This window comes from Agromyces sp. NPDC058064 (assembly GCF_042885275.1).
Taxonomy (GTDB): domain Bacteria; phylum Actinomycetota; class Actinomycetes; order Actinomycetales; family Microbacteriaceae; genus Agromyces.
Window position 1 is genome coordinate 85,867 of the sequence record NZ_JBHVSE010000001.1, and the last position, 225,122, is coordinate 310,988.

212 protein-coding genes, 3 tRNA genes and 1 riboswitch (1 of these 216 running past the window's edge) are annotated in these 225,122 nt (G+C 71.4%); of the genes, 112 read left to right on the forward strand and 103 right to left on the reverse strand.

The features are described 5' to 3' along the window. Nucleotides 1-143: 143 nt before the first annotated feature. From ACFVSL_RS00385 to ACFVSL_RS00395, 3 genes are all read right to left on the reverse strand, one after another. Complete coding sequence (locus ACFVSL_RS00385; RefSeq protein WP_386937489.1) at nucleotides 144-923, reverse strand: DarT ssDNA thymidine ADP-ribosyltransferase family protein; 780 nt, start codon at nucleotides 921-923, stop codon at nucleotides 144-146. A 196-nt stretch (nucleotides 924-1,119) separates the two neighbouring features. Then, nucleotides 1,120-1,677 (reverse strand): PH domain-containing protein, encoded by a 558-nt coding sequence (locus ACFVSL_RS00390; RefSeq protein ID WP_386937491.1) that lies wholly within the window; start codon nucleotides 1,675-1,677, stop codon nucleotides 1,120-1,122. 7 nt (nucleotides 1,678-1,684) lie between these two features. Beyond that, nucleotides 1,685-2,560, reverse strand: a complete 876-nt coding sequence (locus tag ACFVSL_RS00395) for a biotin--[acetyl-CoA-carboxylase] ligase (protein ID WP_386937493.1) — start codon at nucleotides 2,558-2,560, stop codon at nucleotides 1,685-1,687. A 111-nt stretch (nucleotides 2,561-2,671) separates the two neighbouring features. Here ACFVSL_RS00395 and ACFVSL_RS00400 point away from each other — a divergent pair, with 111 nt between their 5' ends. Both ACFVSL_RS00400 and ACFVSL_RS00405 read left to right on the forward strand, forming a co-directional pair. Further along, nucleotides 2,672-4,270, forward strand: a complete 1,599-nt coding sequence (locus ACFVSL_RS00400; RefSeq protein ID WP_386937495.1) for an acyl-CoA carboxylase subunit beta — start codon at nucleotides 2,672-2,674, stop codon at nucleotides 4,268-4,270. A gap of 10 nt (nucleotides 4,271-4,280) precedes the next feature. Then, a complete protein-coding gene (locus ACFVSL_RS00405) occupies nucleotides 4,281-4,547 on the forward strand; it encodes an acyl-CoA carboxylase epsilon subunit (protein WP_386937496.1) in 267 nt (88 codons plus the stop codon). Between the two features lie 402 nt (nucleotides 4,548-4,949). On the opposite strand, the gene ACFVSL_RS00410 is transcribed toward ACFVSL_RS00405, so the two are convergent. From ACFVSL_RS00410 to ACFVSL_RS00425, 4 genes are read right to left on the reverse strand one after another with little or no spacing between them, the layout of a single operon-like run. Continuing rightward, nucleotides 4,950-5,975, reverse strand: coding sequence for a hypothetical protein (locus ACFVSL_RS00410; protein WP_386937498.1), 1,026 nt, complete (start codon nucleotides 5,973-5,975; stop codon nucleotides 4,950-4,952). Then, a complete protein-coding gene (locus ACFVSL_RS00415; protein ID WP_386937500.1) occupies nucleotides 5,972-7,258 on the reverse strand; it encodes a sensor histidine kinase in 1,287 nt (428 codons plus the stop codon). Before ACFVSL_RS00415 ends, ACFVSL_RS00410 begins: the two co-directional genes overlap by 4 nt. Next, nucleotides 7,245-7,904, reverse strand: a complete 660-nt coding sequence (locus tag ACFVSL_RS00420) for a response regulator (protein WP_386939294.1) — start codon at nucleotides 7,902-7,904, stop codon at nucleotides 7,245-7,247. The genes ACFVSL_RS00415 and ACFVSL_RS00420 overlap by 14 nt, the downstream gene beginning before the upstream one ends. Before the next feature lie 47 nt (nucleotides 7,905-7,951). Then, nucleotides 7,952-9,310: a class I SAM-dependent RNA methyltransferase gene (locus tag ACFVSL_RS00425; protein WP_386937502.1), complete on the reverse strand. Its 1,359-nt coding sequence runs from the start codon at nucleotides 9,308-9,310 to the stop codon at nucleotides 7,952-7,954. A 46-nt stretch (nucleotides 9,311-9,356) separates the two neighbouring features. On the opposite strand from ACFVSL_RS00425, the gene ACFVSL_RS00430 reads away from it, so the two are divergent. After that, nucleotides 9,357-10,007, forward strand: coding sequence for a Maf family protein (locus ACFVSL_RS00430; protein ID WP_386937504.1), 651 nt, complete (start codon nucleotides 9,357-9,359; stop codon nucleotides 10,005-10,007). A gap of 92 nt (nucleotides 10,008-10,099) precedes the next feature. After that, nucleotides 10,100-11,872 (forward strand): acetyl/propionyl/methylcrotonyl-CoA carboxylase subunit alpha, encoded by a 1,773-nt coding sequence (locus ACFVSL_RS00435; RefSeq protein WP_386937505.1) that lies wholly within the window; start codon nucleotides 10,100-10,102, stop codon nucleotides 11,870-11,872. Nucleotides 11,873-11,914: 42 nt separating this feature from the next. Here the strand turns inward: ACFVSL_RS00435 and ACFVSL_RS00440 are convergent, their stop codons facing one another. The 3 genes from ACFVSL_RS00440 to ACFVSL_RS00450 all read right to left on the reverse strand — a co-directional run bounded on the left by ACFVSL_RS00440 (nucleotide 11,915) and on the right by ACFVSL_RS00450 (nucleotide 16,455). After that, nucleotides 11,915-13,348 carry a flavin monoamine oxidase family protein gene (locus ACFVSL_RS00440; RefSeq protein WP_386937507.1) on the reverse strand — a complete coding sequence of 478 codons (1,434 nt, stop codon included), beginning with the start codon at nucleotides 13,346-13,348 and terminating at the stop codon, nucleotides 11,915-11,917. 131 nt (nucleotides 13,349-13,479) lie between these two features. After that, the gene (locus tag ACFVSL_RS00445) at nucleotides 13,480-14,979 is read right to left on the reverse strand and encodes an APC family permease (protein ID WP_386937509.1); all 1,500 of its coding nucleotides are present in this window, start codon (nucleotides 14,977-14,979) and stop codon (nucleotides 13,480-13,482) included. A 45-nt stretch (nucleotides 14,980-15,024) separates the two neighbouring features. After that, nucleotides 15,025-16,455 carry an NAD(P)H-quinone dehydrogenase gene (locus tag ACFVSL_RS00450; protein ID WP_386937511.1) on the reverse strand — a complete coding sequence of 477 codons (1,431 nt, stop codon included), beginning with the start codon at nucleotides 16,453-16,455 and terminating at the stop codon, nucleotides 15,025-15,027. Nucleotides 16,456-16,539: 84 nt separating this feature from the next. Here ACFVSL_RS00450 and ACFVSL_RS00455 point away from each other — a divergent pair, with 84 nt between their 5' ends. Together ACFVSL_RS00455 and ACFVSL_RS00460 are read left to right on the forward strand one after the other, a co-directional pair. Beyond that, complete coding sequence (locus ACFVSL_RS00455; RefSeq protein WP_386937513.1) at nucleotides 16,540-17,367, forward strand: purine-nucleoside phosphorylase; 828 nt, start codon at nucleotides 16,540-16,542, stop codon at nucleotides 17,365-17,367. A gap of 26 nt (nucleotides 17,368-17,393) precedes the next feature. Continuing rightward, a complete protein-coding gene (locus ACFVSL_RS00460) occupies nucleotides 17,394-19,115 on the forward strand; it encodes a phospho-sugar mutase (protein WP_386937515.1) in 1,722 nt (573 codons plus the stop codon). Nucleotides 19,116-19,139: 24 nt separating this feature from the next. Here the strand turns inward: ACFVSL_RS00460 and ACFVSL_RS00465 are convergent, their stop codons facing one another. From ACFVSL_RS00465 to ACFVSL_RS00515, 11 genes are all read right to left on the reverse strand, one after another. Beyond that, nucleotides 19,140-19,424, reverse strand: coding sequence for a PTS sugar transporter subunit IIB (locus tag ACFVSL_RS00465; protein WP_386937516.1), 285 nt, complete (start codon nucleotides 19,422-19,424; stop codon nucleotides 19,140-19,142). Next, nucleotides 19,421-19,882 (reverse strand): PTS sugar transporter subunit IIA, encoded by a 462-nt coding sequence (locus tag ACFVSL_RS00470; protein ID WP_386937518.1) that lies wholly within the window; start codon nucleotides 19,880-19,882, stop codon nucleotides 19,421-19,423. The genes ACFVSL_RS00465 and ACFVSL_RS00470 overlap by 4 nt, the downstream gene beginning before the upstream one ends. Nucleotides 19,883-19,949: 67 nt before the next feature. Beyond that, on the reverse strand, nucleotides 19,950-21,071 hold the full coding sequence (locus ACFVSL_RS00475; RefSeq protein ID WP_386937519.1) for an adenosine deaminase: 1,122 nt from the start codon (nucleotides 21,069-21,071) through the stop codon (nucleotides 19,950-19,952). A gap of 93 nt (nucleotides 21,072-21,164) precedes the next feature. Next, nucleotides 21,165-22,469, reverse strand: a complete 1,305-nt coding sequence (locus tag ACFVSL_RS00480) for a thymidine phosphorylase (protein ID WP_386937521.1) — start codon at nucleotides 22,467-22,469, stop codon at nucleotides 21,165-21,167. Then, nucleotides 22,466-22,882 (reverse strand): cytidine deaminase, encoded by a 417-nt coding sequence (locus ACFVSL_RS00485; protein WP_386937523.1) that lies wholly within the window; start codon nucleotides 22,880-22,882, stop codon nucleotides 22,466-22,468. Before ACFVSL_RS00485 ends, ACFVSL_RS00480 begins: the two co-directional genes overlap by 4 nt. A 59-nt stretch (nucleotides 22,883-22,941) precedes the next feature. Continuing rightward, on the reverse strand, nucleotides 22,942-24,249 hold the full coding sequence (locus ACFVSL_RS00490; protein ID WP_386937525.1) for an ABC transporter permease: 1,308 nt from the start codon (nucleotides 24,247-24,249) through the stop codon (nucleotides 22,942-22,944). Further along, a complete protein-coding gene (locus tag ACFVSL_RS00495) occupies nucleotides 24,246-25,613 on the reverse strand; it encodes an ABC transporter permease (RefSeq protein ID WP_386937527.1) in 1,368 nt (455 codons plus the stop codon). The genes ACFVSL_RS00490 and ACFVSL_RS00495 overlap by 4 nt, the downstream gene beginning before the upstream one ends. Then, nucleotides 25,610-27,127 (reverse strand): ABC transporter ATP-binding protein, encoded by a 1,518-nt coding sequence (locus tag ACFVSL_RS00500; protein WP_386937529.1) that lies wholly within the window; start codon nucleotides 27,125-27,127, stop codon nucleotides 25,610-25,612. Before ACFVSL_RS00500 ends, ACFVSL_RS00495 begins: the two co-directional genes overlap by 4 nt. 160 nt (nucleotides 27,128-27,287) lie before the next feature. Continuing rightward, nucleotides 27,288-28,385 (reverse strand): BMP family protein, encoded by a 1,098-nt coding sequence (locus tag ACFVSL_RS00505; protein WP_386937531.1) that lies wholly within the window; start codon nucleotides 28,383-28,385, stop codon nucleotides 27,288-27,290. 173 nt (nucleotides 28,386-28,558) lie between these two features. After that, nucleotides 28,559-29,617 carry a BMP family protein gene (locus ACFVSL_RS00510; RefSeq protein ID WP_386937533.1) on the reverse strand — a complete coding sequence of 353 codons (1,059 nt, stop codon included), beginning with the start codon at nucleotides 29,615-29,617 and terminating at the stop codon, nucleotides 28,559-28,561. A 22-nt stretch (nucleotides 29,618-29,639) separates the two neighbouring features. Further along, the gene (locus ACFVSL_RS00515) at nucleotides 29,640-30,758 is read right to left on the reverse strand and encodes a mannose-1-phosphate guanylyltransferase (RefSeq protein ID WP_386937535.1); all 1,119 of its coding nucleotides are present in this window, start codon (nucleotides 30,756-30,758) and stop codon (nucleotides 29,640-29,642) included. Between the two features lie 172 nt (nucleotides 30,759-30,930). Here ACFVSL_RS00515 and sdhC point away from each other — a divergent pair, with 172 nt between their 5' ends. From sdhC to ACFVSL_RS00535, 4 genes are read left to right on the forward strand one after another with little or no spacing between them, the layout of a single operon-like run. Beyond that, the gene (gene sdhC, locus ACFVSL_RS00520) at nucleotides 30,931-31,353 is read left to right on the forward strand and encodes a succinate dehydrogenase, cytochrome b556 subunit (RefSeq protein ID WP_022888266.1); all 423 of its coding nucleotides are present in this window, start codon (nucleotides 30,931-30,933) and stop codon (nucleotides 31,351-31,353) included. 13 nt (nucleotides 31,354-31,366) lie between these two features. Further along, on the forward strand, nucleotides 31,367-31,798 hold the full coding sequence (locus ACFVSL_RS00525; protein WP_157422406.1) for a succinate dehydrogenase hydrophobic membrane anchor subunit: 432 nt from the start codon (nucleotides 31,367-31,369) through the stop codon (nucleotides 31,796-31,798). A gap of 8 nt (nucleotides 31,799-31,806) precedes the next feature. Beyond that, a complete protein-coding gene (gene sdhA, locus ACFVSL_RS00530; RefSeq protein WP_386937537.1) occupies nucleotides 31,807-33,618 on the forward strand; it encodes a succinate dehydrogenase flavoprotein subunit in 1,812 nt (603 codons plus the stop codon). A 2-nt stretch (nucleotides 33,619-33,620) separates the two neighbouring features. Next, the gene (locus ACFVSL_RS00535) at nucleotides 33,621-34,382 is read left to right on the forward strand and encodes a succinate dehydrogenase iron-sulfur subunit (RefSeq protein ID WP_386937539.1); all 762 of its coding nucleotides are present in this window, start codon (nucleotides 33,621-33,623) and stop codon (nucleotides 34,380-34,382) included. A gap of 156 nt (nucleotides 34,383-34,538) precedes the next feature. Here ACFVSL_RS00535 and ACFVSL_RS00540 read toward each other — a convergent pair whose 3' ends face one another. From ACFVSL_RS00540 to ACFVSL_RS00555, 4 genes are all read right to left on the reverse strand, one after another. Next, nucleotides 34,539-44,390, reverse strand: coding sequence for a hypothetical protein (locus tag ACFVSL_RS00540; protein WP_386937540.1), 9,852 nt, complete (start codon nucleotides 44,388-44,390; stop codon nucleotides 34,539-34,541). A gap of 284 nt (nucleotides 44,391-44,674) precedes the next feature. After that, complete coding sequence (locus ACFVSL_RS00545) at nucleotides 44,675-51,820, reverse strand: DUF5979 domain-containing protein (protein WP_386937542.1); 7,146 nt, start codon at nucleotides 51,818-51,820, stop codon at nucleotides 44,675-44,677. Nucleotides 51,821-52,187: 367 nt separating this feature from the next. After that, nucleotides 52,188-54,671, reverse strand: a complete 2,484-nt coding sequence (locus ACFVSL_RS00550) for a hypothetical protein (RefSeq protein ID WP_386937544.1) — start codon at nucleotides 54,669-54,671, stop codon at nucleotides 52,188-52,190. Between the two features lie 223 nt (nucleotides 54,672-54,894). Continuing rightward, entirely contained in the window at nucleotides 54,895-58,290 is a 3,396-nt protein-coding gene (locus tag ACFVSL_RS00555) for a VWA domain-containing protein (RefSeq protein WP_386937546.1), read from the reverse strand. Between the two features lie 304 nt (nucleotides 58,291-58,594). Between ACFVSL_RS00555 and ACFVSL_RS00560 the strand changes: the two genes are divergently transcribed. The 5 genes from ACFVSL_RS00560 to ACFVSL_RS00580 are packed head-to-tail and all read left to right on the forward strand — an operon-like array spanning nucleotide 58,595 to nucleotide 63,187. Beyond that, nucleotides 58,595-59,896, forward strand: a complete 1,302-nt coding sequence (locus tag ACFVSL_RS00560; RefSeq protein ID WP_386937548.1) for a YihY/virulence factor BrkB family protein — start codon at nucleotides 58,595-58,597, stop codon at nucleotides 59,894-59,896. Nucleotides 59,897-59,906: 10 nt separating this feature from the next. Further along, nucleotides 59,907-60,746 (forward strand): exodeoxyribonuclease III, encoded by an 840-nt coding sequence (locus ACFVSL_RS00565; protein WP_386937549.1) that lies wholly within the window; start codon nucleotides 59,907-59,909, stop codon nucleotides 60,744-60,746. 40 nt (nucleotides 60,747-60,786) lie between these two features. Continuing rightward, nucleotides 60,787-61,800, forward strand: a complete 1,014-nt coding sequence (trpS, locus tag ACFVSL_RS00570; RefSeq protein WP_386937551.1) for a tryptophan--tRNA ligase — start codon at nucleotides 60,787-60,789, stop codon at nucleotides 61,798-61,800. Between the two features lie 2 nt (nucleotides 61,801-61,802). Next, nucleotides 61,803-62,378: a GNAT family N-acetyltransferase gene (locus ACFVSL_RS00575; RefSeq protein WP_386937553.1), complete on the forward strand. Its 576-nt coding sequence runs from the start codon at nucleotides 61,803-61,805 to the stop codon at nucleotides 62,376-62,378. Next, entirely contained in the window at nucleotides 62,375-63,187 is an 813-nt protein-coding gene (locus ACFVSL_RS00580; protein ID WP_386937554.1) for an HAD family hydrolase, read from the forward strand. Before ACFVSL_RS00575 ends, ACFVSL_RS00580 begins: the two co-directional genes overlap by 4 nt. Nucleotides 63,188-63,351: 164 nt before the next feature. Here the strand turns inward: ACFVSL_RS00580 and glpK are convergent, their stop codons facing one another. The 3 genes from glpK to ACFVSL_RS00595 form a co-directional block, all read right to left on the reverse strand. After that, a complete protein-coding gene (gene glpK / locus ACFVSL_RS00585; RefSeq protein ID WP_386937556.1) occupies nucleotides 63,352-64,866 on the reverse strand; it encodes a glycerol kinase GlpK in 1,515 nt (504 codons plus the stop codon). 57 nt (nucleotides 64,867-64,923) lie between these two features. Next, nucleotides 64,924-65,673: an MIP/aquaporin family protein gene (locus ACFVSL_RS00590; protein ID WP_386937558.1), complete on the reverse strand. Its 750-nt coding sequence runs from the start codon at nucleotides 65,671-65,673 to the stop codon at nucleotides 64,924-64,926. Nucleotides 65,674-65,823: 150 nt separating this feature from the next. Further along, the gene (locus ACFVSL_RS00595) at nucleotides 65,824-67,581 is read right to left on the reverse strand and encodes an FAD-dependent oxidoreductase (protein ID WP_386937559.1); all 1,758 of its coding nucleotides are present in this window, start codon (nucleotides 67,579-67,581) and stop codon (nucleotides 65,824-65,826) included. Nucleotides 67,582-67,697: 116 nt separating this feature from the next. Between ACFVSL_RS00595 and ACFVSL_RS00600 the strand changes: the two genes are divergently transcribed. The 12 genes from ACFVSL_RS00600 to ACFVSL_RS00655 all read left to right on the forward strand — a co-directional run bounded on the left by ACFVSL_RS00600 (nucleotide 67,698) and on the right by ACFVSL_RS00655 (nucleotide 79,820). Beyond that, nucleotides 67,698-68,699 (forward strand): sugar-binding transcriptional regulator, encoded by a 1,002-nt coding sequence (locus ACFVSL_RS00600; protein WP_386937561.1) that lies wholly within the window; start codon nucleotides 67,698-67,700, stop codon nucleotides 68,697-68,699. A gap of 88 nt (nucleotides 68,700-68,787) precedes the next feature. Next, nucleotides 68,788-68,933: riboswitch (FMN riboswitch) on the forward strand. Nucleotides 68,934-69,020: 87 nt separating this feature from the next. Further along, a complete protein-coding gene (gene ribD / locus ACFVSL_RS00605; RefSeq protein WP_386937563.1) occupies nucleotides 69,021-70,085 on the forward strand; it encodes a bifunctional diaminohydroxyphosphoribosylaminopyrimidine deaminase/5-amino-6-(5-phosphoribosylamino)uracil reductase RibD in 1,065 nt (354 codons plus the stop codon). Between the two features lies 1 nt (nucleotide 70,086). After that, a complete protein-coding gene (locus ACFVSL_RS00610; protein ID WP_386937565.1) occupies nucleotides 70,087-70,740 on the forward strand; it encodes a riboflavin synthase in 654 nt (217 codons plus the stop codon). Continuing rightward, nucleotides 70,737-72,038, forward strand: coding sequence for a GTP cyclohydrolase II (ribA, locus tag ACFVSL_RS00615; RefSeq protein WP_386937567.1), 1,302 nt, complete (start codon nucleotides 70,737-70,739; stop codon nucleotides 72,036-72,038). The genes ACFVSL_RS00610 and ribA overlap by 4 nt, the downstream gene beginning before the upstream one ends. Beyond that, nucleotides 72,035-72,499, forward strand: a complete 465-nt coding sequence (ribH, locus tag ACFVSL_RS00620; protein ID WP_386937569.1) for a 6,7-dimethyl-8-ribityllumazine synthase — start codon at nucleotides 72,035-72,037, stop codon at nucleotides 72,497-72,499. The genes ribA and ribH overlap by 4 nt, the downstream gene beginning before the upstream one ends. A 79-nt stretch (nucleotides 72,500-72,578) precedes the next feature. Beyond that, nucleotides 72,579-72,932 (forward strand): Fe-S protein, encoded by a 354-nt coding sequence (locus ACFVSL_RS00625; RefSeq protein ID WP_386937570.1) that lies wholly within the window; start codon nucleotides 72,579-72,581, stop codon nucleotides 72,930-72,932. A 257-nt stretch (nucleotides 72,933-73,189) separates the two neighbouring features. After that, nucleotides 73,190-74,587, forward strand: a complete 1,398-nt coding sequence (locus tag ACFVSL_RS00630; protein WP_386937572.1) for an MFS transporter — start codon at nucleotides 73,190-73,192, stop codon at nucleotides 74,585-74,587. 91 nt (nucleotides 74,588-74,678) lie between these two features. Further along, complete coding sequence (locus ACFVSL_RS00635) at nucleotides 74,679-75,614, forward strand: pseudouridine-5'-phosphate glycosidase (protein ID WP_386937574.1); 936 nt, start codon at nucleotides 74,679-74,681, stop codon at nucleotides 75,612-75,614. Next, nucleotides 75,598-76,512, forward strand: a complete 915-nt coding sequence (locus tag ACFVSL_RS00640; RefSeq protein WP_386937575.1) for a carbohydrate kinase family protein — start codon at nucleotides 75,598-75,600, stop codon at nucleotides 76,510-76,512. The genes ACFVSL_RS00635 and ACFVSL_RS00640 overlap by 17 nt, the downstream gene beginning before the upstream one ends. 38 nt (nucleotides 76,513-76,550) lie before the next feature. Continuing rightward, entirely contained in the window at nucleotides 76,551-76,778 is a 228-nt protein-coding gene (locus ACFVSL_RS00645; RefSeq protein ID WP_386937577.1) for a hypothetical protein, read from the forward strand. Between the two features lie 82 nt (nucleotides 76,779-76,860). Next, nucleotides 76,861-78,810: an ABC transporter ATP-binding protein gene (locus ACFVSL_RS00650; protein ID WP_386937578.1), complete on the forward strand. Its 1,950-nt coding sequence runs from the start codon at nucleotides 76,861-76,863 to the stop codon at nucleotides 78,808-78,810. Between the two features lie 182 nt (nucleotides 78,811-78,992). Further along, on the forward strand, nucleotides 78,993-79,820 hold the full coding sequence (locus tag ACFVSL_RS00655; RefSeq protein ID WP_386937580.1) for a hypothetical protein: 828 nt from the start codon (nucleotides 78,993-78,995) through the stop codon (nucleotides 79,818-79,820). A 43-nt stretch (nucleotides 79,821-79,863) separates the two neighbouring features. Here ACFVSL_RS00655 and ACFVSL_RS00660 read toward each other — a convergent pair whose 3' ends face one another. The 3 genes from ACFVSL_RS00660 to ACFVSL_RS00670 form a co-directional block, all read right to left on the reverse strand. Next, nucleotides 79,864-80,361 (reverse strand): 2'-5' RNA ligase family protein, encoded by a 498-nt coding sequence (locus ACFVSL_RS00660; protein WP_386937582.1) that lies wholly within the window; start codon nucleotides 80,359-80,361, stop codon nucleotides 79,864-79,866. Between the two features lie 26 nt (nucleotides 80,362-80,387). Further along, nucleotides 80,388-80,792, reverse strand: coding sequence for a DUF1622 domain-containing protein (locus tag ACFVSL_RS00665; protein WP_386937584.1), 405 nt, complete (start codon nucleotides 80,790-80,792; stop codon nucleotides 80,388-80,390). A gap of 166 nt (nucleotides 80,793-80,958) precedes the next feature. Further along, the gene (locus ACFVSL_RS00670; RefSeq protein WP_386937585.1) at nucleotides 80,959-82,836 is read right to left on the reverse strand and encodes a phosphoenolpyruvate carboxykinase (GTP); all 1,878 of its coding nucleotides are present in this window, start codon (nucleotides 82,834-82,836) and stop codon (nucleotides 80,959-80,961) included. 128 nt (nucleotides 82,837-82,964) lie between these two features. Between ACFVSL_RS00670 and ACFVSL_RS00675 the strand changes: the two genes are divergently transcribed. From ACFVSL_RS00675 to ACFVSL_RS00685, 3 genes are all read left to right on the forward strand, one after another. Then, a complete protein-coding gene (locus tag ACFVSL_RS00675; RefSeq protein WP_386937586.1) occupies nucleotides 82,965-84,407 on the forward strand; it encodes a helix-turn-helix domain-containing protein in 1,443 nt (480 codons plus the stop codon). A 702-nt stretch (nucleotides 84,408-85,109) separates the two neighbouring features. Beyond that, the gene (locus ACFVSL_RS00680) at nucleotides 85,110-85,448 is read left to right on the forward strand and encodes a PadR family transcriptional regulator (protein WP_386937588.1); all 339 of its coding nucleotides are present in this window, start codon (nucleotides 85,110-85,112) and stop codon (nucleotides 85,446-85,448) included. Further along, complete coding sequence (locus ACFVSL_RS00685; RefSeq protein WP_386937590.1) at nucleotides 85,448-86,464, forward strand: permease prefix domain 1-containing protein; 1,017 nt, start codon at nucleotides 85,448-85,450, stop codon at nucleotides 86,462-86,464. The genes ACFVSL_RS00680 and ACFVSL_RS00685 overlap by 1 nt, the downstream gene beginning before the upstream one ends. Nucleotides 86,465-86,574: 110 nt before the next feature. Here the strand turns inward: ACFVSL_RS00685 and ACFVSL_RS00690 are convergent, their stop codons facing one another. The 3 genes from ACFVSL_RS00690 to ACFVSL_RS00700 all read right to left on the reverse strand — a co-directional run bounded on the left by ACFVSL_RS00690 (nucleotide 86,575) and on the right by ACFVSL_RS00700 (nucleotide 90,242). Beyond that, entirely contained in the window at nucleotides 86,575-87,363 is a 789-nt protein-coding gene (locus ACFVSL_RS00690) for an SDR family NAD(P)-dependent oxidoreductase (protein ID WP_386937591.1), read from the reverse strand. 166 nt (nucleotides 87,364-87,529) lie between these two features. Continuing rightward, complete coding sequence (locus ACFVSL_RS00695) at nucleotides 87,530-88,705, reverse strand: thiolase family protein (protein ID WP_386937593.1); 1,176 nt, start codon at nucleotides 88,703-88,705, stop codon at nucleotides 87,530-87,532. A 106-nt stretch (nucleotides 88,706-88,811) separates the two neighbouring features. Then, a complete protein-coding gene (locus tag ACFVSL_RS00700) occupies nucleotides 88,812-90,242 on the reverse strand; it encodes a glyceraldehyde-3-phosphate dehydrogenase (RefSeq protein ID WP_386939295.1) in 1,431 nt (476 codons plus the stop codon). A 281-nt stretch (nucleotides 90,243-90,523) separates the two neighbouring features. Between ACFVSL_RS00700 and ACFVSL_RS00705 the strand changes: the two genes are divergently transcribed. The 3 genes from ACFVSL_RS00705 (at nucleotide 90,524) to ACFVSL_RS00715 (ending at nucleotide 93,792) form a co-directional block, all read left to right on the forward strand. Further along, complete coding sequence (locus tag ACFVSL_RS00705) at nucleotides 90,524-91,615, forward strand: VanZ family protein (RefSeq protein ID WP_386937595.1); 1,092 nt, start codon at nucleotides 90,524-90,526, stop codon at nucleotides 91,613-91,615. A gap of 32 nt (nucleotides 91,616-91,647) precedes the next feature. After that, complete coding sequence (locus tag ACFVSL_RS00710) at nucleotides 91,648-93,087, forward strand: aldehyde dehydrogenase family protein (protein WP_386937597.1); 1,440 nt, start codon at nucleotides 91,648-91,650, stop codon at nucleotides 93,085-93,087. Nucleotides 93,088-93,204: 117 nt separating this feature from the next. Next, entirely contained in the window at nucleotides 93,205-93,792 is a 588-nt protein-coding gene (locus ACFVSL_RS00715; protein WP_386937599.1) for a TetR/AcrR family transcriptional regulator, read from the forward strand. A gap of 103 nt (nucleotides 93,793-93,895) precedes the next feature. Here ACFVSL_RS00715 and ACFVSL_RS00720 read toward each other — a convergent pair whose 3' ends face one another. After that, nucleotides 93,896-95,959, reverse strand: coding sequence for a primary-amine oxidase (locus tag ACFVSL_RS00720; protein ID WP_386937601.1), 2,064 nt, complete (start codon nucleotides 95,957-95,959; stop codon nucleotides 93,896-93,898). Between the two features lie 71 nt (nucleotides 95,960-96,030). Here ACFVSL_RS00720 and ACFVSL_RS00725 point away from each other — a divergent pair, with 71 nt between their 5' ends. Then, entirely contained in the window at nucleotides 96,031-96,558 is a 528-nt protein-coding gene (locus ACFVSL_RS00725; protein WP_386937602.1) for a hypothetical protein, read from the forward strand. Between the two features lie 33 nt (nucleotides 96,559-96,591). On the opposite strand, the gene ACFVSL_RS00730 is transcribed toward ACFVSL_RS00725, so the two are convergent. Then, entirely contained in the window at nucleotides 96,592-98,130 is a 1,539-nt protein-coding gene (locus ACFVSL_RS00730) for an APC family permease (RefSeq protein ID WP_386937604.1), read from the reverse strand. 210 nt (nucleotides 98,131-98,340) lie between these two features. Here ACFVSL_RS00730 and ACFVSL_RS00735 point away from each other — a divergent pair, with 210 nt between their 5' ends. Beyond that, nucleotides 98,341-99,306, forward strand: coding sequence for a helix-turn-helix domain-containing protein (locus tag ACFVSL_RS00735; protein WP_386937605.1), 966 nt, complete (start codon nucleotides 98,341-98,343; stop codon nucleotides 99,304-99,306). Between the two features lie 24 nt (nucleotides 99,307-99,330). On the opposite strand, the gene ACFVSL_RS00740 is transcribed toward ACFVSL_RS00735, so the two are convergent. Beyond that, the gene (locus tag ACFVSL_RS00740; RefSeq protein WP_386937607.1) at nucleotides 99,331-99,636 is read right to left on the reverse strand and encodes a hypothetical protein; all 306 of its coding nucleotides are present in this window, start codon (nucleotides 99,634-99,636) and stop codon (nucleotides 99,331-99,333) included. Nucleotides 99,637-99,753: 117 nt separating this feature from the next. Between ACFVSL_RS00740 and ACFVSL_RS00745 the strand changes: the two genes are divergently transcribed. Then, a complete protein-coding gene (locus tag ACFVSL_RS00745) occupies nucleotides 99,754-100,959 on the forward strand; it encodes a metallophosphoesterase family protein (protein WP_386937609.1) in 1,206 nt (401 codons plus the stop codon). A gap of 194 nt (nucleotides 100,960-101,153) precedes the next feature. Beyond that, nucleotides 101,154-102,833 (forward strand): thiamine pyrophosphate-binding protein, encoded by a 1,680-nt coding sequence (locus tag ACFVSL_RS00750; protein ID WP_386937611.1) that lies wholly within the window; start codon nucleotides 101,154-101,156, stop codon nucleotides 102,831-102,833. A 448-nt stretch (nucleotides 102,834-103,281) separates the two neighbouring features. On the opposite strand, the gene ACFVSL_RS00755 is transcribed toward ACFVSL_RS00750, so the two are convergent. Next, on the reverse strand, nucleotides 103,282-104,667 hold the full coding sequence (locus ACFVSL_RS00755) for an MFS transporter (protein ID WP_386937613.1): 1,386 nt from the start codon (nucleotides 104,665-104,667) through the stop codon (nucleotides 103,282-103,284). Nucleotides 104,668-104,839: 172 nt separating this feature from the next. On the opposite strand from ACFVSL_RS00755, the gene hpaH reads away from it, so the two are divergent. The 6 genes from hpaH (at nucleotide 104,840) to hpaD (ending at nucleotide 111,689) form a co-directional block, all read left to right on the forward strand. Further along, nucleotides 104,840-105,625: a 2-oxo-hept-4-ene-1,7-dioate hydratase gene (gene hpaH, locus ACFVSL_RS00760; RefSeq protein WP_386937615.1), complete on the forward strand. Its 786-nt coding sequence runs from the start codon at nucleotides 104,840-104,842 to the stop codon at nucleotides 105,623-105,625. Beyond that, nucleotides 105,610-106,488, forward strand: a complete 879-nt coding sequence (locus ACFVSL_RS00765; RefSeq protein ID WP_386937617.1) for an HpcH/HpaI aldolase/citrate lyase family protein — start codon at nucleotides 105,610-105,612, stop codon at nucleotides 106,486-106,488. The genes hpaH and ACFVSL_RS00765 overlap by 16 nt, the downstream gene beginning before the upstream one ends. A 208-nt stretch (nucleotides 106,489-106,696) precedes the next feature. Beyond that, complete coding sequence (locus ACFVSL_RS00770) at nucleotides 106,697-108,259, forward strand: fumarylacetoacetate hydrolase family protein (protein WP_386937618.1); 1,563 nt, start codon at nucleotides 106,697-106,699, stop codon at nucleotides 108,257-108,259. Then, the gene (locus ACFVSL_RS00775; protein WP_386937620.1) at nucleotides 108,256-108,927 is read left to right on the forward strand and encodes a GntR family transcriptional regulator; all 672 of its coding nucleotides are present in this window, start codon (nucleotides 108,256-108,258) and stop codon (nucleotides 108,925-108,927) included. Before ACFVSL_RS00770 ends, ACFVSL_RS00775 begins: the two co-directional genes overlap by 4 nt. A 60-nt stretch (nucleotides 108,928-108,987) precedes the next feature. Further along, nucleotides 108,988-110,481 carry a 5-carboxymethyl-2-hydroxymuconate semialdehyde dehydrogenase gene (hpaE, locus tag ACFVSL_RS00780; protein ID WP_386937622.1) on the forward strand — a complete coding sequence of 498 codons (1,494 nt, stop codon included), beginning with the start codon at nucleotides 108,988-108,990 and terminating at the stop codon, nucleotides 110,479-110,481. 65 nt (nucleotides 110,482-110,546) lie between these two features. Further along, entirely contained in the window at nucleotides 110,547-111,689 is a 1,143-nt protein-coding gene (hpaD, locus tag ACFVSL_RS00785) for a 3,4-dihydroxyphenylacetate 2,3-dioxygenase (RefSeq protein ID WP_386937624.1), read from the forward strand. 180 nt (nucleotides 111,690-111,869) lie between these two features. Here the strand turns inward: hpaD and ACFVSL_RS00790 are convergent, their stop codons facing one another. The 4 genes from ACFVSL_RS00790 to ACFVSL_RS00805 form a co-directional block, all read right to left on the reverse strand. Continuing rightward, on the reverse strand, nucleotides 111,870-113,558 hold the full coding sequence (locus ACFVSL_RS00790; RefSeq protein WP_386937625.1) for a glycoside hydrolase family 36 protein: 1,689 nt from the start codon (nucleotides 113,556-113,558) through the stop codon (nucleotides 111,870-111,872). A gap of 12 nt (nucleotides 113,559-113,570) precedes the next feature. After that, nucleotides 113,571-114,416 (reverse strand): carbohydrate ABC transporter permease, encoded by an 846-nt coding sequence (locus tag ACFVSL_RS00795; RefSeq protein WP_386937627.1) that lies wholly within the window; start codon nucleotides 114,414-114,416, stop codon nucleotides 113,571-113,573. Then, entirely contained in the window at nucleotides 114,413-115,426 is a 1,014-nt protein-coding gene (locus ACFVSL_RS00800) for a carbohydrate ABC transporter permease (RefSeq protein WP_386937629.1), read from the reverse strand. The genes ACFVSL_RS00795 and ACFVSL_RS00800 overlap by 4 nt, the downstream gene beginning before the upstream one ends. A 71-nt stretch (nucleotides 115,427-115,497) precedes the next feature. Next, on the reverse strand, nucleotides 115,498-116,844 hold the full coding sequence (locus tag ACFVSL_RS00805; protein WP_386937631.1) for an ABC transporter substrate-binding protein: 1,347 nt from the start codon (nucleotides 116,842-116,844) through the stop codon (nucleotides 115,498-115,500). Nucleotides 116,845-116,963: 119 nt separating this feature from the next. Here ACFVSL_RS00805 and ACFVSL_RS00810 point away from each other — a divergent pair, with 119 nt between their 5' ends. Together ACFVSL_RS00810 and ACFVSL_RS00815 are read left to right on the forward strand one after the other, a co-directional pair. Next, complete coding sequence (locus ACFVSL_RS00810; RefSeq protein WP_386937632.1) at nucleotides 116,964-119,141, forward strand: alpha-galactosidase; 2,178 nt, start codon at nucleotides 116,964-116,966, stop codon at nucleotides 119,139-119,141. Then, nucleotides 119,138-120,673, forward strand: coding sequence for a hypothetical protein (locus tag ACFVSL_RS00815; protein WP_386937634.1), 1,536 nt, complete (start codon nucleotides 119,138-119,140; stop codon nucleotides 120,671-120,673). The genes ACFVSL_RS00810 and ACFVSL_RS00815 overlap by 4 nt, the downstream gene beginning before the upstream one ends. On the opposite strand, the gene ACFVSL_RS00820 is transcribed toward ACFVSL_RS00815, so the two are convergent. The 14 genes from ACFVSL_RS00820 to ACFVSL_RS00885 form a co-directional block, all read right to left on the reverse strand. Then, the gene (locus ACFVSL_RS00820) at nucleotides 120,621-121,682 is read right to left on the reverse strand and encodes a LacI family DNA-binding transcriptional regulator (protein ID WP_386937635.1); all 1,062 of its coding nucleotides are present in this window, start codon (nucleotides 121,680-121,682) and stop codon (nucleotides 120,621-120,623) included. The genes ACFVSL_RS00815 and ACFVSL_RS00820 overlap by 53 nt on opposite strands. Before the next feature lie 58 nt (nucleotides 121,683-121,740). Further along, complete coding sequence (locus tag ACFVSL_RS00825; protein WP_386937637.1) at nucleotides 121,741-122,211, reverse strand: Lrp/AsnC family transcriptional regulator; 471 nt, start codon at nucleotides 122,209-122,211, stop codon at nucleotides 121,741-121,743. A 146-nt stretch (nucleotides 122,212-122,357) separates the two neighbouring features. Next, nucleotides 122,358-123,149, reverse strand: coding sequence for an ABC transporter ATP-binding protein (locus tag ACFVSL_RS00830; protein ID WP_386937638.1), 792 nt, complete (start codon nucleotides 123,147-123,149; stop codon nucleotides 122,358-122,360). Nucleotides 123,150-123,163: 14 nt separating this feature from the next. Continuing rightward, the gene (locus ACFVSL_RS00835) at nucleotides 123,164-124,057 is read right to left on the reverse strand and encodes an ABC transporter permease (protein ID WP_386937640.1); all 894 of its coding nucleotides are present in this window, start codon (nucleotides 124,055-124,057) and stop codon (nucleotides 123,164-123,166) included. A gap of 30 nt (nucleotides 124,058-124,087) precedes the next feature. Then, a complete protein-coding gene (locus ACFVSL_RS00840; protein WP_386937642.1) occupies nucleotides 124,088-125,083 on the reverse strand; it encodes an ABC transporter substrate-binding protein in 996 nt (331 codons plus the stop codon). Between the two features lie 138 nt (nucleotides 125,084-125,221). Continuing rightward, the gene (hisC, locus tag ACFVSL_RS00845) at nucleotides 125,222-126,301 is read right to left on the reverse strand and encodes a histidinol-phosphate transaminase (protein ID WP_386937644.1); all 1,080 of its coding nucleotides are present in this window, start codon (nucleotides 126,299-126,301) and stop codon (nucleotides 125,222-125,224) included. 194 nt (nucleotides 126,302-126,495) lie between these two features. Continuing rightward, the gene (locus ACFVSL_RS00850; RefSeq protein WP_386937646.1) at nucleotides 126,496-127,275 is read right to left on the reverse strand and encodes an alpha/beta fold hydrolase; all 780 of its coding nucleotides are present in this window, start codon (nucleotides 127,273-127,275) and stop codon (nucleotides 126,496-126,498) included. Beyond that, the gene (locus tag ACFVSL_RS00855) at nucleotides 127,272-127,883 is read right to left on the reverse strand and encodes an isochorismatase family protein (protein WP_386937647.1); all 612 of its coding nucleotides are present in this window, start codon (nucleotides 127,881-127,883) and stop codon (nucleotides 127,272-127,274) included. The genes ACFVSL_RS00850 and ACFVSL_RS00855 overlap by 4 nt, the downstream gene beginning before the upstream one ends. Nucleotides 127,884-127,960: 77 nt before the next feature. Then, nucleotides 127,961-129,421, reverse strand: a complete 1,461-nt coding sequence (locus ACFVSL_RS00860) for a D-alanyl-D-alanine carboxypeptidase/D-alanyl-D-alanine-endopeptidase (RefSeq protein ID WP_386937649.1) — start codon at nucleotides 129,419-129,421, stop codon at nucleotides 127,961-127,963. A gap of 100 nt (nucleotides 129,422-129,521) precedes the next feature. Further along, entirely contained in the window at nucleotides 129,522-130,754 is a 1,233-nt protein-coding gene (locus ACFVSL_RS00865) for an ABC transporter permease (protein ID WP_386939296.1), read from the reverse strand. 113 nt (nucleotides 130,755-130,867) lie between these two features. Continuing rightward, the gene (locus ACFVSL_RS00870) at nucleotides 130,868-131,545 is read right to left on the reverse strand and encodes an ABC transporter ATP-binding protein (RefSeq protein WP_386937651.1); all 678 of its coding nucleotides are present in this window, start codon (nucleotides 131,543-131,545) and stop codon (nucleotides 130,868-130,870) included. Then, nucleotides 131,542-133,188: a hypothetical protein gene (locus ACFVSL_RS00875; RefSeq protein WP_386937653.1), complete on the reverse strand. Its 1,647-nt coding sequence runs from the start codon at nucleotides 133,186-133,188 to the stop codon at nucleotides 131,542-131,544. Before ACFVSL_RS00875 ends, ACFVSL_RS00870 begins: the two co-directional genes overlap by 4 nt. Further along, nucleotides 133,185-134,162 carry a hypothetical protein gene (locus ACFVSL_RS00880; protein WP_386937654.1) on the reverse strand — a complete coding sequence of 326 codons (978 nt, stop codon included), beginning with the start codon at nucleotides 134,160-134,162 and terminating at the stop codon, nucleotides 133,185-133,187. The genes ACFVSL_RS00875 and ACFVSL_RS00880 overlap by 4 nt, the downstream gene beginning before the upstream one ends. Nucleotides 134,163-134,332: 170 nt before the next feature. After that, complete coding sequence (locus ACFVSL_RS00885) at nucleotides 134,333-135,319, reverse strand: Gfo/Idh/MocA family protein (protein WP_386937656.1); 987 nt, start codon at nucleotides 135,317-135,319, stop codon at nucleotides 134,333-134,335. A 90-nt stretch (nucleotides 135,320-135,409) separates the two neighbouring features. On the opposite strand from ACFVSL_RS00885, the gene ACFVSL_RS00890 reads away from it, so the two are divergent. Continuing rightward, nucleotides 135,410-136,243 (forward strand): GDSL-type esterase/lipase family protein, encoded by an 834-nt coding sequence (locus ACFVSL_RS00890; protein WP_386937658.1) that lies wholly within the window; start codon nucleotides 135,410-135,412, stop codon nucleotides 136,241-136,243. Beyond that, nucleotides 136,240-137,064, forward strand: a complete 825-nt coding sequence (locus tag ACFVSL_RS00895) for an SGNH/GDSL hydrolase family protein (RefSeq protein ID WP_386937660.1) — start codon at nucleotides 136,240-136,242, stop codon at nucleotides 137,062-137,064. Before ACFVSL_RS00890 ends, ACFVSL_RS00895 begins: the two co-directional genes overlap by 4 nt. 60 nt (nucleotides 137,065-137,124) lie before the next feature. On the opposite strand, the gene ACFVSL_RS00900 is transcribed toward ACFVSL_RS00895, so the two are convergent. The 5 genes from ACFVSL_RS00900 to ACFVSL_RS00920 form a co-directional block, all read right to left on the reverse strand. Further along, nucleotides 137,125-137,511, reverse strand: coding sequence for a PPOX class F420-dependent oxidoreductase (locus ACFVSL_RS00900; protein ID WP_386937662.1), 387 nt, complete (start codon nucleotides 137,509-137,511; stop codon nucleotides 137,125-137,127). 63 nt (nucleotides 137,512-137,574) lie between these two features. Beyond that, nucleotides 137,575-137,659 (reverse strand) — tRNA-Ser (locus ACFVSL_RS00905). Then, nucleotides 137,659-138,849 carry a tyrosine-type recombinase/integrase gene (locus ACFVSL_RS00910; RefSeq protein ID WP_386937664.1) on the reverse strand — a complete coding sequence of 397 codons (1,191 nt, stop codon included), beginning with the start codon at nucleotides 138,847-138,849 and terminating at the stop codon, nucleotides 137,659-137,661. The genes ACFVSL_RS00905 and ACFVSL_RS00910 overlap by 1 nt, the downstream gene beginning before the upstream one ends. Nucleotides 138,850-139,044: 195 nt before the next feature. After that, entirely contained in the window at nucleotides 139,045-139,218 is a 174-nt protein-coding gene (locus ACFVSL_RS00915; protein ID WP_386939297.1) for a helix-turn-helix domain-containing protein, read from the reverse strand. A 302-nt stretch (nucleotides 139,219-139,520) separates the two neighbouring features. Beyond that, nucleotides 139,521-139,772 carry a hypothetical protein gene (locus ACFVSL_RS00920; protein WP_386937666.1) on the reverse strand — a complete coding sequence of 84 codons (252 nt, stop codon included), beginning with the start codon at nucleotides 139,770-139,772 and terminating at the stop codon, nucleotides 139,521-139,523. A 150-nt stretch (nucleotides 139,773-139,922) separates the two neighbouring features. Here ACFVSL_RS00920 and ACFVSL_RS00925 point away from each other — a divergent pair, with 150 nt between their 5' ends. The 15 genes from ACFVSL_RS00925 to ACFVSL_RS00995 all read left to right on the forward strand — a co-directional run bounded on the left by ACFVSL_RS00925 (nucleotide 139,923) and on the right by ACFVSL_RS00995 (nucleotide 147,374). Beyond that, entirely contained in the window at nucleotides 139,923-140,153 is a 231-nt protein-coding gene (locus ACFVSL_RS00925) for a helix-turn-helix domain-containing protein (RefSeq protein ID WP_386937667.1), read from the forward strand. Further along, the gene (locus ACFVSL_RS00930) at nucleotides 140,153-140,368 is read left to right on the forward strand and encodes a hypothetical protein (RefSeq protein WP_386937668.1); all 216 of its coding nucleotides are present in this window, start codon (nucleotides 140,153-140,155) and stop codon (nucleotides 140,366-140,368) included. Before ACFVSL_RS00925 ends, ACFVSL_RS00930 begins: the two co-directional genes overlap by 1 nt. Nucleotides 140,369-140,463: 95 nt before the next feature. Further along, nucleotides 140,464-140,808: a hypothetical protein gene (locus ACFVSL_RS00935; RefSeq protein ID WP_386937669.1), complete on the forward strand. Its 345-nt coding sequence runs from the start codon at nucleotides 140,464-140,466 to the stop codon at nucleotides 140,806-140,808. Then, nucleotides 140,805-141,125: a hypothetical protein gene (locus tag ACFVSL_RS00940; protein ID WP_386937670.1), complete on the forward strand. Its 321-nt coding sequence runs from the start codon at nucleotides 140,805-140,807 to the stop codon at nucleotides 141,123-141,125. Before ACFVSL_RS00935 ends, ACFVSL_RS00940 begins: the two co-directional genes overlap by 4 nt. Then, nucleotides 141,125-141,469 carry a hypothetical protein gene (locus ACFVSL_RS00945; protein WP_386937672.1) on the forward strand — a complete coding sequence of 115 codons (345 nt, stop codon included), beginning with the start codon at nucleotides 141,125-141,127 and terminating at the stop codon, nucleotides 141,467-141,469. The genes ACFVSL_RS00940 and ACFVSL_RS00945 overlap by 1 nt, the downstream gene beginning before the upstream one ends. 2 nt (nucleotides 141,470-141,471) lie before the next feature. After that, nucleotides 141,472-142,044, forward strand: a complete 573-nt coding sequence (locus ACFVSL_RS00950; RefSeq protein WP_386937674.1) for a hypothetical protein — start codon at nucleotides 141,472-141,474, stop codon at nucleotides 142,042-142,044. Continuing rightward, entirely contained in the window at nucleotides 142,041-142,406 is a 366-nt protein-coding gene (locus tag ACFVSL_RS00955) for a hypothetical protein (RefSeq protein WP_386937675.1), read from the forward strand. The genes ACFVSL_RS00950 and ACFVSL_RS00955 overlap by 4 nt, the downstream gene beginning before the upstream one ends. Then, nucleotides 142,403-142,921: an NUMOD4 domain-containing protein gene (locus ACFVSL_RS00960; RefSeq protein WP_386937676.1), complete on the forward strand. Its 519-nt coding sequence runs from the start codon at nucleotides 142,403-142,405 to the stop codon at nucleotides 142,919-142,921. Before ACFVSL_RS00955 ends, ACFVSL_RS00960 begins: the two co-directional genes overlap by 4 nt. Beyond that, entirely contained in the window at nucleotides 142,918-143,373 is a 456-nt protein-coding gene (locus ACFVSL_RS00965) for a hypothetical protein (RefSeq protein ID WP_386937678.1), read from the forward strand. Before ACFVSL_RS00960 ends, ACFVSL_RS00965 begins: the two co-directional genes overlap by 4 nt. Continuing rightward, nucleotides 143,370-143,747 (forward strand): hypothetical protein, encoded by a 378-nt coding sequence (locus ACFVSL_RS00970; protein ID WP_386937679.1) that lies wholly within the window; start codon nucleotides 143,370-143,372, stop codon nucleotides 143,745-143,747. The genes ACFVSL_RS00965 and ACFVSL_RS00970 overlap by 4 nt, the downstream gene beginning before the upstream one ends. Beyond that, nucleotides 143,744-144,574 (forward strand): PD-(D/E)XK nuclease-like domain-containing protein, encoded by an 831-nt coding sequence (locus ACFVSL_RS00975; protein WP_386937681.1) that lies wholly within the window; start codon nucleotides 143,744-143,746, stop codon nucleotides 144,572-144,574. The genes ACFVSL_RS00970 and ACFVSL_RS00975 overlap by 4 nt, the downstream gene beginning before the upstream one ends. Continuing rightward, nucleotides 144,571-145,041 carry a hypothetical protein gene (locus tag ACFVSL_RS00980; protein WP_386937682.1) on the forward strand — a complete coding sequence of 157 codons (471 nt, stop codon included), beginning with the start codon at nucleotides 144,571-144,573 and terminating at the stop codon, nucleotides 145,039-145,041. The genes ACFVSL_RS00975 and ACFVSL_RS00980 overlap by 4 nt, the downstream gene beginning before the upstream one ends. Beyond that, nucleotides 145,038-145,256, forward strand: a complete 219-nt coding sequence (locus tag ACFVSL_RS00985; RefSeq protein ID WP_386937683.1) for a hypothetical protein — start codon at nucleotides 145,038-145,040, stop codon at nucleotides 145,254-145,256. The genes ACFVSL_RS00980 and ACFVSL_RS00985 overlap by 4 nt, the downstream gene beginning before the upstream one ends. Next, the gene (locus ACFVSL_RS00990) at nucleotides 145,253-145,513 is read left to right on the forward strand and encodes a hypothetical protein (RefSeq protein ID WP_386937684.1); all 261 of its coding nucleotides are present in this window, start codon (nucleotides 145,253-145,255) and stop codon (nucleotides 145,511-145,513) included. The genes ACFVSL_RS00985 and ACFVSL_RS00990 overlap by 4 nt, the downstream gene beginning before the upstream one ends. Next, on the forward strand, nucleotides 145,494-147,374 hold the full coding sequence (locus ACFVSL_RS00995; RefSeq protein ID WP_386937685.1) for a DNA cytosine methyltransferase: 1,881 nt from the start codon (nucleotides 145,494-145,496) through the stop codon (nucleotides 147,372-147,374). The genes ACFVSL_RS00990 and ACFVSL_RS00995 overlap by 20 nt, the downstream gene beginning before the upstream one ends. A gap of 8 nt (nucleotides 147,375-147,382) precedes the next feature. Here the strand turns inward: ACFVSL_RS00995 and ACFVSL_RS01000 are convergent, their stop codons facing one another. After that, the gene (locus ACFVSL_RS01000) at nucleotides 147,383-147,583 is read right to left on the reverse strand and encodes a hypothetical protein (protein WP_386937687.1); all 201 of its coding nucleotides are present in this window, start codon (nucleotides 147,581-147,583) and stop codon (nucleotides 147,383-147,385) included. 56 nt (nucleotides 147,584-147,639) lie between these two features. On the opposite strand from ACFVSL_RS01000, the gene ACFVSL_RS01005 reads away from it, so the two are divergent. From ACFVSL_RS01005 to ACFVSL_RS01050, 10 genes are all read left to right on the forward strand, one after another. Continuing rightward, nucleotides 147,640-148,077, forward strand: a complete 438-nt coding sequence (locus ACFVSL_RS01005) for a hypothetical protein (protein ID WP_386937689.1) — start codon at nucleotides 147,640-147,642, stop codon at nucleotides 148,075-148,077. After that, nucleotides 148,077-148,301, forward strand: coding sequence for a hypothetical protein (locus tag ACFVSL_RS01010; RefSeq protein ID WP_386937691.1), 225 nt, complete (start codon nucleotides 148,077-148,079; stop codon nucleotides 148,299-148,301). The genes ACFVSL_RS01005 and ACFVSL_RS01010 overlap by 1 nt, the downstream gene beginning before the upstream one ends. Further along, nucleotides 148,301-148,972, forward strand: coding sequence for a hypothetical protein (locus ACFVSL_RS01015; protein ID WP_386937692.1), 672 nt, complete (start codon nucleotides 148,301-148,303; stop codon nucleotides 148,970-148,972). The genes ACFVSL_RS01010 and ACFVSL_RS01015 overlap by 1 nt, the downstream gene beginning before the upstream one ends. Next, on the forward strand, nucleotides 148,969-149,178 hold the full coding sequence (locus tag ACFVSL_RS01020; RefSeq protein ID WP_386937693.1) for a hypothetical protein: 210 nt from the start codon (nucleotides 148,969-148,971) through the stop codon (nucleotides 149,176-149,178). Before ACFVSL_RS01015 ends, ACFVSL_RS01020 begins: the two co-directional genes overlap by 4 nt. Next, complete coding sequence (locus tag ACFVSL_RS01025) at nucleotides 149,175-149,504, forward strand: hypothetical protein (protein ID WP_386937695.1); 330 nt, start codon at nucleotides 149,175-149,177, stop codon at nucleotides 149,502-149,504. Before ACFVSL_RS01020 ends, ACFVSL_RS01025 begins: the two co-directional genes overlap by 4 nt. Then, a complete protein-coding gene (locus tag ACFVSL_RS01030; RefSeq protein WP_386937696.1) occupies nucleotides 149,501-149,812 on the forward strand; it encodes a hypothetical protein in 312 nt (103 codons plus the stop codon). The genes ACFVSL_RS01025 and ACFVSL_RS01030 overlap by 4 nt, the downstream gene beginning before the upstream one ends. 208 nt (nucleotides 149,813-150,020) lie before the next feature. Continuing rightward, nucleotides 150,021-150,866 carry a hypothetical protein gene (locus ACFVSL_RS01035; protein WP_386937698.1) on the forward strand — a complete coding sequence of 282 codons (846 nt, stop codon included), beginning with the start codon at nucleotides 150,021-150,023 and terminating at the stop codon, nucleotides 150,864-150,866. After that, on the forward strand, nucleotides 150,863-151,426 hold the full coding sequence (locus ACFVSL_RS01040) for a hypothetical protein (RefSeq protein WP_386937700.1): 564 nt from the start codon (nucleotides 150,863-150,865) through the stop codon (nucleotides 151,424-151,426). Before ACFVSL_RS01035 ends, ACFVSL_RS01040 begins: the two co-directional genes overlap by 4 nt. Further along, on the forward strand, nucleotides 151,423-151,812 hold the full coding sequence (locus ACFVSL_RS01045; RefSeq protein WP_386937701.1) for a hypothetical protein: 390 nt from the start codon (nucleotides 151,423-151,425) through the stop codon (nucleotides 151,810-151,812). Before ACFVSL_RS01040 ends, ACFVSL_RS01045 begins: the two co-directional genes overlap by 4 nt. Continuing rightward, a complete protein-coding gene (locus ACFVSL_RS01050; protein WP_386937703.1) occupies nucleotides 151,805-152,170 on the forward strand; it encodes a hypothetical protein in 366 nt (121 codons plus the stop codon). Before ACFVSL_RS01045 ends, ACFVSL_RS01050 begins: the two co-directional genes overlap by 8 nt. 4 nt (nucleotides 152,171-152,174) lie before the next feature. Here ACFVSL_RS01050 and ACFVSL_RS01055 read toward each other — a convergent pair whose 3' ends face one another. Next, entirely contained in the window at nucleotides 152,175-152,369 is a 195-nt protein-coding gene (locus tag ACFVSL_RS01055; protein WP_386937705.1) for a hypothetical protein, read from the reverse strand. Between the two features lie 191 nt (nucleotides 152,370-152,560). Here ACFVSL_RS01055 and ACFVSL_RS01060 point away from each other — a divergent pair, with 191 nt between their 5' ends. The 28 genes from ACFVSL_RS01060 to ACFVSL_RS01195 all read left to right on the forward strand — a co-directional run bounded on the left by ACFVSL_RS01060 (nucleotide 152,561) and on the right by ACFVSL_RS01195 (nucleotide 174,308). Further along, the gene (locus ACFVSL_RS01060; protein WP_386937707.1) at nucleotides 152,561-153,061 is read left to right on the forward strand and encodes a hypothetical protein; all 501 of its coding nucleotides are present in this window, start codon (nucleotides 152,561-152,563) and stop codon (nucleotides 153,059-153,061) included. Between the two features lie 14 nt (nucleotides 153,062-153,075). Beyond that, nucleotides 153,076-153,237 carry a hypothetical protein gene (locus ACFVSL_RS01065; protein ID WP_386937709.1) on the forward strand — a complete coding sequence of 54 codons (162 nt, stop codon included), beginning with the start codon at nucleotides 153,076-153,078 and terminating at the stop codon, nucleotides 153,235-153,237. Nucleotides 153,238-153,385: 148 nt separating this feature from the next. Next, nucleotides 153,386-153,520 carry a hypothetical protein gene (locus tag ACFVSL_RS01070; protein WP_386937710.1) on the forward strand — a complete coding sequence of 45 codons (135 nt, stop codon included), beginning with the start codon at nucleotides 153,386-153,388 and terminating at the stop codon, nucleotides 153,518-153,520. Between the two features lie 93 nt (nucleotides 153,521-153,613). Next, the gene (locus ACFVSL_RS01075; protein ID WP_386937711.1) at nucleotides 153,614-153,916 is read left to right on the forward strand and encodes an HNH endonuclease; all 303 of its coding nucleotides are present in this window, start codon (nucleotides 153,614-153,616) and stop codon (nucleotides 153,914-153,916) included. A 713-nt stretch (nucleotides 153,917-154,629) separates the two neighbouring features. Then, entirely contained in the window at nucleotides 154,630-155,058 is a 429-nt protein-coding gene (locus ACFVSL_RS01080) for a hypothetical protein (protein WP_386937713.1), read from the forward strand. After that, a complete protein-coding gene (locus ACFVSL_RS01085; protein ID WP_386937715.1) occupies nucleotides 155,058-155,453 on the forward strand; it encodes a hypothetical protein in 396 nt (131 codons plus the stop codon). The genes ACFVSL_RS01080 and ACFVSL_RS01085 overlap by 1 nt, the downstream gene beginning before the upstream one ends. 28 nt (nucleotides 155,454-155,481) lie before the next feature. Next, nucleotides 155,482-157,170 carry a terminase large subunit domain-containing protein gene (locus ACFVSL_RS01090; RefSeq protein WP_386937717.1) on the forward strand — a complete coding sequence of 563 codons (1,689 nt, stop codon included), beginning with the start codon at nucleotides 155,482-155,484 and terminating at the stop codon, nucleotides 157,168-157,170. Nucleotides 157,171-157,180: 10 nt separating this feature from the next. Beyond that, nucleotides 157,181-157,345: a hypothetical protein gene (locus ACFVSL_RS01095; protein WP_386937719.1), complete on the forward strand. Its 165-nt coding sequence runs from the start codon at nucleotides 157,181-157,183 to the stop codon at nucleotides 157,343-157,345. Continuing rightward, entirely contained in the window at nucleotides 157,346-158,671 is a 1,326-nt protein-coding gene (locus ACFVSL_RS01100) for a phage portal protein (RefSeq protein ID WP_386937721.1), read from the forward strand. It begins immediately after the preceding gene. Next, entirely contained in the window at nucleotides 158,671-159,729 is a 1,059-nt protein-coding gene (locus tag ACFVSL_RS01105) for an HK97 family phage prohead protease (protein WP_386937723.1), read from the forward strand. Before ACFVSL_RS01100 ends, ACFVSL_RS01105 begins: the two co-directional genes overlap by 1 nt. Before the next feature lie 5 nt (nucleotides 159,730-159,734). Continuing rightward, nucleotides 159,735-160,964 (forward strand): phage major capsid protein, encoded by a 1,230-nt coding sequence (locus ACFVSL_RS01110; protein ID WP_386937725.1) that lies wholly within the window; start codon nucleotides 159,735-159,737, stop codon nucleotides 160,962-160,964. 44 nt (nucleotides 160,965-161,008) lie between these two features. After that, a complete protein-coding gene (locus ACFVSL_RS01115) occupies nucleotides 161,009-161,383 on the forward strand; it encodes a hypothetical protein (protein ID WP_386937727.1) in 375 nt (124 codons plus the stop codon). Then, nucleotides 161,370-162,131 carry a hypothetical protein gene (locus tag ACFVSL_RS01120; RefSeq protein WP_386937729.1) on the forward strand — a complete coding sequence of 254 codons (762 nt, stop codon included), beginning with the start codon at nucleotides 161,370-161,372 and terminating at the stop codon, nucleotides 162,129-162,131. Before ACFVSL_RS01115 ends, ACFVSL_RS01120 begins: the two co-directional genes overlap by 14 nt. Next, complete coding sequence (locus ACFVSL_RS01125; protein ID WP_386937731.1) at nucleotides 162,112-162,603, forward strand: hypothetical protein; 492 nt, start codon at nucleotides 162,112-162,114, stop codon at nucleotides 162,601-162,603. The genes ACFVSL_RS01120 and ACFVSL_RS01125 overlap by 20 nt, the downstream gene beginning before the upstream one ends. A 1-nt stretch (nucleotide 162,604) precedes the next feature. Next, a complete protein-coding gene (locus ACFVSL_RS01130; protein ID WP_386937733.1) occupies nucleotides 162,605-162,928 on the forward strand; it encodes a hypothetical protein in 324 nt (107 codons plus the stop codon). A gap of 14 nt (nucleotides 162,929-162,942) precedes the next feature. Beyond that, on the forward strand, nucleotides 162,943-163,260 hold the full coding sequence (locus ACFVSL_RS01135; RefSeq protein WP_386937735.1) for a hypothetical protein: 318 nt from the start codon (nucleotides 162,943-162,945) through the stop codon (nucleotides 163,258-163,260). Then, on the forward strand, nucleotides 163,253-163,687 hold the full coding sequence (locus ACFVSL_RS01140; RefSeq protein WP_386937737.1) for a minor capsid protein: 435 nt from the start codon (nucleotides 163,253-163,255) through the stop codon (nucleotides 163,685-163,687). The genes ACFVSL_RS01135 and ACFVSL_RS01140 overlap by 8 nt, the downstream gene beginning before the upstream one ends. Beyond that, nucleotides 163,684-164,454 carry a phage tail tube protein gene (locus ACFVSL_RS01145; protein WP_386937739.1) on the forward strand — a complete coding sequence of 257 codons (771 nt, stop codon included), beginning with the start codon at nucleotides 163,684-163,686 and terminating at the stop codon, nucleotides 164,452-164,454. Before ACFVSL_RS01140 ends, ACFVSL_RS01145 begins: the two co-directional genes overlap by 4 nt. Before the next feature lie 2 nt (nucleotides 164,455-164,456). Next, on the forward strand, nucleotides 164,457-164,879 hold the full coding sequence (locus tag ACFVSL_RS01150; RefSeq protein ID WP_386937741.1) for a hypothetical protein: 423 nt from the start codon (nucleotides 164,457-164,459) through the stop codon (nucleotides 164,877-164,879). A gap of 98 nt (nucleotides 164,880-164,977) precedes the next feature. Continuing rightward, nucleotides 164,978-165,208, forward strand: a complete 231-nt coding sequence (locus tag ACFVSL_RS01155; RefSeq protein ID WP_386937743.1) for a hypothetical protein — start codon at nucleotides 164,978-164,980, stop codon at nucleotides 165,206-165,208. A gap of 3 nt (nucleotides 165,209-165,211) precedes the next feature. Then, on the forward strand, nucleotides 165,212-168,007 hold the full coding sequence (locus tag ACFVSL_RS01160; RefSeq protein WP_386937745.1) for a phage tail tape measure protein: 2,796 nt from the start codon (nucleotides 165,212-165,214) through the stop codon (nucleotides 168,005-168,007). Between the two features lie 184 nt (nucleotides 168,008-168,191). After that, nucleotides 168,192-168,839, forward strand: coding sequence for a hypothetical protein (locus ACFVSL_RS01165; RefSeq protein ID WP_386937747.1), 648 nt, complete (start codon nucleotides 168,192-168,194; stop codon nucleotides 168,837-168,839). After that, nucleotides 168,840-170,216, forward strand: coding sequence for a hypothetical protein (locus tag ACFVSL_RS01170; RefSeq protein WP_386937749.1), 1,377 nt, complete (start codon nucleotides 168,840-168,842; stop codon nucleotides 170,214-170,216). It begins immediately after the preceding gene. A 10-nt stretch (nucleotides 170,217-170,226) separates the two neighbouring features. Continuing rightward, complete coding sequence (locus ACFVSL_RS01175) at nucleotides 170,227-171,990, forward strand: hypothetical protein (protein WP_386937751.1); 1,764 nt, start codon at nucleotides 170,227-170,229, stop codon at nucleotides 171,988-171,990. A gap of 66 nt (nucleotides 171,991-172,056) precedes the next feature. Beyond that, nucleotides 172,057-172,650, forward strand: coding sequence for a hypothetical protein (locus ACFVSL_RS01180; protein WP_386937753.1), 594 nt, complete (start codon nucleotides 172,057-172,059; stop codon nucleotides 172,648-172,650). Between the two features lie 8 nt (nucleotides 172,651-172,658). Continuing rightward, nucleotides 172,659-173,594: a hypothetical protein gene (locus ACFVSL_RS01185; protein WP_386937754.1), complete on the forward strand. Its 936-nt coding sequence runs from the start codon at nucleotides 172,659-172,661 to the stop codon at nucleotides 173,592-173,594. Continuing rightward, nucleotides 173,594-173,974, forward strand: coding sequence for a hypothetical protein (locus ACFVSL_RS01190; RefSeq protein WP_386937756.1), 381 nt, complete (start codon nucleotides 173,594-173,596; stop codon nucleotides 173,972-173,974). Before ACFVSL_RS01185 ends, ACFVSL_RS01190 begins: the two co-directional genes overlap by 1 nt. A 7-nt stretch (nucleotides 173,975-173,981) precedes the next feature. Next, complete coding sequence (locus ACFVSL_RS01195; RefSeq protein ID WP_386937757.1) at nucleotides 173,982-174,308, forward strand: hypothetical protein; 327 nt, start codon at nucleotides 173,982-173,984, stop codon at nucleotides 174,306-174,308. A 22-nt stretch (nucleotides 174,309-174,330) separates the two neighbouring features. On the opposite strand, the gene ACFVSL_RS01200 is transcribed toward ACFVSL_RS01195, so the two are convergent. The 3 genes from ACFVSL_RS01200 to ACFVSL_RS01210 all read right to left on the reverse strand — a co-directional run bounded on the left by ACFVSL_RS01200 (nucleotide 174,331) and on the right by ACFVSL_RS01210 (nucleotide 175,457). After that, entirely contained in the window at nucleotides 174,331-174,639 is a 309-nt protein-coding gene (locus ACFVSL_RS01200; protein WP_386937758.1) for a hypothetical protein, read from the reverse strand. Then, nucleotides 174,626-174,853 (reverse strand): hypothetical protein, encoded by a 228-nt coding sequence (locus ACFVSL_RS01205; RefSeq protein WP_386937760.1) that lies wholly within the window; start codon nucleotides 174,851-174,853, stop codon nucleotides 174,626-174,628. Before ACFVSL_RS01205 ends, ACFVSL_RS01200 begins: the two co-directional genes overlap by 14 nt. Nucleotides 174,854-175,166: 313 nt before the next feature. Then, nucleotides 175,167-175,457: a hypothetical protein gene (locus tag ACFVSL_RS01210; protein WP_386937762.1), complete on the reverse strand. Its 291-nt coding sequence runs from the start codon at nucleotides 175,455-175,457 to the stop codon at nucleotides 175,167-175,169. Nucleotides 175,458-175,527: 70 nt separating this feature from the next. Between ACFVSL_RS01210 and ACFVSL_RS01215 the strand changes: the two genes are divergently transcribed. After that, nucleotides 175,528-176,121 (forward strand): PASTA domain-containing protein, encoded by a 594-nt coding sequence (locus tag ACFVSL_RS01215; protein WP_386937763.1) that lies wholly within the window; start codon nucleotides 175,528-175,530, stop codon nucleotides 176,119-176,121. Between the two features lie 88 nt (nucleotides 176,122-176,209). Here the strand turns inward: ACFVSL_RS01215 and ACFVSL_RS01220 are convergent, their stop codons facing one another. Continuing rightward, the gene (locus tag ACFVSL_RS01220) at nucleotides 176,210-176,335 is read right to left on the reverse strand and encodes a hypothetical protein (RefSeq protein WP_386937765.1); all 126 of its coding nucleotides are present in this window, start codon (nucleotides 176,333-176,335) and stop codon (nucleotides 176,210-176,212) included. Between the two features lie 85 nt (nucleotides 176,336-176,420). On the opposite strand from ACFVSL_RS01220, the gene ACFVSL_RS01225 reads away from it, so the two are divergent. Further along, nucleotides 176,421-176,630 (forward strand): hypothetical protein, encoded by a 210-nt coding sequence (locus tag ACFVSL_RS01225; RefSeq protein ID WP_386937767.1) that lies wholly within the window; start codon nucleotides 176,421-176,423, stop codon nucleotides 176,628-176,630. Here the strand turns inward: ACFVSL_RS01225 and ACFVSL_RS01230 are convergent. From ACFVSL_RS01230 to topA, 6 genes are all read right to left on the reverse strand, one after another. After that, a complete protein-coding gene (locus ACFVSL_RS01230; RefSeq protein WP_386937769.1) occupies nucleotides 176,621-176,755 on the reverse strand; it encodes a hypothetical protein in 135 nt (44 codons plus the stop codon). The two genes, ACFVSL_RS01225 and ACFVSL_RS01230, sit on opposite strands and share 10 nt — an antisense overlap. A gap of 133 nt (nucleotides 176,756-176,888) precedes the next feature. Further along, nucleotides 176,889-176,964 (reverse strand) — tRNA-Thr (locus ACFVSL_RS01235). Nucleotides 176,965-177,096: 132 nt separating this feature from the next. Then, nucleotides 177,097-178,677, reverse strand: a complete 1,581-nt coding sequence (locus tag ACFVSL_RS01240) for an alpha/beta hydrolase (protein WP_386937770.1) — start codon at nucleotides 178,675-178,677, stop codon at nucleotides 177,097-177,099. 8 nt (nucleotides 178,678-178,685) lie between these two features. Next, nucleotides 178,686-179,864 (reverse strand): DNA polymerase III subunit delta', encoded by a 1,179-nt coding sequence (locus ACFVSL_RS01245; protein ID WP_386937771.1) that lies wholly within the window; start codon nucleotides 179,862-179,864, stop codon nucleotides 178,686-178,688. Nucleotides 179,865-179,898: 34 nt separating this feature from the next. Continuing rightward, the gene (gene tmk, locus ACFVSL_RS01250) at nucleotides 179,899-180,531 is read right to left on the reverse strand and encodes a dTMP kinase (protein WP_386937773.1); all 633 of its coding nucleotides are present in this window, start codon (nucleotides 180,529-180,531) and stop codon (nucleotides 179,899-179,901) included. Then, nucleotides 180,528-183,305: a type I DNA topoisomerase gene (gene topA / locus ACFVSL_RS01255; RefSeq protein WP_386937775.1), complete on the reverse strand. Its 2,778-nt coding sequence runs from the start codon at nucleotides 183,303-183,305 to the stop codon at nucleotides 180,528-180,530. Before topA ends, tmk begins: the two co-directional genes overlap by 4 nt. Nucleotides 183,306-183,513: 208 nt before the next feature. Between topA and ACFVSL_RS01260 the strand changes: the two genes are divergently transcribed. Further along, complete coding sequence (locus ACFVSL_RS01260; protein ID WP_386937777.1) at nucleotides 183,514-183,750, forward strand: hypothetical protein; 237 nt, start codon at nucleotides 183,514-183,516, stop codon at nucleotides 183,748-183,750. Nucleotides 183,751-183,826: 76 nt separating this feature from the next. Here ACFVSL_RS01260 and ACFVSL_RS01265 read toward each other — a convergent pair whose 3' ends face one another. The 5 genes from ACFVSL_RS01265 to ACFVSL_RS01285 are packed head-to-tail and all read right to left on the reverse strand — an operon-like array spanning nucleotide 183,827 to nucleotide 187,102. Then, nucleotides 183,827-184,255, reverse strand: coding sequence for an Rv3654c family TadE-like protein (locus ACFVSL_RS01265; protein ID WP_386937779.1), 429 nt, complete (start codon nucleotides 184,253-184,255; stop codon nucleotides 183,827-183,829). Beyond that, a complete protein-coding gene (locus tag ACFVSL_RS01270) occupies nucleotides 184,252-184,560 on the reverse strand; it encodes a TadE family type IV pilus minor pilin (protein ID WP_386937781.1) in 309 nt (102 codons plus the stop codon). Before ACFVSL_RS01270 ends, ACFVSL_RS01265 begins: the two co-directional genes overlap by 4 nt. 16 nt (nucleotides 184,561-184,576) lie before the next feature. Next, complete coding sequence (locus ACFVSL_RS01275; RefSeq protein ID WP_386937782.1) at nucleotides 184,577-184,873, reverse strand: DUF4244 domain-containing protein; 297 nt, start codon at nucleotides 184,871-184,873, stop codon at nucleotides 184,577-184,579. A gap of 58 nt (nucleotides 184,874-184,931) precedes the next feature. Next, nucleotides 184,932-185,987, reverse strand: coding sequence for a type II secretion system F family protein (locus ACFVSL_RS01280; protein WP_386939298.1), 1,056 nt, complete (start codon nucleotides 185,985-185,987; stop codon nucleotides 184,932-184,934). 2 nt (nucleotides 185,988-185,989) lie between these two features. Next, on the reverse strand, nucleotides 185,990-187,102 hold the full coding sequence (locus ACFVSL_RS01285) for a TadA family conjugal transfer-associated ATPase (protein ID WP_386937784.1): 1,113 nt from the start codon (nucleotides 187,100-187,102) through the stop codon (nucleotides 185,990-185,992). Between the two features lie 457 nt (nucleotides 187,103-187,559). On the opposite strand from ACFVSL_RS01285, the gene acs reads away from it, so the two are divergent. Then, nucleotides 187,560-189,512: an acetate--CoA ligase gene (gene acs, locus ACFVSL_RS01290; protein ID WP_386937786.1), complete on the forward strand. Its 1,953-nt coding sequence runs from the start codon at nucleotides 187,560-187,562 to the stop codon at nucleotides 189,510-189,512. Between the two features lie 80 nt (nucleotides 189,513-189,592). Here the strand turns inward: acs and ACFVSL_RS01295 are convergent, their stop codons facing one another. Next, nucleotides 189,593-190,063: a RidA family protein gene (locus ACFVSL_RS01295; RefSeq protein ID WP_386937788.1), complete on the reverse strand. Its 471-nt coding sequence runs from the start codon at nucleotides 190,061-190,063 to the stop codon at nucleotides 189,593-189,595. Beyond that, the gene (locus tag ACFVSL_RS01300) at nucleotides 190,063-190,290 is read right to left on the reverse strand and encodes a hypothetical protein (protein WP_386937790.1); all 228 of its coding nucleotides are present in this window, start codon (nucleotides 190,288-190,290) and stop codon (nucleotides 190,063-190,065) included. The genes ACFVSL_RS01295 and ACFVSL_RS01300 overlap by 1 nt, the downstream gene beginning before the upstream one ends. Nucleotides 190,291-190,439: 149 nt before the next feature. Here ACFVSL_RS01300 and ACFVSL_RS01305 point away from each other — a divergent pair, with 149 nt between their 5' ends. The 3 genes from ACFVSL_RS01305 (at nucleotide 190,440) to ACFVSL_RS01315 (ending at nucleotide 194,193) form a co-directional block, all read left to right on the forward strand. Continuing rightward, nucleotides 190,440-193,034 (forward strand): transglycosylase domain-containing protein, encoded by a 2,595-nt coding sequence (locus tag ACFVSL_RS01305; protein ID WP_386937791.1) that lies wholly within the window; start codon nucleotides 190,440-190,442, stop codon nucleotides 193,032-193,034. A 32-nt stretch (nucleotides 193,035-193,066) separates the two neighbouring features. Continuing rightward, nucleotides 193,067-194,005 (forward strand): metallophosphoesterase, encoded by a 939-nt coding sequence (locus ACFVSL_RS01310; protein ID WP_386937793.1) that lies wholly within the window; start codon nucleotides 193,067-193,069, stop codon nucleotides 194,003-194,005. Nucleotides 194,006-194,119: 114 nt separating this feature from the next. After that, nucleotides 194,120-194,193: transfer RNA gene (locus ACFVSL_RS01315), tRNA-Pro, on the forward strand. Between the two features lie 53 nt (nucleotides 194,194-194,246). Here ACFVSL_RS01315 and ACFVSL_RS01320 read toward each other — a convergent pair. The 5 genes from ACFVSL_RS01320 to ACFVSL_RS01340 form a co-directional block, all read right to left on the reverse strand. Beyond that, nucleotides 194,247-195,548, reverse strand: a complete 1,302-nt coding sequence (locus ACFVSL_RS01320) for a UDP-glucose dehydrogenase family protein (RefSeq protein WP_386937795.1) — start codon at nucleotides 195,546-195,548, stop codon at nucleotides 194,247-194,249. A gap of 109 nt (nucleotides 195,549-195,657) precedes the next feature. Then, nucleotides 195,658-196,770 (reverse strand): DUF418 domain-containing protein, encoded by a 1,113-nt coding sequence (locus ACFVSL_RS01325; protein ID WP_386937797.1) that lies wholly within the window; start codon nucleotides 196,768-196,770, stop codon nucleotides 195,658-195,660. Then, nucleotides 196,767-197,618: a universal stress protein gene (locus ACFVSL_RS01330; protein ID WP_386937799.1), complete on the reverse strand. Its 852-nt coding sequence runs from the start codon at nucleotides 197,616-197,618 to the stop codon at nucleotides 196,767-196,769. The genes ACFVSL_RS01325 and ACFVSL_RS01330 overlap by 4 nt, the downstream gene beginning before the upstream one ends. Before the next feature lie 109 nt (nucleotides 197,619-197,727). Then, the gene (locus ACFVSL_RS01335; RefSeq protein WP_386937800.1) at nucleotides 197,728-199,329 is read right to left on the reverse strand and encodes a hypothetical protein; all 1,602 of its coding nucleotides are present in this window, start codon (nucleotides 199,327-199,329) and stop codon (nucleotides 197,728-197,730) included. After that, complete coding sequence (locus ACFVSL_RS01340) at nucleotides 199,326-200,105, reverse strand: glycosyltransferase family 2 protein (RefSeq protein ID WP_386937802.1); 780 nt, start codon at nucleotides 200,103-200,105, stop codon at nucleotides 199,326-199,328. Before ACFVSL_RS01340 ends, ACFVSL_RS01335 begins: the two co-directional genes overlap by 4 nt. Nucleotides 200,106-200,170: 65 nt before the next feature. On the opposite strand from ACFVSL_RS01340, the gene ACFVSL_RS01345 reads away from it, so the two are divergent. Continuing rightward, a complete protein-coding gene (locus ACFVSL_RS01345) occupies nucleotides 200,171-200,632 on the forward strand; it encodes a GtrA family protein (RefSeq protein WP_386937803.1) in 462 nt (153 codons plus the stop codon). Here ACFVSL_RS01345 and ACFVSL_RS01350 read toward each other — a convergent pair. The 18 genes from ACFVSL_RS01350 to ACFVSL_RS01435 form a co-directional block, all read right to left on the reverse strand. Next, nucleotides 200,616-201,230 (reverse strand): thymidine kinase, encoded by a 615-nt coding sequence (locus ACFVSL_RS01350; RefSeq protein ID WP_386937805.1) that lies wholly within the window; start codon nucleotides 201,228-201,230, stop codon nucleotides 200,616-200,618. The genes ACFVSL_RS01345 and ACFVSL_RS01350 overlap by 17 nt on opposite strands. Further along, nucleotides 201,231-201,917 carry a response regulator gene (locus tag ACFVSL_RS01355; RefSeq protein ID WP_386937806.1) on the reverse strand — a complete coding sequence of 229 codons (687 nt, stop codon included), beginning with the start codon at nucleotides 201,915-201,917 and terminating at the stop codon, nucleotides 201,231-201,233. Beyond that, nucleotides 201,904-203,037: a hypothetical protein gene (locus tag ACFVSL_RS01360; RefSeq protein ID WP_386937808.1), complete on the reverse strand. Its 1,134-nt coding sequence runs from the start codon at nucleotides 203,035-203,037 to the stop codon at nucleotides 201,904-201,906. The genes ACFVSL_RS01355 and ACFVSL_RS01360 overlap by 14 nt, the downstream gene beginning before the upstream one ends. Then, nucleotides 203,034-204,353, reverse strand: a complete 1,320-nt coding sequence (locus tag ACFVSL_RS01365) for a sensor histidine kinase (RefSeq protein WP_386937810.1) — start codon at nucleotides 204,351-204,353, stop codon at nucleotides 203,034-203,036. The genes ACFVSL_RS01360 and ACFVSL_RS01365 overlap by 4 nt, the downstream gene beginning before the upstream one ends. Nucleotides 204,354-204,480: 127 nt before the next feature. Beyond that, nucleotides 204,481-205,623, reverse strand: a complete 1,143-nt coding sequence (locus ACFVSL_RS01370) for an Rv2578c family radical SAM protein (protein ID WP_386937811.1) — start codon at nucleotides 205,621-205,623, stop codon at nucleotides 204,481-204,483. A 98-nt stretch (nucleotides 205,624-205,721) separates the two neighbouring features. Then, nucleotides 205,722-207,530 carry an ATP-binding cassette domain-containing protein gene (locus ACFVSL_RS01375; protein ID WP_386937812.1) on the reverse strand — a complete coding sequence of 603 codons (1,809 nt, stop codon included), beginning with the start codon at nucleotides 207,528-207,530 and terminating at the stop codon, nucleotides 205,722-205,724. 390 nt (nucleotides 207,531-207,920) lie between these two features. Further along, nucleotides 207,921-209,399 (reverse strand): malate:quinone oxidoreductase, encoded by a 1,479-nt coding sequence (locus ACFVSL_RS01380; RefSeq protein ID WP_386937813.1) that lies wholly within the window; start codon nucleotides 209,397-209,399, stop codon nucleotides 207,921-207,923. A gap of 77 nt (nucleotides 209,400-209,476) precedes the next feature. After that, nucleotides 209,477-209,917 (reverse strand): VOC family protein, encoded by a 441-nt coding sequence (locus ACFVSL_RS01385; RefSeq protein WP_386937814.1) that lies wholly within the window; start codon nucleotides 209,915-209,917, stop codon nucleotides 209,477-209,479. A gap of 73 nt (nucleotides 209,918-209,990) precedes the next feature. Next, nucleotides 209,991-211,010: an N-acetylglucosamine kinase gene (locus ACFVSL_RS01390; RefSeq protein ID WP_386937816.1), complete on the reverse strand. Its 1,020-nt coding sequence runs from the start codon at nucleotides 211,008-211,010 to the stop codon at nucleotides 209,991-209,993. Further along, nucleotides 211,007-212,263 (reverse strand): 6-phospho-beta-glucosidase, encoded by a 1,257-nt coding sequence (locus tag ACFVSL_RS01395; protein ID WP_386937818.1) that lies wholly within the window; start codon nucleotides 212,261-212,263, stop codon nucleotides 211,007-211,009. Before ACFVSL_RS01395 ends, ACFVSL_RS01390 begins: the two co-directional genes overlap by 4 nt. A gap of 116 nt (nucleotides 212,264-212,379) precedes the next feature. Beyond that, nucleotides 212,380-213,615, reverse strand: a complete 1,236-nt coding sequence (locus ACFVSL_RS01400) for an ROK family protein (RefSeq protein WP_386937820.1) — start codon at nucleotides 213,613-213,615, stop codon at nucleotides 212,380-212,382. 33 nt (nucleotides 213,616-213,648) lie between these two features. Then, nucleotides 213,649-214,497, reverse strand: coding sequence for an ABC transporter ATP-binding protein (locus tag ACFVSL_RS01405; protein WP_386937822.1), 849 nt, complete (start codon nucleotides 214,495-214,497; stop codon nucleotides 213,649-213,651). Next, nucleotides 214,494-215,417 (reverse strand): ABC transporter ATP-binding protein, encoded by a 924-nt coding sequence (locus tag ACFVSL_RS01410; protein ID WP_386937825.1) that lies wholly within the window; start codon nucleotides 215,415-215,417, stop codon nucleotides 214,494-214,496. The genes ACFVSL_RS01405 and ACFVSL_RS01410 overlap by 4 nt, the downstream gene beginning before the upstream one ends. After that, nucleotides 215,414-216,508, reverse strand: a complete 1,095-nt coding sequence (locus ACFVSL_RS01415) for an ABC transporter permease (protein ID WP_386937827.1) — start codon at nucleotides 216,506-216,508, stop codon at nucleotides 215,414-215,416. Before ACFVSL_RS01415 ends, ACFVSL_RS01410 begins: the two co-directional genes overlap by 4 nt. Then, nucleotides 216,501-217,505 carry an ABC transporter permease gene (locus ACFVSL_RS01420; RefSeq protein WP_386939299.1) on the reverse strand — a complete coding sequence of 335 codons (1,005 nt, stop codon included), beginning with the start codon at nucleotides 217,503-217,505 and terminating at the stop codon, nucleotides 216,501-216,503. The genes ACFVSL_RS01415 and ACFVSL_RS01420 overlap by 8 nt, the downstream gene beginning before the upstream one ends. Nucleotides 217,506-217,547: 42 nt before the next feature. After that, a complete protein-coding gene (locus ACFVSL_RS01425; protein WP_386937829.1) occupies nucleotides 217,548-219,212 on the reverse strand; it encodes an ABC transporter substrate-binding protein in 1,665 nt (554 codons plus the stop codon). Nucleotides 219,213-219,551: 339 nt separating this feature from the next. Continuing rightward, entirely contained in the window at nucleotides 219,552-220,166 is a 615-nt protein-coding gene (locus ACFVSL_RS01430; RefSeq protein ID WP_386937831.1) for a bifunctional 4-hydroxy-2-oxoglutarate aldolase/2-dehydro-3-deoxy-phosphogluconate aldolase, read from the reverse strand. A gap of 78 nt (nucleotides 220,167-220,244) precedes the next feature. Further along, complete coding sequence (locus tag ACFVSL_RS01435; protein WP_386937833.1) at nucleotides 220,245-221,180, reverse strand: sugar kinase; 936 nt, start codon at nucleotides 221,178-221,180, stop codon at nucleotides 220,245-220,247. Nucleotides 221,181-221,256: 76 nt separating this feature from the next. Here ACFVSL_RS01435 and ACFVSL_RS01440 point away from each other — a divergent pair, with 76 nt between their 5' ends. The 4 genes from ACFVSL_RS01440 to ACFVSL_RS01455 form a co-directional block, all read left to right on the forward strand. Further along, nucleotides 221,257-222,570, forward strand: a complete 1,314-nt coding sequence (locus ACFVSL_RS01440; protein ID WP_386937835.1) for an alanine racemase — start codon at nucleotides 221,257-221,259, stop codon at nucleotides 222,568-222,570. 5 nt (nucleotides 222,571-222,575) lie between these two features. Continuing rightward, nucleotides 222,576-224,267, forward strand: coding sequence for an amidohydrolase family protein (locus tag ACFVSL_RS01445; protein ID WP_386937837.1), 1,692 nt, complete (start codon nucleotides 222,576-222,578; stop codon nucleotides 224,265-224,267). 1 nt (nucleotide 224,268) lies between these two features. After that, complete coding sequence (locus ACFVSL_RS01450) at nucleotides 224,269-225,000, forward strand: IclR family transcriptional regulator (protein WP_386937839.1); 732 nt, start codon at nucleotides 224,269-224,271, stop codon at nucleotides 224,998-225,000. Nucleotides 225,001-225,097: 97 nt separating this feature from the next. Next, nucleotides 225,098-225,122, forward strand: partial view of a RidA family protein gene (locus tag ACFVSL_RS01455; RefSeq protein WP_376941234.1) — the 5' end (the start) only. Its footprint extends 359 nt past the window's final position; only the first 25 of its 384 coding nucleotides appear in the window; the start codon lies at nucleotides 225,098-225,100; its stop codon lies off the right edge, out of view.

The following is a 225,122-nucleotide window of genomic DNA, read 5'->3' on the forward strand; positions in this document are numbered from 1 at the left end:
GTAGCGGTCAGTCCTCGTCGATCTCGATCTCGGACCACACCGCCTGGAACCACCCCGACGCGGACCAGTTACGGGTCAGTCCTCGTCGATCTCGATCTCGGACCACACCGCCTGGAACCACCCCGACGCGGACCAGTTACGGGTCAGTCCTCGTCGATCTCGATCTCGGCCGGCTGGAACCACGGCGGGTACACCGCGACCTTGGCCCGGACCCCGACCGCGGCGAGCGCGGCGCGCACCCGGTCGCGCACCTTGTCGTTGCCGACGGCGATGAGCGCGATGCGCTCGAGCGGGACCTCGCCGCGGGCGAGGAACTCGGCCGTGCGCAGGCGCGTCGTCTCGTCGGCGTGCACGAGCCGGCGCAGGAGCCGCTCGACGTCGGCCCATTCGACCGCGAGCTCCGCGCCCGGCAGGGCGGCGTCGGTGTCGCTCACGATGACGGAGCCCGGCTCGGTGAGGGCGCCGCGCGCCGCGGCCACCGAGCCGACGAGGATCACGTGGTCGGCCGCGGGGCGGAGCACCGCCTCGTCGCGGAGGCGCGGGTCGGGGCTCGCGGTGCGGACCGCGTCCCAGACGAGCGCGTCGGGCGTCAGCAGGAAGGGCACGTAGTCGGCGAGCGTCGCGTCGACGCCGGGCACGGTCTGCTGCCGGCGGAACTCGCGCACCGCGGGCGCCGCGACGTCGACGACGGGGTTCGCGCCGCCTGCGTCGGACACGATCGCCCCGGCGCCGAGGATGCGGCCGAGGTTGTCGAGGTGGGTGACGTGGTAGATGCGGATGGTGCCGACCTCGACGGGAGGGGCGGTCAGCGGGCGACCGGAGAGCGTCGGCGCCGCGCGGCCGGCACCCGAGGAGGCGGTGCGGGCGGAGGCGGTCGCCGTGCGGGCGCTGCCGCGGGTCGAGCCGCGGACCGGTGCGGTCACCGCGGGCTTCTGCTCGGGCTCCTTCGGGGGGAAGCACGTGGCGCAGAGCCCGTCATCGAAACCGTGGATGCATTCGTCGCCCAAAGGGGTACCTCTCGTCGCGCGGCTCGCACTCGGGGGCGTGCGAGAACCGACGGACAACTTTACGCGCTCCGGCGGCGTTCCGCGGCCGGGCCGGGCACGTCGTCCGCGTCGGTCAGCGCCCGCCCCAGGCGACCGTGTCGCCGTCGAGCATCGTCGCCGCGACCGGACCGCGCATCGCGGGCCCGCGTCCGGCCTCCATGAGCTCGTGGAGCGCCGCCTGCACGAGGTGGGGCTTGGGCAGGTCGCGAAGGACGACGGGGCGCTCCTGGCCCACGTCGATGCGCACGTCGCCGGAGCCGAACATGCTCTGGCCCGGGGTCTTCCGGATGCTCACCTCGCGCACCCGCGCGTGGGCGACCTCGTTGCGCACCCGCACGAACACGCCGCTGCGCATGATGATCCGCCGCGTGGTGATCGTCGTGCGCCCGGTGAGCCACGACAGGTAGGGCAGGAGGCAGCCGAGGAGGACGACGACGACCGCGCCGCCGAGGAGCGCGAGCAGCTGCCACGACTCGTTCACGAGGCCCACGGCGTAGCCGGTGCCCCCGGCGACCGCGACGAGCAGGACGACGGGCAGGATCAGGATGCGTGCGTGCCGTCGCAGCCGCGCGACCACGCGCTCGGCCGGCGGGGCGGTCGGCGCGGCGGCGGACCCGTCGGCTCTCGTCATACGCCCATTAATACCTCAGGTGCGTCACGTCCCCCGCGGCGACAGACCAGGGTTCGCCGTTCTCCCGATCGATCACGACGAGTCGGCCGTCGGCGTCGAGCCGCTCGGCGCGCCCGAGGAGTTCGCGGTCGCCCGGCAGCTCGACCCTGACCTCGCTGCCGAGGGTGCCGCAGAGCGCGGCGACCCGGCGGTCGACCCCGGATGCCACGGGGTCGGCGCCTGCGTCGCAGAAGTCGCCGAACAGGGTCAGGAACCGGGTGAGGTAGTCCGCGAGCACCGCGTCGCCGTCGGGGCGCACCCCGGTGGCGAGCAGCAGCGACGTCGACGTCAGCGTCGGCAGGTCGTGCTCGTCGAGGGTGAGGTTGAGCCCGGCGCCCACGACGACCGCGCCGGGCGCGTCGTCGGCCGGCGCCTGCAGCAGCTCCGAGAGGATGCCGCAGATCTTGTACCCCGAGACGAGCACGTCGTTCGGCCACTTCAGCTCGACGTCGACGACGCCGCTGCGGTCGTCGTCGTCGTGCTCGGGGTCGGCCGCGGCCCGGACGGCGGTGGCCGCGTCGACCGCGCCGCGCACGGCCTCGGTCATCGCCGCACCCGCGATGAGCGGGATCCACCCGTAGCCCGACACCGGGAACGCCCGCCCGCCCGGGAGCTCGGGCCGGAGCAGCATCGAGATCGCGAGGGTCTTGCCGGTGGGTGCGAGCCAGGTGCGGCCGAGCCGGCCCCGGCCCTTCGTCTGGTTGTCCGTCACGATGACCGCGCCGTGGGGCCAGCCCGAGGCATCCGCGCCGGTGGCCGCCTCGCGCAGCTCGTCGTTCGTCGACCCCGCCTCGGCGAGGAACTCGAAGCGCGGCACCGCCGCGCGCGATCGCTCCCATTCCATGCCGACCACACTAGCCACGCCCGGCTTTGTACGATGTCGTCCAACTCATGGCCGGATTTGTAGGAGACCGTCAACGAAGTCGGCCGGAGGCTCGCCGGTAGAGTGAACGGCGTGACCGAAGCGACTGACGGCCCCGACCTCTCCACCACCGCCGGCAAGCTGGCCGACCTCAAGCTGCGCTACCACGAAGCGGTGACCGCATCGGGCGAGGCGGCGATCGAGAAGCAGCATGCCAAGGGCAAGATGACGGCGCGCGAGCGCATCGCCGAGCTGCTCGACCCGGGCTCGTTCGTCGAGCTCGACGAGTTCGTGCGCCACCGCACGCACGCCTTCGGCATGGACGCGAAGCGTCCGTACGGCGACGCCGTCGTCACGGGCACCGGCACGATCCACGGCCGCCAGGTCGCCGTGTACTCGCAGGACTTCACGATCTTCGGCGGCTCGCTCGGCGAGGTCGCCGGCGAGAAGATCATCAAGGTCATGGAGCTCGCGCTGAAGACGGGCGTGCCGATCATCGGCATCCTCGACTCGGGCGGCGCCCGCATCCAGGAGGGCGTCGTCGCGCTCGGCAAGTACGGCGAGATCTTCCGCCGCAACACGCAGGCCTCGGGCGTCATCCCCCAGATCTCGATCATCTGCGGCCCCGCGGCGGGCGGCGCGGTCTACTCCCCCGCCCTCACCGACTTCGTGATCATGGTCGACAAGACGAGCCAGATGTTCGTGACCGGTCCCGACGTCATCAAGACGGTCACCGGCGAGGACGTCGGCATGGAGGAGCTCGGCGGCGCGCTCACGCACAACACCGTCTCGGGCGTCGCGCACTACCTCGCGAGCGACGAGTCCGATGCGCTCGACTACGCGCGCACCCTCGTCTCGTTCCTCCCCGACAACAACATGACGGATGCCCCCGTCTACGACGCCGACGTCGAGCTCGAGATCACCGACGACGACAAGCGCCTGAACACGGTCATCCCCGACTCCCCGAACCAGCCGTACGACATGCACACGGTCATCGAGGGCATCGTCGACCACGGCGACTTCCTCGAGGTGCAGCCGCTCTACGCGCCGAACATCGTCGTCGGCTTCGCCCGCGTCGAGGGCCGCACGGTCGGCATCATCGCGAACCAGCCCTCGCAGATGGCGGGCACGCTGAACATCGCGGCCGGCGAGAAGGCGTCGCGGTTCGTGCGCTTCTGCGACGCGTTCTCCATCCCGATCCTCACGCTCGTCGACGTGCCCGGCTACCTGCCCGGCACCGACCAGGAGTGGACGGGCGTCATCCGTCGCGGCGCGAAGCTCCTCTACGCCTACGCCGAGGCCACGGTGCCGCTCGTCACCGTCATCACCCGCAAGGCGTACGGCGGCGCCTACATCGTCATGGGCTCGAAGCAGCTCGGCGCCGACATCAACCTCGCGTGGCCGACGGCGGAGATCGCGGTCATGGGAGGCCAGGGCGCCGTCAACATCCTCTACCGCGGCGAGATCAAGCGCGCCGAGGAGGCCGGAGAAGACGTCGCGGCCGTGCGCACGAAGCTCGCGAACGAGTACACGTACAACGTCGCCTCGCCGTTCCTCGCCGCCGAGCGCGGCGAGCTCGACGGCGTCATCGAGCCCGCCGCGACGCGCGTCGCCGTGGTGAAGGCGCTGCGGGCGCTCCGCACCAAGCGGGCGAGCCTGCCCGCGAAGAAGCACGGGAACATCCCGCTGTAGGGCGGCGACCATGTCTGCACACGACGATTCCCGAGCCGCCGTCGCGGCCTCCGAGGCCGCGGGCGACCCGCGCGCGGCGGAGCTGCGCATCCTCTCGCGTTCCGTGAGCGACGAGGAGACGGCCGCGGTCACCGCGGTGCTCCTCGCCGCCGCCGACGCCGAGGTGCCCGAGGCCGACGAGGTCGCACCCGGCCGCAACGCCTGGGTGCGGAGCGGCGGCGCGATCCGCACGCCCGTCGAGGTCGGCCCCGGCCGCTGGGTCGGCTCGCTCCGCTGAGCCCGCCCGGCACTGTCCCCCGTTTCGCTGAGAACGAACAGCTCCGGGGTACTCCGTCGTGCCCGCGAGCGGTGGGGAGAGGACCGAAGGGGGACGCGGATGTCCCCCGAAATGCTGACTATGCGGACCGTGCTCAAACGAGCAGTATTGGTCTTGCAGGCTCCACAGGAGTCGCCACTGTCATCGGTCGGGTAACCGGTGGCTGTTGGGGGCGAGTCACGGCGATATTCGGGTTGTCGTCATGACTCGGGCTTGAAGGGGGACCGGTCGGGGATCGGTCCCCCTTCCTCATGCCGGGAGCGTCTCCTCATGCAGGGCGCGTTCCTCGAGCCGGGGCGTGCACGCCCCGGCCGTCTCGACCGCCCGCGCCGGCGCACACGCCTGCGAGCGGGCGACGGCGCCTCAGGCTCCGCGTTCGCGCGGGATCTCCAGCCACAGCTCGACCTCGAGGTCCTCGGTGTCGCCGGACGCGATGCCGTCGTCGTCGCTCGCCCCGGCGACGAGCCCGACGACCGTGACGGCGGTCGGCGAGCCCTCTGCCGCGGTGCGCGCGATCAGCCGGTCGGCGGTCGAGGCCGCGATGGCCTCGGCGAGCTGCGACAGCACCCGGTCGCGTGCCGCCTCGTCGAGGTCGTCGATACCGCCCTCGTCGAGCAGCGTGACGATCACGCCGCGCTGGCGGGCCCGCTGCACCTCCGCGCGCACGACGTCGGTGAGGAGCATCCGCCCCCTGATCTCGTCGCGGATCGTCGCCTCGAGCAGCCGGCACTCGGCGCGCTGCCGCTCGTCGAGCCGACCGTCGCGGTCGGCGATGCGGCGCAGCATCGGCGCCGCGACGCGATTCGTGTGCGCGAGCCGCATCCGGCCCTCGAAGAGGTGCGCGTCCTGCGCCGCCTGCCACGCCGCGGCCTCGCGCTCGGCCTGGGCGTAGCGTCTCGTCTCGCGACCGGCGTTCGTGAGGGCGCTGGTGAGCATGTGGGCGATCGCGACCCAGACGAGGCTGCCGATGACGCCGAGCGATCCGAGCGCGAGCGGTCCGGCCCAGAGCACCGTCTGCACGGCGAGCGCGATCACGCCGACCCACGCGGTGATCAGCCGGCGACGCGCCGCGGCGATCGTCATGAGCGTTCCGACGGCGGCGACGTACCAGGTCGCGTAGCCGTTGTCGGCGGCGGGGTCGAGCTGGCTCGTCACGAGGAGGGGCAGGACGAGGCTCACGGCCAGGTCGAATGCGGCGAGCCAGTCGGGCATCCGCACCCGGCGCGCGGGCCAGAGGCTCGCGACCGTCGCCGCGGTGTACAGGACGAGGGCGACGACGGTGGGCCACGGCGACGCCGGGACGTCGAGCGAGTAGACGCCGAGGACGACGTGGTACGCCGAGAATAGTGCGCCGAGCACGAGCAGCAGCCACCGCGGGATCGTGATCATGCGTCGCCTCCCGCCGCGGGCGCGGCGCCGCTCGCGCCGCCGGACGCCACCGCGTCGCCGCCGAGCGCGCCCGCAGGCCACGCCAGCGTCACGGTCGTGCCGTGCCCCGGCCGCGAGGCGATCTCGGATTTGCCGCCGACGTTGGCGATCCGCTCCTCGATCGACACGCGGAGGCCCAGCCGCTCGCTGGGGACGCGGTCGGGCTCGAAGCCGATCCCGTTGTCGGCGACCTCGATGACGCAGCCGCCGGCGCGCACTCCCCTGATGCGGATCTCGCGCCGTGCGCGACGCCCCGGCTCCTCGGCGTGCTGCACGCTGTTGACCATCGCCTGCACCGACGCCGTGTAGAGCGCGTCGACGACCTCGACCGGCAGCTCGACCCCGCCGGCGTTCACGACCCGCACCGCGAAGTTCGTGTTGAACGTCGTCAGCGCGGCGCGGAGCCGGCGCACCAGCACCGGGAGGCCGACCCGCTCGAAGGCGCGGGGGCCGCTCGCCCCCGCCTCGTCGAGCCGGTGCAGCGCATCCCTCGCCATCCGGGCGGCGAGTTGCTGCTCGCCCTCGCTCGTGGCCGAGGCCGCCGAGAGCAGGGTCGTCAGCACGCTGTCGTGCACGAGCGCGTCGACCTTGACGCGTTCGGTCTCGGTGGCGTGCTGCCGGGCGACGAGGTCGTAGCGTTCGAGCGCGGCCTCCTGCGCGGCGTCGACCGCCGACGCGGCCTCGCGCAGCATCGTGATGATCGCGAGCACGACGACGCCGAGCACGACGGCGTAGAGCGCGTCGAGCACCGCGAGCAGCGGCGGCGCCTCGCCGCCGGCGGGGGTGAAGCGGATGACGCCGTACATGGCGGGGACGATGAAGGTGTAGGCGGCGGCCCAGACGGGCGGCAGGGCCACGGCCGCGCAGGTCGTCGCGACCGTGCAGAGGTAGTAGAGCCACGGCACCGCGCCGTCGAGCGCGGAGGGGTCGCTGACCAGCAGCGGCCAGGCGGCGAGCGCGGCGACGTAGAACCCGGCGAAGACGAGGCAGGCCGCCCGCACCGCCACCTTCGCGACCGTGGCGACCGCGAGCGCGGCGATGCCGCCGAACAGCCCCGCCATGAGCGCCGCCCCCGCACCGAGTCCGAGGGCGTCGGCCTGGTCGAGCGCGAGCGGCAGCGACTGCGCGCCGAACACGAGGCCGACGACCCCGAGGGCGCGCGCGATGATCGTCTCGATCTGCGCGCGCGTGACCGCGGGCTTGCGCTGCGGGAGGCGGGGCACCCGCCATTCAGCGGCGGCCATCTCCGCTCTCGGCGTCGAGGCCCGGGAGGATGCCGTCCTCGACGGCGCGTCGCAGCAGGTCGACCTTCGTCGGCGCGGGGCGGCCGATCTCGACGTACTTCGCCCGGATGCGGTCGAGGTACTCGCGCGCCGTGGAGTGGGCGATGCCGAGCTGCATGGCGACGGCCTTCAGCGGCAGCCCCGAGGCGTAGAGGTGGAGGACGTCGCGCTCGCGCCGCCCGAGCTGCGCCTTCGCGAACTCGCGGTCGGCCTCGATCGCGCTCGCCCATTCGACGTTCGTGAGCACCCCGCCCCCGGCGACGGTCGCGATCGCGCCGATCACCGCCGACATGGGCGAGGCCTTGGGGATGACCCCCGCCGCACCGGCCGCGAGCGACTCGCGCACCGCGGCGACGCGGTCGGCGATGCTGTGCACGAGGACGGCGCTGCCGGTCGCGAGCACCGCCCGCACGTTCTCGGTCACCGTGGTGCCGTCGCCGAGCGAGAGGTCGAGCACGACGACGTCGCAGTGCCGCGCCTCGATGACCGGCAGCAGCTCCGCCACGTCGGCCGTGTCGGCCATGACCTCGTAGCCCGCCGCCTCGCACGCGGCGCGCAGGCCGATGCGGACCGCTTCGTGGTCGTCGACGATCGCGACCGTCGCCACGTGCTTCGTCTGCGCGTCCTCCGCCACAGGCCCCCCTTCCCGTCGATTCACACGATAGCGGTCAGACGCGCGACCGCCTCGACGTGATGGGTGTTCGGGAAGAGGTCGAAGGCGCGGATCGCGTCGAGCCGGTAGCCGTGCTCCGCGAAGATCCCGACGTCGCGGGCGAGCGCGACCGGGTCGCACGCGACGTACACGAGCTGGCGCGGGGCGAGGGCGGCGAGCCGTTCGACCACCTGCCGGCCGGCGCCCGAGCGCGGCGGGTCGAGCACGACGGTCGCGGCGCGGAGGCGCTCGCGCTCGGACGGGCTCGCCGCGGCGGCGAGCTCGTCGAGGTAGCGGTCGACCCTGGCGGTGACGGCCCGTGCGCCGACCCAGTCGGCGAGGTTCGTGCCGGCGTGCTCGGTCGCCCGCGCGTCGGACTCGACGGACGTGATGCGCACCGTGTCGCCGAAGCGATCGCCGATCGCGGCGGCGAGCAGGCCCACGCCGCCGTAGAGGTCGTGGTTCGCGGCCCGCGGGTCGAAGAGCTCGTCGTCGACGAGATCCTGCACGGCGGCGGTCAGGGTCGCGGCCGCGCCGCGGTGCACCTGCCAGAAGCCGCCGCGGTCGAGCCGGAAGACGCGGTCGCCCACCTGCTCCTCGATGCGCTGCCGGCCGCCGCGCGTCGCCTCGCCCGTGTCGACGACGACCCAGGGGTTGCCGAGCGACGGGGCCACGAGGTCGACCGACCGCGCGCCCGCGAAGCGCTCGTCGAGCGGCGCGAGCGCAGCGAGCTCGGGCACGGCGAGCGGCACGGATGCCACGGGCACGACCCGGTGGCTGCGCGCCGCGTACGGCCCGACCCGCCCCTCGGCGTCGACCTGCAGGCGCAGCCGCGTGCGCCACCCCGTGCCGAGCTCGGGGTCGGCGCCCGGTGCGAGCGCGGGGTCGACGGCCTCGACCTCGACGGCCCGCTCGACGCCGCCGAAGCGGGCGAGCGCGTCGACGAGCACCTCGGACTTGAGCGCGCGCTGGCGCGCCATGGCGATGTGGCCGAACTCGGCGCCGCCCGCACGATGCTCGGGGGCGCGGTCGACGCGCGCCTCGACCCAGGGGTGCTCGCGGCGGTCGGGCGAGGCGTCGAGCACCTCGAGCGTCTCGGCGCGCCAGAACTTCGCCTTGCCGGTGTCGGTGACGCGTGCGCGCACGCGCTCGCCGGGGATGGCGTCCGCGACGAAGACGACCCGCCCCTCGTGGCGGGCGACGGCGACGCCGCCGTGGGCGATCCGTTCGACGTCGAGCTCGAGCACGGGGCCGTCGAGCCGCGGTTCGGCGGGAGCCGGACGCGCCGGACGGGGTGCGGCGCCCTGCGCGCGCGAGGGACGGCGCGCGCTGCTGCGGCGTCGACGATCGGGATTCACCATGCTTCGAGCATTCCACAGCCCCGCCGGGTGCGGGCAGGATGGGGTGATGCGCCTCTACCTCGCCTCGACCTCCCCGGCACGGCTCCAGACCCTGCGTGCGGCCGGCATCGAACCGATCGCCGTCCCGCCCGGCGTCGACGAGGCGGCCGCCGTCGCGGCGCACGAGGCCGTGTCGGGGCCGCTCGAGGCCCGTGAGATGGTGCAGCTGCTCGCGAGGGCCAAGGCCGAGGCGCTCGTCGGCGCGCGCCCGGGCGGGGAGCCGATCGACGGGCTCATCCTCGGCGGCGACTCGGCGTTCCTCACCGGTGGCGCGATCCACGGCAAGCCGCACACCCCCGACGTCGCGAAGACGCGGTGGCTCGCGCAGAACGGCGGCCATGGAGACCTCTGGTCGGGGCACTGGCTGATCGACCATCGCGGCGGCGCGGTCCGCGCCGCGGTCGGCCGCGCCGACATGGCGACGGTGCGCTTCGCCGCGCTCGACGAAGCCGAGATCGACGCCTACATCGCGAGCGGCGAACCGCTGCTCGTCGCCGGCGCGTTCACCGTCGACAGCCTCGGCGGGCCGTTCATCCGCCGCGTCGAGGGCGACCCGTCGACCGTGGTCGGCCTGTCGCTCTCGACGCTGCGCGACCTCGTCCGCGAGCTCGGCGTCGACTGGACCTCGCTCTGGAACCGCGGCGGCGCCGCGGGGTGACCCCGCGATTGTCGTCTGCCGCAAGAGACATCCATTCATTTTGTGGAGGTCGCCCAAAGTCAGGGCGGCCCCGCGCAATAGGCTTGGGAACTATGCCGCGTATCACCAAGGTCCTCATCGCCAACCGTGGAGAGATCGCCGTCCGCGTGATCCGCGCCGCCCGCGACGCCGGCATCGGCTCGGTGGCCGTCTACGCCGATCAGGACCGCGACGCCCGCCACGCGAGGCTCGCCGACGAGGCGTACGCCCTCGACGGCACCACGAGCGCCGAGACCTACCTCGTCATCGACAAGATCCTCTCGGTGGCCCGCCGCTCGGGTGCCGACGCCGTGCACCCCGGCTACGGCTTCCTCGCCGAGAACCCCGACTTCGCCCGCGCCGTCATCGACGCCGGCCTCGTCTGGATCGGCCCCTCCCCCGAGGCGATCGAGCGGCTCGGCGACAAGGTCTCCGCGCGCCACGTGGCCGAGAAGGTCGGCGCGCCGCTCGCGCCCGGCACCCTCAACCCCGTCGCGGATGCCTCGGAGGTGCTCGACTTCGTCGACGTCCACGGCCTGCCCGTGGCGATCAAGGCCGCCTTCGGCGGCGGCGGCCGCGGCCTCAAGGTCGCCCGCACCCGCGAGGAGGTGCCCGAGCTCTTCGACTCGGCCACCCGCGAGGCGGTCGCCGCCTTCGGCCGCGGCGAGTGCTTCGTCGAGAAGTACCTCGACAAGCCGCGCCACGTCGAGACCCAGTGCCTCGCCGACCAGCACGGCAACGTCGTCGTCGTCTCGACCCGCGACTGCTCGCTGCAGCGCCGGCACCAGAAGCTCGTCGAGGAGGCGCCGGCGCCGTTCCTCAGCGAGGCGCAGCGCGCGGCCCTGTACGAGTCGTCGAAGGCGATCCTCAAGGAGGTCGGCTACGTCGGCGCCGGCACCTGCGAATTCCTCATCGGCCAGGACGGCACCGTCTCGTTCCTCGAGGTCAACACGCGCCTCCAGGTCGAGCACCCCGTCTCCGAGGAGGTCACGGGCCTCGACCTCGTCCGCGAGCAGTTCCGTCTCGCCGAGGGCGGCGTGCTCGACTACCCCGACCCCGAGACGGTCGGCCACTCGATCGAGTTCCGCATCAACGGCGAGGACCCGGGCCGCGGGTTCCTGCCCGCGCCCGGCCCGATCCACCAGCTCCGCTTCCCCGGCGGCCCCGGCATCCGCGTCGACTCCGGCGTGACGAGCGGCGACGAGATCTCGGGCGCCTTCGACTCGCTGCTCGCGAAGCTCATCGTCACCGGCAAGGACCGCGAGGAGGCGCTGTCGCGCGCACGTCGCGCCCTCGACGAGTTCGAGGTCGCCGGCCTGCCGACCGTGCTGCCCTTCCACCGCGACATCGTGGACAACCCCGCGTTCGCCCCCGAGGGCGACGAGCCGTTCTCGATCTACACCCGCTGGATCGAGACCGAGTACGACAACCGGCTCGAGCCGTGGTCGGGCGAGCTCGAGGAGACGAGCGGACCTGCTGCGCGCACGAACGTCGTCGTCGAGGTCGCCGGCCGGCGCATCGAGGTCAGCCTTCCGAAGCGGCTCGCGGGCGGCACCTCCACCGCCTCGCGCACCGCGGGCGCCGCACCGCGCCGCCGCACCGGGTCGCACTCGGTCGACACCGGCACCGGTGACGCCGTGAAGGCCCCGATGCAGGCGACCGTCGTGAAGGTCGCGGTCGCCGAGGGCGACAAGGTCGTCAAGGGCGACCTCGTGCTCGTGCTCGAGGCCATGAAGATGGAGCAGCCCATCGTCGCCCACAAGGACGGCGTGATCGGCGCGGTGAACGCCGAGGCCGGCGCGACCGTCTCGAGCGGGCACCTGCTGCTGTCGATCGCCGACGCCTGATCCGCCGACGCCGAACGGGGCGTCGGCCCGACGGTCGGCCGGTCAGCGCGCGGCGAGCGCCGCGAGCGCCTGCCTCGCGGCCGTGATCCCCGAGTTGCGCGAGGCGTGGATCGTGCTCGTGACCATGCCGGCCCAGAAGATCGTGTCGCCGATCGGCCCGTTGAGCCCGGTGCGACGGGAGAACGGCCCCGGGTAGGCCCCGCGGGCGTACTCGTCCTCCGACCAGTCGTAGGTCGACGCGTGGAGGTACTGCAGGCCCTGGTCGCCGGCCGCGTCGCGCACGTTGGCGAGCGCCGCGGCGAAGCGCTCGGCCTCCGGCAGGTCGAGGAGCTCCTGCGCGCGGCCGCCGGTGGCCCAGAAGACCGCGACCTCGCCCGCGTAGCCCGGCGTGCCGATGGACGCGTTCCAGACGCTCGGCGGATTCACGCCGAAGGTCGTCAGGACGTCCCACGCGGCCGGCACCGGATGCCCGGCGGGCAGCACCGGCCCGGCGAACTCGAGGATGCCCTTGAAGACCGGCAGGTACTCGATCTCCTGCAGGCCGTCGCGGCGATCGGCAGGCAGCGGCGGGTCGAAGACGACGTCGCCGTGCTTCAGCACCCCGCCGGGCAGGGCGACGACGAGGGTCTTCGCCTTGTAGCTGCCCCGGCTCGTGTGCACGTCGACGCGCCCCGCGCGGTGCTCGACGGTGTGCACTTTCGTGTTGAGCCGGATCTGCAGCCCGGTCGCGATCGCGCGCAGCACCTGGTCGTACCCGCCGATGACGCGGTGGTCGTCGTACGGCTCCTCGAACGGTGTCTCGGCCGGGACGTCCTGTTCGGCGATCGCCCAGGCGACCGTGTCGGCCACCCACGCGGCCGGCAGCACGTCGAACTGCTCGGAGTCGACCTCGATCGCGGCGAGGAGGATCGGGTAGTTCTCGGGCGGGATGCCGACGCGGGTGAGCCACGCGAGCGCCGTCTCACCGTCCTCGGGGTCGGGCAGCGGACCGGCGGGCGCACCCAGCGGGAACTTCAGCGACGCGTAGGTCGTGCCGTCGAGCCACGGCGTGCCCGGCGCGAGCCGGCCCCAGATCGACTGCTGCCGCCGCGTCGTGATGCCCGCCGCCTCGATGATCTCCCAGGTCGAGGCGCGGCTGCCGTGCACGAGCTCGGCGCCGCGCTCGACCGGGATCGACATGCTCGTGCGGTCGGTCCACATGCGGCCGCCGATGCGGTCGCGCGCCTCGAGCACGAGCACACGGCGGCCCTCGTCGGCGAGGGTGCGCGCCGCACCGAGCCCCGCGGCCCCGGCGCCGAGCACGATCGCGTCCCACATGCGTTCGTCCGAGCCGCTCACGGCGGGCGGGCGGGCCCCGGCGGTGAGCATGAGGGAGGCCGCGCCCGCCGCCCCCAGGCCGAGGACGGTGCGCCGCGTGGGCTGCACTCCCCCGGCTCCGCTCTCCGTCATCGTGTCGATCTCGCGCGCGTGGGACATCTCCGCCTCCAGGAACCTCGTCGTACCGGTGGGATCGGCCACGGCGCTTCGACGCGACCGACCCGATTCCTCGGAGACTATCGATCGGAAAACGTGGTTGTCAACGCTGTTGACGCACAGATGGCGACGTGTCAGGTCCCCTGCGCCGTCGGCACCTCGACCTCGCTCACGCTGCCGGCCATGCGCGAGTGGCGGCGGCCGTAGAGGAGGTAGATGAGGATGCCGATCGCGAGCCACACGAGGAACCGCACCCAGGTGAGGGTCGTGAGGTTGAACATCAGCCAGAGGCAGAGCGCCGCGGAGACGATCGGCAGCACCGGTGAGAAGGGCACCTTGAACCCGCGCGGCAGGTCGGGACGGGTGCGCCGCAGCACCACGATGCCGATCGACACGAGCACGAACGCCGAGAGGGTGCCGATGTTGATCATCTCCTCCAGGAGCCCGACGTCGGTGAACGCGGCGACGAACGCGACCAGGGTGCCCGCGATGATCTGGACCCGGGCCGGGGTCTTCGTGTGCTCCGTCGTCTTCGACAGCCATCGGGGCAGCAGGCCGTCCCGGCTCAGCGCGAACACGATCCGCGAGAGCCCGAGCAGGATGATCATGATCACCGTCGTGAGGCCGGCCAGCGCGCCGAGCGAGATCACGGCCGACGCCCAGTCCTGTCCGACCAGCCGGAAGGCGGTCGCGAGCGACGGCGTCTCCTCCTCGGCGAGCTCCTGGTACGACACCATGCCGGTCATCACGATCGAGACGAGCACGTAGAGCAGCGTCACGATGCCGAGGCCGATGAAGATGCCGCGCGGCAGGGTGCGCTGCGGCTCCCGCACCTCCTCGGCGCTCGTCGCGACCACGTCGAAGCCGATGAAGGCGAAGAACACGAGGGCCGCCGCCGCGAGCATGCCGAAGACGCCGTACTGGGCGGGCGCCGCACCCGTCGCCCAGGAGAACAGCGACTGCGTCCACGCGTCGGTCGCCCCGCCCTCGGTCGGCACCGCCTCGGGGATGAAGGGCGTGAAGTTCGCCGCCTTCACGAAGAAGAAGCCGACCACGATGACGAACAGCACGATCGCCACCTTGATGATCGTGAAGACCGCGCCGACGCGGGCGGTGAGCTTCGTCCCGGCGACGAGGAGCGCCGTGAACACCGCCACGATGAGGAACGCGGGCCAGCTCACCTCGAGTCCGCCGATCTGGAAGGTCGACGGGAACGGCAGCCCGAAGGCGAGCAGCGCCTCGCCGAGGTAGACGCCCCAGTACTTCGCGAGCACCGCGGCGGCGGTGAAGAGCTCGAGGATGAGGTCCCAGCCGATGATCCACGCGAGGAGCTCGCCCATCGTGGCGTAGGTGAAGGTGTACGCGCTGCCGGCGACCGGCACGGTCGACGCGAACTCGGCGTAGCACATGATCGCGAGCCCGCACGTGACGGCCGCGAGCACGAACGAGATGATGACGCTGGGCCCGGCGAAGTTCGCCGCGGCCTGCGCCCCGACCGAGAAGATGCCGGCACCCACGGCGACCGCGATGCCCATGAGCGCGAGATCCCACGTGCCGAGCGAGCGCTTGAGGCTGCGCTCCTCGTCGTGGGAGTCGGCGATCGACGCCTCGACGGACTTGACTCGCAGCTTCATCGCTACCCCCTGAACCCGGCGCCGCCCCCGCGGCGCTCGATCACCTCAGCGTACGACGTGCATGGCCCTCGCGGCATCGGTCAGCGAACCGCTGAGCGAGGGGTACACCGGGAACGCCTCGGCGAACTGGTCGACGGTGAGCCGGTGCTCGACCGCGAGCGCCAGCGGGAAGATCAGCTCGGAGGCCTTCGGCGCGACGATGACGCCGCCGATGATGGAGCCCGAGCCGCTCGAGGCGAAGAGCTTCACGAAGCCCTCGCGGATGCCCATCATCTTCGCGCGCGGGTTCGACGAGAGCGGCAGCTTGTAGACGACGCCCGGCACGACGCCCTCCTCGACCTCCTTCTGCGTCCACCCGACCGTCGCGATCTCGGGCTGCGTGAAGATGTTGGAGGTGATGTTGCGGTTCTCGGGCGGGTTCACGATGTCGCCCATCGCGTGGAACACGGCCGTGCGGCCCTGCATCGAGGCGACCGAGGCGAGGGGCATGAAGGTCGTGCAGTCACCCGCCGCGTAGATGTTCGGGATCGAGGTGCGCGCGACCCGGTTCACCCGGATGTGCCCCGAGTCGGCCAGCTGCACCCCGGCCTGCTCGAGGCCGATGTCACGGGTGTTCGGCACCGAGCCGACTGCCATCAGGCAGTGCGAGCCGCGCACCTCGCGCCCGTCGCTGAGGGTCGCCACGACGGAGTCGCCGTCGCGCACGACGGATTCGGCGCGCGACTTGTTGAGCACCTTCATGCCGTTGCGCTTGAACACCTTCTCGATCACGGATGCCGCGTCCGCGTCTTCGCCCGGGAGGACCTGGTCGCGGCTCGAGATCAGCGTGACCTTGGCGCCGAGCGCCCGGTACGCCGAGGCGAACTCGGCGCCGGTGACGCCCGAACCCACGACGATGAGGTGCTCGGGCACCTGCTGGAGCGAGTAGAGCTGGGTCCACGTGAGGATGCGCTCGCCGTCGGGGACGGCGGTCGGCAGCACGCGGGGCGTCGCGCCGACCGAGAGCACGAGCGTGTCGGCCTCGATGCGGTCGAAGTCGGTGCCGCCCTTGGCGGTCGCCACGATGACGGCGTTCGGCCCGTCGAGCCGGCCCTCGCCGTGCACGAGGTGGACGCCCGCCTCGATGAGGTTCGAGCGCATGTCCTCCGACTGCTGCGCCGCGAGGCCGAGGAGGCGCTTGTTCACAGCCGCGAGGTTGATCGCGACGCTCGGCTTGACGGCCTTCTCGGAGTCGCCCTTGGCGTAGAACTGCACGCCGAGGTCGGCGGCCTCCTTCACGGCGTTCGAGGCCTCCGCCGTCGCGATGAGCGACTTCGACGGGACCACGTCGGTGAGCACCGCCGAGCCGCCGACGCCCGCGCGCTCGATCAGGGTGACCTCGGCGCCCAGCTGGGCGGCGGCGAGTGCGGCCTCGTACCCGCCGGGACCTCCTCCGAGGACGGCGATCCGTTGCGTGCGCTCGAACTCGTAGGACATGCTCATATTCTGCCAGTTTCGCGGGCACGGCCAGCACATGAGCAGCTTCGCGCCGAAGCATCCGTCGCGTTCTAGAGTGGTGGGATGCACGATGCGAACCCGCTGGACGACCCCACCGCCGACCCGTTCGAGGTGGCCGCCGCCGCTGCCGCGAAGATCGCCGAGCTCACCGGCGTCCCCCGCCACGACGTCGCGCTGACGCTCGGCAGCGGCTGGGGCCGTGCCGCCGAGCTCATCGGCGAGACGACCCACACCCTCGCCGCGACCGAGGTGCCCGGGTTCTCGAAGCCCGCGCTCGAGGGGCACGTCGGCACCCTGCGCTCGGTGCTGCTGCCCTCGGGCAAGCGCGCGCTCGTGATCGGCGCCCGCACCCACTACTACGAGGGCCACGGCGTGCGCCGGGTCGTGCACTCGGTGCGCACCGCCGCCGCCGCGGGCGCGACGACGATGATCCTCACGAACGGCGCGGGCGGCATCAAGGAGCACTGGAAGCCCGGCACCCCCGTGCTGATCAGCGACCACATCAACCTCACCGCCGACTCGCCGCTCGAGGGCGCGACCTTCATCGACCTCACCGACCTCTACTCGCAGCGGCTGCGCGACCTCGCGCACTCGATCGACCCCGAGCTCGACGAGGGCGTGTACTGCCAGTTCCGCGGCCCGCACTACGAGACCCCGGCCGAGGTGCAGATGGCGAAGGCCATCGGCGGGCACATCGTCGGCATGTCGACCGCGCTCGAGGCGATCGCCGCCCGTCAGGCCGGCATGGAGGTGCTCGGCATGTCGCTCATCACGAACCTCGCGGCCGGCATCCAGCAGACCCCGCTGAGCCACGCCGAGGTCATCGAGGCCGGCCAGGCCGCCGAACCCGTGATCAGCGCACTGCTCGCGAAGATCGTCGCCGCGCTCTGAGCGCGGGCCCGCAGGAAGGACGACGGATGTCGCACGAACCCGATGCCCGCGACGCCGAGCGCATCGCACTCGCCGAGGCCTGGATCGCGCAGGATCCCGACCCCGAGACCCGCGACGAGCTCGCCGCGATCGTCGAGTCCGTCCGGGGCGGCGACGCCGCGGCCGCGGCCGACCTCGCCGACCGCTTCGACTCGCGCCTGGCCTTCGGCACCGCCGGACTCCGCGGCGAGATCGCAGCCGGTCCCAACCGCATGAACCGCGTGCTCGTCTCGCAGGCGGCCGCGGGGCTCGCGGCGTACCTCCTCGAGCACGCCGCACCGGGCACGACCCCCTCGGTCGTGATCGGCTACGACGGCCGCAAGAACTCGGCGGTCTTCGCCCGCGACTCGGCCGAGCTCATGGCCGGGGCGGGCGTCCGCGCCATCCTGCTCCCCCGCCTGCTGCCGACCCCGGTGCTCGCCTTCGCGGTGCGTCACTTCGGCACCTCGGCGGGCGTCATGGTGACCGCCTCGCACAACCCGCCGAACGACAACGGCTACAAGGTCTACCTCGGCGGCGAGCACCACGGTTCGCAGATCGTCGCCCCGGCCGACGCCGAGATCGCGGCGCACATCCTGGATGTCGCGTCGACCACCGCCGTCCCCGCGCTCCCGCGCGGAGACGTCGAGACCGCCGGCGAGGAGGTCGTCGACGAGTACGTGCGCCTCACCGCCGCGAGCGCCGCCCCCGGCACGCCCGCGGCGCAGCCGCGCGTGGTCTACACGGCGATGCACGGCGTCGGCTGGGAGACCGCGGCACGAGTGCTCGAAGCCGCCGGCTTCGACGCCCCCACGCTCGTCGACGCGCAGATCGCGCCCGACGCGGGGTTCCCGACCGTCTCGTTCCCGAACCCCGAGGAGCCCGGGGCGATGGACCTGTCGTTCGAGCGCGCCCGCGCCGTCGATGCCGAGCTCGTCGTCGCGAACGACCCCGACGCCGACCGGCTCGCGGTCGCGATCCCCGACGCCGGCGCCCCCGACGGCACGGGCTATCGACGGCTCACCGGCAACGAGGTCGGCCTCACGCTCGGCTGGCTCGCCGCCCGCCGCGCCGCCGAGGTCTCGGGCGACGCCGGCCCGTCGGGGTCGCTCGCCTGCTCGATCGTCTCCTCGCCCGGCCTCGAGGCCGTCGCCCGCGCCTACGGGCTCGACTTCGAGGCGACCCTCACCGGCTTCAAGTGGATCTCGCGCGCCCCCGGGCTCGTCTTCGGCTTCGAGGAGGCACTCGGCTACCTCGTGAACCCCGAGGTCGTCCGCGACAAGGACGGCATCTCGGCCGCCGCGGCGTTCCTCTCGCTCGCGGCCGAGCTGAAGGCCGAGGGTCGCACGGTGGCCGGCCACCTCGACGAGTTCGTCGAGCGCTTCGGATGCCACGCCTCCGGCCAGGTCTCGATCCGCGTCACCGACCTCTCGCGCATCGGCGCGGTCATGGCGCGCCTGCGCGCCGAACCGCCGGCCTCGGTCGGCGGCATCCGCGTCGAGCGCATCGAGGACCTCGCCGACGGCTTCGGCGCGCTCCCCCCGTCCGACGTGCTACGCATCGTGCTCGAGGGCGGCGCCCGGGTCATGGTGCGCCCGAGCGGCACCGAGCCGAAGCTCAAGGTCTACCTCGACGCCGTCTCGGAGCAGGGCTCGGTCGCCGAGCGACGTGCGGCGGCGACCGCCACGATCGCCGCGCTCGAGGCGGGCATGCGCGAACTCGTCGCCTGAGCGCTCGGCGGCGGAGGGACTGCCTCAGCCGAGCGAGCGCTCGAGCAGCCGCGAGATCTCGTCGACGTCGAAGTAGTTCGTCACCTCGACCACCTCGGCGAAGCTCTGCCCGAGCGCCTGGCGCACCGCGGCGGCCAGTTCGCTCGAGGTGAGGATCACCTGCGCGTCGGCGGCGGCGACGGCGATGCCCGCGAGGTCGCTCGCATCGACGTCGGCGGCGAGGTCGAGGCGCTCGAGGGCGCGCTCGGCGTTCACCTTGAGGATGGCGGAGGTGCCGATGCCGGCACCGCAGACGGCGACGATCTTCATGCCTCTGCCCCGCCGCGATCGATGCCGAGGAGCGTGCGGACCTCGGCCGGGTCGCCCGCCCGGGCGAGGCGGCCGACCGCCCCGGGGTCGTTGAAGACGTTCGCGAGGTTCGCGACCGAGGCGACGTGCTCCTCCGCGTTCGCGACCGCGAGGCCGACGACGACGCGCACCGGGTCGTTGTGCGGGTGCCCGAACGCGACCGGCTCGGCGAGCGTCACGACGGCGAGCCCCTCGCGGCGCACGTCCCGGCCGGGCCGCGCGTGGGCGAGGGCGAGCCCCGGGGCGATGACGACGTACGCGCCGAACTCCTCGATGACCGCGATCATGCGGTCGGCGTAGTCGGAGCTGGTCGCCCCCGAGCGGGTCAGCGCCCGCCCGGCCTCGCGCACGGCGCTGCGCCAGTCGACGGCGTGCGCACCGATGACGACGGCCTCGTCGGGAAGGGGTGGGAGGTTCATTGCGGGTCCGTTCGGGGGCGGCGGCGCGGAGGGCGGAGGCACGTGGCATCCGCCGTCGGCAGCGTCGTCAGGCTTCGTCGAAGCCGTCTTGAATGAGCTCGGCGAGCTCGTCGCGGTCGTCGAGGGGCAGGAACGCCGCCGCCGCCGCGTTGAGCTGGAACGTCTCGAGGTCGTCGAGGTCGTAGCCGAAGGCGTCGCTGAGGAGCGCGAGCTCGCGGGTCAGGCTCGTGCCCGACTGCAGGCGGTTGTCGGTGTTCACCGTCACCCGGAAGCCGAGCTGGTAGAGCAGGTCGAAGGGGTGGTCGACGAGCTCGTCGCCCCACGCGGTGATCGCCCCGGTCTGCAGGTTGGACGACGGGCTCGTCTCGAGGGCGATCTCGCGGTCGCGCACCCACTGGGCGACCGGGCCGAGCGACACGTAGGTGTTCTCGTCGTCCTGGCGCTCGATGAGCAGGTCTTCGGCGATGCGGACGCCGTGGCCGAGGCGGAGCGCACGGCCGTCGAAGAGCGCGCTGCGGATCGACTCGAGGCCGTCGGCCTCGCCCGCGTGCACCGTCACGGGCATGAAGCGGCTCGCGAGGTAGTCGAAGGCGGTGCGGTGACGGCTCGCGGGGAAGCCGGCCTCGGCGCCCGCGATGTCGAAGCCGACCACGCCGCGGTCGCGGTGGCGGACGGCGAGCTCGGCGATCTCGAGCCCGCGGTCGGCGTGCCGCATCGCGGTGATCAGCTGCCCGGTGCGGATGCCGCCGCCCTGGTGCCGCACGTCGTCGGCGCCCTGCTCGAGGCCCTCCTGCACGGCCTCGACCGCCTCGTCGAGCGTGAGCCCGCGCGTCAGGTGCTGCTCGGGCGCCCAGCGGATCTCGCCGTAGATGACGCCGTCGTCGGCGAGGTCGTGCACGAACTCGCGCGCGACGCGCGAGAGGCCGGCACGGGTCTGCATGACCGCCGTCGTGAGGTCGAACGTCTTCAGGTACTCGACGAGCGAACCCGAGTTCGACTGCTCGGTGAACCAGGCGGCGAGGCCGTCGGCGTCGGCCGCCGGGACCTCGAGGCCCTGCTCCTCGGCGAGCTCGATGAGGGTCTGCGGCCGCAGGCCGCCGTCGAGGTGGTCGTGCAGCGAGATCTTGGGCAGGGCCTGGATGCTCGCGCCGTCGCCCTCGAGCCGGTACTCCGTCGGAATCGTGTTCACGTGACAACGATAGCGGCGCGACTGCCGCGAAGTCTCGGCATTCTCGAAGCCGGGCGCGTCCTGCGGCCCCCGATCACGCGACCGCCGACGTCGTCAGCGGCCGATGCGGTCGGCGATGAGCGGCCCGCCGTCCTCGATCGCGTCGCCCTCGTCGCCGATGCGCCAGGCGCCGGCGACCGCCCCGAGTGCGCGCTCGAAACGGGCGGGCTCGTCGGCGTGCAGCGTGAACAGGGGCTGGCCCGCGCGCACGGCGTCGCCGGGCTTCGCGTGCAGCTCGATGCCCGCGGCGTGGTGCACCGGGTCCTCCTTGCGGGCGCGGCCCGCACCGAGCCGCCAGGCGGCGATGCCGAACGGCAGCGCCTCCTGCGCGACGAGCACGCCGTCGCGGTCGGCGGTGACGACGTGCTGCTCCTTCGCGACCGGCAGCGGCGCGTCGGGGTCGCCGCCCTGGGCGACGATCGAGCGGCGCCAGGTGTCCATCGCGCGGCCGTCGTCGAGTGCGGCCTCGACGTCGACGTCGGGCTGCCCGGCCAGGGCGAGCATCTCCCGGGCGAGCTCGACCGTGAGCTCGCGCACGTCGGCGGGCCCGCCGCCGGCGAGCACCTCGACCGACTCGCGCACCTCGTTGGCGTTGCCGATCGTGAGGCCGAGCGGCACGTTCATGTTCGTGATGAGGGCGCTCGTCGCCACCCCGGCGTCCTCACCCAGCTCGACCATGGTGCGGGCGAGCTCGCGCGAGCGCTCGATGTCCTGGAGGAATGCGCCCGAGCCGAACTTCACGTCGAGCACGAGCGCGCCGGTGCCCTCGGCGATCTTCTTCGACATGATCGACGACGCGATGAGCGGGATCGCCTCGACCGTGCCGGTGATGTCGCGCAGGGCGTAGAGCTTCTTGTCGGCCGGGGCGAGACCGGCGCCGGCCGCGCAGATCACGCCGCCGACGTCGCGCAGCTGCGCGAACATCTCGTCGTTCGTGAGGTCGGCGCGCCAGCCCGGGATCGACTCGAGCTTGTCGAGTGTGCCGCCCGTGTGGCCGAGCCCGCGGCCCGAGAGCTGCGGCACGGCGACGCCGAAGGTCGCGACGAGCGGCATGAGGGGCAGCGTGATCTTGTCGCCGACGCCGCCGGTCGAGTGCTTGTCGCTCGTCGGCTTGCCGAGGCCCGAGAAGTCCATGCGCTCGCCCGAGGCGATCATGGCCATCGTCAGGTCGCGGATCTCGCGGCGCGTCATGCCGTTGAGGAAGATCGCCATGGTCATCGCCGACATCTGCTCGTCGGCGACGTAGCCGCGGGTGTAGGCGTCGACGAGCCAGGCGATCTCGTCGCTCGTCAGCTCGCGCCGGTCGCGCTTCGCGCGGATGAGGTCGACGGCGTCGAAGGGCTCGATGGCGGTGGTCATGCTTCTCCTCGGAATTCTGCGAGCTGGCGCGGGCCGAACGCGTCGGGCAGCACCTCGTCGATGGTCTTCAGGCCCGACACGGTGTCGAGCACCATGCCCTCGGCCGAGTGCTCGTACAGCAGCTGGCGGCAGCGGCCGCACGGCATCAGCGTCGCGCCGTGGCCGTCGACGCAGGTGAACGCGACGAGCTTGCCGCCGCCCGACATGACGAGCGCCGACACGAGCGAGCACTCGGCGCAGAGCGTGACGCCGTAGGAGGCGTTCTCGACGTTGCAGCCGCTCACGACGCGGCCGTCGTCGACGATCGCGGCCGCGCCCACGGGGAACTCGGAGTACGGCACGTAGGCCTTCGCCATCGCCTCGCGGGCGCGCTCGCGCAGCCCCTGCCAGTCGATCGCATCCGTCTCGGTCATGTTGCTCCCCCGTTGCAGATGAGGTGATGGATGCCACGGGGCGGCCCCGTGGCATCCGGTCAGGATTTGATGTAGGGCTTGCCCGCCGCGGCCGGGCCGCGCACCTTGCCGACGAACCCGGCCACTGCGAGGATCGTGATGAGGTACGGCAGCATCAGCATGAACTCGCTCGGCACGGGCGAACCGATGATCGACAGCGTCACCTGCAGGCTCGTCGCGAAGCCGAACAGCAGCGCCGCGAGCGTGGCCTTGATCGGGTCCCACTGGCCGAAGATCACGGCGGCGAGGGCGATGAAGCCCGCGCCCGCGGTCATCTCCTTGCTGAAGGCGATGCCCGAGCCGATGGTGAAGAACGCGCCGCCGAGTCCGGCGATCGCGCCGGCGAGCGAGACATTCCAGAAGCGGGTGCCCGTGACGTTGATGCCGACCGTGTCGGCGGCCTGCGGGTGCTCGCCCACCGAGCGGAGGCGGAGGCCCCAGCGGGTGTGGAACAGGCCGACGTAGACGACCGCGACGGCGATGTACATGAGGTACACGAGGATCGTCTGGCGGAAGAACATCGGACCGATCAGCGGGATCTCGCTGAGGACGGGGATCGGCAGGCGCTCGAGGCGCGGCGGCGAGTTGAGCACGGCCGCGTTCGGCGCGAGCACCTGCGAGAACATGAAGCTCGTGAGCCCGAGCACGAGCACGTTCAGCACGACGCCGACGATGACCTGGTCGACGAAGTACTTGATCGAGAACGCCGCGAGCACGAACGCGACGAGCACGCCGGAGATCGCGGCCGCGATCATGCCGAGCGCGGGACCCATGACGGCGTTGCCGACCGCGGACGCGACGACCGCCGACGTGAAGGCGCCCGCGAGCAGCTGACCCTCGATCGCGATGTTGACGACGCCGACGCGCTCGGAGATGACGCCGCAGAGCGAACCGAAGATGAGCGGAACCGAGAGGCTCAGCGCGCTCGCGAGGAGCCCGGGCAGCGGGATGACCGGGGTGCGCGAGCCTGCGGCCGCCCACGTGAGGAAGCCGAGGAGGAAGATCACGGCGAACAGCGCGACGAGCCAGATGCCGACCTTGCGCTTCGCCCGCACGAGGAGGGCGGAGACGACGGTGATCGCCGCCATGAGCACGACGCAGATCCACGAGGTGACCTCGCTCGAGAGCGTGACGTCGGGCAGCTGGAGGACGTCGTTGCCCTGCGAGAGCCGGAACGTCGCCTCGCCGTGGCTTCCGGCGGCGGCGAAGAGCACGGCGGCGAGCACGGTGAAGATCGCGAACGCGATCGGCGCCTTCCAGCTGACGACGACCGTCTTGTCGAGCGCGTCGGTCACGGGCGCGGCGGGGGTGGTGGTCACGGTGCTCACTTCGCCTCCATCTCCTTCGTCACGATGGGTCTCTGCCGCTTCGGAGTCGATCCGGGAGCGGGCAGTCGGAAGATCGCGCGCACGAGCGGCGGGGCCGCGATGAAGAGCACGATGAGCGACTGCACGACGAGCACGATGTCGATCGGCACGCCCTCCGCGGCCTGCATCGAGAAGCCGCCCGCTTTGAACGCACCGAACAGGATGCCGGCCGCGAGGATGCCCCACGGCGTCGAGCGGCCGAGGAGCGCGACGGTGATCGCGTCGAAGCCGATGCCGGCGTCGATGCCGCTCGAGAAGCCGGTGGTCACGGTGCCGAGCACCTGGCTGACTCCGGCGAGACCGACGAGCGCACCCGAGATGAGCATCGCGTAGACGTACATCGACTTCACGTTGATGCCGGCGACGCGGGCCGCATTCGGGTTCTCGCCGACGGCGCGGAACTTGAATCCGAGGCTCGAGCGGTTGAGGATCCACCACACGAGCACGGTCGCGCCGATCGCGAGGATGAAGCCGAAGTGCAGGTTGAACTGCGGCCCCAGGAGCTCGGGGAGGATCGCCGTGTCCTTCATGGCCGGGGTCTTCGGGTTGTTCGAACCGGGCGCCTGCAGCAGGCCGGGCGTCCGCAGCATCCACTGCACGAGGTAGAGCGCGACGTAGTTGAGCATGATCGTCACGATCACCTCGTGCGCGCCCGTGCGCGCCTTCAGGAGGCCGGCGATGCCGGCCCAGAGTGCCGCGCCGATCATGCCCGCGAGCACCGCCACGATCATGTGGAGGCCCCACGGCAGGTCGAAGCCGAAGCCGACCCAGCCGGCCGCCGATGCCGCGATGAGCATCTGGCCGCGGCCGCCGATGTTGAACATGCCGACGCGGAAGGTGAGCCCGACGCCGAGGCCGGCCGCGATGAGCGGGGTCGCGAAGGTGAGGGTCTCGGTGAGCGGCCGGATGCCCGAGATGAAGTCGGGTCGGCGGAAGTTGTAGATCGAGCCCTGGAAGAAGGCGACGTACGCGCCGGACACGGACTCCCAGACGGCGGCGAAGGTGTCGCCGGGGCGGGCGAAGAAGTAGACCGAGGCCTCTTGCACCCGCTCGTCGGTGAACGCGATCATGACCGCACCCACGACGAGCGCGAGCACGATCGCCAGCACCGAGATGATGGCGTTGCCGGTCACGATCTCGCGGAACGCGGTCGCCCATCGCGACGGGGGCTCGACGTCGGCCGGTGCGGGCTTCGCGGGCGGCGGCGCGGTGTCGGTCGCGGTCGCCTTCGGTGCGGAGGCCGCTGCGGGCTCGGCGCCCTGCACGGTCGACTCGACGGGCTCCGCACCCGGCTCGGGCTGGGCGGGCGGCTGGGGGTCGCTCATGCGGCGGCTCCTTCTGCGGGGACCTCGCCGGCCATCATCAGGCCGAGGACGTCGCGGGGGGTGTCGCCGGGCACGATGCCGACGATGCGGCCCCGGTACATGACCATGATCCGGTCGGCGAGTGCGGTGACCTCGTCGAGCTCGGTCGAGACGACGACGACGGGGACGCCCGCGTCGCGCGCCGCCACGATGCGCTTGTGGATGAACTCGATGGAGCCGACGTCGACGCCGCGCGTCGGCTGCGCCGCGACCAGGAGGCGGAGCTCGCGGCTGAGCTCGCGGGCGAGCACGACCTTCTGCTGGTTGCCGCCCGAGAGCCGGCCGACCTTCGTGTCGATGCCAGGGGTGCGGACGTCGAACTCCGCGACCTTCTCGGTCGCGAACTGCTCGAGCACGCCGCGCTGCACGTTGGCCGCCTTCACGAAGGGGGCGCCGTTCGAACGGTCGAGCATGAGGTTCTCGGCGATCGAGAACTCGCCGACGAGGCCGTCCTCGTTGCGGTCCTCGGGGACGAAGCCGACGCCCGAGTCGAGGATCTTGCGGACGCTCGCGCCCGAGAGCACCTCGCCGTCGAGCGAGATCGAGCCCTGGACGCGCGGCTGCAGGCCGACGAGCGCCTCGGTGAGCTCGGTCTGCCCGTTGCCCTGGACACCGGCGACGGCGAGGATCTCACCGCGCCGGACCTCGAAGCTGACGTCGTTCACGACCAGCTGGCCGATGTGGTCGATGACCGAGAGGCCCTCGACGACGAGCGCGGGCTCGCCGAGCTTCGGCGGGTCCTTCTGGACGGTGAGCTCGACGGCGCGACCCACCATGAGCGAGGCGAGCTCGACGTTCGAGGCGGTGGGCGAGGCCTCGCCGACCACCTTGCCGAGGCGGACGACCGTGATGCGGTCGGCGACCTCGCGGACCTCGCGGAGCTTGTGGGTGATGAACACGATCGCGGTGCCCGACTCGCGGAGCTGGCGCATGATCGCCATCAGCTCGTCGGTCTCCTGCGGCGTGAGCACGGCGGTCGGCTCGTCGAAGACGAGGACCTTCGCGTCGCGCGAGAGCGCCTTGATGATCTCGACGCGCTGCTGCACGCCGACCGGAAGGTCGTCGACGAGGGCGTCGGGGTCGACGTCGAACCCGAACCGGTCGGAGATCTCGCGCACCTTCGCGCGGGCCGACTGCAGGTCGAGGAACCCGCCGCCCTTGGTCGACTCGTGGCCGAGCATGACGTTCTCGGCGACCGTGAAGACGGGGATGAGCATGAAGTGCTGGTGCACCATGCCGATACCGGCCTTCATCGCGTCGCCCGGGCCGGCGAAGTGCTGGACGACGTCGTCGAGGAGGATCTCGCCCTCATCGGCCTGGTAGAGGCCGTAGAGCACGTTCATGAGCGTCGACTTGCCTGCACCGTTCTCGCCGAGGAGGCAATGGATCTCTCCGGCCTCCACGGTGAGGTCGATGTGGTCGTTGGCGACCAAGCTGCCGAATCGCTTCGTGATGCCGCGAAGTTCGAGCTTCATGACCCCGATCCTAGTGATCTGTCCGCATCCGTTGGAGATGCTGCGCGAATGTTGAGGTGCATCGGAGCGTGCTGCTCAGATGCTGCCGAACCTGCTCGGCTGGAAACGAGCCGGGGAGGCCGGCAATGCCGACCTCCCCGACTTCGTGATTGCGGACCGCTTATCCGGCGAGGTAGGACTCGACGGTGATGTCGCCCGCGATGATGGCTTCCTGCAGCTCGGTGACCTTGTCGGCGAGCTCGGCCGGGACCTTGCTCTCCCAGTCGTGGAACGGCGCCAGGCCGACGCCCTCGTTCTCGAGCGTGCCGACGAACGGGGTCGGGTCGAACTCGCCGTTGCCCGCCTCGATGATCGCGTCGTAGACGCCGACGTCGATGCCCTTGCGGATCGAGGTGAGGAGGAGGTCGCCGACGGTCGGGTCGGTCTCGTACACGTCGGCGTCGACGCCGATCAGGGCGATCTCACGGCCCGAGTCGCGGATCGCCGCGGCTCCGGGCTGGTAGATCGGGCCGCCGACGGGCAGGAGCACGTCGACGTTCTGGTCGATGAGGCCCTGCGCGGCCTGCTTGGCCTTGTCATCGGGGGCGAAGCCGCCGGTGAACGAGCCGTCCTGCTTGGCGCGGTCCCAGCCGAGGACCTTGACGGCGGTGCCGTTCTCCTCGTTGTAGTGGTCGACGCCCTGGGCGAAGCCGTCCATGAAGATCGAGACGGTCGGGATGTTGAGGCCGCCGTAGGTGCCGACGACGCCCGTCTTGCTCATGCCCGCGGCGAGGTAGCCGGCGAGGTACGCCGCCTGCGCGGTGTCGAAGATGATGGGCTTGATGTTCTCGGCGTCGGTGGTGCCGTCGAAGTCGGTGTCGACGGTGTCGTCGATCGAGATGTACTCGAGGTCGGCGTTGGCCTGGGCGGACTCGAGCGCGGCCGGGGCGAGCAGGAAGCCGACCGTGACGATCGTGTTGCAGCCCTGGTCGACGAGCCCCTGCAGGTTCGACGCGTAGTCGGTCTCAGCGGCCGACTCGACCTCGGTGTAGTCGACGCCGAGCTCGTCGGCGGCCTTCACGAGGCCCTCGAAACCGAGCTGGTTGAACGACTTGTCGTCGAAGCCGCCCTCGTCGGAGACCATGCAGGGCAGGTAGTCGAGCGCTTCGCCGCCCGACTCGTTCGACTCTTCGGGAGCCGAGGCGCATCCGGCGAGCAGCGCGGCTGCACCGAACATCGCGAGGCCGCCGAGAGCGGCCTTCTTGGTCGTGACCTTCACAGTGTCCTCCAAAGACTGCGCCCCGACCTTCGCGAGGCTCGTGCAGAAACGTTACCCAATGTTGCGCGGGACGCCATCGACCCGATCGCGATCGGCGTCAATGGTTATCTAGACGCAATCTTCTGCTCATATGAGCAGCACTCGGCATCCCCCGAACGGGGTCGATCCCGCACCTACGGCGCGCTCGGCGACTCGACGACCAGCTCGCCCGCGATGATCGCCTGCCGCAGTTCCTCGATCTCGGCGTCGAGCTCGGGCGAGACGAGCGCCTCGAGCTCGTGGTAGGGCGCGATCTCGACGCCCCCGTTCTCGAGCGTGCCGACGAACGGCTCGTTCGTGAACTCGCCGGACTCGACGTCGCCGACGATGTCGACCATCGCGTCCTGCGTGCGCTTCAGCACGCTCGTGAGCACGATCGGACGGAACTCGCTCGGCAGCGTCTCGTACCCGTCGCTGTCGACCCAGATCACGGAGACCCCCCGGTCGACGGCGGCGGCCGCGGCACCCTCGCCCACCTGGCCCGCGACCGGCAGGATCACGTCGGCGCCCTGGTCGATGAAGCCCTCGGTCATGACCTTGCCCTTGTTGACGTCCTCGAAGTCGCCCGTGAACGAGCCGTCCTGCTTGGCCTTGTCCCAGCCGAGCGCGCGCACCTGGGTGCCGTGCACCTCGTTGTACTTCGCGACGCCGTCGACGAAGCCGTCCATGAACAGGGTGACGGGCGGCTGGTTGCCGCCGCCGAAGGTCGCGACGACCCCGGTCTTCGAGACGCCGGCCGCGAGGTATCCGGCGAGGAACGACGCCTGGGCCGTGTCGAACACGACGGGCTTCACGTTGTCGGCCTCGACGGTCTCGTCGACGATCGCGAACGCGACGTCGGGGTTCGCCCCGGCCTCCTCGAGCGTCGACTCCGCGAGCTCCCAGCCGACCGTCACGACGAGCCCGCAGCCCGAGCCGACCGCCTGCGCCACGTTCGGGGCGAGGTCGGTCTCGCCCGTCGAGACGAGCGCCTCGGCCTCGATGCCGTACTCCTCCTCGGCCTGCTGCAGGCCCTCCCACGTCGACTGGTTGAACGAGCGGTCCTCGAGGCCGCCCGAGTTCGTGACCATGCGCACGCAGCCCTCGCCGGAGTCCGCGGGGTCGCCGCCCTCGGGCGCCGAGGCGCACGAGGCGAGCGCGAGGGATGCCGCGGCCACCGCGGCGACGAGGAGACTGCGCGTTGCCCGGGACATCCGTGTACCTGCCTTCTCGTGCCTAGAGCACGTCGCTCGAGCCGCCGAGCCGGAGGGCGTCGACGACCGCCTTCACCCGCTGCGCGTGCTCGCTCGTGGTGACGAGCAGCGCGTCGGGAGTGTCGACCACGACGATATCGTGGACGCCGATCAGGCTGATGACCCGCTTCGACCGGCTCACCACGATGCCGCTCGACGCGTCGGCGAGCACCCGGGCGTGCTCGCCGAGGATGGCGAGCTCGCCGGACCGCCCTGCGGTGTTGAGCTTCGCGAGCGAGGCGAAGTCGCCGACGTCGTCCCACTGGAAGTGGCCGCGGATCACGGCGAGCCGCCCCGCGGCCGCCGCGGGCTCGGCGACCGAGTAGTCGATCGCGATCTTCTCGAGGCGCGGCCACACCCGGTCGACGGCCGGGCCGCGGGTGGTCGGATCGTCCCACGCCTCGGCGAGCTCGACCAGTCCGGCGTGCAGCTCGGGCTTGTTGCGCGCGATCTCGGCGAGCAGCTGGTCGGCGCGGGCGATGAACATGCCCGCGTTCCAGAGATGGCGGCCGCCGGCGAGGTACCGCTTCGCGGTGGCGAGGTCGGGCTTCTCGACGAAGCTCGAGACGAGCTCGCTGTGCGCGGCGCCCGGCACGTCGAGGGGCTCGCCGCACTCGATGTACCCGAAGCCGACGGCCGGCTCGGTCGGGGTGATGCCGATCGTGGCGATGTAGCCGGCGCGCGCCGCCGCGACCGCCTCGGCGACGGCGCCCTGGAACAGCGCGTCGCCCGAGATGACGTGGTCGGCCGCGAAGGAGCCGATCACGACGCCGGGCTCGCGGCGCTCGAGGATGGCGGCGGCGAGGCCGATCGCGGCGGTCGAGTCGCGCGGCTCGGACTCGAGCACGATGTTCGCGTCGGCGAGGCCCGGCAGCTGGAGCTCGACGGCGGAGCGGTGGGCGCGGCCGGTGACCACCATGATGCGCTGCTCGCCGGACAGCGGCGCGAGCCGGTCCCAGGTGTCCTTCAGGAGGGTCTGGCCCGAGCCGGTGAGGTCGTGCAGGAACTTCGGCGCGTCGGCGCGCGAGAGCGGCCAGAGACGCGAACCCACGCCACCGGCGGGAATGATGCTGTAGAAGCCATCGAGGGCTGCGGAGGTCATCCGCTCAGGATAGCGGCGCACCCAGTGGCCCGCCCGGATTCGCCGTCGCGGCGAGCGGATAAGGCAGACCTCACCTGCACGTCGAGCGGGCCGGGTCTAGACTCGGAGCGGGCCGTCGCGCCCGTGCGCCCGCATGTCCGGGCCGGAAACACACAGCCAGGGAGGGTTGTTCATGCCAGAGACCTCGGCAGGAACCCTGACCACACCCGAGAAGCCGGCGAAGCAGAAGCCGGGCGGCACGCTCTATCGCGGCCACGAGGGTATGTGGTCATGGGTGCTGCACCGCATCACGGGTGTCGCGATTTTCTTCTTCCTCCTCGTGCACATCCTCGACACGGCACTCGTGCGGGTGAGCCCTGAGGCCTACAACGCGGTCATCGGCGCGTACCAGACGCCGATCATGGGCCTCGGCGAGGTCGCCCTCGTGGGCGCGATCGTGTTCCACGCCTTCAACGGGCTGCGCATCATCCTCGTGGACTTCTGGGCCTGGGCCACGCGCCACCAGAAGGTGCTCTTCTGGGTCGTCATCGCCCTCTGGGTCGTCACGATGCTCGCGTTCACCCCGCGTCACCTCATCAACGTCTTCAGCCACTAGGGGCCCAGCGACAATGACTGCGATCGAATTCCCCGGCGAACCCCGCCGGCGCGGCTCCAACCTCGAGAAGTGGGGCTGGATCTACATGCGCGCCTCCGGCGTCGTGCTCCTCGTGCTGATCTTCGGCCACCTCTTCATGAACCTCATGGTCGGCGACGGCATCCAGGCCATCGACTTCGGCTTCGTGGGCGGCAAGTGGGCCGACCCGTTCTGGCAGTGGTGGGACGTCCTGATGCTCTGGCTCGCCCTCATCCACGGCGCCAACGGCATGCGCACGCTCGTGAACGACTACACGAACCCCGGCACCGTGCAGAAGGTCCTCAAGGGCGCCCTCTTCGCGGCCGCGGCCGTGCTGATCATCCTCGGCACCCTCGTCGTCTTCACCTTCGAGCCGTGCCCCGCCGGTGCACCGGCCGACCTGCTCCCCTCGTTCTGCGCCGCATAGGAGATTCGTTGAACACCCAGACCTCCGACGCCGAGACCACGGTCATCGACGGCGTCCACTACCACCAGTTCGACATCGTCATCGTGGGCGCCGGCGGCGCCGGCATGCGCGCGGCGATCGAGGCCGGCCCGGGCGCCAAGACCGCGGTCATCTCGAAGCTCTACCCCACCCGCTCGCACACGGGCGCGGCGCAGGGCGGCATGGCCGCTGCGCTCGCGAACGTCGAGGAGGACTCGTGGGAGTGGCACACCTTCGACACCGTCAAGGGCGGCGACTACCTCGTCGACCAGGACGCGGCCGAGATCCTCGCGAAGGAGGCCATCGACGCGGTCATCGACCTCGAGAACATGGGCCTGCCGTTCAACCGCACGCCCGAGGGCAAGATCGACCAGCGCCGCTTCGGCGGGCACACGCGCGACCACGGCAAGGCGCCCGTCCGGCGCGCCTGCTACGCCGCCGACCGCACGGGCCACATGATCCTCCAGACGCTTTTCCAGAACTGCGTCAAGCTCGGCATCAACTTCTTCAACGAGTACTACGTGCTCGACCTCGTGATGACCGAGGTCGACGGCGTCGAGCAGCCCTCGGGCGTCGTCGCGTACGACCTCGCGACCGGCGAGCTGCACGTCTTCCAGGCGAAGGCCGTGATCTTCGCGACGGGCGGCTTCGGCAAGATCTACAAGACCACGTCGAACGCGCACACCCTCACGGGCGACGGCGTCGGCATCATCTGGCGCAAGGGTCTTCCGCTGGAGGACATGGAGTTCTTCCAGTTCCACCCGACCGGCCTCGCAGGGCTCGGCATCCTCCTCACCGAGGGCGCGCGCGGTGAGGGCGCGATCCTCCGCAACGCCTCGGGCGAGCGGTTCATGGAGCGCTACGCGCCCACCATCAAGGACCTGGCGCCGCGCGACATCGTCGCGCGCTGCATGGTGCAGGAGGTGGCCGAGGGCCGCGGCGCCGGCCCCCACAAGGACTACGTCCTCCTCGACTGCACCCACCTGGGCGCCGAGGTGCTCGAGACCAAGCTCCCCGACATCACCGAGTTCGCGCGCACCTACCTCGGCGTCGACCCGGTGTACGAGCCGGTGCCCGTCATGCCGACCGCGCACTACGCGATGGGCGGCATCCCGACGAACGTCGCCGCCGAGGTCCTCCGCGACAACACGACCGTCGTGCCCGGCCTCTACGCCGCCGGCGAGTGCGCCTGCGTCTCGGTGCACGGCTCGAACCGCCTCGGCACCAACTCGCTGCTCGACATCAACGTGTTCGGCAAGCGCGCCGGCCGCAACGCCGTCGAGTACGTGAACTCGGGCGTCGACTTCACGCCGCTGCCCGACGACCCGGCCCGCGGCATCCGCGAGCTGCTCGCGCAGCTGCGCGACTCGAACGGCACCGAGCGCATCGCCGCGATCCGCAAGGAGCTCCAGGACGAGATGGACAAGGGCGCGCAGGTGTTCCGCACCGACGAGTCGCTCGCCCACGTCACGAGCGTCATCGCGGGCCTCCGCGAGCGGTACAAGAACATCGCCGTGCAAGACAAGGGGAAGCGGTTCAACACCGACCTCCTCGAGGCCGTCGAGCTCGGCTTCCTCCTCGACCTCGCCGAGGTCGTCGTCTTCTCGGCACGCAACCGCAAGGAGAGCCGCGGCGGGCACATGCGCGACGACTTCCCGAATCGCGACGACGAGAACTTCATGCAGCACACCATGGCGTACCTGTCGGGCGACGCGCACTCCGCCGACGCGGCCGACCACATCCGGCTCGACTGGAAGCCGGTCACCGTCACGCGCTACCAGCCGATGGAAAGGAAGTACTGACCGTGAGCACCGCCACGCTCGAACAGCCGCCCGCCGCTGAGGCGCCCGTCCAGTCGTTCACCGTCACGTTCCTGATCCGTCGCTTCGACCCCGACGTCGACACCGAGCCGCGCTGGCAGGACTTCGACGTCGAGATGTACGCGACCGACCGCGTGCTCGACGCGCTGCACAAGATCAAGTGGGAGCAGGACGGCTCGCTGACGTTCCGCCGCTCGTGCGCCCACGGCATCTGCGGCTCGGACGCGATGCGCATCAACGGCCGCAACCGGCTCGCGTGCAAGACCCTCATCAAGGATCTCGACATCTCGAAGCCGATCTACGTCGAGGCGATCAAGGGTCTCCCCCTCGAGAAGGACCTCATCGTCGACATGGAGCCGTTCTTCGCGAGCTACCGCGAGGTGCAGCCGTTCCTGGTCGCGAACTCGACCCCCGAGCCCGGCAAGGAGCGCGTGCAGTCGGTCGCGAACCGCGCGATCTTCGACGACACCACGAAGTGCATCCTCTGCGCCGCGTGCACCTCGTCGTGCCCCGTCTTCTGGACCGACGGCCAGTACTTCGGCCCGGCCGCGATCGTGAACGCGCACCGCTTCATCTTCGACTCGCGCGACGACAACGCGCAGACGCGTCTCGACATCCTCAACGACAAGGAGGGCGTGTGGCGTTGCCGCACGACCTTCAACTGCACCGAGGCGTGCCCCCGCGGCATCGAGGTCACCAAGGCGATCGCCGAGGTCAAGCAGGCGATCATGCGCGGCAAGCCGTAAGCGACGAACCACCCGGACGGGGCCGGTGCCTGACGGCACCGGCCCCGTCTGCGTTCCCGGAGCGCGACGTGCGCCCGCACCTGCCGCGCGACACCGACCGGCGCGCACGAAGGGCCGGTGCCTCCGACGGCACCGGCCCCCCGCTCGACGCGGCTCCTACTCGGCGTGCCGTTCACCCGGGCGGCGGCGACGGACGATCGTCACCGACACCAGCAGCGCACCGATCAACAGGAGCCCGGCAGCACCCCAGAGGAAGGGCGCGCCCGCGAAGCCGGTCGAGGCGATCCCCGGAGCCGGCGGCTGCGGGACCCGGACCGTGACGGTCGAGTCGTCGCAGAGGATGGGGAGCTCGGGATCGAGCACCGCTGCCGGTGCCACCGTTCCCGGCTCGGACTGGGGCTCGACCGGCGCGTCGTCGGGGTCGTTCCAGCAGACCTCACCGGTGTTGTCGACCCGATCGGCCTTCGACGCGGGGTCGAGCACCACCGAGAGCACCACGTCGGGCGCGTCGGGCTGCGTGCCGCCGATCATGCCGTTGAGCACGCAGTGGAGCAGTCCGCCGTATCCGTCGGAGTCGGCACCGGTGACCTCGCAGTCGTCCCAGCGCGGGAACGCGGGCGCCTCGTCGGTCGTGATGTCCGTGACCTTGAGGTCGGCCGGGATCTCGTCGAAGAGCTCCATGTTCTCGATCGCCCCGAGACCCGAGTTCGTGACCGACAGCGTGTAGTCGAACGCGCCGCCGGGCTTCACCTCCTCGACGCTCGCGGTCTTCACGATGTCGACCGACGGGTCGCGCACGACCTCGCACGCTGGCGTCGCCTGCGGGTACACCGCGAGGATCGACTGGCTCGGGTTGACCGAGAAGGTCACCGTCATCGGGTTCACCTGGTCGGCGAACGCGTAGCTCTCGAGCTTCGAGTCCTTGACCATGTTCTCCCAGATGTCGACGATCCCGTTCTCGCCGACGACGTCGCCCTCCTGGATGAGGCGCCATCCGGGCCAGCCGATGGAGATGCCCTCCTCGTTGACCACGCCGTACGGCCAGAGCAGCCGGCCGTCGCGCTCATCCCACGGGATCTCCATCACGACCGGGACCGCGTCGGGGTAGACCGTCGGGTCGGGCGTCCACGTCACCGTGATCGGCCCGGGCTCGACGTTCTCCGAGACCGCAACGTTGTGGTACAGGTACGGCACGTCCGCCACGCAGCGCGTGTAGGCCGACGGGTCGATCGCCTTGGTGGGCACGTCGACGTCGTCGCAGTCGTTGCCGGGCACCATGTCGGGCACGATCGCGGCCGCGGCGATCTCGTCGATCTCGGGCGCCTGGATCGCGACGCACGCCTCGTTGTGGATGTCGTCGAGGTCGACGACCGGCAGCACGGGCGGCGGGTCGTTCGGCCCGACCGGCGGCACGGGCGGCAGCGGCGCGGGCACGGCCACCTGCACCGGGATGGTGATGGTGGTCACCGCGCCCGGCGGGTACGAACCCGAGTACGTCGCCGCGAACGCGTTGTCGGTGTCGCCCGAGGTCTGCGTCCAGGTGCCGGGCTGGGCCGGGTCGGCCGCGGGCGTGAAGGTCGCCGCCCCGGTGACGACGAGGTCGTCGGGGAGGAGATCCGTCACCTCGAGGCCCGGCACGTCGAGCGTGCCGTGGTTCGTCACCGTGAGCTCGTACTCGAAGGCGTCGCCCGCCTCGACGGCCGTCACGCCGTCGGGCAGCAGGTACGTCTTCTCGATGCCCACGTCGATCGAGTCGGCGACGTTGTTCAGGGTGCAGTCGGCGATGCCGCCGGTCACGACCTGCGCATGCGTCACCGCCGCCTCGCCGCAGAGCCAGGCCTCCGCCGTGTAGTAGTCGGCGAACTCGTGCTCCTCCTGCTCGGTCTGCAGCTGCTCGCCGAGCAGGTACGAGCCGATCGGTACGACGAGCTCGATGCCGCCGCCGCTCAGGTACTGCACGAGCTGCGTGCCCGAGTCTCCGGTGAGATCCCAGTCGGTCGCGGCGAGCAGTTCCTCGGGCGTGAAGCCGAGGTCGAGCAGCGCCGTGTTGTCGACGGTCTTCGTGAGCCGCAGCTTGCCGACGGGGATGTCGGTGCAGCCCTCGAGCGGCGTCGTGACCGTGCCGTTCACCATCTCCGCCGTGTTGAGGAACCCGCCGCCGTCCTCGGTCGCCTCGCACTTCACGAGGTCGATCGACTCGATCGAGGCGACGTTCGCGCGGACGGTGATCGTCCAGACGTGGGTGTCGCCGGCGGTGATCGGATGCGCCGTGGCGAGCGTCGTGGCGTCCTCGCCGTTCCAGCCGGCGACCGGGGCGCCGTCGGGATCCACTGCCGAGGCCTCCTCGATCGTCACCCCGTCGGGGAACGCGTGCGCGTCGCTCAGGTCGTAGACCAAGTCGTGCTCGCCGACCGTGTCGACGGTGATGTCGTACGTCACCTCCCAGTCGCCGAGGCCGAGGTTGGTCGCGGGGTGCGCGACCTTCACCGCGGTGGTGCGGCCGGGCTCGGTGCACGCCTCGGCGTCGGTCGGCAGTCCGTCGACGGTGAGCGTCGCGGAGTTCGCGAATCCGCCCTGCTCGCCGGGCACGCACCCCGTCGAGCCGTCGCCCTCTCCGTCGCCCTCGTCCCAGACCGCATCGCCCGTGACCGTGGCCTCCACCGTCACGAAGTACTCGTGCAGCCCGGTGGCGGCGGTCAGCACGACGTCGTTCGCGAGCTCCTCGACCGGCTCGGTCGCGGGGTCCTCCCAGACGTCGCCCGACCCGTCGGGGCCGGTCCACGAGGCCTCGTCGACCTCGATGCCCTCGCCGAAGCCGGCGAGCGAGTCGACGAGGTCGTAGGTGACGGGCGACACCGCGCTCTCGTTCGTCACGGTCAGCGTGTAGTCGATGGTCCAGGTGCCGTCGTCGTTCTGCACGACTCCCGAGACCTCCTTGCCGAACAGGTAGCTCGCCGGCTGCGCCGTGTTGACGATGGTGCACGTCACGTCGTCGCCGGGCTCCAGGTTCGCCGTGTCTCCGTCGAGCACTCCGGGGACGTCGCAGCTCCAGGCACCGGCCTCGAACTCATCGGAGCCCTCGAAGTCGCTCGCGAGCTCGCTGAGCACGTAGTCGACGTTCGCGTCGACCGCGCCGGTCGCGGTGCCCGCGCCGGTGACGATCGGCGCCTCGCCGTCCTCGGTCGCCGAGACCGTCCACAGCGTCGGCGGGAACTCCGCCTCGACCGAGTCGGGGGCGACGTCCTTGACGAGGGTCAGCGTCGGAGCGACGTCCACGTTGCGGATCTCGCAGTCGACGGTGGCGCCGAGCTCGTGGACGGTGAGCGTCGCGCTCGTCGCACCGTCTGCGGCGACGAGCGTGAAGGCGTCCTCGCCCTGCGGCGAGGTGCAGCTCCAGGTCGCGGCGACCTCGTACTCGATGCCGTTCTCCCAGATCACCGACACCTCGTTGAGCGTGTAGCCGACCTCGAGGTCGACGGGGCCGGAAGCGGTTCCCGCTCCCCCGAAGCCGTCCTCGGGTCCGCTCGCCGAGACTGTCCAGTCGGAGGCCGCGGCGTCGCCGCCGTGCTCGCTGTCGACGATCTTCTCGAGGTTGACCGTCTGCTCGCACTCGACCTCGTTCGTCACGAGGTAGGTGTTGACGGTGGCGTCGAGCGTGTACTCGCCGGTGCCGTTCGAGACGGCGTCGACGATCTCGCAGCCCTCGGGCACGACCACGTCGGTCTCGCCCACGGCGACCTCGTCGCCGAGCGCGTATGGGCCGCTCTCCGCATCCCAGTCGACCGCGCCGCCGTCGAGCAGGCCCTGCGCGGTGAAGCCCGCGGGCAGCTCGTCGCTGTCCCAGGCGATCGGCTCGCCGCCGTCGATCACCCACGCCTTGTCGACGATCACGATGACGGGCACGTCGAGGCAGCCGTCGTCGGTCCAGGTGCCGCCGGAGGTGACGACCGCACCGTTCAGGAGGCCCTGTCCGTCCTCGCCGTCGCAGAGGAGCGCCGGCGAGCCGGCGACGTCGTCGACGGTGAACGACACGGTCACCACGAAGGTGTGCGTCGCCCCGCCGTCGAGCGACTGGTCCTCGACGATCACGTCGGTCGACGGGCTCGCGCCGTTCCACGCGGGGTTCACCGTGACATCCGAGCTCGTGACCTCGCGATCGGTGATCGTGACGCCGTCGGCGAAGTCGGGGGTGTCGCTCAGGTCGTACACCAGGGCCTGCGCTGCGCTGAGGTTCTCGACCGTGATCTCGTACGAGGCCTCCCAGTGGTCGCCGACCTTCACGGCCTCGGTGCCGACGGCGGTCTTCGTCACCTCGGGCTCGGCGGGCAGGCCGCAGCCGGTGTCGGACGACGGGATGCCGTTCGACGTGAGCGTCGCCTCGTTGAGGAAGCCGACGTCCGGGTCGCCGTCGGTCGGCGAACAGGTGTTCGTCGTCGGGTCGCCGAACGCGTCCCGGTCGACCAGCGCCGTGACGGTCACCGTGTAGGTGTGCACGCCGTCGATGCCGATGACCTTCTGGCTCGGCGCCGTGCTGTTGGGCACGATGTCGGCCGTCGGGTCGTTCTCGGGGTCGGTCCAGGTGCCGTTCGCGCCCTCGCCCTCCCAGTCGGCCGACTGGATGTCGACCTCGGGGCCGAAACGCAGCGTGTCGGCGAGCGTGTACTTGGAGACGAACTCCGCGTTGCCCGTGATCGTGATGTCGTACACGATCGTCCAGAGGCCGTCGCCGTCCTGCGTGACCGTCGGGTCGCCCTTGACGACCGTGGGCTCGCCGCCCCGCTCGATGTCGGTGCAGTCGTCGTCGGAACGCTTGATCTGGCCCGACGTCACCGTCGCGTTGTTCAGGAAGCCCACTCCGTCGGGGTTGTCCTGGGTCTTGCACTCGAGCTCGTCGGGATCGATGGCCCCGACGGGTGCGTCGACGTTCAGCACGACGGTGTACACCTGGGTCGCCCCGGCGGGAATCGGGGCGTTCGACGCCACCGTGAACGGCGACCCGTCGTACGGGGTCACCGGTGCGCCCCCGTCGATCGCGTAGCTGAGGTAGTCGACGCCCGCCGGGAAGGCGGGGTCGTCGGTGAGCGAGTAGTAGGACGGCTTGGCCCCCGGATCGGTGTTGGACACCGTCAGCGTGTAGGCGACGTTCCAGGTCGAGTCGGCCTGCTGCGTCGAGGTCGCGCCCGACTTCACGATCTTCGGAGCGCTGGGCGAGTCGCACGCCGACGCGTCGGCGGGAACGCCCGCGACCGTCAGCGTCGCCGTGTTGTTGAACGCGGCGTTCGTGCTTCCACCGGTCGGGCACGCCGACTGCGCGGGCGTCAGCTCGGGACCCGTGAGGGTGATGCCCGTGACCGTCACACGGTACGTGTCGCTCGGGTCGGGGTCACCTGCCGCGAGGTATGCGTCGTCCGCGAGCGCGTCGCCGTTCGTCCAGCCGGGAACCGCGACGCCGTTCTTCGCGGCCGAGTACGTGCCGCCCGTGACGCCGGCGCCGAAGTGGGTCTGGTCGGCGAGGTCGTAGACGCCGCCGATCGCACCCGTGTTCGTCACGACCACGTCGTAGGCGATGCTCCACGTGCCGTCCGGCGCCTGCACGACCGAACCCGGCACGACCACCTTGGTGTGGGTGATCTTCGGCGAGTCGACGGTCACGCATCCGGTGGCGTCGTCCGTCTGGTTGCCCGACTCGAGGGTCGCGACGTTGTTGAGACCGCCGTCGCTCGGGCAGCGGAAGGCCCCCTGGTCGGCACCGATCTCGACGACGACCTGCACCTGGAACACGTGCTGGTCGACGCCCGGCGTGCCCGCGAGGGTCACGTCGTCCGCGAGGAGCGTGTTCGGCGCGAAGCCGGTCCACGACGCCTCGGTCGGCACCGGCTGGGCGACCACCGTCGCCGGCCCGGTCGGCGTGACGCCGGCGGGAAGGTGGAGCTCGTCGAGGAGGTCGTAGACGACGCTCGTCGTCGCCGACGGGTTCGTCACGGTGATCGTGTACGGCAGCGTCCAGGTGCCGTCGCCGTTGTCGACGGCGGCACCGCCCTGCTTGGCGATGGTCGGCTTCACGGGCAGCTCGCAGTCGGATGCCTCGTAGGGCACCTGTCCGACGTACATCGTGGCCGTGTTGAGGAAGCCCACGGTGCCGGGCTCGAGGTCGTCGCACGCCCCGTGGGTCGTGCCGTCGAAGTCGGCGCCGTCGTCGACGGTCGCGTTCACCGTGACCCGCCAGGTGTGCGAGGTGCCGGCGGCGAGCTGCGGCTCGTCGTCGAAGGGCTGCACGGCGTCGAAGCCGACGGTCCAGTTCTCGACGTCTCCCGCGGGGAGCGGCTGCACGCGCTGGTAGCTCGCGCTGTTCACCGTGGTCTGCGAGCCGAAGTCGAGCCGGTCGGAGAGGATGTAGTCGATCGGCTGGAACGCGCTCGGGTTCGTCACCACGATGTCGTAGGCGATCGTCCACGTGCCGTCCGCGTTCGGCGTGGGCACCGCCGCGGTCTTCGTGATCGACGGCGTGATCGGCTTCAGCGTGTTGGTGACGACGCAGTCGACCTTCTGGCCGGGCTCGAGCGCCGGCAGCGCGGTGCCGGCGTTTAGGACTGGACCGAGGCCGTTGAGCCTGCACTCCCAGACGCCGGGGTAGAACTGCTCGTCGGCCCCGGGGAGCGACGTGCTCTCGTGGAGCGTGATGGACTGGGCCGCGGCGATGTCGACGTATCCGCCTGTCGTGCCGGCGACCGGACCGACCGGTGTTCCCTCGGCCGGGGTCGCGCTCAGCAGCCAGTTCGTGGGTGAAGTGCTCGCACCGACGACGCTCTTGACGAGCCGGATCTGCGGCGAGATCGGGTCGTTCGAGATGACGCAGGTGCCCTGCCCGAGCGCGGGGAGCGTGATCTGGTCGGTCTCGACGTACTGGCCGTTCGGCGACGTGCGGCACATGATGCTCGTCTGGGTCCAGCCGTCGGGCCCGCCGCTCTCCGCCACCGTGTACGCCTTGCCGGGGCGGATGTACACGGTCTCGCCCGTGGTCGCGTCCTGAGCGGCGAGGCCCGGGATCGCGGGCGCGTTCGGCGTCGCGGTCAGCGTCCAGTCGCTCGGGTCCGCATCGATCCCGAGGTCGTTGTCGACGTTCTTGATGAGCGTGAGCGATGCGGTCTGGTTCACCGCGGTGCACTGGACCCGGAAGCCCATCGGCACCGTGACCCCGCCGTTGAGGCCGTCGGCGAAGCCGGGGACGACCGTGCCGCCCGCGTTCACCTGCACGCAGTCCCAGCTGCCGGTCGCGGGCGGGATCGGCACGGCGTTCAGGCCGAGGGTCTGCACGTACCGCGGGTCACCCGTCTCCACGAGCGGGTAGGTGACGTTCGGGGTCACGAGCGCCGTCGCGCCGGGGCTGCCGGTGGCGCCGTTCGGTCCGGGGAGCGCGCCGCCCGGGGCCACCGCGTCGAGGTTCCACGCACCGGGTGCGGCGGGGCCGTTCGCGACGGTCTTCTTCAGCGTCAGCTGGGAGTCGCAGGTCACGGTGTTCGTGATCGTGTAGGTGTTCTCACCCGGTTGCAGCGTGGCGTCGAACGGCAGGGCCCCGTTGCCCGGTGCGCTGCCGTTCGAGAGCGTCACCCGGCTGTCGGTGATGCGGCAGAGGTCGCGCGACCCGACGCTCGTCGTCTCGTTGAGCGACACGACGGTGTTGGCCGGCACCGGCCCCTGCGTGGTCACCCACGGCGCGTTCCCGCCGCCGACGGTGAGCTGGGCGGTGAGGCCGATCGGCTGCTGGCCGTTCGGATAGGTCACGCCGTTGACGACCCAGACCTTGTCGACGCTGTACGTCGACTGCGGCAGCGGTGGTCGGTTCCAGACCGTACAGGTGACGGCCTGGGTGGAGCTGACGGGGATCGAGAAGCCGTTCGTCTCGTTCGTCACGGTGATCGCGCCACCGGTGGCGACGTCCGTGCAGACGGCGTTCTTGCCGCTCGACGTGACGATGCTGTGGCCCTGCGGATCCTCGGTGACCTTGACGGTGCCCGAGGTCGTGCCGCCCGCGAACGTGAGCGGAAGGTTCACGGCGCCGGTGCCGGCGGCCGTCACGCCCGACTGCGATGCGGGGGTGATACCGCCGGTCGTGGGCTGCGCGGTGAAGGTCCAGCCCCCCGCCGGGGTCTGGCCCGTCTTCGACTCGCCCGTGCTCGTGTTCGAGACGACCTGCTTGACGACCGAGATCGACCCCTCGCAGGACCCGAGCGCGAGGTTGCGGAGGATCGTGCCGGCCTCCTCGTAGTCGGCCGACTGGAAGTAATCGGAGTTCGGCGTGCCGCCCGAGATCGCGATCAGGTTGTCGGGTGCACCGCCGACGCCGGCGCCGACGCCGAACGCCACGACGCGGGTGCCGAGCGCCTTCACCGCGTTCGCCGAGAACACGCCGTTCTCGACCTCGCGGAAGCGGGTGCGGTTGCCGGGCCCTTCGTCGCCGGCGTAGACCGTCGGGTTGCCGTCGGTGAGCACGACGGCGAGGTCGTACTGCGTCCCGCTCGTCGCCACCTGGTAGATGCCGCGATCCCAGTTCGTCGCCTCCGTCGGCGTCGAGAAGCCGTCGATGTGGTTGCGCACGGTGTTCGCGCCGGCGACGGTCGAGACCGGTGTGATGCCGAGGTTCGCACCCGCCGACGCCGGTGCGACGTTGTTGAAGGTGAAGATGCCGACCTGCGAGGGCGTGCCCTGCAGGGCCGTGACGAAGCCCTTCGCTGCGTTCTTCAGTTCGGTGAAGTTCGGTGCGACCGAGCCGGAGAGGTCGATCACGAGCGCGACACGCACGCCGCACATCTGGATCGCCGGCGGGTTCGCGAGCGAGTTCTGCCAGATGCCGCCGGAGGCGTTGTTCGCGGTGTTGCCCGTGGCGATCATGAAGTCGCTCAGCGAGCTGAGGGTCTCGCCGGCGTCGACGTCCGCGATGCGGAATCGGTAGTTCGCCGAAGACGGGTTCTCACCGGTCGCGAGCGTCGCGTTCTTCGACCACCCGGCGGGAACGCCGGGCGTCGCCTGCGCAACCCAGAAGTTCGAGTTGTTGGCGTTCGGGACGGAGAAGGTGCAGACCCCTGCGGCCGTCGACACGCAGGTGGCCCACGGCTGGTTGATGATCGAACCGAAGGACCCGCCGTTGTCGGTGTAGAGCTGGAGGGTGACGCCGCCGAGGCCGCCGACGCTCGAGAGGCCCGTACGGCTGCCGCCGACCTGGACGTTGATGGTCGCCGGCCCCGAGTAGGTCTGGGTGAAGGTGCAGTTCGCGAACTTCTGGATCGGGTTGCCGTTCGTGTTGCTGAAGGTGACCGTGCGGTCGTCCTCGTCCCAGTCGGGGTCGTTGTTGCCCGATCCACCCGTCGTGCACTCGAACGTCGTCGTGTAGTCGGCCGGCCCGTTGTCGGCGAAGAGCGTGTAGGTGTTGTTGCGCGGCACCGGCCGGGTCTGGCCCGACGTGAAGTTGTAGTTGTCGCTGTTGCTCGAGCGGACGGCGTGCAGCGTCCACTGGCTCGCCGTCGCCGGCCCGCCGGAGACGACGTTCGTGATGGTGAGGTTGCCGCAGTTCGTCGTGCAGTCGGCCGTGTCGGCCGGGAACACCGCCATCGGCGTGACCAGTTCCTCGGCGGCCGGGGGTGCCGCTTCCTTCGCGGGCGCTTGCTTCGCCGGCGGCGCCTCCTGCGCGGGCGGCGCCTCCTGCGCGGGCGGCTCCTCCTCGGGCGTCTCCTCCGCGGGCGGCTCCTCCGCCGGCGTCGCGGCGTCACCCTCGCCCGCCTCCGGCTCCGCAGCCGGCTCGCTCGCGACCTTCGCCGTGTCGGGCGTCGCGGGATCCGATGCCTCGCCGGCGGCGAACGCCATCGTGGGCAGCCCGATCGCCAGCATCGCGCCCGCGGTGATCGCCGCGATCGTCGCCCTGAGCGATCGGCTTCGACGCGCCTCGCGGCGGCGTCGATCACGACGGCCCTCTGCCTTCTGGTCGGAACGGAACGGGTCGAACAAGCTGTCCATGGTCGTCGAACCTTCGTGATCGGGTGGCGCACGGGTGCACGGATCGCGCAGTTGCGCCGAGTCAATCAGAGGTTTCGGGGGACAGAACAGGGGGACGCTGGCACCAAAACGGGGGACAATAGCAGAATCGAAATCGCCGTGATCAGGGAATTTCTTGACGTGTCACCCGAAAGCGGGGTACTCGACGATCACTCGACTTCCCCCGTTCGGGGGACATGCGAACGGGGGCCGGACCTCACGGTCCGACCCCCGGTACGCGCCGCGTCAGTGCGCGATCATCTCGATCACACGGTGTGCTCGCCCTGCTTGCGCCGGCGGATCACGATGCCGGCCGCGACGAGCAGTCCGCCGAGGAGCACGAGGCCCGCGGCCCCCCAGATGAAGGGCTCACCGGCGAACCCGGTGGCGGCCATCGGCTGCGGGATCCGCACGGTCACCGACGAGTCGTCGCAGATGACCTCGGGGTCCTCGGAGGTGTCGTCGGCGTTCTGCCAGCACACCTCACCGGTGTTCTCGACGCTCGTCGCCGTCGTGTCGGGGTCGACGTGGACATCGAGCACGATGGGCGGCGCCTCGGGGTAGTTCGGTCCGAGCACCCCGAGCAGGTCGCAGTGCAGCAGTCCGCCGTAGCCGTCGGCATCCTTGCCGGTGACCTCGCAGTTCTCCCAGCGCGGGAACGCGGGTGCGGGGGCGGTCGTGATGTCGTCGACCCGGAGGTGCGACGGGATCTCGTCGAAGACCTCCACCGGATCGGCCGAGCCGACGCCCGTCGCCGTGACCTCGAGCGTGTACTCGAAGTTCGTGCCGGGCTTCGCCTCCTCGACGCTGGCGGTCTTCAGGATGTCGACTTCAGGCTCGCGATCGATCGCGCAGGCCGGCAGCGCCTGCGGGTACACCGCGAGCACCGACTGCGACGGGTTCACCGAGAACGTGATCGTCGCGGGGTTCTCCATGTCGCGCCACGGGTACGTCGGCACGTTCTCATCGAGGATCAGGTCGCCGAACCGCGTGCCCGGGAACGGCGGGTTCACGAGGTCCTCCTCGGTGATCGGACGCCAGCCCGGGAACTCGTACGGCACGCCGTTCTCGTCGACCGCGGCGCCGGGCCAGAGGAGCCGGTCGTTGCGGTCCTCCCACGCGACCGTCTCGGTCTTGGTCAGCGTGCCGTCGGCGCTCGTCCACGTGACGGTGATGTCACCGGGCTCCACGTGCTCGCTCGCTGCGACGTCGAAGTACAGCCACGGGACATCCGCGATGCAGCGCACGTAGGCGGCCGGGTCGATCGCCTTGCGCGGCACCTCGACCTCGTCGCAGTTGTTGGCTGCGATCAGGTCGGGCAGCACGCCCTCGCCGTCGGTGATCGCCACGCAGGCTTCGTTCGGGATGTCACCGAGCTCGATCTCGGGGGTCGGCGGCACCGGGTCGTCGGGGCCGACGATGTCGGTCTCGACCGGCTCGGGCTGGGGCAGCCGCACCGGGATCGTGATGGTGGTCACGTCGCCCGGCTCGAACGGTCCGACGCCGTGGGCGGCGAACGCGTTGTCGCCGATCGTCGGCTGCTCCGTCCACGTACCGGCTCCCTCGAAGGTCGCCTCGCCGGTGACCTCGAGCTCGGGGTCGACCAGGTCGGTGACGTCGAGCTCCGCCACGTCGATGCTCGAGTGGTTCGTCACCGTGAGCACGTAGCTGAACTCGTCGCCGCCCTCGATCGCATCGTCGGGCAGGCCACTCAGGTCGTAGTCCTTCTCGATGCCCACGTCGACGAGCTGGGCCGTGTTGGTGAGGTCGCAGCTCGTGAGCTCGCCGATCTCCACGAGCGCGGTGTTCTCGCCCTCGCCGTCGCGATCGCAGATCCAGCCCTGGCTGAAGAAGTACTTCAGCAGCGGGTGGCCGGATGCCTCGGCCGTCGGCTCCTCGGAGAGACCGTAGTCGCCCGTCGGGAGGGTGAACACGGTGCCGACGTTGCCGAGCACCGCGACGCTCTCGACGGCGCCGACGCCCGTGAGCAGCCAGTCCTTCGGCGCGAGCTGCTCGAGGTCGCCGAGTCCGAGGTCGGCGAGGTCGATGCCCTCGAACGCCGACAGGTCGACGTGCTTCTGGAGCGTCAGCCGGCCCACGGGGATCGTGTCGCAGTCGTCGACCACGGTCACGATCGTGCCGTTGACGAGCACGGCCTCGTTGAAGAAGCCGCGACCGCTGGTCGACGCCTCGCAGGTGACGTGGTCGATCGAGGTGATCTCGTCGACGTCGGCCACCACCACGATCGTGTAGGTGTGCACCGCCGACTTCAGGATGAGCACGTCGTCGGCGAGGGTCGTCACCGTGTCGCCGTTCCAGGCCGTGGTGTCGACGCCCGCGTCGTTCGTCGCGGTCGCCGACAGGATCTCGACGCCGGCCGGGAACCCGAGGTCGTCCTCGAGGTCGTAGTACTGGTCCTGGGTGTCGCTCTCGTTGGTCACGACGACCTCGTAGGTGACCGTCCAGTTGCCGTCGTCACCGCGCACCGGGGTGTCGATGAGGTCCTTGGTGACCGTCGTGCGACCGGGCTCGTCGCAGACGCTGGCCGGCTGCGGCTCGCCGTCGCCGACGATCAGGAACGCCGTGTTGCGGAAGCCGCCCAGGGAGGTGTCGCCCTCCTGGCACCGGTCCTGCGAGGTCTCGTACACCTCTTCGTCCGCGGTCGCGTTGATCGTGATCGTGTAGGTGTCCGTCCCGGAGGCCGGCACCGACTCGTCATCGGCGAGCACGTAGTTCGACGCCGTCGGATCCCAGTCGGCTGCTTCGTCGCTCGGGCCCTCGGCCTCGGCATCGTTGATCACGATGCCGACCCCGAAGAACGGCTGGTCCTGCAGGTCGTAGACGAGCGGGGCCACGGGGCTCTGGTTCGCGACCTTCACCTCGTAGACGAGATCCCACGTGCCCTCGGTGTTCTGACCGATGGAGACGAGTTCCTTCGTGATGAGCCCGGTCGGCGGCACCACGTCGTTCGTCACGTCGCAGCTGAGCGTGGCGCCCGGCGTCGCGACGAACTGGTTGCCCGACGTCTGCGGGTCGGAGTCGGTGCACGTCACCGTGCCGCCCGACCAGCCGGGAGGCAGCTCGTCCTCCGTCACGGTGTACACCGTGCCGATCTTCAGGTTCGTCCACGTGACGCTGTCGGTCACGTTGCCCACCCCGGTCACGGTCTGCTCGGCCTGCGGCAGCACGCCGTCGGCAGGCGAGATCGTGAGCGGGAACGACCATTCGAAGCCGTCGGGGACTCCGGTCACGTGCTTCGTCACGGTGACCTCGCCGGGCACGGCCACGTTCGTGATCGTGCAGCTGATCGAGAGGCCGGGCGTCACCTCGAACTGGAATCCGGCGAGCGAGTCGTCGGCGTCCTCGAGGTCGCCGCCGTTGCAGACGAACGCGCCCTCGTTCCAGCCTCCTTCGTCGCCCTCGGTGAGGGTGTAGGTCTCGCCGACCACGAGGTCGCTCCAGCTGACGCTGGCGTCGGCCTCGGTCACGTGCTGCGTGGCGGGCTGGGCGCCCACCGCCGGCGAGATCGTGATCTCGAAGTCGAAGGGATAGCCCTGCGGCACGCCCTCGACGATCTTGCGCACGGTCACGTCACCGGTCTCGGGGGCGTTCGTGTAGGTGCAGACCACGGTCTGCCCGGCCAGGAGGTCGATGCCCGCCGTCGCGCCCTCGATGTCCACGCCGTCCGACGGCGTGCACTGGAGCCCGGTGAGGTCCCAGTTCGCGGTGTCGCCCTCGGTGACGCTGTAGTCGCCGGGGAGGAGCGAGCCGAAGGTCTGCGGCTCGTCGCCGTCGGTGAGGTCGAACTCCTGGTCGCCGCCGTCCCCGGTGAAGGTGAACGGGAACTCCTGGGTCGCCCCGCCCGGGATCTCCCCGACGCCCGGGACCACCTTGTCGACGATGATCGTCGACAGCTCGGTGTTCGAGTAGGTGCAGACGACGGTCTCGCCCGGGTCGAGGTCGATGAGGCCCTTGAGCGGGTTCACCTGGTCGATCGACGAGTCGTCGTCCGCGCCGCCGACGCGGGACTCGACGCAGCCGACGAGTTCGCCCACGTGCGAGTTCGTCAGCAGCTCGGTGACGCTGTAGCTGCCGGCCACGACGTTGTCGTAGCTGTTGGCGCCGGTTCCGTTGTCGGTCGTCACGCCGAACGAGCCGATCGACGGGTTGCCGGCCCAGGGCCACGTGCCCGTGAACTGGAAGGTGCCGTCGGCGCCGTCGATGTTCTTGACGATGATGATCTTGCCCTTGGCCGTGTTCGTGATGTCGCATTCGAACACGTCGCCCGGCTCGACCGTGAAGCCCGACTCATCGACGGCCTCAGCGGTCTGCTCGCCGGCGTGGGTGACCTCGCAGACGAGCTCGCCCGCGACCCAGCCCGCCCCCGGGTCCTTCTCGGCGAGCGAGTAGGTGGTGCCGGGAACGAGGTCGGTGAACGTCGTGTCGCCCACTCCGCCGCCGGCGGGGGTGGTCACGATCTGCTCGACGGGGTCGCCGGCCGGGTCGATCGGGGTCAGCACGAAGGTGAAGCTGCCGGCTGCGCCGACCGAGGTCTTCGTGACCTTCGCCGAGGCGGGCTCCGCCTCGTTCTTCACGGTGCACTCGAGCGAGAAGCCCGGGGTGACCACGAACTGGTCGCCCGGCAGGTCGGGGTTCGAGTCGGGGCCGCACTCGACGACGCCGCCGGTCCAGCCCGCGGGCAGGTGCTCGGTGATCGTGTACTCCTCGCCGACGACGAGGTCGGTCCAGGTCACGGTGTCGCTGGTGTTGCCGATGCCCGACACGGTCTGGGTGGCGCTGGGTTTCACCCCGTCGGCGGGATCGATCGTGAGGTCGAACTCCCACTCGGTGTCGTCGGCGACGCCGTCGACGGTCTTCGTGACGCTGACCTCGCCGGGCTCGGCGACGTTGGTCACCTCGCACTCGAGCGAGAGGCCCGGGGTGACGGTGAACTGGAAGCCCGGGGCATCCGACTCGTCGTCGATGCCCTCGCAGCCGATCGTGCCCTCGTCCCAGCCGGCGAGCTCGCCCTCGGTGAGGGTGTACTGCGTGCCGACGTCGAGGTCGGTCCACTCGACGATCGGGTCGTCGTCCGTGGCGTTGATGGTGCCCTGCTGGCCGCCCGGAACCGGGCTGATCGAGATCGGGAAGGACCAGTCGTAGCCGGCGGGCACGCCGTCGACCTTCTTCTCGACGGTCACGCTGCCCTTCGTCGCCGTGTTGAGCACGGTGCACTCGACGGTCTCGCCCGGCGAGAGCGTGATGCCGATCGGCGAGTCGGTGGTGGGGGTCTCGCCCGAGCAGGTCATGCTCGTGACGTCCCAGCCGGCCTCGGCCAGCTCGGCGAGCGTGTACGCCCCCGGCACAATGTTGTTGAACGCCTTCGACTGCCCGTCGCTGAGCGAGAAGCCGGCCTGCCCGGTGAGGGTGAAGTCGAACAGCTGCGCGGAGCCGTCGGGGTTCGTCTGCTTCGTGACGATGATGTTGCCGCGCTGCGTGTTCGTGTAGGTGCAGGTCACGAGCTCGCCGGGCTGCACGTTGATGGTCGCCTTGCCCTGTGCCAGCGAGACGGCCGAGTCGTTCGTGCCGTCCTCGACGCAGGTGAGGTTCGTGAGGTCGTAGAACGGGGCGGGCGTGGTCTCGGTGACCGTGTAGGCGCCCGGGGCGACGCTGTCGAAGAGCTTCGACGCGGTGCCGCCGACGGTGGTGAGGTCGAAGCCCGAGAGGTCGGCGCCGGTGGTCGTGAAGCTGAACGTGCCGTTATCGCCCGCGACGTTCTTGACGATCCTGATCTGGCCGTCCTGCTCGTTGGTGAACGTGCAGTTGAGCACCTGGCCCGCGATGGTCTTCAGCTTGGCGGTCGCGGTCTCGAGGAACACGTCGGCGTCGCCGTCGCCGTCGGCGTCGCAGACGATCGACGTGAGGTTCCACTGCGGGGTGCCGGGCTCGGCGATCTCCGTGATGTCGACGCTGCTGCCCGGCGTGTAGTAGAAGACCTGCGAGCTCTGCCCGCCGGCGACCTGCACGTTGCCCTGCTGGCCGGTGACGGTGAAGTCGAAGGTCGCGGGGTCGCCCGCGGCGGCCTTCGTGATCTTCACGCCCGAGGTGACGTTCGTGATCGTGCAGGTCGTCGTCGCGCCCACGTAGAGCTTGAAGCTGCCGTCCGCGGTGTTCTCGGTCTGCCCGGTCGTCGGGTTCTTGACCGTGCAGGCGGTCGACTGGAACGACCACGGCGACGGCGGCGCCGACTCGGTGAGCTTGTAGTCGTTGCCGGCGAAGACGTTGCCCCAGTTGTGGGTGTCACCGATGCCGATCGTCGCGCCCAGTCCGTTGTTTCCCGCGACCGTGTCGGTTGGGCCGGTCAGGGTGCCGTCATGGACCTGCCCGCCTCCCGTGCGGACGACCGAGTAGTTGAAGTCGGCGTCGGGGGCTCCGTCGGTTCCGACCTTCTTGACGACGAGGCCGCCGCAGTTCGATACCGTGAGCGGCGTCGGGTCGCGGACGATGTCCTCGGTCGATGCCTGCTGGCTGTTGCCCGTCCGAGTGATGAAGCCGTCAGCGGTGAAAGTGCGGCAGGTGCCCGTGCCGAGCACGCCCGCGGCAGTCAGGTCGACCGCGATCTCGCCGAACGTCGCGTCATTGCCCGTCGAGGGCGTATCGGTGTTCTTGCCCACGGCGGCCTGCCAAGGGAACGACGCACCGATCGGCTCCCAGCTATTGCCGTCCCAGTCGAGGATTCGGACGAGCGTCGTCGGCCCGCTCGACTCGTAGTTGAACTCGACAAGGTAGTCATCGTCGAAGCTGTCGGGGTTAGGCCCCGCGAGCACCTGGTAGGTGGTCATGTCGCCGAGGCCCTGGAGCCGGGTCCAGTACTGGTAGAGGATGTAGTGCGGCACTCCCCCGACATCGACGATCTCGTATGCGGTTGCGACGGTGCAGCCATCGCCCTTCGCGTTCGGCTCGGGGCTCGTGTTCGGCGTCCACGGGTTGTCGTCGATCTTGTCGCCGCCGGCGAACACCGTGTCGTCCACGCCGCCCGTACAGTTCGCTGCGGTTGCGCCGGTGTCGTAGGCGAACGACGCGTCGACGATTCCCGAGGACTGGTGGCCCGATGCGGTGAGGTAGGGCGCAGTCGCGGGCGTACCGTCCAGCACCGTGTCCCAGTCGACGCCGCTGCCGGCCGGCTTGTTCCCGTCGATCTCGAAGCTGGTCGTGATCGGCCCCAGATCCGCCGCCGCCGCCGACGACGCCGGCGCGACTGCCATGATGACGGCACCGCCCGTCGCGAGCAGCCCGGTGATCGCGAGGGCGCTGATGATGCGCTGTCTCGCGCGCCGTGCGCGGAGCCGCACGGACCTGAGTCCGGTCGCCGGGTCGGTGGAACGGGTGCGGAGAGATCGCGTGACGTTCATCATCAGCCTTCGGGTTTCGGAAGCACTGCTTCCGGCTGTATTCCGGCCCGGGCGACCGAGCCTCGGGAGTCGCGGGCACGACCCCCGTTTCGCCCGCCGAGGCGGACGCGCGAACCCGCGGGTACGGGTTCGCGCTCATCCTCGCATCGGGATTCTGCAGCGAACAGGGGCCCTGTGGCACCAAAACGGGGGGATCCTCACTTTCGGGGTACAGATTCTGAGGGGTTTCGGTCCGAAACGGGGGACATCTTCGATGCGTTCGGATACTTCGGCACCGGGCCGACCGGATCGGGCCGCGTGTCCCCCGGTTCGCGCGCAGACGGATGCCCCGCCGGGATCGCTCCCGGCGGGGCATCCGATCATCGGCTCAGCCTTCGCGACGGCGGCGCAGTCCGCGCGCGATGACTGCGGCCCCGAGCAGCACGAGCATCGCGCCGATCGGCAGCATCGCCGAGGTCTCGACGCCGGTCTCAGCGAGCCCGGCCGGCTTCGCCGGCTTCGACGGCTGATCCGGCGCCGCGTTGCAGTTCGGCGTCGGCGGCGGGTACACCACGTCGGCGTCGTTCGACGGGTTGATCCGGATCTCGGCGACCGCCTCCGACCGCAGGTCGTAGAACGGGGCGCTCGGATCGAGGACCCAGGTGCCGTCCGCCAGCTCGGTCCAGCCGGGCCAGGCGATCGGGTCGCCGTTCTCGTCGATCTCCGCCCCCGGCCAGAGCTGCTGGCCGGAGATGGTGTCACCGCTCGCCCACCCGGCGGGGTAGGCGATCGGATCGACCTGCGAGGCGCCGTCCGCGAGCAGCGCCGCGATGTCGTCCGCCGGGATCGAGGGATCGCGGTTCGCGAACGCCTCGGGGGTCCACCAGATCAGGGAGATCGGGTTGGCGGCCGGATCGGTGATGTTGAACGGCGTGATCTCGTAGGTGAACCACGGGGTGTCGTTCACGCACTGGGCGAGCCCCACGAGCCCGATCGCCTTCACCGGGGTCTCCGCGTCGTCGCAGTTGTTGTCGAAGTTCGAGTCGAACCCGGGCTCCCCCGCCTCGAGACCGACCGCCGCGATCGACGGGGCCTCGCGCTCGGGGTACGCCTCGCTGTCGACGCAGGCGCCGTTCACGAGATCGGGGATCGGCTGGTCGGGCGCGGGCTGCGAGAGCTCGCCGACCGTGACCTCGAAGGCGATGGTGATGACGTCACCCGGGAAGATCCAGCCGTTGTGCTGGACGGTGAGCATGCCGTCCGCCACCTCGACCGGGTCCCACTCGTCGGGGTTCGGCGAGATCACCGCCGAGCCGTCGACGTAGGTCACGCCGTCGGGCAGGAAGTCGGCGACGAAGCTGCGGTACGCCGGGTCCTCCCCCTCGTTCGTGATCGTCAGCGTGTAGGTGATGACGTCGTCCTCGCCCGAGTCGACCGGCTCGTCGCCCTCGGTCGCCTCGTCCTTCACGAGCACGAGGTCGATGTCGATGACGGGGTGGTCGACGACGCACAGGTCGTCGTCCGCGAGCGCGTTCAGCTCGTCGAGGGGCACGGGCTCCTCGTCGGTCGGGCACTCGCCGCCGGGGCCGGGCTCGACGACGTTGTGCAGCAGTTCGCCGAACACCTCGTCGCCGACCACCACCGTGTACGAGACCGTCGCGCTGGACCCGGGGGGCAGGGTCGGGATGTTCCAGGTCAGCACCCCGCCGACCGGCCCGGTGAGCCCAGCGGGAAGGATGCCGAGCGTGCCGTTGTCGAGCACGTCGCTCACGTCGTCGAACGCCTGCGCCCCGGTCACCGTGGCATCCGAGTCGTTGTAGGCCTGGAGCGTGTAGGTGATGACGTCGCCGGGCTCGACCACCGCGCCGTCGGAGGGCCACGACCACTTCTGGAGCAGCCAGTGCGGCACCGGAGCCGTCGGGCAGGGGTTGACCGTGACGGTCTTCTGCAGATCGTTCTCGGGATCCTCGCCGTCGCGATGCAGCACCACGTCGTACGTGCCCGGTGGCAACTGGAAGTCGTGATCGAGCATGCCGTCGGGATCGCTGAAGTCGAAGGTGGCGACGACGTCGTCCGTGCCGGCGACGAACACGGTGATCGTGTAGTCGAAGTTCAGCAGCAGGCCGAGCAGCGTCACCTTCAGCGGCGGCGGGGTGCCGCCGACCTCGGTGCACACGGCGGCGAAGAGCTCGATCGACGGAGGCGCGGGGTTGCAGTCCTCCTCGGTGATCTCGGTCTTCGTGGTGTTGAGGCCCGGGAAGTGGTGCTGCACCCCCTCCTTGTCGAAGTAGTCGAACACCGGGATGACGTCGCGGCCGTCCTGGTGCACGGAGTGCGCGTGCGTCGGGTCGGTCGGGTCGTCGGGATCGCCGTTCGGGTCGATGATCGAGCGCACGCTCGGCGAGATGAAGACGTACGGGTTCGACTCGCTGCTCGTGGCGTGGCAGATCGCGACCTTGTCCTTCCACTCGGGGATGGTGACCGGCGGTCCGTCGTTGTCGCCGCCGCCCGTCGGCGCGACCATTCGTGCGGCCGGCGCCGGCGCGGTCTGCTCGGCGGGCGGCGCCGGCTCAGCTTCGGGTGCGGGCTCGGGCGCGGGCTCGGCGACCGGTTCGGGCGCGGGCTCGGCGACCGGTTCCGGGGCAGGCTCGGGCTCGGCGACCGGTTCAGGGTCGGGCGCCGGTGCCGGCTCGGCGGCCGGCTCGGTCGCGGGCTCGGCCGCCGTGACGTCGGGGCTCGCGGGAAGCTCCTCGGCCGCGGCGAGCGCGGGGGCTCCGAAGAGCACGAGTGCGCCGACCGTCAGTCCGGCCAGCGCGGCGCGGATGCCGTGGGTCGGATGCGTGGCGCGATGGGCAGGTGGATGACGGTGCATGACAGCTCCAGACCTCGAGGTGGGAGCCGGCTCGGGTTGATACCGGGTCAGCAGTGTCAGTGTGCTCCGCCGCCGGGATCGAAGACAACGATTCCTCAGCTTTTGTCCCCTGAATTCGGGGTCCCCCACCGGTACCCTCCCCCGGACGCCGACGACGAACCGAGGGGATGCCGTGACGCGGTGCGCGTCGCGGCATCCCGTTCGACCGACCTGGATCAGTCGGTCACCGGTCGCCGGACGGTCGCCTCGACCGCAGCACCACCCCGGTCGCCCCGAGCGCGAGCAGGGCCACGGCGAGGGGCGCGAGCCATCCCGCCTCGAAGCCGGTGCGCGCCATGCCCGACGGGCTCGACGGCGTGCCGGGGTTCGCGGGCGGCGCCGCGTTGCAGTTCGGCGTGGGCGGCGGGTACACCGTGATCACGTCGGTCGACGGGTTGATCCGGATCTCCACCACGGCCTCGTCGCGGAGGTCGTAGAACGGCGCGTCCGGATCGAGGATCCAGGTGCCGTCCGGCAGGAGGGTCCACCCCGGCCAGTCGGTCGGGTTGCCGTCCTCGTCGATCGCGGCACCGGGCCAGAGCTGCCGCCCGTCGATCGGGTCGCCCGGCAGCCAGCCGTCGGGCGCCTCGACGTAGTCGACTTGCGACGCGCCGTCGGCGAGGATCGCCGCCTCGTCGGCCGCATCGATCGAGGGGTCGTGCGCCGCGAAGGCGTCTGCCGTCCACCAGATCAGCGCCACCTCGGGCAGCGGATCGACGTTCACCGGCGTGATCGAGTACTCGAACCACGGGGTGTCGTTGATGCACTGCGCGGCGCCGTCGAGCGCGATCGACTTCACCGGCGTCTCCGCCTCGTCGCAGTCGTTCTCGGGGTTCCCGTCACGGCTCGGCCCGTCAACGCCCGGCCCGACCACGTCGAGCGCGGCGACCGTCGACGGCGCCTCGGGCTCAGGCACCGGCCCGCTGAACACGCAGACCGTGTTCACGAGATCTGGGATCGGCACCGTGGGGTCGGGTTGCGCGAGCTCGCCGACCTCGGCGTCGAAGGTGATCGTCGCCGTGTCGCCCGGGAAGAACGGGCCCGGGTAGCGGAACGTCAGCTCGCCGTCGACCGAGTCGTCGATCGTCCAGTCCGCCTCCTCCCCCGCGGGCACCGTGACGACGAGCTCCGAGCCCGGCACGAAGGCCACCCCGTCGGGCAGCACGTCGGTCACCTCGACGCCGTACGCGGGATCCTCTCCGAGGTTCTCGACGAGCACCTCGTAGGCGATCACGTCGGGCGGGGTCGCCCCCGAGTCGACGGGCGCGTCGTCCGCGGTCGTCGCGGTCTTCGTGACGGCGAGGTCGACGTCGGGGGTGCGGTGCTCGGTCGTGCAGTCGGTCACCTCCGGCGGCTCGGCAGCCGGCACCGCCGCCGCATCGAGCAGCTCGAGCACGGGCGGCTCCTCGGTCTCGTCGGACGGGCAGATGCCCGGCGGCTCCGGCGTCACGACGTTCACGAGCTCGGCGGCCCAGGCGTCGTCGTCGACGACGACCTCGAACGACACCGTCGCCTCGGCCGATCCGACCGGCAGGGTCGGGATCGCCCACTCGAGCGACGTGCCGTCGAGCTCGAGCGACGGGTCGAGGGGTTCGACGAGCTCGGCGTCGTCGAGCACGTCGGCGAGGTCGTCGGTCGCGGTCGCACCCGACACCTCGGCCTGCGAGAAGTTCCAGGCGTGCAACGTGTACTCGATCGTGTCGCCGGGCTCGACGAGTCCGTCGGCCGGGTCACTCGTCTTCCACATCACGAACCCCGGGGTGGGATGCTCCGTCACGCACTCGTCCGGCACCGGTTCGAGCTCTCCGGGCTCGACGAGGAGCGGGCCGCCCGGGCAGTTGGTGAGCACGTGGTTGCGCAGCACCGTACCGGGCGGGGTGTCGGCCGAGACGGACACGAGGTACGAGATCTCGAGCGTCTCACCGGGATCGAGCGTCGCGAGCTTCAGGAAGAGCCGGCCCGGCTGGAACACGTTCCAGCTCGACTCGACCACCGGCGGCGCTCCGACGAACCCCTCGAAGTCGACGTACGGCGCCAGCTGCGAGATGTCGTCGAACAGCTCCAGGTCCGTCGCGGCCGGACCGCTGACGTGTTCGATCGAGAGCGTGTACTCGATCTCGTCGCCCGGCTCGACGGCGGTGCCGCTCGGCGGGTCGGAGGTCTTCACGACCCGCCAGACGGGCGCCTCGACGTCGTTCACCACGGTGCAGTGCACGATGGCCTCGATGCCGACCTCGACCCGCCAGCTCAGCTCGTCGACGACGCTCGTCGGCACCGGCCCGTCGCCGTCCTCGCAGCTCACCGAGTCCATCGAGTGGAACTGGCGGTCCTCCTCGGAGAAGACCACCTCGCGGGAGTCGCTCGAGAATCCGGTCACCTCGAATGCGCCGGTGACGCCGGTGTCGTCCGTAAGCTGGGATGCCGGCGCGACCTCGGCATCCTCGGTCGAGAACTCCCAGCCCTCGATCGGCTCGCCGGCGATCTCCTTGTGCACGAACACCGAGCCGCCGCAGAGCTCGAGCGCGATCTCCTTCAGCTGGACGCCGAGGGCGTCGTAGTCGTCGGTCACGGCGTAGTCGGCGCTCGAGAGATCGCCCGCGTAGGCGTCGTCTCCCGTGATCGCCTGGATCGGACCGAGGTCGAGGTCGCCGCCCACGGCGATGCCGAACAGGTGCGAGGGCGAGAGCTTGATCGCGTTCGCCTCCGTGACGGCGGGGTCGAGTGCGCCGGGCGACCCGTCGGGGAACTCGCCCCCGTTGCCCGGGTCGACCGTGTTCGGATTGCCGTCGGTGATCATGATGGTGAGCTCGACCGCGTCGTCGAACCCGCCGAACGTGCCGCGCGCCAGCTCGAGCCCCCGCTTCCAGTTGGTCCACCCGTCGCTCGTCAGTCCGGCGTAGGAGCCCTGGATCGCGGCGAGGTTGGCGCTCGTGAGGTCGGTGGCGCCGAGCAGCACCGCGGCGTCCTGGTCGAAGGAGGTCACCGAGACCTGGGAGCCGGTGTCGACCAGCGCTGCGGTGAACGCGTCGGCGGCCGCCTTCAGGTCGGCGATGCCGGCGTCGCCGATCGAGCCCGACTTGTCGAGCACGAGCGCGAAGTCGATCCCGCAGCTGGGCTGGAGGTCGGGATTCGTCACCGTGCCGACCTGGGCGGCGGCGAGGCTGCGCAGCCCGGCCTGCTGCGTCGCGAGGCACGCGTCGCGCGCGCTGCGGTCGTCGTTCGCGATCGGGATGAGCTCGCAGTCGACGGGTGCCGGCGCGGCGGCCCCGGCGTCCGGGGCGACGGCCTTCGCATCGGGCGCCGCTTCCGGCTCGGGCTCGGGCGCCGGCACGGGCTCCACGGGAGCGGGCTCGGGGTCGGGCGCCGGCTCGACCGGCGCGGGTTCGGCGGGCGGCTCGGTCTCGGCCGGCGGCTCGGTCTCGGCCGGCGGCTCGGCCTCGTCCGGCGACGCCGGCTCGGTGCCCGGCTGGGCCTCGGCGGCGATCGGGGCGGCGGGGTCGACGGCCTCGGCGGCCGCGATCGTCGGAGCGCCGACGAGGACGAGGGCCCCCACGACGAGCGCGGCGAGGACGCCGTTCACGGGGCGTCGCGTCCCCCGGGATCGCCCTCCGGGCCCGGGGCGGGTGCGGGTGCGCAGTTGCATGGCTCTTCTCACTTCCGTGTGAATCCGCCGGCTCGGCATTCGGGTCAGCGCCGCCAGTCTGCGCCGCCCTGTCCCCCGTTTTCAAGGAATCCTCAGTTCGAACCCCCCGAAGTCGGGGTACGCCGAACGCCTGATTCGGGGTACACGCTGAGCCCGGCTCAGTGGTACCCCCGAGGCTCACGGGCGCCCCTCCACCGGGCGCCTCCGAGGCATCCGAGCGCGCCTCGCTAATGTTGGGGACGTGAGCGAGCGAACGACGCCTGAGCCCCGCGGCCGGGCGCGCTCCGGTGCCGACGGCCGGCAGCCTGCGGGCGCGGCGCCCGCGCCGGCCGCCGACGATGGCGCCGACGCCGACCCGCGCTCGGCGAGGGCCAGGTTCGACGCCGTGAGCCAGCCGATCCTCGACCGCTTCGAGGAGCCGATCAGCCGGGTGAACACGATCACGAAGAAGACGCTCGCGCTGTTCCCGGTCCGGGTCTGGCGGCACTTCCTCGCCCGCAACGGCTTCATCCTCGCGGCCGGGCTCAGCTACCAGGCCCTCTTCGCGATCTTCGCGGCCGTGTACGTCGTGTTCGCGGTCGCCGGCATCTGGCTGACGAGCAACGACGACACCCTTCAGGCCTTCATCAACCTGCTCAACTCGTACGCGCCCGGGCTGATCGGGCCGAACGGCATCATCTCGAACGACGACCTCACCGAGATCGCCCAGTCGAGCACCGGCGTCCTCGGATGGACCGGTGTCATCGCCCTCATCGGCCTGATCTGGACCGCGATCGGCTGGATCACCTACGCGCGGATGTCGGTGCGGAGCATCTTCGGCCTCCCGAAGGACACCCGCGCGTACGCACTGCTGAAGGCCCGGGACTTCCTCGCGGGATTCGCCTTCGGCGCCGTGCTGATCATCGCCTCCGTGCTCTCGGTGGCGTCGACGTCGTTCATCTCCTGGCTCTTCGACCTCGTCGACGCCCCGAACGCGAGCGGCTGGGAGTCCTTCCTCGTCCAGTTCGGCTCGATCCTCGTCGTCTTCGTCATCGACACGCTCGCCCTCGCGGTCATGTTCCGGTTCCTCTCGGGGGCCGCGATGCCGTGGCGGCGCATGTGGGTCGGCTCGCTGCTCGGCTCCGGGGCGATCTCGGTCATGCAGATGCTCAGCGGGCTCCTCGTGCAGAGCGCGACCCGCAACCCGCTGCTCGCGACCTTCACCGTGTTCATCGCGCTCCTGCTCTGGTTCCACCTCACGAGCATCGTGATCCTGACCGCCGCGAGCTGGATCGCGGTCGAGGCGGCCGACGCGAACGAGACGCTGCGGAACGTGAGCCCCGAGCAGCTCGAGGCCGAGGCCCGCCAGCGCGAGCGCGACGCCCTCCTGACCGCGGCCAGGGTGCGCGTGCGCGACGCCCGTGACGCGCTCGCCGCGACGCGCTGGTTCGACCGTCTGCCGGCGAAGCGACGACTCGCCCGCGCCGAGCAGGATCTCGCCGACCTCGAGGCGCGTCAGCGCGACGAGCGCCCCACGGCGGAGCACGTCGGATGGCTCCCGTAGGATCGAGGGCATGCCCTCCGCGAAGCCCCTCCGTCTCGCCAGCGTCAACGTGAACGGAGTGCGAGCCGCATTCCGCAAGGGCATGGGCGAGTGGCTCGCCGGCCGCGACGTCGACATCCTCGCCCTGCAAGAGGTGCGCGCCTCGACCGAAGACCTCCAGGGGCTGCTCGGCGACGAATGGGACATCCTGCACGACCCGGCGACGGCGAAGGGCCGCGCCGGCGTCGCCATCGCGAGCCGCCGCCGGGCCCACATCCACCGCGTCGAGCTCGGCGCGGCCGACTTCGACACCGCCGGCCGCTGGCTCGAGGCCGACTACGAGGTCGGCGACCGCGTCGTCACCGTCGTCTCGGCCTACGTCCACTCCGGCGAGGTCGACACCCCCAAGCAGGTCGAGAAGTTCAAGTTCCTCGACGCCATGGTCGAGCGCCTGCCGAAGCTCGCCGAGCACTCCGAGCTCGCGGTCGTCGTGGGCGACCTCAACGTCGGCCACCGCACCCTCGACATCAAGAACTGGAAGGGCAACGTCAAGCGCGCCGGGTTCCTGCCCGAGGAGCGCGCGTACTTCGACCGGTTCGTGGGCGCCGAGGGCGACGAGGCGTACAACGCGGGCGCAGGGCTCGGCTGGGTCGACCTCGGCCGTCGCGACGCCGGCGAGGTCCCCGGCCCGTACACCTGGTGGTCGCAGCGCGGCAAGGCGTTCGACACCGACACCGGCTGGCGCATCGACTACCAGCTGGCGACGCCCGCCCTCGCCGAGACGATGCAGCGGTACACGATCGACCGGGCGGCCGCCTACGACCAGCGATGGTCCGACCACGCCCCCGTCGTCGTCGACTACGCCATCTGACCCTGCCGCGCCGCGGCCGCACCCTTCGAAGGAACACCCCATGACGCAGAAGCCCCGCCTCTACTCGGGCATGCAGCCCTCCGCCGACTCGCTCCACGCCGGCAACTACATCGGGGCCCTCCTCCAGTGGAAGGAGCTGCAGACCACGCACGACGCCTTCTTCTCGGTCGTCGACATGCACGCCATCACCGTGGCCCAAGACCCCGCCGAGCTCCGTGAGAAGACTCGCCGCACGGCAGCGCAGTACATCGCCGCCGGCATCGACCCGTCGAGCTCGACGCTGTACGTGCAGTCGCACGTGCCCGCGCACGCCGAGCTGGCATGGGTGCTCAACACCATCACGGGCTTCGGCGAGGCCGGGCGAATGACCCAATTCAAGGACAAGTCGCAGAAGCAGGGCGCCGACGCGACGAGCGTCGGCCTCTTCGCCTACCCGGTCCTGATGGCCGCCGACATCCTGCTCTACCAGACCGAGATCGTCCCAGTGGGCGACGACCAGAAGCAGCACGTCGAACTCACCCGCGACCTCGCGACCCGGTTCAACGCCCGCTTCGGCGCCGGCACCTTCGTGCTGCCCGAGCCGGCGATCCAGCGCGAGACCGCACGCATCTACGACCTGCAGAACCCGACGTCGAAGATGTCGAAGTCGGGCGACACGCCGGCGGGCATCCTGTGGATGCTCGACGAGCCCTCGGTCACCGCCAAGAAGATCATGCGCGCCGTCACCGACACCGACGGCGAGGTCCGCTTCGACCGCGAGCACAAGCCCGGCGTCTCGAACCTGCTCACGATCTTCTCCGTGCTCTCGGGCCGCAGCGTCCCCGAGCTCGAGCAGGAGTTCGCGGGCCGCGGCTACGGCGACTTCAAGAAGGCGCTCGCCGAGGTCGTCGTCGACGAATTCGAACCCATCCGGGCACGTGCGCTCGAACTGCTCGACGACCCCGCCGAGCTCGACCGCCTGCTCGGCGTCAACGCCGACCGCGCGAGCGAGGTCGCCGAGGCCACGCTCGCGACGGTGTACGACCGCATCGGCTTCCTCAGGCGCGCACGCTGATCATGCAGCCGGTCGCCCTGCGCACCGCGCGCCTCCTGCTCGACCTCCCGGTCGAGGGCGATGTCGCGCGCGTCGCCGAGTACTGCACCGATCCGCTCTTCGAGGAGTACCTCACCACCCCGTGGCCGTACACCGAGGCGCATGCACGTGGATTCCTCACGGAGTATGTGCCGTCGGCTTGGTCGTCGGGCCGCGAGCTCACATGGGCGCTCCGCACCGAGCAGGGCGGTCCACTGCTCGGGGTGATCAGCCTGTGCACCGATGCCCGGGAGGTCGGCTACTGGCTCGGCGCCGAGCACCGCGGTTCGGCCTACATGACCGAGGCGCTGCTCGCCGTGTGCGAGTGGGCGTTCGCCGGACTGCCCGGCACCGAGACGGTGACCTGGCGGGCCAATGCGGGCAACGTCGGCTCGGCGATGGTGGCGCGTGCGACCGGGTTCCGCAGCACGACGACGCCTGAGACGACGGTCCCCGGGCGCGACGGCGCCGATCTCGTCGGGTGGTCGGGCGAGCGCGGAGCGACCCCCGACGCCGACGCGTACGAGAGCTGGGCGCCGCTCCTCGGCGGTGCCGGGTGACGATCACGAACCGTTGCTCGGGCGACGAGGCGACGGCCCCGTCGCCGATCGTGCTCTTCGACCTCGACGACACGCTCATGGCGCACCGCGAAGCGGTGGCCGCCGGAATCGCGCTGCACATGCGCGAACGCGCATACGACGCATCGACCGGCGCCCGCGCCGAGCCCCCCGGCGACCCGATCACGGCCGCGCAGCGGCTCTGGCACGAGCTCGAAGAACAGCACTACCACGAGTACCTCGCAGGGCGGCTGACCTTCGAGGGGCAGCGGCGGGCCCGCGCCCGCGACTTCGCCCTCGCGCACGGCGATGAGCTCGACGAGCTCGCGGCCGGGGCATGGTTCGACCGGTACTTCGAGCGGTATCGCGAATCGTGGGCCCTGCACGCCGATGCGCTGCCGGCACTCGATCGCCTCGCGACGCAGGCCCCCGAGGTGCGCGTCGGCGTCGTCACGAACGGCGAGCTCGACTTCCAGCTCGCGAAGCTCGACCGGCTCGGCATCCGCGGGCGCTTCGCGCACGTGATCGCCTCAGGTGCGGTCGGCGTCACGAAGCCCGACCCGGCGATCTTCGAGCTCGCGGTCGGCCGCTTCACGGCCGACCGTCCGGTGTCGTGGGCCGCCTACGTCGGCGACCGCCTGGCGACCGACGCGATCGGCGCGGCACGGGCCGGACTCATCGGCGTGTGGCTGAACCGCTTCGGCGTCGAGCCGAGCGCCGAGGAGGCTGCCGAAGCCGCCGCCGTCGGCGTCATCGAGATCGCCTCGCTCGACGAGCTCTCCGCGGCGCTCCAGCCGCACCTGCGGGGCTGAAGCGCCCAGTCGGGCGATCGCTCGGATCCACGACCGTGCCGGGCGGCCGACGCCTCGCAGTGAACGGGCGCCCAGTACCCCCGCCGACGACGAAGACGGGCCGAGCGCACCCCCATGCGCCCGGCCCGTGAATCCACCGTAACCCGCGGTGGAGGTGCTCGACGTCAGACGACGTCGCCGTCGACCCAGTCGAGGGTCTTCGAGACGGCCTTCTTCCAGTTGCGGTCGAGTCGCGCGCGCTCGGCCTCGTCCATCGACGGGGTCCAGCGCTTGTCCTCCTGCCAGTTCTGCGCGAGCTCGTCGAGGCTCGACCAGAACCCGACGGCCAGGCCTGCCGCGTAGGCCGCGCCGAGCGCGGTCGTCTCGGCGACGACCGGACGCACGACCGGCACCCCGAGGATGTCGGCCTGGAACTGCAGCAGGGTGTCGTTGGCGGTGGCGCCGCCGTCGACGCGGAGCTCGGTCAGGTCGACGCCGGCGTCGGCGTTCACGGCCTCGATCACGTCGCGCGTCTGGAAGGCGATGGCCTCGAGCGCGGCGCGAGCGATGTGCCCCTTGTTCACGTAGCGGGTGAGCCCGACGAGCGCGCCGCGGGCGTCGGGGCGCCAGTACGGTGCGAACAGGCCCGAGAACGCCGGCACGAAGTACGCGCCGCCGTTGTCCTCCACCGACTTGGCGAGCTCCTCCACTTCGGCGGCCGACGAGATCAGCCCGAGGTTGTCGCGCAGCCACTGGATCAGCGAGCCCGTCACGGCGATCGAGCCCTCGAGCGCGTAGTGCACCGGCTGGTCGCCGAGCTTGTAGCCGACGGTGGTGAGCAGCCCGTTCTTCGAGTGGACGATCTCCTCTCCCGTGTTGAAGATGAGGAAGTTGCCCGTGCCGTACGTGTTCTTCGCCTCGCCGGTCGCGAACGCCGCCTGTCCGAACGTCGCGGCCTGCTGGTCGCCCAGGATGCCGGAGATGGGGGTCTCGCGGAGCAGCGAGTGCTCGTTCGCGACGCCGTACACCTCCGACGACGACTTGATCTCGGGCAGCATCGAGCGGGGCACGTCGAACGCCGCGAGGATCTCGTCGTCCCACTGCAGGGTCTCGAGGTCCATGAACATCGTGCGGCTCGCGTTCGTGACATCCGTCGCGTGCACCCCGCCCTCGACGCCGCCGGTGAGGTTCCAGAGCACCCAGGTGTCGGTCGTGCCGAAGAGCAGGTCGCCGGCCTCGGCCTTCTCGCGCGCGCCGGGCACGTTCTCGAGGATCCAGACGATCTTCGTGCCCGAGAAGTAGGTCGCGAGGGGCAGGCCGACCTTGGCCTTGAAGCGCTCGACGCCGCCGTCGGCCGCGAGGCGGTCGACGATCGGCTGCGTGCGGGTGTCCTGCCAGACGATCGCGTTGTACACCGGCTCACCGGTGTTCTTGTCCCACACGACCGCGGTCTCGCGCTGGTTCGTGATGCCCACCGCGGCGATGTCGTGACGGGTCAGGTTCGCCTTGCCGAGCGCCTGGCCGATCACCTCGCCCGTATTGGTCCAGATCTCGGTCGGGTTGTGCTCGACCCAGCCGGCCTTCGGGAAGATCTGCTCGTGCTCGAGCTGCCCGGTCGAGACGATCGATCCGGCCTTGTCGAAGATGATCGCGCGCGACGAGGTCGTGCCCTGGTCGATCGCGAGTACGTAGTCAGCCATCTGAGAACTCCGTTGCTGTCAGTGAATGGTGAGGGTGAGGGGTTCGGATGCCGCGGCTCAGCCGAGGACCGGGAGGAGGACGAGGGCCGCCCAGCCGGCGAGCACGCCGCCGATGATCGGACCGACGACGGGCACCCAGGAGTACGACCAGTCGCTGCCGCCCTTGCCCTTGATGGGAAGGAGGGCGTGCGCGAGGCGCGGACCGAGGTCGCGCGCCGGGTTGATCGCGTAGCCGGTCGGGCCGCCGAGCGAGGCGCCGATCGCGATCACGAGGAACGCGACGGGGATCGCGCCGAGCTCGGCCGGGGTGCCGCCGTTGGTGAAGCCGATGATGACGAACACCAGCACGAAGGTGCCGATGATCTCGGTGACGAGGTTCCAGCCGTACGAGCGGATGGCGGGGCCGGTCGAGAACACGCCGAGCTTGTTCGCGGCCTCGGGCTCGGCGTCGAAGTGCTGCTTGTAGGCCAGCCAGCAGAAGATCGCGCCGAGGAAGGCGCCGACCATCTGCGCGCCGATGTAGGTGAGCACCGAGAGCGCGTTCACCGGGACGCCCGAGCCGAACTCGGTGGCGCCGTTCGCGACGAGCCCGAGCGTGACCGCCGGGTTGAGGTGCGCGCCGGACGCGTACGACACGATGACGCCGGCGAAGACCGCGAGGCCCCAGCCGATGTTGACCATGAGGAACCCGCCGCCGAAGCCCTTGTTCTTCGCGAGGGCGACGTTCGCGACGACGCCGCAGCCGAGGAGGACGAGCATCGCCGTGCCGACGACTTCCGACAGGAACACGAGACCGAGATTGTCCACGTTGACCTTCTTTCTGAGAGAGCGAGCCGATCGGCCCCGATGAAACGTATCCGCAGAAATGGCCGGTACCGGGCGTTTCGGCGTGCACATCCGTGCAGATTCGCCACAGGGTCGCGGGGCGGCGGCCGCGAGCGGCCGCCGCGGCCTCGCCTACACGGTCGGCGCGAGCTCGGCCGGCACGACCCCGTGACGCTCGGCCAGCAGGGTGCGCGTCGCCGCGATCTCCTCGCCGCGTCGCTCGGCGCTCCACCCGAGCACGCCGCCCGCGAGCTCGGCGAGCTCGACGAGGAGCTCGGCCGTCACCGCACCGGTGAACGCGATGCTCGTGCGTCGCAGCACGATGTCCTGCAGGTGCACGACGCGCTCGTCGCGGACGAGCCAGGCGATCTCCTGCCGGCTGTAGCCCGTGTGGTGCGCGAGCGGCTCGTCCTGCTCCCCCTCGATCTCGGCGAGGAAGGCGGCGGCGCGGGTGCCGTAGCGCTCGAGCAGCTCGTCGGCGCGGGCGCGGCCGACCTCGTCGCCGTGCGACACGAGCCACACGCGACGGGCGTCGGCGTTCGCCGGGTAGCCCGCACCGCCGCCGATGGCGAGGCCCTTCGTCGACACGGTGCGCGGCGCCCCGATGAGCGCGAGGACCTCGTCCGAGAGATGCTCGGCGAGCGCCCGGAAGGTGGTCCACTTGCCGCCGACGAGGCTCAGCACCGTGGTGCCGGGGCGCCCCGCGGCATCCGCCCGCTCGATGCGGTAGTCGCGCGAGACGAAGCCCGGCTGCGTGTCGTCGTGGCGCGGCAGCGGGCGCACGCCCGAGAAGCGGTAGACGATCTGCGAGCGGTCGACGGCGATCGCTGGGAAAACGTGCGCGATGAGGTCGAAGAAGTAGTCGACCTCCTCCTCGGTGCAGATCGCGGGCTCGCGCATGTCGTGCTCGAGGTCGGTCGTGCCGACCATGACCTTGCCCTTGAGCGGGTAGATCAGCACGATGCGGCCGTCCTCGTGCTCGAAGAAGATCTCGCGTCCCGCGGTCGCGGCGTGCAGCTCGGGGTGGTCGAGCACGATGTGCGAGCCCTTGGTGCCGCCCATGAACCGGGTCTCGTTGCCGAGCTCGGAGTTCGTGAGATCGGTCCAGGGGCCCGAGGTGTTGACGACGACGTCGGCCGCGATCGAGAACTCCTCGCCGGTGGTGGTGTCGCGCAGGCGCACGCCCGCGGCGTCGTGGCCCACCGCCTCGAGGTAGTTCGCGGCGCGCGCGTGGGGGCCGGCGGCGAGCCCGTCGAAGAGCACGTCGAGGGCCAGGCGCTCGGGGTCGTGCATGCTCGCGTCGTAGTAGGTGGCGGTGTACTTCACGCCGGGGTTCAGTGCGGGCAGCTCGGCGAGCGAGCGCTTCGCCCCGTGGAACCGGTGACGCGGCACCGAGCCGCCGTCGCGGGAGAACGCGTCGTAGATGGTGAGGCCGGCCTTGATGAGCGCGGCGCCGCGCTCGGTGGGCTTGCCCGACTTGTGCGTGAGGAACCGCAGGGGCGCGGAGAGGATGCCCGAGAACGTCGAGAAGATCGGCACGGTGGTCTCGAGCGGCTTCACGTAGTGGGGCGCGATGCGGATGAGGCCGTTGCGCTCCTCCACCGACTCCTTGACGAGACGGAACTCGCCGTTCTCGAGGTACCGGATGCCGCCGTGGATCATGTGCGACGAGGCTGCGGAGGCGCCGGAGACGAAGTCGCCGCGCTCGACGAGCACGACGTCGACGCCCTGCAGGGCGAGGTCGCGGAAGGTCGCGATGCCGTTGATGCCCGCGCCGATCACGAGCACGGATGCCTCGGGGCGGGCGCGGAGGGCTGCGATCTCCTCCCGGGTCGACGGTGCCTCGCCGTGGTGCGTGGGGCGGTGCTGGTTCGTCGATTGCGTTGACATCGCTGTCCTCTCGGAAGTGGCGGGCTTGCGTGAGCCTGCCGGGTGTGGATGAATACATCGTGAACACGTCAGCACGAACTTGCAAGGCGCGTGAACATATGTGCAAGGTGGGGGCCATGATCGACAAGGAGATCCTCGCGACGATCGACGTCGACGAGGCGGTGCCGGGCAAGACCCGTGACGCGCTGCGCGCAGCGCACCTGTACTACATGCAGGACCTCACGATGGACGCCATCGCGCACGAGCTGCACACCTCGCGTTCCTCGGTGTCGCGGCTGCTCAGCCACGCCCGGGCCAGCGGTCTCGTCGAGATCTCGATCCACTCCCCGCTCGACCTGCCGAGCCGCATCGAGCACGAGATCCTCGAGCGCTTCGAGGTGCAGGCGCACGTCATCCCGGTGCCCGACCACGCGAGCGACGTCGACCGGCTCGACCGCGTCGCGCTCTCGGCTGCACGGATTCTCGGCCGATTCATCGACTCGAACCTCACCGTCGGCCTCGCCTGGGGGTCGACGATGGGCGCGATGAGCCGGCACCTCGTGCCGAAGGCGACGCACAACTCGGAGATCGTGCAGCTGAACGGCGCCGGCAACCTGCGGACGACCGGCATCGTCTACGCGAGCGAGCTGCTGCGTCGCTTCGGCGATGCGTTCGGCGCCCGCGTGCAGCAGTTCCCGGTGCCCGCGTTCTTCGACGATCCGGCCACGAAGCAGGCCTTCTGGCGCGAACGATCGACGCAGCGACTGCTCGACCTGCAGGGCCGGCTCGACCTCGCGCTGTTCGGCATCGGCTCGCCCTTCGCCGAGGTGCCGAGCCACGTCTACCAGGGCGGTTACCTCGAGCGGGCCGACTACGAGGGCCTCAGCCGCGACGGCGCGGTCGGCGACGTCGCGACGGTGTTCTACCGCGCCGACGGCTCGACCGAGGGCATCGCGCTGAACGCACGTGCGACCGGCCCCGACTTCCAGACGCTGCGGCACGCGCCCCGGCGCATCTGCGTGGTCTCGGGGCGGGCGAAGCTCGCGGGCCTGCGCGGCGCGCTCGCGGCGGGGCTCATCACCGATCTCATCGTCGACGAGGGCACGGCGCGGGCGCTCATCGAGTCGCCGGCCGGCTGATCCCGCGGCGTGCGCCGAGCGCACGGCGGAGCCCGCCCCGATCGGGAATAGGGCGGCGTCCCGTGCGTTGACCTACAATCGACACGAGAAACGTGCTCCGGGGTCGGTGTAATTCCGAGCCGGCGGTGACAGTCCGCGAGCCGGGCGCGTTCGATCGCGAGGTCGAATGTGCACGGTTGAACTGGTGGAACTCCAGTACCGACGGTGAAAGTCCGGATGGGAGGCGGCACGTGTCGGCTGCGCTGCGCGCCGCCGACGACGCGGTGGCGACACCGCGGAACCAGCCGAGCATTCCCGGAGCCTTGGACACGAGGACGAGGAATGGCGAGCGCTGACCACCAGGCGACTGCGCAGTACGCAGCGGATGCCGCGGCGATGCGCCGCGCGCTCGAGCTCGCCGAACGCGGTCCTGCCGCCGGGGTGAACCCGCGCGTCGGCTGCGTCATCCTCTCGCCCGAGGGCGAGGTGCTCGCCGAGGGCTGGCACCGCGGGGCCGGCACGGCGCATGCCGAGGTCGACGCGCTCTCGAAGGTCGCACCCGGCGCCGCCTCGGGCGCGACGGCCGTCGTCACGCTCGAGCCGTGCAACCACACCGGGCGCACCGGTCCCTGCGCGGTCGCACTCGTCGACGCCGGCGTCGCACGCGTCGTCTACGCGGTCGGCGACCCGGGCGACCACTCCTCGGGCGGCGCCGCCCGCCTCCGCGCGGCGGGCGTCGAGGTGACGTCGGGGGTGCTCGCCGACGAGGTCGAGGCGCTCCTCGACGACTGGCTGTTCGCCGCCCGCCACCGGCGGCCCCGCGTCATCGTGAAGTGGGCCTCGAGCCTCGACGGCCGGGCCGCCGCGGCCGACGGCACCAGCCGGTGGATCACGGGGCCCGCAGCGCGCCGCGACGTGCACCGCCGCCGGGCCGCGGCCGACGCCATCGCCGTCGGCACCGGCACCGTGCTCGCCGACGACCCCGCGCTCACCGCACGCGACGACGCGGGCCAGCTGCTCGAGCACCAGCCCGTGCCCGTCGTCTTCGGACGCCGCCCCGTGCCGGCCGATGCCGTGCTGCACGCCCACCCGCACGAGGCGGTGCTCCTCACCGGCGCCGACCTCGCCGACGACCTCGAGGAGCTCCAGCGCCGGGGCATCCGCTCGCTCTTCGTCGAGGGCGGCCCGACCCTCGCGAGCGCCTTCGTCGCCGCGGGGCTCGTCGACGAGCTGCTCGTCTACCTCGCCCCCGCGCTCATCGGCGGGCCGATGCTCGCCCTCGGCGACCTCGGCATCGCGACGATCGCCGATGCCCGCCGCTTCGACTTCGCCGCCGTCGAGCGGCTCGGCGACGATCTCCTGCTCGTCGCCCACCCGGCCCCGGCCGGCCCACAGGAAGGGAACTGACATGTTCACCGGAATCATCGAGGAGCTCGGCCGCATCGCGGGCGTCGAGCACAACGCCGACGCCGCGCGGCTGACGGTGCACGGCCCGCTCGCCGTCGAGGGCGTGAAGCACGGCGACTCGATCTCGGTGTCGGGCGTCTGCCTCACGGTGGTCGAGTTCGACGCGCAGGGCTTCACCGCCGACGTGATGGCGCAGACGCTCGCGATGTCGACGCTCGACGGGGCGCGCGAGGGCCTCGCGGTCAACCTCGAGCGCGCCGCGAAGGTGGGCGACCGCATCGGCGGGCACATCGTGCAGGGCCACATCGACGGCACCGCGCAGGTGCTCGAGATCCGGCCGGGCGAGGCCTGGCGGGTCATCCGCTTCTCGCTCGACCCCGAGCACGCCCCCCTCGTCGTCGACAAGGGCTCCATCGCCGTCGACGGCGTCTCGCTCACGGTCAGCGCGGTCGGCGCCGACGAGGCCGGCGACTGGTTCGAGGTGTCGCTCATCCCCGAGACGCTCGCGGCGACGACCCTCGGCGAGCGCGCGGTGGGCGACCGGGTGAACATCGAGACCGACATCCTCGCGCGGCAGGTGGCGCGGATGCTGCGCTTCGGCGAGCACCGCACCCTGCCGTCGTCCGTGCCCGCGACGAGCGGGGGTCTCGCATGAGCCTCGCCACGATCCCCGAGGTGCTCGACGCCCTCCGCGCCGGCAAGCCCGTCATCGTCGCCGACGACGAGGCCCGCGAGAACGAGGGCGACGCGATCATGGCCGCCGAGTTCGCGACGCAGGAGTGGATCGCCTGGATGGTGCGCAACACGAGCGGCTACCTCTGCGCGCCGATGCCGAACTCGGTCGCCGACCGCCTCGAGCTGCCGCTCATGGTCGAGCGCAACCAGGACGCGCGCTCGACGGCGTACACGATCTCGGTCGATGCCGCCGACCGCAACTCCACCGGCATCTCGGCCACCGAGCGCGCCCACACCCTGCGGGTGCTCGCCGACCCCGGCTCGACGCCCGAGCGGCTCATCCGGCCCGGACACGTGATCCCGCTGCGCGCGGTCGACGGCGGCGTGCGCGAGCGCGCCGGGCACACCGAGGCCGCGGTCGACCTCATGCGGCTCGCCGGCCTCTCCCCCGTCGGCGTCATCGGCGAGCTCGTCGAGGACGACGGCGAGATGATGCGGCTGCCGGGGCTCATCGCGCTCGGCGAGCGCGAGGGGCTGCCCGTCACGACGGTCGCCGCCCTCATCGAGTGGCTGCGCGAGTGGCACGAGGGCGACGACCTCGACGCCGGGGCCGCCGCGGCCGTGCCCGAGTCGTCGCCGGTCGCCTTCGAGGTCGAGACCATGCTGCCGACCGAGCACGGCGAGTTCCGCGTGCGGGCCTACCGCGACCGCGGCACCGGCGCCGACCACGTCGCGATCATCGTCGGCGACCCCGGTGCCGACGAGCAGGGCGCGGTCGTGCGGGTGCACTCCGAGTGCCTGACCGGCGAGGCGTTCGGCTCGCTGAAGTGCGAGTGCGGCCCGCAGCTCGACGCCGCGCTGGAGGAGATCCAGCGCCGCGGCGGCGTCGTGATCTACCTGCGCGGGCACGAGGGCCGGGGCATCGGCCTCATCAACAAGCTGCGGGCCTATCGCCTGCAGGAGGACGGCCTCGACACCCTCGACGCGAACCTCGCGCTCGGCCTGCCGATCGACGCGCGCGACTACACGGCGGCGTCGGCGATCCTCGCCGACCTCGGCGTCGAGCGGGTGCGCCTGCTCACCAACAACCCCGACAAGGTGCGCCAGCTCGAGGCGCACGGCATCGAGGTCGCCGAGCGCCTGCCGCTCGTCGTCGGCGTGGGCAGCGTCAACACCGGCTACCTCGACACCAAGCGTCGCCGCATGGGCCACGCCATCGAAGACCAGCAGCTCGCGGACGCCGCGGCTGAGACCCTCCTGGAAGGACACGCATCATGAGCGGACACGGCTCGCCCACCCTCGACATCGACGGCTCGGGCCTCAAGGTCGTCATCGTCGCCGGCAGCTGGCACGAGGAGATCTCGAACGGCCTCATCGCCGGCGCGACCCGCACCCTCGAGGCGGCGGGCGCCGAGTTCGAGCTCGTGCGGGTGCCCGGCAGCTTCGAGCTGCCGGTCGTCGCCAAGGGCGCGCTCGAGGCCGGGGCCGACGCGGTCGTGGCGCTCGGCGTCATCATCCGCGGCGGCACGCCGCACTTCGAGTACGTCTCGGCCGCGGCGACCGACGGACTCACCCGCGTCGCGCTCGACACGGGCAAGCCGGTCGGCTTCGGCGTGCTCACCCTCGACGACGAGCAGCAGGGCCTCGACCGTGCGGGCCTGCCCGGCTCGAAGGAGGACAAGGGCCGCGAGGCCGCCGAGGCCGCCATCGCGACGGTCCGCGCCCTGCGCGCCCTCTGAGGCGACCGGGCGGGCGGCGCGCCGTCCGTCGTTCGGGTTTCGATTTCGACGCGCCGTAGAACCCGCTACACTCGGCACCATGGAGACCCTGCGCCACATCGTCGTGTTCGTACACCTCATCGGCTTCGCCGTGCTCTTCGGCGCCTGGGTCGTCGAGGCGGTGAACCGCCGCTACCAGGTGACCCGCCTCATGAACTACGGGCTGCTCATCGCGGGTCTCGCGGGTCTCGCCCTCGCTGCGCCGTGGGGCATCGAGTACGACCTGAACTACATGAAGATCGGCATCAAGCTCGTCGTGCTCATCGCGATCGGCGCGCTGCTCGGCATCGGCTCGGCGCGGCAGCGCAAGAACGGCACCGTGCCGCCCGCGATCTTCTGGTCGATCGGCATCCTCACCGCCCTCAACGCGGCCATCGCGGTCATCTGGCGGTAGTCCGTCCACGAACCACGCAGGATGCCCCGAGCCGCAGCGGCTCGGGGCATCCGCCGTTTCGGGCACCGCCGTTCGTCGCAGCATCCGCACCGTTCGTCGCAGCCCGACCCCCGCTCGCGGGGTCGCGGTGAGAACCGGGCGTAGTGTAGGTGGGTTGCCACAAGCGACGATTCCACCCCACTGCCTCACGGGCAAGACGCCAGACCGACGTGCCCCGAGCGCAGCGCCTTCCCGCAACCCTGGAGTCTTCGCCAGCGATGTCAGCATCACCCGCGGCCCCGTCCGCACCCAGCACCACGGCCGCCCCGGCCAATCCCCGCAGTCGCGTGATCCTCGCGAGCCTCATCGGCACGACGATCGAGTTCTACGACTTCTACGTCTACGCGACCGCCGCCGTGCTCGTCTTCCCGCACCTGTTCTTCCCCACCGGCGATCCGACGACCGCGCTCCTCTCCTCCTTCGCCGTGTTCGGCGCCGCGATGGTCGCCCGCCCGCTCGGCGCGATCGTGTTCGGCCACCTCGGCGACAAGCACGGCCGCAAGGCGACCCTCGTCGGCGCGCTGCTCACGATGGGCATCGCGACCTTCCTCATCGGCGCGCTGCCGACCTACGAGGCGGTCGGCTGGCTCGCCCCGCTCCTCCTCGTCGTGCTGCGCATCGCGCAGGGCTTCGCCCTCGGCGGCGAGTGGTCGGGAGCGGCGCTCGTCGCCACCGAGAACGCGCCGGCCGGCAAGCGCGCCTGGTACGGCACCTTCCCGCAGCTCGGCGCGCCGATCGGCTTCATCATCGCGAACGGCCTGTTCCTGATCATCGCGGCGCTGCTGCCCTCGGACGACCCGACGATGCCCTCGCAGGCGTTCCTCGACTGGGGCTGGCGCATCCCGTTCCTCTTCTCGATCGTGATGGTCGCCGTCGGCCTCTGGGTGCGACTGCGCCTCGTCGAGTCGACCGCGTTCCAGACGGCGTCGAAGCGCGGCAAGCTCACGCGCCTGCCGCTCGCGAGCGTCTTCAAGCACTATTGGAAGCAGCTCATCCTCGGCACCTTCTTCATGCTGGCGACGTACGTGCTCTTCTACCTGATGACGACCTTCTCGCTGAGCTACGGCCGCGCGGCGGTCGAGCCGGCCGACGGCGCCCTGCCCGGACTCGGCTACTCGTACAACACCTTCGTGCTGATGCTCATCGGCGGCGTCGTGTTCTTCGGCATCTTCACGCTGCTGTCGGGCCCATGGGCCGACCGCTGGGGCCGCCGCAAGACGCTCATCTGGGTCACGGTCGCGATCATCCTGTTCGGCCTCGCGTGGGTGCCCCTGCTCGGCGCCGGCTTCGTCGGCGTCATGGCCTGGCTCGTCGTCGGCTTCTCGCTCATGGGCATGACCTTCGGCCCGATGGGCGCGCTCCTGCCCGAGCTGTTCCCGACGAACGTCCGTTACACGGGCTCGGGCATCTCGTACAACGTGTCGTCGATCCTCGGCGCGGCGGTCGCACCGTTCATCGCGGTCGCGCTGTGGCAGGCCGGCGGCGGCAGCCCGTTCTGGGTCGGCATCTACCTCTCGGTCATGGGCGTCCTGACGCTCATCGCGCTGCTCGTCTCGAAGGAGACCCGCGACGTCGACTTCGACGAGGCGGGCCTCGAGTCCTCCGCGGTGCTGTAACCGGCGGTTCCCCGCGAAGGGCGGATGCTCCGGCATCCGCCCTTCGTCGTGCCCGACCGCCGACGTGGGCGCTCGCCCCTAACATGGCGACATGCCCGTCGACGTGCTGCCCGGCCCCGCCCACCCCGCCATCCGCGTCTCCGAGGAGGTGCGGGCCGCCCTCGACGAGGGGCGAGCGGTGCTCGCGCTCGAGTCGACGATCCTGACCCACGGGCTGCCGCGGCCCCGCAACCTCGAGGTCGCACTGCGGAGCGAGGCCGAGGTGCGAGCGGCGGGCGTCGTGCCCGCGACGATCGGGGTGATCGCCGGCGGAGCCGTCGTCGGGCTCACGACCGGGGAGCTCGAGCGGCTGTGCACCGCGGACGGGGTCGTGAAGGCGAGCGTGCGCGACCTGCCGATCGCCCGGGCGAAGCGCCTCGACGCCGGCACGACGGTCGCAGCGACCGCGTGGCTCGCGCACCGGGCCGGCATCCGGGTGATGTCGACGGGCGGGCTCGGCGGGGTGCACCGCGGCGCCGGCGAGAGCTTCGACGAGTCGGCCGACCTGCCGCTGCTCGCCGAGACGCCGATCACGCTCGTGAGCGCGGGCGTCAAGTCGATCCTCGACATCGCCGCGACGCTCGAGCGGCTCGAGACGCTCTCGATCCCCGTCGTGGGCTACCGCACGAACCGGTTTCCGGGCTTCACGATCACCGACTCGGGCTTCGCGCTCGACTACCGGGTCGACTCCCCCGCCGAGGCGGCCGCGCTGGCGCTCGCACGCGACGAGCTCGGCCAGCGCGCCGCGGTGCTCGTCGCGAACCCCGTCGCACCCGATCGGCAGCTCGACCCCGCACTGCACGACCGGGTGCTCGCCGAATCGCTCGCGGCGGCGACGGACGCCGGGGTGACCGGCCACGACACGACGCCGTTCCTGCTCGAGCGGTTCCAGCGCGAGACGGGCGGAGCGAGCCTCGAGGTGAACCTCGAGGTCTACCGCGGCAACGTGGCGCTCGGAGCGGAGATCGCACGTGCACTCGCCGGCTGACCGCGCGACGGATGCCCCGGCCGCCCCGCTCCTCGCGGTCGTCGGCGACCTCGTCGAGGACATCGTCGTGTGGGCGTCCGAGCCGGTGCGCCACGGCACCGACACGGCGGCCAGGGTGTTCCGCACGCGCGGCGGCAGTGCGGCGAACGTCGCGGCGCTCGCCGCCCGGCTCGTCGCCACGCGATTCATCGGCTGCGTGGGCCCGGATGCCGCGGGCGACGCGCTCGTGACGGCGCTCGAGGGGCTCGGCGTCGAGGTGCGGGTGCAGCGGCGCGGCACCACCGGCGCGGTGGTGCTCATCGTCGACCCCGAGGGCGAACGCACGATGTTCCCCGATCGCGGCGCGAGCGCCCTGCTCGAAGCGGTCGATGCGGCCTGGCTCGACGGCGTCGCGTGGCTGCACGTGCCGAGCTATGGATTCGAACGCGAACCGGCGCGATCGGCCGTGCTCGCGCTCGTCGCCGACGCCCGGCTCCTCGGCTCCGGCGTCTCGATCGACGCCTCCTCGACGGGGCTGCTGCACGGCCTCGGGGTCGAGCAGGTGCTCGCGCTCTACGCCTCGCTCGCACCCGACGTGCTCTTCGCCAACGAGACCGAGGCCGCGCTGCTCGGCCTCGGCACCGACGAACGGCGCACCGCCTCCGTGGCGGCGACGGTCGTCGTGAAGCACGGCCCGCTGCCGACGCAGCTGTTCGAGGGCGGGCGGCTCGTCGCGACCGTGCCGGTCGACCCGGTGCCCGGCGCACGCGACCTCACCGGCGCCGGCGACGCGTTCGCGGCGGGGTTCCTCGCGGCTCGCCTCGCGGGCAGCGGCCCCGTCGACGCCGCGCGGCGCGGCCACGCCGAGGCCGCCCGCGTCATCACGGCGCCGGGTGCCGCCGACACGAACGTCAACTGAGATTGACGATTCTCCACTCGTCAACTACGGTTGACGGCATGGACGACCGCAGCATCCGCACCGCCATCGCCGCAGCCGACGGCGACGACCCGTACCGGGCGCTCCGCGAGCTGCACCGCGCGCGGGTCGAGCTCAACCGCGAGCTCGACCGCGCCGAGTCGCTCGCCGTACGCCGCGCCCGCGCGGGCGGATCGAGCTGGCAGCTCATCGCGCTCGCCCTCGGCGTGTCGAAGCAGGCGGTGCACAAGAAGTACGGGCGCAGCTGAGGCGCGTAGGCTGCAATGCGGCGATGATGCGAGCGGCGGGGGCGCGAGGCATCCGACCGCCCTTCTCGTCAGGAAAGTGAGCATGAGCACCAGCGAGCCCCGAACCCGCCGCGACGAACGCAACGCGCGCACCGCGCGCACCCCGCGTCGCACCCCGTCCAGCCGCCGCACCTCCCCGTTCGCCCGTCGCGGCGGCGAGCAGCCGGCGGGCCCCCGCGCGACGTTCCGGCAGCTGCTGCCGTTCATCTTCGAGCACCGCCCGGTGCTCATCTGGGTGGCGGTGCTCTCGATCATCGGCGCCCTCGCGAGCCTCGCCCAGCCGCTGCTCGTGAGCCAGGTCATCAACGTCGTCGAGGCCGGCGACCCCCTCGGCGGCATCGTCTGGGCGCTCATCGCGCTCGTCATCGTCAGCGGCGTGATCTCGGGCTACCAGCACTACCTGCTCCAGCGCACCGGCGAGGGCGTCGTGCTCTCGAGCCGCAAGCGGCTCATCCACAAGCTGCTGCACCTGCCGATCGCCGAGTTCGACACCCGCCGCACCGGCGACCTCGTCTCGCGCGTCGGCAGCGACACGACGATGCTGCGCGCCGTGCTCACGCAGGGACTCGTCGAGGCCGTCGGCGGCACCGTGACCTTCGTCGGCGCGCTCGTCGCCATGCTCATCCTCGACCCCGTGCTGCTCGGCCTCACGGTGCTCGTCGTCGCGATCGCGATCACGACCGTGACGCTGCTGTCGCAGCGCGTGCGCGAGGCCTCGCACGCGGCCCAGGCGAAGGTCGGGGACGTCGCGGCCAGCGTCGAACGGGCCATCGGCGCCGTCCGCACGATCCGCGCCGCGGGCGCCACCGAGCGCGAGGTCACCGCCGTCGAGGCCGAGGCCGAGGGCGCCTGGCGCATGGGCGTGCAGGTCGCCAAGATCTCGGCGCTCATCGTGCCGATCGCGGGCATCGCGATGCAGGTCTCGTTCCTCGTGGTGCTCGGCGTCGGCGGCTACCGCGTGGCCTCCGGCGCGATCACGGTGGCCAACCTCGTCGCGTTCATCCTGTTCCTCTTCATGATGATCCTGCCCCTCGGCCAGGCGTTCGGCGCGATCACCTCGGTGAACCAGGCGCTCGGCGCGCTCGGTCGCATCCAGGAGATCCTCGACCTCCCCGACGAGGACGCGCACGACCGCGAGCTCGCGCCCCGCGCGCTCATCGTCGGCGACGCGAACGAGGGCCTCCTCCCCGACGCGGCGGCCATCGCCTTCGACGACGTGCACTTCGCCTACGCGTCGACGCCGCAGGACCCGGCCGACCCCGCGAACGATTCGCCCGACGAGCACCTCCCCGAGCCGAACGTCACCGAGCGCCAGCCCGTGCTCCGCGGCGTCTCGTTCGAGGTGCCGCGCGGCCGGCGCATCGCCCTCGTCGGGCCGTCCGGCGCCGGCAAGTCGACGATCCTCGCGCTCATCGAACGGTTCTACGACCCCTCGGTCGGCGCCGTGCGCATGGGCGGCCTCGACCTGCGCGCGCTCGACCGCAGCGAGCTGCGCGCCCAGATCGGCTACGTCGAGCAGGATGCGCCGGTGCTCGCCGGCACCCTGCGCGACAACCTGCTGCTCGGCTCGCCCGATGCGACGGACGCCGAGTGCGAGCACGTGCTGCGGGCCGTCAACCTCGGCGGAGTGCTCGACCGCGACCCGGCCGGGCTCGGCGCCGCGGTCGGCGACGACGGCATCATGCTGTCCGGCGGCGAGCGCCAGCGGCTCGCGATCGCGCGCGCCCTGCTCGCAGCGCCCCCGATCCTGCTGCTCGACGAGTCGACCTCCTCGCTCGACGGCGTCAACGAGCGCATGATGCGCGAGGCGATCGACGCCGTCGCCGCCGGCCGCACGCTCATCGTGATCGCGCACCGGCTCTCGACCGTGATCGACTCCGACCGCATCGTCGTGCTCGACGGCGGGCGGGTCGTCGGCGAGGGCACCCACGCCGAGCTCGTCGACGCGGTGCCGCTCTACCGCGAGCTCGCCGAGCACCAGCTGCTCGTCTGAGCGCCGCCGCCCTCAGAGCGGGATGCCCCGCGGCGACGTCGGCCGCGGGGCATCCGCCGCTCAGGGCTGACCCGAGCGAACCTCAGTGCTCGCTCGGATGGATCCGCGACCCGTCCTTCGTAGCGTGGGAACCCGCATCCGGCACTGGATGCCCCCCGCCCATGCCCCACGGAGGATCCATCATGACCATCGCGACCGTGTCCGACGCGCGCGACCTCAGCCGCTTCGACGAACTGCCCGTCGAGCTCATCGACGAACTGCCCGACGCCGCGAGCGACGCCGCGCCGACCCGCCGCTCGGGACTCGGCAACTCCTTCGACCGGGTGCAGTCCGGCATCCAGGGGTGGCTGCGCCACTGGGAGCCGCTGCAGCTCCCGGCCTTCACCGCCGTGCGCGACGTCATGCCCGAGGACGACCGCGGCCGCAGCTCGCTGCACGCCGCACCGACCCGCCCCGACGGCGCGGTGCGCCTCACCGCGAGCGTCTACGACCGCCCGAACCGATCGGGCGGGCCGCTCGCCTGGTCGCGCAACTGGGCGAGCCTCGCCGTGCTGCCGCCGGCCCGCGAGGCCGGCCGGCTCTACTACCGCTTCAGCGCGGCGAGCCGACTCGTGCTCGACGGCCAGGCCGAGCTCAGCCTCGTCTCGACGAGCGTCAACTTCGGCGTCGTCGCCGACGCGGCGAAGCAGAGCCCGTTCCAGACCGCGGGCTTCGCCACCCCGCTCGTGCGCCCGCTCGTGGGCGTGCAGTGCCGTGCCGACGTCGACGCCACCGCCTCCCAGGTGTTCGAGGGCTCGATCGCCGTGCGCCAGGGCGACACGCCGGCGATGGCGTTCGTCATCGGCACCGACCTGCTGTTCGAGAACGGCTGGGTGCGCATGCACGAGGGCTCGAGCACCTGGATCGGCCCGAGCGAGGCCGGTGCGAGCGGCACGATCGAGTTCCGCTACGCCCCCGCGGCGATGCTGCGGCTGCTCGGCCACCTCGACGACCCGCACACCTTCGACTGAGGCGCGGCCGCCGTTCGACCCCGTTCGGGCTCGGTCACCCCGCTCAGCCTCCGCCCGCCTCGACCGCCCCGCCCAGCGGCCAGGACCCCTGGATCCGGCCGTGGTGCGAGGTCTCGGGCGGGCGGAGTCGCACGAGCACGAGCGCGCCGAGCTCGAGCCGCTCGCCCCGGTGCACCCGACCGTGCCGCTTGGCGGTCACGTGGGGCCGGAACTCGAAGCGGGTGTGCGCCGGCCCGACATCCAGCTCCGCGAGCGCGGCGAGGGCGCGCGTGCGGAGGGCGGCGATCTCGCCGCCGTCGCGCACGAGCGACACGAGGATGTCGCGGCGGGGTCCGAACATCGCGTCCTCGCCGACGCCGACCGAGATCGGTCGGACGCCCGTGGCCGCCGCGACGTCGCCGAGTGCCGAACCGAGCGCCTCGGCGTCGAGCTGGGTGTCGAACGGCTCGACCAGGGTCACGTGGAGCGGCCACTGCGCGACCGTGAACTCGTCGCCGACGGTGAGCGGCGAGAGCGGGAGCACGACGACGAAGCGCGCCATCCGGCGAGTCTATCCGGGCAGCGCGGCTACCCCGCCGGCGCGGCGGCCCGCTCGGTGCTGCCGCCCGTATCGGCCTCGCCGCCGCCGACCGGGGCCGCCGGGCGCTGCCACGGCCACCGCCCGGTGATCTCGACCGCGAGCGACCAGCTGAGGAACGTCCGGATCAGCACGATGAGGCCGAGGACGCCGACCGACTCGAGCGTCGGCGTCACGGCGACCGTGCGGATGATGTCGGCGGCGACGAGCAGCTCGAGCCCGACCAGGATGCCGCGCCCGAGCACCCGCCGGAAGCGCTCGTAGACCGGCCCCGTCCGGCGGATCCGACGGATCGCGGCGTCGACCATCGCGTAGAGCACGCCGACGACGATGGCGACGACGCCGATGACGTCGATGATCTCGCCCGCCCGCGTGATGATCTGGCCGAACTCCATGGGCGCCCCTCCTGCCGCACACGCTAGCCCCGACGCGGCGGCGCAGGGCGGATGCGGCCCGCGTGGCGCGGAGGTGCGACGCGGACGCGCGGTCGCGCGCCGACGCACCGACGACGAAGGGCGGATGCCTCGCGGCATCCGCCCTTCGCGGAGAGTCCTCCGAGCGCTACTCGGCGACGGGCGCCGTGGAGTGCTCGAGGTGGTAGCGCAGGCTCGCCAGCTCGGCCTTGAGGGCGGCCGGCACGCGGTCGCCGAACTGGGCGAAGTACTCGTCGGTGAGCGAGCACTCGGCGAGCCACGAGTCGCGGTCGACGTCGAAGAGCTGCTCGAGCGCCTCGTCGGTGATGTCGAGCCCGTCGAGGTCGAGCGAGTCGGCGGCCGGGAGCAGGCCGATCGGCGTCTCGACCGTGTCGGCGGTGCCCTCGACGCGGCCCACGATCCACTCGAGCACGCGCGAGTTCTCGCCGAACCCGGGCCAGAGGAACGAGCCGTCGGCGCCCTTGCGGAACCAGTTGACCTGGAAGATCTTCGGCGCGTTGGTGCCGAGGACGCGGCCCATCTTCACCCAGTGGCCCCAGTAGTCGGCCATGTTGTAGCCGCAGAAGGGCAGCATCGCGAAGGGGTCGCGGCGGAGCTCGCCGACGGTGCCCTCGGCGGCCGCGGTCTTCTCGGAGGAGATGGTCGCGCCCATGAAGACGCCGTGCTTCCACGAGCGGGCCTCGGCGACGAGCGGCACGTTGGTCGCGCGGCGACCGCCGAAGAGGATCGCGTCGATCGGCACGCCGTCGTGGGCGTCCCAGTCGTCGGAGATCTGCGGGCACTGCGCTGCGGCGACCGTGAAGCGCGAGTTCGGGTGCGCCGCGGGGCGGCCCGACGCGGGCGTCCAGGGGTTGCCCTGCCAGTCGGTGAGCTCCTCGGGCACCTCGTCGGTCAGGCCCTCCCACCAGACGTCGCCGTCGGGGCGGAGCGCGACGTTCGTGAAGATCGTGTTGCCCCAGAGGGTCTGCACGGCCGTCGGGTTCGTGGTCTCGCCGGTGCCGGGCGCGACGCCGAAGAAGCCGGCCTCGGGGTTGATCGCGTAGAGACGGCCGTCCTCGCCGGGTCGCATCCAGGCGATGTCGTCGCCGATCGTCTCGACCGTCCAGCCGGGGATGGTCGGGCGGAGCATCGCGAGGTTCGTCTTGCCGCACGCCGACGGGAACGCCGCGGCCACGTGGTACGACTTGCCCTCGGGCGAGGTGATCTTGATGAGCAGCATGTGCTCGGCGAGCCAGCCCTCGTCGCGCGCCATGACGCTCGCGATGCGCAGCGCGAAACACTTCTTCGCGAGCAGCGCGTTGCCGCCGTAGCCCGAGCCGAACGACCAGATCTCGCGCGAGTCGGGGAACTGCACGATGTACTTCTCGTCGTTGCAGGGCCACTCGATCTCGGCACGGCGGTGGCCGACGCCGTCGACGAGGGGGTAGCCGACCGAGTGCACGGTGCGCACCCACGGCTCGCCCGCCTCGATGAGGCGGTAGACCTGCTCGCCCATGCGCGTCATGATGCCCATCGAGAGCACGACGTAGGGCGAGTCGGTGATCTCGACACCGAGCTGCGAGATCGGGCCGCCGAGCGGGCCCATCGAGAACGGCACGACGTACATCGTGCGGCCCTTCATCGAGCCGTCGAAGACCTCGCTGAGCTCGGCGCGCATCTCGCGCGGGTCGCGCCAGTTGTTCGTGGGGCCCGCGTCCTCCTCGTAGGTCGAGCAGATGAAGGTACGGTCCTCGACGCGCGCGACGTCGGAGGGGTCGGTGCGCGCGAGGTAGCTGTTGGGACGCCACTCGGGGTTCAGCTTGATGAGCTTGCCTTCGGCGACGAGCTGCTTCTCGAGCAGGTCGGCCTCGTGCTGCGAGCCATCGCACCAGACGATCTCGTCGGGCTTCGTGAGACCCGCGATCTCGTCGACCCAGGCGCGCAGGGCCGCGTCGGTCGTGCCGCGTCGCGCGTGCGATGCGGAGTCGGATGCCTCGGTGCCGATCGAGAACTCGGAGATGGTCATCGTCGTCCCTTCCAGTGGGTTCCCGGCGTGCGCCGGAGTGGTTCGTGTTTCCAGAATGCGCCGATTCGTGGCATCCGCGTGACCAAATCACCGGTTAAGAATTGCTGATCTTTCGATATTCTTAACGCATGAAGGCAGGCTCCCCCGACCTCGCGACCCTCGGCCACCGCATCCGCCACTTCCGCGGCGAGCGCGGCCTCACCCTCGACCAGCTCGGCGAGGCCGTCGGCATGGCCGGCAGCCAGCTCTCGCTGATCGAGAACGGCAAGCGCGAGCCGAAGCTCTCGACCCTCGACGCCCTCGCCGCGGCGCTCGACGTCGAGCTGGCCGCGCTGCTCTCGCGCGAGGCGCCGAGCCGGCGCGCCGCCCTCGAGCTCGAGCTCGGCAGGGCCCAGTCCGGGCACCTCTACGCGAGCCTCGGCCTGCCGCCGATCAAGGCCTCGCGCGGCGTCACCGACGAGACGCTCGAGGCGATCGTGGGGCTCCACCGCGAGCTGCAGCGCCGCGCGACCGAGGCGATCGCCACGCCCGAGGAGGCCCGGCGCGCGAACACCGAGCTGCGCGAACGCATGCGGGAGCGGGCGAACTTCCTCCCCGAGATCGAGGCGCTCGCCGAGGAGCAGGTGCGCGCCTCCGGCCACCGCTCGGGCGCACTGACGCACCGCGAGGTGAGCGTCATGGCCGAGCGACTCGGCTTCCAGCTCATCTACGTCGACGACCTTCCCGACTCGACGCGCTCGATCAGCGACCTCGCGAACGGCCGCATCTACCTGCCGCCGGCGTCGATCCCCGGCGGGCACGGCCTCCGCTCGATGGCCCTCCAGGCGATGGCGCACCGCCTGCTCGGGCACACTCCCCCGGCCAGCTACACCGAGTTCCTCTGGCAGCGGCTCGAGATCAACTACTTCGCCGCGGCGTGCCTCATGCCGCAGGACGCCTCGGTCGCGTTCCTCCAGGAGGCCAAGAAGGAGAAGCGCCTCGCGATCGAGGACTTCCGCGACGCGTTCGGCGTCACCCACGAGGCCGCCGCGCTGCGCTTCACCAACCTGGCGACCTCGCATCTCGACATGACCCTGCACTTCCTCCGGGTCGCGGGCGACGGGGCGCTCCTCAAGGGCTACGAGAACGACGGGCTGCCCCTGCCGACCGATGTCACCGGCTCGATCGAGGGCCAGTGGGTGTGCAAGAAGTGGAGCGCCCGCACGGCCTTCGCGCACACCAACCGCACGACCGAGAACTACCAGTACACCGACACCCCCGCGGGCACCTTCTGGTGCGCCACGCAGACCGGGCGCACGGATGCCGCGGAGTTCTCGATCACCGTCGGCGTGCCCTTCGCCCAGGCGAAGTGGTTCCGCGGGCGCGAGACCACGCTGCGGGCGGTGTCGACCTGCCCCGACGAGTCGTGCTGCCGCAGCGCGCCCTCCGAGCTCGCCGAGCGCTGGGCGGGCCGGGCCTGGCCGAGCGCCCGCCTGCACGCGCACGTGCTCTCGCCGCTGCCGTCGGGCACGTTCCCCGGGGTCGACGACGCCTCGGTGTACGAGTTCCTCGAGGCCCACGCCGAGCAGTAGGCCGCTCCGCTCCCGCCGCTCCGCTCCCGCCGCTCCGCCCGGCCCCTCCGCCGCTCCGCCCGGCCCCGCCCGCCGTCGATCCGAATCACCCGCCGCTCACGCCACCCCGCTCCACGCCTCCCGGCGCCCCGAATCGCCCGCCGCTCACACCACCCGCCGCCCCACGCCACCCCGCCGCTCACTCCACCCCGCCACTCCACGCCATCCCGCCACTCACACCACCCCGCCACTCCACGCCTCCCGGCGCACCGGTCGCAGGACCATCCCGGCGGCACGCCGGCGATCGCACGCTTCAGGGCCCCCTGATCCTGCGACTCGTCACCACCGTGGAGCGACTGCGACGCATCGGCGAAGCGACGGCGACGCGACCGTGGCACGACGGCGGCGCGACGAGCACGTCCGCCGCGGACCCCTGCCTACCGCACGTCCGCCGCGCGTCCACGACGCGGCTGCGGTACGGCCCACGCTTCGCCGGATGGCCGCGGCGAGGCCCGCGAACCGGCGCACCCCAGCCCAGCCGCCCACCCCAGCCTGGCCCACCCCAGCCTGGCCCAGCCCAGCCCGGCGCACCCCAGCCCAGCCCACCCCAGCCCAGCCCACCCCAGCCCAGCCCAGCCCAGCCCAGCCCAGCCCAGCCCAGGCGCATCCAACGCGATGAAGTTTCTCTTGCATTAGTGTGTAACGCACAGTATCGTGTGAAACATGAACTCCGATGAGACGACCGCCGGGCACCTGCAAGAACTGCGCCGCGGCACCGTCGTGCTCGCGTGCCTGATCCGGCTGCGCACGCCCGACTACGGCTATGCGCTGCTCGAGTCGCTGAACGGCCTCGGCATCCTCGTCGACGCCAACACGCTCTACCCGCTGCTGCGCCGGCTCGAGAAGCAGGGCCTCCTCACGAGCGAGTGGAACACCGACGAGGCCCGGCCGCGCAAGTTCTACCGCACCAGCCAGACCGGCGAGCAGCTCGCCGGCGCCCTCATGACCGACTGGCGACGCATCGACGATGCCCTCGCCGGACTCACCGACGGAGACGAATGATGACCGAGCTCACCGACCGCTACCTCTTCGCGGCCACGCGCACCCTGCCCGCCGCGCAGCGCGAAGAGCTCTCGCGCGACCTCGCCGAGCGCATCGCCGACACCATCGACGCGCGCGTCGCGTCGGGGGCGTCGACGCCCGAGACCGCCGAGCTCGACGCCCTCGTCGAGCTCGGCAATCCCGCCGTGCTCGCGGCGAGCTACAGCGACCGCCCGCTCATGCTGATCGGCCCGCGCTACTTCCTCATCTGGCGGCGCCTGCTCGTCTTCCTCGAGTCGTTCGTACCAGCGACGGTCGCCGCGGCGGCCGCGCTCGGCCTCGTGATCTCGGGCGGCGGGTGGGAGGTGATCGGCGCGGCGATCGGCATCGGCCTCAGCGTGGCCGTGCACCTCGCGTTCTGGCTCACGCTCGTCTTCGCCCTGATCGAGCGGTACGAACCCGCCGCTGCGGGAGCCGCCGACGACGTGCTCGGGTGGACGCCCGACCAGCTGCCGCAACTGCCCGAGGTGCGCCGCCCGCACCGGCGCAGCGACCTCATCGCCAGCCTCGTGTGGCTCGCGATCGCCGCCGTGTTCCTCGTGTGGCAGCAGTTCGGCATCGTCTGGATCGGCGGCGAGCGCTCGTCGGTGCCGCTGCTCGCGCCCGAGCTGTGGTCGTTCTGGCTGCCCTACCTCCTCGTGCTCATCGTGCTCGAGGCGGCCTTCGCCGTCTGGATCTACCGCGCCGACTGGAACTGGGCCAATGCGACCGTCAACGTCGTCCTGAACGCCGCGTTCGCGATCCCGGTCATCTGGCTCTTCGTCGAGGGCATGCTCCTCAGCCCCGAGTTCCTCGCGCTGGTCGAGCCGCACCTCGACGCCGACGCCGTCCGCGTACTGTCGGTGCTCTTCATCGGCGGCGTCGCCGCCGTCTGCACCTGGGACTCGATCGACGGCATCGTCAAGGCGGCGCGGGGCGGCGGGCGCGGCACGCTCGACTTCCCGGGCAACCGCAGCCCCCGCGCCGCGGTGCGCTGAGCACCGTACGGCACGCCGCGGCGCACCACCCGACGCACGGATGCCCCGGGGCCCGCGATCCTCCGATCGCCGGCCCCGGGGCATCCTGCCGTGGTCGCTGCGCGACCGCCCTACTTCGGCCCCATGCGGATCGCGCCGTCGAGGCGGATCGTCTCACCGTTCAGCATCGGGTTGGCGACGATCGAGCGCACGAGCGCCGCGTACTCGGCGGGCGAACCGAAACGCGAGGGGTGCGGGATCTGGGCCGCGAGCGAATCCTGCACCTCCTGCGCCATCGACGCCATCATCGGCGTCTCGAAGATGCCCGGGGCGATCGTGACGACGCGGATGAGCAGCTTCGACAGGTCGCGCGCGAGCGGCAGGGTCATCGCCGCGACGCCGCCCTTCGACGCCGAGTAGGCGGCCTGCCCGATCTGCCCGTCGAAGGCGGCGACCGAGGCGGTGTTGACGATGACGCCCCGCTCGGGCGTCTCGGGGCCGCCCGGCACCCGGCCCGTCGCGGGCTCGGTCGCGGCCATCGCGGCGGCGGCGAGGCGGGCGACGTTGAAGGTGCCGATGAGGTTCACGCGGATCGTGCGCTCGAACACGTCGAGCGGCGCGGGGCCCTCGCGTCCGACCGTGCGGTTGCCGGTCGCGATGCCCGCGCAGTTCACCGCGACGCGGAGCGGCCCGAGCGCCGAGGCTGCCTCGACCGCGGCCTGCACCTCGGCCTCGTTCGCGACGTCGGCGGCGACGAAGCGCGCGCGATCGCCGAGCTCGGCCGCGGCCTCCTCGCCGCGGGGGCCCGGGAGGTCGACGAGCACGACGGAGGCGCCGCCCTCGATGAGTGCGCGCGCGGTGGCGCGGCCGAGCCCCGAGGCGCCGCCCGTGACGAGCGCCGATGCTCCGTTGAGTTCCATGTGAGTTCCTTTCGGTTGGGTCACGCCGAGGTGACACCGATCGTCGGGTCCGGATGCGGGGACCCGACGAGTTGTGGCATCTCGATGGCGGGCTGGGCTGGGTGGGTGTGAAGGGTGAAGGGGTGGGGTGCAGCTGCTGGAGTGGCTGGGCGGATCGCGGGGCGGGTCAGATGCGCTCGATGACGGTGGCGTTGGCCATGCCGCCGCCCTCGCACATCGTCTGCAGTCCGTAGCGGCCGCCCGTCGCCTCGAGCTGGTTGACGAGGGTCGTGAGCAGGCGCGTGCCGCTCGAGCCCAGCGCATGCCCGAGCGCGATCGCCCCGCCGCGCGGGTTGAGCTTCGCGGCATCCGCCCCGGTGTCGCGCAGCCACGCGAGCGGCACCGAGGCGAACGCCTCGTTGACCTCGTACGCGTCGATGTCGTCGTGCGTGAGGCCGGCGCGATCGAGCACCTTCGCGGTCGCCGGGATGACGCCCGTCAGCATGTAGAGCGGGTCGCTGCCGACCACCGAGAACGATCGGAAGCGCGCCCGCGGGGTGAGCCCCAGCTGCGACGCGCGCTCGGCGCTCATGATGAGTGCGGCGGACGCCCCGTCGGTGAGCGGCGAGGAGTTGCCCGGCGTGATGCGCCAGTCGAGCTCGGGGAAGCGCTCGGCGAGCGCCTCGGTGCGGAACGCCGGGTTGAGGCCCGCGAGCGAGGCGACCGAGGTGCCGGGTCGCACCGTCTCGTCGGCGAGCGCGTCGACGCCGGGCACGGGCACGACCTCGCTCGCGAAGGCGCCCGACTCGTGCGCGGCGGCGGCGAGCTCGTGCGAACGGGCGGCGAACGCGTCGAGCTCGTCGCGGTCGAAGCCCCACTTCGCCGCGATCAGCTCGGCCGAGACGCCCTGGTTCACGAGCCCCTCGGGGTAGCGGGTGCGGATGCGCGAGCCGTACGGGTCGGCGCCCGCCGCGCTCGAGCCGAGCGGCACCCGGCTCATCGACTCGACGCCGCAGGCGATCACGATGTCGGCCTGGCCCGCGAGCACCGCCTGCGCCGCGAAGGTCGCGGCCTGCTGGCTCGAGCCGCACTGGCGGTCGATCGTCGTGCCCGGCACGTGCTCGGGGAAGCCCGCGGCGAGCACCGCGTTGCGCGTGATGTTGTAGCTCTGCTCGCCGATCTGGCTGACGCAGCCGCCGATCACGTCGTCGATCAGGGCGGGGTCGAGATCGTTGCGGTTGACGAGCGCGTCGAGGACGCCTGCGAGGAGGTCGACGGGGTGGACGGCGGAGAGGAGCCCGCCGGGCTTGCCGCGCCCCACGGGCGTGCGGATGACGTCGACGATGACGGCTTCAGTGCTCATGGCTCCAGCCTACGGCCAGCCAAGCGCTCGCTTGGTACGCGAACGACGGATGCCCCGTGCGCAGGCGTGCGCACGGGGCATCCGGTCGACGTCGCGGCCGGGGGCCTCAGCCGACCGGCTCGGGCTCGCGGGCGAGCACGACGGGCTGGCGCTCGGGCAGCACGACGGGGTGGCTGCCCGCCATCGCCTCGATGACGCGCACGACCTGGCACGAGTAGCCGTACTCGTTGTCGTACCAGACGTAGAGCACGGCGTCGGTGCCGTCGGCGATGGTCGCGAGGCCGTCGACGATGCCGGCGCGGTTCGAGCCGACGAAGTCGGTCGAGACCACCTCGGGCGACTCGATGTAGTCGATCTGCTGGCGCAGCGGCGAGGTGAGCGAGGTCTGGCGGAGGAACCTGTTGAGCTCGGTCTTCGTCGCGGGGCGCTCGAACTGGAGGTTCAGGATCGCGAGCGACACGTCGGGCGTGGGCACGCGGATCGCCGACCCCGTGAGCTTGCCCTCGAGGGCGGGCAGCGCCTTCGACACGGCCTTCGCGGCACCGGTCTCGGCGATGACCATGTTGAGCACGGCCGAGCGGCCGCGGCGGTCGCCCTTGTGGAAGTTGTCGATGAGGTTCTGGTCGTTCGTGAACGAGTGCACCGTCTCGACGTGCCCGCGCACCACGCCGTAGGCGTCGTCGACGGCCTTCAGCACCGGGGTGATCGCGTTGGTCGTGCAGGACGCGGCCGAGAGGATGCGGTCGGCGTCGGTGATGTCGTCGGTGTTGATGCCGTGCACGATGTTCTTGATCGCGCCCTTGCCGGGTGCGGTGAGCAGCACCCGCGCGACGCCCTTCGACTGCAGGTGCTGGCTGAGCCCGGCCTCGTCGCGCCAGCGGCCCGTGTTGTCGACGACGATCGCGTCGTGGATGCCGTAGGCCGTGTAGTCGATCGCGGCCGGGTCGTCGGAGTAGATGACCTGGATCAGCGTGCCGTTGGCGAGGATCGTGTTCGCCTCCTCGTCGACCTCGATGGTGCCCGCGAAGGGGCCGTGCACCGAGTCGCGGCGCAGCAGGCTCGCGCGCTTGACGAGGTCGTTCTCGGCGCCCTTGCGCACGACCACGGCGCGCAGGCGCAGGCCCTGGCCGCCGCCCGTGTGGGCGATGAGGATGCGGGCGAGCAGGCGCCCGATGCGGCCGAAGCCGTAGAGGACCACGTCGGTGCCCTCGGCCTCGGGGGCGCCCGCCTCGGCGATGACGGGGGCGAGCTCGTCGCGCACGAAGTCGACGAGCTCACGGGCCTCGCCCTCGCCGACGGCGTCGTTGTAGCGGGAGACGAGGCGGGCGACGTCGACCGAGGCCGGGCCCGGGGCGATCTCGCGCAGCACCTCGAGCACGCGCATGGTGTCGACGAGGTCGAGCTCGACATCGCCGGCCTGGCGGGCGAAGCGGTGCGCCTTCAGCAGTTCGACCGCCGAGCGGTTGATCAGCCGTCGCCCGTGGATCGACGTCACCACCCCGTGGTCTCGGTACAGGCCGCCGATCAGCGGAATCATCCGCTCGGCGAGCTCTTCCTTGGCGATCCATTCGGCACGGCGGGCGTCGAACTCGTGGCTCACGTTCTTCCTTCTCGGTCGAGCGGACGTGGGCGTCGTCGACCAGGGTCGTGCGACCGCGTCTGCCGGTGGGCAGCGCTGGCCGCATTCTTTCCGGGGATGTCTCGATCATACCTAGACATTCGTGATCGAGTGTTGTACGTGGCGTCGAACGGGTGCTGCTGGACGCGACGGCGCGGCGACGGCGGCGCCCGCATGCGGCCTCCGTAGACTCGTCGAACGTGGATCGCCTCATGCCCGGCGTGATCGCCGTCCTCGTCGGCGCCGTCGCCCTCACCCTCGTGTTCGTGCCGCTCGTGGCGCTCAGCTACCGTCGGCGCGGCGGGTTCTCGGCCGCGAGGATGCTCGGCTGGATCGCCCTGCTCTTCTACGTGATGGGGCTCTGGGCGTACACGCTGCTCCCCCTGCCCGATGGCGCGTACGACTGCGTCGGGGTCGAGCTCGACCCGTTCGCCGTCGTGACGGACATCGCGCGCCTGCAGGCCGAGGAGGGCGGGTCGCTGCTGCGCAACGCGGCGTTCCAGCAACTCGTGCTGAACATCGTGCTGTTCGCGCCGCTCGGCTTCTTCGTGCGCGCGCTGTTCGACCGCGGCGTCGTGGTCGCGACGGCCGCGGGCGCCCTCGTCTCGCTCGGGATCGAGCTCACGCAGCTCACCGGCATCTGGGGCGCCTACCCGTGCGCGTACCGCCTGTTCGACACGGGCGACCTGCTGGCGAACACGATCGGCGCGGTGCTCGGCTCGCTCGCGGCGCTCGCGCTCCTCCGCCGCGGTCGGGCCTCCGACGAACCGCGGGATGCCTCGCCCAGCGCGGTCTCGGCCGGGCGCCGACTGCTGGCGATGACCGCCGACCTCCTCGTGCTCGGCGTCGGCTCGGTGGTGCTGTCGGTGCTCGCGAACACCGCGATCCTGCTGCTCGCCGGGCGGGAGGCGGTGCTCGAGGTCGCGGACCCCGTGTCGCTCGCCGCGACGCTGCTCGTGATCGCCGCGCAGGCGGTCTCCGTCCTCGCGGGCGGGGTGACCCTCGGCGAGCGCGCGGTGCTCATCGGCGCCGTCGAGCCACGGCGCCCCCGCGTGCTCTGGCGACTCGTGCGGTTCGCCGTCGGCATCGGCGGCTACGGGCTGCTGCAGCTCGCACCCGAGCCGTGGAGCCTCCTCGCGAGCGCGCTCGCGGTGGCGAGCCTCGTCGTCGCGTTCACGAGCCGCGGCCACCGCGGCCTCGGCCAGGCCGCGGCGGGCATGGACGCGATCGCGTGCGCTCCCGGTCAAGGGGCCCGCACGCCTGGACAACGCCGCACCCCGGCGCGCTCCTAGCGTGGATGGTCACGACTCGACGTGGAGGAGCCATGACCATCGACACCCAGACCCCCGTCCTCGAGGAGGCGCACGCCGCGCTCCTCGCGGAGATCACCCCCGAGGGCGGCGAACGCCGCGAGATCCTCGACCCCGCGACCGGAGCCGTGGTCGGCCACGCCCCCGTGCACACGGTCGACGACCTCGACCGCGCGGTCGCCGCGGCGAAGGCCGCGCAGCCGGCGTGGGCGGCACTCGGCCACGAGCGCCGCAGCGAACTGCTGCTGCAGGCCGCCGACGCGATCGACGCGAACGCCGAGGCGCTCGCCCACCTGCTCTCGCGCGAGCAGGGCAAGCCGCTCAACGGCCCGAACGCGCGCTTCGAGGTCGGCGGGGCGTCCGGCTGGATGCGGGCCGCCGCCGCGACGCCGCTCGAGGCCGAGGTGGTGTTCGACGACGGCGAGACCCATGCCGAGCTCCACTACCGCCCCATCGGCGTCGTCGGCGCCATCGGCCCGTGGAACTGGCCGCAGATGATCACCGTGTGGCAGATCGCCCCGGCGCTGCGCATGGGCAACACCGTGGTGGTGAAGCCCTCGGAGTACACGCCGCTCAGCGTGCTCGCGCTCGTGCAGGTGATCAACACCGTCCTCCCCGAGGGCGTGCTGCACATCGTCAGCGGCGGTCGCGACGTCGGCGCCGCGCTCTCGGCGCACCCCGAGATCGGCAAGGTCATGTTCACCGGCTCCACCGCGACCGGCAAGGCGATCATCCGTAGCTCGGCCGACACGGTCAAGCGTCTCACCCTCGAGCTCGGCGGCAACGACGCCGGCATCGTGCTGCCCGACGTCGACCCGAAGGCGATCGCCGAGGGGCTCTTCTGGGGCGCGTTCATCAACACGGGGCAGACCTGCGCCGCACTGAAGCGCCTCTACGTGCACGACGACGTCTACGACGAGGTCGTCGACGCCCTCGCCGAGGTGGCCGCCGCCATGCCGATGGGCGTCGGCGTCGACGAGCGGAACGTGCTCGGGCCGCTGCAGAACCGGCAGCAGTTCGACATCGTCGACCGGCTCGTCGAGTCGGCGAAGGCGTCGGGGGCGCGCGTCGTGCTCGGCGGCGAGCCCGACCGCGGGCAGCCGGGGTACTTCTACCCGACGACGCTGGTCGCCGACATCGACAACGACCACCCGCTCGTGGCGGAGGAGCAGTTCGGCCCGGCGCTCCCGATCATCCGGTACCGCGACCTCGACGAGGCGATCGAGATGGCCAACGGCGTCGACGTCGGCCTCGGCGCCTCCGTCTGGTCGTCGGACCGCGACACGGCCCGCGAGGTCGCCTCGCGGATCCAGTCGGGCACCGTCTGGATCAACGCCCACGGCGTGGTGCACCCGATGGTGCCGTTCGGCGGTGCGAAGCAGTCGGGCTACGGCCTCGAGTTCGGCGTCGAGGGCCTCAAGGCGCTCGCCGTGCCGCAGGTCGTCAACGGCTGAGGCACCGACGCGACGGCGATGGCCGGGCGGGAGGATTCCCGCCCGGCCATCGCCGTGTCGGCTCCGATCGCGCCGTATCGTGGAGCGAACGCACCGCCGTCACCCGGGAGGGCCTCCATGCCGAAGATCGTCGACCACGACGAACGTCGTCTCGCGATCGTGCACGCGACCTGGCGCCTGATCGCCGCGAAGGGCTTCCGAGCGACGACCATGCGCGAGATCGCGAAGGAGTCGGGGGTCGCCAACGGCGGCCTGTTCCCCTACTTCCGCAACAAGGAGGAGCTGCTCGGCGCGACGTTCGAGCACGTCTTCGAGGCGACGAACGAGCGCTTCGCCGCCGTGCGCGCCGACCTCGCGGGCCTCCCGGCGCTGCGGGCGCTCATGCTGCAGATCTTCCCGATCGACGACGAACGCCTCCTCGAGGCCCGCATCGTGATCCCGTTCTGGGAGTACGCGGCCAACGAGCCCGAGCTGCTCGAGCTCCACGAGCGCACCATGCAGCGCTGGCGCGACGAGATCACGGGTCACCTCGAGACCGCGAAGCGGCTCGGCGAGATCCGCCCCGACGTCGAGGTCCCCCTCGTCACCGACCTCTTCATGGCCCTCCTCGACGGCGTGCAGGTGGTCGCCGTCGTCTCGCCGCACACCTCGTCGCCCGAGCGGCTCACGAACATGCTCGAGGGGTACCTGGCGCTGCTGCGCTGACCGTCCCGGGCGACGACCGGCGGCGACCGGCCGCGACGACGACGGGCGGCCGGACGTCGCCACGCGACATCCGACCGCCCGTTGCGCGGACGCGACGGTCAGCTCAGTGCGCGTGCCCCGAGCAGTCGCACGTCCCTGCGGCGCAGCCGCACCCGGCGTCGCCGGAGTGCGAGCCGTGCGCACCCTCCGCGCCCTCCGTGTGGCAGGCCATGCCCATCGATGCCGACGAGGGCACGTTCAGCGCGGGGTTGCGGTTGAAGAAGCCGTACGGCTTCAGGGTGAACTTGGCGTAGTCGACGGGCATGACCGGCCAGTCCTCCACGCGCGGGAAGTGCGTGGGGCCGAAGGTGTGCCAGAGCACGATATCCTCGCCGTCGATCGAGCGGTCGGCCGCGGTGTAGCGCGGCAGGCCGTCACCGCCGGGGTTCTGGTTCACGAGGTCGCCCGCCGGGTACCGCTCGTCCTGCGCGTAGCGCGTGACCCAGAGGTGGTTGCGGGTGAAGCCGGCGCGCTTGGCGATGACCGACTCGGGGTCGGCCATCAGGGTCGGCAGGCCCTGCGCGAGCAGCTCGTACGCGACCGGCCGGCCGAGGCGGTTCTGCTTCTCGGTGTTGACGATGTGCCAGGCGCGGCCGACGGCGAGGTCGGCGTCGCGAACGCCCTCCGACTCGGTGCGCAGGCGCGTGGTGCGCTTCGTGAACGCGTTGCCGTACTCGTTGCCCTCGCCCATCGGCAGGCGCACCGCGTCGACCTCGTCGACCGCGTTCGCGACGCCGTCGACCATCATGTCGAGCCGGGCGCTGAACAGGTGCTGGTGGTAGGGGGCCCCGAGGCCCGGCGCGACCTCGCTCGCGTGGTCGCCCGCCTCGGGGTCGTACGCCGAGGTGAAGAGCACGCCCGTGAGCTTCGCCTCGCACTCGATGGTGCCGTCGAGGTAGAGGTACCAGTAGAAGCCGTAGTCGTAGTTGCCGACGGTCGTGAAGAAGCTGATCACCAGGCGGCGCTGGCGGCGCACCTCGTTCGAGCCGGTGTAGATGTCGGTGTGCTTCCAGAGGGTGCCGTAGTCCTCCTCGTGCATGCAGATCGCGTTCGGGATGACCCGGGGGTTGCCGAGCTCGTCGGCCAGCGTGGCGTCGAGGTACTGGATCTCGCCGAGGCAGTCGCAGCCCAGCACGAGCGAGTTCGCGTACCGGCCGAACACGTACTCGCCGGTGTCGAAGTAGTTCTGCCAGAAGCGCGCGGGCGACGGGTCGCCGTACGGCACGACCATCTCGGCGATCGAGGCACGGTAGACGATGTCGCGCTCGGCGCCGCCCTGGTCGGCGTCGACGAAGCGGATGCGACGCAGCACGAGCCCCTCGCGGGCGTCGAAGGCGAGCGAGAAGCGCCAGTTCGCCCACGACACCTCGTCGCCGTCGACGGTGAAGCTCGGCCCCTCGGGCTGGGTGATCGAGATCGGCTTCAGGGTGTCGAGTGGCGCGCCCTGCACCTCGGGGTCGTCGAAGTTGCCGCCCTCGGCGGGGATGTCGTAGACCTTGTGGTCGACGAGCTCGAACATGCGGCCCTCGACCATGTCGACGTAGGCGCACAGCCCGTCGACCGGGTGCGCCCAGCAGTGGTCCTGCTCGTACTGCCGCATGAAGGCGAGCACCCGGATGACGCGGCGCCCGCGCTCGCTCTCGAAGCCGTACTGGCCCGCCGAGAGCGGTGCGAGCGCGACCTGCTCGTGCGTGATCCCGCGCTTGGCGAGCGCGGCATGCCAGTCCTCCTCGCGGCCGAGCAGATCGTAGATCGCCTCGAACTCGACGTCGAGGATCGGGACCTGGCCGTTCGCCCCGTCGATCTCCTCGACGGACACGACCTCGCGGGCGGTCAGCGACACGCGCGCGTCGTGCGAGGCGCCGGTGGCCTGGTCGAGCAGCAGCGCACGGATGACCCGGGGCAGTTCGAGCCCCGACAGGACCGCCGCCTTCGCGGGCTCGTCGACCCCGACGTACACGAAGCGGGTGGACTCGCGCACGAGCCCGGCGGCGGCGAGGATCTCGCGCGTCGCGACGATCTCGTCGGCCGCGAGGCCGCGCAGTGGGTCGTCGCGGCGCACGGGCGGCAGGGTGTCGATGGGTGACGGGCTCGCGTGGTGCGAGTGCTGGGCAGACGTCGTCGTCATGCTGGAACCTCGTTTTCTCTACGAATGTTGAGATACATTAGCCTGCATCCACGAGACAGGGAAGTCCCGAGATGAACGAATTCGCCCATGGCGCGATGATCGTCGGCGCGCTCGCCGGCGCGGGTTGCGTCGCGTCGACCCGCCGGACCGCGCCCGAGTTCTCGGCCTCCGTGATCATGGTCGTCGCCATGGTCGACATGGCGGCCACCCGGCTCGTGCCGCCGCTCGCGTGGACGCTGGCGCTCGTCGGCATCGGGGTCGCGCTCGGGGCGCGCCTGCGCAGCGGACGGGCGGCGCACGGCGCACGGATCCGGGCCTCGGGCGACCCGCGTCCGCTGCACCGCGCGCTGGCCTTCATCGTCGGGGGCTGGGCGTTCGCCATGCCGGCCGCCGCCGAGTCCGCCGCTCCTCACCTGCACGGGGGCGGCGGCGCGTTCGTCGCGGCCGCCCTCGCGATGACCGTGTTCGGCGGATGGCTCGTGGTGCGAGAGCTCCGCACCGACGGCCGCCGGCGCCTCCGCCACGCCGCCGAGGCGGCGAGCACGTCGCTCATGCTCGCCGCCATGGCCGCACCGGGCGTGGTCGCGGCGCTCGCCTGAGCGGGCGAACGTCGCGACGGGCCGCATCCGGCCTCAGATCCCGCGGTGCGGCTCCGAGCCGTGCACGGCGGCCTCGGCCTCGTCGACGCCGTGCCCGATGCGGCGGTAGAGCTCGGGATCGCGGCGGCGCAGCGCGAACGCCCACACGACGCCGAGGATGCCCGGGACGATGAGCAGCGCCGGGAGGACGAACGTGGCGGGCGTGGTCTCGGCCTGGCCGAGCAGCACGTCGAAGTTCGCCACGATGAGCACGAAGACCGTGAACAGCACGACCGCGGCGATCGCGGGCGCGACGACGGCCGCCCAGGTGCTCACGCCCCGGCGGTCGCGGCGGAAGAAGCCGATGACCGAGATCGCGACGACGCCCATGAGCAGCACGAGCCCCATCGCACCCGTGTTCGTGAGCCAGGTGAACATGGTGAGCACCGGATAGAGGAACTCGGTGGGCGCGAAGTCGTTCTTCAGCCCCATCCCCTCCCCCGCGATGACGAATCCGAGGGTCACCACGACCGCGATGACGCTCTGCGCGAGCGACCCCGCCCACGGCGCACGGGAGACCGCACGGACCGCGCCGAGCCCGCGGTGCAGCACGCCCTCGCGACCGAGCGAGTAGAGGTAGCGGGCGACGGCGTTGTGGAAGGACTGCAGGGCCGCGAACAGGCTCGTCAGGAACAGCACCTGCATGATGTCGCTGATGATGACGGGGGCGTGCTCGCCCATGAAGACGAACATCAGGTCGGGCCCGAAGGTCGCCGACGCCTCGACGATCTGCGAGGGACCGACGCCCACCGTGAACGCCCACGCGCTGAACGCGTAGAACACGCCGATGATCGCGACGGCGGCGTAGGTCGCGCGGGCGACCGTCCGCTTCGGGTTCTTCGCCTCCTCGCCGTAGATGGCGGCCGACTCGAATCCCATGAAGGCCGCGATGCAGAACGAGAGCACGGCGCCGATTCCGGGCACGAAGAGGCTCGACGGCTCGAGCGCGGCGGTGCTCACGCCCTCGGGTGCCACGGCGAGCGCGACGAGGTCGAACACGAGCACCGCGGCGAACTCGAGGGCGACGAGCGTGCCGAGCACCTTCGCCGACAGGTCGACGCGGTTCACGCCGAGGATGCCGACCACGACGATGCAGACGAAGATCCAGAGCCACCACGGCGTGGCGATGCCGAGCTTGGCCTCGAGGAACATCGAGAGCTGGAATCCGAACAGTCCGTAGATGCCGATCTGCATCGCGTTGTAGGCGACGAGTGCGACGAGCGAGGCGCCGACGCCGAACGGCCGGCCGACGCCTTGCGCGATGTAGGCGTAGAACGCCCCGGCGTTCGTGACGAAGCGGCTCATGCCCGCGTACCCGACCGCGAAGACGGCGAGCGCGACGGCGAGCAGGATGAACGCGACGGGCACGCCGATCACCCCCGTCACGGCGAAGGTGCTGGTGACCCCGCCGGCGACGACGGTGAGCGGCGCGGACGCCGCGATGATCATGAGGGTGATGGAGGGCACGCCGAGGCGGCGCCGACCGAGCTCGGCGCTGGTCGTCGCCGGCGGCGTTGTCGACGTTGAGGTCATGGCAGAGGTCCTTCGTCCGGGTGCGCGAGACCCCGGCGGCCTCGCACGATGCCCGCCATCATCGTCGCTCCCCCGGGCGGCGGGTTGCCCCTGCGCGAACGGCGCTTGCCGACCGCTGCACGTCCCCCTGTCGCTGTTGCCACTACGCGCGTAGAATAACCGCACCCCCGTGCCGGACGACGACGTCCGGAGAAAGACAGAGGTGACGCCGTGGAGCACTCGCTCGGCACTCCCCCCGCCGCCGGCCCGCCCGCACCGCCGCTCGACTACGCGCAGTTCGCCGCCCTCGTGTCCCGGTCGTTCGTGCCGCTGCGCGTGCAGCCCGAGCAGCCCGACGCCTTCCGCGGCGACATCCGCACCGCGTCGTCCGACGAGGTGCACCTCTCGGTCGTGACCGCCGACGCGCACGAGATCCGGCGCACGCCCGAGCTCGTGGCCCGCAAGGAGGCGCGGTTCTTCAAGCTCGGCCTGCAGCTCTCGGGCAGCGGCCTGCTCATCCAGGACGGGCGCGAGGCAGTGGTGCGCCCGGGCGACCTCGCCATCTACGACACGAACACCCCGTACTCGCTCATGTTCGAGGAACGCTTCACGACCGCCGTGCTGATGGTGCCGCACCGCCTGATCGAGCTGCCCACCGAGGCGGTGCGCGGCATGACCGCGACCACCCTCTCGGGCGACGAGGGGCTCGCGCACATGGTGTCGGGCTTCCTCGGCGGCCTCGCCGGCCAGCTCGACCAGCTCGACGGGCCGGTCGGCGCGCGGCTCGCGCGCAACGCCGTCGACCTCGTGACGACGATGTACGCCCAGCAGCTCGACGTCGCGCGCGACGCCGACAAGCCGCACCGGCCCATGCTGCGCCGCGCCCAGGCCTACATCGACGAGCACCTCGGCTCGCCAGAGCTCAACCCCACGACCATCGCCGCCGCGCACTTCATCTCGACACGGCACCTGCACGCCGTCTTCCACGAGGAGGGGCTGACGGTCTCGAGCTGGATCCGCGCGCGTCGCCTCGACCGCTGCCGTCGCGAGCTGGTCGACCCGCTCTCGGCGCACCGGCCGGTCGCGCAGATCGCGGCCCGGTGGGGGTTCCGCGACGCCGCGCACTTCAGCCGTGCGTTCCGCGCCGAGTTCGGCGAGGCGCCCACTGGTGTGCGGGCGCGGGCGATCGCCGCCTGAGCCGGCGCCGGGCCGAGGCCGGGCTCAGCCGACCGGCACGCCCTCGACGTAGGAGATCTCCTTGCTCGCGATGCGCTCGGGGATCCCCGCGAACGCACCCGCCCGCTCGGGCGAGACGACGTAGGCCGCTTCGACCCGCTCGAACTCCTCGCGGTCGCCCGCGACGCTGACCGCCCACACGAACTCGCTCGTCTCGGGCACGCCGTAGGCGAACTCGACCTCGAAGCCGGTCGCGCGCCGCACCGGCGGCATGGTCGCGACGAACCACGAGATGAACGCCTCGTACTCCCCCGGGACGATCTGGTAGCGGCGCAGCTGCACGGTCTTCATGCGTCCATCATGCCGTGCCCGCGGCGGGGCGAACGTTCACCCGCTGGTCGCACCCGGGTCATCCGGCCGCCCTACCGTCGCACCCGGCGACCGTCGCCGACGATGAGGAGACCAGACATGCCCGACCGACTTCCCGTGAGCCGCCGCGCCGTGATCACCGCCGGGGCGCTCGGCGCCGTGGGCGCCGCGCTGCCCGTCGGCGCCGCGAACGCGGCCCCCGCCGACCCGCGGCGCTCCCCCGCCGGCAGCCCGCGCGCGAACGGCCCGAAGCTGCGCTTCCACGGCGACGGCACGTTCAAGGTGGTGCAGTTCAACGACACGCAGGACGACGAGATGACCGACCGCCGCACCGTCGAGCTGATCGAGAAGACGCTCGACCAGGAGCAGCCCGACTTCGTGCTCATCAACGGCGACGTCATCACGGGCGGCTGCGAGACCCGCCTCGCGGTGAAGCAGGCGATCAACAACGTCGTCTGGCCGATGGAGAGCCGGAAGATCCCGTGGGCCGTCACCTACGGCAACCACGACGAGGACTCGCTGCCGCAGTCCGGCGTCGACGAGGCCGGCATGCTCGAGTTCTACCGGTCCTACGACTACAACATGAACGCGTCGAACATCGCGGGCGTGACGGGCACCGGCAACACCATCGTGCCGGTCGCCTCCTCGGCGAAGAAGAACCGCGACGCGTTCGCGCTCTGGCTGCTCGACTCGGGCCGCTACGCGCCGGGCTCGATCAACGGCCAGGACTTCGCGGGCTACCCGACCTGGGACTGGCTGCGCATGGACCAGGTCGCCTGGTACCGCGAGGAGTCGCAGCAGCTCGAGCAGAAGCTCGGCCGCAAGCTCCCCGGCCTCATGTTCATCCACATCGCCCTGTGGGAGCACCGCTTCATGTGGTGGGGCGGCGTCGACACCCGCACCGCCGCCGACGCCGCGCGCGGCAAGGCCCGTCACTCGATCGTCGGCGAGCGCAACGAGGACGAGTGCCCCGGCCCCATCAACTCGGGCATGTACAACGCGATCCTCGAGCGCGGCGACGTCAAGGGCGTCTTCGTCGGCCACGACCACGTGAACGACTACGTCGGCGACTACTACGGCGTGCTGCTCGGCTACGCCCCCGGCACGGGCTTCGGCGCGTACGGCCTGCCCGGCGCCGCCCGCAACCGCATGCGCGGCGGCCGCGTCTTCGAGCTGACCGAGGCGGGCGACGACGTGACGATCGCCACCCGCGTCGTCTACGCCCGCGACCTCGGCATCGACCTCACGGCGAACGACCAGCCGATGCAGCCGACCCCGCTGGCCCCGAAGCAGGAGCGGATCTGAGGCGGAGGGCGGGGTCCCGTCACCTGACGCGACGGGACCCCGCCCTCGTCGTATACTCGACCTCGTCCAGGCGCACCGCGATCGGCCTCGATCGCGAACTGCGCCGGTGCTCGAAAAATGGGCACGAAGCGGGCCCCTGCCGCGAGACATATACGGAATCCCTCATCCGTCATCCCGTCTCGAAAGGCTTCGCCATGCCCGCACCCTCGAACACCACCGTCGCCGCCCACGTGGCGCGCACCCTCGCCGCCCACGTCGACCACGTCTTCGGCGTGATGGGCAACGGCAACGCCTACTTCCTCGACGCGCTCGAGCGCGAGACGGATGCCGCGTTCACGGCCGTGCGGCACGAGGCGGGCGGCGTCGTGGCCGCCGACGCGCACTACCGCGCCTCGAAGCGGCTCGCCGCGGCCACCTCCACCTACGGCGCCGGGTTCACGAACACCCTCACCTCGCTCGCCGAAGCGGCCCAGGCCCGTGTGCCGCTCGTGCTCGTCGTCGGCGACGAGCCCACCTCGGGCCGCCGCCCGTGGGACGTCGACCAGATCGCGCTCGCCTCGGCGGTCGGCGCGCGCACCTACACGGTCGGGCGTACGGATGCCCCGGCCACGACGGTCATCGCGATCGAGCACGCGCTGAGCTACCGCGTGCCGGTCGTGCTCGCGCTGCCGTACGACGTCGCCGCGACCGAGGCCGGGCCCTTCGTCGAGGCGCCCGCCCCGCGGCATCCGGCCCCGCTCACCCCGGCGGGCGAGTTCGCGACCGGCGTGATCGGCGAGCTCGCCGACGCGCTCGCGGGCGCCGAGCGCCCGTTCCTCCTCGCGGGGCGCGGGGCGTGGCTGGCCGACGCCGGCGAGGCGCTCGGCGAGCTCGCCGCCGCGACCGGGGCGATCACCGCGTCGACGGCGCTCGGCCGCGGCGTCTTCCCGGATGCGCGGTACGACCTCGGCGTGACCGGCGGCTTCGGCGCCGAGGGCGCGATGGAGCTCGTGCGGGAGGCCGACGTCGCCGTCGTCTTCGGCGCCTCGCTGAACCAGTTCACGATGCGCTTCGGCGAGCTCTTCGCGCCGGGCACCCGGGTGTTCCAGGTCGACGTCGCCCCCTCGGCGACGCACCCGCACGTCGGCGGGTTCCTCCGCGCCGACGCCGCCGTCGTCGCCCGTGTGCTCGTCGACGAGCTCCGGATGTCCGGGGCGACCCCGTCGGGCTGGCGCGAGCGCGTCGACGTGGCGGCGCTCCGCGCCTATCCGGCCCCCGAGCGCGCCGACGGGCTCGCCGACGACGGCCGCCTCGACCCGCGCGCCGTCGCACTTCGCGTCGCCGAGCTCCTGCCCGAGGACCGCGTCGTCGTCTCGGACGGCGGCCACTTCATCGGCTGGGCGAACATGTACTGGCCGGTCGCCTCGCCCGACCGCATGATGATGGTCGGCACGGCGTTCCAGTCGATCGGGCAGGGCTTCCCGAGCGTCGCCGGAGCCGCGGCGGCGAAGCCCGACGCGACGATCGTGCTGACGAGCGGCGACGGCGGCGGCCTGATGGCCCTCGCCGACCTCGAGACCGCCGTGCGCACGGCCGGCGGGCGCGGCGTCGCCGTGATCTGGAACGACGCCGCCTACGGCGCCGAGGTGAACCTCTACGGTCTCAAGGGCCTCGCGGAGGCGCCGATGCTCATCCCCGAGGCCGACTTCGCGGCGGCCGCGGCCGCCTTCGGCGCCGAGGGCGTCGTCGTGCGCGAGCTCGCCGACCTCGACGCACTCGCCGCCTGGGCCGCCCGGCCCGTCGCCGAGCGCCCGTTCCTCCTGCTCGACTGCCGGATCTCGGGCACGGTGGTCGCGCCGTACCAGGAGGAGATCATCCGGGTGAACTCGCGCTGAGCGCCGCCTCGATCCGCGAGCACGACGGGCGATGCCGCCCGGCGCGCACCGCACGCCGGGCCGCTCGCCGTTCTCCCAGCGAAGACCTGAGAAGATACCCCCGGGGTATCCAAACCACCCCGGAATGCGAGCGACCATGTGCCGAGCGGTGACCTGTCGGACGTGCGGGAAGACGACGTGGGCCGGCTGCGGCCAGCACGTCGACCAGGTGATGCGCGGCGTCCCGCGCTCCGCTCGATGCGCCGGCCACGAGGACGAGCCGAAGCCGGCCGGCCTGCTGGCGCGCCTCTTCGGCCGCTGAGCCGCCCGCCCGGCCGCCCCTCGTCGAGCCGGGCCCGGCGCGGCGCCGGGCCGGCCCTCGCGGCCTGCATCGACCACGCGGCATCCTCGCCCGACACGACGACGGCGCCCCACCCTCGCGGGTGGGGCGCCGTCATCCGAGCTCGGCTCAGCGCAGGCCGTACACGGCTCCGCGCGACTGCTCGGCCTCGTGATCGGGCCCGAGCGGGATGCCGGTGCGGTCGCGCAGCAGCAGCGTGGCGGCGAAGGCGACGAGCATCACTCCGGCGATGTAGAACGCGACGGAGCTCGCCGTGCCCGTCGTCTGCACGAGCCAGGTGGCGATCATCGGCGCGAACGCGCCGCCCAGAATCGCGCCGATCGCGTAGGTGATCGAGACGCCGGAGTAGCGGATCGAGGCCGGGAAGAGCTCGGCGAAGTACGCCGCCTGCTGCCCGTAGGTGAATCCGTTGCCGATCGCGAAGAGCGAGACGCCGAGGAAGAGCAGCCACGGGTTGCCGGTGTTCACGAGCGGGAAGAGCAGGAAGACGGTCGCGAGGAACGCGATCCAGCCGATGATGTACGTGTTGCGGCGGCCGATCCGGTCGGAGACGACGCCCGCGGCGAAGGTGCAGACGAGCCAGACGACCGAGGCGCCGGCGACGGCGAGCAGCACGGGGGTGCGCTCCATGCCGACGAGACCGCCGTCGGCGAGCGGCGTCGTCGCGTAGTTCTGCAGGTAGCCGCCGGTGGTCATGTAGTCCGCGGCGTTGTTGCCGGCGAAGGTGAGGGCGGCGAGCAGCACGAGCAGCCAGTGCTTGCGGAAGAGGGTGAGGATCGGGGTCTTCGCCTCCTCCTTCTTCGCGGCGATCTCGAGGAAGACCGGGCTCTCGTCGACCGCGCGGCGCACGATGATGCCGACGATGATGAGCACGAAGCTGAGCAGGAACGGCACGCGCCAGCCCCACTCGAGGAAGGCGTCACCGGGCGAGATCACGCCGGTCATCAGGGCGAGCACGCCCGAGGCGAGGAGGAGGCCGATCGGCACGCCGATCTGCGGGAAGGCGCCGTACCGGCCGCGTTCGCCGTCGGGCGCGTGCTCGACGGCCATGAGCACCGCGCCGCCCCATTCGCCGCCGGTCGAGAGGCCCTGGATGATGCGGAGGAGCACGAGCAGGAGCGGGGCCGCCATGCCGATCTGCTCGTAGGTGGGCAGGAAGCCGATGAGGGTCGTCGCCGCACCCATGAGGATCAGCGTGACGACGAGCATCGCCTTGCGGCCGATCTTGTCGCCGAAGTGACCGGCCAGGAACGCGCCGAGCGGGCGGAACAGGAAGCTGACGCCGACCGTCGCGAACGACAGGATCGTCGCGAACTCGGCGCCCGCGGGCGCGAAGAAGAGCGCACCGAAGACGAGCCCCGCTGCGCTCGCGTACAGGAAGAAGTCGTACCACTCGATGGTGGTGCCGATCACGGTGGCGAAGGCGACGCGCTTGAGCTCGCGGCGCTTCGCGGCATCGACGGGCGATGGGGCGGGCAGGGTTTGTGCGGTCATGCGGCGACTCCTCTGTCGAGTCCGCGGTCAGGGGATGCGCCCGGGCCGGTTGCTCCGCCCCGAACACGCCTCGAATCATATACGATTTCAGATACCGTGCAAGCGGCGTCCCCGCCCGATCCGGGCGCGGTGACTACGATCTCCAGTGGACCCTCGATGAAGTGGAGCGCCTGTGCTTGACCAGCCCGTGATCGACGCGATCGCCGACGAACTCTTCGCCGCCGACCGCGACCGCACGACCGTGCCCCTGCTCACCGCACGCCACCCCGGCATGAGCGTCGACGACGCCTACGCCGTGCAGCGCGTCTGGGCCGACCGTCGCATCGCCGCCGGCGCCCGGCTCGTCGGGCGCAAGATCGGCCTCACCTCGAAGGTGATGCAGGTGGCCACCGGCATCACCGAGCCCGACTACGGGGTGATCCTCGACGACATGGTGATCGAGTCGGGCTCGTCCGTCGAGTTCGACCGCTTCTCGAACGTGCGCATCGAGGTCGAGCTGGCCTTCGTGCTCGCGAAGCCCCTGCAGGGGCCGAACACGACGATCTTCGACGTGCTCGACGCGACGGCCTACGTGGTGCCCGCGCTCGAGATCCTGAACTCGCACATCGAGATGCAGGGCCGCACGATCGTCGACACCATCAGCGACAACGCCGCCATGGGCGCGATGGTGCTCGGCGGGCGGCCGGTGAAGGTCGACGAGGTCGACCTGCGCTGGGTCTCGGCGCTGCTCTCGCGCAACCAGACGATCGAGGAGTCGGGCGTCGCCGCGGCGGTGCTCGGCCACCCCGCCATGGGCGTCGCCTGGCTCGCCAACAAGCTCGCCCACCACGGGCAGTCGCTCGGCACCGGCGAGATCATCCTCGCAGGCTCCTTCACCCGCCCCATGTGGGTCGAGCGCGGCGACACCGTGCACGCCGACTACGGACAGCTCGGAACGATCTCATGCCGATTCGAATGAACCTCCCCGAGACGCTCACCGCCCGCATCGCGGCGGCCGGCCGCCCGCAGATCGGCATGTGGGTGTGCTCGGCGAGCCCGCTCGTCGCCGAGGTCGCGGCCGGCAGCGGCCTCGACTGGGTGCTCATCGACGCCGAGCACTCCCCCAACGACCTGCAGACGATCCTGCACCAGCTCTACGCGGTCTCGGCCTACCCCGTCGCACCGGTCGTGCGCCCGCCCATCGGCGACCCCGTCGTGATCAAGCAGTACCTCGACCTCGGGGTGCAGAACCTGCTCGTGCCGATGGTCGACACCGCCGAGCAGGCACGTACGCTCGTGCGCGCCGTCAGGTACCCGGGCACCGCGGCGCACGGCTCCGCCCCCGACGCCACGGGCCATCGACCCGGCCCGAGCGACGTCGGCGTGCGCGGCGTCGGCGCGTCGCTCGCCCGCTCGTCGCGGTGGAACCGCGTCGAGGGGTACCTCACCGCCGCCTCATCGACGGTGAGCCTCATCGTGCAGATCGAGTCGGCGACGGCGGTCGCGAACGTCGACGAGATCCTCGCCGTCGACGGCGTCGACGCGATCTTCGTCGGCCCGGCCGACCTCGCGGGGTCGATGGGCCTGCTCGGCCAGCCCTCCCACCCCGACGTCGTCGAGGCCGCGCTCACGGCGATCCGCGCCGCGCAGGCCGCCGGCAAGCCCGTCGGCGTGAACGCCTTCGTGCCGGCCGACGCCGACCGGTACCTGGAGGCGGGCGCGTCGTTCGTCGCGGTCGGCGCCGACGTCGCGATCCTCGCCCGCGCCTCCGAGGCGCTCGCCGAGCGCTACATCGAGCGCACCGGGCAGGATGCCACGGGCCCCGCCCGCACGAGCTACTGAACCCTGCGAGCGACGGTGCCGCGAGGCATCCCGCAACTGCACCGTTTCAGGAAAAGGGCCGCTGCTCAGGACGATTGCGGCGGAATCGTCCTGACGAGGCGACCTTCTCCTGAAACCGGTGCGAACGGGCATCTCCTCCCGAAGGCTCCTCCTTCACAAGACCTTCCGGATCGTATATGATTTCTGATATCCAGAGACGAGGACGTCAATGACCAACGAGGCCATCGCCACCCCCGGCAAGATCATCGCCGTGCACCTCAACTACCCGTCGAGGGCCGCACAGCGCGGGCGCACGCCCGCCCAGCCGAGCTACTTCTTCAAGCCCGCCTCCTCGCTCGCCGGCACCGGCGGCACGATCGAACGGCCGGCCGGCACCGAGCTGCTCGCCTTCGAGGGCGAGATCGCGATCGTCATCGGCGAGCGTGCCCGCCACGTCTCGCCCGCCGAGGGCTGGTCGCACATCGCGCAGGTCACCGCCGCGAACGACTTCGGGCTCTACGACCTGCGCGCCGCCGACAAGGGCTCGAACGTGCGCAACAAGGGCGGCGACGGGTTCACCCCGCTCGGCCCGGTCGCGCTGCCCGCGAGCGTCGCCGGCGAAGACGGCTGGCGCGTGCGCACCTGGGTCAACGGCGAGCTCGTGCAGGAGGACACCTCCGACACCCTGCTCTTCCCCTTCGGCCGGCTCGTCGCCGACCTCTCGCAGCACCTCACGCTCGAACCGGGCGACGTCATCCTCACCGGCACGCCCGCCGGCTCCTCGGTCGTCGTGCCGGGCGACGTCGTCGAGGTCGAGGTCGACGCCCCGAGCGCTCCCGGCGCCCCGAGCACCGGGCGGCTCGTCACGACCGTGACCCAGGGGTCTGCGCCCTTCGGCGACTTCGGCACGAAGCCCGCGATCGACGACGCGCAGCGCATCGAGGCCTGGGGCAGCGAGGCCGAGCACGCCGCCGCGGTCGCCGCCGGTCTCGCGAGCCCGCTCGACGCCCCCGCCGCCACGAACGACGCGGATGCCTCGGCGAGCGTCGCACCCGCGGCATCCGGCGGCGTGCTGACCGACGAGGTGCGCGAGCAGCTCGGCCGCTCGGCCGTCGCGACCGTCTCGGCGGCGCTGCGCAAGCGCGGCTACCACGACGTCTTCATCGAGGGCGTGTTCGCCAACCACGCGGGCGACCGCATCGTGGGCACGGCGAAGACGCTGCGGTTCATCCCGTTCCGTCCCGACCTCTTCAAGGAGTTCGGCGGCGGGTTCAACGCCCAGAAGCGCGCCTTCGACACCGTCGGGCCCGGAGAGGTGCTCGTCGTCGAGGCCCGCGGCGAGCGCGGCACCGGCACCGTGGGCGATGTGCTCGCCCTCCGCGCGCAGGTGCGCGGGGCCGCCGGCATCGTGACCGACGGCGGCGTGCGCGACTTCGACGCGGTCGCCGAGTTCGAGATCCCCGTCTTCAGCCAGGGCCCGCACCCGAGCGTGCTCGGCCGCCGCCACGTGCCGTGGGAGACCGATGTGACCATCGCCTGCGGCGGCGCGGCCGTGCAGCCCGGCGACGTGATCGTCGGCGACGGCGACGGGGTGCTCGTCATCCCCGCCGCGATCGCCGCCGAGGTCGCCGCCGAGGCCGCCGCACAGGAGGACGAGGACGCCTGGGTGGCCGAGCAGGTCGCGCGCGGCGAGTCCGTCGACGGGCTCTTCCCGATGAACGCCGCGTGGCGCGCCCGGTACGACGCCGCCCGCGCGGCCGACGCATCGACCCCCGCGCAGGAGTCCCGATGACCACCCCCGAGTCGAAGTCGCAGCGGGCCTACGCGTTCATCCGCGCGCGCATCGACGACGGCCGCTACGTGCCCGGCTACCGCCTGGTGCTGGGCTCGATCGCCGGCGAGCTCGGCGTCAGCGTCGTGCCCGTGCGCGAGGCGATCCGCCGCCTCGAGGCCGAAGGCCTCGTGACCTTCGAGCGCAACGTCGGTGCGCAGGTCGCCCTCATCAAGGAGACCGAGTACCTGCACACGATGCAGACGCTCGCCCTCGTCGAGGGCTCGGCGACCGCGCTGTCGGCGCCGACGCTCACCGCCGACCAGCTCGCGCGGGCCCGAGCTGTGAACGAGCGGATGCGCCGCACCCTCGACGACTTCGACCCGCACCGCTTCACCGAGCTCAACCTCGAGTTCCACGCCGTGCTCTTCGAGGAGTGCCCGAACCCGCACATCCTCGACCTCGTGCACCGCGGGTGGAACCGCATGAAGGTGCTGCGCGACTCGTCGTTCAGCTTCGTGCCCGGCCGCGCGCACGAGTCCGTCGCCGAGCACGAGCGCATCCTCGAGCTGATCGAGGCCGGCGCCCCCGCGCTCGACATCGAGCTCGCCGCCAGAGCCCACCGCACCGCCACGCTCGACGCCGTGCTCGCCTACCAGGCCGAACAGAAGCATCCGGCGACCGCCTGACCGACGACCGAGACCGACCGTCTCCTCGCCGCCCGACCACCGCAGAACGGAAGAACCACGATGACCGCGTACACCCCCGATGGGCTGCCCGACCGCATCCGCCACTACATCGACGGCGAGTTCGTCGACTCGATCGACGGCGACACCTTCGAGGTGCTGAACCCCGTCACGAACGAGACCTACGTGCACGCCGCCGCCGGCAAGAAGGCCGACGTCGAGCGCGCCGTCGCCGCCGCGCGCCGCGCCTTCGCCGAAGGCCCCTGGCCGCGGATGCTCCCCCGCGAGCGCTCGCGCGTGCTGCACAAGATCGCCGACCTCGTCGAGTCGCGCGACCAGCGCCTCGCCGAGCTGGAGTCGTTCGACTCGGGCCTGCCGATCACGCAGGCGCTCGGCCAGGCCCGCCGCGCCGCCGAGAACTTCCGCTTCTTCGCCGACCTGATCGTCGCCCAGTCCGACGACGCGTTCAAGGTGCCCGGCAAGCAGATGAACTACGTGAACCGCAAGCCGATCGGCGTCGCGGGCCTCATCACGCCGTGGAACACCCCGTTCATGCTCGAGTCCTGGAAGCTCGGCCCCGCCCTCGCGACCGGCAACACCGTCGTGCTGAAGCCCGCCGAGTTCACGCCGCTCTCGGCGTCGCTCTGGGCCGGCATCTTCGAGGAGGCGGGCCTGCCCAAGGGCGTGTTCAACCTCGTCAACGGCCTCGGCGAGGACGCGGGCGATGCGCTCGTCAAGCACCCCGACGTGCCGCTCATCTCGTTCACGGGCGAGTCGAGCACCGGCCAGCTGATCTTCGGGAACGCCGCCCCGTACCTCAAGGGCCTCTCGATGGAGCTCGGCGGCAAGAGCCCCGCCGTCGTGTTCGCCGACGCCGACCTCGACGTCGCCATCGACGCGTGCATCTTCGGCGTGTTCTCGCTGAACGGCGAGCGGTGCACGGCCGGCAGCCGCATCCTCGTGCAGCGCGACGTCTACGACGAGTTCGTCGAGCGGTACGCCGCGCAGGCGAAGCGCGTCAAGGTCGGCCACCCGCACGACCCCGAGACCGAGGTCGGCGCGCTCGTGCACCCCGAGCACTACGACAAGGTCATGAGCTACGTCGAACTCGGCAAGACCGAGGGCCGCCTCGTCGCCGGCGGCGGTCGCCCCGAGGGCTTCCCGAACGGCAACTACGTCGCCCCGACGGTGTTCGCGGACGTCGCGCCCGACGCCCGCATCTTCCAGGAGGAGATCTTCGGCCCGGTCGTCGCGATCACGCCGTTCGACACCGAGGAGGAGGCGCTCGAGCTCGCGAACAACACGAAGTACGGGCTCGCCGCCTACATCTGGACGAACGACCTCAAGCGCGCGCACAACTTCGCCCAGTCGGTCGAGGCCGGCATGGTGTGGCTCAACTCGAACAACGTGCGCGACCTCCGCACCCCGTTCGGCGGCGTCAAGGCCTCGGGCCTCGGCCACGAGGGCGGCTACCGCTCGATCGACTTCTACACCGACCAGCAGAGCGTGCACATCACGCTCGGCGCCCCCCACAACCCGACCTTCGGCAAGGCCTGAGGCTGCGGCCCCAGGCCCTCGCCCGAGACCTCGCCCCGAGACATCCCCAGAGCAAGGACGCTGACATGACCAACCGCGACGACATGACCCTCACCTCCTCGGGCTTCTACGTTTCGCAGGAAGCCCCGATCCGCACCGACAACCCGGTGCCCACCCCCTCCGTCCCCGCCCCCGACATCCTGCGCTGCGCGTACATGGAGCTCGTCGTCACCGACCTCGCCGCCTCGCGCGAGTTCTACGTCGACGTGCTCGGCCTCTACGTCACCGAGGAGGACGAGGACGCGATCTACCTCCGCTCGACGGAGGAGTTCATCCACCACAACCTCGTGCTCCGCCGCGGCGAGCTCGCGGCCGTCGCCGCGTTCTCCTACCGGGTGCGCTCGAACGACGACCTCGACAAGGCGGTCGCGTTCTACACCGAGCTCGGATGCCGCGTCGAGCGCCGCGCGGAGGGCTTCACCAAGGGCATCGGCGACTCGGTGCGCGTCGAGGACCCGCTCGGGTTCCCGTACGAGTTCTTCTTCGAGACGACCCACGTCGAGCGGCTCTCGTGGCGCTACGACCTGCACACGCCGGGCGAGCTCGTGCGCCTCGACCACTTCAACCAGGTCACCCCCGACGTGCCGCGTGCCGTGAAGTTCATGCAGGACCTCGGCTTCCGCGTGACCGAGGACATCCAGGACGAGGAGGGCGTCGTCTACGCGGCGTGGATGCGCCGCAAGCCCACCGTGCACGACACCGCCATGACCGGCGGCGACGGCCCCCGCATGCACCACGTCGCCTTCGCGACCCACGAGAAGCACAACATCCTCGCGATCTGCGACAAGCTCGGCGCGATCCGCCGCTCCGACGCGATCGAGCGCGGCCCCGGCCGCCACGGTGTCTCGAACGCGTTCTACCTCTACCTCCGCGACCCCGACGGCCACCGCGTCGAGATCTACACGCAGGACTACTACACGGGCGACCCCGACAACCCCGTCGTCACGTGGGACGTGCACGACAACCAGCGCCGCGACTGGTGGGGCAACCCCGTCGTGCCGAGCTGGTACACCGAGGCCTCGCTCGTGCTCGACCTCGACGGCAACCCCAAGCCCGTCGTCGCGCGCACCGACTCGTCGGAGATGGCGGTCACGATCGGCGCCGACGGCTTCTCGTACACGCGCAAGGGCGACGAGGAGCAGGGCTTCAAGCTTGGCAACACGCTCTGAGGCGCCTCGCCTCGAACGGACGGGGGCCCCGGGCGGATTCGCCCGGGGCCCCCGTCCGCGTCTGCCGGTGCGGTGGTCGTGCGCCGGGTTCGACGTGGGGCATCCGGATGCCCCGGGCACCGCGCCGCACGTCACCCAATACATCGCGCGGCGCGGTGCCCGGGACATCCGGGCCGAACCTCAGCCCAGGCGGAGCCGGCTGATCCCCCACGTCGGGACGTCGAGGATCCCCTCCGCCGCGAGCGCCTGGCTGCCGCCCGAGGTCACCCGGTAGGGCACGCCCGCGATCGCGGAGGCGTTGACGACGACGAGCTCGTCGACGCCGGCGAGGTCGAGCTCGACGAGCACCGACTCGTAGTCCACGACGACGAGCGTGCCGTCGCGACGCGCCTGCGCCGCCGGGTAGCCGCGGGCCGGCAGGCCGAGCTCGAGCTCGCCGCCGAGGAGGACCTCCCGCAGCGAGCGCCACAGCGCGAGCGACTCCGAGATCGCCTCACGGTGCGCGGCCGTGAGGTCGGCGAGTGGCATCGAGACCTGCGGGACGCCGAAGAAACCGGCGAACAACTGCCGCCGCACCGCGTCTGTCTCGGCCTCGGGCGCCCACATGATGGGATCGGCGTGCACGACCTGCCTGCGCGAGAGCAGGCGGAGGTCGAGCACCGACATGCGGTTCTGATCGGCATCGGCGGGGCAATCGTTGGCGCGCACCACGTCGGCGAACGCGGCCACGGTCGGCGAGACGTACGGCTGTCGGAACTCGATGAGCGCCCCTGGGCGGACGATGTCGACGGCGTCGGCGACGCCGCGCAACAGCTCGACCATCGCGAAACCTATGTCGTCGAGGTCTCCGGCGCTCGGCGTGTCCGCGTAGACCATCGCGTTGTTCAGGAAGTCGATCTTCAGTCCGTCGAGGCCGTAGTCGCGCACGAGTCGCGCGCAGGTCTCGACGAGGTGCTCGCGCACCTCCCGGTGGCGCGGGTCGAGCACCCACGCCCGAAGGCCCGTCGAGTACTCGCTCGCGTAGGGGGCGAGGCGCTCGAACGCCTCGCTCTGCTCGCCGACGAGGAGCGGCGCGAGCCACAGCACGACGTCGAGTCCGTGTCCATGGGCCCGGTCGACGAAGCCCGCGAGGTCGGCGAACTTCTCGGTGTCGGGCACCCAGTCGCCGCAGCCGGCATACCAGCGGCCGTCGCCGAAGCGCTGCCAGCCGTCGTCGAGGAACACCGAACGGAAGCCGAGCTCGGCCGCGACGGGGAGGTCGCGGGAGACGATCTCGTCGGAGATCCCCTGCGAGTACGCGTACCAGGTCGAGTACACGGGCTCGAGCGCCACCGCCGAGGCGGGGCGCACCGGGGCGCTGCCGAACAGCGCCTCGGAGATGCGCCCGAGCGCGCGCGGGAACGGTTCGGGCGACCGCGCGATCACGAGCTCGACCTCGCCCGTGCGGGCGGCGAGGCGCTCGTCGATCGGCAGGCGCACGACGAAGTTCTTCTCCTCCTCGGAGACGCCGAACTGCACCTCGCCCTCGCCGGTCGTCCAGTCGAGTCCGAAGGCGAGCCGGCTCGTGCCGTCCGCGTCGTAGAGCACACCGACGGGCGCCGAGCGGATCGCGCTGTAGCGGTCGCGCCCCGCCCAATCGGCCGGGAGCCCGCGCACACCGTCGAGCCCCGGGTACCAGTACCCGGCCGCGTCGCCGAGCGGCGACTGCAGGATGACCTGGCCTCCGGCGCGGACCTCCAGGCGGACCCGCAGCACCGCGCCGTCGTCATCGGTGCCGAGCACGCGGCATCCGCCGCCGGTGCCCAGCCGGATCGCCCGCGGCAGGTCGACCCAGTCGACGAGCGAGAGTTGGTGGTCTTCGAGTAGCACGGTGAGGGACTCCTATTGCTTGACCGCACCGGCGAGGATGCCGGCGACGAAGTGACGTTGCAGGAAGAGGAACAGCACGAGGATCGGCAGCACCGACAGCAGCGTGCCGGTCATGAGCTGGCCGTAGTCGGTCGTGCCGATGCCCTGCAACGAGGCGAGCGAGACGGGGATGGTGAAGGACTCCGGCGTGCGGAGCACCACGAGCGGGTAGACGAACTCGTTCCACTGGGCGAGGAAGAGGAAGATCGCGAGGGCCGCGAGGGCGGGCCGGACCGTCGGGAGCACGATCCTGGAGAACACGCGGAACTCCCCCGCGCCGTCGACCCGCGCGGCCTGCAGCAGCTCATCGGGCACCGCCTGCATGGTCTGGCGCATGAGGAAGATGCCGAAGGGCAGGGCGAGGTTCGGCAGGACGAGCGCCTGGTAGGTGTCGAGCCAGCCGAGGGTCACCATGATCTGGAACAACGGCACGAGGGTGACTTGCGACGGCAGCGCGAGGGTGACGAGCACGGCGCCGAACAGCGCGTTGCGACCGCGGAACTCGAACTTCGCGAAGGCGTACCCCGCGGCCGTGCAGACGACCAGGCCGAGCAGGGTGTAGACCGAGGCCACGAGCACGGAGTTGCCGATCGCGCGACCGAAGAGCGTGTCGGTGAGGAGCCCCGAGAGGTTGTCGAAGAAGGCGGGGCCCGGCAGCACGTTCGGCGGAGAGGCGAAGATCTCGCGCGACGGGTAGGTGGTGGCGATGATGAGCCAGTAGAAGGGCAGCAGCATGACCACGGCGCCGGCGGCGATCGCCGTGGTCAGCACGAGGGACTTGGTGCGGCGCCCGTGCACGCCGATGAGCGACTCGGTCATCGGATCGTCTCCTTCCGGGACGTTTGCTTCTTCGGGGACGGGACCTTCGGCGTCCGCTCGCGGAAGAGCCGGAACTGGATGAGCGAGACCACCGCGATGATGACCGTCAGCGCGTAGCCGATCGCCGAGGCGTACCCGAAGTCGAAGTACTTGAAGCCGTTCTGGTAGAGGTACATCCCGACGGTGAGCGTGGCGTTGTCGGGCCCGCCGTTCGTGAGCACATAGGGCTCGTCGAAGAGCTGCAGCGTGCCGATCGTCGAGAGGATGACGGTCAGGAGCAGCGCCGGGCGGAGCCCGGGCAGCGTGACGTTGCGGAAGCGCTGCCAGCCGTTCGCACCGTCGACCTGCGCCGCCTCGTAGAGCTCGCCCGGGATCGACTGCAGCTGTGCGAGGTAGATGATCGCGTTCTGGCCCGTGTAGTGCCAGGTCATCGCCAGCACGATCGAGATCTTCGCCCAGAACGGATCGACGAGCCACGGGATCGGGCCGATGCCGACGTAGCCGAGCAACTCGTTGACGATACCGGAGCTCGAGTCGAAGAGGGCGCTGAAGAGGATGCCGTAGGCGACGAGGCCCATGACGATCGGCACGAAGTATGCCATACGGAAGAACCCGCGGCCCTTCAGCAGCAGCGAGTTGAAGGCGACCGAGAGCACGACGCCGAGCGCGAGCATGAGCGGCACCTGCACCACGAGGATGAGCGCCGTGTTGCCGAGCGCGGTGTAGAAGAGCGGGTCCTGCAGCAGGCGCGCGTAGTTGTCGAGTCCGACGAAGGTGATGACGCCGCCGATGTTCGAGGTGAGGCTCGTCCAGAATGCGGAGAGGTAGGGGTAGAGCTTGAAGCCGAGGAACAGCACGATCGTCGGCAGCAGGAAGAGGTAGGGGGTGAGCCGCGGGTGGCCGATGGAGGATCGACGGCGTCGGCGCGGCGGCCGGGGGGCGGCCGCGACCGGCGCCGCCTCGGCAGCCGTGCCGGCAGCCGGCCCGGCAGTCGTGGACAAGACGTTCATGAGTGTTCGCTCCAAGAGGGTGCGCCGGCCCGCGACGTCGCTGGACATCGCGAGCCGACGCGCCGCGTCCGTCAGTCGGCCAGCTTGCGGCCGGTCTGCTGGGCGACCTGGTCGGCCGCCTCGTCGAGCGCCTGCTGGGGGTCGGCGCCCGAGAGCAGGACTCGCGTCTGGGCGTCGGTGTAGGCCTTCAGAGCACGGGCGTAGTCGCTCGTGTAGTTCAGGACGGGGGTGTCCTGGGCGAGCTCGGCGATGAAGATCGCGTTCGGCGACTGTCCGCCGAAGTACTCGCTCGGTGAGGCGAAGCCCTCCGACTCGAGCATCGGCTTGTACCCGGGGAACATGCCGCCGCCCTCGTAGACGAGCTTCTGGCCTTCGAGCGTGCCAAGCGCGAAGTTCACGAACTCCCATGCGGTCTTCTGATTCTTGCTCGCGGTCGGGATCGACAGGTAGGTGCCGCCGTTGACGGCCGCGGTGATGCCGCCCGGCTCGACGGCCGGAGGAAGACGCACGCCCCACTTGCCCGCCATCTCGGGGGCCTCGTTCTCCATGACGCCGGCCATCCAGCCGCCGGCGGGCATGATCGCGGTGGGCTTCTCGCCGCGCAGCTGCGCGAGCAGGTTGTCCCAGCTGCCCTGGACGTCGCCGACGATGCCGAGGTCGTTTGCCTTCTTGATGAGCTCGAGCGAGTGCACGCCGGCCTCGCCGTTCATCGTGATGTCGCCGTTCTCGTCGAAGTAGAACGAGTCCTGCAGGGCGGTCTGGAGCTGCCAGAGCCCGGCGGAGTCGGCCTCCGTCGCCGCCTTGTCCTGGTTGTAGAGCGGGACGCCCGTCTTCTCCTTGATGGTGACGCCGGCCTCGATGAGCTGGTCCCACGTCTCGATCGAGTCGATGTCGATGCCGGCCTCTTCGAAGACGTCGCTGCGATAGAAGAAGCCGGTCGCGTTCACCTCGTAGGGGATGCCGTAGACGGCGCCGTCGGGGCCCGATCCGCTCTTCCACGCGCCGGAGGGGAACTCGGGCTCGAGCGACTCCGCACCGAAGTCCCGGAGGTCGACGAGCTGACCCGGGAACTTCTCGACGTAGTTGCCCATGTAGTCGATGCCGATGTTCAGGACGTCGGGCAGCCCCTGGCCGCCGGCGGCCATGCCCGTGGTGATCTTCTCCCAGATCGCCGGGTTGCCGACGTCCTGGACGTCGATCTCGACGTCGGGGTAGAGCTTCTGGAACGCGGGGATCGCGGCCTCGAGGCCGTCGCCGGGAGCGTTCCAGGTCCAGATCGTGATCTTCCCGCCGACTTCGCCCTCGGCGGCCGACGGGCCTTCGGCGGTGGTCGAGCAGCCGGCGAGCGCCGCGGCGGTCGTGACCGCGGCTGCGGCGGCGACGACGCGCACCGCCTGCCTCGTGGGGGTGAACCTCATTGTTCGCAGTCCTTTCTCAGTGATGCTCCGGTGCATCGCGTCATCCGCGACGAAGGCGACAGTAACATATCATTCGTATATATGCAGCATAAGTTTGCAAGTTTGCAAAGGAGCACGCAGTGAACGCAGAACTTCACCACCTGCACGCCGCCGGGGTCAGCCTCGTCGTCGAGACCACGGCATCGACCCTGCCGGTGGTGCACTACTGGGGCGCCTCGCTCGGCGATCTCGACGACCGGGGGCTCGCGTCGATCGCCGAGCTCGCCCGAGGCATCCGGGTGGGCAACGAGCTCGACGTCCCGCCCGGAATCGGGGTCGTCACCGAGGCGCGGCAGGCCTGGATGGGCCCGCAGGGCCTCTCGGTGCATCGCGAGGACGGCACCGGCGCGTTCCCCGAGTTCGGCCGGGTGACCACCGAGCGCACGCGCGTCGACTCCCCCGTCGTCGCCGAGCGCCTCGTCTCGACCGCCACCGAGGCCGACGGCGGACTGGTGCTCGAGATCGAGCTCGAGATGCTCGTCTCCGGCCTCGTGCGCACCGCGGCGACGCTGCGGAACGAGGGGCCGGCCGGCTACCGGGTCGAAGGGCTCGACCTCGCCCTGCCCGTTCCCGGCCGCGCGAGCGAGCTGCTCGACTTCACCGGGCGCCACAACGGCGAACGGCGGCCCCAGCGTCACGAGCTCGTCGACGGCACCCACCTCCGCGAGGCCCGGCGCGGTCGCACCGGCCAGGATGCCGCGACGCTCCTCGTCGCCGGAACCCCCGGCTTCGACGTCGATCGCGGCGAGGTCTGGGCGATCCATGTCGGCTGGTCGGGCAACCAGCGCATGTGGGCGCACCGCTCGAACGGCGGGCGCACCGCCCTCGGCGGCGGCGAACTGCTCCTCCCCGGCGAGCTCGTCCTCGCCCCCGGCGACTCGTACCGCTCCCCCTGGCTCTCGGCGAGTCACGGCGACGGGCTCGACGCCGCATCCGCACGCATCCACCGCACGCTGCGGGCACGGCCCCGGCATCCCGCGGCCGGCCGGCCGGTCACCCTCAACACGTGGGAGGCCGTGTACTTCGACCACCGGCTCGAACCGCTCGTCGAGCTCGCCGGGCTCGCCGCCCGCGTCGGCGTCGAGCGCTTCGTCCTCGACGACGGCTGGTTCGGCGCCCGCCGTCACGACCGGGCAGGGCTCGGCGACTGGACGGTCTCGCACGAGGCGTGGCCCGACGGGCTCGGCCCGCTCGTGGACCGCGTGCGGGAGCTCGGCATGCAGTTCGGCATCTGGTTCGAGCCCGAGATGGTGAACCCCGACTCGGACCTCGCCCGTGAGCACCCCGAGTGGATCCTCGGCCCGCGGCACCGCGACGCCCCGCTCGCCCGCCAGCAGCTCGTGGTCAACGTGGGCCACCCCGATGCCTTCGCCCACCTCCTGGAGCGCATCGTCGACGTCGTCACCGCGCATCGCATCGACTACATCAAGTGGGATCACAACCGCGACCTCGTCGAACCAGTCGACCGTACGAACGGCCGCGCCGGCGTGCACGAGCAGACCCTCGCCGTCTACCGGCTCACGGACGCCGTACGGGAGGCCTGCCCGTGGCTCGAGATCGAGTCCTGCTCGGCGGGCGGCGGGCGGATCGACCTCGGCGTCGTCGAGCACGCCGACCGCTTCTGGACGAGCGACTCGAACGATCCGCTCGAGCGGCAGCGCATCCAGCGCTGGACGAGCCTGCTGATGCCCCCCGAGCTCCTCGGCGCGCACATCGGGCCCGCCACGGCGCACACCTCAGGGCGCACGAGTTCGCTCGCCTATCGCGCGATCACCGCGATGATCGGCAGCTTCGGCATCGAGTGGGACCTGCGCGAGGCCGGTGACGACGAGCTCGACGAGCTCGCGGCGTGGATCGACGAGTTCGTGCGCCTCCGGCCGCTCATCGAGCGGGGCGGCCTGCTCCGCCTCGAGACGCAGCCGGCGCTCGTCGCGCAGAGCGTGGTCTCCGACGACCGCCGGCACGCGATCGCCACGATCGCCTCGATCGACACGCCCTCGCACCTGCCCGGGCCGCACGTGCGGCTCCGCGGGCTCGACCCCGACGCGAGCTACCGGGTGCGACGCATCCGCCCCGACGGTGCCGTCGACGCCACCACCAGGCGGGCCCAGCCCGCGTGGTGGACCGACGGGGCCGTAGTCCCGGGCGTCGTGCTCATGGCGTCCGGGCTGCCGGCCCCCGCGCTCCGACCGCAGGAGGCCGGGCTCGTCGAGCTCGTCGCCGAGGGCGCCGAGGGTGCCGAGGGCGCCGTCCGATGAGCACGCTGCGCATCGAGACCGACGACGCGACGCTCGCGGAGGTGTTCGCGTGGGCGACGGACACCGCCCGCCGCTTCGTCGTCGAGGCGGGCACGACCGGACCGCTCGACGTCTCGGAGGCGACGCCGCCGCCGTACCGGCAGGCGGTCTACCGCCCGGGATATCACGCGGGATACGCCTTCCGCAGCGGCTACTACCTGCGCGACTTCGCGCACCAGGCGGTCGGCGCGCAGCTCCTCGGGCTCGGTCGCGAGAACCGCGCCATGCTCGACTCGTTCATCCGCACCGCCACGCCTGAGCACGGCGGCTGGCCGGTGTGGGCGCTGAACTTCGACGGCGTCACACCGCTCGCGATCGACTACCACGGCCCCGACCGCTTCGTCCGCGAGCTGCCGGCCGCGTTCGAGCTCGTCGAGCTCGTCCACGTGCTCTACCGGTGGACGGGCGACCGCACGCTCGGCGGGCACCGGGACCACTGGCGGCGCACGCTCGGCGAGTTCATCGCCGAGCGCGACGCGCTGCGCCCGAACGGCGTCGCCGAGGCGGGCGGGCCCGGGATCTTCGACGGCGCGGCGAGCTACAACGAGCGGCCGGGCTCGCACCTCCTCGAGGCCGGCGACGGCATCGGCGCTCAGTACGCCGCCCTGCGGCACGCCTCGGCCCTCGAGGCGGCGCTCGGCGAGGTCGCAGCCGAACGGGGCTTCGCCCTCGCCGCCGACGCGCTCGCCACCGAGTTCACCGAACGCTGGGGACGGGTGGAGAATGCCACGACGACGGATTCCGCCATCGGCGCCCCATCGGGCCGTTCGCCGTTCGAAGGGCTGGTGTCGGCGTGGCTCGCCGACGGCCGGCCGGTCGCCGAGTGGCTCCGCGAGGCCACCTGGTTCCTGCCCCTCAAGGGCCTGCTCGCCGAGGACGATGCGAGGTGCGCAGCGGTGCTCGACGAGGTCGACGCCGCGTGCCGCGACGACCGGGCGCCGAGCAACATCGAGGCCCTGAGCTACCTGCCCGATCTCTTCCTCCGCCACGGAAGGCCCGACGCCGCCTACGACTGGATGCGCGAGATCCACGCGCGCCGCGACGAGGCCCACGAGGTCCCGCAGCAGGGAGCGAACGGCGACTACCCCGAGCTTGCGTTCGCGCTCGTCGGCCAGATCGTCGCCGGGTTCCTCGGGCTCGAGCCCGACGCCGGAGCGCGGCGCATCGCGACGCGACCGGCGTTCCCCTCCGGGGTCCGCCGCCTGGTCGCGAGCGGTGTTCCGTTCGGGCGCGGCCATCTCGAGGTCGGCTGGGCCGAGGGCGAGGGCCACTGGCTCGAGAACCGCACCCCCGACGAGCTCCTCTGGAGCCCCCACCGCACCCGCGACCGGCGATTCCGCGACCCGCACCTCGCCGTCGCCGCGGGCGAGGGCGACGTCGTGCGGGTGCGGCCCGGCGAGCGGCGGACCGTCTCCGACGCCGCCGACCACGACCGGGAGGCTATCGCGGCGCGGGCCCGGTCGACTGGCGCAACCGCAGCTCGGGGTCGATGAGGACCTCGCCCGCCTGCACGCCGCGGTTCTGGATCATCGTGATCAAGGTCCGGACCGAGGTCTCGGCGAGGCTCTCGACGGGCTGGCGCACGGTCGTGAGCGGCGGATCGGTGAAGTCGAGCAGGTAGGAGTCGTCGTAGCCGATGACCGAGAGGTCCTTCGGCACCTCGAGGCCGCGACGGGTCGCCGCCCGCATCGCTCCGAGCGCCATGTCGTCGCTCGAGGCGACGATGGCGGTGACCCCGAGCGGCAGCAGCTCGTCGGCGGCGTGGCGGCCGCCGTCGACGCTGTAGTGATGCCGCACGACGTAGTCCTCCGCGTCGCTGAGGCCCCTGGCGTCCATCGCCTCGAGGAACCCCTCGACCCGGCGATCGGCCGGGGTGTTGCCGACGGGGCCCGCGCACATGCCGATCCGGCGGTGCCCGAGATCGTAGAGGTGCGAGACCGCGAGCTCGGCCGCCCGCCAGTCGTCGGTCGAGACCACGGGCGTCGCGCCCTCGGGGAACCCGCCGTTCACGCTCACATAGGGGATGCCGCGGCCCTCGAGGAGCTGCCGGGCCATGGGGTCGGCGTTGCGCAGCGTGTTGCTCGCCGACAGGAACACCGCCGCGGCGATGCCCGCGTCGAGCATCGGCTCGATGTAGTCGCGCTCGATCACCGAGCCCGGCACGACGGGGCAGACGAAGGCCCGCAGCCCGTGCGGCGTGAGCTCGCTCTCGATCGCCGTGACCATCGCGGCGAACACCGGCGTCTTCAGCCCGGGCACAAGGATCAGCACGATCTCGCCCTTGACCGGACGCTCGTAGCCGATCTGCTGCAGCGCGCGCTCGACCTGCTCGCGGGTCGCGGCCGAGACGCCGTACTTGCGGTTGAGCACCCGGCTCACCGTGGCCTCGCTGACTCCGGCGATCGCGGCGACCTCGGCCAGCCGCACCGTCCCGGCGGGAGAGCGTGTGCGGCGCCCGCCCGTCGTTCCGGCCGCGGCGGGGACTTCGGGCGTTCGACTCATGCGTCCATTCTGGACGACGACCCGTCGCCCCGCGCACCGCCGGGCCTGCGGCGCGCCCTCAGTCGGCGGGCGTCGCCTCGACGAGCGGGATGACGCGGTGCGGGATGGGCGTGTCGAGCACGACGAGCGTCGAGGTGCGCTCGATGCCGGGCACCCGCACCAGCAGGTCGACGACGCGCTGCAGGTCGAGGTTCGAGGCCGCGACGACCCGCACGAGCAGGTCGCTCCGGCCCGTGATCGTGTGCGCCTCGATCACCTCGGGGATGGCCCGCAGCTCGTCGGTCATCAGGTCGCTGCGCGAGCCCTGCGCGATCTCGATCTCGACGAAGGTCGTGACGGGGTAGCCGAGGGCCGCGGTGTCGATGTCGGGTCCGAACCCGGTGATCACGCCGAGCCGCTGCAGCCGGTCGAGGCGCGCCTGCACCGTGCCGCGGGCGACCCCGAGCCGGCGCGACGCCTCGTAGACGCCGATGCGCGGCTCGTCGGCGAAGAGCGCGACGAGTCGCGCGTCCAGTCGATCGATGGGCATCGGCACCTCCCCGGATTCCAGCCTACGCGGCCCTTCGGGGCCGGGCCGACGCCGTGGGGAAGGCGCCCGGGAAGGCGCCCGGGCGGGCGCGGAGGGCGGTCGGACGGCCCCGTCCGACCACCCTCCTGCGCGGGCGTCGACGCCGCTCAGCCGAGCATCGCGCGGTCGTCGAGCGCCGCGCCCTTGATCTTGGCGAACTCCGCGAGGAGGCCCTGGACCGTCATCTTCTGCTTCTCCGCCTCGGGAAGGTCGAGGATGATCCGGCCCTCGTGCATCATGATGAGCCGGTTGCCGACGCGGAGCGCCTGCTCCATGTTGTGCGTGACCATGAGGGTCGTCAGCCGGTCGCGCTCGACGACCGACTTGGTGAGGCGGGTGACGAGGTCGGCCCGCTGCGGGTCGAGGGCTGCGGTGTGCTCGTCGAGCAGCAGGATGCGCGGCTGCGTGAAGCTCGCCATGAGCAGCGACAGCGCCTGGCGCTGACCGCCCGAGAGGAGGCCGACGCGGGCCTTCAGGCGCTGCTCGAGGCCGAGCTCGAGTGCGACGAGCTCCTTCTGGAACCGTTCGCGCCGGGTCCGGGTCACGCCGAGGTGGAACCCGCGCCACTGGCCGCGACGGAACGCGAGCGCGAGGTTCTGCTCGATGGTGAGGTCGGGCGCCGTGCCGGCCATCGGGTCCTGGAAGACCCGGCCGATGTAGGCGGCCCGCTGGTAGTCCTTCATCCGCTTCACCGAGCGCTCGTCGATGAGGAGGTCGCCCGAGTCGACGGCGATCTTGCCCGCGATGATGTTCAGGAGCGTCGACTTGCCGGCGCCGTTCGAACCGATGACGGTGACGAAGTCGCCCTCGTCGAGGTGGAGCGACACGTCGTTCAGCGCGACGCGCTCGTTGACGGTGCCGGGGAAGAAGGTCTTCGTGACGTGATCGATGGTGAGCATGTTCGTCGCTCCTCTCAGGCCCTGACCGCGCGGCGGTTGAGCTGCCGGAAACTCGGGATCCGCTTGAGGAAGCCCCAGCGCGGCAGGAGCAGCGCGGCGACGACGAGCACGGCGGAGATGAGCTTCATGTCGTTCGGGTTGAGGCCCGCCGCGAGCGCGAAGAAGATCACGAGGCGGTAGATGATCGCGCCGACGAGCACCGCGAAGGTCGCGACCCACACGGAGCGCCCCGCGATGATCGCCTGGCCGATGATGACCGAGGCGAGGCCGACGAGGATGAGGCCGATGCCCATCGAGACGTCCGCGAAGCCCTGGTACTGCGCGACGAGCGCGCCGCAGAGCGCGACGAGCGCGTTCGAGATCGCGAGCGTGAGGATGGTCGTGAAGTGCGTGTTCACGCCGAAGGAGCGGATCATCTGCTCGTTGTTGCCGGTCGCCTGGATCGACAGGCCGAGGTCGGTCGAGAGGAACCAGTCGATGGCGAACTTCAGCACGAGCGCGAAGATCGCGAAGATGAGGATGCTCCACGGCCCGCCGAGCAGGCCGTTGTCGCGCAGCGGCGTCATCACGGTGTCCTCCCTGAGCAGTGGGAGGTTCGATTTGCCCATGATCCTGAGGTTGATCGACCACAGCGCGATCATGGTGAGGATGCCGGCGAGGAGGCCGTCGATGCGGCCCTTCGTATAGAGCACCCCGGTGACGATGCCGGCGACCGCCCCCGACGCCGCCCCTGCGAGGGTGGCGACGGGGGCGGGCACGCCCTGCACGATGAGCGACGCCGCGACGGCGGCGCCGGTGGTGAAGCTGCCGTCGACCGTGAGGTCGGGGAAGTTGAGCACGCGGAATGTGAGGTACACACCGAGCGCCATGATCCCGTAGAGCAGGCCGAGTTCGAGTGCGGCGTTCATGCAGGGCCTTCCGGATGTCCCGTGGGCGTCTTATTCGATGGTCTGGTCGGCGTCGGCGACCAGGTCTTCGGGGAGCGTGACGCCCTGGCGCTCGGCGGCGGCGGGGTTCACGATGAGCGACAGCTCGTCGAGCGTCTCGACGGGCATCTCGGCCGGGTCGGCGCCGTTCTCGAGGATCTCGATCGCCATCTTGCCGGTCTGGTAGCCGAGCTCGGTGTAGTCGATGCCGTAGGTGGCGATCGCGCCGCGCTCGACCTGGCCGCCCTCGGCGCCGAACAGCGGGATCTGCTTCTGCTCGGCGATCTGCACGACGGCCTCGAGGCCCTCGGTCACGCGGTTGTCGGTCGGGATGTAGATCGCGTCGACGTCGCCGAGCGACTCGGTGGCCTGCGCCACCTCGCTCGAGTTCGTGACGGTCGCCTCCTTGATCTCGAGACCGAGCTCCTCCGCGGCCTCCTTCGCGAGCTCGACCTGCACCTCGGAGTTCACCTCGCCCGAGCTGTACACGATGCCGACGGTCTTCGCGTCGGGCACGACCTGGGTGACGAGCTCGAGCTGCTGCTCGACCGGGTTGAGGTCGCTCGTGCCGGTGACGTTGCCGCCGGGCTTCTCCCAGCTGTCGACGAGGCCGGCCTCGGCGGGCTCGGTGACGGCGGTGAAGAGCACGGGGATGTCGGCGATCGACTGGGCCGCGGCCTGCGCGGTGGGCGTCGCGATGGCGAGCACGAGGTCGACGCCGTCGGTCTGGAACTTCGCGGCGATCGTCGTGGCCGTGGCCTGCTCGCCCTGCGCGTTCTGCTCGTCGAAGGTGATGTCCTCGCCCTCGACGTAGCCGGCGTCGGCGAAGGCCTGCTTGAAGCCCTCGCGGGTCGCGTCGAGCGCGGGGTGCTGCACGATCTGGCTGATGCCGATCGAGATGCTGTCGTCGGATGCTCCGGCGCTTGCGCCGTCCGATGCGCAGCCGGTGAGCGCGAGCGCTCCGGCCGCGAGCAGCGCCAGTCCGGTCAGCTTCGGGTGGGTTCTCATCGTCGGGATCCTCCTCAGGTCCGTGGTGCGGTGGTGCGGGGTTCCGGCGCGGGGCGCAGGTCTCGGGGGCGAGCACGGCCGCGGAGATGCGGCCGGCCCGGGTCGTGCGGGCGGTCGGTGGGTGCGACGCGCGAGAGGTCAGCCGGCGGGCACCGCGACCGGCGTGGTCGCGAGCGCCGCGGCCGCGGCGGCGAGGAAGCGGTCGTTCGCCTCGGGCGAGCCGACCGTCACGCGGATGCCCTCGCCGGCGAAGGCGCGGGCCACGACGCCGTGCTCGTGCAGCACGCCGTCGACGCGCTCGGTGTCGTCGCCGGTGCGGAGCCAGACGAAGTTGCCGAACGAGTCGACGAGCTGCCAGCCGCCGTCGCGGAGCGCGGCGGTGACGCGTGCGCGCTCGGCGACGATCTCGCGGATGCGCGCCTCGAGCTCCGACTCGGCATCGAGCGAGGCGATCGCCGCCCGCTGGGCGAGGTCGCTGACGGCGAACGGCACGCCCACGCGGCGGAGGTTCGCGGCGACCGCGGCCGGCGCGATCGCGTAGCCGACGCGCAGCCCGGCGAGTCCGTACGCCTTGGAGAACGTGTGCAGCACCGCGACGTTCGGGTGGCTGCGGAAGAACTCGAGCCCGTTCGCCGAACGGGGGTCGTCGTCGAAGTGCACGTAGGCCTCGTCGACGACGACGAGCACCTCGGCCGGCACCTTCGCGAGGAACGCGGTGAGCTCGTCGGCGGTCACCGTCGCCCCGGTCGGGTTGTTCGGGTTGCACACGAAGACGAGCCGGGTGCGAGGCGTGATCGCGGCGGCCATCGCGTCGAGGTCGTGGCGCTCGTCGGCCGTGAGCGGCACCGGCACGGGGGTGGCGCCCGCCACCTGCACGAGGATCGGGTACGCCTCGAAGGAGCGCCAGGCGAAGACCACCTCGTCGCCGTCGCCGGCGCTCGCATGGATGAGCTGGCTCGCGACCTCCACCGAACCGGCGCCGAGCGCGATCTCGGCGGGGTCGACGTCGTAGTGCTCGGCGAGCCGGCGGGTGAGCTCGGCGGCACCCAGGTCGGGGTAGCGCTGGATGGCGTCGAGTCCTGCGACGACCGCGTCGACGACGGAGGGCAGCGGCGGGAACGGGTTCTCGTTCGAGGAGAGCTTGACGGCACCCTGCGCGGCGGGCCGGCCCGGCTTGTAGGCGGGGAGTCGGCCGATGGCGTCGCGCTGGTGGATCATGTCCCTACTTCCTCGTGGGTCGTCACCACGGCGCCCGTCGCCGCTGACGATCGGCAGCCTAGGGATCACCACGAGGGGGCGGCAAAGCGACGATCGAGCACCCGACAAGGTGCTCGATCGTTGCGACACGATCCGATTCGAGCTGTACATGTTGTACAGCTCGCCGCTGGCACCCGGTGCGGGAGCCGGGCGGCCTACGCGCCCAGGAACCCGACCGCCGCGTCCTTGAACACCCGCGAGGTGAGCGTCGAGACGTGGTCTCGGCCGGGCACCGACACGAGGTCCACGCCCCAGTCGAGGGCGAGCTGCTGCACGCCGGCCGGCACCGGGTCGTTCTCGCCCGCGACGAAGAGCGTCGGGATCGTGCCGGGGATGCCGAGCGGGGCGCCGGAGACCCCCTCGACGACGGCGAGCAGCGCCTCGCGGTCGGCCCCCGCCTCGATCGCGGGGCGGAGCACCTGCTCGATGACCCGGTTCTCGCTCGGCCGGTCGTCGAGGAGCAGCGCGCGCACCTCGTCGATCGCCCACGAGGCGAACAGCTCGTTCGGCCCGGCCCCGCCGAGCACGACCCGGCGCAGCCGTTCGGGGGCGATCGCCGCGAGCGCGGAGACGACGCGGCATCCCATCGAGTAGCCGACGGCGTCGGCGACCGGCACGCCCGCCGAGTCGAGCACGGCGGCGAGGTCGGCGCCGAGCCGCAGCGGCGCGTAGTCGGCCGGGTCGACGGGCTTGTCGCTGTCGCCGTGGCCGCGCAGGTCGAGGGTCACGACCTCGCGACCGGCGTCGGTGAGCGCCTTCACCCAGCCGGTGCCCTCCCAGGTGATGCGGGCGTCCGAGGCGAAGCCGTGCACGAGCAGCACGGGCGGCTGGGAGGCGTCGCGGTTCGGGGCGCGGTGCACGCGGTAGCCGATGAGCACCCCGTCGGCGCTCTCGGCGTGCAGCAGCGGCGGGCGCGAGGCATCCGTCGCGATCATTCGGCGGCCCCGGATGCCTCGGCCACGACGCTCGACGTCACGATGAGCGCCCCGGCGTGGCCGAGCTCGGCCAGCGCCGCGGCCGACGACTCGGCCGCGACCCCAGCGACGAGGTCGGTCAGCACGCGCACGTGCTGCCCGTGCTCGAGTGCGTCGAGCCCGCTGGCCCGCACGCAGTAGTCGGTCGCGATGCCGACCACGTCGACGTCGGTGATGCCGTGGCGCCCGAGCACTTCGCTGATCGTGTCGCCCGCGTCGTCGGTGCCCTCGTAGATCGAGTACGCCGGCACGCCCTGCCCCTTGCGGATGTGCACGTCGACCTCGTCGACCGCGAGCGCGGGGTGGTACTCGGCGCCCACCGTGCCGGCGACGCAGTGCGCCGGCCAGGTGTCGACGTAGTCGGGCTCGGCATCGGTCGCGAAGTGGCCGCCGTTGTCCCCCTCCCCCGAATGCCAGTCGCGCGAGGCGACGACGAGCTCGTAGGCGTCGCGGTGCCGCGCGAGCAGCTCGCTCACCCCGGCGGCGACGGCGGCTCCGCCGTCGACTCCGAGTGCTCCCCCCTCGGTGAAGTCGTTCTGGACGTCGATGATGAACAGCGCGCGGGTCATGCCTCCATTGTCCCCCCGCGGGTGCGCGGGGCAACCCGGGCGGCTGCCGAGATCGCGGAGGCGGGCTCCGCGCCCGTTCACTGGTTCGAGAGGTTGTCGCCGCAGCGGTAGAAGGCGGTGGCGAGCGTGTCGATCGCGGTCTTCGCCTCGTCGGTCACGTCGCCGAGTGCGTAGATCGCGAAGGTGAGGTCGGTGCCGTCCTCGGCGCGGACGACGCCCGAGAGCGTGTAGCCCGAGTTGATCCAGCCCGTCTTCGCGATCACGCGCCCGTCGGCGACCGAGTTGTCGCCCCAGAACCGGTCGTCGTAGGCGAGCGAGCCGCGCTCGCCCGAGACCGGCAGCGAATCGAGCAGGTAGCCGAGGTTCGCCTCGCGCGCGTTGATCTTCACGAAGAGCCGGGTCAGGTACGAGGGCGGCACGGCGTTGTCGTCGGAGAGCCCCGAGCCGTCGACCACCACGACGCCGGTGGTGTCGACCCCGTAGGGGGCGAGGCCCTCGAGCACGCCCGCGTTGATCGCGGCGAAGTCGTTGCCCGAGCCCGTCTCGATCGCGACGAGCCGGGCGAGCATCTCGGCGACCGTGTTGTCCGAGACGACGAGCGCCTTGTCGACGAGCGCCGAGACCGGGGGCGAGAGCACCTGTCCGAGCTGCGTCGCGCCGGCCGGCGCCGTGCCGCGCTCGATGGTGCCGATGCCGCCGAGCTCGTCGGCGAAGGCCTGCCCCGCCCGGCCGATGGGATCGTCGCTGCGCCAGGAGGTGTTCGAGTAGGGGTCGTCGCGGTCGCCGTCGACCATGAGCGCCGTGATGTTCGACATGTAGCCGTCCTCGCGCTCGACGAGGTCCCAGCTCGGCTGCCACTCCTCGCCGCCGAAGTAGCCGGCGTCGAGGATGAGCTTCGTGATCGGCGGGTTCGCGGGGTCGGCAGCCCAGGCCTCCTGGACCTGACGCGCCAGCTCGTCGAGGTGCGCCGCTCCCGGGTAGGCCGTCTCGTCGCCCGACGGGGTGCGCGAGAGGGTGACGTCGCCGCCGCCGACGAGCACCACCGAGCCCGGCTCGGAGCCCTTGACGACCGTCGTGGCGGCCCGGTGATCCGGCCCGAGCACCGACAGCGCGGCCGCCGAGGTGAGCACCTTCATGACGCTGGCGGTGCGCGAGGGCGTGGTGCCGCCACGGTCGTAGAGCACCTCGCCGGTCGACGCCTTCATCACCTGCGCCTGCAGGTTCGCCAGTCGGGGGTCTGCGGCGGCCTCGGCGACCGAGCAGGTGCGCACGCGGCTCGCCGCCGCGGCCGTCTCGGGCACGGCGCGCGCCTCGGGCGTGGGGGTCGGCGTCTCGCTCGGCACGGCGACCGCGGCCGTCGGCTCGGGCGCGGAGGCGGCGCCGAGCGCCACGGCGCCGCCGCCGAGGAGCGCGAGGGCGAGCACGCCCCCGACGATCGCGAGCGGCAGTCGATGGCGCCTGATGAAGGCGAGCACGGATGCCCCGGCCCCGCCCCGCTCCTGCGGTGCGGCGCTCGTGGCATCCGTCTCATCGATCACGCGGGAATTGTACGCGTCCTCCCCCGATGCCCCGTTCAGGAACGGCGCGGATCCCGTGCGCGGCCTGGCGGCCGCCCCCGGCACCGGCTCCTCGACGCCGCTAGACGCCGGCCCGCAGCGCGGCGATCGGCTCGATGCGCGAGGCCTTGCGGGCCGGGTACGCGCCGGCGCCGAGCCCGACGACCGCGCCGAGGACGGCGGCGCCGAACACCATCGGCAGGTCGATGATCGGGGTCCACTGCTGCACGAGCGCGACCACGACCACCGCGAACACGCCGACCGCCGCGCCGATCAGCCCGCCGAGCAGGCCGATCACGACCGACTCCACCATGAACTGCCGTGCGATCTGCCGTCGCGTCGCGCCGAGCGCGCGCCGCAGGCCGATCTCGCCGGTGCGCTCCGACACCGAGAGCAGGGTCACGTTCGCGATGCCGAGTCCGCCCGCGAGCAGGGCGATCACCCCGAGGATGAGGAAGACCACGTTGATGTCGGCCTGCACGCTCTCCTGCAGCGAGGAGCCCGCGCGTGGCGCCTGCACGTCGAAGTTCTCGGGCGCGTTCGGGTCGAGCGCGATCGGCGCCTGCTTCGCGACGAGCGGGCCGGCACCGGCGTCGATGCGCAGCTGCAGCTCGTTCGCGCTGCGCAGGCCGAAGTCGGCCCTCGCCGTGCCGAGCGGCAGGATCACGGCGTCGAGCAGGTCGGCGCGGCGCTCCATGCCCTCGACGATGCCGATGACCGTGTACGGGCGTTCGCCGATGAAGATCGACGGCTGGCTGTCGACGCGGTTGATGCCGAGCTTCTCGGCGGCCCGCGCGCCGATCACCGCGACCCGGTCGGCACGGGCGTCGTGACCGTCGTCGAAGTAGCGCCCGGCGCTCACCTCGCCGCGCACGGCGTCGAGCAGTCCGGGCGAGGTGGCGAGCAGCGCAGGGCTCAGCACCTCGGGCGCGGAGGGATCGTTGATCGGCACGGCGGTGATCTGCAGCTCGCCGATCGGCACCTCGCCGATGAGCCCGGCGCGCTCGACGCCGTTCAGCCGCTCGACCCGCTCCGACGAGTCCCACGGCAGCGTCGTCGTCGCGACCTCGTCGCCGCCGGAGTTCGCGGTCTCGGGCTTCACGACCGCCTGCGTCGCGGCGACGGCGTCGAACTGGCGGCTGATCTGCCCCGCGGCCGTCTGCGCGAAGCCGATCGTGACCACGAGCGAGGCGATGCCGAGCACGGTGCCGAGGGTGGTCATCACGAGGCGGCCGGTGTGACCGCCGATGCCGTGGCTCACCTCGACGAGCAGGTCCTGGTTCGTGAACCGGTCGGCGCGGGCGATCGAGGGGATCTCGGCCCCGCCGGAGTCGCCGGCCGTCGCGCCGCCGTCGGTCGTGCCGTCGGCGACGTCGGCGGCGCCGCCGTCGGCCGCACCGCGCCGGAGGCGCCGCAGGATCGCCCGCGTCACAGCTCGCTCACCCGCCCGTCGGCGATGCGGATGCTCCGCCGCGCACGGTCGGCGACGTGCTGGTCGTGCGTGATGACGACGAGGCTCAGCCCGTCGGCGTTGAGCTCCTCGAAGAGGTCCATGACCTCGCCCGAGGTCTGCTGGTCGAGGTTGCCCGTCGGCTCGTCGGCGAGGATGAGCTCGGGCGAGGCCATCACGGCTCTGGCGACGGCGACGCGCTGGCGTTCACCGCCCGAGAGGGTCGTCGGCAGGAAGTCCATGCGGTGCGCGAGCCCGACCCGGTCGAGTGCGGCCTTCGCCCGGGGCATCCGCTCGCGTCTCGGCACCCCGCTGTAGAGGGTGGCGAGCAGCACGTTGTCGAGCACCGTGCGGCGGGGCAGCAGGTGGAAGGCCTGGAACACGAACCCGATGGTGCGCGCGCGGAGCCCCGCGCGCGCCTCCTCGTCGAGCGCCGCGGTGAGCACGCCGCCGAGCCGGTACTCGCCGACCGTCGGCCGGTCGAGCAGGCCGAGCACGTTGAGCAGGGTCGACTTGCCCGAGCCGCTCGGTCCGACGATCGAGAGGTAGTCGCCGCGCCCGATCGTCAGGTTGACGCCCTTCAGCGCCTGCACCTCGGGCGGGCCGGGGAACGAGCGGGTGACATCGATGAGCTCGACCACGGGGGTCGTGCTCATCGGCCCACCACGACGAGGTCGCCCTCGGCGATGTCGCCGGTGATCTCGACGAAGCCCTCGGCCGCGAGGCCGGTCTCGACCTCGACGAGACGGGTCTCCGAGCCCTCCTGCACCTCGACGCGCGACTCGCCGCCGGGCCCCGCCGTCAGCGCCGCGAGCGGCACTGCGAGCACCTCGCCCTCGGTCGCGCCGATCGAGATCTTCACGCGCACGTTCTGCCCGCGCAGCGCCTGCACCTGCGCGTCGGTGGGCTTCACCGGTGCGAGCACGACGTCGTAGCGGGGGCCGGACTCGGCGGCCTCGCCGCCCTCGGCCTTGCGGGGCTCGACGGAGGTGATCGTGGCCCCGAGCTCGGAGCCGTCGGGCATCGCGAGCGTCGCGACGTCGCCGGCCTTCAGCAGCTTCGCATCGCTCTCGGCGGCCGAGGCGTTGATCGCGAGCGTCGCCCCCGACACGAGCATCGCCGCGGACTGCACGATGCTGCCGCGCTCGACCATGACCTCGTCGACCCGGCGCGGCAGGTCCTGTAGGTAGAGCACCTCGCTCACCGGGAGGAAGGCGAGGGTGCCCGTCTCGGCCTCCTCGAGGAGCTCGTACGCGTCGGCGAGCTGCGAGCGCGCCGAGTCGAGCGCCGCCCGCTCGGCGCTCGCGTCGCGGGGCGCGAGCCCGGCGTCGCGCTCGACCCGGGCGAGCTTCACGGCGTCCTCGGCGTCGCCGATCGCGACGGGGTCGCCTCCGGCCTTCGCCGCCGCGAGCGCACGCTCGGCGGACCGCACGGCGTTGTCGAGCTGCACCCGCTCGACCGAGCTCGGCCCCGACCCGGCGGCGGCGAGCGCGCGCTCGGCGGAGGCGACCGCCTCCTCCGCGCCGGTCACCGACTCGCGGGCCGAGCGCACCGTGTCGGCGGTGCCCTCGGGCGCCTCGGGCAGCGGGTAGCCCACCCGGTCGTAGAGCGCGGCCACAGCGGCCGCGGTCGCCGAGTCGAAGGTGTCGGAGCCGACGTCGCCCGGGTCGATGCCGACGGCGCGCAGCGCCTGCTTGAGCTGCGTCACGTCGGGCCCCGAGAGTCCGGCGCGGAGCGTGCGGTACCCCGGGAGCTCCCCCGGCAGCACGATCACGGGTCGACCGGTGACCTCGAGGGCGATCGCCGCGGGCCCGAGCGCGGCGCCGACCTCGGGCACCCGTCCGGTGACGACGGCCGGGCCGCCGAGGTCGCCCGTCTCGAGCTTCACCTCGACCGAGTCGGCGAACGCCGCGTCACCGCGGATCGTGACGTCGTTCGAGAGCGCGCGCAGCTCGACCGGGACGGTGATGGGGCCGGCGTCGGGAGCCGCGGCGTCGGCGGCGGCCTGCCCCGGGGAGACGATCAGGAAGCTCAGGCCGACGCCCGCCACGAGCGAGGCGATGGCGACGGCCGCGAGGACCCAGAGCACGCGGTTGCCGCGGAGCACCCGCCGCCAGCCCTGCACCGCCGGGTCGACGGGTTCTGACGAGGTGGTCTCGGCCGGTTCGGATGCCCCGGGTGCGACGAGTGCGTCGAAGTCGCTGCCCGAGGCATCCGACGCGGCCTGCTCGCCGGAGACGCCGGTCTCGGCGGACTCGGCCGAATCGCCCGCCTCGGCCGCGCGACGCCTCCGGATCACTCCTCGCCCTTGCTGTACGCCGCGAGGAGCGCCTCGAGCTCGGACTTGTTGTCGTCGATGAACTGCTCCTCGAGCGCGAACTGCGCCTTCAGCTGGGTGTTCTGGTAGTCGAGCTTCTCGGCGCAGCGGAAGTCGGCGACGGCGATGTCGATCTCCTTCTGCTTGAGCTCGGCGAGCTGCTCCTCGCTCGGCCCCTCGGGGTTGTCGCCCTCCCAGAACGCGTTCTGCTCGTCCATGATCGTGGTCTGGGCGTCGTTGCGGGTCTTCAGGTCGGGGTACTCGGCGTCGGCCATGCACGCCGACCACTTCTCATCGAGCGCGACCATGTCGGGCTGCTTCGCGAGCCCCTCCCAGAGCGTTCCCATCGCCTCGGTGAGGTCGGAGAACTCCTCGTCCTCCCAATAGTTCTCGCCCTGGATCTCGTGCTGCGCCGCGCCCTCGCAGCCGGCCGTCTCCCAGTTGTACTCGTACGAACCGTCCTCGTTCAGCTCCTCCTCGGCGGGCGGCGCGCCGTACAGCGTGGCGTAGTACGCCTCCTGCTCGCTCGCCGAGAGCGACTCGACATACGGCTGGTTCGGGTCGACGAACTCCTCGGCCTCTGCCTGCTGGGCGTCCATCTCCGCCTGGGTCTGCACGAAGCCCCAGCCGTTCGCGGCGACCCACTCCTCGGTCTCGCGCTCGGCCATCTCCTCCTCGTCCATGAAGCCCATGTTCTGCGACTGGTCGACGGGGGTGTACTCGAAGCCCTCCTCCGCCATGCACTCGGCCTTGAACTCCTCGGCCTTCTTCTGCTCGGCGATGATCCGCTCCTCGTCCCACGAGCCGTTCACCGGCTCGAGGTACTTCGTGAGCGGGCTGTCCTCGTAGCTGAGCTTCTCCGCGCCGCCGGCGGGACCGCCGGCGCAGCCGGCGAGCGAGAGGATCGCGACCGCGGCGAGGGCGGTGAAGCCGAGGACGGGGCGACGTGCAGACACGGGGACTCCTTCGGGTCGGGGCGCAGGACCCCGCGTCGGACGCTCGCTCGAGCGGGTCTCGTACGCGTCGGCAGGGCGGCGCTCCGGCGAGCCTATCCGCGCGCCGGAGCGCCGCACCATCCGTCCAGAGGATGATTCGGGGTCGGATCAGGGTGATCCCCGATCGGCGCCTACTCGCCGGGGTAGCGCAGCCCGATCTGCTCTCGGATGAGGTCGAGCGTCTCCATGATCGCGACGCTCTGGCGCGTCGGCAGGATGTCGCCGCCGTCGGTGCGCCCGTCGGCGACGAGCCGCTCGAGCGCGGCCGCCTGGTAGTGCATGCCGCGGCCGTTCACCTCGGAGACGTACTCCTCGACGACCTCGCCGTCGGGACGCACGAGGCGGAAGGTCGTCGGCGCGTACCAGATCGGGTCGATCTCGATGCGCGCCTCGGTGCCGAGCACCATCGCGGTGTTGGGCCCGCGCGTGTTCGACGCCGAGAGCGTCGATGCGATGCGCCCGTCGCCGTAGGTGAAGATCGTCGCGACCTGCGCGTCGGCCCCCGTCGGCTTGAACGTCGCCGAGGAGCTGACCGTCGCGGGCGCGCCGAAGAGGTCCCAGGCGAACGAGATCGGGTAGATGCCGAGGTCGAGGAGGGCCCCGCCGCCGAGCTCGAGCGCGTTGAGCCGGTGGGCCGGGTCTTCCGGCAGCAGCTGCGTGTGGTCGGCGATGAGCGTGCGCGGCTCGCCGATCGCCCCCGCGGCGACGAGCTCTCGGATCCGCACCATGTGCGGGAGGTACCTGGTCCACATGGCCTCGAGCGCGACGAGCCCCCGGGCCTCGGCGACCTCCGCGATCTGCCGGGCCTCGCGGGCGTTGAGCGTGAACGCCTTCTCGACGAGCACGTGCTTGCCCGCCTCGAGCGCGAGCGTCGCGTTGGCCGCGTGCATCGGGTGCGGCGTCGCGACGTAGACGACGTCGACCTCGGGGTCGGCGACGAGCGACTCGTAGCTGCCGTGCACGCGCGGGATGCCGAACTCCTCGGCGAAGCGTGCGGCGGAGGCCTCGTTGCGCGAGCCGACCGCCCGCACGTCGAAGCCGTTGAGCTTCAGGTCGTTGACGAAGAGGCGGGCGATGCCGCCGGTCGCGAGGATGCCCCAGCGCAGAGATTCGGTCATCCGGCCAGAATACGGCGAGTTCGGCCCTCACCGCCCCACCCCCACCTTTGGGTTACTGTGGATTCCTCAATTACGGCCTAGCGTTGGTCCATGAGCGCACTTTCAGCCCGAAAGGCCCGCGACGGCATCGTCGCCGCGGCGGCCGCAGTCGCCCTCCTCGCGATTCCATTCGGCATCGCGCTGCCCGCCCAGGCAGCACCTCCGCAGACCGCCGTCGCGAAGTACGTCGCGCTCGGCGATTCGATCGCCGCAGGCCAGGGCGCGGGCACTCCGCTCGACGCCTGCCTCCGCACCGGCGCAGGCTACGCGAACGGCCTCGACGCGATCCCCCGCATCAACCTGCTCCGCAACGCCGGGTGCAGCGGAGCCTCGATCGGCGATGTCACCGACTCCCAGCTCGGCCAGGTCAATCGGGGCACCACCCTCGTGACGATCACCGCCGGCGCCGGCGACCTCGACATCGGCGGGGTCTACGCGGCCTGCTTCCCCGACCCGACGGTGCCGGCCTGCCAAGCCGCCGTCGTCGCCGCTCAGCTGACGCTCCAGTCCGGGGTGATCGCGCAGCGCCTCGGCGAGCTGATCCTCGCGGTGCACGAGCGCGCGCCCCGAGCCGACATCCTCGTGACCGGCTACCCGCTGCCGTTCGGCGGCGCGACCGAGGGGTTCCTGGGCGTGATCGACGGCGCCGTCGCCCAGCTCGACGCGCAGATCGCCGGGGCCGTCGCCGCGGCCGGGGCAGCCGGCCTCCCCGCCCACCACGTCGACGTGGTGACGCCGTTCCTCGGGCACGGGGCGACAAGCGGCAGCCCGTGGCTCGGCCAGAACCCGGCGGATCCGGTGACGTTCCTCCACCCGAACGCGGCCGGCTACGCCGCCTACACCGCCGCAGTCCACAGCGTCTACCTCGTGGCGGTGGCGTCGTGAACGCCCGGAAGGGGCTCGTCGCGGTCGTGGCGGCCGTCGCGATCGCCGCACTGGCCTTCGCAGGCGCCGCGCCGGCGTACGCTGCGAAGCCCGGTGGAGGCGGGGGCAAGCCCGGAGGCGGGGGCAAAGAGCTCTCGTACGTCGCCCTCGGCGACTCCTTCGCCGCCGGGCAGGGCGGCGGAAGCTACCTCGACACGAGCTGCTACCGCAGCAGCAACAGCTACCCCAAGCGGCTCGATGCGCTGCGCACACTGAAGCTCACCGCGTTCCCGGCGTGCTCGGGGGCCTCGACCGTCGAGACGCTCGCCTCCCAGGTGCCCGCGATCCCGGCCGGCACGCAACGGGTGACCCTGACGGTCGGCGGCAACGACGTCGGCTTCGCCTCGGTCATGCAGAACTGCTTCGTGTTCATCTCGGCCACGACCTGCGAGGCGAACCTCGCGACCGCGGAGGCAATGGTGAACGACGGCACGATGTACGACCGCATCGCGTCGGTGCTCCAGGCGATCAGGGCGAAGGTCGGCGCGCAGGCGAAGATCGTCGTGGTCGGGTACCCGAAGCTCTTCCACCTGCCGTCGAACTACGCCTACGCCTCCCGCGTGAACGCCGACACCGGTGCGCTCAACGACGTGGCCGAAGCCGCGGCCGCCGACAACGGCGCGGTCTTCGTCGACGTCGAGACCGCGTTCACCGGGCACGGCATCGGCAGCTCGTCACCGTGGGTAAACGGATTCAGCATCTTCAACACCACTGCGGCGTTCCACCCGAACTCCACGGGCTACGCCAACTACGCGACGCTCGTCGGCCCGGCGCTCGGCTGACGATTCGCGACCGGTACGACAGAAGGCCCCGGATCCCTCCGAGGCCTTCTGTCGTACCGGTCAGTCGAGCGTGATGCGCAGCAGCACATCGGCGGCGGCGCCGCCCCTGGGCCGGATCAGCATGCTCGCCACGGTGTAGACGAAGCCGTAGCGGCGGCGGAGCAGCCCCTGCAGTCGCGCCGACTCGGTCTCGTCGACGACGATCTCGGCATCTCCGTGCGCCTCGGGCGCACCGACCGGCACTCGCCCGCGCAGATCGCACGGCGCGACGAGCACCCTCGAGTCGCGCCTCAGCCGCTTCAGCTTGCCCGTGCCCGCCGGCGTCTGCACGACGAGCCGCGTGCCGTCGAGCGCGAACCACACGGGCGTCGCGACCGGGGTGCCGTCCATGCGGAAGGTGGTGAGCGACACGTACTTGCCCGCCGTGATCCTCTCGGCTGCCGTCATCACGCGCTCCGCTCTCAGGGGTTCCGCAAACGCCGAAGGCCCGGACATGTCCGGGCCTTCGAGTGGAGCCGCCTGTGGGAATCGAACCCACGACCTTCTCATTACGAGTGAGGCTCACGGCCTCCGCTGGAGGTCGATGTAGGACGGCTAGCCGCGAGATTCCGCCGATCCGGTTCGGTCGCGTTCCGCTGTAGACCGGGGGTCATCGGGTTCATAGGGTGCACCATAGGGTGCATCCATCTTCTCGGCGAGCTCGGCGGCGCGCTTCTCCATCGGGTGCACGTAGGTCCGCATCGTGAACGACGCGTCGGAGTGCCCGAGGATGTCGGCGACGAGCGCGACGTCTCCCCCGGATGCCTGCAGGAGGTGCGTGGCGCCGGTGTGGCGCGCCTTGTACCGGCGCTCGTCGCCGAGACCCGCCGACGCAAGCAGCGCCTTCCACCGCTTCGTGTCGAGCTCAGGGCTGATCGGCCGGCCGTTCGCCTGGGTGAACATCAGCGGGACAGGCTGGCCGTCGAACTCCCACGGCTTCCACTCGTCGCCGAGCTCCGCCATGCACAGCATCTGCTCCTTCCGGTGCTCGAGCAGCATCGCGACCATGCGTCGCGGCAGCCGGATGACCCGCTCGCCGGCTTCCGTCTTCGTCGCGTCCTGCAGGATCAGACCGCGGCCGGTGATCCGGAGCAGCTGGTAGCGGAGGGTGAGGGTGCCCGCGTTCGCGTCGAACATCGGCCAGGTCAGCCCGAGCACCTCGGCGGGGCGGATGCCGAAGACGAGGCCGATGTACCATCGGGCCCGGTTCCATCCGGTCGCCGCGGCGAGGATCGCGTCACGGTCCTCTTCCGAGTAGGCGGAGGTGTCGCGCCGGCCGACCTTCGGCAGCTTCAGCCCGTGCACGACGTTGTGGCCCACCTTTCCCCGCCGCACGGCTTCCTCGATCGCAGCGCGGAGCGGCGCCACGTACCTCCGCACCGACGACGGCTTGAGGCCGAGACTGGCTACCCACTCCTCGACCTGCTCGAGCGTGAGCTTGTCGAGGGGCGTCTGCCCGAACATCGGGATGAGGTGCTTCCGGATCACCCACTCGTCCATCGTCTGCGTCTTCGGCCGGAGGTCGGCGATGCTCGTCATGTAGTGCGTGAGCCACTGCTCGACCGTCATCGAGCGCCCGGCAGTGAGCGTGCCCTTCTTCTTGCGCTGGAGCAACTCCTGCCGCTTCGCCGAGGCCTCGACCTTCGTCTTGCCGGAGAAGTACTTCCGCATGCCGCCGACGGTGACGTACCCGCGGTAGCCGTTCGCGGTCTTGAAGATCGACCCTTCACCCTTCGCTGCGCGCACGACATCCTCCTCCGTTGGGGGTCAACATATCCTCATCCGCAGACACGCTCAGGGGTGTCCTCAGTTGTGAGGACAGGCCACATCGGGCCACTCCCCCAGTCCGGGGGACACGTCCGCGAGTTTCCGCGAATACCGGCTCCGGCAGGGCTGGAAATGACGGTGGGTGCGGCCTACAGTCACCCGCATGGAACGCGATTACCGGCCGGCGGCCGCCAACACTTCGGAGGGCTCGAGCCTGAGCACCCTGCAGAACGCGTCCAGCTGGTCGACCGTCATCGGCGTCTTCCCGGACAGCACGCGGGAAACGGTCGACTGCCCTACGCCCACCCGTCTGGCGAGCTCTCGCTGCGACATCGACGACTCCTGCATGTGTGCGTCGATGATCCTCGCGACTGCTCGGTTCAGGACGTCTGGCACGCCGGTACGGTATCGGCGGCGCGCAGGCGCGCTCTCTCGGATGCATCGTTATCCATATCTGGATCATCACTTCTAGCCTTCCACCCACCTCGGCGCCTGGTGACGGTCGCCGTTTCCCTACGAACGGAGTACCCCCATGGCGACCATCTGCGGCTCGGGCAACGCCTGCGAGCGAGAGTGCCGGCTGATGCAGATCGGGCGAGTCTGCCCGACTCTCACGGATGCGATCTCGGCGGCCATCGTGATGCTCGAGCTCAGTGCTGAACTCGAGCCATCGCCCGCTTGAGGAAGTCCTCCTGCGAGACGCCTAGGTCGGCGACGGCGAGCCAGACGATCGTGAGTTGCGGATCGCGCACGTCGGGGTCGCCTTCATCGAGGAAGTACCGGCGGAATGATCCGTAGCTGCGACCAGTGTCGGTCGCAAACCGCTTGATCGAGCCATAGGTGCTGGACTCGATCTCCGCGCGGAGCTGATCGATGAACGCTCTCGCGATGCGGTGTGCCATCTCTTGATGGTTATCCATACGGTCAATTTACCCGTTTCGGTAGACCGAATCACGCCCGGGCTACCCCTCGTTCTGGGGTAAGTGCTGACCCTGAGGTGGGCCGCGCGTCGAGGGTTTACCATTTGGTCAACCCCTGCTATGGTTCACCGTATGGTTAACCGAAACGACGCAGCCGAGGTCGGCTCACGGGTCGAGGAAGCCTGCAAGGTCGCAGGCATCAGCCTCCTCGAACTCGCCGACCGAACGGGCATCGCGTACACGACGCTGCACCGCAAGGTGAAGAAGGACTCGGGCTCGTTCAAGGTCTTCGAGCTCGCACTGATCGCACTCGAGCTGAACGTGTCGATCGAGTCGCTGCTGGCCGAGAAGCAGGTGGCCTGATGGCCACGCTCGAGGCCGTCCGCCTGTACTCCGTCGCATCGGCCGCCGACCTTCTCGGCGGCGTCTCGACCGACTACGTCTACGCCCGCATCGACGACGGCTCGCTGCGTGCCGTCGAGCTCGGCACCGAGACGCGGTCGAAGAAGCGCGTCCGCGCTGACGACCTGCAGGCGTTCATCGACGCGCGCACCTTCGGCTCAACGGCCGGCGAATGAGAAACGCCCTCGCGGCAACGAGGGCGAATCAACAGAAAGGAACAAGTCCAATGTTCACGACCCACGATACACCGACACCGCTCGAAGTCGCGCGGATGTCGCACCGGGATGACCCGCACACGTCGCACGACGCGGCCGGGCGGGCGGCGAAGGGCACGAAGAAGGAGATGCTCTACGGGGCGATCCGCGTCGCCCTCGAGCTCGGGCCCGGCACGCCCGCCGAGGTGCTCGCCCGCTACCAGGCGAACCGCAAGGGCGCCGGCGAATGGCTGCCCGCCTCGGTCGATCTGCAGGACATCCGCCGTCGGATGACGGAGATGCAGCGCGACTTCGGCACGATCGAGCCGATCAAGGTCGGCACCTACCGCGGCGGCAAGCCGCAGTACGCGACCCGCGAGGGTCAGCGCGTCATGCGCCTCGTCGAGGCGGTGGCGGCATGAACCCGCGCCCGAGCGCCCCGGACGTCGGCGAGTGCGTCGACGCCGAGGGCCGCCCGCTCCCCGCGGAGCGTCAGCTGCACAACCGTCTCGCCGCGCGCCCCGTGCTCGACGCCGAGAACACGCACACCTCGTCGATCGAGGTGATCCTCGCCGAGGTCGCGATGACCGGCACCGAGGCCGGCCCCGAGCCCGAACAGGTGCGGCCGGTCGGGCACCGCCGCCGCGACTCGATCCTCGCGACCATCGCCTGCGTCATCGGCGCAGTGTCCGCGATCGTCGTCGCGTACGGCATCTGGTTCGCCGTCGGGGGTGCGTGATGAGCGACACCCTCACCTACAAGATCCCGACGACGACCGACGTCGAGTGCGACGTCTGCGAGGCCATCTGCACCGTCACCTACTGGGACGACATCCGCACCGGCCGCTGGGAGCGCGAAGCGTTCACCTGCGAGTGCGGCGAGCGCCACGGCGCGATCGACGGCAGCGCGGAGGAGCGCGGCGCCGCGAGCATCGCCTTCCTCCTCGTCTTCTCGCTCTTCGTGATCGGCCTCGCCTGCGCCCTCTTCGGCGCGCTCGGCCACAGCTTCCCGCTCTTCGTGGGCGGCATCATCCTCGCCGTCTCCTGCTGGGGCGTCGGCGCATTCACCTCGAAGGAGAACTGACCATGCCCAATCACGAGACCAACAACGTCGTCATCACCGGCACCCCGGAGCAGATCCGCCAGTTCGTCGACGAAGCACTGATCGACTACCCGCTCACCGAGGGCGAGGACGCCGCCGAGAAGCCCGCCAAGATCCTCGACTTCGCCCGCGTCGTTCCCGAGCCCGAGGGGATCGAGCGGGGCGGATGCAGCGGCGAGCACGCGGAGGGAGTCGTGTGCTGGTACCGCTGGAACCCCGAAAACTGGGGCACGAAGTGGAACGCGTACAGCCACAGCCACTACGAACTCCGTTGGCTCCAGCCCTACGACGATGACGAGCCCATCTACGGACGCGTCGACCTGCGGTTCGAAACCGCCTGGTCGCAGCCGACACCCGTGCTCGAGACGATTCAGAGCCGGTGGGGCGTCACCGTGCATGCGGTCACCCAGGACGAGGGCGGCTTCCCGGACGTCTTCTTCGGCGACCCGATCGGGGCAGAGGTGATGCACGAGGTCAAGGTGTTCGAGTTCGACCACTGGGCCCGCGAGGTCGAAGAGCCGGTCGCCGAGGCCGCCGCGAAGGGGGCCGAACGATGAGCGACCCGTTCAGCTTCGAAGCCATCAGCCGCGCCGCCGGTGTGCCCCTGACCCCGGAGCCCGACTACGAGTTCCCCGCGATGAAGGCCGCATTCGGCGGCCCCGCCCCGGAGCCCGTGCCGGTCGGGCGCATCGACCACGCCGCCGAGGCTGACAGGCTCCTCGCGTCGTTCCAGACCGAGAACCGGCCCGCAGAGGCGGCACAGGCGCATGCGACGCTCGCGCTTGCCGAGCAGCAGCGCATTGCGAACCTCATCGCGCTCAGCGCCGTCGCTGACCTCGGCGGAGATCCCGCCACGCGTCTCGACGACCTCCGCGTGGGGCTCGCGGGCGAGGTCTGGGAAGGGCTGGGCCTCTCATGAGCGGCGCAGAGCGCTGGGTGCCGGTCGAGGGGTGGCACGGCTACTACGAGGTCTCCGACCTCGGCCGAGTTCGCTCGCTCGCCCGCGTGATCTCACACCCGCACACGGGAACGATGACGATCCGAGAGCGCGTGCTCCGTTCCTCCCTCGACTCGAAGGGATACCCGCAGGTGGATCTGCGTCGCAACGGAGAGCGGTTCGCCGTCAAGGTGCATCGGCTCGTGGCGAAAGCGTTCGTCCCCGGCGAGCAGCCCGGACTCGAGGTGTGCCACGCCGACAGCAACCCGGGCAACCCGGCTGCGAGCAACCTCCGCTGGGACACGCACGCCTCGAACATGCGGCAGACGGTGGAGGACGGCACGAACCCGCACTCGGCCAAGACCGAGTGCCCGAAGGGCCACCCCTACAGCGCGGCGAACACCAGCATTCGCAACGGGGGTCGCGAGCGGGTGTGTCGCACCTGTCACAACGAAACGGCGCGACGCTCGCGCGAACGCAAGGCGGTGATGGCATGAGCTTCGACGGCAACGGCTACGTACCTGAGCAGGTGCAGACCGGCGCCCGCCGTCTGCCCGACCAGTGGACGATCCGTCTCCTGTACCCGCGCCCGCCGTTCGGGCTCTCCGCGAACGACCGCCCGCACCACATGGTGAAGTCCCGCGCGATCAAGGCCATGCGCGAGGAGGTCATGTTCAAGGTGCGACAGGCCCGCGTCCCCGCGCTCGAGCGGTGCCGGGTCGACCTGGTCTGGTACGTCGCCGACCACCGCACCCGCGACGAAGACAACCTCGCCCCCATGGCGAAGGCCATCTACGACGGCATCGGCTCGAACAAAGGCATCTCGGCCCGCATCGTCGACGACGACTCACCCGAGTTCATGGAGAAGACGGCCCCCGTCATCGAGTACATGGCCGGCGGCGAGCCTCACTTCGCCGTCATCATCACCGACCTCGGGAGCGCACTGTGAACCCCGCCGAGCGACTCGAGGCCGCGATCGCGAAGCTCACCGAAGCGCAGATGGAGATCGACGGTCCCGTGCCGCCGCTCATGCGTTGGCACGACCAAGAGGGCATCCCCGGGTGGGATGGGTTCATAGTCCTCGGTGACAGTGCTGACGACGGCGACGAGTGCAACCCGCTCGCACGCTTCTACACGGTGGAAGGCGCGGAAGCCGCCCTGACGCTGGCCCGCACGATCGACCCGATCCTGACGATGCTGCGACGCGACCTGCACCTCTGGAACGACTGTGCCACCGAGCCGCAGCGGGTCGCGTTCCTCACGGCGTACGAACGCGCGGGTGACCGCGCCCTCGTCGATGCGATCCTCGGGAGCGACTCGTGACCGCCGGGATCGTGCTCGACATGCCCGAGGCCGAGTACCACTCGCGCCCCGAGCTCTCCAGCACGCAGGCTCGCCTGCTGCTGCAGTCCCCGGCGCGCTACCAGCACGCGCTCACTCACCCGAAGCCCGCGCGCACCGTCTTCGACGTCGGAACTGCCGCGCACACGAAGATCCTCGGTGTCGGCTCGGGAACGATCGCGTACCCGCCGGAGCACCTCACCCCGTCGGGGAACGTGTCGACGAAGGCCGCGACCGTCGAGTGGGCAGCCGCGCAGCGCGCGAACGGGCTCACCCCGGTGACGCCTCAGCAGGTCAGCGAAGTCGACGCGATGGCGGAAGCCGTGCTTGCGCACCCGACCGCACGAGTTCTGCTCGAGCAGCCTGGAGCCCCCGAGGCGTCCGTGTTCGCGACGGAGGCGGAGACCGGCGTCGACCTGCGCTCCCGATTCGACTTCCTCCCCGAGCCGGGACCGCGCCCGATCGCGGTTGACGTGAAGTCCGCGGCCGACGCGTCCCCGCGCGAGTTCGCCAGGGCTGCCGCGAACCACGGATACCACGTGCAGGAGGGCCACTACGAGGACACCGTCGAGGACCTGATCGACCTCGCCGGGTTCGTGTTCCTCGTCGTCGAGAAGGACCCGCCGCACCTCGTCGGCGTGTACCAGCTCGAGCCCGAGTTCCGCGCCGCAGGCCGCGCCGCCGCCGCCCGCGCCCGCCGCGTCCTCGCCGAGTGCCGCGAGCGCGGCGAGTGGCCCGGCTACCCGACCGAGGTGCAACTCCTCGCGACCCCGTACTGGCTCATCGCCGAACTGGAGACCCCAGCATGACGACCGACATCATCCTCCCCGCCGACGAGCCGCGCCCGCCGCGCCGCCGCCGCGGCGACCCCGAACCCGCCGCGACCGTCGACGACGTGCAGCAGACCCTCTCCGGGTACGAGCGCCTCGCGATCGAGACCGGCGAGTGGAACGGAACCGACGCACCCGAGTTCAGCGCCGACGGCGTCGAGTGGACGACTGCGTGGCTCCCCTTCGAAGAGGGCGACCACCCGCTGCTCTCCCGCGCGACCGTCTACCGGAAGGGCGTCCGGCGCCCGATCGTCGTCGTCGTCCGCTGGGACGAAGCCCTCCCCGCGATCGACGAATGGCGTGACCTGTGGCTGCGCAAGCCCGTCGCACTGTTCGGCGCGTACGCGCTCCGCGCCGCACTCCGCCGCGCATTCCGCGACGTCATCGACGACCGCCCCGCACCCGACGAGCACGACAACGACACCGCAGAGGAGCAGAACCAGTGAGCATGACCAAACGCCAGCGCGAACTCGAAGCGCAGAACCGTGTCGCCGTCGGCCTGCCGGAGAACCGGTGCCCTGCCTGCGGGCAGATCGGCCGCCACTGGATCGCCGACGCCCTCGACGAGCACGAGGTCATCGTGCCCGGACGGTACGCATGCTCCCCGAGCGCGGCAGGCGCCGTCTCGGCCGCGCTCGACGGGCTCGAGGTGGACGCATGACCGCGCGCACCGCGTCGACGGTCATCGACGACATCCTGGCGGGCACCCGTCCGGCACTGCCGTGCGCGAACGTCTCGGCAGCAGGCACTCGCCAAGAACGCGCCCGCGAGTTGATCCACCCGCTGTGGCGGACCCCCGAAGCGCGTCCGGTCGCGAAGTGGCGCAGCCGGTTCGAGATGCCGACCGGTCGTCTCGCGACCAACTTCCGGATGCTCACCGAGGACGAGAGGAGCGAAGATGACCCCGACGAAGGCTGACCTCGGCCAGTACGACGACGTCGCAGCGTTCGCCGCCGGCCACGCCGCCCCGAAGATCAAGCCCGGATGGGTGCACCCAGAGGTGCCCTGGAACGGCCTCACCGTGACCGACCTGTTCTGCGGCGCCGGCGGATCATCGTCGGGCCTCGTCGCGGCCGGGTACCGGATCGTCATCGCGGCGAACCACTGGGCGCAGGCGATCGCATCCCACCAGATCAACCACCCCGACACCGACCACTCGAACGCCGACATCTCGCAGGTGAACCCGGGCTACTTCCCCCGGACCGACATCCTGTGGGCATCACCTGAGTGCACGAACCACTCGGTCGCGAAGGGCGTCAAGCGGCAACGCGCCGAGAACGAGGCGCTCTTCGAGCTCGACGGCACCCGCCCCCTGCCCGACGAAGCCGCGAACCGATCCCGAGCGACGATGTGGGACGTGCCCCGGTTCGCCGAGCATCACCGGTACAAGGCGATCGTCATCGAGAATGTCGTCGACGCGTACCGCTGGGTGATGTTCCCCGCCTGGCTGCAGGCGATGGAGCTCCTCGGCTACCGGCACCAGATCGTGTGGCTGAACTCGATGCACGCGCAGGGCCTCGGCCTTCCGGCGCCGCAGTCGCGCGATCGCATGTACATCGTGTTCTGGCGCTCCGACGTCGCGACGAAGTCGCGGCCGGCGCCGAAGCTCGAGCGGTGGACGCGCCCGCTCGCGGTGTGCGCCGAGCACGGCGAGATCCGCGCGGTGCAGACGTTCAAGAAGGAAGAGCGCTGGGGCCGCTACCGCGCGCAGTACGTCTATCGGTGCCCGCGCTGCGCGGTCGTCGTCGAGCCTGCCTGGCTCCCGGCGGCGTCTGCGATCGACTGGTCGATCCCGGGCGAGCGCATCGGGGACCGGAAGAAGCCGCTCGCGGTGAAGACGCGGGCCCGGATCGAGAAAGGCATCGATCGGTACTGGCGGCCGCTCGTCGTCACCGCGGCGGGGAACACGTACGACGGCATCACGACGGGGTCCGCGTATCTGAGGGCGCGCCCGGTCGATGCGGTGCTGCCGACGCAGCACACCACCGCGGCCGAGGCGCTCGCGGTCCCGCCGCTCATCACGGACGGCATCCACGGTGCAGGCACTGTGCAGTCGGGCGATGACCCTCTGCTGACGCAGACGACCGCACAGACGAAGGGCCTCGCGTACGCGCCGCTCGTGATGACGAACAACCACGGGAACCGCGCGAAGTCAGTCGGCGAGCCCCTCCCGACCGCGACGACAGCGACAACGCAGGCGCTGCTCGTCCCGGTCGAAGGGCGCGAGGGGAAGGTCGCGGCATCGGTCGACGGCCCGATGCGGACGCAGTCGACCAGGAACGAGACGGCCCTGGTGATCCCGATGCGGAACCACGGTGTCGCGAAGCCGGCCGATCGCCCGATCGACACGGTCGCGGCGAACGGGAACCACCACGCGCTCGTGATGCGGAACAACGAGGGCGGCGCCGAGATGTCGACGCCCGTCGACGAGCCGCTGCGCGCGCTCACGACGCATGGTCACCAGTCGCTGCTCGTGCCCTACTACGGCGCGAGCGAGAGCGCACGACCCGCCAGCGACCCGCACGGGACGCTCACGACGAACGATCGGTACGCGCTCGCCGAGGGCATCAGCCTCGACGTCGACGACGTCCTGTTCCGGATGCTCACGCCCCACGAGATCAAGCGGGGCATGGCGTTCGCTGACGACTACGTGCTGCTCGGCACGAAGCGCGAGCAGGTGAAGCAGGCCGGGAACGCGGTCACGCCGCCGGCCGCGCGCGACCTCGGGCGTGCCGTCGCCGAGTTCCTGATGCCCGAACTCGAGGAGGTGGCAGCATGACCGCGAAACTATCGGTTCGCGAGCTGCTGCCGAAGGTCTTCCACTTCGTCCTGCAGCGACTGCACCTCACCAATCAGGAGTCGGACTGCCTTGATGATCGGTGCACGCTCACCATTGAAGCGCTGAGGCGACGCGTCGTACAGCTTGCTGAATTCGGCCGGCTTTTCCAACTCGGCGAGCGCTTGGGTCAGTGGGTCATCGGATGCCATGGTCGGACTCTACTCGCGACGCCAATCCTGAGCCCTCCCGCGTTCGGGGGTGCATCGTGATCGGCCCGAAGATCGCGAAGCCGACCGAGGCGGAAGCGCGCGACGCGTACGAGCTCGTCACGCTTCGTGACGCGGACACGTGCCAGCGGTGCCGCCGCGCCTGCGGGTGGGGCGTCACGTCCCGCCACCACCGCAAGGGCCGCGGGGTCGGCGGCGTCACGACGCCGGCGAACCTCGTCGTCCTCGGTGGCACCGGCACGACCGGATGCCACGGGTGGGCGACGACGCACCCGGCGGACGCGATCACCGAGGGGTGGGCGGTCCCCGGGTGGGCGGACCCGGCCGAGTGGCCGGGCCGCCGCTGGGTGAGCACCGAGGCGGACGGGATGCCGCGGCCGTGGTCGCTGCGTCTCGCGTGGGTGCTCTTCGACGACGAGGGCGGATGGGTGGAGATCCCTGAGCACCTCGCACACGAACTGATGGGAGGCACGTGATGCCGTTCGAGGCGAAGTACGCCGGCCGGTGTGACGACTGCAGGCTGCCGATCCGCATCGGCCAGGAGGTCGAGTACAAGGGCCTCGGCGAGGCGCGCAGGCTCGTGCACGTCGTGTGCGACGAGCCCGGCGACGACCAGCTGAGCAACCTCGATCGGGACGCAAAGCGGGAGACGTGCCCCGAGTGCTTCCTGCTGAAGCCGTGCGTCTGCGGAGTGTTCTGATGGCTCAGGACAGGCTGCTGCGCGCCGAGATGCGGACGTCCGAGAAGGTCAACTCGTGGCCGATCCCGGTGCGCTACTTCTGGGCGATGCTCTGGGGCTACTGCGACGACTGGGGACGCGGTCGATACGACGCGCGCCTGATCAATGCGGACACGTTCCCGCTCGACGACGAGGTCACCGCGGTGCACGTCGAACGGTGGATGCGGGCGCTCGAGGAGGCCGGCGTGATCGTCGCGTACGAGGTCGGTGGGAAGCGCTACTTCGAGTGCACCGGGTGGTTCGAGCACAACCCCGATCTGAAGTACCTGCGCAAGACGAACGTTCCCGATCAGTCGGGCATCATCCCGAAGCCCGGCAAGGTTTCCGAACATCTCCAGAAAGTTCTGGAGGATTCCGCACGAAGGGAAGGGAAGGGAAGAGAAGCAGAAGAGGAAGGGGAAAGCGCCGTCGGCGCGCCCCCCTCCGAGTTCTGCTCGAAACACCCGAAGGGCACCGACGCCCCCTGCCGAGCCTGCGGCGACGCCCGCCGCGCGCGAGCTGCGCACGACGCAGCGCAGCGCACCGCACCCACCGTGCGCCCGCCGAAGTCGGGCGAGTGCGCGCACCGCGAGCACCCCTCGAGCCCCGGCTACTGCGCGAAGTGCGGCGACCCGATCGGGGTGGCGGCATGAGCCCCCGGCAGTTCACCCAGGCGGACCTCGACTTCGCCGCGTTCCTCGCGGCGACGACCGCGGTGTCTCGCCGGGCGGGCGGCGGTGCGTTCCTCCGCCGCAACGAGTTCACTACGTCGCCCCGGGTGACGACGACCCGGCAGTACGACCTCGAGACCGAGCGCCTGCGGGCGCGCATCCACCACGACGAAAGGAAGACCGCATGAAGCAGCAGCAGCCGATCAAGGTCGGCGACCGATTCCAGACGAAGGACAAGCGCGACGAAGGCCGTGTCGTCGAAGTACTCGAGGCGCGAGGGCTCTCGACAGCTGGCAGGCAGCATGTCGAGCTGCTCGAACGCAAGCGCGCGCTCGGCGCCAAGACGACGCACTGGGGGTGGCCGATCGATGATGCGATCGAAGATGCACGCCAGGGCTACACCTACTTCGCCGTCCGCACTGAGGCTCACCCCCGCAACCCCGACGCCCTCGGCAACGTGTCACGCATCTCCGAGCGCACGCTGCGCGCGAAGTACCGCAGGATCTCGCGATGAGCGCCCCGGACCTGACGCCGGACGAGAAGGGCGAAGTCGTCCGGTTCGGCATCCACGACGAACCGCGCGGGCTCACCCCGAGCATGGCGATCTTCGACGAGATCGCCGACCCGGAAGACTTCGAGGAGAAGCCAACGGCGATGCAGTGCGAGGCGTTCATGGCCGACCACGGCATGCCCCGTGCTGACTTCTCGGCACTGCTCCGCGAGTACCGCTCGGAGTCGGGCTGGTCCGCGTTCCAGATCGGTGAACGCGACCACCTCGACTCCGAGTTCCTGAACTGGTTCGAGTGGGAGCGTCTCGGATGAGCCGCCGCCGATCGACCAACGACCTCGCCGCGGAGAAGATGCGCCGCGCCGAGCAGGAGTGGCTGCTGAACGAAGCACTCAAGGCGAACACCCTGCGGGGTGACTGCTGCGCCGCATGCCGGCGCGGGACCAAGGCACACGGCCCCGTCGCGGTGTGCGGGTACGGGGGCAAGTGCCCCAAGGGATGCCACGACCGGAAGGGAACCCGATGACGACGACCAGCCTGCCCTGCGTGCGCGGATGCGTGCGCGCCGGCACCGAGGACGCCCCCGAGGTGCTCCCGGCGACGCATGGGCGCTACTGCTCCCGCTGCTACGGCCGTGTCCACCAGGCGCTGCTGCAGGCGCCCGAGCTCGCCGCGCACATCTTCGCGAACCTCACCCCTGGCGGGGGCGGCGCCGGGGAGCGGGTCGACTCGTCGAAGTCGGCGCCGCTGCCGTTCAACGACGCCGCGTTCGCCGACGTGAACGAGCTGTACTCGCTGCTCGTCTACTGGTGCGGCATCTGGGCCGACTACCTTGACGTCCTCACGCCGGCGGCCGCCGCCCGTGCGTGGCGACGCGAGTCCGGCACCGTCATCGGTCTGCCCGACGGGTACGACTCCGCCGCGGCCGCGACCGAGGTGCGGCGCATGTCGCGGTGGCTCCTCGACCGACTCGACGAGATCCTCACCCTCGCCCCCGAAGACGTCGACGAGTTCGACGCCGCGATCCGCGACGTATGGCGCATGAACGCCCGCTGGCCGCGCCTCGAGCGACCCCGCTACTCGACCGTGCCGTGCCCGGTGAACGACTGCGGCGCCCGACTGGCCGTGTACCCGCCCGCGATGCCCGGCGCGAAGCGCAGCATCCTGTGCGACGCCGGCCACTTCCACGGCGAGGACGAGTACGACGACATCCTCGCGGCCATCCAGTCGCACCGTGTCGAGCTTGCCCGAGACGCGCGGAAGGCGCAGGCCGCGGTCGCGCGCGAGCAGGCGACGGACGCGTCGCGCGCGGCGAAGGTGCAGCAGCACCTGATCTCGAAGTACCTAACCCCCAAGGAGGCATCATGACCGGCGTCTCGATCAGGCCGTGGCAGTCGCAGCAGATCGCCGAGCGTGTCGCAGCGAAGTTCGCCCGGGCCGGCGTCGACCCGAAGAGGATCGTCGCTGATTCGTGGGTGCTCTCGAGCGACGGAGGGCTGACAGCGACAGTCGCCATCCCGATGTCGCCCGAGGACGCGGCGGCGCTGTTCAACGGGACCACCTGCGACTGCGCGAGCATCGTCGCGTGCTGGTGCGACTTCGAGCGGCGGTGCCCGCCATGCGCCGCAAGTCGAGACGAGGCGCACACCTGTGCGACCGAGGAGGAGCGCCGCGAATTCGCCGGCGCCGGCGACGTCGATGCACTCGGCCCCTACGAAGAGCACGAGGCCCGCCAGCCCACCGAGGCCGAAGTCGAGGAGGTCATCGAGTTCCTCCAAGGGCCCGCATTCGTGCGCGAGCCAACTTGCGTCGAGAACTGGGCCAACTGCGTGAACGGCGAGTACAACCCGGCGTGCTGCCGGTGGCCGAAGTCGTGCTCGGTGCAGATGATCCCCGCAGAACCCAACAATCGAGAGGAAGACCGATGAACCCCCACGAGCTGGTGTGGACCCATGACCGAGACACCGTCTCCGTCAAGCCGGTCTGCAACAACGAGCAGTGCCAGTACCGCTGGGTCTGCACCGAGGACTGCGAACTCATCTACGGAATCGAGCGCCACGGCGCCGGCTACCGGCACCTCGCGATCGAGCACGCGTCTGGCAGGGAGACGTGGCACGCGATGGTGAAGTCGACGGCATGCGCGTTCGTCGACTCGCTCGAGGCCGACCCGTGGATCATCCCCGAGCTGAACGAGACGCGAGAGACGTTCGAGATCGGGCGCATCGCCGTGAAGCCGATCTGGAAGGGCGAGGAGGGCGCCACCTGGGACCGGGTCTCAGAACCCGACGATCGAGAGGAGCCCGCCCGTGGCTGACCCCGTGATGATCCCTACGTGCATGGTCTGCACGATCAAGGCACGCGGGGGCGACCGCTTCCCCGACCCGTTGCCCGATCACGTTTGGATGTGCCCGCAGCACTGGAACATCTATCTCGCGTTGGCGCTCGGCCCGATGGATCAGCACCTTCCGACGCGGGTGAGCGTGATCGCTGAATCCGACGGTTCCGAGGTCGAAGCGTGCGAGGAACGCGGGCGCCTCGTGCTTGATCCGAACGACCACGACTGCGACACCGCTGAACCCGACGTGTCAGAGGAGGCGTGGTGCGAGCACTACATGCCCGGCGCAGAGTGCCGATACTGCGCCCCGAAACCCGACGGTTCAGCGGAGGGGTGACCGATCAGCGGCTCTCGGCCAGGATCTCGTTCGCGCGACGCCGCACGCGGGCGATGTCGATCGTGAAGCCCGGACTGTCGCTCTCGGTGTCGATCTCGACCTCATCGGCCGACCTCAGCCCGTCTTCGCGGGCGGCCGCCGCGACCGACTGAGCGAACTCCTCGTACATCTCGTCGAAGGCGTCATCGAATCCACTCATCCCCACACGCTCCCATCCCGCGGACGCTGAGCCAAGACCCCCGAACGAGGTAAACCTCGAGCTGGCAACACACCAACTTGACTCAACCTCTACACCCGGTGTTGTGTATAATCGTCGTGATAGGTCGTACCCGCCCGGGTGCGGCCTTCCCGCGTTAACCGGCCCTCTTCCAGCACGCTCAGGGGGTCGACATGACGCTCACCGCGCAGGTCGCCGTCGTGCACTCCGACCGCGGCCTCGCTGCGCGCCTCGTGCAGGGCATCACGGGCTCGGCATGGAACCACATCATCGTCGCGATCAACGACACGCACTGCCTCTCCGCCGAGCCGGGCGGCGCCATCGTCCGCCCGATCAGCTATTACGACGACCACCTCGTCGTCTGGTCCCGGTTCGAGCTCGACGCGCAGCAGCGCCGCCGCATCGTGAACTGGGCGTGGCAGCACGTCGGCGTCCCGTACTCGTGGCCCGATTTCATCGCCGCCGGCATCAGCTCGCTGACGAAGCGCGCGACACCGCGGTGGCTGCGACGCTTCGTCGCACGCCCCGACCGGCTCATCTGCTCGCAGCTCTGCGACCTCGCGCTACAGGCCGGTGGGCTGCACCTCTTCGCCGACCACCGCCCCGCCGGCGCCGTCACGCCCGCATCGTTCGGCGCGCTGTTCGTCGAGCTCGGCTGGTCAGACACTCCCTGATCGGAGGCAGTCGTATGTGGTGGCTCACCCTCGCCCTCGCCCTCGCCCTCGGCATGCTCATCGTCGGCGCCACGGCACCGACCGACGCGAAGCCGCGCATCCGCCGCGACCCCACCTGGTTCGACCACCTCGCAACCATGCGCCCCACCGGGCGCCGAGCACGCCGACGGCCATGACCACCTGCGACTGCGGGCTGAAGCGGACGACCCGCCACGGCCTGCTGTACTGCGACCACTGCGACACGTCCGGATGCTCGGGACACTGCACCCGATGCTCCGCCTTCCACGAAGGACTCAGCCGGCGAGTGTTCGGAGGCGGCAGACCATGATGCACCTCGTGCGGTTCTTCGTCGCGATCGGCGTCGCCGTCATCCTGTTCACCGTCAACGTGATGCACCGCAGCCGACGCGCCCCGTACTTCACCTCACCCTCGACTGAGCGTCGAGCCGACATCAGGTAGCCAGACCAACCGGCACCCGAGGGGGAACAGCCGGTTCAGGGGGCGAGCGCGGGGTGCGACCGCTCGCCCCCGACCCACCGCGACGGAGACACCATGGTCGGCGACGCAGCTCACTGCACGTGCGGCCACTGCCGCCGCTACGAGCAAGCCAAGAAAGACTTCAAGACTGCATGCCGGAAGGCGGCGCTGCCGTGCTGGCTTTGCCAGCAGCCCATCGACTACGACCTCGCGTGGCCCGACACCGAGTCGTTCAGCCTCGACCACTTCCTACCCCGTGCTGACCGACCCGACCTCACCGAGGTGTGGTCCAACTTCCGGCCAGCACACCTGTCGTGCAACTCATCCCGAGGCAAGCGCGAGCCGAAGTCCATGGGTACTCCCAGCCGCGCCTGGTGAGAACCACAAGCAGCCCCGGCTGATCCCCGAGGCCAGAGAGGCCCGACGAACTCCAAGGTGTCGGGCCTCTCGCATCCCTTGGAGAGCGCGATGACGCGAACGAAGACCGACAAGTGCGCCCAGTGTGGCGCCTTGAAGTGGACCGGCACGAAGACCGGCCTCTGTCGGCGATGCACACCGCAGAACCAGCCCAGCCAGATCACCCGAGCACTAGAGAGCGGCGACCCCCGCGCGGTGATAGCCGCCGTCAGGCTGAGGGTCGAGCTCGACCGAGCATCCGGGTGCTGGATATGGACAGGCAGCATGCATCACGGTTACCCAGTCCTCCAGCGCGAGAACGGCAAGGTCAGGATTCACCGGGGTCGCTCGAGGCGAAGCTCGGCGCCAGCCTTGGCCCGATGCCAGCTCACCACAGCTGCGCGAACAGGGCATGCGTCAACCCGGACCATCTCCAAGCGGTCACCGAGTTGGAGAACCGCGCAGAGATGATGGCACGCAAGGCGTATCGCGACCGCATCCAAGAGCTCGAAGCCGCACTCGCCACCGTCGCTCCCGACCATCCCGCCCTCCGCGTGCTCAGCGTGTAGGGGGGAGGGGGTCGGCGACTTCGCACCCGGAGGGCGACGGACCGCGCCGGAGGGCACTCCTCTCTCCCCTCGCCTCACGGGGGGGGTCGCGCGCGCACGCGAGGGCGGTGCATCGTGTCTGAGCGGATGGTCGTCGTGCTGTGCGGCCCGCCTGGGGCGGGGATGTCGGATGCGGCTCGCGCCTCGGGGCTCGTCGTGCTCGATCGCGACGATCCGTGGTGGCATGGCGAGGCGGAGTTCGCCGACGCGATGCGATCGCTCGCGGGCGACCGGGCCGCGCGCGCGGTCGTCGTCCGCGCCGGCGCGACGTCGTCGGCTCGAGCGAAGGCTTCCGCGCTCTGTGGTGCGACGCACGTGTTCGTGCTGACCGCGCCGATGCACGAGCTGCGCCGACGCCTCGCTGGGCGAGGTCGCGCGGGCATGGCTCGTGCGATGGCCGGTGTCGAGGGGTGGCTGAAGGCTTTCGAGCGGTCGGACGGGGTTCTGGACTTCCCGGGCTGGGATCGGATCGCCGAGGCGTCAGTCGGGATGGGTTCCACGAGCAGGGAGTGGTGATGGGCCGGGTTCGCGATGCGCTCGACATGTCGGTCGACGCCGCGGTGCACCTCACCGATGACGACGCAGGCGCGATCGAGGCGGCCCGTGCGCTCGCCGACAAGATCGACGCCTGGGACGTGATCGTCGAGTGGGCGATGGACGACATCACTGCAGGCGGCCTCCGCGAGGGCGGCCGCCCCGCGGTCCCGCAGAACGACAACGTCTCGCTCGCGTCGTACCTGAAGTACCTCGAGGCGCTCGGGCTGACGCCGAGCGCTCGGAAGGACCGGAAGCCGTCGACGGCGACGCCCGGTGTCGGCGCGAGGAAGAAGTCGGAGGCGACCGATGGCGGCGAAGGCGACGGGTCGGCGCTCGGGGCGCTCCGCCTCGTCAAGGGCGGCCGCTCCGCGTAAGCCGCGCGTCGGCTCCGAGACCCCCCGGGTGTGGACGCCGCCGCTGCGCGAGCTGACCCCGGAGACGACACTCGGGTACGCCGTCATCGAGTTCGCCGCCGCCGTGTGCGGCATCACGCTGTTCCCGTGGCAGAAGTGGCTCCTGATCCACGCGCTCGAGCTCGCGCCCGGCCTCACCGTGTCGACGATCTGGGAGCGCGGGCCGCTCGAGCCGATCTTCCGCTTCCGCCGCATCGTCGTGCTCGTCGCCAGACAGAACGGCAAGAGCACGCTGTCGCAGGTGCTCTCGCTGTTCTTCCTCTACGAGCTCGGCACTGACCTGATCCTCGGCACTGCGCAGGACCTCGACACCGCCGAAGAGGTCTGGGAGGGCGCCCTCGACATCATCGAGGAGACGCCCGAACTCGCCGCGCGTGCCGCGAAGCCGATCATGGTGAACGGCAAGAAGACGATCCGCCTCCTCTCCGGGGAGCGGTACAAGGTGAAGGCCGCGAACCGGAAGGCCGGCCGCGGCCTCTCGGGCGATCTGATCCTTCTCGACGAGCTGCGCGAGCACCAGTCGTGGGATGCCTGGGCGGCGATCACGAAGACGACGAACGCGCGCCCCGCGGCGATGGTCTGGTGCATGTCGAACGCCGGTGACGCGACGTCGGTCGTGCTGCGCCACCTTCGGAAGCGCGCGCACGAGGCGCTCGGCGACCCCGACGGCATCGTCGCGGCAGAGCAGATCGAACTCGCCCCCGACCTCACGGGCATGCCCGACGACGTCGACTTCGACGAGGTCGACCCTGAGCTGCTCGACGAGGTCGACCCTGAGCTGCTCGACGAGTGGGACGACGAGCTCGAGGAACTCCTCGGCGGCGGGTCCGACATGGGCCTCTTCGAGTGGTCTGCCCCTCCCGGGTGCCCGGTCACCGACATCGACGGCATCCTGCAGGCGAACCCGTCCACCGGGTACTGCATCGCGCTGCGCACGCTGCTGCAAGACGCGAAGGAAGACCCCGAGTGGGTGTTCCGCACCGAGTGCCTCTGCCAGTGGTCCGACGGCACGCTCGAGGGGGCGTTCCCCGCGGGAACGTGGGAGGCCGGCTGGCCGCTCGTCGACAAGGAGCGCCCCGAGCGCTCCGAGCCGGCGTCAGCGATCGCCGAGGCATCGGAGCTGACGTTCTGCGTCGACGTGTCCGTCGACCGGTCGAAGGCTCACATCGGCGTCTGCGGTGACCGCGAGGACGGCATCCCGCACATCGAGCTCATCGCCTCCCGCCCGAACACCGACTGGGTCGTGTCGTTCCCGCGCGACAAGGATGGCCGCGAGATCGCGACCGGGTGGTTCGCCGAGCGCGTCGCGAAGTACGGCACGATGCGCGTCGTCGTCCAGTCGCGCGGCGCCCCCGCATCATCGCTCGTCGACGACCTCGAGAAGATCGACGGCGTCGAAGTCGTGAAGTGGGAAGGCGCTGACCTCGGCATCGGCACCGGGCTCATGTTCGATCGCGTCGCGCTCCCCGAGCGCGCCGGTGTTCGCCACAACCAGCAGCCGCTGCTCGACCTCGCGGCAACCGTCGCCGTCGCGAAGTACCTCGGCGACGGCGCAGTCGTGTGGGACCGCCGCCACTCCCCCGCCGACATCGCACCGCTCGTCGCAGTGACGGGCGCCCTGTGGGGGCACATCCGGCCGAAGCCCGTCTTCGAGACGCCGCCCGCCGAGATTTTCTGAGGAGGACGTCGTGAAGCTCGACCTACTGCCCTGGGTGTCCATCTTCCTCGTCGTGGCCGGATTCTTCGCCCTCGTCATCGGGATCTGGATGTTCGTGGGCCCCGCGCTCGCGCTCGTCACCGCAGGTGTGTTCTGCACGACGCTCGGCGTCGCTCTCGCGAAGGGGTGGATGTAGATGGGTTCCATCTGGTCGCGCGCATTCCGCCCCACCGACCCGGGCCTCGCCGAGCAGGCGATCGAGGCGAAGACCGCGCAGAACTTCGGCGCGTTCGCCCGACTCCTCGGCGGCGGCCTCCACGACCCGGAGTACCCCGGCTCGTCGTTCCTCTCGCACGTCGAGCACGGGTACGCGCGCAACGAGCTCGTCTACGCGTGCATCACCGAGCGCGCCACGTCGATCCCCGACGCCCCGCTGCGGGTCTACGACGCGCTCGGCCGCAAGTCGGAGCCGCTCGAGGATCACCCAGTGCGCCGGCTGCTCGCGAACCCGAACCCGCTCATGGCGGACGTCGAGCTCGACGAGCTGCTCGAGCTGCACAAGTGCCTCGCCGGCAACGCGTTCTGGGAGGTCGTCTCCGACCGTGCCGGGCGCCCCGCCGAGCTGTGGCCGCTGCGGCCCGACCTCATCAAGGTCAAGCGCGGCCGGAACACGGTCTCGTACGGATACTCCCCCGACGGCGGCGGCCGCTACGTCGACGTCGACGTCATCCACTTCCGGATGACGTCACCCCTCGATCCCCTCGGAGGGATGGCGCCGATGCGCGCCGCGCTCCGCGGCACCGCGCTCGACAACGAGGCGACGAACTACGTCACCGCCCTCCTGCAGAACCACGCGATCCCCGGTGTGGCGATCACGATGGGCAACCTCGAGCAAGTGCTCGACGAGTCCACCACGAACCGTCTCACCGAGAAGTGGAAGCAGAAGTTCGGAGGCAAGCGCCGCGGCGAGCCGGCGTTCCTGCAGACCGGGATGGAGATCAAGGAGCTCGGCTCCTCGCTGAAGGACCTCGAGTTCCCCGACCTGCGGACGATCAGCGAGTCGCGCATCTGCATGTCGTTCGGCGTCCCGCCGATCCTCGTCGGCGCGAAAGTTGGCCTCGACCGGTCGACGTTCGCGAACTACAAGGAAGCGCGCGCGTCGTTCTGGGAAGAGACCCTGATCCCGGCCCGCAAGAAGGACGCCCGACTGGCGATGGCGCTCCAGCGCCGATTCGCTGGCGCGGGCGCCCGTCGAGTGGAGATCCGGCCGGACTGGTCCGAGGTCGAAGCGCTCCGCGAGTCCGAGCAGGCGCGCTGGGAGCGCGCGACGAACGCGTTCCGCGCCGGCGGCATCACGCAGAACGACTTCCGTCGCGAGGTCGGAATGCAGACCGTCGACGGCGGCGACGTGTTCCTCGTTCCGTCCGGTGTCATCGCGACCCGCGACGTGTCCGGCGTTACCGAACAGGTCGACGGGACGGACAACCCGACCGAATCAACCGAGACCGAAGGAGGGGCGTGATGCCCGGTATGGATCGACTCACCGTCCCGATCGAGTGGAAGGCAGCTGCCGACGGGTCCGGCACGCTCGAGGGCTACGCCTCGACGTTCGGAAATGTGGACCTCGGCGGCGACATCGTCGTGAAGGGCGCGTTCCTCAAGACGATCGCCAACATCAAGGCCAACGGCATCCCGCTGCTCGCCGATCACGTCGCTTCCACCGCCTCGGTGCTGGGAACGATCTTCGACGCCAAGGAGGACGCCGGCGGCCTGCGCTTCAAGGCGCAGTTCTCGTCGGCGCCATCGGCTCAGGACGTGCGGATCAAGCTGCTCGAGGGCCACCTGAAGACGATGTCGATCGGCTACGAAGCGGTCGACTACGCGTACAAGGACGTCGCCGCCGGCAGGGTTCGACTGCTCAAGGAGCTGAAGCTCTGGGAGACGTCGGTCGTCGTGTTCCCCATGAACCCGGAGGCACTCGTGTCGCGGGTGAAGTCGATCGCCGGTGCGCTCGACGGGCACACGCGAGCCGCCCTGGCCGCGGAACTCGCGGAGAAGTCCACGGCGAACGAGGTCCGAGACCAGCTCAACGAGCTCGTTCGCGAGGCCTACGGATCGGACGGCGTCGACGTCTGGATTCGCGACTTCGACGAGTCGAAGGTGTGGTTCACGGTCATGTCTGCGGACGAGACCGGCACGTTCCAGCAGGACTACGAGTCCGACGACGACAACGGCTTCACGCTCACCGGCGACCGGATGAAGGTTCGCCTGGTCACCAACTACGTCCCCGACGGCAAGTCGGCGACGCTCACGATCACCCCCGTCGACGGGGCGCAGCTGGGCGACGAGCCCGGTGAAGGTGAGCCCGACGAGGGTTCGCAAGAGCAGGCGGGCGACGACCCCGCCGATGGTGCGTCTGACGAGGGCGCGCATTGGGACCGCTGGGCCAGCGAGGCGCTCCTCAACGGCAACGATCCCGACGCAGTAGCGGACCCGGCCGACGTGGCTGGTCTCCGCACCCTTCTGGAGCTGAACGAGACCGCACTCGGTCTCGGCTCCACCGACACGGATACGGAGTAGCCACCATGGCACACCCCCTTCTGGAACGCGCCGCGCAGCACACCGCCCAGGCGCGCGCCATCAACGACGAGTTCGAGGGCAAGGCCATGCCGGCCGAGGCCGCGAGCTCGATGAAGCAGCACCTCGCCAAGGCGTCGGAGTACCGCTCCCGCGTCGAGGCCGAGGCCGAGCTCAAGGCGAACGAGGCGTGGATCTCGGAGCCGCAGTACAAGCACGACATGACCGGCGGCGGTTCGATCTCCGAGAGCTTCGGTCACGGCGAGATCATCCTCGAGTCGGAGCGCAAGGAGCTGCAGCGCAAGGCGTTCCACAGCTACCTCAAGCACGGCATCGACGGGCTCTCGCGCGAGGAGAAGTCGGCGCTGGTGGAGGACTCCACCTCCGGCGGCCAGAACCTCGTGCCGTCCGACTTCGCGGGCACCATCACCAAGGAGTACGCGCGCCTCGCGGTCATCCGCAACCTCGCCGCGATCCGGCCGACGACCTCGAACAAGGTCGACGTCGGCTCGGTCACGATCGCGGGCGGCGGCTGGGGCAAGCTCGAGTTCGCCGGCTCGACCACGACCGACGGCATGGGCGCCGACCCGAACGCGGCGAAGGACACCATCGAGGTGTTCGACCTCACCGCGCTCGTCAAGCTCGGCGTCGACGAGCTCGACGACGCCGACACCGTCGAGGCGATCATCCGCGACGCGCTCGCGCAGAAGTTCGCGGAGCAGGAGGACGACGCGTTCGCCTTCGGCAACGGCAGCGCGAAGCCGACCGGCATCGCGTTCGGCTCGGCGATCACCCAGAAGGTGACCGCCGGCGCCGCCGACACCCTCGTCGGCGACGACATCATCAAGCTCGCCTACGCGGTCCCCGCCTGGGCGACCCGCAACGCCGTGTACCTCGGGAACGGCTCGGTCGCACAGGCCGCCTCGCTCCTGAAGGACTCGAACGGCGGCTACCTGTGGAAGGAGTCGCTGCGCGCGGGCGAGCCCGCGACGCTGAACGGCTACGCCTTCCACCGCGTCGACGGCCTCCCCGCGATCACCGCCTCGACGGGCGCCATCAACACCTCGCTGGTGTTCGGTGACGTCCGCCAGGGCTACCTGATCGCGGACCGGGCCGGCATCACCGTCCAGCGACTCGTCGAGCGGTACGCCGACGAGGGCAAGGTCGGGCTGCTGTTCAAGAAGCGCGTCGGCGGCGGCGTGATCCGCCCCAAGGCGTTCTCGGCGCTCATCATCTGACGCCACGCTGTGGGGCCCGCTTCGGCGGGCCCCACAGCACCGAGGTGTCGCGCACAGGCGCGCAGCGCTCGCCGTCGGCGAGCAGCCCTCCCGGTTCGACTCCGGACGGCACCACCACCAACAACACACCACCGAGGGAGACCATGATGAAGGTCCGAGTTCTGGCCGGGTTCGTCGACGCGCGAGCCAACTTCCGATCGTTCGTCCCCGGCGATGTCGTCGACCTGCCGAAGGAAAAGGCCGAGGCCCTCGCCTCGAGCGGGCATGTCGAGGTCGTCGCGCAGGAGAAGCCCGGCGCGCGCCGCCAGACGAAGGTGAGCAAGCCCGCCGAGACGAAGGCCCCGGAGCCCACCGAGCAGGCTCCCTCGGAGGCGCCCGTCGAGCATCTGGCCGAGGAGCCCACCAGTGCCGACGACTGAGCCGGCGCCCGTCGGCGACGTCGCAGTCGCGTGGGTCCACAGCGACCAGGTCGACGCATCGTTCTTCCACTCGTTCATCGCCGCGCAGATGCACGACGTCTTCGAGGGCGGGCTCCGCATCGGGCGCACGCTGCCCTCGCGCTGCGCGTCCGGCGGGCTCGTGAAGGCCCGCAACAACACCGTGAAGGCGTTCCTCGCCGGCGACGAGCAGTGGCTCTGGTGGGTGGACACCGACATGGGGTTCGCCGCCGACTCGCTGCACGCGATGCTGTCGCTCGCCGACCCCGCCGAGCGGCCGATCGTCGGCGGCCTGTGCTTCGCGCAGATGGAGCGCGAGCACGACGGCTTCGGCGGGTTCATCACCGAGGCGATCCCCACCCTCTACCGGTGGGCCGAGCTCGGCGACGGCATCCGCGGCTTCACGTCGTGGCGGGACTACCCGCGCAACGCGATGTGCGAGGTCAACGCGACCGGGTCGGCGTTCCTGCTGATCCACCGCAGCGTGTTCGAGCGGATCGCCGCTGAGTTCGGCGAGACCTGGTACGACCAGATGCCCGCACCGGACGGTGTCGGCCTGCTCGGCGAGGACCTCTCGTTCTGCGTGAAGGCCCGCCACGCGAAGGCGCCGATCTTCGTGCACACCGGCATCAAGACCACCCACCGGAAGCCGCGATGGCTCGGCGAGGCGGACTACATCCACCCCGACGACTTCCCCGAGGAGGCCGCAGATGCAGGTGTCACCCACTGATCTGGCAGCCTTCCCCGGCGCGCCGTTCGTGCAGGAGCACATCAACGCGGTCGTCGCGAAGCTCGAGCGCGCGCTCGGCTGGCACGTCGCCCCGTCGAAGGAGGAAACGCTCACCGTGCGCGCCGGCGGCGACCGCATGCTCGTGCTGCCGTCGCGGAAGGTGACCGCGGTCGCCGAGGTCCGCAGCGGCGGCGCCGTGGTGTCGTCGGGCGACTACGTGCTCACGGGCGCCGCCGAGGCGATGCTCGAGGGCTACTGGTCCGGCACGTACGAGGTCGACGTCACGCACGGCTTCGAGACCGTGCCGGCCGACCTGCTCGGCGAGATCGCCGCGGCGTGCGTCGCGTTCCGCACCGACCCGTCGCTCGCGGCGTGGTCGTCGGGCCCGTTCTCCGCGACGCTCCGCGGCCCCGGCCAGGGCGCCGGGCCCTCGTCGACGTTCTACGCGTACTCGGTCAATCTGGGGGTGTGACGTGGTGCAGCTGCCTCCCGGCTTCCTGCCGCACACGGTCACCATCAAGCCCCTGACCGGCTCGGGGGGTCTCGGCAAGACCTACGGGGCGCCGTTCACGGCCTTGGCGATGGTGCAGGACGGCTCGCGCATGGTGCGCAACGCCGCGGCCGCCGAGGTCGTGTCGACGACGCAGGTGCACTGCGAGTTCTCCGTGATCGCGCCCGTCGGGTCGCTCGTCACCGTGTGGGCCGGCACCGGCCGCGAGCGCACGGCCGAGGTGCTCGCAGTCGCTGGCTCCGATCACCCGGTCATCCCGGGGCACCAGACGCTCGCCCTGAAGTAGCCGAGGGGGTCTCGATGAAGATGCACACGCCGATCCTCACGGCCGTCGAGCAGGCGGCGCGCGAAGGTCTCCGCGAGGTCGGCCGCGAGGTGCTGAAGCGGGCGCGCGAGCTGTCGCCGACCGACACCGGCGAGTCGGACAAGTCCGGTTTCGTCGCGATGGACGACCTGACCCTGCAGGTCGGATTCAAGTCGCCCGTGTCGAAGTGGAACCACGAGAACCTCGACTGGCAGCACCTCGACGGTGGCGAGCCGAAGTTCCTCGAGAAGGCGGTCGAAGAGGTCGACATCGAGGCGCGCATGGCCGCGAAGGTGCGTGAGCACCTTGGATGAGATCACTCCGAGCCTCACCGATGTCGAGCTCACTAAGGCGATCGCCGCGTTCCTCGGCGAGATCGACGGGTGGGCGTGGCGGCCGGACGGCCCCGTCTACACCGATACCGAGGTCGGCGTCGACTACGGCGCGATCCAGGCAGACACCAACCGCCGCGTCGGCGTCCGCGTCTACATGACCACCGACGAGCAGCACCTCGCCGTGCGACGCATCCAACTGCGATCCCGCGGCGCGCCCGGTGATCCGACGGGCGCCGACGAGCTCGCCGACGCCGCGTTCGCGCGGCTCCAAGGCCTCTCCCGAGTGGGGGGAATCAGCGGCGTCAGCCGCCTGTCCATGGCTCCGCTCGGGGCCGACGCGAACCGCCGCGAGGAGCGGACGGACAACTACATCATCACTCTCGACAACCAGGAGGCTCTCTCATGAGCGAAGCAGTTCCCCTGCCCGCCGGCTCGACGCTCGGAAAGAGCTTCGAGTACGGCATGGACGTCAACCTCGGCACCTACGACACGCCGGACTGGCAGCCGATCCGCCGCATGAGCGGCTACCAGCCGACGTACACCCCGACCACCCAGGACGCACAGACGTACGACGACCTCGGCGCCGCCAACCAGGACGTGACCGGCTGGTCGCACGCGCACGCGTTCAACGTGCAGGTGAACCGTTCGATCACGACCGGCGCGTACCTGCCCGAGATCGAGGCGATCCGCGCGCGCACCCTCCCTTCGGCGAAGGGTGCTGCGGCCGTCCTCGACGTCCGCTGGTACCACAAGCCCGAGTCGGGCGAGCCGAACCCGACCGATGCCGGCCGTGGCTTCGTGACGGTCGCGTACCAGCGCCAGAACACCGGCCCGAACGGCGAGATCGAGCAGTGGTCGGTCACACTCACCGGCAAGGGCCCGTACGAGGAGATCGCGAACCCGTTCGCGGGTTGGGATGCTGAGCCGGCACCGGCGATCATCTCGATCACGCCGTCGGGCCAGGGCGAGGGCGACCAGATCGTCATCACCGGTAGCGGGTTCCTCGGTGCGACCGACGTGAAGTTCGCTGCCGTCTCGGCGTCCGCGTTCACCGTCGTGTCCGCCACCACGATCGTCGCCTCGCTCCCGGCCGGGTCAGCAGGCTCGGTCAACGTCACCGTGATCACGCCGGTGGGCACCTCGCCCGCCAAGGCCTACACGCGGGTGGTGTGAGCATGGGTGCCGTCGACTTCGCGGAGTGGGTGACCCCGGACCTCGAGATCACCCTGCCCGGCGCCGACGGCACCCCCGGGGGCCGCACCTACATGGTGCGGCCCCCGAGCGTCGAGGCTATGAAGATGGTGCTCGCCGCGGCCGTGCGCGCCGAGGTTCGCCTCGGTCTCGAGGAGGGCCCGATCCCCGACGAGGTGCAGCAGGTGCTCGACAGTATCGGCGACAGCCACCCGGCGCTCGGCGACGACGTCTACGAGCGCATGCGTGCGGATGGCGTGCCGGCGTCGTGGATCGACCGAGTCGCCTACTACGCGACGTTCTTCTGGGCGAAGGGCCGCGCCTACGCCGACCGGCTCGCGGTCGTGCTGTTCGCACCGCCGGACGTCGAGTCGACCCCGGAGGCTGATGCCTCCCCAAAAGCCTGATCACCGCCGAGGACTTGGCGCCATACGGCATCGGCGAGCCCGATGACGAGGGCTGGTACCTCGACTATCGCCCGCTGCCGGCGCATCTGAAACCGAAGATGCCGTCTGCCGCATCGGTCGCGGCCGGCGGGAGTCCTCAGGCGGAGATCGACGGATCGGTGCTCGCGCTCGTGCAGCACTGGCGGCTCGTCGTCGCCGAGCTCGCCGAGCGTGGTATCGACCTCTACGATCCCGCCGTCCTCGCGCGGCCGTGGCCCGGCATCCGGGCGGTGATCTTCTCCCTACTCGACTCGCCCACGCGCCTGCGTGCTGCCCTCACCCGGAGGTGAACGATGCCGCTCCGCGTTGCTGAACTCGAGACCCTGTTCACGGCCAACACCGACCCCGTCGCGAAGGCCGAGAAGGACATCCAGGCGACCGGCAAGCGGATCGAGTCGAAGCCGATCACTGCCAAGGTCACGGCGGACGAGAAGGGCGCCCTCGCCGGCATGGACCGGGTCGAGCAGGCTGCGAAGCGGATCGTCACGGCGAAGACGATGGCGACGGTCGACGCGAACATCGACCGTGCCGAGAAGTCGTTCATGCGCGTGTTCGAGCGCCTCGACTACCTCAAGTCGGTGGAGACCGAACTCGACGTGTCGGCCAACGTCAAGCGGGCCGAGGCGGAGCTGTCGAAGTTGCAGCGCAGCCTTGACGGGCTGCGCGCAGCGAAGGCCACGATGGAGGTCGACGCCGACACCGCACCCGCCGAGAGCGCGATCGACGATCTCGAGGATTCGGCGGTCGAGGGCGGCCGCCGAGGCGGCCTGGACGCCGGGTCGGCGCTCATCGGCGGCATCGTCGGCGCGCTCGCGAGCACTCCGATCGTGGGCGCGATCGCTGGCCTTGCGCACACCGTCGCGGACACGCTGCGCCAAGCCTTCACCGACGGCCTCGCGGTCGAGGCAGGCAACGACCGCCTGCAGGCACTCACCGGCTTGAGCGAGAAGGACACCGCCCGGTTCGGCCGCGCCGCAGGCGAGGCCTATGCGAACGTCTTCGGCGAGTCGATCGAAGCGAACATGGACACGGCACGTCTGGCGCTGCAGTTCGACATCATCGACCCGGAGTCGTCGACCCGCTCGGCGCAGAAGGTCGTGGAGAGCCTGTCCGGAATCGCCGACGTGCTCGACGAGGACGTGCGGCCGGTCGCGGCTGCAGTCACGCAGCTGCTCCGCACCGGCCTCGCGAAGACCGCCGATGAGGCGTTCGACATCCTCGCGACCGGCGCCCGCAACGGCGTGAACGCGTCCGAGGACATGATCGACACGTTCACCGAGTACCCGGCGCTGTTCGCTCGGCTCGGCCTCACGGGCGAGGAAGCGCTCGGGCTCATCAATCAGGGGCTCGACGCCGGCGCCCGCAACAGCGACCTCGCGGCAGACGCGCTGAAGGAGTTCCAGATCCGCGCGACTGACGCGTCGGAAACCTCCGCTGAGGGGTTCCGCACGCTCGGGCTCGACGCGGAGGAGATGACGGCGAAGATCGCTCGCGGCGGGAAGGACGCTCGCGACGGCCTCGCTCAGGTGCTCGACGGACTCCGCGAGATCGAAGACCCGGTGGCGCGGAACGCGGCCGCCGTGGCGCTCTTCGGCACGCAGGCCGAGGATCTCGGTGCTGCGCTCTTCGCGATGGACCTCTCGTCGGCGGTCGAGGAGCTCGATGGCGTGACGGGCTCGGCGAAGAAGATGTTCGACACCCTCGCGGGCAATGACGCGACGAAGATCGAGCAGGCTGGACGGAACATCGAGGTCGCGGCCGACGGCATCAAGGGTGCCCTGGCTGCCGCGTTCTCGGAGCCGCTCGGCGACTTCGCTGAGTTCGTGTCGCAGAACCGCGGCCCTGTGCTGCAGTTCTTCCTCGACCTGGCGAACAGTGCGATCGACTTCGGTATCTCGATGGTCGAGGGCACTGCGGCCGGGGCGGAGTCGCTCGGCGAGTTCGTGTCGGGCCCGCTCGCGGACGCGGCCGAGGGCATGCGGAACTTCATCAAGCTGTCGAACCCGTTCGCGGACACGTCGCAGCTCGATGGCCTCATCGACGGTATGAGGGAGTTCGACGACACCACGTCGGAAGCCGCCGACACGATGCGCGAGAAGCTCATCAAGGAGGGGCTCGAGCCCGCCCGTGACCGACTGAATGCGTTCGGCGAGGGCGCGGTCGCGATGGGCTTCCTGAACGATGCCTCGCTGCGCCTCGCTGGCGCGCTCGACCGCGTCGGCACCGATGCTGAGGGCGCGCTGATGTCGCTCGACGGTATCGACCTCGCGAATGTGCGGGCGTCGGAGTCGGGCCGTGCGCTCGAGGACCAGGTGCGCTCGGCGATCGCCGCGCTCGGCGACGAGGTGTCTGCAGCGGACGCGGCCGGCGAGAGCCAGGAGGCGCTCGCGGAGCGGTACAACGCCGGCACCGAGGCGCTCGTCGGGCAGCTCGAGCAGATGGGGCTGACCGAGGATCAGGCGCGGGCGCTGATCGACACCGTCCTGCAGACGCCGGAGTCGGCGACGACGACGTTCTCGTCGAATGCGAAGGCCGAGCAGGGCAAGGTGCAGAACCTCGCTGACCGCATCGTGACGCTGCCCGACGGCAGTGTCATCATCGTCGCCGACCGGAGCCCGGCGGATGCCGCCATGCAGTCGTTCTTCCGCGACTGGAACGGGACCACGGTCGCCGTGAACGTCGCGAACAAGAGGAATTACGCGCAGGGCGCGATCGTCGAGTTCATGGCAGCCGGTGGGCTGACGCCGATGGCACCGATCGCGCAGATGGTGCCTCCGTCGACATACCGCGTCGTGGGCGACCGCAGCGACGTGTCGGAGCTCTACGCCCCTCTCGACGGTTCGGCGCGCTCGTGGGCGCTGATGTTCGAGGGGTTCCGGCGGATGCCGGGGCGTCCCCCGGCGGAGTTCATGGCTGCAGGCGGCGTCACACCGGGGCCGATGCAGGGCGGCGTCGACATGGCGATGCTGCTTGGGTACCTGGCGGAGATCGCTGCGAACACGGACGGCGGCGTTCGGCTCCCGGTCGATCCGGTGCAGTCGGCACTCGGGTCCGGTTACAAGTCAGGCACGACGAGCGGGGCGGTGTAGCGCGATGTGGTTCGGTACTCGCCAGTTCATGCAGGAGATCGCGACACCTCTCATCCGGTCCGAGTACACCCGGGCCGGATGGGAGGAGTCGACGCAATGGACGAGCGGCCGCCGGTCGGTCGATGGTTCGCTGAACACGCACCGCGAGTACCGCTTCATCTGGCCGCACATGTCGCGCGAGAACGTGCAGCAGATCACCGCGTACGCCGACGGCGTGTACGGGCCCGGACCGTTCTACTGGATCGACCCGCTCGCAGCCGACATGAATGTGCTCCCGCAGTCCTGGGCGACGCCGTCGCTCGCCGGCTACGACGCGGTCCCGTTCGCTGGCGACGATCGCCCCGTCCTCGCGCCTCAGACGGACCAGTCGCAGCGCTACCCGTCCGAGAAAGCGGCTTACACGCTCGCGGCTGACACGCCGATGCGATCGCTCTACATCCCGATCCCGCCCGGGCACGTCGCCTGGGTCGGCGTGCACGGCGATGCCGACGCGACGGGTCGCGTGAAGGTCACCCCGTTCGAGGCTGCTGTCGCTGGCACCGCGGAGCATCCGACGATCCTGTCAGTCGCGACGTCCGTGCGTGTGAACACGATGGTCGAGGGGACGGGGCTCGAGCTCGCGCTCGACAACACCGACCCGGGCACGTGCACCCTCGCTGGTCTGATCGTGCAGGTCCTCCGCGAGGGCGTGTCGCCGGCGACAGGTGGGTTCATCCCCGGGCAGGGACATGCGGGCTGCAAATTCGACCCCCGATTGACCGAGATCCCGCTCGTGATCGACGGAGACCAGTCGTTCGTGCAGCTGTCAGGGAAGCTGGTGGAGGTCGGGTAGATGCACATCAAGATCGACGGGCACGCCGAGTGGGACTCGCGCGACGTCATCGTGAAGCAGGACGCGACACCGGTCGATGCGTCGGAGTCGTTCGGCTCGACCGGTTCGTTCTCGTTCGCAATCCCCGAGCGCGTCGACGCGAAGGCGCTGACCGGTGCCGTCGTCGAACTCGTCGACGGCGAGTTCACTCTGCTCGGCGTGATCGTCGCCGTCTCGGGGAACGGGCGCACGGCTGTCGCGACGGCATCCACGATCCTGAACCCGCTCGTCGCGAAGCGGAACGCGGCCCCGCACCTCGGGACGATCGCGACCTACCTGACCTACCTGTTCGGGCTCGTCGGCATGCCAGCACCCGCCGTCGACACGGAGATCGCCGACGCGCCGGTCGTGACGATCGGCTGGGCCGATGACGTCTGGCGCATGGTGAAGGCGTTCTGCGTCGCGCAGCGCGTCGAGGTGCTCGGCGTCGACGCGGAGATCGTCGTGCGTCCGTTCCGGCGCGAGCGCGCATCGCGCGCTGAGGAAGCCGACTACCGCTGGTCGACCGACGCGTCGCGTCTCGCGAAGCGAGTCGAGGCCTGGTACTACGAGAAGACGCCCGTCACGGACGCTCTGCTCCGCGGCAACCGCGACCCGATCGTCGCGAACCTCGGCGCAGGCGAGACAGTCGAGATCCGAGTGCCGCTCGAGGTGTCGCTGTCATCGGTCGACCAGCCCGTGTGCCTGGACTCCGTTCCGTACGCCGCGTCGAGCGCCTCCATGTACGCGGTGCGCGACCGCTGGGGCAAGCCTGTGGCGGCCTCGTACTGGCGCGACCACGGCGGCGACGTCGCGGTCGCGATCGGCGCCGACTCGCGCTCGATGACGATCACGATCACCGGGTGCCTCGACCTCAACCGCGCCCCGTACCAGCTCGCCGGCACTCGCAAGAAGGACGGCGAAGACCTCGACTACCCTACGCTCCGCATCGTCGGCTCGGGTGTCGCCTTCACGCGGAAGAAGCACAGCATCCCCGCATGCGTCGACGGGTCCGCGACCGAGGAAGTCGGGTGCGAGTTCGACAGCGTGTTCGTCGACTCGTGGGCGCACGCCCACTACCTGCTGCTGTGGGCGGCCGTGAAGTACGGCAGCCCGACGGTGCGCATCACCGGTGCTGCGAAGCTCGGCGCCGCGGCGGGAGCACGCCTGCGCGATGACTACGCCGAGTTCCGGGTGCGGACGCTAACCCGGGGCGCGTCGGGCAAGGCGTCATACGACGCCGAATTCGACACGACCATGGGCGACGTCGCAGACGTGTGGGCCGGGCGGACGCTCGGCGAGTTCGAAGACGCTCACACGACGGCTGCGGCGTTCAACGCTCACCCGCTCAAGACCTAAGGGAGGTCGCGTGTTCCCTCCGATCGATGCCCCGAACGAGCTGCGCCCGTTCCTTCTCGAGGTGCAGAAGCAGCTCGAAGCGAAGGATGCCCTGCTCGAGGCGCAAGGGCGGCACATCGCGCAGATCATGGAGCAGCTCGGGATGTCGGCCGGGGACGTGACGCGCACCAACGTGCAGGTCGAGACGAACCGGCTCGACATCATCGAGCTCAAGGGCCGGCCGGGGCTTCCCCCGGGGGCCGCGAGCGGGTTCGTTGTCGGCGCCGATGTGAACGCGGAACCGGTCTGGCTGCCGAAGGATGAGTGGCCGCTCGTTCGCGTCTACCTTGAGGCCGGAAACCTCACTTGGGACGTGTACAGCTACTCGGGCGCCGCATGGTCGGAATTCCTGCCGCCTCCGGAGATGTTCGACTTCGAGGGCGTCACTTACGTGCACTTCCTCCCGTTCGACGCTTCCGGCGTGCAGATCAACGTCGATTACGAGGTGCACCTGCGCCCGGTCGCCGAGGGGCAGCGGTTCCATATCGGGCTGCCGATGGAGTCGTACGGCACGTCATCGCAATTCTCGTTCTCGCTCTTCGGAGACCCGACGGGAACCTACAACTCGATCGTGTCTCTCGGGACACTGCACACGTCGCCGGCCGACCTGTACTACACGGGCACATCCATCCGGTTCATGGGCGCCGACGAGGACGGGAAGTTCTCCGTCGCACCAGAGTTCCGCGGGTGCTGGTCGGTTGAGGTTCGAGGCGCCGGCTACACTCTGTTCCCGGCATCGCGTCATCACCCAGATCCGCACCTCGCGATCCTCGACCCGTGGTACGTCGACAACGTGCGCACGCTCGGCGCTGACGGGCAGATCCAGTACGCCGACTCGACGCAGGTGAACGGCACCCGGTGGGATGACCCACCGACCGGAGGCGCTGCCCCCGACGCCTCGACGACCGAGAAGGGCATCGTCGAGCTCGCTGATAGCAGCGAGGCGACGGCGGGTACGGACGCCGTGCGGGCGATGACCCCGGCAACCACGGCGGCCGTCATCACGGCGCTGCTCTCCGGGACGCCGCTCGCCGAGGTCATCCGCGATGTGATCGGCGGCACCCTCGCCGAGGGCACCGGCATCGACATCACGGTGAACGATGCCGGCGACGCGATCACGATCTCGGCGACCGGTGGCGGGTCGACTCCCGACGCGACCACCTCAACGAAGGGCATCCTGCAGCTCGCCGGCGACTTCGCTGGCACCGCGGCGGCACCCGAGGTCGCGAAGATCGCCGGGGCGACCATCTCGGGCACCCCGGGTACTCCTGACGGCACGAAGGCGCTCTTCGGAGACGGCACATGGAAGGTGCCGGCAGGCGGCGGCGGGGCGACAGTCGGCGCAGCCGTCTACCTGGCGTCCTCCCTCGCGGCGGCGTCGGGCTCGCGGAACGTGGCCTTCGACACGACAGAGCGAGTCGACTCCGGGTTCACCTGGGACGGCACGGCGAAGACCATCACGGTCGCAGCGTCGGGTTGGTACGCGCTCTACGCGCACGTGCGCCTTTCCGCCACGGTGACGACCGCCGTCTCGGTCATCATCACCGCGAACGGCGCCACCTGCGTTCGTGGTGACGGGTCGACGTTCAACACCCTCAACGACATCTCAGCCTCGGGTATCGCATACCTCACGGCGGGTGACGTTCTGGCGGTGTCGTTCTTCTCGACGGCATCCTCGACGATCCTCGGCGAGGCTGCTCCGTCGCGTACCCACTTCCGGGTCGCGAAGATCTAGTCCCCTTCCCTTCGACGCCCCGCCAGGTGCGGGGCGTTTCGAATTTCCTCGGAAAGCAGGTGCCGTATGCCCGTCCCCGATCCCACCCCGCGCGGCATCCCGCTTATCGATCGCAGCGTGCCGGTCGAGTTCCACACCGCGTACAACGCGCAATCCGAAGCGCTCGACACCGCGCTCGACGACCTCGAGCAGGACATTCTCGACCGTCAGTTCGCCGCGACCGAGGAAGACCTCCCGACGACCGATAACTCGCTCGGTGACATCCGCCTCACGCTCGATGACCAGCAATTGTGGGTGTGTGTCGGACTCCCGGCCACCTGGGTTCGGACGAACTACCTCGACCGGGCGTCGACGAACCCGACCATGGGCGCCGGCTGGGAGACCCCGTCGATGAACAACCTCATCCGGCGGGGCGGGTTCGCCTACCTCGAGTTCAACGCGTTCCGGAGCACGAACCTCGCGCCCGAGGGAGTCGTGGTGCAGATCCCGCCCGGGTACCGGGGAACCATGCACCGGTGGACCGAGGCTTGGGCGACGTTCGGCCCGGACTTCGAGTCCTACCAGATCTACTACAACCCGTTCGAGCACGAGATCCGTACGCGCGATCTCATCCCAGCCGGGGCATCCCTCGCGGTGTCGATGGACTGGCCCACTGTCTAGGAGGCATCATGCGCGATCCATGGGCTGCCCTCCGAACGACCGGCACGTGGGAAGACCACGCGACCTACTCGCTCGGCGGCATCGACAAGCCCCTCGCCTACGGCACCACGCTGACCGCTCCCGCGGCCGGAGTTCTCCACACATCCGGGCGCCCGCGCGCTGGCGACGAGTTCCAGTGCGGATGGGTCGGCTCCGCCGGCCGCCGCTCGATCCTCATCCTCGACCGACCGCTCGAACGCGTCCGGCCATCGTCGGGCGCGCGGATGCTCGGCTGGTACGTCGAGTCGGGCGACCCGATGGTCGCGCTCGTGTTCCAGCACCAGTCGCGGTTCGGCGAGCACGGGCGCCACTTCGACGAGGGCGACCCGTACCCGATCGGCTGGTCGGGCGCCTCGGCGAACTTCGCCGACTGGGGCGGGGACGTGCACCTGCACTGGCACGGCCTCACCGCGCGAGGCGAACGGGTGAACCCGCTCGCGTACATCGGCGCCGCCTCGTCCGGGGCAGGCGGCAGCATCATCGATCCGAAGGAGGCCGACGTGGCCACTCACAAGACGTTCCAGTGCCAGCAGGACTTCAAGATCCGGACGAAGTGGCAGCGCTTCCCCTGGCGAACCACTCCCGACAGGCAGGAGAACCTCGCGCAGGGCACCGGCGGCCCCGGCCTCTACGACGTCCTGCTGAACTTCTACGTGAAGGACTTCCCGGCGACGTCGCAGATCGAAGGTCGCCTCGTCGTCGTGAACGCGAAGAGCGGCGCAGCATCGGCCGGGTATGCGTTCACCATCGACGGCTCGGTCTCGGGCCAGGTGCGCGCCGCGATCCCCGCGCGCGTCAACGTCCCCGCCGGGTCGCTGCTCGTCCTCGAGCTGCGCACCCTCAAGGGCCTCGAGCCGACGCTCGACCTGTGGGGCGCCGACATCGCGAACCTCGTCGTCAGCTGATGCCGGAGTGGCTCGTCAGCATCATCCTCGGCGTCTTCACGCTGATGGGCGCCGTGGTCGCGACCATCGGCGGCGTGATGATCGCGAAGATCAACACCGCGAAGAAGCACGCGGAGTCCGCTGCCGCGTCGTCGGCGACCGCCGCGGAACAGACGGCGAACTCGCACAAGACGAATCTGCGCGACGACATCGACAAGCTCACGAGCATCGCTCAGGCCGCCGTCGACACGGCACAGGCCTCGGTCGATGCGGTCAAGACCGTGCAGAAGGACATCGGCGGTCTCCGCGAGGAGAACCGGCTCGACCGGAAAGCGGCCGATGAGCGGATCAGCTCGGTCGAACGTGCGCTGCTCAACCACCTCACGAACACGAAGGAGTAACACCATCATGGACATCACGTTCAGCCTCCCGCCGGCGATGATCCTTGGCCTGATCGTCTCGACGGTCCTGCCGCTGCTCGTCGGCCTCGTCACGAAGACCGTCACGAGCCCCGCCGCGAAGGCGATCCTGCTCGCGATCCTCGCCGCGGTGCTCGGCGTCCTGACCGAGCTGCTCGCGGCCGTCCAGGCCGGCACCTCGTACGACATCGGCCGCGGCGTGCTCGTCGCTCTCGTCGGGTTCCTCGTCGCCGTCGGCATGCACTTCGGCCTGTGGAAGCCGACCGGTGCCGCGCAATCCGCGCAACGCATCGGCGACCCCGCGCACCGCGCCTGAACCACCCCTGCAGCGCCCCTTCTCACCTTCGGGTGGGGAGGGGCGCTTTCGTCGTGCCCGGGAAGGCGTCGACGCCGCCGCTCGAGCGCGCCTGGGGCCCGTGCGCACTGATCCATGCCTGGTGCACCCGCGCGCATGCCTCGCGCAGCGTGCCGCCGTAGCCAAGAAGCTCGCCGCCGAGCTCGCCCCGATACCTCGGCACGCCGTCGACACGCACGATGCGCACGCGCCCGTACTCGTGGCCGTACTGGTCGGAGAGCACCCACACGCCGAACTCGGTCTCGACGGCCGCGAGGATCGGATGCCACCTCGGCTCTTCACGCGGCGGCATGGTGGCCTCCTCTTTTCCGGACTGCGAGTGCAGCCTGGTACACCTCCCACACCATCTCGGCGGCGAGGCGGAGCGCGTCGACGGGGAAGTACCCGAGGAAGTCGCGGTCGGCCTCGGCCGGCGCCCATGTGTCGGCGCGGAGCAGTTGCCGGGGCGGGGTGCCGGCGTCGACTTCGCGGATGATCGCGATGCGACGTTCGCCGTCGAACTGCACCCATTCGCCTCGGGTGACGGATCTGAGGTTTGGTGACCAGTAACGCAACGGGCCGGGGCTCCTTTCGTTGGGGACGAATGGCGGAGCGCGCCGGCCCGCGCGGGTCTAATTCTAGGAATGCCCCTCTGACGCTGGGAAGTCAAGGGGGTGCGGAACGAGTGGTCGCAGCGTTGGATGGGTGATGTCGGGCACCGAGGGGGACGTTCCGACTGCAGGCTGGTCGAAGACTTAGAAACCTCCCAGGGACGGTCGACGGCCAGCCTGCTCAGGGGCTGGGCCCGGGTTTTCGTGGATCGACCGACACCCGGGCCCGTCAGCCTGTGATGGTGCGGTAGAGCAGCTGATAGCCGTCCGGCACTTCAGCCTCAAGCGCAGCGCACGCGGCCGCATAGCCGGCGCCTTCGGCGGTGATCTCCTCGGTACGCGCCGCGCGGATGACGCCGGTCGCGGTGGTAGTGCCCGCCTTCATCGAGAAGTGCGCCCGCGCGAGCTCGAAGCCGTCCGGTACCTGCGCGCTGAGCGCGTCGTACGCGCTGCCGCGGTCATGGCCGTCGGCGACGATCTCGGACGCCGTGGTGGGACGGATGGTGCCGGTGAGGTGCATGCCCTCGATGCTACGTGCCCCCGAACGCGGGGGCGCCCGGGCCGCGCGGCCGTCGGTAGACTCGCGCGGCATGAGGCGCTTGCTCGGTTCGGTCATGCTCGCAGCGCTCGCCCTGACGGGGTGCACCGCATCGCCTAAGCCCTCCGCACCGCCGACACCGAGCACGAGCACGGATGCCGCCATCGTCCCCGATGTCGTCGGTATGGGTGGGCTCGAAGCAGCACAGGCGCTGAGCCAGGCGGGCCTCGCCGCCGCGCCACGTTGGAAGTCGACTGCGACGACGAACAGTGACCTCTTCGAGGTTCAGGAGCAAGACCCGGCCCCGGGCACTGAATCTCCGAGAGGCACCGAGGTCACCCTCATGGTGGGGTCCCCACCACTTCCTGAGTACGAAGTCGAGCAGGCGGGCGACCTTTTCGAAGTGACGGTCGCAGCGACGATCACGGCCCGGGATGCGCATTGGATCGTACGCGATATCGCAGACGCCACCGACGCGGACGGCGGCTACTTCGTGAGCATCAATTGCTCGATGGGAGGCACCGACCTCGTCGACAACCGGCAGGCGAACGGAAAGTTCGCGGTCGGTAAGCGCGGCGCGGCGTTGACGGGACTCGCGGTCGGAGCGAGCGAGTCGGAGATCGTCGAAGGTGCAACCTGCCCCTAGAGGGTTCGGTTGTACGCAGCGAACGGGAGTGCGAACCACAGCGCCGCCCACAGAGCCAGCCGCGCGACGTGGGCGAGCACGGCGCGCATCAGGCGGGGTCGACCGAGACGATCGACAGGGAGCGCTCGGCCCGGTAGGCAACCGCACGGGCCGACGCGCGACACGAGGCCTTCACCGGGAGGGTGTGGCCGTCGGAGAACGTGACGATGAACATGCCACGAACGCTACACCCGGTGTAGAGGAATGTCTACACTCGGTGTAGCGTTTCAGGGCTACCCCTGACCCGTTACTGTGAGCCTGTGACCGCCCCCCTCGATCGCCTGCGCAAGACGACGGGCCGCCTCGAGCGGCACGACGCCGAGCGCGCGCGCATCATGGCCGAGCGCGACGCGCAGATCGCCGCGGCGCTCGCCGGCGGCGCCACGTGGTCCCAGGTGCAGGAGGCCTCGGGGCTGAACCCCTCGGCCGTCCGGAAAGCGCTCGAGCGCCACCGCGCTGCTCAGCCCTGAGCGAGGTCGACCGCGGGGTGCACCGGCACCTTGCATACTCGGCACACGAAGATGCCGGCGCGCGTCGCGAGCGTGCGGGTGCCGCAGCTCGGGCAGTCCGGCTCGGTGGGAATCAGGTCATCCATGAGGCTCACGGTAGACGGTGCGCGCCGCCCGCCGCCGGGGTTCTCCACAGCCTCTCGGCGCGCATAGGGTGCGCGATAGGGTGCACCACGGAAACGACGAAGGCCCCGGATCTCTCCGGGGCCTTGTCCTTACTGGAGCCGCCTGTGGGAATCGAACCCACGACCTTCTCATTACGAGTGAGACGCTCTGCCGACTGAGCTAAGGCGGCGTGACGACCGGCACGCGAGGCGCACCGACTGGCACGAGAGTCAATAGTAGCGGATGCGCGACCCTCCGGATGACCACTCGGGTTCGAGGGGCGGATGCCTCGCGGCTCGCGCCGCGAGGCCCCCGCACCCGATCAGCACTCGGGGTCGCTCGCCGGCACCGTTCCGTCGATGAGGTACGCCTCGACCGCCCCGTTCACGCACGAGTTCGACTTGTTGTAGGCCGTGTGCCCCTCGCCCTCGTAGCTCACGAGCACGCCGCTCTCGAGCTGGTCGGCGAGGGCGACCGCCCACTCGTACGGGGTCGCCGGGTCGCCGGTCGTGCCGACGACCATGATCGGCGCGGCGCCCTCGGCGTGGATCTCGGCGCGCTCGCGGTCGGACTGGTACGGCCAGTTGACGCAGCTGAGGTCGCCGTAGCCCATGTACGGGCCGATCGTCGGGGCGGCCTCGGTGATCGCCTCGGCCTTCTCGCGCATGACGGCGACGTCGGACTGGTAGGTGTAGTCGAGGCAGTTGATCGCCCGGAACGCCTCGGTCGAGTTGTCGAGGTAGGTGCCGTCGGGGTTGCGGCCGTTGTAGCCGTCGGCGAAGGCGAGGGCCGGGTCGGCGTCGCCGAACATCGTCGCCTCGAGCATGTCGCTCAGGTACGGCCAGGAGTCGGCGCTGTAGAGCGGGTAGATGATCGCCGTCAGCAGCGTGTCCGCGCCCACCATGCGGCCGTCGCTGCCGCGCAGCGGGCTCTGGTCGACCGAGGCGAGCAGGCGCCCGATCTCGTCGCGCGACTCGTCGACCGTGCCGTCGAAGGGGCATTCCTCGGAGGCGAGGCAGTCTTCGAGGTAGGCGTCGAGCGCCCGCTCGAAGCCGACGGACTGCGCCTTCGAGACCTCGAAGTCGCTCGCCGAGGGGTCGATCGCACCGTCGAGCACGAGACGGCCGACCTTCTCGGGGTAGAGCTCGGCGTAGGTCGCACCGAGGAACGTGCCGTACGAGAACCCGAGGTAGTTCAGCTGCTCGTCGCCGAGGACCGCGCGCAGCAGGTCCATGTCGCGGGCGGCGCTCACGGTGTCGACGTTCGGGAGGAGCTCGCCGGTGTTCTCCTCGCAGGCCGCCCCGAAGTCGGCCGCGGCGCTGCCGACGGCCTCGATCCACTCGTCGCTGCCGCGCTCGGCGGGCACGATGCCGTAGAGGTAGTCGTCCATCTCGGCGGCGTCGTAGCAGGCCACCGCCGACGAGCGGCCGACGCCGCGCGGGTCGAAGCCGACGACGTCGAAGCGCTCCTGCAGGGGCTCGCCGACCGCGTAGTCGAGCGAGTCGAGCACGAAGTCGTACCCCGAGCCGCCCGGGCCGCCCGGGTTCACGAGCAGCGAGCCGATCTTGTCGCCGCTCGCGACGTGGCGTACGACGGCGAGGTCGATCTCGCCCGCCGACGGGTCGTCCCAGTCGAGCGGGGCCTTGGCGGTGGCGCAGCCCATGCCGTCGCCGCAGCGCTCCCATTCGAGCACCTGCGTGTAGAACGGCTCGAGCTCGGCCGGGACCTCTTCGCCCGTGGGCGTCGACACGGGCGCCTTCTGCTCGAGGAACGAGGGCACGCACGCGCTCAGCGCGAGCACGGCGGCGAGTGCGGCGCCGACCGCAGCGAGGCGGCGCCCCCGCGGCCTCCGCCCGCTCGGCTCGTGACCCCGCGGTCGTCGGACGGTGCTCGGTGCGCTCATGCGGCTCCTCATCGGTGGTCGGTGGCTCGGACCGCGGAGACGAGCATCGCCTCGAGCGCGAGGGCCGGCTGCACGTTGCCCTCGATGCGCGTGCGCGCGGTCTGGATGGCGTCGAGGGTCGCGAGCGTGCGCGCCGGCGCGGCCGCCGCGGCGGCCTGCTCGATGCCCGGCAGCAGCTCGCGATTGACGAGCGGCACCTCGGCGGCGAGCTGCACGAGCAGGATGTCGCGGTAGAGCGAGGCGAGATCGACGAGGATGCGGTCGATGCCGTCGCGGAGGCTGCGCGTCGCCCGCCGCTTCTGGTCGTCCTCGAGGGCCTTGATCTGGGGCCGGAGCGCCGGCGGCACCGCCTGCCCGGGGGCGATGCCGAGGGAGTGCAGCGCATGCTCGCGCTCCTCGGCGTCGCGGAGCTCCGTGATCGCCTTCGCGTCGTCGCCGGCGATCTCGAGGTAGCGCGCGGCGGTCGTCACCGCGGTCGCCGTCGAGCGCACCCGCAGCGCGAGCTCGAGGGTCTCTGCCCGGCGCTCGCGCGCCTCGGCGTTGGTGGCGAGCCGGTGCGCCATGCCGATGTGGCTCTGCGCCTCGCGGGCGGCCCGCTCGGCGAGCTCGGCGTCGACGCCGTCGCGCCGCACCAGCAGCTCGGCGACGTCGGCGATGCTCGGCACCTGCAGGCGCACCGAGCGCACCCGCGAGCGGATCGTCGGGATGAGGTCGGCCTCGCTCGGGGCGCAGAGGATCCAGACGGTGCGCTCGGGCGGCTCCTCGAGCTCCTTCAGGAGGAAGTTCGAGGTCTGCTCGGTCATGCGATCGGCGTCTTCGACGATGATCACGCGGTGGCGGCCGATCGACGGCGCGTAGTGCGAGCGCTTCACGATGTCGCGCACGTCGTCGCGCTTGATGATCACGCCCTCGGTCGCGAGCACGTGCAGGTCGGGGTGGCTGCGCGCCTCGACCTGGATGCGCGTCGCCTCGTCGCCGTCGGGGTCGCCCGAGATGAGGGCCGTCGCGAAGGCGTACGCCAGGTTCGAGCGCCCCGACCCCGGCGGGCCGGTCACGAGCCACGAGTGCGTCATCTGCTGCGTGGCACCGGCGGATGCCCCGGCGTCGCCGCCGCGCGCCGCCTCGGCCGCGGCCCGGAACACGGCGATCGCCGCGTCCTGCCCGGTCAGCTCGCTCCACACGCTCACGGCTCCACGCTACCTTCCGCCGCCGACGACGGATTCAGCGGTCGCCCAGGAGCACGCCGACCCGCTCGCGGATCGCACGGGCGATCGCCTCGACCGGCTGCGCGGCGTCGACGACGAGGAACCGCTCGGGCTCGGCCTCTGCGAGCCCGAGATAGGCGGCGCGGACCCGGTCGTGGAACTCAGCGGCCTCGGCCTCGAGCCGGTCGTAGCGGGTGCGCGCCTCGTCGAGACGCCCGCGGGCCGCCTCGGCGTCGAGGTCGAGCAGCACGGTGAGGTCGGGGACGAGCCCCTCGGTCGCCCAGTCGGAGAGCCCGCGGACGGCGGCCGGATCGAGCACGCGCCCGGCCCCCTGATAGGCCACGGACGAGTCGATGTAGCGGTCCTGGAGGACGACCTCGCCGCGCTCGAGCGCGGGGCGGACGACCGTCGCGACGTGGTGGGCGCGGTCGGCCGCGTAGAGCAGGGCCTCGGCCCGCGGGGCGATGTCGCCGCGGTGGTGCAGGACGATCTCGCGCACCTCGACCCCGACGGCGGTGCCGCCGGGCTCGCGAGTGCGCACGACGGTGCGCCCCTGCCCGGCCAGCCACTCGCCGAGGAGCTCGGCCTGCGTGGTCTTGCCAGAACCGTCGCCCCCCTCGAGGGTGATGAACAGACCAGCACCGCTCACTTCTTCGACGCCGCCTTCTTCGTGGCCGGCTTCTTGGCGGGCGCCTTCTTGCGCGGCGCCGCAGGGCCCTTGTCGCGCTTGATCTGGAGCAGCTCCACCGCGCGCTCGAAGGTGATGTCCTCGACCGACTCGGCCCGCGGGATCGTCGCGTTCGTGGTGCCGTCGGTGACGTACGGGCCGAAGCGGCCGTCCTTCACCTTGATCGGCTTGCCGCTCACCGGGTCGTTGTCGAACTCCTTCAGTGCGCTCGACGCGCGGCGCGCACCGTACTTCGGCTGTGCGAAGAGCTCGAGGGCTCCGGCGAGGTCGATGTCGAAGATCGAGTCCTCGCTCGGCAGCGTGCGCGTGTCGGCGTCCTTCTTGAGGTACGGACCGTAGCGGCCGTTCTGCGCCGTGATCTCGACGCCCGACTCGGGGTCGGCGCCGACGACGCGGGGCAGGTCGAGCAGCTTCAGCGCGGTCTCGAGGTCGATCTCCTCGGGGTGCATGCTCTTGAACAGCGAGGCGGTGCGCGGCTTCGGAGCCGCGGCCTTCTTCGCGCCGCGCTTGGCCTTGGGGGCCTCGACCACCTCGCCCGTCGCGGTGTCGACGGTCGTCGCCGCCTCGGGCTCGGGCTCGAGCTCGGTGACGTACGGCCCGAAGCGGCCGTCCTTCGCGACGACCTGCTTGCCGTTCGCGGGGTTCACCCCGAGCACCCGGTCGCCCTGCACCGGCGCCTCGATGAGCTCGCGTGCCTTCGCCTCGGTGAGCTCATCGGGCGCGAGCCCCTCGGGCAGGTTCACCCGACGCGGCGTGGGCTCCCCCGTCGCCGACGGGGCGGCGTCGGGGTCGACCGTCTCGAGGTAGGGGCCGTACTTGCCGATGCGCAGCGTGATGTCGGGCGCGATCACGACCGAGTTGATCTCGCGGGCGTCGATCTCGCCGAGGTTGTCGACGACCTGCCGGAGGCCGCGGTGCTTGTCCGAGCCGAAGTAGAAGCTCGAGAGCCAGTCGACCCGGTCGGCCTCGCCCGCGGCGATGTGGTCGAGGTCGTCCTCCATCTCGGCCGTGAAGTCGTACTCGACGAGGTCGCCGAAGTGCTCCTCGAGCAGGCGCACGACCGAGAAGGCGATCCAGCTCGGCACGAGCGCCTGGCCGCGCTGGGTGACGTAGCCGCGATCGATGATCGTCGAGATGATCGAGGCGAACGTCGAGGGGCGGCCGATGCCGAGCTCCTCGAGTCGCTTGACGAGGCTCGCCTCGGTGTAGCGCGGCGGCGGGCTCGTCTCGTGACCCTTGGCCTCGAGGAGGTCGAGCGCGAGCTCCTGCCCCTCGGCCAGCTGCGGGAGCTTGGCGTCGCCCGAGGCGTCGTCGCGGTTGCGCTCCTCGTCGCGGCCCTCTTCATAGGCGGCGAGGAAGCCCCGGAAGGTGATCACGGTGCCGCTCGCGGTGAACTCGGCGATGGTGCCGCCGATCTTCGTCGTCGGCGCGGCCGGGGCGGGCGCCGAGGCATCCGTCGGACCGACCTCGATGGTGACGGTCGCCGTCTGGCCCTTCGCGTCGGCCATCTGCGAGGCGACGGTGCGCTTCCAGATCAGGTCGTAGAGGTCGAACTCGCGACCGCGCAGTGCGCCCTGCAGCGAGGAGGGCGTGCGGAAGACCTCGCCGGAGGGGCGGATCGCCTCGTGCGCCTCCTGCGCGTTCTTCGACTTGCCCGCGTAGACGCGGGGCTTGTCGGGCACGGAGTCCGCGCCGTAGAGCGACGTCGCCTGCGCGCGAGCGGCCGAGACCGCCTGCTGCGAGAGCGAGTTCGAGTCGGTGCGCATATAGGTGATGTAGCCGTTCTCGTAGAGCGACTGCGCCACGCGCATCGTGTCCTTCGCCGAGAGCCGGAGCTTGCGCGCCGCCTCCTGCTGCAGGGTCGACGTCGTGAAGGGCGCCGCCGGTCGGCGCGAGTACGGCTTCGTCTCGAGCTTCGACACGCGGCGGGCGACGGCGTCGTCGCGGAGGGCCGCGGCCAGCGCCTCGGCGGTCGGCTCGTCGATGACGACGGCCTTCGAGGTGAGCTTTCCGGCGTCGTCGAAGTCGCGACCGCTGGCGATTCGCTCGCCGCCGATGCGAACGAGCTTCGCGTCGAACGCGCTGCCCGCGGCCTCCGTGGCGAAGGTGCCGATCAGGTCCCAGTAGCCGGCAGCGACGAAGGCGAGACGCTCGCGCTCGCGGTCGACGACGAGACGGGTGGCCGCGGACTGCACGCGGCCGGCCGAGAGGCCGGGCCCCACCTTGCGCCAGAGCACCGGCGAGACCTCGTAGCCGTAGAGACGGTCGAGGATGCGCCGGGTCTCCTGCGCGTCGACGAGCGCCGTGTCGAGCTCGCGGGTGTTGTCCTTCGCCTTCTGGATGGCGTCCTTCGTGATCTCGTGGAAGACCATGCGGCGCACGGGGACCTTCGGCTTCAGCTCCTGGAGGAGGTGCCACGCGATGGCCTCGCCCTCGCGGTCCTCATCGGTGGCGAGCAGGAGCTCGTCGGCGTTCTTGAGGGCGCGCTTGAGCTCGGCGACCGTCTTCTTCTTGGAGTCGGAGACCACGTAGTACGGCTCGAAGCCGTTGTCGACGTCGACCGAGAACTTGCCGAGGGGCCCCTTCTTGAGCTCGGCGGGCAGGTTCTTCGGCTCGATGAGGTCGCGGATGTGACCGACCGAGGACAGCACCTCGTAGCCGTCGCCCAAGTACTGGGCGATGGACTTCATCTTGGTCGGCGACTCCACGATGACCAACTTCTTCGCGCCTGACACCAGACTCCTTCTACCGTTCGAATGAGACGAGAACGCACAATGTATGCCGCGCCCCCGAGCGGTGTGCCGTGATCGGCGGAACGCTCCGCCGACAGCCACACGATACACACCCTCCCCGGAAGTGCGCCCACTCCACCGCGTCCAGTCGGCGCGGCGCGACTCGCCGCGACCCCCTTGCGCTTCCGCGGGCCGGGAGGAGAATGGCGGCATGGACACGTCATCTCACGGCTCGTACACGGCCAAGCTGATCGACGGGCCGCTCGAGGGCAAGACCGTCGCGACGGCCTTCCTCGAATCCGGCGACCCCAGGCCCCGACTCGAGCTCAGCACCGACGCGGGCAAGCACTACGTCTACTCCCGCTCGGCCGGCCTCGAGTTCGAGACGCCGGGCGACTCGCGCCCCTCGGCGGTCGACTACCGGTTCATCGAGACCGTCTTCGACTGATCGGGGCGACGCCCCGCGCGTCCGCCGTACGACTGCGCTCCACCCCGCCCCGCCCCCGCTTGCCGCGCCGCGAGGCTCAGCCCGTCCAGCCGGGTGGCCCGGCGCGCGCCTCGGCCTCGATGGCGAAGCCGAACGCGCCGAAGCCGACCGACACCGTCGAGACCGGGCCGTCGAGCTCGCACCCCGTCAGTTCGACGCCGTTGCGCTCGGCGATCGCCGAGGCCAGCGCGCACGGCACCCCGGGGACCGCCCCGCTCGAGGCATCGGCCGCGGCGAGGGCGGCGGCGTCGGCGGCGTTCGCCGCCCGCTGCGATCCGACGAACGCCCCGAGCAACGGCACGGTGAGCGCCGTGAGCGCGACCGTCGCCCCGACGAGCCCGAGCGCGACGACCGAAGCGGCGCCGCGATCGGCGGGGCCGACGGGGCCTTCGGCACCCGCAGGGCCGACGGAGCCGGCGGCGAATCGACCGGCGAGACCGCCGTCGCGGCATCGGCGCCGACTCACCGCCCGCCCCCGACGGCACACGATTCCGCGCTCAGCCGCACCGCCGCGAGGAGGCCTCCGCCCGAGGCGGTGAGCCGCGCGCAGACGAACTCCCCTTCGTCCGACACCTCGAGCGCCACGGCACCGGCCACCCGCGTGGCGATCGACTGCGCCGTCGCGCTCGTCTCGCCTCGAGCGAGCGCACGGGCGGCGTCGGCGGCCGCGTCGGTGAGCCGCACCTGCTGCGCGGCGAGCTGCACCGAGGCGAGGCAGCCGGCGAGCACGATCGCGATCGCCGGCAGCGCGACGGCGAACTCGGCCGTCACGCTGCCCCGCTCGCGGTCAGCCCACCGTGAGCGCATTCCGCACGAGATCGGTGAGGATGCCCCGCACCTCGTCGCCGCGGAGGATGACGACGAGGAGCCCCGCGAAGCCGACCGCAGCCATGGTCGCGACGGCGTACTCGGCGGTGGCGGCGCCGCGCTCTCCGGCGAGTCGACGGAGGAGGCGACGCGGAGCGGCCGGCTGCACGGCGGACTCGACGCCGGTCGTCGCCGGATCGGCGCTCGGGGCGACGCCGCTCGGGCCGACGCGGCCCGAGCGCGCTCGCTCGTCGACGTGGTGATCGGAGTGCTGCATGTGGTTCCCTTCTGTTGCGCCGGAGGACCGGCGGTTCGGCGGCACGAGCCGTGGGTCGTCACGAGGCACCGCCGAGGGTGCCCGTGACGACGGAGATCATGAGCGGGGCGACGCCGAGCAGCACGAACGCCGGCAGCACGCAGAGCCCCAGCGGCAGCATGAGCCGCACGCCGAGCGCGGCCGCCCTCGCGGCGCCGGCCGAGCGCGCGGCACGGCGCACCCGGAAGGACTCGGCGCGGAGCAGCTCGGCGACCGGAGCGCCGGCCCGGGCTGCGAGCGCCACGACCGCATCGACGGCGCGGCCGTCGTCCGAGTGCGGCACGTGGATGCGCACCGTCTCGCGAGTGAGCCGCCTGGCCCGTTCGACCGAGGCTCCGCTCGACATCGCGATCGCGAGCAGCTCGAGCTCGAGCCCGGCGTCGGTCTGCGACACCGACGCAGCCCGGGCGAGCCTGCGGTTCCAGCTCGCCCCGGCCCAGAGCAGCAGCGCGCCGAGCACGAGGCAGGCGATGCCGATCGGGTTGCCGACGAGCACGCCGACCGTGTCGAAGCCGAGCGTCGCGCCGAAGCCGAGCGCGATCAGCGGAAGCGCGGTGACGAGCCGCGCGCTCGCGGCCGGACCGGCGAGCGCGGCCCCGACGTCGCGACGCAGCTGCGCCTCGTCGCGGAGCACCACGGCGAGGCTGCGCAGGCTCGCCGCGAGCGGGGCGCCCGACTCGGCGGCGACCGACCACGCCGCGGCCAGCACCGGCCAGGCCGAGGATGCCCCGGGGTGGGCCTCGCGCGCGGCGGCGATGGCCGCGGCGACCGCCTCCCCCTGCGACGCGGCCTCCGCGGCCGCCGCGAGCACGAGCTGGTCGTCGGAGGCGGCCTCGGCGACCGAACCGGCCGCGCGGCGCGGGCCACCCGGCGGAGCGGGCGCGAGCGCCGCACCGAGCGCCTCCGTCGACGGCTCCGCGTCGGCCGACGGCTCCCCGTCGGCCGACACGTGCCGCCAGGCGCTCGAGGCCGGCACTCCCGCGGCGAGCAGCACCGCGAGCCGTTCGGCGATCGACGCGATCGCATCGGCGCCCGCTCCCGGATCGGTCCTCCGGCGCAGCAGCATCGTCGGCATGATCACAGCGGCTCCACTCCGAGCCGGTCGCCGTGCAGGACGAAGCGGCCGACCTGGGCGAGGCGCCGACGCCCGTCGACCCGTTCGAGGTGCAGCACGAGGTCGAAGGCGCTCGCGGTCTGCCTCGCAACGGCGTCGGGCGAGAGCCCGGCGGGCGCCCCGAGCGCCTCGAGCCGCGCGGGGACGTCGGCGAGCGAGTTCGCGTGCAGCGTGCCCGCGCCGCCGTCGTGGCCGGTGTTGAGTGCCGCGAGGAGCTCGCGCAGCTCGGCGCCGCGGCACTCTCCGACGACGAGCCGATCGGGGCGCATGCGCAGCGCCTCGCGCAGCAGCGCGTCGAGGCCGATGCGCCCGCTGCCCTCGAGGTTCGCCTGGCGCGCCTCGAGCGACACGACGTGCGGGTGTGCGAGCCGGAGCTCGGCGACGTCCTCGATGACGACGATGCGCTCGTGCGACGGCGCGCCGCTCAGCATCGCCGCGAGCATGGTGGTCTTGCCGGTGCCGCCCGCCCCCGTGACGAGCAGGTTCCGGCGCTCGCGCACCGCGCGCTCGAGGAGGAGGCGCTGCGGCTCGTCGAGCATGCCGGTGCCCGCGAGCTCGGCGAGCGAGCGGCCGGCCGCCCTCGGGATGCGCACGGAGATGAGCGTGCCCCCGGTCGAGACGGGCGGCAGCACCACGTGCACGCGGATGCCGAGCCCGAGCCGGACGTCGACGGTCGGGGTGGCCTCGTCGACGTGGCGACCGCCCCGGGCGATGAGCTTCACGGCGAGCGCCCGCACCTCGGTCTCCTCGGCCGACCAGCCCGGCGCGCGACGGGCGCCGTCACCCCGGTCGATCCAGAGGCCGGCGCCGCCGTTGACGAACAGGTCGGTGACGGGGCCGTCGGCCGCGAACGGCGCGAGGGCGTCGAGCACGGCGAGGTCGATCGATCCGGGGACCGCCGCCGGTTCGGCTCGGGGCCCGGGTTCGAGGCCGGTGAGGATCTCGGCGAACCGCTCGTCGGTCGCGCGCTGCGACTCGGCCGCGACCGTCGGACGCGCGCGGTCGTCCGGTGGTTCGCGGATCGGGGCGGGCTCGGCGGCCTGCCAGGAGGGCGTCGCCACGAATGGGATGGACATGCGGCGAGCGTACGGAGCCGGGCGAGCCGCGAGGCATCCGCTCGACCGTGGAAAGGAAAGAGCCTCCCCCACGTCATTGTGGAGGAGGACTCGACCCGCACCCGCGAGAGGTGCTGTTAACGAAAGGGGGCGGCACCCATTGGGGGGAACAGGTGCCGCCTCGGCAGCGCAAGGATTGGGGGGAATCGCGAGCGCTGCAGGCCTCGAAACGAGTGTTCGGGCGGTATTCAGTGTAGGGCTTCAGAATGAATGCGCAAGTATTTTTGTCCTCATTTGTGCGGACACACAGATTTCTCTGCGCAAAGGCACAGTAGTACCTCCGAGGCCGTGCACGGAAGTGCAAAGGGACGATGTGTTTCCCCGCTCGTCGAACGCACCCACGAGCGAGAGGTAGGGTGCTGCTTGGGGCAGGCGACCCAACCGATGAAACAGATCGCGAAGGAGCGACCGGAGAACCATGACCGTTCAGATCGATCACGCACTCGAGGAGATCAGGCGCTTCCGTCCGAGCCCCGAGTTCGCCGCCCAGGCCGTCGCCGGTGAAGAGCTCTACGAGTCGGCGCGCGCCGACCGCCTCGGCTTCTGGGCCGAGCAGGCCCGAGAGCTCCTCACCTGGCAGAAGCCGTTCACCCGCACGCTCGACTGGTCGAACCCGCCCTTCGCGAAGTGGTTCGACGACGGCGAGCTCAACGTGGCAGAGAACTGCCTCGACCGCCACGTCGCGGCCGGCCTCGGCGACCGCGTCGCCATCCACTTCGAGGGCGAGCCCGGCGACAGCCGCGACATCACCTACGCCGAGCTCACCGACGAGGTCAAGCGCGCCGCGAACGTGCTCGAGGGCCTCGGCGTCGGCGAGGGCGACCGCGTCGCCATCTACCTGCCGATGATCCCCGAAGCCATCGTCTCGATGCTCGCGGTCGCGCGCATCGGCGCCATCCACTCCGTCGTGTTCGGCGGATTCAGCTCCGACAGCCTCGCCTCGCGCATTGACGACGCGGAGGCCAAGCTCGTGATCACCGCCGACGGCGGCTACCGCAAGGGGCGCGTCTTCCCGCTGAAGCCGACGGTCGACGAGGCGATCGCGAAGTCGGCCGGGTCGGTCCAGAAGGTGCTCGTCGTCAAGCGCACGGGCAACGACGTCGACGTCGACGCCGCACGCGACGTGTGGTGGCACGACACGGTCGCCGACGCCTCGGGTGAGCACACCGCGAAGCCCTTCAACGCCGAGCACCCGCTCTTCATCCTCTACACGAGCGGCACCACCGGAAAGCCGAAGGGCGTCGTCCACTCGAGCGGCGGCTACCTCACGCAGGCGGCGTTCACCCACAAGAACGTCTTCGACCTGCACCCCGAGACCGACGTCTACTGGTGCACCGCCGACGTCGGCTGGATCACCGGCCACTCGTACGTGGTGTATGGCCCGCTCGCCAACGGCGCGACCCAGGTCGTCTACGAGGGCACCCCCGACACGCCGCACCCTGGCCGCTGGTGGGAGATCGTCGAGAAGTACAAGGTCTCGATCCTCTACACCGCACCCACGGCGATCCGCTCCTTCATGAAGCTCGGCCGGCAGATCCCGCACCAGTTCAACCTGCGCTCGCTGCGCCTGCTCGGCTCGGTCGGCGAGCCCATCAACCCCGAGGCGTGGATCTGGTACCGCCATGTCATCGGCGGCGGATCGATCCCGGTGGTCGACACGTGGTGGCAGACCGAGACCGGCGCGATCATGATCTCCGCGCTCCCGGGCGTCACCGATCTGAAGCCCGGCTCCGCGCAGGTGCCGATCCCCGGCGTCTCGATCGACATCCTCACCGACGAGGGCGTGCCCGTCGAGGGCGAGGAGGGCGGGCTCCTCGTCGTGACCGAGCCGTGGCCGTCGATGCTCCGCGGCATCTGGGGCGACCCCGAGCGCTTCAAGGAGACCTACTGGGAGAAGTTCGGCGACAAGTACTTCGCCGGCGACGGCGCCCGTCGCGACGAGGACGGCGACATCTGGCTGCTCGGCCGGGTCGACGACGTCATGAACGTCTCGGGTCACCGTCTCTCCACTGCCGAGATCGAGTCGTCGCTCGTCGCCCACCCGTGGACGGCCGAGGCGGCGGTGGTCGGCGCCTCCGACGAGACCACGGGCCAGGCGGTCGTGGCGTTCGTGATCCTCAAGGCGAGCCAGGCCGCGCACGGCGACGACGTCGCCGCCGCGTCGGAGGAGCTGCGCAAGCACGTCGCGACCCAGATCGGCGCGATCGCCCGGCCCCGCCAGGTGTTCATCGTCAACGAGCTGCCGAAGACGCGTTCGGGCAAGATCATGCGGCGCCTGCTGCGCGACCTCGCCGAGGGCCGTCAGATCGGCGACACGACGACGCTCGCCGACACCTCGATCATGCAGATCATCAGCGAGCAGGTGAAGTAGCGGCGTCCTGCGACGCACGGCACGACGACGGATGCCCCGGCGGGAATCACTCCCGCCGGGGCATCCTGGTCGTGCGGTCGCTACGCGAACTCGACGATGAGCTCGAGCTCGACCGGCGAGTCGAGCGGCAGCACGGCGACGCCGACGGCCGAGCGGGCGTGGCGCCCGGCGTCGCCGAAGATCTCGCCGAGCACCTCGGAGGCGCCGTTGATGACGCCCGGCTGGCCGGTGAACGCCGGGTCGGAGGCGACGAAGCCGACGAGCTTCACGATGCGGGTGACGCGATCGAGCGAGCCGATCTCGGCGCGCACCGCGGCGAGCGCGTTGAGCACGCAGGTGCGTGCATAGGTCTTGGCGTCGTCGGCGGGCACGAGCCCGTGACCGTCGCCGACCTTGCCGGTGGCGGGCAGCGCACCGGCCGTGAACGGCAGCTGGCCCGAGGTGTGCACGTACGAGCCGGTGACGACCGCGGGAACGTACGCGGCGACCGGTGCGGCGACCTCGGGGAGCTCGATGCCGAGCTCGGCGAGTCGCGCCTCGACGGCGGCCATCAGGCGTCGCCCTCGAACTGCTTCGCGGCCTGCGCGGCCGCGGCGGCACCGGCCGACGCCGCCGCCGAGTCCTCGCCGCCCTTGGGGCGCTTCAGGTAGGCGACGAGCCCGCCCTCGGGGCCCTGCACGACCTGCACGAGCTCCCAGCCCTCGGAGCCCCAGTTGTTGAGGATCGCGGCGGTGTTGTGGATGAGCAGCGGAGTGGTGATGTACTCCCAGGCGGGCATATGGGCTCCCTCGATGGATGTCTCGTGCACGATGCGTGCGGGATCTCGGTTCGCGGCGTGTCGCACCCGGATGCGACGCCCAGCGCACGTATCGGGATTTGCCAGCCTTCTCCGTTAAGCTCCACTATATGTCTGCCCAAAAACGTACGATGAGCGACGTCGGCACCGGAATCCTCGGGTTCGTCGGCATGAGCGCTCTCGCCGGCGTCCTCGTGACCGCCGCGGTGACCCCGGCCCTCGCCGTGACCGGCATGGCTGCCAACAACAGCATCACGATGTTCGAGAACCTCCCCGGGTACCTCGAGATCGGCGAGCTGGCGCAGAAGTCGACCATCTACGCGGTCAAGGCTGACGGAACTCCTTCTGCTATGGCGTTCTTCTACGACGACAACCGGGAAGAGGTCGCGTTCGAGTACATCTCGCAGTACCTGAAGGACGCCGCGGTCGCCGGTGAGGACCCCCGGTTCTACGACCACGGCGGCATCGACATCGCAGGCACGGTGCGCGGCGCGCTGAAGACGGTCGTCGGCGGCGACACGCAGGGCGGCTCGTCGATCACGCAGCAGTACGTCAAGAACGTCCTCGTCGCGAACGACATGTCGAAGGCGACGACCGACGAAGAGCGCACCGAGGCGTGGGAGAAGCACACAAAGACCACCGTCGACCGCAAGCTCAAGGAGATGCGGTACGCGATCACGGTCGAGAAGCAGTACTCGAAGGACGTGATCCTCGGCGGCTACCTGAACATCGCGGGCTTCGGCGGCCAGATCTACGGCGTGCAGACCGCAGCCTCGTACTACTTCGGCACCAACGCGAAGGACCTCACCCTCGCGCAGGCGGCGAGCCTCATCGCGATCGTCAACAGCCCCGAGGAGTTCCGCCTCGACTACCCCGACGACGAGCTCAACGGCGCGGCCACGGTCGTCGACGGCGAGACCGTGCCGTACGCGCGCAACAAGGAGCGACGCGACTACATCCTCGGCAAGATGCTCGAGGAGAAGAAGATCACCCAGGAGGAGCACGACGCGGCGGTCGCCGAGCCGGTTGCACCCAAGATCACCGAGCCGTCGAGCGGCTGCCAGGCCTCGAAGTCCTTCGCCTACTTCTGCGACTACGTGACGTGGGAGATCAAGAACAAGCTCGACGACCCCGAGACCCCCGACGTGAACGAGGGCGCCCGCATGCTCGAGCGCGGCGGTCTCGACATCTACACGACGATCGACATGGACATGCAGGCCGAGGCGAATGCGGCCGTGCACGAGAACGTGCCGGCGTCGGCCGAGGGCATCGACATCGGCGGCTCGGCGGTGTCGGTCCAGGTCGGAACCGGCCGCATCCTCGCGATGGTGCAGAACACCACCTACAACGTCGATCCCGAGGTCACCGGCGACGGCTACGACGCGGTCAACTACAACGCCGACATCGACTACGGCGGCTCGAGCGGCTTCCAGCCCGGGTCGACCTACAAGGTCTTCACCCTCGCAGAGTGGCTGAAGGAGGGCCACGCGCTCAACGAGGGCGTGGATTCGCGGCGCCGCGACGCCTGGGGCGACTTCAAGAACAGCTGCCAGGGCACCATGACCGACAGCGGCGAATGGGGCAACCCGAAGAACGACGGCGGCGAGCAGGGCGGCTACTGGACGGCCGTGCAGAACACCGTGAACTCGTACAACACCGGATTCATCGCGATGGCGAAGCAGCTCGACCTCTGCGGCATCACGAAGACCGCGGAGTCGCTCGGCGTGCACCGGGCGGACCACACTCCGCTGCTGCAGTTCCCCTCGACGATCCTCGGCACCAACGAGGTCGCACCGATCTCGATGGCGACCGCGTTCGCGGGCATCGCGAACCAGGGCAAGGCCTGCACCCCCGTCGCGATCGACAAGATCAAGGACGGCAGCGGCAAGGAGATCGAGGTGCCGAAGTCCGAGTGCACCCAGGGGCTCACCCCCGAGGTCGCTGCGGCGACCGCGTACGCGATGCAGAAGGTCATGAGCGAGGGCACCGGTACGTCCTCGTCGCCCTACGTCGACCCGTGGTACCCCATGATCGGCAAGACGGGAACGAGCGACAACAACGAGGCGACGTGGATGAGCGGCGCCACGACGAAGGTCGCGACCGTGGTCGGCGTGTACAACGTCACGGGGCACGTCAACCTCCGCGAGACCTACTTCGACGCCGGCCAGGCGGCGACGCTGCGCCACAACATCTGGCCGCGGATCATGTCGGTCGCGACCGCCAAGTACGGCGGCGGCGACTTCCCCGACCCGCAGTCGTCGTACCTGAACGCGCCGCAGGTCGCCGTGCCGAACGTGCTCGGGCTCGCACCCGAGGCGGCCCAGAAGGCCCTCCAGCAGGCCGGCTTCGGCTGGACCATGGACGGCGAGGTCGATGCGGCGCAGCCGAAGGGCACCATCGGCGCGCAGAGCCCGTCCGGCACCGCTGGTCGCGGCGCGATCATCTCGCTGAAGACGAGCCGCGGCAACCTGACCGGAGTTCCCGACGTCTCCGGAATGCAGGCCGACCAGGCCGAGGCGACCCTCGGGGCCGCCGGCTTCCGGGTCGACCGCAAGGAGGAGGACACGGACGACGAGAGCATGAACGGCCTCGTCCTGTCGCAGTCCCCCGGCCCGGGCGAGAACGCGAAGCCGGGCCAGAAGGTGACGATCGTCATCGGCCGCTTCACCGGCGGCGGTGACGGCGGCGACGGCGGCGGCCCCGACAACCCTCCGGGCAACGGTTGACCGCCCGCTTGACGCCCGTCGCGCGGATCGCCATGGCGATCGGCGCGGCGGGCGTCGCCGCATTCGCATGGGGTTCCCTCGTCGAGCGGACGCGCTGGACGCTCCGGCGCGCCGAGGTGCCGGTGCTGCCGGCGGGGGCGCAGCCGATCCGGGTGCTGCACCTCTCCGACCTGCACATGGCGCCATGGCAGCGCGACAAGCAGGAGTGGGTCAGGGAACTCGCCCGCCTCGAACCCGATCTCATCGTCGACACCGGTGACAACCTGGGCCACGAGCGCGGACTCGAGGGCATCCGACGCGCGTTCGAACCGTTCGCCGGCATCCCCGGGGTCTTCGTCAACGGCTCGAACGACTACTTCGGTCCCACCCCGAAGAACCCGTTCGTGTACTTCGCCGGCCCTTCTCGGCACCGTCGCACCGCGAAGCGGCTCGACATCGACGCCCTGCACGGGTTCTTCGCCGAACTCGGCTGGCAGGACCTCGACAACACGGCCGCGAGCCTCGACCTCCGGGGCACGCACTTCGAGTTCTTCGGCGTCGACGATCCGCACAAGGGCTACGACCGGCTCGACCTCATCGCCGGCGCGATCGACGAGCTCCGGGCCGACGACCCGCTCGGCGAGGAGAGCTGGCTCGACGAGACCCCCGAGCGCACGACCCGCCCGACCGTGACCATCGGGGTCGCGCACGCCCCGTACCAGCGCGTGCTCAACTCCTTCGTGAACCACGGCGCCCAGCTGATCCTCGCCGGACACACGCACGGCGGCCAGGTCTGCGTGCCCGGCTACGGGGCGCTCGTGACCAACTGCGACATCCCCCGCAAGCAGGTCAAGGGGCACAGCGTCTGGCGCCACGGGCTCCGGTCGGCGTTCCTCAACGTCTCGGCCGGGCTCGGCACCTCGATCTTCGCTCCCGTCCGCTTCGCGTGCCCGCCCGAGGCGACGCTCATCACCCTCGTGCCCGCCGAGTAGGGTCGCCGACTCGCCGTCCGACGGCGCCCGGCGGCCGGCGAGACCACCCCGGGGCCCGGTGGTCGGAGGAGCCCGATTTATCGGCTATTCTTGTTGAGGCTCGCAAGGGCCGCCCGGGGTGTGGCGCAGCTTGGTAGCGCGCGTCGTTCGGGACGACGAGGTCGCAGGTTCAAATCCTGTCACCCCGACCGGGTAGAGACCCCCTCCGATTCGGAGGGGGTTTCGTCGTTCTCGGGGGGCCTCAGGGCCGACCGATGCCGCGGTACTCCCACCCGGCCGCCCGCCAGGCGGCGGCGTCGAGCACGTTGCGCCCGTCGATGATGCGCCGGCCTGCGACGAGTCGCGCGGTCTCGACCGGGTCGAGCGCACGGTACTCGCGCCACTCGGTGACGAGGACGACGAGGTCGGCACCCCGCAGCGCCTCCCGGGTCGAGGTCACGTAGTCGAGCTGCGGGTGACGCGCCCGGGCGTTGTCGACGCCCTCGGGATCGGTGGCGACGACCTCGGCGCCGAGCCCCTTCAGCTGCACGGCGACATCGAGCGCGGGCGAATCGCGGACGTCGTCGGACTCGGGCTTGAAGGTCACGCCGAGCACGGCGATGCGCTTTCGATGGACGCTGCCGTCGAGGGCGGCGACCGCGAGGTCGACCGCGCGCTGACGCTGGCGCAGGTTGATGGCGTCGACCTCGCGGAGGAAGGCGAGCGCCTCCCCGCGTCCGAGCTCCTCTGCGCGCGCTGTGAACGCCCGGATGTCCTTCGGCAGGCAGCCGCCGCCGAACCCGACCCCCGCGTTGAGGAAGCGCCGGCCGATGCGCGCGTCGTGCCCGATCGCGTCGGCGAGCGCCGTCACATCGGCGCCCGAGGCATCCGCGATCTCACTCATCGCGTTGATGAAGCTGATCTTCGTCGCGAGGAAGGCGTTCGCCGCGACCTTGACGAGTTCGGCCGTCGCGTAGTCGGTCACGATCCGCGGGGTGCCCGCCTCGATCGCGGCGCGGTAGACCTGGTCGAGCACGGATGCCGCGTGGTCGTCGCCGACGCCGTAGACGAGCCGATCGGGCTCGAGCGTGTCGCGCACGGCGAAGCCCTCTCGGAGGAACTCGGGATTCCAGGCGAGCGCGGCGTGCGGGGCGAGCTCGGCGAGACGTTCGGCGAGGCGCCCGGCCGTCCCGACGGGGACGGTGCTCTTGCCGACGACGAGCGCGCCCTCGGCCAGGTGGGGCACGAGGGCATCGAAGGCCGCGTCCACGTAGCGGAGGTCGGCGGCGTTGCTGTCGGCCGCCTGCGGGGTGCCCACCGCGAGGAAGTGCACCTCCGCGTCGGCCGCATCGGCGATGTCGGTCGAGAAGCGGAGCCGACCGGTCGCCGTCGCGGACGCGAGGATCTCGGCGAGCCCGGGCTCGAAGAACGGCGGACGCCCGCCGGCGAGCGCGGCGATCTTCGAGGGATCGACGTCGACGCCGATGACGTGGTGCCCGAGCTCGGCCATCGCCGAGGCGTGCACGGCGCCGAGGTAGCCGCAGCCGATCACCGAGATGCGCATCGCATGACCCTTTCGCTCAGGTGACTTCCATTCTCCTGCACGCGCATCGGCAGTCGCCGGGAACCGCCGGACGTCGCTCGGGGTTCACCGGCTCGCCGCCGTCCGTCCGTCAACGCGTCGGACCGTCGACCTGCGCGGTCGGCCTCACCCGGCCACGGCCGCTCGCGGCACGGAGCAGCCGCTCGAGGGGTCCGCGTCCGAGGAACCGCTGCCAGAGCCAGGCGAACGCCATGCTCCCGACGATGAGCCCGATCGTCAGTGCCCAGGAGTCGTCGGTCATGAATCCACCCTCGACCCGCTTCGCCCCGGAGATCACGACGAGATGGAGCGTGTAGATCGTGAGCGGCATCGCCCCCATCGCCGTCACCGGCGAGAGCACGGCGCCGGCGACCCGCCGCACCGCAGGACGCGCGAGCGCCGTGATCGTCACCGTCGCCGCGACGACCACGAGCCCGACCCCGACGTTGCCGAGGGCGAGCGCCGAAGCCGAGACCGCGTGCTCGGCGGGCGACGCGGTGGCGTCGGCCTCGGCGGGCAGCAGCCGTGTGAGCGGGAGCATGACGGCCGCGGTGACGGCCCCGGTGAGCGCGTACCGCGGCACCACGCGCGGATCCGCCGCGCCCAGGCGCGCGAGCCCGAGCCCGATGAGCATGACCGGCACCCAGACGATCACCGGATACGCGCCGGTCAGCATCCAGTCGTACAGCAGGCGCGGCCCGTCCTCGCGCGCCGACATGACGTCGGCGCTGTATTGCACGGCCGTCGCGAGACCCGGGGTCACCGCGAGCAGGCCGGCACCGATCGCGAGGGCCGCGCGAGCCGGCCGGAAGAGCAGCGGGAGCATGACGAGGAACGCCACGCCGTAGACGTCGAGGATGATGAAGACGAGCGGGCGCAGCGTGGCGGCGATGATGAGGCCGAGTGCGATCAGGATGACCGCGCGCACCGCCAGTTGACGGCGGAGCACCCCTCGCCCCTCCACGACGGGGCGGACTCCCCCGGTGAGGAAGCCGAGCCCGAAGCCGGCCGTGAGCGCGAACAGCAGTCGCGGTCGCTCATCGGCGATGGCGATGAGCTCCGCGGCCTCGGGAGTGGCTGCGACGGGCGCCACGTGCGCGACGAACATGCCGATCAGGGCGAGACCGCGTGCCGCGTCGATGCCGTCGACCCTCGGCGCGGGCAGGTCGCGCACTCGCGCGCTCAGCCCGGCCGGCACCGTCACCGGACGACGACCGTGGGGGCTTCGAGATGCGCGAGCACGCCGTGGCTGACCGAGCCGAGCAGGAATCGGGCGAGCGCGCCCCGGCCGTGGCTGCCGACGACGAGCAATGCGGCCTCCTCGGCCACGTCCGAGAGGGCGATGACCGGGTCGCCGGCGATGACGCGCCGGTCGATCTCGAGTGAGGGCCGGTCGGCGATGGTCTGCGCGAGCGCCGCCTCGAGCACGTCGTGGGCTGACTCGGTCAGGTCGTCGACGGCGACCATTGCTCCCCCGTAGCCGTACTCCCCGCCCGACAACGGCACGAGATCCCAGGCGTGGACTGCGATGAGCGGCCAACCGCGCCGCTCGGCCTCCTCGGCCGCGAATGCGAGGGCGCGCGCGCCGACCTCGGAGCCGTCGACCCCGACGGCGATGCCGGTGCGCATCGCGACGTCGATGTCGGGCACGACCGCGACGGGCACCCGGCTCGCCGCCGCGACGCGGAGGCTGTGGACCCCGCGCCGACTCGCGCGTCTTCCTCCGTGCCAGTCGCTGCCGACGACGACGAGGTCCGCGGTTCGCGAGCACCGCTCGAACACCTCGATCGGCGATCCCTGCTCGAGCTCGCTGACGACGGCGAGGTCGGGATCGACCCGACGGGCGACCTCGACCGCGTCGTCGAGCGTGGCGCGGGCGCCTTCGAGCGCCGCGAGCAGCAGACGTGCATCGCCGCCCGACTCGATCGCCTCGTCGACCACGTGCACGAGCCGCAGGAGGGCGGACCGGGCGCTCGCACGTTCCGCGGCCCAGCGCACGGCCAGAAGACCCGCGCGCTCCGCGGTACCGACCCCGACGACGATCTCGCTCATGCGGCGCCCCTCCCACGTCCATCATCACGCGGATTCGGCGCCGGCGCCAGACGCCGGTTCGTCGTTCGTCGAGCGCGGCCCAGGGTCCGCGACCGACGATCGGCCTGCGCTAGTCCGGAGGCGCGCACACGCGGTATCGGCCGCTGAGCAGCAGCGAGTCGCAGGCCTCGGGGCGGTGCGACTCGTGCCAGACCTGCGGGTCGCCCACGACGGCCTCGCCGGCGTCCACGAGCCCGGCGTGCGCACCGGAGAGGACGACGACGCCGACCTCCCCGCCCCACGGACTCGCGAGCCGCACCACGCCGAGCTCGCCGTTCAACCGGGCGATGTCCTCGGCGGCCGCGCGCTGGTCGCCGAGCGTCTCCCAGGCGCCGTACGCGGGAGCGGCGATGCGCCCGCCGAGCGAGGCGGCGAGCAGCGCGATGCCCGCGAAGCCGAGGGCGATCGCGACGATGCGACCGGATCGACCCGCGGACGTCGATCGAGTCGGACCGGGCTCGCCGGGAGTCGCGCCCGACGGCGCGTCCACGCGTCGACCGGCGAGCGCGATCCGCGCGAGCGCGATGGTGGCGGCGACGAGCACCGGCCCGAAGGCGAGCACGGCGGGGGCGGGGTGGCGCAGCCAGCTCGGCGTGTGCATCGAGAACGGCCACCAGATCAGGAAGATCAGGAGCCCGAGCAGTGCGGCGCCCGTCACCACCGCGAACTCCCGGGGCGCGGCCGATGCGCCGCCCGGCCTCGCGAGCAGCCGGGGGTCGCGCAGCACCGCCCGCAGGCCGAGCACCGCCAGGACGATCGCGACCACCAGGACGGTCGCGACGAGCCACCACGGCAGGTGCCAGGCCGCGAGCAGCGCCTGGAGCTTCTCGATCGGAGGCACGGCGTAACCCCGTTGACCGCCTCCGCGCAGGAACCAGCTGAAGTCCCGCAGATTGGCGTACCACTCCGCGGGTCCGAGCGCAGCGAGCTTGGCGATCTCGAACACGAGGGTCGGCGCGGCGGCGCAGGCTGCGGCTGCGAGCACTCGCGGCCACGCGCGCCGCGCACGCCCGAGGAGGGTCGCACCCGGCGCGTCGAACAATGCGGCGATCGCGAACGCGGGCAGCGCGAGGACGGCGATGAACTTCGTCTGCACCGCGAGGCCCGCGAGCAGTCCGGCGAGCCAGGGTCGCCGATGCACGACGGCGAGCGCGGCGGCCAGGAGGCCCGCGGCGGTGACCTCGCCGAGCACGTCGACGGGCGTCTGGATCGGCGAGGGCAACGGGTCGGCCGCGAAGGCGAGCGGTACGGATGCCGCGGCGAGGCCCGCCCATCGGCCGCCCAGCCGGCGACCGATCGCCCACAGGCCGCCGAGGAGGAGCAGGTACCCTGCGAGGCCGACGAGGCGCCCGGCCACGACGGGATCGATGCCCAGTCCGATGAGCGCGGCGACGGGCAACAGCATGACGGGGCCGGTCGAGATCCGCACGTCGAACGGGGTGAGCTCGCTCCCGGAGAGCGTCCCGTCGCTCGCGTAGCCGAGCCCGCGCAACAGGTTGAGCGGGACGGTGAGGTTGAACGCCTCGTCCTCCCAGAGCCGGACGGTCGTGAAGGCGGGGACGAGGACCGCGATGTTCGCCGCGACCACGGCGATGACGACGACCCACCACAGGAGTGCTCCCGCGCTGATCCGGCTGTCGCGGCCGAGGGCGGACGAGTCGAGCCGGCTCACGCCGAGGGCCTCGGCTTCAACGAGACGCGCCACAGTTCGATCGCGGCCTGTCGGGCGAAACGACGGAGCCGGGGCGGCGGCAGCCTCGGCGACCGCGGCGGCCCGGCGCCCGCCTCGGTCCACATCGTGCCCTGCGCGTCCCCGCCGCGCCGCGGCAGGCTCGACACGCGCAGGTAGCGCACCCGGTAGCCGCGCCTGGCCTCGGCGATGGAGAAGTGCACGTGCGGCACCAGCGCGTCGGCCGGCACGGTCGACAGCAGCTCGCCCAGGGCGGCCGGACGATACGCCCGGAGCGGCGTGTTCACGTCGGGGATGCGGCGCCCTGCCGCCAGCGCCACGACGGCGCCGACCGTGAAAGTGAGCGCCCGACGGAACCAGGGGTCGGTCCGTCCGGTGCGCACGCCGTGCACGACGTCCGCGCCGGTGCTGACCGCGGCACGGACGAGCCTCGCGAGATCGGTTCCGGCGAACTGCCCGTCTCCGTCGACGTGCACCACGAGCTCGCCCCCGCCCTCGAGCCCCGCTCGGTAGGCCGCCAGCGCGGTCGGCCCGTGCCCGCGATTCGCGTCTGCGGTGATCACCCGCAACGCGGGGAGCTCCTCGGCGACCGCCGCCAGCGCCAGCGCCGTGTCGTCCGTCGACCGGTCGTCGACGACGACGAGCTCGAGCGTCTCGGCCAGCGGCTCGAGATCGGCGTCGATCTCCCGCAGGAAGCCGCCGATGCCCTCCGCCTCGTTGTACGCGGGCATCACTACGACGAGATGCCTCAGCCGCACGTCGACTCCTCGGATTCGCTGCCCGTGCGCTCACCGCACGGGCGTTGGGTAGTAGCGTAGTGGAGATGTCGACCCGAGCCCGCTGGCGCCGCGTGGCCGGGCTCGGCGCCCGGTTCCTCACCGTCGGCGCCGTCTCGACGCTGATCGAGATCGGCGTCTTCAACGCGCTCTACCTCGGACTCGGCTGGGACGTCGTGTGGGCGAAGATCGTCGCCTCGCTCGTGGCACTCGTCAACGCGTACTTCGGCAACCGGGAGTGGACGTTCCGCGACCGCGGCGGGCACAGCCGAGCGGTCGAGATCACGCTGTTCGTGATCGTCAACGCGCTCTGCACGGTGCTCGGCGCCGTACTCGTCTGGGCCGGTGTGGCCGCGGCCTCCGCGCTGCTCGGTCGGGAGGCGGGGCCGGTCGCGGTGAACGTCGTGAACCTCGGGAGCATCGCGATCGTCGTCGTCGCGCGATTCGTCCTCTACCACCACGTGGTGTTCCGCGGCGAGCGCACGCGACCCGTCAGTGGCGCCCGTTGAGCACGCCGCCCGACTCCTGCAGGTAGCAGACGCCGCAGAGCGACTCGTACTCGACCTCGACGCCGTCGATCGCGACCTGGTCGCCGTCGAAGATGTACCGCCCGTCGACGCTGCGGCCGTTGAAGATCGCCTTGCGCCCGCAGCGGCAGATCGTCTTCAGCTCCTCGAGCGAGTGCGAGACCTCGAGGAGGCGTCGGCTGCCGGGGAACGCGACCGTCTGGAAGTCGGTGCGGATGCCGTAGGCGAGCACCGGGATGCCGTCGATGAGGGCGATGCGGAGCAGGTCGTCGACCTGCTCCGACGAGAGGAACTGCGCCTCGTCGACGAGCAGGCAGCTCACGTCGCGTCCCGACTCCTCGATGACCCGGGTGCGGTGCCCCTGGAACCGGTCGAGCACCGGGGCATCCTGCTCGATCACGAAGTCGACCTCGCGCACGACCCCGAGGCGCGAGACGATGTCGCGATCGCCCTTGGTGTCGATCGCGGGCTTCGCGAGCAGCACGCGATGCCCGCGCTCCTCGTAGTTGAACGCCGCCTGGAGCAATGCCGTCGACTTGCCGGAGTTCATCGCGCCGTAGCGGAAGTACAGTTTCGCCATCTACTCGAGGAACCCGTCCTCCGCCGCGCGGCGGATGAGCTCCGCCTTGCGGCTCGCCGGGCGGCCGACCTTCGCGTACTTCTCGCGCACCCGGCGCAGGTAGGTCTTCGCGGTCTCGTAGCCGACGTCCATGCGCTGGCCGACCTCGAGCGTGCTCAGCCCCTGCGCGTAGTAGCGCAGCGCCTTCTCCTCCGCGGGGCTGAGATGCACGCCGGACATCGTCGGCACCGCGCCGCCGACGCCGGGCTCCCCGGTGCGTCGGACGCCGAGCCGGGAGGCCTGCCGCGGAAGTCGCTCGCCGCGCATGACGCGGCGGGCGTAGTCGACGAGCACCTCGGCGGGGAGGGTCTTCGAGACGAACCCGGCCGCGCCCGCGGCCATGCTGCGCTCGCGCGAGTCGTCGTCGTCGAGCGCGGTCACCACGATGACCCTGGCGCCCGCGGCGCGGCAGGCCCTGATGCGGGACTCGATCGACACGCCGTCGGGCAGCTGGAGGTCCATCAGGACGATGTCGACCGGGAACTCGGGACTGCGCACGAGATCCATCCACGAGGTCGCGGTCACGACGACGTCGAAGTCGACCGCACGGTCGATGAACCACCGCGCGAGACTGTCGACGATCAGACTGTGGTCGTCGAGGATCGCGAGCCGGTGCCGATGCTCCGGGACCGCGTCAATCGATGACATAACTCAGCTCCACACGTACATTCTCTCGCGTCGAGGCCGATTCGGCACCCAAGGAAACGGCGCGCGCCACAGCGATGAAACGATCGATCTCGCGTTTCGCCGGCGGGCGGCTCGCGGGGACGGCCGAAATCACGATCCGGCCGCCGTCGAGGTCGGTCACGAGGGAGACCGAGATGCGCTCGGAACGCCCGGGCTCCGCGAGCCAGGTGATGAGCGCGGTGAGCGCGGAGCGCTGGTCGTCGCCGAGCAGGTCGGCCGCTCCGGACGGATCGTCCACGAGCGTCTCGATGCCGCGCGCGAGCCGGAGGTTGGTGGCGAGGTCGTCGAGCCACGTCGACTCGAGCCCGGCCCGCAGCGCCCGGCGCAGTTCTTCGGCGAGCTCGCGGGCGCGATCGGCTTCGGCGACCGAGATGCGCTCGGCGGTCATGACGCCGGCGAGGAACGGCAGCACCTCGCGACCGAGCACCGAGACCCGGCTCTGCTGCACGGAGCGCGCGATGCCGGCGCGCAGTTCGCTGTCGCGCTGGAGCGCCGCCCGGTTCGCCTCGCGCTGCCAGGCGAGGGTCTCGGCGATGATCGCGTAGGCGTACCCCGCCGCGGCGGCGGAGAGCGCGATGACCGGCGACGCGTTCACCGCGACGAGGGCGCCGACCGGCGCATCCGCCGCGATGTAGCTCGACGCGCCGACGACCAGGATCGACAGCACGATCGAGGCGAGCACACCGGCGAGCGCCAGGGACACCCACGTGCAGTACGGCGCCACCGCGAGGATGAGCATGCCGATCACGACCGGGCCGAAGTCGTCGTAGAGGTAGCGGTTCGAGCCGACCGTGCTGGTGTACTCGGCGATCGCCGCGCCGACGGCGAGGGTCACCACGACCCAGAGCCGCTCGGCCGTGAAGGGCGCCCGCGACGGCGCTGCCGAGATCGAGGCGACCGCTCCGGCGGCAGCGACCAGGAGGATCGCGATGATCGCCGCGATCGGCGAGCCCACTTCGGCGCGATGCACCCAGGTGAGCGCGACCGCGGTGCCGAGCGCGAGGGCCGACCCGATGACCACGATCGGCGCCGCGGTGATGCCGCCGATCGGATCGGCCTCCTGCTGCGTCAGGCGCATCATGCTCCGCCCTCGGGCACCGTCAGCACGATGGTGGTGCCGATGCCCTTCGTCGACCAGAGCCGGACGGTGCCCTCCTGCTGCTCGATGCGGGCCCGGATCGACGTGCGCAACCCGATCCGGTCGTCGGGCACCTCGCTCTCGTCGAAGCCGACGCCGCTGTCCATCACCGCGATCGTGACCTCGCCGCCCCCGAGCCCGAGCGCGAGCTCGGCCTCGTCGACGCCGGCGTGGCGTGCGACGTTGATGAGGCACTGCGCGACGGCCGCGTCGAGGGCCTCGGCCCGCCCCGGACCGAGGACGTGCAGGATCTCGGGGTCGCCGGTGACGCGGACGTCGAGCCCGGCGTTCTCGGCCGCGGCGAACGCCTGCACGAGCGTCGCGGTGCCGGCGGCGCGCGACTCGGCGGCCTCGGGCAGGGGCCGCGTGCGGATGGCCGCGCCGACGCCGCCGCGGCGCGCGAACCGGCCGCGGCCGGACGCGCCGTTCGGCGAGGGCCCGTGGACGGGAGCGGGCCGGCGGCGGCCGCTGCGATCGCTCCCCGTCGCCTGTCCGGAGTGGTCGATGGCCCAGTCGCGCCCGACGATGAGGCCGAGATCCTGGCGGATGCCGGCGCGCAGGCGCTCGTCGACGGTGCCGGACCCTGCCGCGGCGATCGCGACGAGGTGGCTGAGCGCCGTGTCGTGCAGCCTCGCCGTCGCCCGCAGCTCGTAGTCGTGGCGGATGGCGAGCTCACGGGTCTGCTGGCTCGCGCGGTGCAGCCCCGTCTCCTGACGGGGGTCGGAGCGACGGGAGACGCCGTCGAAGATCCGCACCACGAGCAGGATGCCGAACGCCGCCGCGGCCGCCGTGCTCGGCTCGTAGCTGCCGCCGACGAGGGCGACGCCGAGGAACGCGGCCGCCTCGCCGAGCGCGTAGCCGAGCGTGGCCCAGACGATCGCGATGAGCGAGCCGCTGCCGGCGCCCCCGACGAGCAGGAGCGCGATCCTCGGCAGGGCGAGGACCGCGTTGTTGGTCGATTCGAATCCCCCGGGCTCCATCACGAGCATCGTGAAGGCGATCGTCGCCCCGGTGCCGACGACGAGCGCCAGCACCGTCAGCGTGACGGTCGGATACAGGGCGACCGCACCGAGGGCGAGCACCATCACCGCCGCGAGCGCGGCACCCGTCCACGCGTTCGGGCGCTCGCCGACGGTGGCGACGAGGACGCTCACGACGATCGTGATCGCGAGGCACGCGAACGCGGCGCAGTGCCCGGCGAAGGCGAGTGCTCGACTCAGGCTGTCGCGCGCGAGGTGCCCCGGCAACCCCAGGCTCATCGTGAACCTCCACTCGCGAGCAGCGCCCGATCTTCGCGAGCCGATCGGACTCAGCGAATTATCTCAGTTCGGCGGGATTTCGCGCATCTTCACGCACTCGGCCGCGCCGTCTCGCTCGGGACGGGGGTCAGAACAGGGCGGCGGGGTCGGCGATCGCGCCCAGTTCGGGCGGCAGCTCGAGCCTCGGCGTCGACCCGACGGAGCCGGACCCGCGACCGTTGCCCGCGACCGTCGGTCGCGCGTTCGGCCCCGGACGGGACCACCGGTCGCCGGGTGGGGACTTCGACCGGATACCGCCCGTGACCGGGTCTTCGATGCCGCGCTCGAGACCGCGCGCGCGGATCAGCGGATGCAGCCGCCGGCCGAGCCACTGCCGGTACTCCTTCGGTGCGTAGGCGTTGTTGCCGTAGTACATCGAACGGTACTTCGGCACGAGCTCGGGGTGTTCGCGCTCGAGCCACTGCATGAACCACGGCTTCACCGCACCGCGCAGGTGCAGCGCGGCGTAGAGCACGCTCGTGGCCCCGGCGGCCTTCACCTGCCGCAGCGCCTCGTCGAGATGCGCACGCGTGTCGGTGAGGTACGGCAGCACGGGCATCAGGAACACGGCGCAGTCGAGCCCGGCCTCGCGAACGGCCGTCACGGTCGCCAGCCGCGCCTTGGTCGAGGGCGTGCCCGGTTCGAGCGACTGCTGGAGCTCGTGGTCGTGGATCGCGATCGACATCGCGAGGTCGACCGGCACGTGCTCGGCGGCGGAGGCGATGAGCGGAAGATCGCGACGCAGCAGCGTGCCCTTCGTGAGGATGCTGAACGGCGTGCCGCTCGTGGTGAGCGCCTCGATGATGCCGGGCATGAGCTCGTAACGGCCCTCGGCCCGCTGGTAGGGATCGGTGTTCGTGCCGAGCGCGACGGGCTCGTGCCGCCACGACGGCCGGACGAGCTCGCGTCGGAGCACCTCGGCGACGTTCACCTTCACGATGATCTGCCGATCGAAGTCGTCGCCCGCGTCGAGGTCGAGGTACTCGTGCGTCGGGCGCGCGAAGCAGTACAGGCAGGCGTGGCTGCAGCCCCGATAGGGGTTGATCGTCCACCCGAAGGGCATCATCGACTGGCCGGGAACCCGGTTCAGCGCCGACTTCGCGAGCACCTCGTGGAAGGTGACCCCGGCGAACTCGGGCGTCTGCACCGAGCGCACGAGGTTGTTGAGCCGGGCGAGACCGGGCAGCGCGTCGACCTGGTCGACCCCCAGCTCCTGCCCGCTCCACCGCACTCGTTCATTCGAACATACTTTCGAATCTCGCGCAAGCGAACCGTGGGCGGGTCGGCGGCGACGGATGCCCCGGGCGCGACCCCGGGGCATCCGTCGACTCACCCGGCGACCGCGGCGGACACCGCGGTGCCCGACCGCAGCTCGAGCCGCTCTCCCGCCCACCGCCGCCGCAGCCAGCGGTCGTGGCTCGCGATGACGACCGCACCCGGATAGCCGCCGAGCGCTTCCTCGAGCTCGGTCGCGAGCGCAAGCGACAGGTGGTTCGTCGGCTCGTCGAGGAGGAACACGTGCGGCGGCCGCGCGAGCACCAGGGCGAGCGCGAGCCGGCGCTGCTGCCCGACCGAGAGCGCCCCGACGGGCCGGTCGAGGTCGCGTGGAGCGAGCAGGCCGAGCCCCGAGAGCGGCACCTGCTCCGCGCGACGCTCGCCGAGCACCCGCTCGTACGTCGCCCGCGGCGTCGCATCGGGGTCGGCGAAGCGGACATCCTGCTCGAGCAGCTGCACGCGCAGCCCCTTGCGCCGCTGCACGACGCCGCGATCGGCGGCGACGGCGCCGGCGAGCACCCCGAGGAGCGTCGACTTCCCTGCCCCGTTCGCCCCCGTCACGAGCATGCGCGAGAGCGGCTCGAGCTGGAGGCGCTCGAGCCGGAGCCGGCCCTCGACCTCGACGTCGTCGAGTTGGACGAGGAGCCCCGCGGACGCGTCGAACGCATGCGATCCCGACGGGATGCCGGCGAACTCGAGCGGCGCCGGCGGCCGGCGGAGCTGCTCGCGCTCGAGCGTCGCGAGTCGCTGCTCGGCGTTGCGCACCCGGCGTGCGATCGAACGCTCGACGTTCTCGCCCTTGAAGTACTTGAGGAACTTGTCGTTGTCGGTCGCCGCGCGCCCGTGCGAGACGTTGCGCGCCGACCCGCCGATCGAGGCCCGCAGGCGCCGCAGCTCGTCCTGCTCGTCGTCGTACTGGCGCTGCCAGCGCGATCGCTCCTCGGCCTTCACGTCGAGGAACTCGCTGAACCCGCCGCCGAAGACGGTGCCGCCGAGCGTGCCGCCCCGCGCCCCTGCGCCCGCGGAAGCCGCCCCGCCGGCCGACGCCGACGCCGACGCCGCGAGCGCCCCCTGGCGCCCGGGATCGAGGTCGAGCAGGCCCGTCGCCGCCCGATCGAGGAACGCCCGGTCGTGGCTCGCGAACACGACCGGTCCGGCGAAGGCGCGCAGGCGCCCCTCGAGGAACTCGGCCGCGTCGTCGTCGAGGTGGTTGGTGGGCTCGTCGAGCAGCAGCGCATCGGGCGCCGAGAGGAGGAGGGCCGCGAGGGCGAACCGCGAGCGCTGGCCGCCCGACAGCTCGTCGATGCGCCGCCCGAGCCCGAGCCCGGCGACGCCGAGCCCGTCGAGCAGTTCGTCGCGCCGGGCCTCGGCGGTCCAGACCTCGGCCCGTTCGGCCGCGTCGAGTGCGGCCGCGTAGCGCGACGCGGCAGCGTCGGCCCAGGCCTCTGCGGGCTCGGCGTGCCGGTCGCCCGTCGAGGGTCCCGCACCGAGCGCGGCGGCGGCGTCGTCGAGCTCGCGCTCGATGGCGCGCACCTCGGCGAGCGCCGCCTCGAGCACGAGGTCGACGCGAGCGTCGGGCGCGAACGGCAGCTCCTGCGAGAGCAGGCCGGTGCGGCGCGGGCGCGTGATCCGCCCGGCGACCTCGGCGCGGTCGAGCGGCTCCGCGCCCGAGGCATCCGCGCCGTGGTCGGCGGCGATGAGGCGCAGCAGCGTCGACTTGCCGACGCCGTTCTCGCCGATGAGGCCGAGTCGGTCGCCCGGGGCGACCGCGAAGCCGAGGTCGGCGAAGACGCGCCGGTCGGGGTAGGAGACCGAGAGTCCGTCGGCCCGGAGGTGGTTCGAATAGGAGAGGTGTACAGCCAAGGGGTCCGCCCTTCGCGAGAGCTCCCGAACGGCCGCCGGATGCCACGGCGACGACGCGGTCCGTCCGGTGCACCGGCGGTGCCGGGGCGGCCTCGACGGCGCCTCGGCCCGCGCGCCGGCCGCGGATGCGGCGACCGTTCGGGAGCGGAGTGGATCCCGCCGGGCGTTGCCGGACGCGGGTGCACGAGACCGCTGTCGCGATCAGCACGGGTCGATCAGGACCGTGTGCACACCCGACGTCAACGGCGCCTCAGGCGCGGGACGAGGGGGTGTGCTCACTTCATAGCGTGCACGACCATAGCAGGGCGCGCGTCGCCTGCGCAAACGGGCGCCCTCCGCCGGAGCGTCGTCGAAGCGCTCGCTCCGCTCCGCTTCTCGAGCGAGGCGGTGTCAGGCCGTGAGGCCGAGCACCTCCGCGGTCGCCTTCAGCGACGCCTCGGCGGCGACCGGGTCGGCGGAGAGCTCGGTGCCGTAGCTCGGGATCATCTCGCGGAGCTTCGGCTCCCAGTCGGCCATGCGGTCGGGGAAGCAGCGCGACAGCACGTCGAGCATGATCGGCGCGGCCGTCGAAGCGCCCGGCGAGGCGCCGAGCAGGCCCGCGATCGTGCCGTCGGCGCCCGTGATGACCTCGGTGCCGAACTGCAGGATGCCGCCCTTCTCCGGGTCCTTCTTCATGACCTGGACGCGCTGGCCGGCCGTGATGAGCTCCCAGTCCTCGGTCTTGGCCGTGGGCATGAACTCGCGGAGCGCCTTCATCTTCTTCTCGCGGTTCGCCATGAGCTCGCCGACGAGGTACTTCACGAGGTCGAAGTTCTTGAGGCCGACCTGGATCATCGGGCCGAGGTTGTGCAGGCGGATCGAGAAGGGCAGGTCGAACCAGGTGCTCGTCTTCAGGAACTTCGGCGTGAAGCCGGCGTAGGGCCCGAAGAGCAGGGCGGTCTCACCGTCGACGACGCGGGTGTCGAGGTGCGGCACCGACATCGGGGGCGCCCCGACGGCGGCCTTGCCGTAGACCTTGGCCTGGTGCTGGGCGACGATCTTCGGGTTGGTGGTGCGCAGAAACTGGCCGGAGATCGGGAAGCCGCCGAAGCCCTTGATCTCGGGGATGCCCGAGTGCTGCAGCAGGGCGAGGGCGCCGCCGCCCGCGCCGACGAAGACGAAGCGCGCGTGCACCGTCTTCGGGGTGTTGCCGACGGTGTGGCGCAGCCGCAGGCGCCAGGTGCCGTTCTTCAGCCGCTTGAGGCCGGTGACGTGATGGTTCGTCTGGATCGACGCGCCGCGCTCGGCCATGTCGGCCATGAGGTACTTCGTGAGCGCGCCGAAGTCGACGTCGGTGCCCGCCTCGATGCGGGTCGCGGCGACGCGCGCCTTCGGGTGGCGCTTCTTCGCGAGGAGCGGGGTCCACTCGGCGATGCGCTCGAGGTCCTCGGTGTACTCGAGGTCGGGGAAGAGGGGCTCGTCCTTCAGTGCGGCGACGCGCTTCTGCAGGTACTCGATGTTCGCCTTGCCGCGCACGAAGGTCATGTGCGGGGTCGAGTTGATGAAGTTGTGCGGCTCGGGCAGGGCCCCGTGCTCGACGAGGTACGCCCAGTACTGCCGGCTGATCTGGAACTGCTCGTTGATCGAGACCGCCTTGGCTGCGCTCACGGTGCCGTCGGCGTTCTCGGGCATGTAGTTGAGCTCGCACAGCGCCGCGTGGCCGGTGCCCGCGTTGTTCCACGCGTTGGAGGACTCCTGCGCGACCTCGCCCAGGCGCTCGTAGACGCGGATCGTCCAGTCGGGCTGCAACTGGGAGATGAGGGAGCCGAGCGTCGCGCTCATGATGCCCCCGCCGATCAGCACGACGTCGACGGTTTCCTCTGAATTCACACGTTCGAGTGTAGTTGGGGTTCGAGGGTGCCCTTGACCGGGCCATTTCCCGCACGCCCCCCGCGCACGCCCGTTCGTCAGGCCAGCTGCGGCAGGCCGCGCTCGTCGAGCGGCCACCCGGGGTTGTGCGCGAGCTCCCAGAGGTTGCCGTCGAGGTCGGCGACGTAGCCGCTGTAGCCGCCCCACTCGGTCTCCGCCGCCGCCTTCGCGATCGACCCGCCCGCGAGCACCCAGTCGCCGACGGCGTCGTCGACCTCCTCGCGCGAGCCGAGGTTGATCGCCAGCGCCACCGCCCGGAAGCCGGGTGCGTTCGCGTGGAACGTCGGCAGCGCCGCGTCCTTCGCGAGCTCGGCCGTCTCCCAGAGTGCGACGACCCCGCCCGGGGTGGCGAAGAAGGTGATCTCGCCGGCCACGGACGAACGAGCTTCGCGCCAGCCCAGCCGGTGGTAGAACGCGGTGGCCGCCTCGACGTCGGCGACACCGAGGGTCACGAGAGAGAACCGCTGCGGGATGCCCATGGGGCGAGCGTACGCCCCGGCGCCCGCGCCGTCATCCGCCGTCATCCGGGTGTCACCGACGACCGCGACGGCGTCAGGCGTCGAGGAGGGCCACCTCGGGGGCGGTCACGGACGAGACCGCGGAGCGCGCGCGGGCGAGCGCGACGTCGTCGGCACCCGCCGCGGCGAGGGCGAGCAGCGCGGCCCCGACGATGGGCGCCTCGTCGACGACCGTCACGCGCGCGAGCGGCGCGGCCGCCGCGAGATCCGAGCGGATGCCTCGGAGCAGGCGCTCGTCGCCCGATCGCGCGATGCCGCCGCCGAGCACGACCGGCACTGCGCGATCGAGCAGCCCGAGGCGCGTGAGGCAGGCTCGGGCGAAGGCCGAGAGCTCCGTCGCCTGGCGGTCGACGAGCCCGATCGCGACGGCGTCGCCCGCCCTGGCCGCCTCGAACACCGCTGGGGCGAGCGCGATCAGCTCCGAGGCATCCCGATCGCCGAAGTGCAGGCCCTCGATGAGCTCGCCGACCGAGCCCACGCCGAGGCGCCGCTCGATCTCCCCGACCAGCGCCGTCGCGGGACCACGGCCGTCGACGGCGCGCGCGGCATGCCAGAGCACGGCCTCACCGAGCCCCGACCCGCCGCCCCAATCGCCGGAGAGCGGGCCGAGCGACGGGAACCGCACCTCGGCGCCGTCGGCGCGCAGCCCGATCGCGTTCACCCCCGTGCCGCACACGATCGCGACGGCGTCGGACTCGTCGGTGCCCGCACGGAGCAGCGCGTACAGGTCGTTGTCGACCGTCAGCGAGGCGGCGACCCAGTCGCGCCCGGCGACGGCGGCCTCGTACCGCTCGATCTCGATCGGCAGGTCGAGGCCCGAGAGGTAGAGGCCCGCGTGGGCCACCGGCCGCGCTCCCGCGACGGATCGCACGAGCGCGTCGACGACGGCCACCGAGGCGTCGAGCCCCTCGAAGTGCGGGCTCGAGCCCGGCCCGCGCCGGTGCGCGACGACCCGGCCGTCGAGCTCGAGCGCGACGACGTCGGTCTTCGAGCCGCCCCCGTCGACCGCGACGACGACCGGGGCGCCCGCGGCGGGCACGCCCACGGCGATCACGCCCACTCCAGGAATCGCGCGTTCTCGGCCAGGAGGAGGTCGGTCAACCGCTCGGCCCGGTCGTGCTGCAGCACGAGCGGATGCGCCCGCATCGCGCGCAGCACCCGCTCCCGCCCGCCGTGCACGGCCGCGTCGAGCGCGAGCCGCTCGTAGCCCGCGACCGCCGAGACGAGTCCCGCGAGGTCGTCGGCGAGCGGCGCGACCGGTTCCGCGACGAATCCCCCGTCGCGGAACACGGCCGGCACCTCGATCACGTGGTCATCCGGCAGGAACGGCAGCACCCCGTCGTTGCGGAGGTTCACCACGCGCGCCCGGTCGGCACCGCCCTGCATCGCGGCGAGCAGCTCGATCGCGGCCTCGGAGTAGAACGCCCCGCCGCGACCCTCGAGGGCGGCGGGCTTCTCGTGCTGGGAGTCGTCGGCGTAGAGCTCGAGCAGCTCGCGCTCGATCGCCTGCACCGCCTCGGCGCGGCTCGGTTCGGCCAGCTGCTCGCGCAGCACCTCGTCGTGCGCGTAGTAGTAGCGCAGGTAGTACGAGGGCACGACGCCGAGCTGGGTGAGCAACGCGGGTGCGAGGTGCACCTCGTCGGCGAGGTCGCCGAGCCGGTCCGCGAGGAGCTCGGGCAGCCGATCGCGTCCGTCGATCGTGACGCTGCGCTCCCATGTGAGGTGGTTGAGCCCGACGTGTCCGAGGTGCACGCGATCATGCTCCACGCCGTAGAGCGACGCGTATCGGCGCTGGAACCCGATGGCGACGTTGCAGAGCCCGACGGCGCGGTGCCCCGCCTCGAGCAGCGCGCGGGTCACGATGCCGACGGGGTTCGTGAAGTCGACGATCCAGGCGTCGGGCTTCGCATGCCGGCGCACCGCCTCGGCGATGCGCAGCACGACGGGCACGGTGCGCAGCGCCTTCGCGAGCCCGCCCGGGCCGGTCGTCTCCTGCCCGACGCAGCCGACCTCGTGCGGCCAGGTCTCGTCGGCGTGACGAGCGTGCTGCCCGCCGACCCTGAGCTGGACGAGCACCGCGTCGGCGTCGGCGACGCCCGCGACGAGGTCGGTCGTGCCGACCACCCGGGCGGCGTGGCCGGCGTGGGCGAGCATGCGCCGCGACATCCCTGCGACGAGCGCGAGCCGCGACTCGTCGGGATCGACGAGGCGCACCTCCTCGAGCGGGAGGGTCTCGCGCAGGCGCGCGAACCCGTCGATGAGTTCTGGGGTGTAGGTCGAGCCGCCGCCGACGATGGCGAGTTTCATGGGTCCTCCGGTCATGGGGAGTGAGAGCGTGGGAAGGGTCGGGGCAACGCCGGACGGCGAGGGCCTCCTGGGCGCCGGCGTCGCAAGCCGAGCGGGTGCGTCGATGCGGCGCGGCGTCAGGCCGCGGTCGTGATGGCGTCCTCGAGGCGGTCTCGGATGCGGTCGACGAGCAGCTGGCGTGCGCCGAGCAGCACCGGGTGATCGTCGGTGCCGCTCGTGCGGACGACGAGCCGCGGGTGGGCGCCCGAGTCGATGCGCGCGGCGACGAGTTCGGCGAGCGCCGTGCCGCCCTCGCGGGCGGTCGGTCCGCCGAGCACGACCATGGCGGGATCGATCACCGCGAGCAGCGGGGCGATCGCGATCACCGCGCGGTCCGCGAGCCGGGCCAGGGCCGCCCGATCGGCCGCGAGGCCGGGCAGTGCGTCGGCGAGCCGGGTGCCCGGTGCCGCGCCGAGCATCCGCGCGACCGCAGGGCCGCCGAGCAGGTCGGTGAGGTCGTGCGCGTCGGGGGCGATGGACTCGGCCCCGCGCGCGACCTCGAGGTACCCGATCTCGCCGGCGCCGCCGGTCGCGCCACGATGGACGGTGCCGCCGAGGTCGATGCCCACGCCCAGGCCGTCGCCCATCCAGAAGAGGACGAAGCTCGCGACGTCGGTCGCGACGCCGCCGGCGCGCTCGGCCATCGCCGCGAGGTTCACGTCGTTCTCGATGAGCACGGTGTGGCCGAGCGCCCCCTCGAGTCGCGCCCGCGCGCCCTGCTGCGGCCAGCCGGGCAGCGTGTCGGTGAAGGACAGCTCGTCGCCGTCGGCGTCGAACGCCGCCTGCACGCCGATCGCCGCCAGGCCGACGGTCTCGACCGGAACGCCGGCCGCGCGGCACGCCGCCGCGATCGCTCCCGACACGTCGCCCTCGGGCGTCCGCCCGGATGCGGCGGTCGGGGTCTCGACGACGGGATGCGGCGCGTCGGAGGCGTCGACGACGACCGCCTCGATCGTGTCGGCGAGCACGCTGATCGCGACGCCCGTCAGCCGATCGGTGCGCACGCCGTAGCTCACGGCGTTCGGCCCACGCCCGCCCGAGACCTCGCCGACCGCGTGGATGAGCTCGACGCGCTCGAGCCTGGTGATCATCTGCGCGGCGGTCGGCTTCGACATGCCCGAGAGCTCGCCGAGCTGCGCCCGGGTGAGCGGCCCGTGCTCGAGCAGGAGGCGGAATGCCGTGCGGTCGTTGTGGGCGCGCAGCCAGGTGGGCGTGCCCGGATCGATCTGGTTCATCGGCGCCGCCCCTCCCCCGTCGATCCCGTCGACCGTGCCGGTCGCGTCGGCCGCGACCTCCGGCCCGGCTCGACTCACTCTATCTTCAAGGTTTCTTGCCGAAATGATGGATCACCCCCCGTTCCTGACCTCGTCGCGGAGCACGCCGAGCCGCTCGGGATCGGCGGCCGCGTCGAGCAGCGTCGTCGTGTACTCGTGCTGCGGATGCAGGATGACCTCGTCCGACGGCCCGCGTTCGACGATCTCTCCCCGGTGCATCACGAGGATCTCGTCGGAGAAGTGCCGGGCGGTCGCGAGGTCGTGCGTGATGTAGAGCACGCCGAGCTGCGACTCGCGCTGGAGCTCGGCCAGCAGGTTCAGCACCCCGAGCCGGATCGAGACGTCGAGCATCGAGACCGGCTCGTCGGCGACGATGAACCGGGCGCCGGGCGCGAGGGCCCGCGCGATCGCCACCCGCTGTCGCTGGCCGCCCGAGAGCTCGTGCGGGCGTCGGTCGGCGAATGTCTCGGCCGGCGACAGCCTGACCCGCTCGAGGAGCTCGTGCGCCCGATCCCGGGCCTCGGCGGCCGAGAGTGCGGGATGGTGTACCCGAACCGGCCGCTCGACGTGATGGAGGATCGTGTGGAACGGGTTGAGCGAGGCGAACGGATCCTGGAAGACCATCTGCACCTGTCGGCGGTAGCGCGCGAGGCCCGCGCCGCGTCCGGCCGTGGGCCGGCCGTCGAGCAGCACCGAGCCGGAGGTCGGCGTCTCGAGCTTCGCGAGCATGCGGGCGATCGTCGACTTGCCCGAGCCGCTCTCGCCGACGAGGGCCACCGTGCGACCGGGCTCGAGGGTGAACGACACGTCCTTCACCGCGTTGAGCGTCGTGAAGGTCACGCCGCGGCGCAGCCGGTAGTCCTTCACGAGGTTGCGGGCCTCGAGCCGCTCGGGGCCGTCGAGGTGGTCGATGCGGGTCATGCGGCACCTCCTGCGGCCGGGTCGGTCTCGGTCGTTGTCGCGGTCGCGGCCGCGGCCGCGGCCGCGGCGACCGCGGCCGACGTCCCCGCGCCCCGGCGCACGAAGTCGCCCCGGTCGCCGCGCAGGCTCGGGAAGCTCGCGAGCAGTCGCCTCGTGTACGGGTGCTGCGGGTCGCGGTAGATGTCGGCCGCCTCGCCCTGCTCGACGATCTCGCCCTCGAGCATCACCGCGATGCGGTCGCTGATCTCGATGAGCAGCGGCAGGTCGTGCGTGATGAAGATCACGGCGAAGCCGAGCCGCTCGCGCAGGCGCATGATCTCGCGGATGATCCCGCGCTGCACGACCACGTCGAGCGCGGTCGTGGGCTCGTCCATGATCATGACCTGCGGGTCGAGGGCGAGCGCCATCGCGATCATGACGCGCTGGCGCATGCCGCCCGACAGCTCGTGCGGGTACGCGGAGAGCCGCGAGGGGTCGACGCCGACGAGCTGGAGCAGCTCGGCGCTGCGCGCATCGCGCTCGGCGCGCCGTAGGCCGGGACGGTGCGTCGTGAAGACGTCGTGCAGCTGGGCGCGCACAGTCATGACGGGATTCAGGGAGTTCATCGACCCCTGGAACACCATCGACACCTTGCTCCACCGGAACGTGCGCAGCGCCTCGCCGGAGAGTCCCACCACGTCGAGGTCGCCGTCGACGTCGTGCAGCACGACCTCGCCCGAGGTCATGAGCGCCGGGGCCTTGAGCAGCCGGTTCAGTCCGTAGGCGAGCGTCGTCTTGCCGCACCCCGACTCGCCCGCGAGCCCGAGGATCTCGCCGCGATGCAGCGTCAGCGAGGCGTTGCGCACGGCCTTGACGGGCGGATCGACCTCGTACTCGATCGACACGCCGCGGGCGGTCAGCACGGGCTCGGCGCGGTTCATGCGAACGCTCCCGCATCGGCGACGCCGCGCCCGGCCTTCGCGGCGCGGCGTTGGCGTCGCGCCGCCTGCGGCGCGAGGCGCAGCTTCGGGTTCACGACCTCGTCGATCGCGAAGTTGATGAGCGCGAGCCCCGCACCGAGCAGGGCGATCATGGCGCCCGGCGGCACGAACCACCACCACGCGCCGCTGCCGACGGCCTGGCCGGTCTGGGCGTCGTTGAGCATCGTGCCGAGGGTGATCGACCCCGTCGGCCCGAGGCCGAGATACGAGAGCCCCGCCTCGCCGAGCACCGCGAAGATGATGCCGAAGATGAACTGGGCGGCGAGCAGCGGCACGAGGTTCGGCAGGATCTCGACGAAGATGACCCGCATCGGCCCCTCGCCGGCGACCCGTGCCGCGGCGACGTACTCGCGGGTGCGCAGCGACTTCGACTGGGCGCGCAGCACCACCGCGGCCCCCGCCCAGCTCGTGATGCCGAGCACGAGTGCCACCAGCAGCGAGCTGCGGGCGAGCGGTCCCAGGCCCTCCGCGCCCTGCACGTACGCGGCGATCACCATCGCCACGGGCAGGCCGGGGATCACGAGGATGATGTTCGTGAACAGGGTGAGGATCTCGTCGGCCCAGCCGCCGAAGTACCCGGCGAGCACGCCGAACACGATGGCGAGCACGAGCGAGACGACGCCCGCGACGATGCCGATGAAGAGCGACCCCTGGGTGCCCCAGGCGAGCTGCGAGAACACGTCGTAGCCGAGCTTCGTCGTGCCCAGCCAGTGCTCGGGGCTCGGCGGCAGCAGGGCCGGGTTGTCGGAGTCGCGCGGCGGCTGCGCGATGAGCGGGCCGAAGAGGCCGAACGCCACGATCGCGCCGACGATCGTGAGGCCGACGACGAGCTTGGCCGAGCGCCGCGGCAGCAGGTGGGCCCAGCTGCCGCGCCGGCGACCGCGCGAGGCCGCGACCGCGGCGGTCGTCGTCGCCGCGTCGAAGGCCTCCTGGGCGGCGAGGTCGCGCGCCACGGCCCGGACGGCGGCGGCCGTCGCCGGCGACTCGGTCGGGGTGTCGGTGAGCCGTTCGGTGGTCTGCGGGTCAGCCATTGTGCCTCGCTCTCGGGTCGATGAAGCCGTACACGAGGTCCATCGCGAAGTTCGCCACGAGCACCGTGAGCGTGATCACGAGGAACACGCCCTGCATGAGCGCGTAGTCGAGCCCCTGGACCGCCTGGATCATGAGCTTGCCGATGCCGGGGTAGCTGAACACCTGCTCCATCACGATCGAGCCGGCGACCACGAACCCGAGTGCGATGCCGAAGCCGGCGAGGCTCGGGATCATGGCGTTGCGCGAGGCGTACCGGCCGCGGATGCGGCGCGGCTTCAGCCCCTTCGCCTCCGCGGTGACGACGTAGTCCTCCGACATCGTGGAGACCATCATGTTGCGCATGCCGAGGAGCCAGCCGCCCACCGACGAGATCACGATCGTGATCGCGGGCAGGATGGCGTGCTGCACGGCGCTCGCGAAGAAGGCCCAGCTCCACTCGGGGCCCGCCGGGAACTCGAACACGTCGTAGCCGCCGATGATCGGCAGCAGGCCGAGCTGCACCGAGAAGACCGCGACGAGCACGAGTGCGAGCCAGAAGTACGGGATGGACTGGAAGACGGTCGTGACGGGCACGAGATGGTCCAGCCAGGTGCCCCGCTTCCAGCCCACCCACGCGCCGGCCACGATGCCGATCACGAACGAGATGACCGTCGCGGTTCCGACGAGGATCACCGTCCACGGCAGCGCGCTCGCGATGAGGTCGGCGACCGAGGCCGGGTACCGCGTCGAGGAGACGCCCAGGTCGCCTTGGAGCAGGCGTCCCCAGTACGCCCGGTACTGGTCCCACAGCGACATCCCCTGCTCCGCGCCGAGGATCGACCGGATCGCCTCCACCGTCTCCTCGGAGAGGGGACGGCCGCCGTTCGCCCGGCGGAGCTTGCCGAGCATGATCGCGGCGGGATCGCCCGGCAGCAGCCGGGGCAGCAGGAAGTTCAACGAGATCGCGGCCCAGAAGGTGACGAGGTAGAACACGATGCGACGGATGTAGAACATCAGCTCGCCTCCTCTCGGGCGCGGAGCGGGGACGTCACGGTCGGCCTACTTCTCGACGGGCTCGAGGTGCGTGAGCACGACCGCCGACGCCGCCGACAGGTAGGGCAGGGGCGCGGCGTAGAGGTCCGACTCGCTCGGCCAGCCGCTGAACTTCGCCGTGTTGAAGAAGGCCTGCGAGGCGTTCAGCACCACCGGGATGTACGGCAGGTCGCGGGCGATCTCCGACTGGATCGCGGCGTACGCGGCCTGCTTGGTCGCGACGTCCTCGGTCGAGCCGGCGGCGAGCACGGCCTCGTCGACGACGGGGTTCGAGTACCGCGAGTAGTTCTGCCCGGCGAGCGGGTCCTCGCCGACGGGAGCCGTCGACTTGCCGTCGAAGTACTCGCTGTAGTTCGAGTACGGGTCGGCCACGAGCGACTGGGTGAGGCCGTACATGGCCATCTGGTAGTCGCCGGCTGAGATCGGGGTCCAGTACTCGGCGTCCGAGACGGTGCGCGCGTTGATCCGGATGCCGGCGTCGGCCGCCTGCTCGGAGATGAGCTTGGCCGCGTCGTTGTAGTCGGTCCACCCGTCGGGCGAGAAGAGGTCGATCTCGATCGCCGTGCCATCCTTGCCGTAGAAGCCGTCGGCGTCCTTCGTGTAGCCGGCAGCCTCGAGGATCTCGCCCGCTCCGGCGGCGTCGGCCTCCTGCGGGCTCGTCGCGAGGGCCGGGTCGGAGAGCCACTGCTCGTCGCGGGGCTGCAGCGTGAACGACGGCGTCGACTCGCCGGCGAGCCCGGCGAAGGCCTTCTCGCGGATCGTCGCGCGGTCGATGGCGATGTTGATCGCCTGGCGCACGGCGGGGTCGGTCTGCGGGCCGGCGCAGCCGAGCTCGGCGTTCGAGCACGTGATGAGCACGGTCGGGTCCTGCTGCTCGTTGAGCGTCGCGATGTCGCCCCCGGACGTGACGGCGTCGGGGTTCGCGATGAACTGCCCGACCCAGTCGATCTTGCCGGTCGTGAGCAGGTCCTGCGCCGACTGGTTCGAGTCGAGGCCCAGGTACTGCACCTGCTCCACCGCGGGGGCGCCGTCGCGGAACAGCTCGTTCGCCTCGACCGTGTACGCGGCCTCGGTGAACGCCTTCAGCTTGTACGGACCGGAGCCGACCGGCTGGGGGTTCGTCTCGCCCATGAAGTCCTCGATGCCCTCCCAGACGTGCTTCGGCACGATCCAGGTGGAGCCGAGGATGAGCGAGGCGGCCGTGAACTTCGGCTCGCTGTAGGTGAGCACGACGGTCGTGTCGTCGACCGCCTCCGACGAGACGAGCTGCTCGTCGACGTTCGAGCCGTAGGTGAAGGTGAACGCGACGTCCTCGGCGGTGAGGGGCTCGCCGTCGTTCCACTGCTGGTCGGCCTTGATCGTGATCGTGAGGGTCTTGCCGTCCGCGCTGTACTCGTAGCTCTCGCCGATGAGCCCGACGGGCGCGTCGGCCGACAGCTGGTTGAAGAAGAACAGGGGCTCGTAGATCGCGCCGTACGTCGCGTGCACGGCGGTGTCGACCGCGAACGGGTTGAAGTTGTTGTTGATGGGCGTCGCGCTGCCGGCCCAGACCCGGAGCACGGCGGTGTCGCCTCCGCCCGAGTCGGACGGCGCGCAGCCTGCGAGTGCGATCGTGACCGCGGCTGCTCCGGCTGCGAGCACCGCGACCAGCGAGCGTCTGGTTCGAATCATCGTTCCGTCGTTCCTTTCGTTGCCTCATTGCGTGGAAAGTGCAGTGACGCCGCATGGTGCAGAAGTCGTCCCGGCGTTACTGGAAACGACCCTAACAGAAAGGAAACAATCCGGAAAGAAGATTTACAGTTAATCGAATCGGATGCCTGCGCGCTCGCGCGCGGCCATGCCGTACGCGTCAGCCGCGAGCGCGCCGATGACCCGTTCGGTGCGCGCGGCTCCGCACCGCGAGGGTGGCGGCGAACCCGACGCAGGATCGACACGTTCGCGCGCCGACATCGCCACTCGACGAATCGCGTGGACCTCGCTCGCGAGCGGCGCCCGCGCGGGGTGCGCGGACTACCGCCCGGCCAGCAGCGCCGCGAGCGCCGGCAGCTGCGCCGGGTCCTCGAGGGCGGAGCCGACGGCGACCGTGCGCACGCCGCGGGCGAGGAACTCGCCCGCGTTCGAGGCATCCATGCCGCCCGTGGCGACGAAACGCGCCCCGGGGAACGGGCCGGCCATCGCGCCGAACCACGCCGGGCCGAGGAGCGACGCGGGGAAGGCCTTCAGCCACGTGAGCCCGAGCGACATCGCCTGCTGCACCTCGCTGGCGGTCGCGACGCCCGGCAGCGGCGGCAGGCCGGCGTCGAAGGAGGCGCGCACGACGGCCTCGTCGAATCCGGGGCTGACGGTGAACGCCGCGCCCGCGGCGACGGCCTGCTCGACGTGCCGCGGCGAGACGACGGTGCCCGCGCCGACGATCCGGCCCTCGGCGCGACCGGCCTCGGCGACGGCGGCGAGCGCGTCGACGTCGTCGGCCGACTGGATCGGGAGCTCGACCACGTCGATGCCGAGCTCCCAGGCCTGCCTGGCGAGCGCGAGGCTGCGGTCGACGCCGAGGCCGCGGAAGATCGCCATCAGCGGCCGGCCCGCGAGGAGGGTGTCGAATGCGGCGTTGTCGATCATGGTCATCACGGGGCCTTTCGCTGGTGCGCGGGGTCGGGGCGGGATCGGGTCACGAGCGCGGCCGCGAGCGCGGCCGCCTTCGGGTCACGGGACGGGCAGCTCGCGCGGGAAGTCGCTGGTCTCGCCCAGCACGAGCACCGCGCGGTCGTGCCCGGCCCGCAGCCGCTCGGCGGAGCCGCGCCCGTCGAGGAGCGCGCCCAGGTACCCGGCGGCGAACGCGTCGCCGGCGCCGACGACCTCGACGACCTCGACGCGATGCGCGGCGACGTGCTCGGCGACGTCGACGCCGTCGGCGCCGCGCGCGAACTCGGTCGCCCCGACGTCGCCGTCCTTCACGACGAGCCGCTCGGGCTCGGGCAGGAGCGCCCGCACCTCGGCGGGCGTCGCCGTGCCCCAGAGCCGTTCGGCCTCGTCGAGTCCGACGAAGGCGAGGTCGGCTCGGGACGCGAGCTCGCGGAGGCGCGCGGCGGCGGCCGCGAGCGCGGCCGACGGCTCGCCGGGCCACAGCACCGCCCGGTGGTTCACGTCGAAGCTCAGCAGCGCGTCGCTCGAAGCGACCCGTTCGAGCGCCGTGTCGAGCATCGCGTCGCACGAGGCGGACAGCGCCGCGGTGATGCCGCTGAGGTGCACGACGCGCACGCCGTCGAGCGGGAGCGCGGCGAAGAACTCGGGCGTCATCCTCGAGGCGGCGGAGCCGGCCCGGAAGTACTGCACGCCGTTGCCCGGGTCCTTGACGTAGAGCCCGGTCGGCGCCTGGGCGTCGCGCTCGACGTAGCGGGTGTCGACCCCGCGGCCCGCGATCTGGGCGACGAGGCGTCGCCCGAGGGCGTCGTCGCCGACCCGCCCGGCCCAGGCCGCGGCATGGCCGAGGGCGGCCAGGTGCGAGGCGACGTTCGACTCGGCGCCCCCGGCGTCGAGGTGGAAGTCGCGGGCCTCGACGAGCGGCTCGGCGAGGGCGGGCACCACGAGCACCATCGTCTCGCCGATGGCGATGATCTCGGGAAGCGGAACGGTGGTCACAGCCTCTATGCTGACGGGTGTGCAACTGCTGCGCAAACGCGTTGCAGAATACGCAACAAACGAAAGTGAGCTCCGGATGCCGCGCCTCGCCACGCTCGCCGAGACCGCCGACGCACGCCTCACCGCCGGCGACAAGGGGCTGCCCGCGCGCGCCGCCGGTCTCACCGTCCGCGAGTTCCTCGACACCTCGCCGCGGCTCGGCGAGTTCTGGACCCCGCTCCTCGCGCTCGACCGCGCGGCGCTCGAGCACAACGCCGAGACGATCCAGCGCTGGTGCGACGACCGCGGGCTCGAGCTCATGCCGCACGGCAAGACGACGATGGCCCCGGCGCTCTGGCGACTCCAGCTCGACGGCGGCGCGACCGGACTCACGCTCGCGACCCCGGGCCAGGTGCGCACCGCGCGCGGCTTCGGCGTGCGCACGATCATGCTCGCGAACGCCCTCGTCGCCCCCGACGCCCTCGCCTGGGTCGCCGCCGAGCTCGCCGACCCCGGCTTCGAGTTCTGGTCGTGGGCCGACTCGATCGAGACCGTCGAGGCGATGGAGCGCGGCCTCGCCGGCGCGATCGCCGACGCGGGCGACGCCGACGCGCCCACGCTCGCCCGACCGCTCGCCGTGCTCGTCGAGCTCGGTGCCGGCGGCGGCCGCACGGGTGCCCGCGGGCTCGACGAGGCCGTCGACATCGCCCGGCGCATCGCCGAGTCGCCGGTGCTGCGGCTCGCGGGCGTCGCGGGCTACGAGGGCAGCCTCGGGCACGACCGCTCCTCGGTGGCCGTCGCGGCCGTGCGCGACTACCTCGCCGACCTCGTCGAGCTGCACGGCGCCGTGCGCGCCCTTGCCGATCCCGCCGACGGCCCGCTCGTCGTGACCGCGGGCGGCAGCGCCTACCTCGACCTCGTCGCCGACGTCTTCGCCCCCGAGATCGAGGCCGGTGCGGGTCGCGGCGACACCCGCTGGGTGCTGCGATCGGGCGCCTCGCTCGTGCACGACGACGGCTTCTACCGCGGCATCTCCCCCATCCACCGCGAGCTCGTCGCCGCGATGCGGGGCTACGCCCGCGTCGTCTCGCACCCCGAGCCGGGGCTCGCCCTGCTCGACGGCGGCAAGCGCGACCTCCCGTACGACGAGGGCCTGCCCGTGCCGCTGGCGGTCGCCGGCGAGCTCGGCGCCGAGGGCGAGCCCCTCGCGGGCGCGTCGATCACCGCGGTGAACGACCAGCACGCCTACCTGCGTGCCGACGCCGGCGCAGCGCTCCCCGTCGCGATCGGCGACGTGGTCGAGCTCGGCCTCTCGCACCCGTGCACCGCGTTCGACAAGTGGCGCTGGATCCCCGTCGTCGAGCACGCCGGGAGCGACCTCGTCGTCGACCTCGTGCACACGAGGTTCTGATCGCGATGTCCGAGACCCTGCGCACCGCCCCCGTGCTCGTCGTCAACGCGCGCGTCGTCGACGAGGCGGGCGAGCGCGACGGGCTGCACGACGTGGTGCTCGACGGCGGGCGGATCGCGGCGATCGCGACCGCCGGCAGCCCCGACGCGCGGGCGGCCCTCGTTCCACGGCCGCACGTCGTCGACGCCGACGGGCGCCTGCTCCTGCCCGGCTTCATCGACGCGCACTCGCACGCCGACGGGGCGGTGTTCGACCCCGAGGTGCAGCTCGCACTCCTCCGCCAGGGCGTCACCACCGTCATCGGCGGGCAGGACGGCGTGGGCTTCGCCCCGGGCGACGGCGCCTACGGCACCGAGTACTTCGCCGCGATCAACGGGCGGCACCCGCACTACCGGGGCGGCGGCATCGGCGAACTGCTCGCCGGCTACGACGGCACGACCCCGCTCAACGTCGCGACCCTCGTGCCCGCCGGAACGGTGCGCTTCGCGGTGATGGGCCGGTCCACCGACGCCCCGACGCCGGCCGAGCTCGACGAGATGCGCGAGCTCGTGGCATCCGGCCTCGCCGACGGCGCCGTGGGCCTCTCGACCGGACTCGACTACGTGCCCGGCGTCTTCGCCGACGCCGCGGAGCTCGCCGCGCTGACGCAGCCGGTGGCCGCGGCCGACGGCGTCTACGTGACCCACATGCGCGGCGGCTACGAGGCGAACTCCGCGGCCGGCATCGACGAGATCGGCGACATCGCGGCGGCGAGCGGAGCGCGGGTGCACGTGTCGCACTTCCACGCGGCGCCCGGGATCGTGCGCGGCGAGCTCGCCCGGCTCGCCGCCGCGGGCGTCGACGCGAGCTTCGACGCGTATCCCTACACCCGGGGGTGCTCGATCCTCGCGATGCCGATTCTGCCGGCCTCCCTCACCGTCAGGCCCGCCGCCGAGGTGCTCGCGGTGCTCGCCGACCCGGCCGAACGGGCGCGGCTGCGCGCAGACTGGTTCCCGACGATCACGGGCTACGCGAGCCTCGGGCCCGACTGGCCCTCGATGCTGACGCTCGCGCACATCGCGGCGCCCGAGTACGAATGGGCGCACGGGCTCACGCTCGCCGAGGGCGCGGCGGAGGCGACCGCGAGGTCCGTCGCGTCCGGTCGCCCGGGCGACGCGGTCGACGCGATCGGGTTCGCCCTCGACGTGCTCGTCGCCTCGCGCCTCGAGGTCAACGTCGTGATGGCCGTGCAGCACGAGCGCAGCGACGCCGAGCTCGCGTCCATCCTGTCGGCGCCCGAGGCGATCGGCGGCTCCGACGGCATCTTCCTCGGCCGCCACCCGCACCCGCGGGCGCGCGGGTCGTTCGCGAGGTACCTCTCGCTCCTCGTGCGCGAGCAGGGCGCACTCGAGTGGCCGGATGCCTCGGCCCTCGTCGCGGCGCGCGCGGCACGCCGATTCGGGCTGGGCGACCGCGGCGTGATCCGCGAGGGCGCGATCGCCGACCTCGTGCTGGTCGATCCCGAGCGGGTCGGGGCCGGCGCCTCCTACGACGCGCCGCTCGAACTCGCGACGGGCGTCGACGACGTGTTCGTCGCGGGCGTGCCGGTGCTCGCGGGCGGCGCACTCACGGGGGCGACGCCGGGGATGGGGCTGCGTCGCGACGCGCGAGCCACCGATGCCCGACCGGCCCGCCCGGCCAGGGAAGGCGAGGCCTGACATGTCGCAGAGCGTCACGCGCGCCGCGCACATCATCGACGCGATCGCGTCCGATCCGCGCACCGTCGCCGAGCTCGCCGAGGAGTTCGGGCTGCACCGATCGACGATGTTCCGCGAGCTCCAGGCGCTCGAGGCCGTCGGCTGGGTGCGCAAGCGCGGATCGGGCAGGTACTCGCTCGGCACCCGGCTCGCCGCGCTCTCGAAGCAGGCGCTCGACTCGCTCGACCTGCGCGAGGCCGGCGCCGAGCACGTGCGCCGGCTCCAGCGCCGCACCGGCAACACCGTGCACCTCGCCGCCCTCATGGACCGCTCGATCGTCTACGTCGACAAGGCCGACGACGAGTCGGGCGTGCGCATGTACTCGCGCATCGGCCGCGCGGTGATCCCGTACTGCTCCGCCGTGGGCAAGGCGATCCTGGCCGACCTCGATCGGGCCGGTCGCGACGCCGTGCTCGACGGCGTCGTCTGGCAGCGATACACCGAGCTGACGATCGACTCGCGCGAACGGCTCGACCGCGAGCTCGCGGTGACCGCCGCCCGCGGCTACGCCGTCGACGACCGCGAGTTCGAGGCGTTCGTCAACTGCATCGCCGTCCCGATCCGCAGCTCGATGGGCGTCGTCGGCGCGCTCTCCGTCACGGCGATCCGCATGGTCGCCGACCTCGACCGGCTGAAGGCCGAGCTGCCCGCCATGCGCGAGACCGCCGAGCTCATCTCCCGCGAGCTCGGCTGAGACGGATGCCTCGGCGCCCACCCCGCGGCATCCGCCCGACCACCTCGACCACCTCGACCACCTCGATCCGCTGAAACGAAACACCCAGGAGGAACCCATGTCCAAGACCGCCGTCACGCTCT

Coding starts and splice junctions, on each gene's coding strand:
- ACFVSL_RS01200 (WP_386937758.1), bottom strand. CDS start 174,639: ATGCCGCCGCGTGAAGAGCCGAGGTGGCATCCGATCCTCGCGGCCGTC.
- ACFVSL_RS01010 (WP_386937691.1), top strand. CDS start 148,077: ATGCCGTTCGAGGCGAAGTACGCCGGCCGGTGTGACGACTGCAGGCTG.
- ACFVSL_RS00725 (WP_386937602.1), top strand. CDS start 96,031: ATGAACGAATTCGCCCATGGCGCGATGATCGTCGGCGCGCTCGCCGGC.
- ACFVSL_RS00460 (WP_386937515.1), top strand. CDS start 17,394: ATGTCGCACGAACCCGATGCCCGCGACGCCGAGCGCATCGCACTCGCC.
- hpaD (WP_386937624.1), top strand. CDS start 110,547: ATGACCAACCGCGACGACATGACCCTCACCTCCTCGGGCTTCTACGTT.
- ACFVSL_RS00650 (WP_386937578.1), top strand. CDS start 76,861: ATGAGCACCAGCGAGCCCCGAACCCGCCGCGACGAACGCAACGCGCGC.
- ACFVSL_RS00990 (WP_386937684.1), top strand. CDS start 145,253: ATGACCGCGCGCACCGCGTCGACGGTCATCGACGACATCCTGGCGGGC.
- ribD (WP_386937563.1), top strand. CDS start 69,021: ATGGCGAGCGCTGACCACCAGGCGACTGCGCAGTACGCAGCGGATGCC.
- ACFVSL_RS01160 (WP_386937745.1), top strand. CDS start 165,212: ATGCCGCTCCGCGTTGCTGAACTCGAGACCCTGTTCACGGCCAACACC.
- ACFVSL_RS00685 (WP_386937590.1), top strand. CDS start 85,448: ATGACCGAGCTCACCGACCGCTACCTCTTCGCGGCCACGCGCACCCTG.
- ACFVSL_RS00795 (WP_386937627.1), bottom strand. CDS start 114,416: ATGACCGAGTCGCTCATCGGCGTGCACGGGCGCCGCACCAAGTCCCTC.
- ACFVSL_RS00825 (WP_386937637.1), bottom strand. CDS start 122,211: ATGCCCATCGATCGACTGGACGCGCGACTCGTCGCGCTCTTCGCCGAC.
- ACFVSL_RS00465 (WP_386937516.1), bottom strand. CDS start 19,424: ATGAAGATCGTCGCCGTCTGCGGTGCCGGCATCGGCACCTCCGCCATC.
- ACFVSL_RS00710 (WP_386937597.1), top strand. CDS start 91,648: ATGACCATCGACACCCAGACCCCCGTCCTCGAGGAGGCGCACGCCGCG.
- ACFVSL_RS01030 (WP_386937696.1), top strand. CDS start 149,501: ATGAGCGCCCCGGACCTGACGCCGGACGAGAAGGGCGAAGTCGTCCGG.
- ACFVSL_RS00925 (WP_386937667.1), top strand. CDS start 139,923: ATGGTTAACCGAAACGACGCAGCCGAGGTCGGCTCACGGGTCGAGGAA.
- ACFVSL_RS00435 (WP_386937505.1), top strand. CDS start 10,100: ATGCCGCGTATCACCAAGGTCCTCATCGCCAACCGTGGAGAGATCGCC.
- ACFVSL_RS00890 (WP_386937658.1), top strand. CDS start 135,410: ATGAGCGCACTTTCAGCCCGAAAGGCCCGCGACGGCATCGTCGCCGCG.
- ACFVSL_RS01195 (WP_386937757.1), top strand. CDS start 173,982: ATGGACATCACGTTCAGCCTCCCGCCGGCGATGATCCTTGGCCTGATC.
- hisC (WP_386937644.1), bottom strand. CDS start 126,301: ATGATCCACCAGCGCGACGCCATCGGCCGACTCCCCGCCTACAAGCCG.
- ACFVSL_RS00870 (WP_386937651.1), bottom strand. CDS start 131,545: ATGAGCACGACCCCCGTGGTCGAGCTCATCGATGTCACCCGCTCGTTC.
- ACFVSL_RS00800 (WP_386937629.1), bottom strand. CDS start 115,426: ATGAACGTCTTGTCCACGACTGCCGGGCCGGCTGCCGGCACGGCTGCC.
- ACFVSL_RS01080 (WP_386937713.1), top strand. CDS start 154,630: ATGGTCGTCGTGCTGTGCGGCCCGCCTGGGGCGGGGATGTCGGATGCG.
- ACFVSL_RS01125 (WP_386937731.1), top strand. CDS start 162,112: ATGCAGGTGTCACCCACTGATCTGGCAGCCTTCCCCGGCGCGCCGTTC.
- ACFVSL_RS01060 (WP_386937707.1), top strand. CDS start 152,561: ATGACGCTCACCGCGCAGGTCGCCGTCGTGCACTCCGACCGCGGCCTC.
- ACFVSL_RS00900 (WP_386937662.1), bottom strand. CDS start 137,511: ATGACGGCAGCCGAGAGGATCACGGCGGGCAAGTACGTGTCGCTCACC.
- ACFVSL_RS00405 (WP_386937496.1), top strand. CDS start 4,281: ATGTCTGCACACGACGATTCCCGAGCCGCCGTCGCGGCCTCCGAGGCC.
- ACFVSL_RS01190 (WP_386937756.1), top strand. CDS start 173,594: ATGCCGGAGTGGCTCGTCAGCATCATCCTCGGCGTCTTCACGCTGATG.
- ACFVSL_RS00500 (WP_386937529.1), bottom strand. CDS start 27,127: ATGAAGCTCGAACTTCGCGGCATCACGAAGCGATTCGGCAGCTTGGTC.
- ACFVSL_RS01145 (WP_386937739.1), top strand. CDS start 163,684: ATGAGCGAAGCAGTTCCCCTGCCCGCCGGCTCGACGCTCGGAAAGAGC.
- ACFVSL_RS01215 (WP_386937763.1), top strand. CDS start 175,528: ATGAGGCGCTTGCTCGGTTCGGTCATGCTCGCAGCGCTCGCCCTGACG.
- ACFVSL_RS01415 (WP_386937827.1), bottom strand. CDS start 216,508: ATGGCTGACCCGCAGACCACCGAACGGCTCACCGACACCCCGACCGAG.
- ACFVSL_RS01240 (WP_386937770.1), bottom strand. CDS start 178,677: ATGAGCGCACCGAGCACCGTCCGACGACCGCGGGGTCACGAGCCGAGC.
- ACFVSL_RS01100 (WP_386937721.1), top strand. CDS start 157,346: ATGGGTTCCATCTGGTCGCGCGCATTCCGCCCCACCGACCCGGGCCTC.
- ACFVSL_RS00430 (WP_386937504.1), top strand. CDS start 9,357: ATGCGCCTCTACCTCGCCTCGACCTCCCCGGCACGGCTCCAGACCCTG.
- ACFVSL_RS01450 (WP_386937839.1), top strand. CDS start 224,269: ATGTCGCAGAGCGTCACGCGCGCCGCGCACATCATCGACGCGATCGCG.
- ACFVSL_RS00885 (WP_386937656.1), bottom strand. CDS start 135,319: ATGACCGAATCTCTGCGCTGGGGCATCCTCGCGACCGGCGGCATCGCC.
- ACFVSL_RS00485 (WP_386937523.1), bottom strand. CDS start 22,882: ATGACCGAGACGGATGCGATCGACTGGCAGGGGCTGCGCGAGCGCGCC.
- ACFVSL_RS01110 (WP_386937725.1), top strand. CDS start 159,735: ATGGCACACCCCCTTCTGGAACGCGCCGCGCAGCACACCGCCCAGGCG.
- sdhC (WP_022888266.1), top strand. CDS start 30,931: ATGCCAGAGACCTCGGCAGGAACCCTGACCACACCCGAGAAGCCGGCG.
- ACFVSL_RS01155 (WP_386937743.1), top strand. CDS start 164,978: ATGCCGTCTGCCGCATCGGTCGCGGCCGGCGGGAGTCCTCAGGCGGAG.
- ACFVSL_RS00455 (WP_386937513.1), top strand. CDS start 16,540: ATGCACGATGCGAACCCGCTGGACGACCCCACCGCCGACCCGTTCGAG.
- ACFVSL_RS01185 (WP_386937754.1), top strand. CDS start 172,659: ATGCGCGATCCATGGGCTGCCCTCCGAACGACCGGCACGTGGGAAGAC.
- ACFVSL_RS00720 (WP_386937601.1), bottom strand. CDS start 95,959: ATGACGACGACGTCTGCCCAGCACTCGCACCACGCGAGCCCGTCACCC.
- ACFVSL_RS00745 (WP_386937609.1), top strand. CDS start 99,754: ATGCCCGACCGACTTCCCGTGAGCCGCCGCGCCGTGATCACCGCCGGG.
- ACFVSL_RS00525 (WP_157422406.1), top strand. CDS start 31,367: ATGACTGCGATCGAATTCCCCGGCGAACCCCGCCGGCGCGGCTCCAAC.
- ACFVSL_RS00395 (WP_386937493.1), bottom strand. CDS start 2,560: ATGGAATGGGAGCGATCGCGCGCGGCGGTGCCGCGCTTCGAGTTCCTC.
- ACFVSL_RS01070 (WP_386937710.1), top strand. CDS start 153,386: ATGATGCACCTCGTGCGGTTCTTCGTCGCGATCGGCGTCGCCGTCATC.
- ACFVSL_RS01275 (WP_386937782.1), bottom strand. CDS start 184,873: ATGCAGCACTCCGATCACCACGTCGACGAGCGAGCGCGCTCGGGCCGC.
- ACFVSL_RS00765 (WP_386937617.1), top strand. CDS start 105,610: ATGCCGATTCGAATGAACCTCCCCGAGACGCTCACCGCCCGCATCGCG.
- ACFVSL_RS00830 (WP_386937638.1), bottom strand. CDS start 123,149: ATGCTCACCATCGATCACGTCACGAAGACCTTCTTCCCCGGCACCGTC.
- ACFVSL_RS00915 (WP_386939297.1), bottom strand. CDS start 139,218: ATGCAGGAGTCGTCGATGTCGCAGCGAGAGCTCGCCAGACGGGTGGGC.
- ACFVSL_RS01305 (WP_386937791.1), top strand. CDS start 190,440: ATGAGCGACGTCGGCACCGGAATCCTCGGGTTCGTCGGCATGAGCGCT.
- ACFVSL_RS01320 (WP_386937795.1), bottom strand. CDS start 195,548: ATGCGCATCTCGGTGATCGGCTGCGGCTACCTCGGCGCCGTGCACGCC.
- ACFVSL_RS00415 (WP_386937500.1), bottom strand. CDS start 7,258: ATGGCCGCCGCTGAATGGCGGGTGCCCCGCCTCCCGCAGCGCAAGCCC.
- ribA (WP_386937567.1), top strand. CDS start 70,737: ATGAGCCTCGCCACGATCCCCGAGGTGCTCGACGCCCTCCGCGCCGGC.
- ACFVSL_RS00955 (WP_386937675.1), top strand. CDS start 142,041: ATGAGCGACCCGTTCAGCTTCGAAGCCATCAGCCGCGCCGCCGGTGTG.
- ACFVSL_RS00440 (WP_386937507.1), bottom strand. CDS start 13,348: ATGTCCCACGCGCGCGAGATCGACACGATGACGGAGAGCGGAGCCGGG.
- ACFVSL_RS00695 (WP_386937593.1), bottom strand. CDS start 88,705: ATGAGCACTGAAGCCGTCATCGTCGACGTCATCCGCACGCCCGTGGGG.
- ACFVSL_RS00940 (WP_386937670.1), top strand. CDS start 140,805: ATGAACCCGCGCCCGAGCGCCCCGGACGTCGGCGAGTGCGTCGACGCC.
- ACFVSL_RS01170 (WP_386937749.1), top strand. CDS start 168,840: ATGCACATCAAGATCGACGGGCACGCCGAGTGGGACTCGCGCGACGTC.
- ACFVSL_RS01355 (WP_386937806.1), bottom strand. CDS start 201,917: ATGTCATCGATTGACGCGGTCCCGGAGCATCGGCACCGGCTCGCGATC.
- ACFVSL_RS01345 (WP_386937803.1), top strand. CDS start 200,171: ATGTCGACCCGAGCCCGCTGGCGCCGCGTGGCCGGGCTCGGCGCCCGG.
- ACFVSL_RS00445 (WP_386937509.1), bottom strand. CDS start 14,979: ATGAAGCTGCGAGTCAAGTCCGTCGAGGCGTCGATCGCCGACTCCCAC.
- ACFVSL_RS00715 (WP_386937599.1), top strand. CDS start 93,205: ATGCCGAAGATCGTCGACCACGACGAACGTCGTCTCGCGATCGTGCAC.
- ACFVSL_RS01150 (WP_386937741.1), top strand. CDS start 164,457: ATGGGTGCCGTCGACTTCGCGGAGTGGGTGACCCCGGACCTCGAGATC.
- ACFVSL_RS00390 (WP_386937491.1), bottom strand. CDS start 1,677: ATGACGAGAGCCGACGGGTCCGCCGCCGCGCCGACCGCCCCGCCGGCC.
- ACFVSL_RS01025 (WP_386937695.1), top strand. CDS start 149,175: ATGAAGCAGCAGCAGCCGATCAAGGTCGGCGACCGATTCCAGACGAAG.
- ACFVSL_RS01075 (WP_386937711.1), top strand. CDS start 153,614: ATGGTCGGCGACGCAGCTCACTGCACGTGCGGCCACTGCCGCCGCTAC.
- ACFVSL_RS00755 (WP_386937613.1), bottom strand. CDS start 104,667: ATGACCGCACAAACCCTGCCCGCCCCATCGCCCGTCGATGCCGCGAAG.
- ACFVSL_RS01020 (WP_386937693.1), top strand. CDS start 148,969: ATGAGCCCCCGGCAGTTCACCCAGGCGGACCTCGACTTCGCCGCGTTC.
- ACFVSL_RS00815 (WP_386937634.1), top strand. CDS start 119,138: ATGAGCACGCTGCGCATCGAGACCGACGACGCGACGCTCGCGGAGGTG.
- ACFVSL_RS01180 (WP_386937753.1), top strand. CDS start 172,057: ATGCCCGTCCCCGATCCCACCCCGCGCGGCATCCCGCTTATCGATCGC.
- ACFVSL_RS00995 (WP_386937685.1), top strand. CDS start 145,494: ATGACCCCGACGAAGGCTGACCTCGGCCAGTACGACGACGTCGCAGCG.
- ACFVSL_RS00610 (WP_386937565.1), top strand. CDS start 70,087: ATGTTCACCGGAATCATCGAGGAGCTCGGCCGCATCGCGGGCGTCGAG.
- trpS (WP_386937551.1), top strand. CDS start 60,787: ATGACGCAGAAGCCCCGCCTCTACTCGGGCATGCAGCCCTCCGCCGAC.
- ACFVSL_RS01065 (WP_386937709.1), top strand. CDS start 153,076: ATGTGGTGGCTCACCCTCGCCCTCGCCCTCGCCCTCGGCATGCTCATC.
- ribH (WP_386937569.1), top strand. CDS start 72,035: ATGAGCGGACACGGCTCGCCCACCCTCGACATCGACGGCTCGGGCCTC.
- ACFVSL_RS00820 (WP_386937635.1), bottom strand. CDS start 121,682: ATGAGTCGAACGCCCGAAGTCCCCGCCGCGGCCGGAACGACGGGCGGG.
- ACFVSL_RS00655 (WP_386937580.1), top strand. CDS start 78,993: ATGACCATCGCGACCGTGTCCGACGCGCGCGACCTCAGCCGCTTCGAC.
- ACFVSL_RS01105 (WP_386937723.1), top strand. CDS start 158,671: ATGCCCGGTATGGATCGACTCACCGTCCCGATCGAGTGGAAGGCAGCT.
- ACFVSL_RS01395 (WP_386937818.1), bottom strand. CDS start 212,263: ATGAAACTCGCCATCGTCGGCGGCGGCTCGACCTACACCCCAGAACTC.
- ACFVSL_RS00770 (WP_386937618.1), top strand. CDS start 106,697: ATGACCAACGAGGCCATCGCCACCCCCGGCAAGATCATCGCCGTGCAC.
- ACFVSL_RS00625 (WP_386937570.1), top strand. CDS start 72,579: ATGGAGACCCTGCGCCACATCGTCGTGTTCGTACACCTCATCGGCTTC.
- ACFVSL_RS01330 (WP_386937799.1), bottom strand. CDS start 197,618: ATGAGCGAGATCGTCGTCGGGGTCGGTACCGCGGAGCGCGCGGGTCTT.
- ACFVSL_RS01295 (WP_386937788.1), bottom strand. CDS start 190,063: ATGGCCGCCGTCGAGGCGCGACTCGCCGAGCTCGGCATCGAGCTCCCC.
- ACFVSL_RS01430 (WP_386937831.1), bottom strand. CDS start 220,166: ATGACCATGATCGACAACGCCGCATTCGACACCCTCCTCGCGGGCCGG.
- ACFVSL_RS00920 (WP_386937666.1), bottom strand. CDS start 139,772: ATGGCACACCGCATCGCGAGAGCGTTCATCGATCAGCTCCGCGCGGAG.
- ACFVSL_RS01035 (WP_386937698.1), top strand. CDS start 150,021: ATGACGACGACCAGCCTGCCCTGCGTGCGCGGATGCGTGCGCGCCGGC.
- ACFVSL_RS01385 (WP_386937814.1), bottom strand. CDS start 209,917: ATGGGCATCCCGCAGCGGTTCTCTCTCGTGACCCTCGGTGTCGCCGAC.
- ACFVSL_RS00980 (WP_386937682.1), top strand. CDS start 144,571: ATGACGACCGACATCATCCTCCCCGCCGACGAGCCGCGCCCGCCGCGC.
- ACFVSL_RS00700 (WP_386939295.1), bottom strand. CDS start 90,242: ATGATTCCGCTGATCGGCGGCCTGTACCGAGACCACGGGGTGGTGACG.
- ACFVSL_RS00690 (WP_386937591.1), bottom strand. CDS start 87,363: ATGGAACTCAACGGAGCATCGGCGCTCGTCACGGGCGGCGCCTCGGGG.
- ACFVSL_RS01280 (WP_386939298.1), bottom strand. CDS start 185,987: ATGCCGACGATGCTGCTGCGCCGGAGGACCGATCCGGGAGCGGGCGCC.
- ACFVSL_RS00835 (WP_386937640.1), bottom strand. CDS start 124,057: ATGAACGCCGCACTCGAACTCGGCCTGCTCTACGGGATCATGGCGCTC.
- ACFVSL_RS00515 (WP_386937535.1), bottom strand. CDS start 30,758: ATGACCTCCGCAGCCCTCGATGGCTTCTACAGCATCATTCCCGCCGGT.
- ACFVSL_RS01440 (WP_386937835.1), top strand. CDS start 221,257: ATGCCGCGCCTCGCCACGCTCGCCGAGACCGCCGACGCACGCCTCACC.
- ACFVSL_RS00645 (WP_386937577.1), top strand. CDS start 76,551: ATGGACGACCGCAGCATCCGCACCGCCATCGCCGCAGCCGACGGCGAC.
- ACFVSL_RS00805 (WP_386937631.1), bottom strand. CDS start 116,844: ATGAGGTTCACCCCCACGAGGCAGGCGGTGCGCGTCGTCGCCGCCGCA.
- ACFVSL_RS00410 (WP_386937498.1), bottom strand. CDS start 5,975: ATGATCACGATCCCGCGGTGGCTGCTGCTCGTGCTCGGCGCACTATTC.
- ACFVSL_RS00775 (WP_386937620.1), top strand. CDS start 108,256: ATGACCACCCCCGAGTCGAAGTCGCAGCGGGCCTACGCGTTCATCCGC.
- ACFVSL_RS01000 (WP_386937687.1), bottom strand. CDS start 147,583: ATGGCATCCGATGACCCACTGACCCAAGCGCTCGCCGAGTTGGAAAAG.
- ACFVSL_RS00665 (WP_386937584.1), bottom strand. CDS start 80,792: ATGGAGTTCGGCCAGATCATCACGCGGGCGGGCGAGATCATCGACGTC.
- glpK (WP_386937556.1), bottom strand. CDS start 64,866: ATGGCTGACTACGTACTCGCGATCGACCAGGGCACGACCTCGTCGCGC.
- ACFVSL_RS01260 (WP_386937777.1), top strand. CDS start 183,514: ATGGACACGTCATCTCACGGCTCGTACACGGCCAAGCTGATCGACGGG.
- ACFVSL_RS00950 (WP_386937674.1), top strand. CDS start 141,472: ATGCCCAATCACGAGACCAACAACGTCGTCATCACCGGCACCCCGGAG.
- ACFVSL_RS00575 (WP_386937553.1), top strand. CDS start 61,803: ATGCAGCCGGTCGCCCTGCGCACCGCGCGCCTCCTGCTCGACCTCCCG.
- ACFVSL_RS01040 (WP_386937700.1), top strand. CDS start 150,863: ATGACCGGCGTCTCGATCAGGCCGTGGCAGTCGCAGCAGATCGCCGAG.
- ACFVSL_RS01230 (WP_386937769.1), bottom strand. CDS start 176,755: ATGGATGACCTGATTCCCACCGAGCCGGACTGCCCGAGCTGCGGCACC.
- ACFVSL_RS01210 (WP_386937762.1), bottom strand. CDS start 175,457: ATGCACCTCACCGGCACCATCCGTCCCACCACGGCGTCCGAGATCGTC.
- ACFVSL_RS01310 (WP_386937793.1), top strand. CDS start 193,067: ATGGCGATCGGCGCGGCGGGCGTCGCCGCATTCGCATGGGGTTCCCTC.
- ACFVSL_RS00675 (WP_386937586.1), top strand. CDS start 82,965: ATGAAGGCAGGCTCCCCCGACCTCGCGACCCTCGGCCACCGCATCCGC.
- ACFVSL_RS00450 (WP_386937511.1), bottom strand. CDS start 16,455: ATGTCCTACGAGTTCGAGCGCACGCAACGGATCGCCGTCCTCGGAGGA.
- ACFVSL_RS01220 (WP_386937765.1), bottom strand. CDS start 176,335: ATGTTCATCGTCACGTTCTCCGACGGCCACACCCTCCCGGTGAAGGCC.
- ACFVSL_RS00600 (WP_386937561.1), top strand. CDS start 67,698: ATGATCGACAAGGAGATCCTCGCGACGATCGACGTCGACGAGGCGGTG.
- ACFVSL_RS01365 (WP_386937810.1), bottom strand. CDS start 204,353: ATGAGCCTGGGGTTGCCGGGGCACCTCGCGCGCGACAGCCTGAGTCGA.
- ACFVSL_RS00930 (WP_386937668.1), top strand. CDS start 140,153: ATGGCCACGCTCGAGGCCGTCCGCCTGTACTCCGTCGCATCGGCCGCC.
- ACFVSL_RS00740 (WP_386937607.1), bottom strand. CDS start 99,636: ATGAAGACCGTGCAGCTGCGCCGCTACCAGATCGTCCCGGGGGAGTAC.
- ACFVSL_RS00965 (WP_386937678.1), top strand. CDS start 142,918: ATGAGCTTCGACGGCAACGGCTACGTACCTGAGCAGGTGCAGACCGGC.
- ACFVSL_RS00840 (WP_386937642.1), bottom strand. CDS start 125,083: ATGAGAACCCACCCGAAGCTGACCGGACTGGCGCTGCTCGCGGCCGGA.
- ACFVSL_RS00635 (WP_386937574.1), top strand. CDS start 74,679: ATGCCCGTCGACGTGCTGCCCGGCCCCGCCCACCCCGCCATCCGCGTC.
- ACFVSL_RS00670 (WP_386937585.1), bottom strand. CDS start 82,836: ATGACCATCTCCGAGTTCTCGATCGGCACCGAGGCATCCGACTCCGCA.
- ACFVSL_RS00480 (WP_386937521.1), bottom strand. CDS start 22,469: ATGACCACCGCCATCGAGCCCTTCGACGCCGTCGACCTCATCCGCGCG.
- ACFVSL_RS00550 (WP_386937544.1), bottom strand. CDS start 54,671: ATGCACCGTCATCCACCTGCCCATCGCGCCACGCATCCGACCCACGGC.
- ACFVSL_RS00595 (WP_386937559.1), bottom strand. CDS start 67,581: ATGTCAACGCAATCGACGAACCAGCACCGCCCCACGCACCACGGCGAG.
- ACFVSL_RS01045 (WP_386937701.1), top strand. CDS start 151,423: ATGAACCCCCACGAGCTGGTGTGGACCCATGACCGAGACACCGTCTCC.
- ACFVSL_RS01350 (WP_386937805.1), bottom strand. CDS start 201,230: ATGGCGAAACTGTACTTCCGCTACGGCGCGATGAACTCCGGCAAGTCG.
- ACFVSL_RS01055 (WP_386937705.1), bottom strand. CDS start 152,369: ATGAGTGGATTCGATGACGCCTTCGACGAGATGTACGAGGAGTTCGCT.
- ACFVSL_RS01085 (WP_386937715.1), top strand. CDS start 155,058: ATGGGCCGGGTTCGCGATGCGCTCGACATGTCGGTCGACGCCGCGGTG.
- ACFVSL_RS01360 (WP_386937808.1), bottom strand. CDS start 203,037: ATGATGCGCCTGACGCAGCAGGAGGCCGATCCGATCGGCGGCATCACC.
- ACFVSL_RS00495 (WP_386937527.1), bottom strand. CDS start 25,613: ATGAGCGACCCCCAGCCGCCCGCCCAGCCCGAGCCGGGTGCGGAGCCC.
- ACFVSL_RS00945 (WP_386937672.1), top strand. CDS start 141,125: ATGAGCGACACCCTCACCTACAAGATCCCGACGACGACCGACGTCGAG.
- ACFVSL_RS01285 (WP_386937784.1), bottom strand. CDS start 187,102: ATGTCCATCCCATTCGTGGCGACGCCCTCCTGGCAGGCCGCCGAGCCC.
- hpaE (WP_386937622.1), top strand. CDS start 108,988: ATGACCGCGTACACCCCCGATGGGCTGCCCGACCGCATCCGCCACTAC.
- ACFVSL_RS01425 (WP_386937829.1), bottom strand. CDS start 219,212: ATGATTCGAACCAGACGCTCGCTGGTCGCGGTGCTCGCAGCCGGAGCA.
- ACFVSL_RS01015 (WP_386937692.1), top strand. CDS start 148,301: ATGGCTCAGGACAGGCTGCTGCGCGCCGAGATGCGGACGTCCGAGAAG.
- ACFVSL_RS00630 (WP_386937572.1), top strand. CDS start 73,190: ATGTCAGCATCACCCGCGGCCCCGTCCGCACCCAGCACCACGGCCGCC.
- ACFVSL_RS01300 (WP_386937790.1), bottom strand. CDS start 190,290: ATGCCCGCCTGGGAGTACATCACCACTCCGCTGCTCATCCACAACACC.
- ACFVSL_RS01135 (WP_386937735.1), top strand. CDS start 162,943: ATGAAGATGCACACGCCGATCCTCACGGCCGTCGAGCAGGCGGCGCGC.
- ACFVSL_RS00960 (WP_386937676.1), top strand. CDS start 142,403: ATGAGCGGCGCAGAGCGCTGGGTGCCGGTCGAGGGGTGGCACGGCTAC.
- ACFVSL_RS00540 (WP_386937540.1), bottom strand. CDS start 44,390: ATGGACAGCTTGTTCGACCCGTTCCGTTCCGACCAGAAGGCAGAGGGC.
- ACFVSL_RS00730 (WP_386937604.1), bottom strand. CDS start 98,130: ATGACCTCAACGTCGACAACGCCGCCGGCGACGACCAGCGCCGAGCTC.
- ACFVSL_RS00850 (WP_386937646.1), bottom strand. CDS start 127,275: ATGATCGCGACGGATGCCTCGCGCCCGCCGCTGCTGCACGCCGAGAGC.
- ACFVSL_RS01445 (WP_386937837.1), top strand. CDS start 222,576: ATGTCCGAGACCCTGCGCACCGCCCCCGTGCTCGTCGTCAACGCGCGC.
- ACFVSL_RS00545 (WP_386937542.1), bottom strand. CDS start 51,820: ATGAACGTCACGCGATCTCTCCGCACCCGTTCCACCGACCCGGCGACC.
- ACFVSL_RS00565 (WP_386937549.1), top strand. CDS start 59,907: ATGCCCTCCGCGAAGCCCCTCCGTCTCGCCAGCGTCAACGTGAACGGA.
- ACFVSL_RS00660 (WP_386937582.1), bottom strand. CDS start 80,361: ATGGCGCGCTTCGTCGTCGTGCTCCCGCTCTCGCCGCTCACCGTCGGC.
- ACFVSL_RS01405 (WP_386937822.1), bottom strand. CDS start 214,497: ATGACCCGCATCGACCACCTCGACGGCCCCGAGCGGCTCGAGGCCCGC.
- acs (WP_386937786.1), top strand. CDS start 187,560: ATGACCGTTCAGATCGATCACGCACTCGAGGAGATCAGGCGCTTCCGT.
- ACFVSL_RS00750 (WP_386937611.1), top strand. CDS start 101,154: ATGCCCGCACCCTCGAACACCACCGTCGCCGCCCACGTGGCGCGCACC.
- ACFVSL_RS00935 (WP_386937669.1), top strand. CDS start 140,464: ATGTCGCACCGGGATGACCCGCACACGTCGCACGACGCGGCCGGGCGG.
- ACFVSL_RS00855 (WP_386937647.1), bottom strand. CDS start 127,883: ATGACCCGCGCGCTGTTCATCATCGACGTCCAGAACGACTTCACCGAG.
- ACFVSL_RS00680 (WP_386937588.1), top strand. CDS start 85,110: ATGAACTCCGATGAGACGACCGCCGGGCACCTGCAAGAACTGCGCCGC.
- ACFVSL_RS00425 (WP_386937502.1), bottom strand. CDS start 9,310: ATGGTGAATCCCGATCGTCGACGCCGCAGCAGCGCGCGCCGTCCCTCG.
- ACFVSL_RS00470 (WP_386937518.1), bottom strand. CDS start 19,882: ATGAACCTCCCACCCCTTCCCGACGAGGCCGTCGTCATCGGTGCGCAC.
- ACFVSL_RS01410 (WP_386937825.1), bottom strand. CDS start 215,417: ATGAACCGCGCCGAGCCCGTGCTGACCGCCCGCGGCGTGTCGATCGAG.
- ACFVSL_RS00510 (WP_386937533.1), bottom strand. CDS start 29,617: ATGTCCCGGGCAACGCGCAGTCTCCTCGTCGCCGCGGTGGCCGCGGCA.